Raw genomic sequence first — 230,686 nt, 5'->3', positions numbered from 1 at the left:
TGCTCATCAGGTGTACTCAGGTTCCGATATATTCCTCATGCCATCGAAGTTTGAGCCGTGCGGGCTCAGCCAGATGATTGCAATGCGCTATGGATCTGTACCTGTTGTCAGGGAAACAGGCGGTTTGAAGGATACCGTACAGCCATACAATGAGTTTAACGGGGAAGGCAATGGTTTTAGCTTTGCCAACTTTAATGCCCATGACATGCTCTTTACGATTGAAAGAGCGATCGCGTTGTACCGTCAGGAAGAGAAGTGGGCCAAATTGGCAAAACAGGCGATGGATACAGACTACACCTGGGCGCGCTCAGCAAAACAATACAATGAATTGTATTCCGATCTCATCTCAAGGAGTGAATCCCATGTTTTCTAGTGTTCCCCAATTCAAAACGGCTTTCTTGAAAAAACTCGAGATGATGTTTGGAACCAGCTTTGAAGAAAGCACGAGCCGGGAGCAGTTCCAGACTCTCGGGAATATGATCAGGGAGCACGTCAGTTCAGATTGGATCAAGACAAATGAGCTATACAGGGCAGGGGCCAAGAAGCAGGTCTACTACTTATCGATCGAATTCCTGCTTGGCCGTCTGCTAAGGCACAACCTTATCAATTTAGGAGTTGAAAAAGTAGTCTGCGAAGGGCTCAGGGAGCTCGGCATCGAGCTTGACCAGATGGAAGAAATCGAGGCCGATGCCGGACTTGGCAATGGAGGACTTGGTCGTCTGGCTGCCTGTTTCCTTGATTCGCTCGCATCACTCGACCTGCCAGGCCATGGCTGTGGAATCCGCTATAAGCATGGACTATTCGAACAGAAAATTGTCGATGGCTATCAAGTGGAGCTGCCGGAGCAATGGCTGCGGCACGGCCATGTGTGGGAAGTTCGCAAGGCGGATGATGCGGTTGAAATCCCTTTCTGGGGTGAGGTTGAGAGCCGGATGGAAAAAGGACGCCTGGTATTCAGGCATTTAAACGCTGAAACCATCATGGCTGTTCCTTACGATTTGCCGGTTATCGGGTATCAGACACAGACGGTCAATACGTTAAGGCTGTGGAATGCCGAGCCATCGAGATTCCCGGCGAACGCCGATATTTTTAAATATAAAAAGGATACCGAATCGGTTTCCGAATTTTTGTATCCGGACGATACGCATGATGAGGGGAAGATATTGCGTCTAAAGCAGCAATACTTCCTTGTTTCTGCAAGCTTGAAGGCGATTGTGAGGTCTTTTAAAAAGAAGAATAAGAGTCTGCTAGAATTCCATGAATATGTGAGCATCCATATCAATGACACCCACCCGGCGATTGCCGTTCCTGAGCTGATGAGGATCCTGATGGACGAGGAAGGGCTAGGCTGGGAGGATGCATGGAATATCACGGTCCAGACGCTTTCCTATACGAATCACACAACGCTGGCAGAGGCTCTGGAAAGATGGCCGATCCGGATCTTCCAGCCGCTGCTGCCGCGCATTTTCATGATTGTCGAGGAAATCAATGAGCGCTTCTGCAAACAGGTTTGGGAGCAGTATCCTGGTGATTGGAGCCGTGTCGAAAACATGGCAATCATTGCCCATGGCGAGGTGAGGATGGCGCCGCTCGCCATTGTTGGCAGCCACAGCGTGAATGGAGTAGCGCAGCTTCACACTGAGATCCTGAAAAATCGGGAAATGAATCTGTTCTATCAATTATATCCGGAGCGCTTCAATAACAAGACGAACGGAATCACCCATCGCCGCTGGCTGCTGAAAGCGAATCCAGGTCTGTCCGGATTGATTACTGACGGAATCGGACCGGACTGGGTAGCATCACCGCAGAGGCTGGAGGACCTGATGCGCTTTAAGGACGACTCAGCTTTCCTTGAAAAAATGCACGAAATCAAGCAGGGAAACAAGGAACGGCTTGCCAAGAGGATTTTTGATAAAACAGGAATCCAGGTCGATACCGGCTCCATATTCGATGTCCAGGTAAAAAGGCTTCATGCCTACAAGCGGCAGCTGCTGAATGTCCTTCATATCATGCATCTCTATAATGCTTTGAAAGAGGATTCAGAAGCTCTGCTCTATCCGCGGACGTTCATATTCGGCGCCAAGGCTTCCCCTGGCTACTATTTTGCTAAAAAGGTTATCAAGCTGATTAACAGTGTCGCTGAAAAGGTCAACAATGACCCTGCCACGAATGAAAAGCTGAAGGTGGTTTTCCTTGAGAATTATCGAGTGTCGCTTGCTGAGGAGATTTTTCCTGCAGCGGATATCAGCGAACAAATCTCAACGGCAACCAAGGAAGCATCCGGCACAGGGAACATGAAGTTCATGATGAACGGGGCCATGACGCTTGGCACACTTGACGGCGCCAATGTGGAAATCACCGAGATGGTCGGCAGGGAGAATATCTTCTTGTTTGGGTTGAGCGCCGAGGAAGTCCTGGATTACCAGAATAATGGCGGCTACCATTCGCTCGAATACTATCACCATGATGAGCGGATCCGTGAAGTCGCAGACCAGCTGGTAAATGGATTCTTCCCGGATACAGAAAACCATTTTAACGAAATCTATGATTCTCTCCTTGGTCACAATGATCAGTACTTTGTTTTGAGGGATTTCGCATCCTACGCAGAGGCCCACCAGGAAATCAGCCGGAAGTACCTCGACTGTAACGCCTGGCTGCAGATGAGCCTCGTTAATATCGCGAAATCTGGCTACTTCTCCAGCGACCGGACGATTCAGGAATATGCTGATCAGATCTGGAAGGTGAAATCAGCTTTAAAGGTATAAAAGCTTAAGGCCAAATTGATGATGATTTGGCCTTTTTTTTTGTTGACGGGTTCCATCTAAATAATCAACAGCGCGGTCCCGATTGTAATCAAAATAGCGCCAGATATGGTTGATTTCGTTGGTTTTTCTTTTAAAATGATGAAGCTTAGGATCATCGTCAGCACGACGCTGAACTTGTCAATCGGGTTGACGATGCTTACTTTTCCGATTGCCAGGGCGGCAAAGTAGCACAACCAGGATAACCCCGTGGCGGCTCCGGAGAGGAACAGGAACAGATAGGAGCGTCTTGATATTTTCTTCAGTTCCTTTAAGGTGCCCTGGAAAAGGACAATTCCCCACGCGAAAATGATAATCACGATGGTCCTGATGAAAGTTGCGACATTGGGATCGACATCCTCGATGCCGATTTTAGCCAGGATATTGGTCAGAGCCGCGAAAACCGCAGACATTACCGCGAGAAAAATATAAGAATTCGTATTGAAAACCTTTTTCCTGGAAGTCTTCTTTTTCTTTTTATCCCGCCCGATTAAAACAAAGGTGCCGATGGAAATGACTAGTCCCCCGGCAACGACAGGCATGGTCGCTGGTTCCCTCAGGATAATGAAGGAGAGGAGAATGGTTAAGACAACACTCGCTTTATCAATCGGGACAACCTTCGAGACATCTCCAATCTGGATTGCTTTGAAGAAGCTTAGCCATGAAAGGCCTGTGGTTAAGCCAGAGAGCACAAGAAAGATAAGCGATTTTGTGGAAACGGTCGTGATTTGTTCTGTCTGTCCCGTAATAACGACCATCAGATAAGCCATGATGACAACCACTACAGTCCTCACTGCAGTGGCAAGGTTCGAATCGACCTCCTTGATTCCGATTTTTGCGAGAATGGCGGTAAATGACGCGAAGAGTGCAGCGAGCAAAGCTAAGATGATACTCAAATTTTTTCTCCATTCCTTCCAGAGGCTCATGTTCTTACAGTTAGTTTGGTAAAAGGCCCCTCGAATATTCTTGATTTTAAGTGACTGTCACTTTCATGGGTATTGGGCATATGATATGTTGATTAATTCTGTGAAGGGAATGAGCACCGTGTATTTAAACAATCCCTATTTAAATTATGTTCAACCGACTGCATATAGCCCAAGCTATATGTCGAGAAACAGCCAGAGCCATCAGCAAGTACTTGAAGCCCTGCTTGCTGGGATAAAAGGGGAAGCTTCAGCCATCGATTTTTACAGCCGTCTCGCCGGAACAGCGCCGAATCAGCAGCACAGGAAGGCAATTTTTCAAGCGATGGAGGATAAGCAAGTCCACTTAAAACAATTTACCGATTTGTTTGTTACGCTAACGGGGCAGTATCCGCAATATGAGATTGAACAAGTGAGTTTCGACTCCTATCAGGAAGGCTTGAAAAAAGCTTATGAAGCGGAAGTAGAAGATTATCATGAATATCGAAACAGTTATCTGCTGACTCAATACCTTCCGGTTGGCCATGTCTTCTTCCGTGCGTTTGCAGATGAAATTGAGCATGCTACCAGGTTCAGTTGTTTGCGCCAGCAGGACGAAATTGAATTAAACGATTATGGAAAGCAGCCATTAACCATCAATATTGAGGACGCAACAACCAAAAATGAAACCTTTCGTACTGCCTTATGGACAGGGAACAAACTGCAGGTGACCGTGATGAGCATCGATGTCGGCGATGACATCGGCCTTGAGGTCCATGAAACAGGCGACCAATTCATCAGGGTAGAAGAAGGGGAAGCACTTGTGCAGATGGGGGATACGAAGGATAACCTGGACTTCGAGGCTATGGTCTCCGATGATTTTGCCATCATGATTCCTGAGGGGAAATGGCATAATGTTACCAATACCGGCAATACGAAATTAAAAGTGTATGTGATTTATGCACCGCCAGAGCACCCATTCGGGACTGTGCATGAAACGAAAGCAGATGCGCTGGCAGCCGAAGAGCAGCACCAGGGTTAAAGCAGGATGGTTGGAGAATTTAAGGTTCTCCAATCTTTTTTTTGTATAAAATCGTGCCCGAATGGGCACAAATCGTGATAGTACGTTGAAAAGGGTGTTTTAGTTGAAAAAGGAAAATAAGAATTTATTTATCGCCGGCATAATCCTGGGATTGGGTTTAGTAGGGGCGATTGATGGGATTGTCTTTCATCAGCTCCTGCAGTGGCATCACATGATTCTAAGCCCAAATATCAGGCTTGAAATTTTTACAGATGGTTTATTCACAGCCCTGTTTTCTGCCAAGCTCATCTGGGGAGCAGTCAAAATTTTTCAGGATGCCAGGAAAAATGAGCTGGGTGACAGCTGGAGAATTTTCCTCGGTGGAATTTTTATTGGCGGAGGTTCCTTCAATCTCGTCGAAGGAATTGTCGACCATCATATTCTGCAGGTCCATCGTGTTAAGCCTATGGCTGATAATCCTTTGATGTATGATTTGACTTTTTTAGCGATTGGCCTCCTGCTTGTGATCATTGGGGTAATGATCAAGCGGCTCGAGCCAAATGCTTAAGGGGGTTTTAAGGATGCAAAGACTCAGGAGCTTTTTGATTTTTTTCATCCCGTTTGTCCTGTTTTTTATGTACTTTACAACCAATAATGAACACAATTCCTCCTCTGCCAGCCACATGCAGCATGATGCTGTCGAAATCCCGGATGGATACAATGTTCCTTCCCTGGACATAAACGTAACACAAGACCTTTCGGGCAGCTGGCTTTTAAAAGTAGTAACGACAAATTTTGCCTTTGCGCCTGAAAAAGCCGGAATGGACACCCAAAGCTTTAACGAGGGGCATGCCCACATCTACGTGAATGGCAAAAAGGTCAACAGGCTTTATGGAGAATTCTATAATCTTGATTCCTTGAAAAAAGGGAAGAATGAAATCATCGTCACCCTCAATTCCAACAATCACGGAGCGTTGTATTATCAAGGACTGCCAGTCCAGGAAAGTGTGATTGTGGACAACCCATAAAAAGAAAAACAACCTCAGCCCGATACTGATCGGACTGAGGCTGTTCTTTATTCATCCTTCTTTTTTTGACGGTCCTCAATATAGCTGTCGCCCTCTTTGTACGGGATATCCCCAAGTTGCGACTCAGTACCTGCATCGTCGAGCATATCCTCGTAGCCTTCTTCGGCTTCACTCTGGAACACTTGACGGTCGTCGCCTTCAATGTCGGTTGCGCTGAAGGTTTCATAGTCCTCAGTGAACCCTTTTTCCGTTTCATTATCAATATAGAGCTTATTGTAGTCGTCGTGATCGCCTGTAAAATCGGCAGGTGTTTCTGATGTGCCGAATTCAGCGACGTCCTTGAAGCTGTTCCGGCCATCTGCCATTTCTTCATTTTCGCGGCGGTCAAAGTCTGTGTCATGGGTATATTCCAGCACATCCTCTTCCGCAGGACGGTCTTCTGACCTGGATTGCTCTGGAGAGTGTTCGACACAATACAAAGTATATGGAATCGCTTCAAGGCGCTCAAAAAGGATTTCTTTTCCGCACTCAGCACATTTCCCATAACTTCCTTCTTCAATTGCCTTTAGGGCATCGTCAATCTTGCCTATTTGTTCTTCATGATGCTCGTCCATCGCAAGGTTCTTGGTGCGCTCGAACAGCTCAGTGCCGCTGTCGGCAGGATGGTTATCGTACGAAGACAGCTCGCCTGTCGCTTCACTCTGACTACCATTCAGGTACCCTTCCTGTTCGTTTCCATCTATTTGAGAAAATAACATTTCTTTTTCATCTAAAAGCATTTGCTTCAATCTGTTTTGCTGGTCATTTGTCAGCATATCTACACATCCTTAAGTTTGATTCGTCATACGTGTTAAATACCCGCTCAAGATTTTAAGAAACATAGAAAAAGCTTCCGCCGGAGGCAGAAGCTTCTCAAGTGCTATTAGATTAATCCGATGAAGATTCCAATGGATAGCAGCAAACCGAAGATGGTGTTGGTCTGTGCGGTTGCTGCCATTGCCGGCATCATCTGGATCGGATTTGATTTCCCGATGAAGCCTTTCGTTGCTTTTACCGCTTTTGGAATACTTAATGCAACGATCGCGAGCCATGGTGAAACGACTCCTCCAATAATCAGGCCGATGACCCATGCATAAGACACGATGAACATCCCGGCTAGCAGCCTGATGGCTCCCTGACGGCCAAGAAGGATTGCCAGTGTTTTGCGGCCAAACTCTTTGTCGCCATCAAGATCCCGGATGTTGTTTGCCAGCAGAATTGCCCCTACCAGCAAGAAGCTTGGCAGCGAAACAAGCACACTCATTGTTGTGACAGTACCTGTCTGGATGTAAAACGAAATCAAGATGATCAATACACCCATGAAAAATCCTGCGACAATTTCACCAAAAGGCGTGTAGGCAATCGGCAGGGGACCGCCAGTGTAGAGATAACCGGCCGCAAGGGAAACAACGCCAACAGCGGCGACCCACCAGCTGGTGCTCATGCAAATATATACGCCAAGAAGGACAGAAATTCCATAGAGAGAGAAGGCCAGGTTCAGAACCGTTTTCGGCTTGATGCCATGGCGGACGATCGCGCCTCCGATCCCGACGGAATTTTCATTATCCAGTCCACGTTTAAAATCATAGTATTCATTGAACATATTCGTAGCAGCCTGGATCAGCAGGCTTGCAATCAGCATCGCGAGAAACAATCCCCAGTGTATCCCGCCCGCTTCGACTATCGCCAAAGCAGTACCAAGAAGGACAGGTGCAAAGGCTGCAGTCAGTGTATGCGGCCTTGTAAGCTGCCACCAGACCCGCCAGTTTGCGCCATTAACTGCTGGTGAAGAACTAGGCTGTAGCTGTGGTTGCATATCTAATTCTCTCCCTTTATATCAATATATCAAACCTTAATATCTTATCTAAAAGAACCAAAATTGTCAAAAAGACCTTTCATATCTAGGCTAAATTACCTTACAATTATTAGTGTAGATATTCACATATTCACTGTCAATTACTATTTTGCCGTATGATCAGGTGCAATTTTCCAGCTTGATGCTCATCCAAATGGAGAAATATATAATAAGGATATTACTAGGCTTGAAAAGCCCGGTATGATTGACATCGTGAGGCATGAGGTGTATCTTAAAATAAGTTTAAAAACGTTTGATAACAGATGAGAGGCTGTTATTGGGGGGATATTTTTGGTTGCCATTCAAGAAACGATACTTAGACAGGGAATTCTTGAAGCGATTGAGCGGGCCAAAGGACAATCTCTGTCTATATTGGTCAGCGAGGTCCATAAAATAGATCATATTGATCCTTTTTATTTTTTTGCTTCTGGAAAGGAAAAGTTTTTCGGTGAACGTTTTTTCTGGACAGATCCTGAAGGGGAGATCTTCCTGGCAGGATTGGGTATATGCGGACAAATACAGTCGGATCAGGGTACTGACCGCTTTTTTCATGTTGAAAAAGAGTGGAAGCGCTTCATGGATTCAGCACTTGTATTCAATAAATATAATCAGAACGGAACTGGGCCTACGATGTTTGGCGGCTTTTCGTTTGATCCGCTGAAAAAGAAAACATCATTATGGTCTAAGTATGCAGATGCTTTGTATCACATTCCGAAATATATGCTATCCATCATCAAAGGTGAGGTCTATTTTACGACGAATGTCGTTTGCACCCAGCATGATGATGTGTCGTTGTTCGAAAAAGTATTGAAGGAGCGGGAACAGGTTCTTATTGATGCGGCAGTGAAGCCAGCGCCAGCCAAGCTTGAGCTTGCTGATATTATCGAAGTTGATCCAGGGGCCTGGAAACAAACGGTGAGAGAAACGGTCAAGGATCTTGAACATAACGATGAGCTGAAAAAAGTCGTGCTTGCCAGAGAGCTTCGCTTGCGCTTTAAGAATGAAATTCAGGCAGAAAGCGTGCTTTCAAACCTTCTTCGTGAACAGCAGACGAGCTTTACTTTTGCGTTTGAATCAAATGGTGACTGCTTCATCGGGGCGTCACCTGAAAGATTGGTCAAGAAGGCTGGAGACAGCCTCTTTTCGGCATGCCTGGCAGGTTCGATTGCGAGGGGCACTACACCCGAAGAGGACGAAAGCCTCGGCAATGAGCTTTTAACAGACCAGAAAAACTTGATAGAACATCAGTATGTGGTCGATATGATCAAAGAGGCAATGGAGGAAACCTGTGATGAGGTAATCCTGCCAGATGAGCCGACTTTGATGAAGATGAAATACATCCAGCATTTATATACTCCTGTAGTCGGCAAAAATCGCGAAGGGACGTCCCTGCTTGATTTAGTGAAAAGGCTGCATCCTACTCCTGCACTCGGCGGTTTGCCTAAGCAGGCTGCGATTGAGAAAATCAGGGAAATTGAACAGCTGGACAGAGGATTTTACGCAGCGCCTGTCGGCTGGATGGATTATAAGGGGAATGGTGAATTTGCCGTCGCGATCCGCTCTGGCCTGATCCAGGGAAGTGAAGCGTCGCTGTTTGCCGGTTGCGGCATTGTGGCAGATTCAAATGCCGATAGCGAATATAAAGAGACGAGCATCAAGTTCCGCCCGATGCTTACAGCACTTGGAGGAAAGAAATCATGAGCCACCAGGAAGGTTTAACATCGTATATCGCAGCATTCGTTGCAGAAATGGCCAAAACAGGCGTAAAGGATGTTGTCATCAGTCCTGGTTCAAGGTCGACTCCGATGGCATTGGTAATGGCTGAGCATCCGGATTTGCGCATTCATATCCAGATCGATGAACGGTCTGCATCTTTCTTTGCCCTGGGGATTGCCAAAGCGACTCGCAGGCCAGTTGCACTGCTTTGTACTTCCGGTACAGCAGCCGCTAACTATTACCCTGCAGTCATTGAAGCGAGTATATCAAGAATCCCGCTGATCATCCTGACAGCGGACCGGCCTCATGAGCTACGTGATGTAGGGGCACCACAGGCGATTGACCAGATCCATTTATATGGAAAAAATGTCAAGTGGTTCGTTGAAATGGCACCTCCGGAAAGGACAGAGGATATGATCCGTTACGCCCGCACTGTTTGCGGAAGGGCGGCAGCGACCGCTTCAAGCTATCCACAGGGACCTGTCCATTTGAACTTTCCGTTCAGAGAACCCTTGATTCCAATCATGGATGAAGGAATATTTGAACTCACCGAACGCTCTGGCGGTTATGTGGATATACAGAACGGCCATTTAAGTTTATCGGATGATATGTTCGAAGAGATTGCCCAGGATCTTTCATCATATAAAAAAGGAATCATTGTATGCGGGCAGTTAAACAGCAGCCGTTTCGCCGATGAGGTCATTGCACTGGCTGGAAAATTGAAGTTCCCGATCATCGCTGATCCGCTTTCCCAGCTGCGCAGTGGTGAGCATGATGGACATTTTATCATCGATGCCTATGATGCTTTCCTAAGGAACGAAGATGCCAAAGTAAAATTGAAGCCGGATGTTATCATCCGTTTTGGTGCGATGCCAATTTCCAAGGCATTGACGATCTTCATAAAAGAGAACCGGAATGCTCGCCAGTTTGTCGTTGACAGCGGTGCAGGCTGGCGCGAGCCAACGATGTCTGCTTCCAATATGCTGTATTGTGATGAGGCTGTCTTTTGTCAAAAGGTTGGAAGCTATGCTGACCAAGTGATCGGAACAGAATATCTGGACAGCTGGCTGTCGGTTAACGAGCTCGCGAAGGACCATCTTTCCAGGATTTCCGAAGTTGACGAACTGAGCGAAGGGAAACTATTCCATAAACTGGTAGGGATGCTGCCAGATGGAGCAACCTTATTCGTTGGAAACAGCATGCCAATCAGGGATCTTGATTCATTTTTCCTTTTTAACAAAAAAAATATCAAGGTAATGGCTAACAGGGGAGCAAACGGAATCGATGGAATCGTTTCAACAGCCCTTGGGGTTGCCAGTGTATCGCAGCCTTGCTACCTGGTGCTTGGAGACCTGACGTTTTACCATGATTTGAATGGTCTATTGGCGGCTAAATTGTATAACCTTAATATTCATATTATCGTGATTAACAATAATGGCGGAGGGATCTTCTCATTCCTGCCGCAGGCAAACGAACCAAAGCATTTTGAAAAGCTATTCGGCACTCCTTTGGACCTGGATTTCAGGCATGCTGTCGAAATGTACAATGGGAAATATGACCTCATTAAAGACTGGACACATTTTTCAGCTGTTTTTATGGAAAACAAGAGCGTGGATGGTTTGAAAGTAATGGAAATCCAGACAAAACGGGACGAAAATCTTAAGGAACATCGAGATTTGTGGAAATCTGTTTCCCGGGAAATAACGACAATGCTAAAAGGTGACACAAAATGAAAACGATGATCAACGGTGTCCGATACAATGTCGAGCAGTGCGGTGACGGTTTTCCCCTTGTGCTGCTTCATGGTTTTACAGGAGCGGCTTCTACTTGGAAGCCGTTTTGTCCTATATGGAGTGAGCATTCAAAACTTCTTATGGTCGATTTGATCGGACATGGTGAGACCGATTCTCCACAGGATGCAGAACGATACAACATTTTGCAGACAGCTCATGATTTGAAGAACCTTTTGGACGAGTCAGGAATTGAAAAAACAGACATGCTTGGTTATTCGATGGGCGGACGAGCGGCAATCACATTCGCCAGCTTATACCCGGATAGAATCAGAAAGATGGTATTGGAAAGTACTACTCCAGGGCTTGAGAATCAAGCTGACAGGGAAGCACGGATCATTCAGGATGAAAAGCTGGCTGCTAGAATTGAAACAGATGGGTTGACAGATTTCATCAATTTCTGGGAATCAATCCCGCTTTTTCGTTCCCAGCTGAATCTTTCTGAAGAAGTACGGGAACAAATAAGGAGTCAAAGGCTGAGCAATGATTCTGTTGGACTGACAAACAGTCTGCGGGGAATGGGGACAGGGGCACAGCCTTCCTGGTGGGAACAGCTGGAGAACTTTGAATTCGAGACTCTTCTGATTACAGGTGAGCTTGATGAAAAGTTCTGTAAAATAGCCACAGACATGGCGGCCAGACTCCCAAAACCGACACATTTGACGATAAATGGCTGCGGGCATGCAATTCATGTGGAAGAACGTGAAAAATTTGGTACAATAGTAAGTGAGTTTTTGTCGAATACATACTAGGAGGTTATCTTGATGACAGTTGAATGGGTTTCAGAACGCAAGTATGAAGATATTCTGTATGAAACATATAATGGCATTGCCAGAATCACCATCAACCGCCCGGAAGTGCGCAACGCTTTCCGTCCAAAAACGGTTATGGAAATGATCGATGCATTTGCGTACGCACGCGATGATTCCAATGTTGGAGTAATCGTCCTGACAGGTGCTGGCGATGATGCATTCTGCTCCGGCGGCGACCAAAAGGTACGCGGCCATGGAGGTTATGTGGGTGAAGACGAGATTCCTCGTTTGAACGTTCTTGACCTGCAGCGTTTAATCCGCGTTATTCCTAAGCCAGTAATCGCTCAGGTTAAAGGATACGCAATCGGTGGCGGACATGTGCTTCATGTCGTATGTGACCTGACAATCGCAGCTGATAATGCGATCTTCGGCCAGACAGGCCCTAAAGTGGGCAGCTTTGATGCTGGTTACGGTTCAGGCTACCTGGCAAGAATCGTCGGCCACAAAAAAGCCCGTGAAATCTGGTACCTGTGCCGCCAGTACAATGCACAGGAAGCTTTGGACATGGGGCTTGTCAACACAGTTGTGCCTCTTGACCAGGTTGAAGAAGAAACACTGAAATGGTGTGAAGAAATCCTTGAAAAGAGCCCAACAGCACTTCGCTTCCTGAAGGCTGCTATGAACGCTGATACAGATGGCCTTGCAGGCCTTCAACAGTTAGCAGGGGATGCAACATTGCTTTATTACACAACGGATGAAGCGAAAGAAGGCCGCGATTCCTTCAAGGAAAAGCGCAAGCCAGACTTCGGCCAATTCCCAAGATTCCCTTGATTTAAGCGTGTTTCGTCATATGTGGCCATCACAAACAAAAGTTTGCGATCGTGCCATGCAAAAAAACAGTTCTTTCAAACAGCTTGATGGTCCTCCATCAGGCTGTTTTCTTATAAGGAAAAGAGGTGGCGAATATGGGAGAGATGATGCCGAATTGGCTGAAAAAGAGGGCAGATTTGTCTCCGGATCGTGAAGCACTGATATTTGAAGGGCATACATACACATTTAAAGAGGTTTTCGATAAAGCAGAGGAAGTAGCGGGAAAGCTGGAAACTGTGGGTCTTAAAGAGGGCTCAACGGCTGCAGTGCTGTTATCGAATCAGGCAGAATCTGTTTTCATTTTATACGGATTACAAATGGCAGGGATCAAGGCTGTCATTCTGAACAACCGACTCACTGCTGAGGAGCTGTCATGGCAGCTGAAAGATTGTGGTGCTCAGGTGTTAGTGTATGAGGCTCGCTTCACTGATAAAGTGGGTTCAATTGACTCTGGATGCAAAATCATCAGTACGGACGAATTTGGCCACCTTGAAGGCAGTGTTCCTGTGATCCTCGGAGAATACGATCTGGATGATGTCACGACAATCATGTACACATCAGGAACGACCGGCAATCCAAAGGGCGTCCTTCAAACTTATGGCAACCACTGGTGGAGTGCTGCGGCTTCTGCCCTTAATCTCGGTTTGCATGACAAAGATAAGTGGCTCTGCACAGTACCCATTTTCCATATCAGCGGCTATTCGATCTTAATGAGAAGCCAAATCTATGGAATGCCAGTGGTCCTCCATTCTGGTTTCGATGAAAAACAGGTCATTGAAGATATTCGGAACCATCAAGTGACGGTTATGTCCGTTGTAAGCACGATGCTCAGGAGGATCGTGTCTGAACTCCGGGATGTAAAACTGCCTGCCTCTTTCAGGTGCATGCTTCTTGGCGGCGGGCCTGCACCCTTGCCCTTGCTGGAAGCTTGTCTTGAAAAAGATATTCCTGTGTTCCAGACCTATGGCATGACGGAGACATCCTCACAGTTTGCGACGCTATCACCAGAATATAGCATCGAGCGTCTCGGGTCAGCGGGTAAAGCATTATTTCCTAATCAGATCAGGATCGCAGATGCAGACGGAATGGATGTCCAGCCAGGGGGCGAGGGAGAAATCCTTGTAAAAGGACCCAATGTAACGATTGGCTATTTGAACAGGGCCGATGAAACCGCCGGCAAGATCAGGGAAGGATGGCTTCATACCGGAGATATCGGCTATCTGGATCAGGATGGCTTTCTCTATGTTCTTGACCGCCGTTCAGATCTAATTATTTCAGGCGGAGAGAACATTTATCCTGCAGAAATTGAAGGAGTATTGCTCTCACATCCAGGGGTTGCAGACGCAGGTGTCATCGGCATGTCTGATGAGCAATGGGGCCAGGTGCCAGTGGCTTTTATTGTAAAGAACGACCAAGGTGTATCAGAAGAACAGCTATTGCAACTCTGCGAGGAAAAACTAGCGAAATACAAGCTGCCGAAAAAGATATTCTTTGTTGAATCTCTGCCAAGGAACGCGGCAAAGAAACTCTTGCGGCGCAGGCTGCGGGAAAGGCTGGAAGCGGAGCGTAACAGCAATGAACATTAAATCTGTCACCTTATCGATTATTAAAATGCCACTAAAGCATTCGTTTACGACTCACTTAGGAACCGTAACTGAGAGGGAAGCCATCATTCTTGAAGTGAAGGACAGCAACGGAATTTCCGGCTTTGGCGAAGGGGTTGCGTTTTCCTCCCCCTGGTATACGGAGGAGACCGTCCAGACCTCCTATCATGTGCTGAAGGAGTTCCTGATACCGCTGTTGAAACAGAAAGGACTTGCCCATCCAGAAGCGGCCCACGTTTTATTTGGTTCAGTCCGAAGAAACCATATGGCAAAAGCGGCGCTTGAGACGGCGTTGTGGGATTTGCAGGCAAAAAACGAAGGGGTTCCATTATCGAGTCTGATTGGCGGGAACAAGGAAGTGATTCCTGCCGGTGTAGTCGTTGGTAATCCTGATGTCCCTGCAGCGCTGCAACAAATCGAGAAGTATCTGGAACAAGGCTTCAAACGGGTCAAGGTGAAAATTAGTCCAAAAGACGATTACCGCTATATTTCTGAAATTCGCAGGCATTTCCCGGATTTGCCGCTCATGGCTGACGCCAATTCAGCCTACTCTCTGGAAGACCTGGCCCGTCTCCAGGCGCTGGATGAATTTGGCCTGTTGATGATCGAGCAGCCACTGGGTTTTGATGACATCATTGACCATGCAAAGCTCCAGGGGAAAATCAAGACACCGATTTGTCTTGATGAAAGCATCGTGACTTTTGAGGACGCCAGGAAAGCAATCGAGTTGGGCAGCTGCGGGGTCATCAATATTAAAATCGGCAGGGTCGGCGGACTTGGGGAAGCAAAGCGGATTCATGATTATTGTCTCTCGAAAGGAATTCCTGTCTGGGCAGGCGGCATGATTGAATTCGGTGTATCCAGAGCCCATAACATCGCACTCGCCTCAATGCCTGGCTTTACGATTCCAGGAGACATATCCGGTTCGGATCGCTATTGGGAAGAGGACATCATAGAGCCCGAGATTTTTGTGAAAAACGGGATGGTAAAAGTACCTGAACGACCAGGCATCGGCTTTGAGTTGAACAGGAAGCGGATGAAGGAAGTTACTGTTTTTGAAGAGCGTTTCGTATTTTAGATTGTGTAGGAGCACTGCTTAGGCAGTGCTTTATTTTTTTGCTGGAAAAAATCAAGGAGATTCTCCAGTTCGCTATAAAAAGTTGATTTTCGCTATAATAATTTAGTTTTAGCTATAAAAACGAAAAAATCGCTATAAAAGAATTTCTAGCCATGAAAAAGAAGACCTCGCTATAAAAATGACCTTGTAGTTGAGAGTATTGGATCATAATATCCACTATTTTGGTTTAGAACCTTAGTGAAAGAGTCCTGTTTTACAATAGTGTGATTTGCATCACTTAGTCCACCTGTTTTATTTATTATAATCACTATGGGAATGGGGCAAACGCCTCGCAGAAATGATTATATAAGACATAGGGGAGTGTTTGAAATGCTAGATCAAAAAACGATTGGAATCATCAAATCCACAGTACCGGTTCTTGAAGTACACGGTGAACAAATTACAACAGTGTTCTACAAAACCATGTTTGAAAACCACCCAGAACTTTTAAATATCTTCAATCATGCGAATCAGAAGCAGGGCAGACAGCAAAAAGCCCTTGCAGGTACTGTTTATGCTGCAGCAAAATACATCGATAATCTTGAGGCGATTCTGCCTGTTGTTAAGCAAATTGCTCATAAGCACCGCAGCCTTGGCATCTTGCCAGAGCATTATCCGATTGTAGGCAAACACCTTTTGATTGCAATCAAGGAAGTTCTCGGTGAGGCGGCTACAGATGAAATCATCAATGCCTGGGCTGAAGCTTATGGTGTCATTGCGGATGTCTTCATCTCTGTAGAAGCCGAAATGTACGATGAAGCTGCGAACCAAAAAGGCGGCTGGGATGGATTCCGTCCGTTCATCGTTTCCGAAAAAGTGGTGGAAAGTGAAGTCATCACTTCTTTTTACCTGAAGCCTGTGGATGGCAAGGCGATTGCTGATTTCAAGCCAGGCCAATACATCAGCATCAAGCTTGAGATCGAAGGGGAAGAATTCACGCATATCCGCCAGTACAGCTTGTCAGACGCTCCTGGAAAAGGTTACTACCGAATCAGCGTCAAAAAGGAAGCGGGTATGGAAACGCCGGACGGCAAGGTGTCGAACTACCTTCACCACAGTGTAGAAGAAGGCGAAGTTCTGCAAATCAGTGCACCAGCAGGTGACTTCTTCCTTGATACGAAGAAGAATTCTCCAGTCGTCCTGCTTAGCGGCGGGGTTGGCCTGACTCCAATGGTCAGCATGCTCAACACCGTGGCAGAGCTTCAGCCGGAAAAAGATGTAACATTCATCCATGCTGCAGCAAACGGCAAAGTCCATGCACTTCGCGATGAAGTAGCAGCAACAGCGGCAAAAGCAAAAGTCAACACTGTCGTATTCTACGATCAGCCAACAGAAGAAGACCGACAGACTAATAACTTCGATGTAGAAGGCTATGTAACGAAAGAGTGGCTGCAGGAAAACGTAAATCTTGAACAAGCAGACTTCTACTTCTGCGGACCAGTGCCATTCATGAAAGCAATCAACGGCGCGCTAAAAGAGCTTGGAGTTACAGAAGACAGAATTCACTTTGAATTCTTTGGACCTATGGCAAGTCTTGAGGCCTGAGAAAATAAGAAGCTTTCATCCGGTTTTAAGTGTTATAAATAGTAATTAATTAACAGTAAAATGGCGTGCGAAATTTGCACGTCATTTTTTATGTAGCCAGCCATTCCTTTAATATAAATTTTAACGATAGTTTAAAACGGTAAAATTGTCCTATGTTAAATTTTTAGAATATTTATATAATTAACAATATATCGAAAGTATTAATAGTTTTATTGAGGGGGAGTTTTTTTTTGAAAAAGAAGATAGTTTTAAGAGCAACTTTAGCTAGTTCCATCGCATTTTCTGTCTTTGTACCAGCTGCTCTAGCGCATGATGCATTGGATTTGGAAGGTGGACAAAAAGGATATCGTGAAGTACTTTCCCAGGAAGAATTGGAAAGTTTGCAGTTAGGCTACAGGATTTCGGGAGATAAAAATGTGAAAAATCTTACTGAGGCTGCTTCAGTACAAATAAAAGCAGGTATGGATGGCAGACAGAAAAATATGGCGGATGTCTATGCTCATAAAGGTTTTGCATATACGGGAACCCATACGGCTGGAGGCGGAACTGGAGGAGTTCGTGTATTTGATTTGAAAGATCCTTCTAATCCTAAGGAAGTAGCCGTTTTTGCAACTGAGATCCCTAACACATGGCAGGAAAAAGTTATTGTTAAAACGGTTAATACGCCACACTTTAAAGGAGATTTGGCCGTTGTAAGTGTACAGCAATTAAGTAGAAATAATGCTAATTTCCCTGATAGCTTTGGTGGAGTGTTGCTCTATGATGTATCAGATCCTTATAATCCTAAAAAATTAGGGTTCTATAAATTTTCTGATAGAAGAATTACTGGAACTCATGAATTATATTTAGTCCAGCAAGGCAATCGAGTATTACTTTTAAATTCAAGCCCATATGCGGATTACTATACGGGCGGTAAAGAGAAGGATTTCCAAATCATTGATGTCTCGAACCCTGCCGAACCTCAAAAACTATGGGACTTTGATCCAAGGATCCTTCCTGAAGTACCAGCCAATTTTAATGGATACCATTGGAACGCGCCTGACGGAAAGCAAAGACCAGTCTTTAACCATAGCGTTATAACGGATAATAATGGACAATATGCCTATGTTTCAATGTGGGATTTAGGGACTGTTATTTTTGATATCAGAGACCCGGAAAATCCAGTCTTCGTTGGCAGAACAGAATATTCAGTAAACCAAAAGGGTTCTGCTCACTCTGCAGCGCTGGCGAAGGGGGGAAATATCTTAATTGAAACGCGTGAAGTCTCAAATCCTGTAGGTACCGGTTATGAGAGTGCATATGGTTATACTCGTATCTTTGATATTTCAGATAAGTCAAACCCGAAGTTGTTAAGTAATTTTGTTACTGACTTAACACTTGATATTCCTCCAACTTCAGCTGGAAGAACTACATTTGCAAAAACGGTTCATGACCCTAAAGTTCAAGGTAACACTTTGTACCTCTCTTATTACTCTGGCGGCGTGCTGTCCGTGGATATTACAGATCCTAGTAACCCTGTAGAAATTGGCCGCTACACTCCGGAGAAGTCAGATGTTTGGGGTGTATTCATAGACCGTAACTATGTACTCGCTTCCGACATGGGACAAGGCTTAAAAGTTCTTCTGAAGAACAATAATGGAGGAGAAAGTTCAGCGAACTATGCAAAAAAATAATATGAGGATCCATTGATGTTTTGCTGGAAGTTTTGCTTTGAAAAATTTAATGTTAATATTTAAAATGAAGTTGAGGTCCTAAATTAGCAGGTATTCCTTTTGGCTGCAGACATGCTCAATATGAGCTTGCCTGCAGTTTTTTATTTGCCATTTTAACCCTCATTTCGGGTTCCTGTCTAAAAAAATTTTTTAATGTATTCCTTTCTATAAAGATTTTGTTGACTTCCTGGAAAATTCTGAATAAAATACTCATTAATACGTAAAAGGCAATGAAGAGAAAAAGTAAAGTGCCCCTGTTTTTTACAGAGAGCTTCGGTAGCTGAAAAGAAGCAAAAACATACACTTGAACAATGGTCTCTGAGCTCCGTACTGAACGTGCTGTATGCATTAGTAGGATCCGGCGGGAGTTGGCACCCGTTATCTATGTCACAGTATAAGAGCAAGTTTTCTTTGCTCCGTACTTGCAGAGGCAGATGGTGTGAGCCATTTGCGAAATAAGGTGGTATCACGTGGAATCCAAACCTCGTCCTTAACTATTTATGGTTAAGGGCGGGGTTTTTTTATTTTTACAGGCCAATAAGGGAGGAAATAATGATGAGCATTTTTATTGGAGGCGCTTGGCCATATGCTAATGGGTCCCTTCATCTGGGGCATATTTCAAGTTTGCTGCCGGGCGATATTTTAGCGAGGTATTACCGCATGAAAGGAGAGCAAGTTCTGTATGTATCAGGGAGTGATTGCAATGGGACACCGATTACGATTAAAGCCAAGCAAGAGGGGCTAACGGCAAAAGACATTGCAGATCGATATCATCAGGAATTTGAGGATTGCTTTTCAAAGCTGGGTTTTTCCTATGACATTTATACAAGGACCGATACAGAGCACCATCATCAAATCGTCCAGGAGATCTTTTTGGAACTGCTAGATAACGGACTTTTATTCAAAAAGGAAATCGATCAGTCATATTGTGAGCATGATCAGCAATTTTTGCCTGATCGCTATGTGGAAGGGATTTGTCCAAGGTGTGGAGCGAATGCAAGGGGCGACCAGTGTGATCAGTGCTCAAGTGTTCTGGAGCCGCTGGACCTGCTTGAGAGGAAATGTAAAATTTGCGGGACTTCTCCAGTAACAAGGCAAACAGAGCATTTTTATTTTTCGTTAAGCGCTTTTCAAAATTCTCTGGAGACCTATGTTCAAGACGCTGAACAAAGGAAGCTTTGGCGTTCCAATGCACTCTCATTAACCAAAAGGTATTTACAGGAAGGCCTTCAGGATCGTGCGGTTTCGAGGGATCTTCCTAATGGAGTAAGTGTTCCGGTTGCGGGATACGAAGGAAAGAAAATTTACGTCTGGATTGAAGCCGTATCCGGTTATTATTCAGCAAGCAAGCTTTGGGCGAAAGAGACCGGACAGCATGATACAGCGTTCTGGGGGGCTGAAACCACTTCTTACTACGTGCATGGCAAAGATAATATCCCGTTTCACTCCATTATCTGGCCTGCCATTTTGGCCGGATGTGGAAAAGAATCTTTGCCAACCCATATTGTTTCAAATGAATACCTCACATTGGAAAAAAAGAAATTGTCCACAAGCAGAAATTTGGCGGTTTGGATTCCTGATCTGGTAAGTAGATACGATCCTGATACAATCCGCTATTTTTTGACCATTAATGCACCTGAAAATCGGGACGCTGATTTTTCCTGGAAGGAATTCATCTACAGCCATAACAGCGAGCTGCTCGGGGCTTATGGGAATCTGGTGAATCGCACCTTGAAATTCATTGAGAAGTCATTTGATGGAAATATTCCTGTAAAAGAGGTCAGAACTGAAATTGTAGAAAAAATAGATCGTTTATATAACGAAAGCGGTCGCAGAATTGAAAGCGCGAACTTCAAGCAGGCACTGGAACATATTTTTGAAGTGGTGAGATTTACGAACAGATACTTTGATGAACAACAGCCTTGGAAACAGGTTCATGATGATAGTAATAACTGTGAACAAACGCTGGCAGACTGCGTATTCATCATTGGAAACCTGGCAAATATCCTGTCACCTTTCCTTCCTTTTTCAAGCGGGAAAGTAAGAGCAATGCTGAATATTAAAGACGTCAGCTGGTCGCGAGTGAAAATTAAACCGTACCAAAAATTAATGAATGTAGAGCCTCTGTTTGAACGAATAGACCCTGAACGAATCAATGAAGAACTGAATCGGCTGAAGAAGCAAAGTAATTAAGAAAGACCGGGGAATCCCGGTCTCGATTAACTTAGTGCTTCAAATGTTTTGCAGTCTGTTTCCCGGCTGTTGTCGGCTGTCTCGCCGGAATGGCTGACTACATAGATTTGGTCGGCGCTGCAACGGTTGCCGTCTTTCCAATACTGACAGTTGTTGACCTCGCATAGTACATCTTTCGCCATTGCTGTACCACTCCTTTTTTTGGTTGATACATCTATAGCATGCAGCGAGCTGATGGACAACATTCCAGCTAAAATTAGGCAATAAAAAGCCTCCGCAATGGGAGGCTGCTGTTAGTGATTTATTCATTCAGAGCTTTTTTTAGTGTAGCGATGTTGTTCTCCATTAAAGTTAAATATGTCTCCTTGTTCTTTAAATCCTCATCAGTCAGGACAGAAAGATTATGGAGCGTCAGCAGCTCTGCGCCAATTTCCTTCTGGACCATCTGTGCGAGCTTGGAATTGAAGTTTTGTTCATTCAGCACATATTTAATCTTTTCGTCCTTTGCGTGTGTAATCAGCTTTTGCAATTCCTTTTGAGAAGGTTCGCTTGTCGTTGACTGACCGGCAATACTGATTTGCTTGACTCCATAGCGTTCCTCCCAGTAACCGAATGCTGAGTGGGAGACGATGAATTCTTTTCGCTTGGACGAATCGACCGTTTCTTTGAACTGAGTATCTAAATTTCTTAGCTGCTCAGAAAGGTTTGCGTAATTCTGTTCAAATGTTTCTTTTTGTTCAGGCATGATTTCAACCAATTGGTCTTTAATGACCAGAGCTAGCTGGTCAGCATATACAAGATTCAGCCAGACATGCGGATCGACATCGCCATGATTGTGTTCATCCTCATGGCTTTCTTCGTTCCCATGCTCATCTTCATGGCTTTCTTCGTTCCCATGCTCATCTTCATGGCTTTCTTCGTTCCCATGCTCATCCTCGTGGCTTGCATCATCCTTATGATTGTCGCCCTCATGCTCCTCGTGACTTTCTTCACCATCATGGCTATCATGGTTCGCATCCTCATGGTCTCCTTCTCCATGATTCGCATCCTCATGACCTTCTGCTTCCTCGTTATGCTCCTCCATATCAAGTGCTTCCCCAGTAGGTACCATCTTAACCTTTTCATTTTTCAGTGTCTTGCTGGCCTTATCTACAAATCCTTCAAGACCAAGGCCTACATAGAAGAATAAGTCTGCATCAGCGAGCGCAATCATATCTTTTTGTGAAGGCTCGAATGTGTGCTCATCTGCTCCAGGCGGATAAATGGTCTCAACATTGACGAATTCACCGCCAATTTCCTGTGCGAAGTACTGGAGCGGATAAACAGTCGTGTAAATTTGCAGCTTGTTGTCATCCTGTGTATCTTTTGCGGTTTCTTTCGCAGTTTCCTGGCCGCAGCCGCTTAGCAGAATTCCAATTGTGAAAATAAATAAAATAAATGCGTTTTTTTTCATGGTGATGCCCCCTTTTATTTAAAACGGATTCATTACGATTTATTAGGTGCTACTTTTATACTTTTATTGTTCTAGTCCAACTATTAAAATATCAATTCGTAATGATTACGATTTACCTTCTGTATCATACAAAAGGTTAGCGATAAAAGCAAGTAAAAAATTTCAGTTAAAAGATGATTTGAGGTATGCTAGGAAAAAGAGAATTTTTTTAAAAGGAGTAGAGAAGATGAGAATGCTTGATGAAATCCTTCAATTCAATGAACAGTTCGTGGCTGAGAAAAAATATGAAGAGTTCACGACAACCAAATTCCCGAATAAAAAGATGGTTATTTTGACATGCATGGATACAAGGCTTGTCGAACTCTTGCCAAGAGCATTGAATATCCGTAATGGTGATGTGAAAGTCGTCAAGAATGCTGGGGCACTGATCATGCATCCTTTTGGGAGTATTATGAGAAGCTTACTTGTCGCTGTTTATCAGCTGAAGGCAGAAGAAGTGGCCATCATCGGCCATTACGATTGCGGGATGAGCGGGATGAAGCCAGATATCGTCATTGATGAAATGAAAAAGCGCGGTGTTGCAGAAGATACCCTTGGTACCCTTAGCTATTCAGGGATTGATGTAAAGGAATGGCTTCACGGCTTCGACAATGTGAAAGACAGTGTGGCGCACAGTGTTGAAATCGTCAAAAACCATCCCCTGATGCCAAAAGATGTGCCTGTCCATGGCCTGGTGATCGATCCTGCAACAGGAAGGCTGGATCAGGTCATCAATGGATATGATCAATAATCGTTAATGCTGATGGGCTTTCGTTTTTTTCTTTGACGGCCACTCTTCAGGAACCGGATCAATGCCGCCCGGGTGTAAGGGATGGCACTTCAGGATGCGCACAATCGTCAGCCATCCGCCTTTGAACGGCCCAAACCGCTTGATTGCTTCAAGTCCGTAATGTGAGCATGTTGGGTAAAAACGGCATGATGGCGGCTTCAAGGGCGATATGACCACCTGATAAAACCGGATGATGCCGATGAATGCTTTTTTTAGCATGGAGCATGAATCCCTTCTTTATATGAACTGATCAAAGGAGCTGCTGGCAGCTCCTTTATTTATTATCCCCTGATTGGGTTTCGGTTGAATTTTCCTGATGATTGTCGATTGGGTCAATTATGTGTTTATACTGATATGCCTTGGATGTGGTCACGACACTTAAAACCAGGACAATGATAACAATGATGACGGAGATAATCAAAACGGTATACATAAAACGGCCTCCTTTGCTTCAAAATTATTGTAGCATGTTCTTTTCTGCCATAGGAAAAAAGTTGCTGGCAAGATGTTTTTAGGAGCGAGGGCAGGGGAATATACAACTATGTATAAAAGGAGGATGAACGAAACATGGCACAATCCGATTTAATTCAAGCAGTAAACCAACAGGTTGCGAACTGGACGGTGCTTTACACAAAGCTGCATAATTATCACTGGTACGTAAAAGGCCGCCATTTCTTTACACTTCATACGAAATTCGAGGAGCTCTATAACGAAGCGGCGACGATCATTGATGAATTCGCAGAAAGAATTCTTGCACTGGAAGGCAAACCAGTCGCAACACTGAAAGAATGTCTGGAATTGTCTTCAATCAATGAAGCAGAGGGCAATGAAAAAGAAGACGATATGGTCAAACAATTGCATGACGACTTCGCTACTATCGTGGACGAGCTACAGGAAGGCATCGAGCTTGCAGAAAAAGAAGAGGATGCTGCGACTGCTGACATGCTGACAGAAGTGAAAATGAGCCTGCGCAAGCATATGTGGATGTTCAAGGCATATTTGGGATAACAGAAAAACCGGCCGAGAATTTTGCGGCCGGTTTTGTCTGCTTATAAAAAGAAAAAAACCAGCTGGAAAGCCGGTCTGTATGTATGGAATCGAGACTTTTTAATGAACATTGCGAGATGGATAGGAATTCACTGAACGTGCGCCGAAATCATCTTGAGCAAACTTCCCCTTTAGGCTCTCGATCAAATACAGGCCCATCAGATCATAAAGCTCTTGCTTATCAAGATCCTGAATGATTTTTAGCAAGTCTTCACGGCTCATTTCTTCAAGGAAGGCAAAAGCGAGCATATCGATATCCTCTTCATCACCAGTCAATTTATGGCGGTATAGTTCGTATAGCTCATCAATTAATTTCATTTCTTTTCACCTCTCCTTCTTTTAGTCCATAATCCAATTGATCTTATATATATTTAATACCCTTCATAGGAAAAAATATGCCTTGCGGTGAAGGTTTTTCCTGAAGGTCTGACTGCTATTGCTTCTCTATATTTGCTATCCATTTTAACACAATAGCAACAGTATGGCGCAAATTATAGCTGCAGAAAAATATGATTAATTTAATGATATTCAGTATAAACGAATATAGACGCAGGGAACGATAAACATGAGGTGAGGTACATGCCAGAAGGCAAAAAAACATACTATATCAACATCAGCGAAGGCGAGATTTCGAGCGTATCCACAGCTTCTCCATGGAATTTTAAAATTGAGGCAAATGATGAAGAGATCACTGCGTTAAGGGAAATTTTTGACCAGAGCTATTCTACAGGCTGGCAAAATTTCATGAGAGCGCACGTTCCTTATGTGCAGTACCATTACGACCGTGAAAATGATGCGCTCGACAGACAACTTGTCCAGACTTATGAAATGATTTATAAACTAGGTGATGAAGAAGCCAGGAGCCATATTCGCAGCATGGGGATCCTGCCTGAAGAGTGATTCAACCGCAGACTGATGTCTGCGGTTTATTCCTTTTTGCATTATAATGGGGATAGATGACTCGCAGGAGAGATTTGAATGGAGAAGTTTACCGATCAAAATGGGGCAAAAGTGACTCTGGTTTTCCAGGACGGTGTCTTTGCTGAAAAAGCAAAACATGTATTGGTGATTTGCCAATACCAAGGAGATTGGCTGCTCACCCGGCATAGTGAACGCGGCCTGGAGTTTCCCGGCGGAAAGGTTGAGGAAGGCGAAACGCTTGAGGAAGCTGCCCACAGAGAGGTCATGGAGGAAACAGGCGCGGTATTAAAAGTTCTTGATAGCATTGGAGAATATCAGGTTAGCGGAGATGATGGCACTTTTGTAAAAAGGATTTTTTATGGCGAGGCTGCCAGGATCACTCCGCAGGATGATTATCTCGAAACAGGCGGACCAGAGCTGATCAGCGGGGACCTGCTGGCAGAGAGAATGAAAGATGAATATAGTTTTATTATGAAGGACGATGTAATGAAGCACAGCCTTGAATTTTTGAAGGAAAAGCTCTAAAAAGCGGTAATCCCATAAGGGGTTGCTGCTTTTTTGTGATAAATTGCTGAAACCTGTATGGTTGTTCTGATAAAAAAGATGATGTTCACAACTTTATTGGCGAAAATCTGATTTTATTGGCGGGGTTCACAGCTTTATTGGCGAAAATCTATTTTTATTGGCGAAACCCACTTTATGGGCAAGATGCCTGTAAGAAAAAAGCCGGGAGTTTTGACCCGGCTTCTTCACTGATTATTTTTGATAAGCTTCTTTTCGAGCAGCTCGACCAGCTGGTACATGACCGTCGCAAAGACGGCGATGACGAACAGCGACAGGAATACGAGCGTGAAGTTGAACACCTGGAACCCGTAAATGATCATATATCCGAGACCTCTTGCTGATACGAGGAATTCCCCAACGATGACACCCACCCAGGATAGACCGACGTTGACCTTCAATGTGGAGATGATTGTCGGAAAGGATGCCGGTAAGATCGCTTCCCTGAAGGATTGAGTCCTTGTTGCGCCGAATGTCTGCAGAACCTTGAGGTAGTTTGGGTCGACTTCCTTAAAAGCCGTATAAACAACGATTGTCGTGATAATGACGGAGATGATCGCACCCATCGCCACGATGGAGGATAGATTGGTGCCGAGAGCAACAATCAGGATCGGTCCAAGTGCCACCTTCGGCATGGAGTTCAGCACGACGAGGTAAGGATCCAGAATTTTAGACAGCATCGGTGACCACCATAGCAAGGCGGCAAGCACCGTACCGACCAGTGTTCCAAGGATGAATCCAAGGACGGTTTCTGCCAGGGTCACCCCTATATGGACGGCAAGTGATCCATCCATCGTTTTTTCAATAAGCAAATTCCATATCTTTGACGGGGAGCTGAACAGGAGCGGATCAATCCACTTTTGCTGGCTTGAAGTTTCCCAGCTGGCAAAAAACGCGATGAAAATCAGCAGCTGATACAGTCGTACGATTTTTCGCTCACGGCTCAGTCCTTTTAAATACTGCTGGTGAAGGAGTTCAGTTTTCTTCGGGTTCAATGGATTCCAACTCCTTCCATATTTTCTTGAACAATTCATTGTATAAAGAATGGTTCCTGGCGTTGAAAGGGGTCAAATTCCTCAGTTCTTCCGGAATAGTGAAGGTTTTATGCAAACGGCCCGGGCTGGGTGAGAACAAAAAGATTCGGTCGCTCATGGCTATCGCTTCCCCGATATCGTGGGTTACCAGTATCGCAGTTTTTCCAAATGTCTTGAAAGTGTTTGAAACGAGGTCCTCAAGCTTCAGCTTTGTTTGATAATCCAAGGCGGAGAAAGGTTCATCGAGCATCAGCAGCTTAGGCTCGGTTGCCAGTGTCCTTACCAGGGCCACGCGCTGGCGCATCCCGCCGGAAAGTTGTTTAGGGTATAGCGATTCCACGTTTTCCAGTCCCATTTGCCTGAGCAGGGACAAAACCTCTTTCTTCTTTGTGTCATCCAAAGTTTTGCTGACCTTCAAGCCTAGCAAGATATTTTCCTCGATCGTTTTCCACGGAAAAAGATAGTCCTGCTGCAGCATATATCCGGTTTTATCGGCTGCTTCCTTTACGGATTTGCCTTCCAATTTTACCTGGCCATATGTTGGGTCGAGCAGACCTGCTATGATCGAAAGCAATGTAGTTTTGCCGCAGCCGCTCGGACCCAGGAAAGAAACAAATTCTCCCTCCTGGACATCGAGTGAAATATCATTTAATGCAGTAACAGCAGATGTTTTTGTAAAATAAGTGTGATGGATCCCTCTTAATGTCAAAAAGTCCATTAGGCTGCAACCTCCTGTTATTTCATGACTTTGCCGGCCACCTCGGTGTTAACTAGGGTTTCATGGCTCACTTCTTTAGGAAGTTCTCCTGCTTCATCCATGATGTCCTGCAGGTTGTTCCACTCTTCCTCATCGAGGATTGGATCAGTGGCATAGGATCCCTGGCTTTTATATCGTTCTACGACAGTTTCAATCAGCTCAATATCCGTATCCTGAAAATAAGCCTTGATGGCTTCAGCTGTTTCTTTTGCGCTATGGGAGTCGACCCATTGCTGTGCTTTGTAAATCGCGCGTGTGAACTTCTCGATCGTTTCAGGATTTTCCTTCATATAGCTTTGTTTCGCCATGAATGTGGTATATGGTACATGACCGGACTCCGTTCCGAACGAAGCAACGATATGGCCTTTGCCTTCTTTTTCAAACAGGCTTGCCTGCGGTTCGAAAAGCTGGACGAAGTCGCCAGTACCGGAGGCGAAGGCATTAGGAATATTCGCGTAATCAATATTTTGGATCATCTCTAAATCTGCTTTTGGATCGATTCCGTGCTTTTTGAGGACGAATTCACCGACCATTTGCGGCATTCCGCCAGTACGCTGGCCAAGATAGGTGGATCCTTTTAACTGGTCCCATGAAAAATCATCGATTTTCTCTCTTGCTACGAGGAATGTGCCGTCTGTCTGGGTCAGTTGAGCGAAGTTGATGACAGGGTCACTTGAACCCTGGGCATAGACATAGATGGATGTCTCTGATCCAACCAGCGCGATATCCGCTGCGTTTGAAAGCACGGCAGTCATCGTCTTGTCGCCGCCCCAAGCTGTCGTCAGTTCGATTTTTAACCCTTCCTCCTCGAAAAATCCTTTTTCAAGGGCAACATATTGAGGAGCATAGAAGATCGATCGTGTAACCTCTGCGACTTTTACAGTCTGTACCTTGTCTTGACCGCAAGCAGCCAGAGGGATGATGAGTACTGCCATCAAAAATAAAGCAAAACCGGCTTTCAACCATTTTTTCATAAAAATGCCTCCTAAAATCAGTCTTAAATTGGGCTTAAGATATCGTATGAATGAGCGAAAAATGTGTGAATGCCCAGTGGCAATATCGAAAAAATTTCATATAAAAGGAGTGCTTACAGTGCCAATTGACGGGCAAATAATAACAGCTTACAAGTTCCCATCTCCAAATCCGGCGGTCGAGCTCGAAATGGTGACCTATTATGCGGGCGGCTTACGAATCAAAGGCTTGCTGGCCAAACCGGCTGACGGAAGCGGGACAGAGGGTTTCCTTTATTTGCGCGGAGGAATCAAAAATGTCGGAAAGGTGAGGCCTGCGAGGATTACCCAGTTTGCTTCAGAGGGCTTTACTGTGTTTGCGCCGTTTTACCGGGGCAACCAGGGCGGTGAAGGGGACGAAGACTTTGGCGGTGAGGACCGGGTCGATGCCTTTGCCGGCTTTCAACTGCTGCAATCGTTACCATGGGTGGAACGGATTCATGTCTTCGGTTTTTCCCGAGGCGGGTTGATGGCGTTGCTGACAGGGATCAACTTTCCGGAAACAGCCTCAGTCGTAACATGGGGAGGCGTGACCGATATGTTTTTGACCTATGTGGAGCGAAAAGATATGCGGAGGATGATGAAACGGGTTATTGGCGGCTCGCCGAAAAAAGTGCCCAAACGATATAAATTCAGGACACCGCTGTATCAGATCGAGAACCTAAAAGCACCAGTATTGCTGATCCACGGCAGGAAGGACCATAATGTATCAATTGAACACTCATACCGCCTCGAGAAAAGGCTGAAGGAATTGGACAAGCCTGTCGAAAGCTGGTATTTTGATGACTATACACATTACTTCCCGCCAGTGATGAACAGGAAAGTGGTGTCCGATTTAACGAATTGGATGAAATCTCAGCCGGAACAATGATAAAATAAAGTGAAGTTATAAGTGAAGAGGAGCGAGTACAATGGGAATGCCATTAGAGTTGAATACAATGATCGTGACAAAGGGCCGCGAAAAAAGGCTCGAAGACAATTTCTTCTCTTTGACCAAGGAAGGCTACAGGCTTTATCCAATTGACATTCCGCTAGAAGTCAAAAAAACGATCGAAGGTGACCTGACCGGAACAGGTGTCATCACGAAAGTCGAATGGACAGAAAATACAACAACACTGACCTATCAGCTGGTCTCACTAAATTCAACGAACTGAGCAGAGCACTTTTTGTGCTCTGTTTTTTATTTGAGATTCTGTAATTGGAAATGTGTAAGTGTAAAAGCAGAGGAAGAGCAAAATAAAAAGCCATCTCCAAAGAGATGGCCAAATAATTTTTCATTAATTATTTCGCTGCGGGTCCGCCTTTTTCTTCAATCTCGGATGGTACGTTTGAGAACTTTTTGAAGTTTGCACGGAACTTATCTGCGAGTTCGTTTGCTTTGGCGTAGTATGCTTCTTTATCGCTCCATGTCTTGACCGGCTGCAGGACGTCGTCAGGAACACCTGGTACGTGTGCAGGGATATCAAGGCCGAAGATTTCGTCTTTGACTGTTTCGACGTTGTTCAGTTCGCCTTCGAGTGCTGCCTGGACCATTGCACGCGTGTAGGCAAGCTTCATACGGCTGCCTGTTCCATATTCTCCGCCTGTCCATCCTGTGTTCACAAGGAAGACCTTCGCGTTGTGCTCATCGATTTTCTCGCCAAGCATTTCCGCATATCGAGTTGCGGCAAGCGGCAGGAACGGTGATCCGAAGCAAGTTGAGAACGTTGCCTGAGGTGAAGTGATTCCGCGCTCCGTACCGGCAAGCTTGGAAGTGTAGCCGCTCAAGAAATGGTACATCGCTTGTTCCTTCGTCAGCTTGGCGATCGGAGGCAATACGCCGAATGCATCAGCTGTCAGGAAGACGATTGCGTTTGGATGTCCGGCAATGCTAGGATCCACGATATTGTCAATTGCCTGGATTGGGTATGCCGCGCGCGTGTTTTCTGTCAGGCTGCCATCATCGTAATCCGCTACGCGTGTCTCTTCATCAACCACAACATTTTCAAGGACAGACCCAAATCGGATTGCTTCATAAATTTGCGGTTCTTTCTCCTTGGACAAGTTAATGCACTTCGCATAGCAGCCGCCCTCGATGTTGAAAACACCGTTTGCTGACCAGCCATGCTCGTCATCGCCGATCAGGCGGCGGTTATTATCTGCTGATAAAGTAGTCTTTCCTGTTCCAGAAAGGCCGAAGAACAATGCTACATCACCTTCGCGTCCTACGTTTGCTGAGCAGTGCATGGAAAGGATGCCGTTTTCAGGCAGCAGATAGTTCATCACAGAGAAGATCGACTTCTTCATTTCACCTGCATATTCCGTTCCGCCGATCAATACGACACGCTGTTCGAAAGATACGATGATGAATGTCTCTGAGTTCGTGCCATCAACTTCAGGATCCGCTTTAAAAGTAGGAGCGGAGATGACTGTGAACTCGGACTCGTGGCCAGGAAGCTCTTCCTCAGTCGGGCGAATGAATAATTGATGTGCGAACAGGTTGTGCCATGCGTATTCGTTGATGACCTGGATCGGCAGGCGGTATTTTTTATCCGCGCCGGCAAATCCCTTGAATACGAATACTTCTTCTTTTTCTTTCAGGTAATTCAATACCTTATTATATAGCTTTGTGAAGGATTCCTCAGAAATCGGCTGGTTTACTGAGCCCCAGTCAATTTTGTCCTTGACGGATTCTTCTTCGACAATGAATTTATCTTTAGGTGAACGGCCAGTATATTTACCAGTAGTCGCTCTGACTGCACCTGTTGACGTCAATAGCCCTTCGTTGCGGTTCAGGACTTTTTCGACAAGCTGCGGAACAGATAGCTGTACCTGTACATTGCTTCCTTTTAGTAATGCGGAGAGTTCGTTTGATATTCCTACAACGTTCATCGGAGAATACCTTCCTTTTTTATAGATTCAAAATTTAAATATTAACCTCGAGAAATGTCCAGCGCCAGCGCCTAGCCCCTCGAGTCGCTTGTCTAGCTGCGGCTCATAACTCCTCGAGACGCTTCGGTCCTGCCCATGAAGTCAAGAGCGACTTCACGGTCAGGACCTCCAGCGCTTTTCGGAGTTGAGCAGTCGCCTCCGCTTTTGGAGTTCAGTCCGCCCATTGAAGTCAAAGAACGACTTCACGGTCGGGCCTCCAGCGCTAGTCGGGGCTGAACAAGGCGCTTTTGCATTTCTTAAAAGATTGATATTTTGTAAGTGTTTACATCTCGGTATTAGTATAACACATTAGTTTAATTAATCTATACTAATGCGATAAAAAATTACCTTGTACCTAACTTGCGTTATATAATTCTTTCTTTATATAGTCAAGCGAAAGGGGTTGAATTGAGGGCATTTTCTTTTCAATAAAAACTTTCAACAACAATCGACATTTTTACCGAGAAAATCATTGACATGCCAAGGCAGGTTCGTTATGATTTTGATTTGAACGGATACTCTCTTATCCCGAGCTGGTGGAGGGACAGGCCCAATGAAACCCAGCAACCTGCAAACGAGAAGAAACAGCTTTTGGATTGCTGCTTTTTTCCGGGCAAAGGTGCTAACCTGACGCAAGGGAACTGCCCTTGAACGATAAGAGCGAAAGGCGCGGATTTAAGCTAAAACCTTTCCTCATGAAATGGAGAGGTTTTTTATATTGCTTTTTTCTGTCCATTGCTTATATAAAAGCGGATGGACTGCCTTCTTTGGTGTCATTGCTCCCGTGGGTGAGATTAGGAAAAAGAAACGCAGCCTGGATCAGAAACAAATTTTTCTAATAAAAACTCAGCGTTTATTTCATACTACATAGGGAATGAGTACCGTATCAAACCGAGGTTCGTATTGGGACAGCCTCGATCAACTTTTTATAAATGAGGGAGGAAATCAGATGTCAACAAAACGCCGTTTGTTCACTTCTGAGTCAGTAACAGAAGGCCATCCGGATAAAATTTGCGACCAGATCTCTGACGCAATTTTGGATGCGATCCTTGCAAAGGACGCGAATGCCCGTGTTGCTGCTGAAACATCCGTTACAACAGGCCTTGTACTAGTTGCAGGGGAAATCACAACGTCTACATACGTAGATATTCCGAAAATCGTTCGTGAAACAGTCAAGGAAATTGGCTACACACGCGCGAAGTATGGCTTCGACGCAGAAACTTGCGCAGTTTTGACTTCAATTGACGAGCAGTCTGCTGATATCGCTATGGGTGTCGACCAGGCTCTTGAAGCACGTGAAGGTCAAATGTCTGATGAAGAAATCGAAGCAATTGGTGCGGGTGACCAGGGCTTAATGTTCGGTTTTGCCTGCAACGAAACGAAGGAGCTTATGCCTCTTCCGATTTCATTGGCACACAAGATTTCACGCCGTCTGACTGAAGTTCGTAAAGAAGAAATCCTTCCATACCTGCGTCCGGACGGAAAAACTCAGGTAACGGTTGAGTATGATGAAAACGACAAGCCGGTACGAATCGACACAATCGTTATTTCCACACAGCACCACCCTGAAGTTTCGCTTGAGCAAATCCAGCGCAACCTTAAAGAACATGTCATCAACCCTGTTGTTCCAGCAGAATTGATCGACGAGAATACAAAATACTTCATCAACCCAACTGGCCGTTTCGTAATCGGCGGACCACAGGGTGATGCTGGTCTGACTGGCCGCAAGATTATCGTTGATACTTACGGCGGATACGCTCGCCACGGCGGTGGAGCATTCTCTGGTAAGGATCCAACAAAAGTTGACCGTTCAGCTGCATACGCTGCACGTTACGTTGCGAAGAACATCGTAGCTGCCGGCCTTGCTGAAAAAGTTGAAGTTCAGCTTGCATACGCAATCGGTGTAGCCCGTCCGGTATCCATCTCCATCGATACTTTCGGAACAGGCAAAGTCAGCGAAGACGTATTGATCGATGTGGTCAACAACAACTTCGACCTTCGCCCAGCGGGAATCATCAACATGCTTGACCTGCGCAAGCCTATCTACAAGCAGACTGCTGCTTACGGACACTTCGGCCGTTCTGATGTCGACCTTCCATGGGAGCGCACAGACAAGGCAGAGGCCCTTCGCACTCAAGCTCAAGGAAAATAAAATCACAAGGGGAGTTGCATAGAAATATGTAACTCCCCTTATTATTTGCCGTCTAATATACGAACACGTAAAATACACCTATGGTTTGCAAATGGTCCAAAAGGTGTAAAATAGAGTATTACCTTAAATTTCCCGCAGATTTTACTGCAAAATTTTAGCGTTTAATGGTAGTATTAGATGGTATGTTTTTTAGAGGTGTTTCTATCACATTGTTTTGTTAATGGCTCTGTTAAATTAGCTTTTGATTTTCGTTCCAGGCGCTTCGCTTTCCGCGGGGCTGGCGCTGAGCCTCCTCGCCGCCGTTGGCGTCTGCGGGGTCTCAGCTGTCCAGCTGATCCCGCAGGACCTGAATAGCTTCTCCGAATGGACCCACGCACGATGGAAATGCGTTAGCATTTTCGTAGGAGTCTACGCGCCGTCCACTACAATCAACAGGTTTTAAAAACCTTGTTATTAACAATGTTGATTGGAAAGACTGGAGCGGAAATCAGCGCAAAAACTAAATTTTTTCTGAAATGGAGAAGGTGAAGTACATAATGTGTGGCTTTATCGGTTGTGTACATGAAAATGCACAGAATTTCAGCAGCGAACAAAAGCAGCTGTTTAAAAATATGAATGATATCATTACCCACCGCGGTCCTGACGATGACGGGTATTTCTATGATGAGCATATCCAGTTCGGCTTCCGCCGTCTGAGCATCATTGACATTGAGGCTGGCCATCAGCCATTGACTTATGAAAATGAGCGCTACTGGATCATTTTCAATGGTGAAATCTATAACTATCTTGAACTTCGGGAAGAGTTGATTGAAGAAGGCCTGACTTTTGAGACGCACTCTGATACTGAAGTCATCATTGCCCTCTACAGCCATTTGAAAGAACAGGCTGTTGACAAGCTGCGCGGGATGTTCGGGTTTGTCATCTGGGATAAAGAGGAGCAAGTCCTTTACGGAGCACGTGACCACTTCGGCATCAAGCCTTTCTTCTACTTTGAAGATGGAGACCGCACGTTCTTCGGTTCTGAGAAAAAGAGCATCTTGCTTGCACTGGAGAATGATGTCCTCGATTACAAGGCGCTTCAACATTACCTGACGTATCAGTTCGTGCCGGAACCAAATACGATGTCAGAAGGCATCTATAAGCTTGAGCCGGGGCATTATTTTACGAAGAAAATAGGTTCTCCGATGGAAATCAAGCGTTACTGGAAAGCGAGCTTCTCGCCGATTCATAAAACGGAGGACGAATTCACGAAGGAAATCAGGGATGTCCTGTTCGAATCCGTGAAGATCCATATGCGCAGTGATGTGCCTGTAGGTTCATTCCTATCCGGCGGAATCGATTCTTCAATTATCGCGTCAATCGCTAAGCAGTACCATCCTTCCATCAAAACATTCTCAGTTGGTTTTGAACAGAATGGTTTCAGTGAGATTGATGTGGCGAAAGAAACGGCTGACAGGCTTGGAGTCGAAAATATCAGCTATGTGATCAGCCCGCAGGAATACATGGATGAACTACCGAAAATCATGTGGCACATGGATGATCCGCTTGCCGACCCGGCTGCCATTCCTTTGTATTTCGTAGCCCGTGAAGCAAGGAAGCATGTAACGGTTGTCCTTTCCGGTGAAGGCGCTGATGAATTGTTCGGCGGCTATAACATCTACCGTGAACCACAGGACCTTGAAGTATTCAACAAAATTCCTGGTGTAGGGAAAGCGATGCTTAAGGGTATTGCCAAGATTATGCCTGAGGGAATGAAGGGGAAAAGCTTCATCGAACGCGGCGTGACTCCTATGGAAGAGCGTTATATTGGTAACGCGAAAATGTTCACTGAAAAAGAGAAGAGCGATCTTCTGCACGTTTATAACGGACAGTATGACTACAGGGATATCACAAAATCTCTCTACCGTGAAAGCAGAGGGTATGACCCGGTGGACACGATGCAATACATCGATATCCACACATGGATGCGCGGTGATATTTTATTGAAGGCTGATAAGATGACGATGGCCCATTCTCTGGAGCTTCGTGTCCCATTCCTTGATAAAGTAGTCTTTGAAACAGCTTCAAAGATTCCTACAAGCCTGAAAACCGCAAATAATACGACGAAGTATATTTTGCGTAAAGCAGCTGAAGGTGTAGTTCCTGACCACGTGCTTACCCGCAAGAAACTTGGCTTCCCAGTACCGATCCGCCACTGGCTGAAGGATGAGATGCACGACTGGGCTAAGAACATCATCAAGGAAAGCAACACAGAGCACCTCATCAATAAATCATACGTTCTCAAGCTTCTTGAGGACCACTGCCAGAACAAGGCTGACAACAGCCGGAAGATCTGGACAGTGCTGATGTTCATGATGTGGCATGATGTTTATGTCGAAAAAAAATACTCCTTCCAGAAGGAGTACGAGAATCAAAAAGTATTGCAATCTCTAAAAGGTTAATCAAGGAAGGTAGGTGATCGCCTGCCTTCCCATCTGCACCCATGCTTCGACGAAATCGGGCAAGGGTGCTTTTTTATTTTTCTCGCCTGTTAGCGGGTCATTAAAATACACGAATCCTTTGTCGTATCCGGTGATCAAAACAGAATGTTCCTTAGTCGTAACCTTTACAGCTCCATTTGGTGTATACCATGTCTGAAAAAAGCTATCATCCAACCATCGATATTCCGTATTGATGATCACCCAAACAGGGCGGCTGTCAGAGAGATGGATTTTCAGCTCCTGGAATTCAGCGCCGGTCAGATCCTTAATTTTACCCGGAAGATATTTTTCAGCAAGTTCTGCAATCGGCTTATGGTAAACACCCAAGCCCGGCTGTGTGTAAGTGTACATATTGCCGACAAAGCCTTCATTTGGATCTCCAAAATAAATCTTGCCGTCATTCAGTCTGAATTCTGCAGGGTTCTTCTTTACTTCCTCAGCGAGTTTAAGCTTGTCAGCCTCTAATCCCTTATATTGAAGCATCATCGCCAGGCTGGTGACCTCGCATCCGCGTGGGAGCTCGGGCATTTGCCAGATGACCGGCGCGTCGAGAAGGACATGGTCTTTAATTGGAATGATTTCAGCTTTGTAATCTTCAATAACCAACGGTGCAGGCCCTGAGGTTGGCTCTGCTTGATCCAGCAGCTCCCTGACCGACTGAACGGCCATTGCCACATGAGACTCCTGCAAATTTTCCAGCAAAAAAGCACCTGCAATCGATGTAAAAACAATCAGGAACATCAAGAAAGACTTGAGCATGCTATTTTGTTTTCTGATCAGCAGCCAAAACAAGGCAAGCAGCAGAACCACGGCAGCGGCCGCCGAATATAAACTGTCCATATCCATCACCTGTCCGTCAGATTAAATGCAAAGATAATCGGGTATATTATATAAATTAATATCGGACGGCTGGCGGATTTGTTAAGCTGCAGCTATTTGTGTTGCAAACTCTTATAGTACTGGCCTTTTTCAGCATATTCCCGTGAAATCCGTTCCATATCGCGGATGTCATCGTCGTTCAGCTCCCTGACTACTTTTGCAGGACGGCCGAAAGCAAGGGTGTTTGGCGGTATTTTCTTGCCTTGGGGAACAAGGCTGCCGGCACCAATAAAGGCTCCTTCACCGATTTCAGCCTGGTCGAGGATGATCGATCCCATCCCGATCAGCGCTTTTTTCCTGATAATGCAGCTGTGAAGGATGACCTGATGGCCGACAGTCACTTCGTCCTCAAGGATGAGCGGGTTATTCGGGCTTTGATGTAGGACGGAATTGTCCTGGATATTTACTTTGTTCCCGATGATGGTTGGAGCGACATCGCCGCGGATCGAAGTGTTGAACCAGACGCTGGATTCCTCACCGATTTCAACATCGCCAGTAATCGTTACATAATCAGCAATAAAGGCTGAATCTGCTATTTTTGGTGTCTTGCCTTTGTAAGGATAAATCATTGCACACACTCCTGAAAAAAAAGATTTGATTGGATGCTTTCATTTTTATTTTTCGCTAATTATATATTATAGTTCTTTTAAAGAAAGAAAAAGTTTTTAAATGGGGGAATGGTCATGTGGAAATGGGAAGCTGACGGAGATGCTAAAGCTGTAATCGTCATAGTGCATGGTGCGCTCGAGCATCATCGCCGTTATGGCTGGCTGATTGAAATGTGGCGCTCATCTGGATTTCACGTCATCATGGGTGATTTGCCTGGGCAAGGATTGACCACAAGAGCGAACCGTGGCCATATTGATTCATTTGATGAATATATTCTTGAAGTCAAAGAGTGGGTCGAGGCAGCATATGACTTTGACCTGCCGGTATTTCTGCTTGGTCACAGCATGGGAGGCCTGATTGCAATCAGGATGCTGCAGGAGGAACGGGTGGAGATCGCTGGACTGATCCTGTCTTCCCCGTGTCTTGGCCTTGTGAGCTATCCTTCAAAAATGCTCGACATGCTGTCGCACGGATTGAGTGTCATCATTCCGACTTTGCGTATGTCACCGGGACTTACCGTGGAAATGGCAACGAGGAATGAAGATGTAAGGTCTGTCGATGCCAATGACTCGCTCTACCTTACAAAGGTATCGATCCGCTGGTACCGCGAGCTGATTCTAGCCATGGAGCTGGCGTTTGATAATATGGATAAAATCCAGGACGTTCCGACACTCTTGCTGCAGGGAGGCGACGATAAAATTGTTGACAAACGCGCGGTAAAGGAATGGTTCAACCATGCACCGCTGTCGGAAAAACGCTATAAAGAATGGCCAAAATGCTATCATGAAGTATACAATGAGCCGGAACGCGAAGACGTATTCGAGTATTCCCACGACTTCGTCATGAGCCAGCTGAAAGCGATTGGATATGTATATTGATAAAGTGAAAAATAAGAAAGAGACTTGGAGGTGTATACATGCTGATTCCATCAATGCCGCTTAGTTTAATGTACCGTGTATACAGACAAGTTTTGCCTCAAGTACATCGAGAGCTTGCCTACTGGAAAAGCAGGGCTGAGGAAATCCCGAATCCTGAACTCAGGAAGCAGGCGCTCGCGAGCATTGAGCACAAGACCTTTCATTGCGAGGGCGGCTCAATATTAAGCCTGACTGCGAAAAAGAACTATAAACAGGCAATCCGCTTTATTGTCGCTTACCAGACAATCAGCGATTACCTAGATAATCTGTGTGATCGCAGCACTTCACTGGATCCGGCCGATTTTGCGGCACTCCATGAATCGATGGCGCACGCCCTTAGCCTGGAAACCCAGATCAGCAATTATTACCGGGAGCGGGAAGATCAGAATGACGGAGGTTATCTCATTGAACTCGTGACAGTGTGCAGAGAGGTCTTGGAAGAGCTGGAGCAATATGACGATATCAAGCATCATCTGCTGGAGCTGTGCCAGTACTATTGCGATCTGCAAATCCATAAGCATGTAGAGGTTAAAGAGCGAGTGCCAAGACTGCAAACATGGTTTGACGGCCATCGGGACGGGATTCCTGAAATGGAATGGTATGAGTTCTCCGCGTGCACAGGCTCCACGCTTGGCATCTTCTGTCTTGTTTCCTACGCGCTCCGGGATGATTTCAAGCCGGAGTACGCCGACAGCATCCGCAACGGGTATTTCCCTTACATACAAGGTCTCCACATCCTGCTTGATTACTTCATTGACCAGGAAGAAGACCGTCAAGGCGGAGACTTGAATTTCTGCTTTTACTACGAAAATGAAGAAGCATTGTTTGAACGACTGAGGCATTTCGTAGCAAACGCCGATTACCATACAGCCAAACTTCCGCACCAAAAATTCCATAAACTCATCAACCGCGGCCTGCTGGGCGTATATCTGTCAGACGAAAAAGTACGGCATCAGGAAAGAATCCGTCAGCTTGCAAAAGAAATGATCAAAACCGCGGGCCCCGTCAGCTATTTCTTTTACATAAACGGACGAGCCTACCGATCCCTGCAAAAATGGATTCCATCCGGACTCGTCAGGGCGCTGATTAAATAAGGAATTGAACCAATGGGATCCCCCTGGTTATTGTTATATCAGGTTTGTCTTTTTTATAAAGATTATGATCATTTGTATGGTGTTTTTAATTGTTGTTTAAGACATGTTGATAGTAGTGGAAGGCGCGAAGACTCCTCCGAAAATGCTAACGCATTTCCATCGTGCGTGGGTCCATTCGGAGAAGCTATTCAGGTCCTGCGGGATCAGCTGGACAGGTGAGACCCCACAGGAGCGAATAGCGACGAGGAGGCTCACCGCCAGCCCCGCGGAAAGCGAAGCGCCTGGAACGGATATCAAAGGATCCATTTAAAAGCTATCCTAAAAATAAAGAGGGTGTCCAAAAGTTCATACTTTTGAGACACCCTCTTTCCTCACCTTATCTCTTCTCAATCGCCACTATAAACGGCGGATTGTTCTTCTGGTTCATGAACCTGTATTCAAGCACATGGGCGATGTTTTGGTCTATTGATTGCACATAACGCAGCAGGTAATCGCGCTCGACTTTTCCTTCAGGGTGTCCGTGGTAAACAACGATTACGATAATTCCTTCAGGGGCCATGATTTCGAGCAGCTGGTCAATGGCCTGGATGGTCGTCTGCGGGACGGTGACGATATTTTTGTCTCCGCCTGGCAGATAGCCGAGGTTGAAGACCGCACCGGTTATTTTACCGAAGTGGAGCGGCGGGATGCACTCTGCCATGTTCTCATGCCCGGTATGAAAAAGGGTTACCTGATCCTGCAAATCATGCTCCCGCAGCTTTGTTTTACAGGACATGAGTGCTTCATCCTGGATATCGAAGCCGTAAATCCTGCCGGCTGGTCCGACAAGATTGGCTAAGAATAAGGTGTCATGTCCGTTGCCAACCGTTGCATCGACGGCGATGTCACCAGGTTTGACAGCGAGCTCCAGCAGGTTCCGAGCGAATGGAAGGATCCGTTCAAGCTTCATTCTCAATCACCACTTTGTTTCCAGTATAGAATTTGCCTTGCCAGCTGTCGCGTCGTTTCATTTCTTTATCGATGGCGTTGAGCACTTCCCATTTGTTGACACTCCACATTGGGCCGACCATCAACTCGATTGGGCCATCTCCTGTGATGCGGTGAATAATCATTTCCGGTGGAAGAATTTCCAGCTGATCACAAACCAATTTTACATAATCGTCGAAGCTTAGGAATTCAAGCAGTCCTTTTTCATACTGCTTGACCATTGGAGTTCCCTTCAACAAGTGAAGCAGGTGGATTTTAATCCCCTGGACATCAAGCTTGGCGACCTCCTGTGCCGTTTCCATCATCATTTCAGGTGTTTCCATTGGCAGCCCATTAATGATATGGGAACAAACCCGGATTCCATGCTTTCTGAGCTTGTCCACGCCTTGTTTATATGTCTCATAATCATGGGCACGGTTGATCAGGGCAGCCGTACTTTCATGTACGGTCTGCAGCCCGAGCTCAACCCATAAATAAGTCCGTTCGTTCAGCTCGGCAAGGTATTCGACAACCTCATCGGGAAGGCAGTCCGGCCTTGTCGCAATAGAAAGTCCGACGACACCTTCCTCCTTCAGGACGGTTTCGTACTTTTCTCGAAGCACCTCTACTGGCGCATGGGTGTTGGTGAAAGCCTGGAAATAGGCCATGTACTTGCCATCTTTCCATTTGGAATGCATTTTTTCTTTAATTTTTTTGAACTGTGTGCCAAGGTCTTCGACTCTGTCACCAGCAAAATCCCCTGAGCCCGCCGCACTGCAGAAGGTGCAGCCGCCATGGGCTACAGTGCCGTCACGGTTCGGGCAGTCGAAGCCTCCGTCGAGCGCTACTTTGAAGACCTTATGGCCAAAATGATTACGCAAGTGGTAGTTCCATGTGTGGTACCGTTTATCGTCTGTTGCATATGGAAAAGGGTTGGCCTGTTTCATGCCAGTAACCTCCTTAATAACCTGTCACATAAATGAATTCATTATGAATTGTACCATTAAGGATATTTGAAACCAATGGGAAAAGGAATTTTCGGCTTAAGATGGGGACTTTGTTACCAATTACAACTTCTGGAGCAGATTTTCTTACACATGTTATTCTAAACGGTTATGTTTTTTAGTTAAATTTTTAAAAAAACTTTGCCGAAGCAGTAGACTGAAACGGAAGGTGCGAGACTCCAGCGGGAGCAGCGGGACAGGTGAGACCCCGCAGGCGCTAGCAGCGCCGGCCCCGCGGAAAGCGAGCATCCTGGAGTGGAAGTCACCACAGCAAAAATATAGTTCAATGAACGTAATTGGCATCATTAAACATGGACAAAATTGTGATAGGAAAAAGGATTGTGAACAAAATAAAGAAGAAGCAGACTTTGCTTCAGCATCAAGTAAAGGAGGGTCTGATATTGGCTACACGTCAATCGGTCGACCAGCTACTTCAGCAATGCGAGGATGCCATCAATCTCGCCCAGGAGCAATACAAGAATGCCAGCATGCAGCAGCATTATAATGACGGCGATTTTACCAATGCCCTGCAAGCTCTTGAGGATGCTTATAATGATCTAGCCAAGCTTTCCTTCAGTGCGAATGCCCAGCAGCGCGACCAGCTTCATCGGATGAGGCTTCAGCTTCAGCAGGTACAGAATAGTATGATTTTGCTGGACCATTAAAACGGGAGGGGAATGACTTTGAAAAAGCGTTCAAAGCAAAATAATCCGGAACAGAAAACGCGGAATGGCATCAACAACCAGGATCTGGAACTTGGAATGGACCATGATCCGGTAAAAGAATCAAAGAAGAAATACGAACAAAGCGGGGGCCAGCCCGTGAAGTCTAAATTCCACCCAGAACCAGAGCAATCTTCATAAATTTGTAACACCCTCACTTCGATTAAGAAGTGAGGTTTTTTTATGCAAATCGCATTGGGATCTCAGCGAATTGGCTGGTTCCTAAAATACCCCCCGTTCACAAATCGGCTATAACTGATGAAAATTCCGTGATTTACATCACAGATTGACGCCTTTCAGACATGGTTTAAATAAGGTAGAACGAAACGAAGCACAGGCGAAGATGTGTGGATTTCCAGGAATAGAATCGCTGGAAATCAAATGCGCTTTTTTAATCCAAGTAATCTTGTGAAAATGTTCACGAATTCGTCACATATAGAAAGGAGCACATCAAATTGAAAATACTGCACTTCATGCTGTCTCTGACTCTGTTGTTCTCTTTCCAGCTTCCTGATCTGGCAAAAGCAGAAGATACCTCGAATGTACTGAAGATGGAGGAATTCACTATCCAGGTGATGCCGGAGTATTCTTACCATCCAAAAGATAAGAAAAAGAATCCGCCCTTGCTTGTGGGATACCATGGAGCACTGAAGAACAATGCGACTGAAGCACAGAAGGGGAAAGTCGTCATCCCTTTGCCGATGGAGGATAAGAACTTCAGGATTGGCTTTGTTGCTGATTATTCCAGGGACCTGACGGAAATGAATGAGATCGAATATGAGCTCGATCAGGAAAACGGCACGATTTCATGGGAAACCAGCGCTGAAATCCAGCCGCAGGAAATTTACAAGTTTGTCGTGGAGTACTACACGGACAGCATCAATACAAAAGACGGCAGCAAAACGCTGGCCTATGAATTTAAAAGCTTTGCTGAAATCGGGCTGCTGAACCTGATTTTTGTTGAGCCGCTTAATACGGATAGCTTCAAGCTCGAACCAGCCTCTGAGCAGCATCAAAAGAATTCCTACAACATGAACATGTTCCTTTATCAAGGCCAGGGAATGAAGCCGGGCGAGGAAAAGAACATCAAACTGGAATACAAACGCGCTGAGTCAAGGACGACAGCCGAGATTATGGAAGATATGGCAGGGGACGCAAAGAAGGCTGGCACGGTAAAACAGAATGAAGAAATCATGCCGCTTTGGCTGGTCCTCACGGTGACGGGCAGTGTGACTCTTCTTGCAGCGGTCCTGCTGATCTTCTTCATGAGAAGAAAGAAGACGGAGCCTGTGAAAAATGAGGTCCAAATGGATGTGCAGGCGAAAAAAGCAAAGCTGAGGGCAATGCTCGTTGAAGGAAGCATTACCGAAGCTGAGTATAACGAATTATTGAAAAAACTGGGAGGTAGATAAGGATGTCGAAGAATAAAAAAATCGTAACTGGGTTGGCTTTAGCAGCTGTGGCATTTGTCATCATGATGTTTTCGACGATGCCGTCTGCCGGAAGCAAGGAAATCACGATTGCCGACCTTACGGAAAATGGTTCGAAATATGAAGGCGACTATATCATGACCCAGGGCTTGCTTAATAAGGAATCTGTAACATGGGACGCAGATAAACTTGAACTTCGATTCGAGATTTACGAGGAAGGACAGTGCACTCTCCAGGTTTTCCATAAAGGCATCAAGCCTGATAACTTCTCTGAGGATGTCATCGTCCTGCTGGAAGGGTTCATCCAAAAGGATGGTGTATTCGAAGCGGAAAAAGTCCAGACGAAGTGTCCAACGAAATATGAAGGCGAAGACATGGAGAACTATGATACCGAAATGCACAAGGAAATGTACAAAAATGATAAAGAGGAATAAAACAGATGGGTGGTTATCTGTATGTACTTAATCGGGAATATCGCAATCTATCTTGGCGTCGTGATTTCTCTTTACGGAATCATTGCCAATATCATCGGAATGAAGCGGAAGAGCAGCAAATGGCTTGAAAGCGGAAGAGGGGCAGTTCTATCACTCGCTTTCATCTCAAGCATCGCTTCCTTTATGCTGTTGTATATTCTCGGAACAAGCCAGTTCCAATACAAATATGTGGCTTCCTATACAAATGAAAGCTTGCCGATGGTTTACAAGCTGACTGCTTTTTGGGCCGGAAATGCGGGTTCCCTGTTACTCTGGGCATTCCTTTTAGCCCTTTATGCAGCGATGGTTGTTTTTTCAAAAGAAAAGAAAAATCCAATGATGCCATATGTATCGAGCATCCTGATGGTGAACATCCTGTTCTTTTTCACCGTGATGGCACTCAATGCCAATCCGTTTGAGATGACAGATAGAATCCCGGCGGATGGCAAGGGGCTGAACCCTATGCTCCAGAACCCGGGGATGATTCTCCACCCGGTGACGCTGTATATGGGCTATGTCGGGCTCGCAGTGCCGTTCGCATTCGGGATTGCGGCACTGATCCTGAAGAAAATGGATTCGGAATGGATCAAGCTGACAAGAAGATGGACGCTGCTCGCCTGGCTGTTTTTGACTCTCGGAAATGTAATCGGAGGCTGGTGGGCCTATCTTGAGCTTGGCTGGGGCGGCTACTGGGCATGGGATCCGGTTGAAAACGCCTCGTTCCTGCCATGGCTGACGGTGTCGGCATTCCTTCATTCAGTGATGATCCAGGAGCGGAAAAACATGCTGAAGACCTGGAATGTAAGCTTGATTATCCTGTCTTACATCCTGACACTGTTTGGGACTTTCCTTGTCCGAAGCGGAATCCTGACAAGTGTCCACGCATTTGGTGACAGCAATCTCGGCACATACTTCCTGGTATTCATGGCATTCATGATGCTGTTCTCTCTATACATCGTCATGACTAGATATGGGCTGATCAAGAAGGACAGCAGCCCAATCGAAGCTTATTTTTCAAAGGAAAGCAGCTTCCTGCTGAACAACCTGATCCTTGTGGCCGCAGCATTCGCCGTATTCTGGGGAACGATGTACCCGCTGATTTCGGAGACTTTTACCGGGACAAAGGTCAATGTTGGCGCACCTTATTTTAACAAAGTCATGGCTCCGATTTTGCTCGCGCTGATCGTACTGATGGGCATCTGCCCGCTGATCGCATGGCAAAAAGCCGTATTTGAAAAGTTCATGAAGAATACGCTCTGGCCGCTGGCAATGGGAGTAGTAACAGCAATAATCCTGTTTGCAGCAGGTATAGATGGTATTTACGCAGTTGTTGGTTTATCGGCGACGAGCTTCATGCTCGGAACACATCTTCTAGAATTCGCAAGAGGAATCAGCGCCAGACGGAAAGCGACAAAGGAAAATGTGTTAAAAGCAGCATTCAAGCTGACAATGAAAAACCAGCGCCGTTACGGCGGCTATATCGTCCATATAGGTATCGCGCTGATCGCTGTTGGCGTTATTGCTTCCCATTCCTATTCGACTGAGGTCCTGAAAACAGTCGTCGCCGGAAACAGCATCACGATCGGGGAATACAGCCTGAAATTCAACGAACTGACAGAACATACGAAAAACGGCAATGGCATTGTCGTCGCCGACATTGACGTGACCTATAAAGGAAAAGACATTGGCAAAATCAAGCCGGAAAAAATCTTTTACGAAACATGGCCTGAGCCTTCAACAGAGGTCGCAATAAAAACAAACTGGAGCCAGGACCTTTATGTGGTGCTGAGTTCATGGGAAACAAAAGACAAAGTGACGTTCATGGTAAAAGTGAACCCATTTGTAAGCTGGATTTGGGCTGGCGGCATCATTATGGTGATCGGTACCGCATTCGCCCTCGCCGGCGGCAGGCCGACATCGTTCCGCTTCCAAAAGAATAAAGGCACAGCGCAAACAGGAAGGTGAAAAGATGAAGAAAAAAATTATACTGACAACCCTTCTTTTGCTGATCGTGATTCCTGGCTTGACGACAGCTTTTACCTATAATTCAAAGGAATTCAAACATATCATCTCCCAGCTGGATATGCAGGGCCATGCAGATCACGAACTGTCCACATGCTCTGTAAAGAAAATTTACTACGATGAAGTCGTTGAAATGCTCAATGGCGGCAAAACAGAAGGCCAAATCATTCAATCGTATGTGGATGAATACGGCCAGGCAGCATTAAGGACACCAGGTGGAGGCACGAGCGGCTGGATCGCCTGGGGCATGCCGGCAGCTGGATTTGGAATCGGAAGTGTAATCGTCGGTGTCTGGCTGAGAAAGCTGACAAGGAAAAAAGCAGAAATGCAACTTGAGACCAAGTCAGGATGGGATTCGGAAATTGAGAAGGAAATCGCGGCAAAAATATTTGACGAAGAGCGCCGGAAGCTTTTCTAGGAGCTGATCAAAATGGATTATGTATTTTTAATAGCAGGCTCACTTATGATTATCACTTGTTTTTACTTCATCATTTCTCCTTTTTTCTCCGCAAGCGAAGAGCAGCCGGCAGGTAAGGCGGAAACGGATGAAAGGCTGACACTGGAACAAGTCTATAGTGCAGTGAATGAGCTTGAAATGGACTTTTTAATGAAAAAAATCACCCATGAGGATTTTGAAAAATTAAAAGAACAGTACCAGCTGCTTGCAGCTGAACTGTTAAAAGAAGAAACGAAGCACAAAAAACTAAAGCACCCGCACGCTGCCGTGGGTAAAACGAAGAAGGCTGCTGACGAGGCGGAAGCTGAAATTCTCCGAGAGCTTAAAAAGCTCCGGAACCAGAAGGGGTGATTCCTATGGGGCCTGCTTACCATCCGGAATGGCTTGTGACCTTCTGGCTGACGACACCGGGCTTGAACCTGCTCAACCCGCATTATGTGCTGATCGTTTTAGCGGTGATCCTAGCAGCAGGCTGGTTCATGAAAAAACGCAGGACGAAAGCTGCAGAAATACTGGATGAGGAAGACCAGGTGTTCAAGCATCTTCTATTGAAGAAAAAAGTGATTGAACAGCAGCTTCAGGAACTGGAAGCAAGGCTAATGGCAGCGGAAGTCACGGAGGAAAGCTTCAGGAAGATGAAGCAAGACTATCATAGCCATCTGGACCAGGTGAACAAGGAACTGGAACAATACACTTAATGAAAGAGTTGGGGAACATGCTTGAACTAAGGAACATGACCAAAACACTGGGAGATAAGCTGGTTTTGCGCAATATCACGCTCACATTGGAAAAGGGGGAGATTTTGGCTGTCATCGGACCGAATGGTGCGGGGAAAAGCACCTTTTTCAAATGCACGGTCGGACTCCTGCAGCCAACCAGCGGGGAGATTTATCTGAATGGAAAACTGGTAAAGAAAAACTCAGCTGAAATGAAACAGAGGATTGGATTTCTGGGTCATGAATCATTCCTGTACAACAACCTGTCCCCGCTCGAAAATCTTAAATTTTACGGCAAGCTTTACAAAGTGAAGGATTTGGAAACGAAAGCGAATGAACTGCTGAAGGAAGTGGGGCTATACCTTTTCAGGGATATTCCGATCCGTTCTTTTTCAAGAGGGATGATGCAAAGGCTGGCGATCGCAAGGGTGCTTCTGCCGGACCCCGAAATCCTGATGCTCGATGAACCCCACACCGGCCTTGACCAGGAAGCTGTCGCCCTGCTGAATACGATCATTCTGAAGAAGCGGGAAAGCGGGACGTCGATCCTGATCATCTCCCATGATTTTGAACAGGTGCAAGCACTTGCAGACAGAGCGGCCGTGCTGAGAAAGGGGAAAATCGTTTCTGCCAAGAGGCTCGGAGGCGAAGTCAGCATGGCAGAGCTGAAACAATGGTATGAAGCAGAGGTGAAGGGAACATGATGTCCATCCTGAAAGATGCCTGGATCATCGCGAGCAAGGATCTCAGCAATGAAATCAAGACGAAGCAGACAATCGGAATGATGGTCATCTTCTCGAGTCTCGTCGTCCTGATCTTCAGCTTTGCGTTCGATCCGACCAATAATATGGTGAAAGCCGTCATCCCCGGGCTTGTCTGGCTAATTACCGTGTTCTCGGGAATACTCGGGCTGAACCGTTCCTTCCTTTCTGAGCATGAAAACGATGCGCTGACAGGATTGCGATCTGCTCCAATCGATCCATCCAGCATCTATCTTGGTAAGGTGCTAGCGAATTTCCTGCTCGTCACAGCGGTACAGCTGGTCAGTATCCCGGTGCTGTTCCTGCTGTTCGACTATCGCTTTTTTGGAAAAATCAGCTGGTTCTTCCTTGTGGTGGTGATTGGAACACTCGGCTTTATCATCGTCGGAACATTCCTGGCGGCTCTTTCAGCGAATGCGAAGAACAGCGAAATGCTGCTGCCGGTGTTGCTGCTGCCGCTGCTGAGCCCGCTGATGATTGCCGCGGTGCAGGCGACAAGAATCGTCCTAGAAAACGAAACGATTGGCGATGCTGTTTCCTGGCTCCGCCTGATGTCTGCTTATGACCTGTTATTCCTGGCAGCTTGCTTTTTCCTATTCGAATTTATTATGGAGGGATCCTGATGAAAAAGACTTCAGGTATGATCGACCGTCTGTTGTTTTATACACTAGTTCCATCATTTTTTATCGCGCTTTATTTAATTTTTATTTGGTCGCCAGTCGAGAAGGTCATGGGTGAAACACAGAAAATCTTTTACTTCCATGTGGGAAGTGCCTGGGTTGCGTTCCTTGCGTTCGGCGTTGTCGGCTACTACAGCGTGAGGGTCCTGATCAAACCGAGAATCCAGCATCATATCAATGCAGGAATCTCGGCTGAAATCGGTGTCCTTTTCACTACAATCACGCTGATCACCGGGATGATCTGGGGGAAATCCAGCTGGAATACATGGTGGACATGGGAACCGCGTCTTGCTACGACACTAATTCTCTGGTTCATTTATGTGGCTTACCTGTTTGTCCGCAAGATGGATGGCTCAAATGAGAAGATTGCCAGGTTATCAGCGGTATTCGGCATCGTCGGTGTCATCAATGTTCCAATCGTATTCATGGCAATTCGCTGGTGGAATACGAAGCTCCATCCAGTCGTATTCGGCGAAGGAAAGAATCAGTCAGGCGGAGGCATTGAACCTGATATGCTAGTTGCCCTGCTGTTCTCGGTATTCACGATCACGCTCTTGTACATCTTCCTGATGCGCAAGGGAATCGAAATTGAAAAGATGAGACATATCGTCAAAAAGGCAAAATCGAAAGCAATCGAAAAGCTGGCAGGATAAATTTATTAGGAGGAATGCAAAATGACTTATCTATTCATGGCTTATTCCGTTATCTGGACGTTGATCGCTGGTTATGTAGTGGTTCTTGGACGCCGTCAGAAACAGCTGAAAAAGGAACTTGAGCTTCTTGAAGAGTGGAATTCAGATTTTTAAAAAAGCGGGTGAGGAAAATGGGCAAAAAACTGGGTCCAATCATTGTGATTGCTGCCGTAATCGGAGTGCTTGGCTTCCTGGTCAGCGGACTGGGCGGAAAAGTAGCAGCCCAGCCTGGCGATCAGGCCATCGACTTTGAATTGAAGGATGTCGACGGAAAAGTATATAAGCTATCAGATTTCAAGGGCCAGCCCGTCGTCCTGAATTTTTTCGCGACATGGTGCGGTCCCTGCATTGACGAAGCTCCGGAACTGGAGGCATTCGGCAAGGAGTACAAAGATGCCAAGCTTTTGATCCTAGCAAAAGGCGAGTCCAAAAAACGGATGGATAAATATATCGGGGAAAGCGGATCGCAGTTGACCTACCTTTTAGACACAAAAGAAGAGATTTCAAAGGATTATAATGTCATCGGCCAGCCTGAAACCATCATCATCGATGGAAATGGAATCATCGTTGAACGCTTTTCTGGCCCGACAACCAAAGAAAATTTAATCCAGATGATCTCCGAAAAGGTTTCACCATGACCCTGGTTAAAACACGCTAGTGTTTTAATAGATTGCGAGATGCTGCACAGGCATCCGATTTTATAGGCAATAAGGGAGGTGAAAAAGGATGCTGAAAAAGCTACTGGGAATAGACAAAAAAATGCTGTTATTCATCGGCGTGTTTGCTGGAATCATTGTATCTGTCGTCACGGTCAAAACGCTTGCTTACACAGATTCACCGGAATTCTGCAGCAGCTGCCATATCATGACGGAGGTCCATGACTCATTTTCCGATTCCAACCACGCCGGACTTGCCTGCGGTGACTGCCATTTGCCGCATGATACCGTAGTTAATAAGTACACCTATAAGGCAAAGGCCGGGATGACACATGTGTATTTCAATACACTTGGTGAAGCAAAGATCCCGAAGGTGCTGCACGCTACTGAAGGTTCCCATGAAGTCATCAACGAGAACTGCATCAGCTGCCATGAAAATACATTGCAGAACGTTTCTCACGACGCCAAGGACAGCTGCTCAAGCTGCCACCAGGCCGTTCCGCACGGAAAAGGCTTCAAGACAGAGGATTATTTTAAACCGCCGAAACCAGGTGAGCTCTTAGAAAATAAAGGAGGTACGATGAACAATGGCTAGACATTTCCGCTGGGCATATTTGCTTCTCGCGGCTGTCATGCTCATCATAACAGGCTGCTCCGGCTCAGAGGAAAAAGCAACTTCAGCCGACGAGCTGAAAACGGGGCTCAGCAAAGATGAAATAAGCAATGAGGCCTTCAAGGACCTCTTCCCGCTTCAATATGACAGCTATAAAAAGAATGATAGAATGGAAGATACCAAATACAGTGGTTCCGTGAAGCGAAGCAAGTTCGACCACGACAAAGAACCTTATCTGCCTGTCCTGTTTAATGGATACGGCTTTGCAACTGAATATAACGAAGATCGCGGCCACATCTATGCAAATGAAGATGTCCGTGCAATCGCACGTATCACAGACAAGTCAATCGGCTCTTGCCTGACCTGTAAATCGACCGCTGTTCCTCACATGATCGAGGAAATGGGCGACGATTATTGGGGCGGCAGCTTTAATGAGGACATCTGGCCGAAAGCAGAAGCAATGGGACATTCCCCAATCGGCTGCTCTGACTGCCATGATCCGCAGACGATGGATCTTCGCATCACACGTCCAAGCTTCATCAAGGCAATGGAATCACAGGGCATCGATATGTCTAACCCAACAAAGAATGACATGAGAAACTATGTTTGCGGACAGTGCCACGTTGAGTACTACTTCGCTGCTGACAATGGAGAGGTTACTTTCCCATGGGCAAACGGCTTTAAGCCTGAAGATATGTATGAATACTATGAAACGACCGCAAAAGAACAGGGCTTTGAGAAGGACTGGATTCACAACGTTTCAGGAACACCGATGCTGAAAGCCCAGCACCCTGACTATGAGACCCATATTGAAGGACCGCATGGCCAGGCCGGCGTTACATGTTCAGACTGTCACATGCCGTATGATCGTGTAGAGGGCGGAAAGAAGAAAATCAGTTCACACTGGTGGACTTCCCCATTGAAAACAATGGATCAATCATGTGCGACTTGCCACAGCAACCGCGATCTCGATGATTTGAAGGAGCGTGTGCTGAACATTCAGGATACACATATGGAAGCTCTTCATAAGGCAGAGGATATTTCGATCACGTCACACTACTATGTCAATAAAATGATCACATCCGGAGTGAGTGAAGCGAAAATCAAGGAAGCTCAAGAACATATCAGAAAAGGGCAATGGTTCTGGGATATCGTAGCAGCTGAAAGTGCGGCAGGATTCCATAACCCGCAGGGAGCAATGGATTCGTTGAGGGTTTCAATTGAAGAATCAAATGCAGCCATCAATCTAGCGATTGAAGAATTGACAAAGAAAGGTGTAAACCTGGAAGAAGTCAAAACGGAGATTGAAAAAGTGAAGAAGGCTGTATACGACGAGAAGGATAACTTCAAGAAGAAAGAGAAAGCAATCAACAGTTACTTCCCGGCACAACAGCCTGCTCCGAAAAAATAGAGAATAGTAAATTTAGAGAATAAATAACTAAGAAAACACTGTGCAAATGGTAGTTTGTACGGTGTTTTCTTTAGTTTTGCAGAAATTTTCTGAGGTGTCAAGGCTGGTAATTGGAAAAGGAGGATTCAATTGGTGAACCCCATTTTCGTAAGCTGGAAGAAACAGAGAGTTTTTACCAGATAAAGAGAGAAAAAATAGAAAATTTCAACTTCAAAAACATTCCTTCATCCTATTGCAACCCCACTTAAAAACCACTAAAATTACTTTGGTATCCGAAATTTAATGACTTGAACAGCGCCAAGCCCTTACGTCTGTGGCGCATGAATATTTTAATGAAAGAAGGCGTTTTTCATGCCTAGAGCCTTGTGGCTTTTAATCATCGGGATGGCAGTCAATGTTACTGGCTCTTCTTTTTTATGGCCTTTGAATACCATCTACATCCATGAGCACCTGGGCAAATCATTGTCCGTTGCCGGGATCGTACTGATGCTGAATTCCGCTGCCAGTGTCATTGGCAACCTGTTTGGCGGGAGTCTTTTTGATAAAATTGGCGGCTACAAATCTATTATTCTTGGAATTGGCATCACCATTCTCGCGCTGCTGGGACTAACGCTCTGGCCGGGCTGGCCGCAATATATTTTCTTTTTGACCCTAGTTGGCTTTGGTTCAGGAATCGTGTTCCCAGCTATGTATGCAATGGCAGGGTCGGTATGGAAGGAAGGCGGCCGCAAAGCGTTCAACGCGATTTATGTTGCCCAGAACCTTGGGGTAGCTGTCGGTGCCGCGCTTGGCGGGCTTGTCGCTTCCTACTCGTTCCAGCTGATCTTCATGGCGAACGCAGCCATGTACCTGATTTTCATGATGATTGCGATTTTCGGCTATCGCAACATCGATACGCGGACAGCTAAGCAAACGAATATTCTACAGGAAAATGGAACGGTCAAAAGCCGGACGAAGCTTATTGCCCTGCTAATCCTTTCCGTTGGCTACCTTCTTTGCTGGGTGGGATATGTACAATGGCAGACTACGATTGCTGCCTATACACAGGAACTTAACATCACTTTGAATCAGTACAGTCTGCTTTGGACTGTCAATGGTGCGCTCATCGTCCTTGGTCAGCCTTTTGTCAACAGGCTGATCAAGCCATTCCAGAATAAGCTTAAGCTCCAAATTGTCATCGGGATGGTCATTTTCATGGTTTCCTATGCAGTTGTCGCTGGAGCCCAGGTATTTTCCGGCTTCGTCGTCGGAATGGTCATCCTGACCATCGGGGAAATGCTGATTTGGCCGGCAGTGCCGACCATTGCAAATGACCTGGCGCCAAAGGGCCGCGAAGGCTTTTACCAGGGAATCGTCAACAGCACCGCGACTGGAGGCAGGATGCTTGGCCCTCTGATGGGCGGTATCCTTGTCGATCTGTACGGCATGCCGATGCTGTTTGCTGTATTGATCGCCCTCATGTTCATCGGCATTTTTACAACGGTAGTGTATGATCGTAAAATAAAATCATCTGGCAGCGTGGCTGCCCAGGCATAGAAGAAGCTGGGACTGTCCAGCTTCTTTTCTTATAGCGGCATGACCACTCCCCGTATCGGTCACAATATGTGCATGATTTCTCGATAAAATCTGCATATTTTACAACTAAAATAATGATATAATCATAATTCGAAAGACAGGGGGTGAATGGATTGAAAATGAAACTCCTCGGAGTAGCGTTATTGGCTGCCGGTCTGTTGGCTGGTTGTAGTGGCGGCGAAGAATCTGCCAAGACAGACCAAAAACAGCAGGACATCAGGGAAATGGTGAATGATTACAGCAAAGGCAAGGTTAAGGGCCATAATGCTTCCATCACCTCACACGAATTGATCATTGCGAAAGGTGAAGGCGACAAGCAGGTTATTGATCTATCAGAAGAAGAATTCTTCGTCTCCATCGCGCCGTATGAGGATCAAACCCATCCTTGAACGAATCATAGCTTGACAGGTTGTCAAGGTGAGATGGCAGATAATGATTTTGATGTATATATTGAAGATCAGGAAGGAAACGTAATCGTCGATGAGAAGATGACCGCCCACCAGAACGGGTTCATCGATCTGTGGCTTCCAAGAGATCAAAAGTTCAAGACAAAGATTGAACACAACGGCAAATCGGTCGAATCTGAAATTTCCACATTCAAAGACGATCCGACTTGCATTACAACAATGCAGCTTATGTAAAAAATACCTTAGAAATAACTGGTTCTGAAATAAATAGAAATGTTATTAGTTTTGTAGACCAAATTGCTGTCAGTGATTTGGTCTTTTTTTTAGACATTTTTAAAAAGGATTTCCGCCGCTATTTATTGAATTTTCTTATTAAACTCATGAAGCAGTTATGTTGAAGAAGAGCATTGTAGGGGAGCGGAAATTAACATCACGTTTAACAGAGTGTTTAGTTTAAAAAAGTATAGCAGTGAAGCTCATTTGACGCGGGCAAAAATGAATGTGCACCTTTTATCACCTTTCCAAGCCTCGGCAGTCGCCGGGAATTCTTTATTTCACAGTAAATTATGCTGATTCAGGCTTTAACTTATAATTATGTTCCAACATACCGTGAACCAGATTGCAGGATCAACCGAATTTAACACAGCCAAAGAAAAGGAGATTGCGAATTCATTATCGAATTTATTCCGTCATGATAGATAGGAGCTTCATATGAAAAAGAAAATGTTAATGTATGCCACCAGCTTTGTGATTTTGTTTCTGATCGTGTTTGCTCTGGACAAATATAAGATTTATAAAGAAGAAGAGCCTCCTATTCCGGAGATTTCTGTTGAAGGCGTTTCCATCAACGCTCATCCAGGGCCATATGACTGGCGCGGCTCAAAGAAGAATACTAAAAATCCAGTAGAGATGCTCGCAGGGTTACCTGGTGATAAGGTAAAGGAAGATAACATCCTGACAATCGCCTTTCCAGAAGGTGGCCAGCCAGAAAAAATAACGGTCAGTGAATGGGACAGCTTTTCAAGAGAGCAAACCGATTACGACTACCAGCAGGGTTTTCCTATACCATACAGCTACAAAAGTTGGGGAATTGTCTATTTAATTATCAATGCGGAATGGAAAAATGATTCTGTTTCATATTATTTGAAGCTGAACGTGGAGCAGAATTATTATGGAGACATGCTGGCAAAAAAAGAAGGAGCACTTACAGCTATGGCGGTTGTTCCATCAGGAGAAGGCGCAAACTATGATTTGCCTGCTGAAGCGAAAAAGCAGCTTGAAAGGTTTGAAATATACGATGATATTGAGTTTGTCAAAGAAGAGTTTCCAGGGTTAAGCAGCTGGGCACCTTCAACCATTCCTGTGTACTTTGTGTTCAATAATGAAGACATGGATTTTAGTACAAAGGATAAAGCGAAAATGATCCAGTACCTGGAGGCTGTTCCAAAGCCACCTTATACAGGCCTGCTCGCACCAAAGGACGGGGAAATCAGGGTCCTTGCGGTCGTCCCGCCCGGAGAAAAAGAATTAACCGATTTTGACACTGAAATAAGGGGATTGCTTAATACATTCGAAGTTCGTGATGATCTTGAGGCAGTCAAGAAGGAGTTTCCGGGGTTAAGAGGCTTAACTGCAGATTCTCTCCCGGTATACTATGTGTTCAATGACAAAAAACCATTAAAAACAACTTTTGAAAAAGAAGAATTGATTATGATTATAGAATTCTATAAAAATAAATAAAATAAATATAAACTAATTGTGCTGCTAATTCACCAGCGAATTTAGGATCTACAGAATTTTATGGGTTCTCAGTTTTTGATAGACCCGATACCCCAATCTCTTGGGTAATTGAGTAACAAAAAGAAATTTAAAACTCTGATTACTGGTGCGATTGCTGAACAAAAGCAGTCGCTCTTTCTCGCTAAAGAGGCAACATTCTTATATAGTAAAGCATCTTTTGTGAACAAATGCACTTAAACATAAGGGTACAAAAGGAAAGAAGCAACGCATAAATTTGCGTTGCTTCTTTCCTTGTTAGAAATATTTCTGGTAAAATTCCTGTCTGAGCCTTCCGCTTAGTTGAGCATAAATCCTAGTTGTTTCGCTTTTCTCGTGACCCAAAAGGCTTTGAATGACTTCAACTGGTGTGGCTGTCTCTCCGTTACAAAAATGGCCGGATCTTTATCCTGGCGGCTATCAATGTATCGCTTAAGCCATAATTCTGCCCGGATATTAAAATACACTTCACGTTCCTTATCACCCTTTCCCCTGACGATGGCAGAACGGTTAGACCAATTAATGCAATTGCGATCAAGCGCAGCAATTTCTCCGATTCTGCAGCCAGTTGAAAACATAAATTCGAAAAGTGCCTTTTCCATAGGACTTAGACAGGCTTCACGTAAAGTTCAATCTCCCTTTCTGATAGGAACTTTGGAATTCTCTTGCCCGCTTTAGGTTCCTTGATCTTTGCTGCTGGATTAAAGGATAAATGGCCTTCCTCGTGACACCAGCGAAACAAAGATTTGATAAACCGAATTCTGTGGGCCAAACTTGAGGGTTTTAAATCCTTGTCTTGAGTAACAAGATATTCCTTTAATCTCTCAGTATTAAAGGTATCTATAATTGGGTCCTTAAAATATTTTATAAGCAGCTTTGCCTGAAGACCATATGCTTTTAATGTATAGGGGGAGAACCCTTCAATACGTTTATCTGCTTCGTAGGATTTCCAAGCAGTTGATAGTAACAAACAAATCCCTCCCATTTATTAGGATGCTAGAAGGTATTCTTGCCAGTTTTATAGAAATTTAGACTTGGTAAAGAGAAATTATATAATAACTAACAAACAAGGTTAATTAACCAAGTCATCTTTGGAGGTGTTGAAATGGATATGGAAAAGTACAAATTAACATTACTAACAATTATTACACTTGTCTTATTGTATATAGCATTTTTAATTTCAGACCCAGGCTTCGGAGTCGGATATTAAATATGGGAGCCTTGGTGAGTTAGCGCAAGTTTTTGAATCTTGTAAATAGGTATCGTAAATCTCATAAAAGAGGAGGGAAATTTTGAAAAAGTTCGTATTTATCCCGATAATAATTCTATTAGCAATAACATTAATTGGTTTTAATGTGTTTAATTCGAAACCAGAAGTACCGATTGAGCTGGTAGCCTTTGAAAGTCTAACGAATAAAGAAAAAGACCTAATCCCTGTCAGTCCTAAAGATTCGCTTGTACAGAAGGTTACTGTGAATACAGAAATAAAATCGAAAATCGATAAAAATTATGAAAAAAAAGAAGTATATGTCGTTACTTTTCGTCATTCAGAAGCTGATTCTTCTGGAAATCTTGAAGTTTATATTGCCTTGGATAAAAAGACTGTCGTTGGGAAGAAGCACCAATAAGAATCCATTGGTTTCTAGCCCTTAAAATAATATTGAAAAAAGGTACTTAAACAAACGGGGCATGTTCCATAAGAAATCACAAAAGTAATGAACATTTACATAAAATAAGATAAACGGAGGTTGAGATGCGAAAAGTTTATCTAGATAGAACAGAATTAACTGGCGCCATAAATATAAATTTAAAAGATACTGAGGTTATACCAGCAGGTACAACACTTTATCCTATGAGTGTTTATCATAAAAATGAGGACTATCAAAAATATGCTAACGATTATGATATTCAATTTATCTTTGGCGATGATATTCCAAATATAGAATTTTATACGGTTCCATATGTAGATATTATGGCAAAAGATAGTAATGGGGGATTTATCGGAACTGTTGGTCAACAATGTGATTTGAAAAGTGACGCACCAATTTGTTATATCAATAGGCATTTAGATTGCTTGATAATATCTGAAAACGGAGAAGATTTTCTGAGTAATATAGGATCATGGCAAGACAACTTGAAACCTTATGATAAAATTACCGTTTATCGTTCGAAAGCAGAAGCAGAAATGGAACTAGAATTTATCGATCTGTCTGTCTGATTGTCCCTCCGGCATTATAAATTCATAGTGAATTAACGGGCGCTAGTCCAAGAAGGATTATTGAAGTTATTGTAACGATGCAAGAAAGCAAGCATTAGAGAGAAAACTATTTAAAATGAGGGTATTGAAGAAGGATAAAGAAAAGATACATAAAAAAATACCAATAGATAAAACTGGATAAAACAAAATAGATGGACAAAAGGAGTGAGGAATAGTGAAAGAAAGAATTCAAAAAATAACTCCGAACTTCTGGTTCAATACTGAAGCTGAAGAGGCAGTTAAGCATTATACTTCTATTTTTAGAAATTCCAGAATAGGAAGGATTACTCGCTATGGAAATGAAAAAAACGAAATAAATGGGGGATCAGAGGGAGGGGTAATGACCATTCAATTTCATTTGGAAGAACAGGAATTTGTGGCTTTAAATGGTGGTCCGCAATTCAAATTTACGGAAGCAATATCCCTTATTGTAAATTGTGAAACACAAGAAGAAGTGGACTATTATTGGGAAAAACTCTCTGAGGGTGGGGATGAAAAAGCACAAGTTTGTGGTTGGCTGAAGGATAAATTCGGTGTATCTTGGCAAATCGTACCCATCAGTCTGTATGATATGTTAAATGATTACGATTCTGAAAAATCAGGACGAGTTATGAAGGCATTGCTGCAAATGAAAAAAATTAACATTAATGTTTTGAAGCAAGAATATGAGGGGTGAAATGTACAATATGTTGTATTTTAGATGAATTGTGTTGATCCAGAAAGCATGCTTGGACATTTTTGTCGAAGTTCTAATTTGGCTTAACGGTTTGTTTAATAAAAGAGCTTCCTTGAAAGTGGTTAAACTGAATGAGTCTTGAAGAAGGATTGAAAATAATGAAATTGGCGGCTTTTTTCCCCGCCTTTTTATGTAGATGTTCTTATTGAACAAACGGAGCAGGTCGAAGAAGAACTGGTAAAAATAAAACTAAAAATAGATGATGTATTGTTCCAAATGGAGTGATATGGTGAATCCAGAAGTTGAAAATTCCGTACAGAAATTACTCGAACGTGCTGAAACTGAAGGTAAAATGGGAGAAAGATGTTCATTTAATCAACTTAATGATTTAAATAAAGTATTTAAAAATAAACTCCCCGAATGGCTTATTCAATTTTATATTAGTACCCCTATTTGTGGTTTAGAAATTGCAACAAAATACTCAGATTCAAAAGATGACGAAGATTACTTAGATATGGAATTCCTAAATGTTAAAGGGATAATCTCTGAAGCTACTGAGGCATATCCAGGTATTTCTTTAATAGCTAAGGGCTATTTATGCATTGGACATGATGCTTTAGGAACGGGAGATCAGATTTATATCTCTATAGATGAAGGTGAAAATCCACCAGTTTATCAGATATATCACGATGTTAGTGATCATCCCGATGAAATTTTATCAGCAAAGAGAATAATCGCTAATTCTCTATCTGAGTTATTTAACAATGCAAAGGTAACATAACAATTGCCTTTTCTTCCACAATAATAGGTGCGATAATCTATCGCACTTTGATTCTTTTTTTTAGCAGGAGTTTAGTAAAAAAAGGAAATATTAATTTTGCAACATCTCCTTTACCTTTAATTCCTGGTTTTTAGAACATAGTTCATCTTTTAGATATTCCAGAAAAGGGCACTTTAGTGTAAGAGTAGGCATTGTTGCTGGATTAGGTTAATTCAATATAAAAGTAATATAAGATTATTAGTAGGCGATACCTACACGGGATTTTATATAATCGCTTGCTTGTATCTGTTTATAAGTAAATTCTGCTGTATCGGATACGGTTATTTTCGCTCCGCCATCTGGCAAAAAATTTCGGCCTATCCGATAACTGCCTGCCTTTTCTCCATCCGGCAAGTACGTAGGACAAACAATCGTCCATTCGAGGGTTGATTGCTTGAGTATATCGTATGCTTTATGATGTTCTTTCGCTGCACGGGTGGACTTCTGCTTTGATTCACTTGATTGATAACGCAGCAGATTTGGTGCGGTTTTACTTTGCAGAATCCCCGCAGTTCCGATCGTTATTATTCGCTTTATACCTGCATTTTCCATGGCTTGGATAATAAGTGGCATACTTTCTGATAAAGTAGTTGTGCCATCGGTATTTAGGGCACTAATGACAACATCAATCCCATACATTGAACGCACTATATCATCTTTATTTAAAACATTCCCTTGAATAATGCTTAGATTATCATTATTTATTTGAATCTTCTTTGGGCTTCGAACTAATACGGTAACATGATGTCTGTCATGAAGGGCGTAAGTAACTATTTGACTTCCAACTCGTCCAGTTGCACCTAAAACTAATATATTCATAGGAATAAGGCTCCTTTGGTAAATATTAATACTTTACTATAAAAGTTATTTTACTGTCTTGTTTAACGAACGTATTTATTTGTAATATTGCCTCCTTTTGCCGTGATACAATTGATTTACATATTCAGGAATACGTGGATTTGGATTATTCCGACCCAGGATTTGAAAGAGGAATTTTAATGCATCCTTTAATGGTACAAGAATTAAAGAAACAGAAGGAAGATATAGAATAACTTCAAAAACAAGAATATTTGTATGCTGCTGCCTTCTTAAGTTAAGAGATAGTGTGGAAGGTAAAAGTAATCTACAATAACTTATGAGAAAAGGAATGTAAGGAAACTAATTAGCCAGTAGCTTTGATAAATGTTAAATAAACGGGTAGAAGGGATGTCCCGCTTTTTTATTCATCTTATTGTAGAAAACGATAAAGGTTGTTAAGGAGAGTTGGAAAAATGGGCTTAGAGGATTCTAACAGTATTGATGCAATTGGAGTTCATAGAGAACAAAACTGTGTTACGTTAGCCTTAATTGACAGTGAAGGTTGGGAAAACGAAAAACAGCATCTTATTATGTTGCAAGAAAAACTAAATTCATATTTAAATTTCATTCTAAGTGGTGAAATATACTCTTCTTATCCAGATGCCAAGGGTAAGAATGTTGAAATTAATATCTATTTTAAATACGATTTCCCGGAGAAGTGTAAAATTTTTTTGGGCAATGTTGAAGAACTTATGACAACTGAAGGAATTACATTAAGTCATAGAGTTGGTTAAACTTTAATTCACTTTTGTTTTCAATAAACGGGGAGTATAGTTTGAAAAAATAAAATAAGTGAAGAGGATTTTCGGAGGTGGAAAATGAGAAAACAGTTAGCGGAAAAAATATTTGCACAGGGTTATCCAGATGCGAAAACAGCTCCAATCGTTAGTCTTGAAGATTTCTTTACTGGGAATACAGATGAAGGATCTATAGGATGTAATCTCTTAGAACATCCAGGAATAGACACATTTAATAATATCTTATGGAAAATTAGAGGACAGGAAAATGTACAAGATGTTCTTGTAGAGATAATGGAAATTGAAGATGATGAGAATTATTGGGCTTTTTCGGAGAGACTTTACATTTTAACAAGTGCAGAGCAAGATACCGTAGAATGCTGGGTGAATGTATTAGAGCCGTCTGAAGTAGATGATGAAGGTTATATTTTTGGAATCCCTCCCCTAGCACCTGAGTTAAGGGATGGTTATAAGGTTTACTCTGTGTGGTGGGATTAGTTTTTCCACTAGTGATAAAGGTTAGCATAAGTAGAAAACAATAAATGGAAAATAGAATTTAATAATGCTTTATCTACTTTGGAGAGGATTTAATATGACAAAAAATCCTTATGGGGAACACTAGAAAGATGTAAAGGGTACAGGGTAGAAGAAGCAAATGATATATATAACCACTATTTTGGTGGTCAAGATTGTAAGTTGCCTGATTGTCCATTATGTGGGGAGAAAATGCATCAAATATTTTGCTATTACTTGAAAGATGAAAGACTGTTCGAAATAAAAGCTGAAGGACTAAAAGTTCTGCCGTTAGTTTCCTGCTTGAACTGTTCGATGGTGTGGGAACCTCAATGCTTTCAGTTAAGGAATGGAGGAAATTCCCTTCAAATATTAAGTCAAGATAATACAGAAGATTGGGTTCAAGATGAAGATGATAGGCTATCAATACCACTTCCAAGAACAAATGTAAAACTTATTGAAATGAAAGTCGAAGATCGTCCAACTAATGAAGAAAACTATCATTTGGCTTTTGATTTATTTGGTTCTGAATATTTATGTAGATTGTTGGGTGCCCCTTTGTATGATGAAGCCCCCGAAGAATTAGAATGTCCAATTTGTAACCAATCGATGAAGTACATTGCCACAATAACTCAAGACCTTGGAGAACGTAAACTTATTTGGGTTGTCGATTTCCAATTAGGTGAAATGAATATTTTCTTCCATTTTTGCCAGGACTGTTTAGTTATAAAAACTCAAACACAAGGAACATAATAAAAAACATTGCATAACTAATCGGATTTAACATTTAAGGCTGTCTAAACAGTCTTTTTTTAATTCAATGTGAGTCTGTGAAATTTTGTACTTAACCAAAAGGAAGCGAGTTCCAGGAAGGATTAAGCGCCTTTTTTGTAGAATTCTTATTGAACATTAAATGCAGGTTAGTGAAAGAAGTGGGAAATTTTTGTGGAATTTTAAGCGAGGCATTCAATAAAAATGGGAGAACTTTATGCTAACAAATACTGAAAAAGAACAAAAAGTGATTTGTAGAAAATATGGAGCTGAATTTTTCGCCGCAGAAGACAGATTGAAACTAGGCATTTCTAAGAACGTAAAAGAGGGTATGTTGCCTATTAATGGCCTTCGTCTATATCCAGAGGAAGGAACTTCTGGCTGGTTTATATGGGGAGGAAAAGAATTTTCCGAAGACCCAGATTTTTTTGTTCCTCTTCACATTGAACATATTGAGGAATGGGTACCAAATATAAAAAAATATTTGGGCTTGGCACCTGGCTGGCGATTTTTAATTGCTGATGATTATGAAGATGTTTGGTTTGATAAAGAGATTCTCGATGATTTTTGATTTAAATCTGCAAAATGGGGGGTAATACGTTGGTTCAAAAGTTTTTTTATGTCTTGATTGCATTAGCATTATATACGATTAATGGATGCTCTAATGGAGGCGAAACAACGGGAGTATCAATTGATAGTATTGATGCTGAAGAAGTTTTAACATTGGACCCTAATGCTGATATTTTTCAATATGATGGAGTAATCTACAAAACTAATATCGATTGGGTTGAAGAATTGTCTCTAACAAAAGACGTTCAAATCGGTGAAATAAAAACAAGAAAAGATACTAATACTGATTTCAAAGATGAAACAGCGAATAAACTTCCAGTTGGGACAAAGATTTTCTCAGCCAAGGAAAGAGGAGATATTTTAATCGTTGAATTAGAAGGAGAAATTTTGAAATACCTAGCAATTGTTGAAGGATAATCAATTAAGTAATTATTAAAAAAATGTACTTAAACAAATGGGTGGATTAATCCAGGAAGGATTATCCACCTTTTTTGTTGAACATCTTATTGAACAAACGAAGTATTTAGTGAAAGAACAAATTCCTGTTGGAGGGCTTGTAATAATGACTAGATACAAAAATATTATAGAAAAAATTAATCAGAAACCAACGAATTATAACTTTAGTAAGCTGCCAGCAGATAGCTTTGAAAAAGAATTATTAATAGGTGAAATCCCAATTGATTATATAGATTTCTTAAGGGAAGTAGGATTCGGTTCAATTTCTGAGGGTTATTTCATGTTTTATGAGGGGTTAATTCCAGCAGAGGAAATTTTCGATACAGACATTAACTCTGAAATAAAAAACATATTTTTATTTGGAGACAACTTCTCTGGAGATGCCACGGGATTTTTCCGAACTAACAATTGGGCAATTGTAGATATATGGCATGAAGATTTATCGATTATACCAAGGGAAGAAAGAACATTTGTGGAATTTGTAAATAAAATTATTTCAAACGAACTTTAAGAAGAGCTTTGTTTATCTTATGATTAACCTTATTAAACAAAAGGGAGGTTAGTTACAGAACATTTAGGGCACATTACTTTTCAAAAAGGAGTAACCTAAATGAAAAATCCAATGTTAATTAGCTTGTATTTGGTATGTAGTATTTTTATGTTATTAGGAAATCCTGTCTATTCACGAGCTTCTTATCCAAATAAAGATGACTACCTGTTTCCTGCGAATACGAAAATATTTATTGGTGAAACTGTAGATGAATTTTACCAAGCTCTAAGAGATAGAAGGTATCCAGTACATCAGGAGTTTTACAAAAGGCATAAGCAAAGGCAAAAAGATTTGGATGCTGGTCTCTTTAAAGAAATTCCTGATGCATCAATTAATTTTAGGAAAAAGGTATTTTTTTATGAGGTGAAACGATTCAATTATATGATTTGGGATGGAAATGTTCTTCATTCCTATCCTGATATAGATTTAAAATACCACCAGACAGTCAGCCCCAATAGGCAAGTTTTTTTCTTCTACTCCTTTAAAGACACAGAAAAAGAATTTAGAGGTAGATATGCAATTTATGATGTTGAAACAAAAGAAATCCTAGCAGGTGGAGGTATGTATTTCCCAAAGTATCCAGCTTATAAGGATTCTCTGAATTAACAAATGAGTAACTTTAAAGAGACGGGTGCGTTGATCCAGAAGGATTAACCGCCTTTTTTGTTGAATTCCTTATTGAACAAACGGGCAGTAATGTTCAATAAGGGAATAAAATAAAGGGAACAAATTTCAATGTGAGGTGCCGCTGTTGTCGAAAATATATTTTTCTATAGGGATAATTCTATTATTAATTCTTGAATTAATAATAGGTTATTTCTTTCAGCGTCAGTATGCTGATATTATGGGGACTGAAAATATAATATCTCTATATGTATGTTTATTGGTGCTTAATATAATAGGTTTATACTATGCTAATAAGAAGACCGAAATAATTAAACTAGTTTCAAGTCTTTTGCTGATCTTTATCCCATTTTATTTTTATATAACTAAACCTGATTATACTGTGGATAATGCTAGTTTAATTCTGGCCAATAGATTTAATGTTAAAGTAACCCATATGCAGAATCTCAACTATGAAGATAATAAAGTATATGTATTTTTTTCGGAACTGAATTATACTAATCTCTACTATTTTAATCCATTTAATGGAGAGAATGGAGTGTTAGGAGAAAGGTATTGAAGATAGGGTTATACTTGGAAGATCTTAATTTTGGATCTTGTTATTAAACAAATGGGGTAAGTTCAAGAAGGGCAGTCGCTTATTGTGCTAACGATGCAGGTTCGTGGAATAGGTAATTAAAGACCGCACCGGTAAGAACGGTTTAGTATAAAGGATCTGGCACTTTTTTATCACTAATAAAGTAGTCCATTAAAAAATCTCAGACTGGCAAATAGTCTGAGATTTTTAGTAATGGCTTCTTGCAGCATTGAATCCATTATGGGTTGCTTCTAATTACTTTGCGGACCGTGAGTCAAGGAAACTGTCTCCTTGGTTTTTCGTCTTCTATATACGCTTAGAATCAGTCCTGCGGATATCATCTCCAGCAATAAATGTGAACCTCCATAACTCATGAATGGTACGGGTACACCAGTCAGTGGAGATAAACCGAGATTCGTTAGTAGGCTTAGTATAAACTGAGCTGAAAAGACTGCTGCCAATCCTGTAATTAGCAATTTTCCATAAGGTGGATTCACACTTTTGGCGGTAATCGATATTCTACAAATAAAAAATATAACCAGAGCTAAAGCCGTGATTGCGGCTAGCCACCCAAACGAGTAGATGATGTACGCCAAGATAAAATCTGTATGGACCTCAGAAATGAAATTTGGGGTCACCTGAAGGGCACTTCCTATAAAATAAGCCTCACCTATTTTAAGATCTGTATAGGAGGTTACCATGAAGTATCTCTGAGAAAGAGACAGCAGATTCCAGATGGGCCATATAGAAGCAACAACTGCGAATGTTATAGTTTGCTTAAGGCTGGACCTTGACGTATGCATGATTGCAGCACATACAATGATGCTAATAATAGTAGCTGCGAAGGCTCCTGTAGTCGCCATTAATAAAATTGGTATTGACATAAAACCTATTCCAAACCAAGACTTTCGATTATCCTTCCAATCCCAGGAATGAAACATTCCAGCAAAGGCAATGACCAAAAGGAATGGAGTGATTTCGGTGAAATTAATAGTGGCAAAGCCTACATTTAAAAATGGCACATCATCGACTCTAACCCCAATGAGAACGGTCAATAAAAGTATGAGGATTGTTGCCGCATAGAAGTGCTTGGAGTATTTCATCAATCTTCTGTAATCAAACATAAATAGGCTTAGCATGAGCACGACACCCAACGAGTAGAAGCTAAGACTTTTATTGAAAACTTTCAGTTCTTGAAGCTCTGTAAAAGCCGAATGGAATTGCAAACAATACATAACCAGTAGCCCAAATAGAGAAGCTGTCAGCACTGGCAGCAACGTTTTCACATCCATAGGAGCTTTGTGTGTTTTGTTAAGCTGCTTTCCCAAAACTACTGCATCTCCCATACGTGCTAATGCTTGATCTATAGCCTCTTCTTCTGAAAGTCCTGTACGCATGGCCTCCTCTTTGAGCGTATGAAGGTGATCGTTAATTTCCAGTTTTATATGGGCATGTACATCCTTATTTTTTATCCGTTTACACAAATCTCTAATATACATTTCAAACTTATTATCTAATCCCATACGATTTTCTCCCCACTTAAAACTTCGTCAACAGCATTCTTGAAAACGGACCATTCTTCTTTTTTTTCTTGAATAAATTCTTTACCCTGGTTATTAATCTTGTAATATTTCCTCTTTCTCTTTCCGGTCCCTTCGCCCCAGTATGATACAATTAATTCTTTTTCCTCAAGGCTGTGAAGGATGGGATAGATCGTGCCTTCTTTAAAACTAAAAATTCCATTAGACTTCGATTCCAGTTCTTTGATAATTTCATAGCCGTACATTGGTTTAGAATTAAGCAAACTCAAAATAAGAGTAGTGGTACTACCCTTTAGCAATTCTTTGCTTATCTTCATAAACAGTCCACCTTCCAAATGCGTAGTATATCTATGCATAGTTATTATATGTATAATTTATGATATAAATTAATTCCTGTCAATATGTCTATAAAGAAAAACGGCATGTTTTATATAACGAAGATTCATTAAGAGCACATTCTTTTCATAAGTTGCTTTTAATAGTCGAATGTGGTCTCAGTAAAGAAAGGTATAACAAACAATAAGAATTCCTATTAGATATGATTTTTATGTTTGTGAAGCAAACATTGCTTATTCAACAATCAGGTGCGATAGCAGAACAAGGCTATCGCTTATTCAACTATTGATGCAGGTTAGCACAAGAAGGTTTTATTAAAGATATGTAGAATGATTCAATAAAAGTGTTTAATTCCGGTGTGGTGCGGAGGGAATTTTAAATGAAGAAACTTTTAATACTTTGTGTTCTGGTACTAATAAGTGCGTTCGGTTTTTTGAGTGCTGAGAGAAAGATGGAAACAATACGTCATATTGATAGCGACCTTGACACAATTGTAAACTCAAAAAACGTTAACAGTTTTTCATCACATACCAACGCTTATATTAAAGCACAACCGCAAGAGTTCCATAACATAGTTTCTAAAAAACAAGTAGCACTTGACCACTTTCTTGAAAAGTTTGCCAAAGGTGAAGAAAACGGATTAAAAGAATATATAATGGCTGCTGCTTGTGTTGAAATTTTAGGTGAAAAAAATCCTGTAAAGGAATGGGAAACAGGTCGTGGTTGGTACGAAAAATATATTGCTTCAAATATATAGTTATATTTTCATAAGAAAAATATAAAGAACAATTACCACTGTGTATAAATATATACTTAACCGGTGTTGAATTCCTTATGAAGCTAACGAAGCAGTAATCTTTAATAAGAATTTGGATTTTTAATGGAAAAATTTGTAGTGAGGAGGAATGAGATTATGAGTAAGAGCAAACCAGTTGATGAATTAACCATTGAGGACTTAAAGGAAAATCCTATATGGGAATGGGCAATAGATGAAGAAGAGAACGAAGAACAAGATGAGACTTGGGTAAGACCATCTGAAACAAAGAACTTTACAGAAGAGTTAAACGGTTCAATTGTATTAGGAGAATTAATGACAAATAATGGCGATAAATATCCTATGATGTGTAACCTAGATATAGAAGACGACGAGGTATCAATTAGTTCAGTTATTTTATATAACAATAAACAGGATGAATATTATGCCTTAGAAGATATGATTAAAAAAATTGATTTGCCTTTATTCATTAATATTGGCCTTACAATCAATGGGAAATCACAATCTTTAAAATTTGCTGCGAACAAAGTGGATATTTATAAAAATAACATAAAAACCAAACTGAATTAGTGTCTTGATTATCATACGGGTACGTTGATCCAGGCTGATGTGACCCCATAAAGTTAGACACTTTATTAAATGAGGGGATATGGAGTATGTTAAATGACCTTCAGGATGCTTCTGGTTTATTAACGATTTATAGGGAAACAGAACCTTTTGGAGTATATATTAAAATAAAAGCTAATGAAAAAATCGCTCACAATAACCATATAGTTTTCGTTAATGATCTTTTTTATTACTCTTTAACTACTTATTTTAATGGGGAATATTTAAATCTGTATTTGGAGTTAGATAGTACGGGAAACATCCTAAAAGTTTTAAAAGAAACGGAGGGGATGATGCCAACGTTATTTATTGCTCCGAATAACTCAGTTTGGTGTACACTTGGTGATACAGAGGAAAAAGAAATAATTCTTCCATTATCAAAGCGTCAGGAATTAGGAAATGTAAAAAAGTATCGTCCTTTTGTTGGTGAATGGTTGGGGACTTTTAACAATATGGTTTTATTTTATACCAATGATAGTTTTGGAAATAAGCCAGACCAATTAATGAAACTAGAATTTAAGGATAATTCTTTAAAAAAGCGTGAAGTTTTAAAAATCGACAAGCCAATAAATAATAAGATGATTACTCAGCGGGAATACATCCAAATGATAGCGTGGGATAAGGGGAATTTATTACACCGAAAAATGGATTTTAAGGGAAATATTATTCAGGAAAGATCTATTAATGTTGATGATATGGAATTGAATGATGTTGTTGGTGTAAGGTTAAGTTTTGATGAGGAATCAACCCTTATTGGTTTTAATGATAATACATTGTTTATCCTTTTTATTAATTCTATTGGGGGAATTACCAAAAAAAACCTAATAGAACTGGAAGCCACTTTTTACAATATCTTAGATTTAAAAATAATTGATACTGAGAATAATTTGGTTTCCTTTGTTGGGGAAGAGTTTAATGGATGGGCACTTATAAACAATAATATCATTGCGGAATGTTTTGTAGGCTACGAAGGAAACTCATTCTATAAAGATATTATTTCAGATAAAATTATTGAATTTCCTAAACGAGGAAATGACAAATTGGTTATTTCTGGGATAGGTGAAAATAAAAGTAATACTTATCAGGTGGTAATATATAATCAAAAAGAGGAGAAAGAACTTTATATAATCTCTCGGAATTTTTAACCTGTGCATTAATACCATTCGATTATATGTGTCGTCCTCTCAGGGCGGCTATATCTAAACTATAGGGTGCAAGAGTATAGAAGCAACGCATAATTTGCGTTGCTTCTTCGCTTTCTTAGAAATATTTCTGGTAAAACTCCTGTCTCAGCCTTCCGCTTAGTTGGGCATATATTCGAGTGGTTTCACTTTTCTCGTGGCCCAAAAGGCTTTGGATAACTTCAACTGGTGCTCCATTATTCAATAAATGGGTAGCATAGCTGTGTCTAAGTTGGTGAGGATGAATTTCCTTATCTATGCCGGCACGTGCTGAGATTTTCTTAATGTAATACCTCATTTGGGCAATACTCATCCTGTGTGGCTTTCTCTCTGTTACAAAAATGGCCGGATCTTTATCCTGGCGGCTATCAATGTATCGCTTAAGCCATAACTCTGCCCGAATATTAAAATACACTTCTCGTTCCTTGTCACCCTTTCCCCTGAAGATGGCAGAGCGGTTAGACCAATTAATGCAATTGCGATCCAGTGCAGCGATTTCCCCAATTCTGCAGCCAGTAGAAAACATCAATTCGAATAGTGCCTTTTCCATAGGGCTAATACAGGCTTCACGTAAAAGTTCAATCTCCCTTTCTGATAGAAACTTTGGGATTCTCTTGCCGGCTTTAGGTTCCTTGATCTTTGCTGCTGGATTACTGGATAAATGGCCTTCCTCGTGACACCAGCGAAACAATGACTTCATAAACCGAATTCTGTGGGCCAAACTTGAGGGTTTTAAGTCCTTGCCTTGAGTAACAAGGTAATTCTTTAATCCTTCTGTGTCGAAACTATCGATATTCTGATCATTAAAATAACCAATGAGTAGCTTTGCTTGGATTCCATATGCTTTTAAAGTATAAGGTGAAAAGCCTTCTATACGTTTATCAGCTTCATAGGATTTCCACGCAGATGATAATAACAAACAAATTCCTCCCATTTATTTGGATACTAAAAGGAATTATTGCCTGTTTTATAGAAATTAAGACTCAAGGTATTTAATAGTAATGAAAGTTTTTATTCCAAGACTATTAATAAAAAGATATCTAGCTAGGTAAGGAGATTTAGAAAATGACCTACTGGGAAACGAAAACAATTAATACCGCACGCGGAAACTTTGAGGTCTTTGTAAAAGGAGAGGGCAATCCAATTTGCGTGACTCATCATTATTCAGAGTTTAATCATACTGGTGATTACTTTGCAGATTCTTTGACAGAGAATAATACGGTCTACCTTGTGAATTTAAAAGGAGCTGGAAATTCAAGTAAGACTACTGAGGCTCATGAGTTGAGTATGTTTGATGCTGTTTACGACCTTGAAGCAATCCGAGAGGCGTTGGGCTATTCCAAATGGAGCTTTGCCGGGCACTCGACAGGAGGTATGATAGGAGTCATCTACGGTATTCATTTTTCCACGTCTCTTACTTCACTAATAATTGTGGGGGCAGCTGCTAGGAAATATGCCAATTCATTCTCTGAATGTATCTATCATCCAGACCATCCAAACTTTGACCGAATGCAGCTACTTATTGAGACTTTAAAACGCTCTGATTTAACACCTAGTGAAAGGGCGCGTTTCTCAAAAGAGAGAACTAAACTGTCTCTATTTCACCAGGATAAGTATGATGAATACTTTTCTTTAGGCATACATAAAAAGATGTCTGCTCCAAGACTGAACTTCTTTATTAGGGAAGAAATGATTTTTGATGTAACCCGTGAGTTAGGAAAGATCTCAACTAATACTTTAATATTGAGTGGCCGGTACGATGTGCAATGCCCGCATTCTTTCTCCGTAGAAATGAATAAGCTAATACCAAAATCACAACTAGTTGCTTTTAATGAAAGCAATCATTACCCTTTCCTTGAAGAAAAGTCGTTGTTTAGACAAGTCATCTCAACTTACTTAAAAGAAACGGTTTCTTATTGAGCTATAGAAGCAGGTTAGCTCAAGTAGGATATGAAGATGAAATGGGGATTCGTAATGAATTGCGGATGTGATAGCGTTAAAGATTTAACCTTGCAAAGAAATGATATATCAAAACGTATTAAAGAAAGTAAAATGCTAAAGAAAAGATTTAGATTAATTGCTAAACACTCTAATGGTGAAGAAAAATTGTATGTATGCAATGAATGCAATCAACTGTGGCAGGGGAGCTATGCTTGGAATTTTGGTAATGGAGAATATTTGTTTAAAATTCCTTCAATTGAAATAAAGAAGTGGGAAGTAGAACATTATACTGCTCCTGACGAAATACTAATGTACTTGGCATTGATGGACAGATTCTTAACAGAAAATACATTTGTTGCATCAGAAGAAAATTGTAGGAAAGAAAACTGTAATAACAAAGCGGTAAAAGGCCTTAATTTATGCTTAGAACATCATATAAAATCATTACAGTACATAGGAAATCTACCAAAGACACCAAAAGGAAAACTCTCCGATCCATATGGACAAATTTATAGGAAATACAAAGCTATTTTCGATGAAGCTATCATGTTATTGAACTAAAGAGGCAGCATTCCTGTAATGAAAGAAAATGGAGTTTGTATAAAAAAATAGCCTCTTGGTAGAATGAGAGAGTCCTGAAGCTGGCCAGCGAAAAGGACAAAACTCATATACCAGGAGGCCGTGTAATGAATTATAACCAAAATGATAAAATTGCTCAAATTACTTCTCAGACTCTAATTATAGGTGTTGATATCGCAAAGTTCAAACATGTCGCACGCGCGCAGGACTATAGAGGTATGGAGTTTGGGTCACCTTGCTTTTTTGATAATACCAAGCAAGGGTTTCAACTTTTCCTCGACTGGATCCTTCAACTTAAAAAGGAACAGGAGATGGAAAAAGTGATTGTAGGCATGGAGCCAACCGGTCATTATTGGTTAAACCTAGCTCACGTTCTGAAAGAAAATAAGATAAAGTTTGTAGCTGTTAATCCGTTACATGTAAAGAAAAGCAAGGAACTCGACGACAATTCACCGACAAAAAACGATGTGAAAGATGCCAGAGTCATTGCACAGCTGGTCAAGGATGGTAGATACGCCGAACCTACGATTCCACAAGGAGTTTATGCAGAACTCAGGGTGGCGAAAAAAATTCGTGATCTACTGACTGATGACCTTCAAACCGTGCAGGGGCAGATTCACAACTGGATAGACCGGTATTTCCCCGAGTTTTTGACGGTTTTTAAAAGCTGGGAAGGGAAAGCAGCCCTGCAATTTTTGAGGCTGGAAGCCTTACCACATGAACTGGTTGGCTATTCTGATCAGGATTTATTGATTCATCTAAGGAAAGCAGTTACCCGAAGTGTGGGAATAAACAAGATACAAGAGTTGAAACGTGCAGCGACAGAATCAATCGGGCTTCGCCAGGGTGCAGCTATGGCGAAACTTGAATTGACTACACTGCTAGATAAGTATGATTTAATCCAGATGAAATTTGAAGAATTAGATTCAAAGATAGATAACCTGATTGAACATATCCCTGGTGTCCAGCAAATGTTGGCGATCAAGGGTGTAGGAAGAGATACTGTTGCCGGCTTCTTTGCCGAAGTGGGAGATCTACAAGATTACTCCCACCCAAGACAAATCATCAAACTGGCAGGTTTGAGCTTGAAGGAAAACACTTCTGGTAAGCATAAGGGACAAACCAAGATAACCAAAAGAGGCAGGAAGAAGCTGAGAGCACTCCTGTTCAGGGTGTGTATGATTATGGTCGCCAAGAACCAAGCATTCAAGGCTTTGCATACCTACTATACCCAGCGTCCCGATAATCCTTTAAAGAAGATGCAGTCCTTAATCGCCTTGTGCAATAAATTGATTCGTATTTTCTTTGCCATAGGCAAAAAGCAATTTGAGTTCAGTGAAGAAAGAATGTTAAAGGATATCCCTCATATGAGAGAACGAATTGAAGGTAAATTGGCCGCTTAATTTGGTAGAAACTGTAGAGTAACAGGTAGTTTTTAGGTTGAAGTACGTCATATATATTTGAAGCACGGATTAGTCAGCAAAGCAACTAAACTTCGGGCATTGACCCTGTGGGGCAGCATGACTGACATCCACCTCATGGAAAGGTTGGACGAAGGAATTTGAGAGCAAAGACTCTGTGAGGCATGGGAGGGTTGACCTCCATGAGAAATGTGGACATCCACCAGTGCGGTCATAAAATAAATACCTTAGCCACCAATTATTGTAAATTAGTGGTAGCACGGTTATAAGTTCTTTTTGCTTTTGAAGTCCAAATTTATCCTCGTAAGATAAATCCAACCATAATGGCGACATTCAAGCCTGAAATGGCTACTAGTGAAATACTGAGAAAACCAGAGAAATTGGGCGTTATGACTTCCTTTATTGAGGGAGTTTAGTTCAACAAGGATTTTATTAAACTGCTCTTGAAGAAACCTTTATATATATGAGGTTATGGAGGTTAGAAAGATGAATTTTCAGTTTGAATTGGATGGGGAAACTAAGAAAATTAAAAATCCAACACTCGAATTAATCACAAAACACCTGAAGGAAATTAATCCTCGTTTCAAGTCTTTTTTTATCCTTACTAATGAATCAGGTCATTTTGTCCAATGTGCGGGGGCAAAATTAAGACTTACAATTGAATTTAAGGATTTAAATAATATAAATGTAATTGGTTCAGACAAGCCGAACAAAGAGGAAATTTCTATAAATTACTCTGGAGGGGCAATAACGATCCATAGGAATGAAGTATTAACAGTAAATGACGCGATTAAGGTTTTCGAAACATTTTATAATACAGGAAACATTCCTGATGATTATATATTGCGTAAGGTCTCGGAGACATTGTAAAGTTGCCCAATTTTAGGAATTTCTTGTTGGACTAAAGGGGCAGGATAGCTTAAGAAGGTATTTCCAGAATTATTAAGACTGTGTGGTGGGTTTATGGAGACAAAATACAAAATTAAGTTGTTACTTCGAGAAACTATTTTAGATTTGGTTAAAGGTGATTTTATTAATATCCAAGAAAAGTTACAAAACGGGCTTACAATAAATGACCTTAGAGAAGAGTTGAGCCTATGGGGAACATTAACGGTTCCGCCTGATGCAGCTTATGAAAACGTCGCTTTTTATAAATATAATGATGGTTCTGGATATTCCTTAGAATTTGAACTATGGATTGATAATCAAAGTAGCGATTTAACGTTATCCTGTGAAGCCTTATTAGATGAAAATCAAAAGATTGTATCCTTTACTATCGAAAACCTTCACGTTTTGTAATTGGGGTTATTAAGCTAAAGGAGCAGGTTAGCTCAACAAGGAGGCTGATAATATTGCCTGCTCATGAATTTGGGATAATTGCTAATGTTGTTAATATAAAAAGCGAAATTTATTATGAACCACTAAAATACAAATGTATTTCTGTTGACGATGAGATTATTGATTCCTTATATGACCAATTATCTAACGTATGAACCTACTTCCATTCACTTGATCGTCCAGGGAATGGTTTAGCTTATTGTGGAATTACACTTATACCACTAGAATCTTTATCAGTATTCTATCAAGTGGTCATAACTTCACCTATGTATGCAAATTCAGGTGAACTTAATGAATTGGCTGCAAAGATAATACAGTCCCAGGAAGAAAAGAAATACATGATACATTTTGGAATTTAGTTCTTTTTGTATTTATTTTCTTGTTTAACAAACGGTGCAGGATAGTGGAAAAAGCACTTAGGGAGATGACTTTAAATGGGGAGATTAAATAAAAAGTTGACTATAATAGCTACGGTTTTAATGGGACTATTCATTAGCTATTTATCCTTTTTTGATAATACAGATTCAAATATGAAAGAGAGTATTAGTATGGCCGGTATGGTCATAGAAGAAAAAAATCACCATATTGAACCAAGTGAATATCTTGAAATGTGGGTAATTGGATACAACGCTTATGAAAAGAAAGAGAACCAAAAACGATATAAAATTTTTATCGAGGAAGCTATGGTTTACAACCTTCTTGAAGAAGGAAAACAGTATGCAGTTGCTGCTACTTCATTTAGGGAAGATAAAGATTTTGGATACGTATATCAGTTGGAACAAATCAGTAACCAAGAGGACTATCAATTAGTTGGTAATGGACGTATAAAGTAAATTTCTTTGTATTACTCTCTAAAAAGTATTTTTGAACTTAGTAGAGTTTTCGGATTATAAAACTTATTGAACAAACGAAGCAGGATTGTTCAATAAGAGTTATTTCAAAAATAACTAAAAGGGTGTTTTAATATATGAGGTTTGAATATAAGTTACAAGGTGCTGGATGGGCAGATTTTTATATAGAAATTAATTCTCAAAGATTTAGTTTTAGTCCCGGATATCTTACTGATGCATTAGGTGGTATTTTAAATGCCATAAAAGAAATCCATCCATTATTTGATACTGAAGGTGATTATAAAGAATATGGCTCACATTATACCTGGAATGCAGAACCTAATGTTTTAGAATGGAATTTAAAATATATAGGTAACGAAAAAATACTCATTAATCTTACTCACTTTGAAGATGATGAAGAAGAAAGGGTGGTAGTATTAAACGAAGAATGTCCTTATGATGTTTTTCTAAATGAAGTTTTAAGGGAAGTTGAACTAATTCTCGCAGAGTATGGAATAGTTGGATATAAAGAAATGTGGTATGAAAATGAATTTCCATTAAGTACATTTTTAGAGTTGAAATTTTATTTAGAAAACAAGGATCGTTTTCCAATAGCTACAAATATAGTCGGGAATAAAGAAATGAGAAAGAGTGAGTTGAAATTTGAATTAGATTTTATCAATAAAATAATATGATTCCATTAGCGAATGCTTATGTTTAATTAATCCCGTTTTTTTATTGTGCTAAAGGAGCAGGAATGTTGAGGGAAAACAGGATAATTTTTAATTTGAAAATAGGTGAGGTCTTTGAGAGACAATTATGGATTTGTTTCAATTTTTATTGATAGCTTTAGTAATTTATATATTATCCCAAACAGCCCTTCTAAGAAATACGAAGGATCACTGTCTCAAGTTGAGAAAGTTTTCAAATTGGCAGTTCCCTACACCGATGAAGAATTAGAGCAAAAGGTGAATGAGGCTCTCGATTTATTTGGAGTGATAGAAGCTGATGATGAGGGAAAAGAATCGGTTATTGAAAAAGTAATGGGAATCAAAGGATATTCAAAAGCTACAAAAACTCTCAAGTATATATCAATATATTGGGATTTTGAAAAAGGTTATGTCGTCGAGCCCTACCAAAAAGAGAAACGTGGCTATACCGTTCTTGAAGAAAGAACTATTGATGTAGTTAGAGATTATAAGCCAGGGCAGTTGGCAGAATCTATTCAACAAGCACTAGGTTTTGCAAGTATATAAATAACTCACGATCAATCATTCCCTTCTCTTATTAATAGATGGTGATGTTTTTTAAGGGATAATTATCCGTTTTGATTAACTTTTTATTGACTAACGGTGCAGAATTCCTGTAATTAAGCTGAATTTGTGAAAAAGTGTACTTAAACATAAGGGTGCTTTAGTTAAATAAGAAAATAATTGGTGGTAAAAAGGACCGACTTTTCAAAAGTCGGTCCCAGTTTGTAGCCAAAAGGGGTTCGGAATGCTCTCATTCCGAACCCCTTTTTGGATTTTATCCGATTTTTCAAAGGAAATAGACTCTCTTTGCTATATTGTTAGGCCATTTCTGGACTTCTCCATGTCCAGTTGGCCATCTTCTTCAGGTTCAAGGCAGCGAAAGTAAGCATCGCCTGCATCGACAATTTTTTAAGTCCCCTCAGGGTTGTCCAACGCATGCCATGCTTTTCTTTTGCATCTGCGAATACACGCTCAATGGTTTCCTTGCGCTTCGCATAGATTTGTTTTACTTCTGGTGTGTGCCTTAAGTGATCTGCTTCTTCGACATACTCCTGCCAGATATGGCGCGTTACCACCTTTTGGTGGTCTTTGCTTTCTGTGCATTGCGCTAAAAACGGGCAGGTGGCGCAGATCTTTTTGGGGGATTTATATTCACGATATCCCTCTTTCGTTGTGGTCGAATACTCTAGGACCTCACCGGCAGGACACAAATAACAGTCGAAAAATTCGTCATACACATAGTCATATTTGCGGAAAAAGCCATCCTTCGTCCGTGGTCGGGTATAAGGCAAAGCCGGGGTCATTTCATTTTCCATCAGAAACTTCGTAATAGCTGGGGTTTTATAGGCTGCATCGGCCGCAACGGCCTTAGGCTTTCCAACTTTCTCTATCACTTGTTCTACCAGTGGCTCAAGGACCAGGCTGTCATGCGTATTCCCAGGTGTCACGATGGTTCCCAAAACAAATCCATTACGATCTGATGCCGCATGGAAAGAGTAGGCAAACTGCTTTGTTCGCTCATCCTTGACGTAATATCCACTCTCAGGATCGGTCGTGCTTTCCTTGATTTCCTTCGTTTCTTCCTTCTCGAACTTATCAGGAGGAAAAGGTTTCTTCCCGTGGTCTTCCCGATCCTGATTGATCTCTTCCTGGAGTTTCTCTTGATACGCCCGTGTTTCCTTTCGCACCACTTTCTTCTCGAATTTATGCTTATTCGCACTTGCTTTTACATGGGTTGAATCAATAAAGACATGTTCAGCACTAATAAGTTTCTTATCCGCTGCGGTCTTAAGAATTCGATAGAAAATCTGTTCAAACAAATCGGTTTCTTTAAAACGGCGTACGTAATTCTTCCCGAAGGTGGAGAAATGGGGCACTTTATCATGGAATCCATAACCCAAAAACCAGCGGTAGGCCATGTTCGTTTCTACTTCGGCAATGGTCTGGCGCATGGAACGGATGCCAAAGGTATATTGAATGAAGCTCAGCTTAATTAGAATCACAGGGTCAATACTTGGGCGACCTACTTCGGAATATACATCCTTTACCAGTTCATAGATGAAAGAAAAATCAAGGGCTGCTTCCATCTTACGGACTAAATGGTCCTGAGGAACCAGTTGGTCTAAAGCAACCATTTCTAATTGATCTCGTTGGATTGGATTGTTTTTCGAAAGCATCTTCATCACCTCAAGCGTTATATGTATCTATTTTAAAAGAGACTTATGGCTAGTTCCACACTAAGTTAAAGAATCCTGTTGATTGGAGTGGAAGGCGCGTAGACTCCTGCGGGATCAGACGGACAGGTGAGACCCCGCAGTCGCCAACGGCGGCGAGGAGGCTCAGCGCCGGCCCCGCGGAAAGCGAAGCGCCTGGAACGGAAATCAACAGCCCCATTTCAGCACAAACCAAAAAAACTGTAGACAAGCTCGATTTCCATCGAGTTTGTCTACAGTCTGGGACCGACTTTTCAAAAGTCGGTCCTTTTTTGTGTGATTTACCTTGTGTATTACCAAGTGTTTTGTCAGTGATTAGCTATGAGATTTTATATGATATTTGTTTGTTTGCACCTCACAAGTAAACCCGTTAGTATTTTGTACGGTTTTTCTTATATTATTGTAAGATATTTGAGTTTATCGCGTCTTATATGTAAGGAGGTGAGATGGTGACACAGCTTGAGGATATTTATAATACATACTTTAAAGATGTATTTTTATATGTGTATAGTTTATCTGGCGATAAGCATATCGCTGAAGATATCACTTCGGAAACTTTTATGAAGGCATTAACATCGCTGGACAGTTTCAGAGGGAATAGTGATATCCGTGTTTGGTTATGCCAAATTGCCAAAAACAGTTATTACTCTTATTTGCGTAAGAATAAAAGCTTGGTGGATCTTGAGTCGGTTCCAGAATCAGCTAGTGGAGACAATGTAGAACAAGAAATAACCATTTCAGAAGCGTCTATGAAGGTACATGAAGTTATCCAGAATTTGAAAGAGCCATACAAAAAGGTCTTTACTCTCCGTGCATTTGGAGAACTGTCATTTAAGCAAATTGGCAAATTGTTTGGAAAAAGTGAAAACTGGGCTTGTGTTACTTATCACCGTGCTAGAGAAAAAATTAAAGCGCGATCGGAGGATTATCGATGAAAATTAGCTGTAATATGATTAGGGATATACTGCCGTTATATGTCGAGGATATGGCAAGTCAAGATACTAGAGATCTAGTTGAAGAACATATAGCTTCTTGTGAGAACTGTAAAAAACAACTTGAAGAAATAAGGACTTTTGAAGAACCGCCAGTAGATACCGATATAGCTCCCTTAAGAAACATACAAAATACATTGCGAAAGAAAAAGCTGCAAACGATTATTCTTTCAGTCATGGTAACATTGGTTTTTGCAGTGGTTACAATCGCTTATCTGACAACCCCAGCATACATCTCTTATAATGAAAATGCGGTTTCAATTATTGAAAAGGATGATGGAACTGTACTTTTGAATTTTAGTGAAGAAGTCTCTGGATATAATGTAAATCAATATCCAGCAGCAGACAATTCAGGTTATGTCTATGATATAACAACATGGGAAACGATTTGGCACCGGAAAATAAGCAAAAACAACCTAGAAAATACTGTCTTAAACCCGAATGGAGAAACGGTCGCTTCAATCTATTATTACAATACCGATGGAAGTGAAAATATTTTAATTTATGGAGATCCAATAACGGATGGTTCTGTCATTACGTTACCTCGGCTAGTTTTAAGCTACTATGTGATGTTTGCTATAGGATTTTTACTTATTTGTGGAATTGGATTGGTCATATTCCGTAAGAACGAGAAAATAAGAAATAGACTAGAAAAAATGATTCTATTGCCTATCTCGTACCTGTTTGCTCACTTACTTATAAAAGATCTTCACTCTGCCACTTACCTTGCTGGACGAGACCTTTATGTAATATTACTTGTCACAATTCCTTTATATGTTGCGTTGTTAGCTGGAAGGAACATATTAAAAAAATTATCAATTAAGAAGCCGAAAAGCACTTTATAATAGTTGTTGCTTTCACTGCTTAATAATAGGCTCACCAATCAGCGATTCTTTGCTTAATTTTAGTTCTATATTACTTGATACCGAGGGGGTCCCTGATAGATTCAGATTTCTAAAACATGGCCAAAGAAGTATCCTTTGAATTGGTTGAAAACCTAAATTCTACTGTCCAGGGGCAAGTTGCAGAAGATGGACTCATTATTTCTGATTAATGAGTCCATCTTCAACATACGGGTGCTAATGTTAAAGATGACGATATTGCAAAAACAAAAATCGCTTAACAATGAAGTTAAGCGATTTTTGATGTGACCTTTGTATTTTTTGTTCGAACAATTGCCGGTTAACATGTACTGAAATTTGATGACTTACAAGATTACCCAACCATGAAACTTTTTCTGTTGTAATCCAGAAATAAAGATTCCTTGATGGCCTGAATGCTGTTTTCAGAAAAATATGATAAAATCAAAAGAAAAACCAGGTGAGGTTTATGAACTCAAAACTATTACATATTCCTGCGGATATCATTGAAACGATCGTTGAGAATGCGTTCGAATGGCTTGTAGTGGTTGACAGGGAAGGACGGATTATTTACATCAATCATAATTATTGCGAGTTTCTTGAAGTCAATCGTGAGGAGACGATTGGCAGGCATGTGACTGAGATCATCGAAAATACGAGGATGCATATCGTCGCACAGTCTGGAAAGGAAGAGCTGGCAGACCTGCAATTCATCAAGGGGAATTATATGATCGCCAACCGGGTGCCAATCATAAAGAATGGCGAAGTGATTGCTGCGTTTGGAACGGTATTTTTCAGGGATACACAGGAATGGATGAAAATGGACAGCCATGTGAAAAGCCTGCTTACAAGGATGCAGCCTTACATCCAGAAAATCGATACCGGCGTGAAATATACGCTCGATGATATTCTAGGAGACTCAAAGCAGATCATGAGCTTGAAGGAAAAAGTGAAAATGGTTGCAAACAGTGACATCTCTGTTCTTATCAGAGGGGAGAGCGGAACAGGGAAAGAATTGTTCGCCCACAGCATCCACCAGCTGAGCAGCCGCAGCCAGAAACCGTTCATCAAGGTGAACTGTGGTGCGATTCCGGAAAACCTGCTTGAATCCGAGTTGTTCGGGTATGAAGAGGGTGCCTTTACAGGAGCGAAAAAAGGCGGGAAAAAGGGGAAGTTCCAGCTGGCGAATGGCGGTACACTTTTCCTTGATGAGATCGGGGACATGCCGCTTAGTATGCAGGTCAAGCTTTTGCGTGCACTGCAGGATGGAGAGATCGAGCCGATTGGCTCGACAAAATCGTTATCGGTTGATGTCCGAATCATTGCGGCTACAAACCGGCCTCTTGAAAATATGATTGAAGAGAAGCGTTTCAGGGAGGATTTATTTTACCGGATCAATGTCGTGCCGTTCAGCGTGCCCCCTTTAAGGGAACGTGCAGAAGACCTGACACTTTTAATTCATCATTTCATCGAGAAAGTCACCAATCGCCTTGGAAAGCGGATCGGAGGAATTGAGCGTCAGGTTCTGGATGTCCTCACATCCTACAGCTGGCCGGGGAATATCCGGGAGCTGGAAAATGTCATCGAAGCTGCGGTCCATTTGACGAAGGGTGAACAAATCACCTATGAGTCCCTTCCTGATTACTTGCAAACACAGAATGCTTTGTATCGGTTCAAGAATAAGAAGCTTAAGGATATTGTGGAGGAAACGGAGAAGTGGGTACTAAAGCAAAGCCTTGAGCGTAATCATGGTGACAAAAACCTGGTATCAAAGGAGCTTGGTGTCAGCCGGACAACGCTATATGACAAGCTCAATAAATATCAAATGCTCTAGTCCGAAAATCCGGAATCCTGTCCGGAATTTCGGACTTCTTTTTTTCTATCAATATTTGATTATATTTTCACTTTATAAATAGTGTAAAACCAGCAAGGATAGGACAGGGTACATCAAATAAGTTTCTATTATTCTAGAGGCAAACCATTTTACTAGCGTCCGGAAATCCGGATTCATATGACAGAAAATTTCGAATACGTCAGATAAAAACTGGTATTAAAAGTTGGCACGATTATTGCAATAAGATATAACAGCAATTTTATTCAGTTTTTTGTAAGCGTTACCAAATAAAACAGAGGAGGGAAGGAAGTCGTTTTATTCAAAAGGTGAGGGTCGAAATCCAAAGGTCCAGGTGTTTCCAGATCCTAGGTATTCTTGACCCAACCTTTTTAGCACTTGAAAGAATTTAAAACAAGGGGGAAAAGAAATGCTGAGCATGATTGGATTGATCGGCGGTCTGGCGTTATTGATTTATTTGACGATGAGGGGCATGAACCTTCTGATTGTCGGGCCGATTTCTGCATTATTCGTCGCTGTATTCAGCGGCATGCCATTATTCCCGCAGCTGGCTGAAGAGGGAGCTGCCAATTTTGTTGGAAACTATATGTCGGGTTTCTCTGGATTTGTGACCTCATGGTACATGATGTTCTTGCTTGGGGCAATTTTTGGAAAAGTAATGGAAGATAGCGGCGCAGCTGACAGTGTCTCGGAATTTATTGTAGAAAAACTTGGAATGAGATATGCCGTCTTTGCGATCGTTCTTGCCTGTGCGGTGCTGACGTATGGCGGCGTGAGTTTGTTCGTTGTTGCCTTCTCCGTATACCCGATGGCCTTGAGCCTGTTCAGACAGGCAGACCTGCCAAGGCGCTTCATCCCGGCTGCCCTGGCCTTTGGTTCAGTCACCTTCACAATGACGTCTGCAGGATCTCCGGAGATCCAGAACTGGATTCCGATTGAATTCTTGAACACCACTCCATATGCCGGGTGGGAGGTCAGCTTGATCGTTGCTGTCTTCATGATGATCTTCGGATATTGGTGGCTGAAGCGGATGATCACAAAAGCAGTTGCGAGAGGGGAGAAATTCGTAGCAAGGGACAAGGACCCACGCGTGGAAAAACGTGCACTGCCACACCCGCTAATGGGGCTTCTGCCGCTGGTTGTGGTACTGGTGATTTCGTACTTTTTCCATGATTCATTGAAGCAATCCGCGCTGATCATCGCCCTTTTGGGTGGAGTTGTATCCGCGTACTTACTGAATCGAAAGTATTTCAAAAACTTCTGGGAGGCTGTCTCAGAAGGAACAATTGGCGCTTTGATCGCCATCGGCAACACGGCGGCTGTCGTTGGTTTCGGAGGCGTAGCCAAAGCAGTTCCTGCATTCCAGACAGCTGTTGACTATATGACAAGCATTCCGGGAAGCCCGTTGATCGGGGCGGCAATCGCAGTCAGTGTCATCGCCGGGATGACTGGTTCCGCATCCGGCGGCCAGGCAATCGCGCTGCCATTGCTCGCACCGCACTATCTAGATATGGGCGTCAATCCGGAAGCGCTGCACCGTGTAGCTGCAATTTCTTCCGGTGCACTTGATTCCCTTCCGCACAACGGCTATGTCGTAACGACGGTCAGGGCAATCTGCGGCGAATCCCACCAGGATGCTTATAATCCAGTTGCGGCAGTGACGGTCATCGTTCCGCTGATTGGGGTTGCGATTGCAATCATCCTGTTCTCACTTGGTTTAGGGATTTAATGAAAGGAGTTTCATGATGGTTAAAGACAAAGTTTTATTGATTACAGGCGCCGCCCAGGGAATCGGCTATGAAATTGGCAAATTCTTTGCTGAACACGGCGGCAAGGTATTTTTAACTGATTTACAGGAGGATGCTGTTGAAAAAGCAGCATCAACCCTTCGTGAATCAGGTTATGATGCCGCAGGATTTAAATGCGATGTAACGAATGAAAAGGACATAGAAAAAGCCGTTGCAAACTGCCTGGAGCAATTTGGCCGTATCGACGTCCTCATCAACAATGCCGGCCTTCAATATGTATCCATGATCGAAGACTTCCCAACGGAAAAATTCGAACTGCTGATCAAGGTGATGCTGACAGCACCATTTGTTGCCTTGAAACATGTTCTGCCAGTGATGAAAAAGCAAGGCACGGGCAGAGTCATCAACATGGCATCCATTAACGGGCTAGTTGGCTTTGCCGGGAAAGCGGCCTATAACAGTGCTAAGCACGGAGTAATTGGACTGACGAAGGTAGCTGCCCTCGAAACAGCTGAACATGGCATCACCGTGAACGCAGTCTGTCCGGGCTATGTCGACACACCATTGGTACGCAACCAGCTTTCCAGCCTGGCAGAAACCCGGAATGTCCCGCTTGAAAAAGTACTGGAAGAAGTGATTTTTCCGCTGGTGCCGCAAAAACGCCTGCTCGCCGTCGAGGAAATCGCCGACTATGTACTCTTCCTAGCCAGCGACGCCGCAAAAGGAATCACCGGCCAGGCAGCGGTCATTGACGGCGGCTATACGATTCAATAATCTAAACAAAAAATGAGCCTGCTTCCTATTCGGAGCAGGCTCATTTATCTTTAGATGTCTTTTCTTGGATGGTGTATCTGATCATTGTCATCATACTTTAAACATAGTACATGACGGCTAATAGAATGATTCATTCTGGTATGATTCAAGCGGGAAGTCGAGCAATGTTGTGATCACTCTGATGGTTTAGTCTGGTTCATATATTTATAGAGAATACTTTCCACATTCTCAATATGGTTGAGCATCAAGCTTCTTGCTTCCGCAGCATTTTGTTCTTTTATCGCCTCGTATATCGCATAATGCTCATCGTATAAGCGATCTGTAGTGGTTTGTTGTGAGTAAAGCCATAACCTGCGGGTTTCCTTCATCGTTTCTGCCATCAACGCTGAAACATGGTTCATCAAGCTGATTAATAAGGGATTATGCGAACTTTCAGCAATGGCCATATGGAATTGCAAATCCGCCTTTTCGCCCAGCGTCTCATCGCCATTAGCGCTTTTCATTTCCTCCAGCGCTTCTTTCATTGTCTGAAGCTGGGTTTCAGTCCGTTTGTTTGCAGCAGAAAAAACAGTCCCTGCCTCAAGGATTTTCCTGACTTCCAACAGATGTGCTGTATCCTGAGCATTCATCAGGATGGCTGTTGATAACGGAAAGCTGATTTGCTCTGACTGGAACTGTTTCACATAGGTTCCTTCGCCCTGCCTGATTTCAATGAGCCCTATTGCTCTCAATGCAGTCAATGCTTCCCTGATCGCAGAGCGGCCCACCTGGAAATTCTCCGCCAGCTGCTGGACAGAATCCAGTTTATCACCTGGCTGCAATTGACCTGAACTGATCATATCATGGATTGCTTCGGCAACTTCTTCATAGATCTTCTTAGGTTTTATTTTATTGTATTGCAAGGTAAATCCTCCAAATTTCGTTCTCTTGACTCTCATTATACAGGTTTCTCTCAGCTCTACTAAAATCTTCGTCGTTTAGAGCCTATTGGAAACGATACTTGCCCACAACAATATTTTACTAAATGTAAATATATATTGAAATTCTCCTAATGAACATCCTATAATTTAATGTATGGTCATCAGATGACCATACAACCTTTTTGAAAGCAATTACCCATCTGCGTTTTCCAAGGAATAGTTTTTAGTAAAAAACCTTGGATATTCATGCAAAACAGCTATCCCTTAAGATCCTTATCATGCTGATTTTGTGATTGTTATTTTCTCGTACATACCAAGTGATCATTATTACATCTGTCTTCAGAGCACTCTTCAATCTGCTCTATTACTCTTTTAAAAAAAGAAGCTGTATTTTACTTTTTAACAGCGAAAACAGCAAAGTTTACCTAAAGAACCGAGAAAAACTATTAGACTCAATACCTGGCTTTATTTTACCAACGAAGGGGGAACTATTATGCTACCGAATACAGTGAAAGAAAAATTGATCTCAATCGTAACTGCGGCAAATTTTGATGACTCTAAAACGGGTAGGCTTGTGTATTCATATGATGCAACACCTAACTTTCAGTCAATGCCTGATGCAGTTGTAAGTCCGCGGAATAAACAGGAAATCTCGCAAATTGTGAAGATCTGCAATGAATATAATATTCCGATTGTCCCGAGAGGATCAGGAACCAATCTGTGTGCAGGCACTTGCCCGACAGAAGGAGGAATCGTCCTTCTATTTAAGCACATGAACAAGATCCTTGAGGTCGATGAAGAGAATCTAACCGTTACTGTTCAGCCTGGGGTTGTGACGCTTGATTTGATCCAAGCTGTCGAGCCAAAAGGCCTGTTTTACCCACCAGACCCAAGCTCTATGAAAATATCAACCATCGGAGGCAATATTAATGAAAATTCCGGCGGGCTCCGTGGATTGAAGTATGGAGTGACAAGGGATTACGTGATCGGGCTTGAGGCTGTGCTGCCAAACGGAGATATCATCCGCACAGGAGGCAAATTGGCGAAGGATGTTGCCGGATATGATTTTACCAGGCTGCTGGTTGGCTCGGAGGGGACATTGGGCATCATTACCGAAGCAACTCTTAAGCTGATTCCAATGCCGGAGACAAAACAAACAATGCTGGCTTTATATCAGGATCTTGAGGCAGCAGCTAAATCAGTATCCAAGATTATCGCCAGCAAAATCATTCCGGCTACGCTGGAATTCCTGGATCAGCCGACCTTGAAGGTTGTGGAGGATTTTGCCAAGATTGGGCTTCCAACAGATGTTAAAGCCGTGTTATTGATTGAACAGGACGGTCCTGTTGAAGTGGTCGAGCGTGACATGGCGAGGATTGCTGAGGTTTGTAAAGAAGAAAAGGCAGTGTCTGTGCAGCTGGCACAAACAGAAGCTGAGGCGGAAGCACTGAGGACTGCGCGCAGAAGTGCATTGTCCGCACTGGCGAGGTTAGCGCCGACGACTATTTTAGAGGATGCGACTGTTCCAAGGTCAGAGATTGCGAGAATGGTCAATGCAATCAATGAAATTGCGGATAAGTATGACTTGAATATTTGTACTTTTGGCCATGCAGGAGATGGGAATCTTCATCCTACATGTCCGACGGATTCTCGGAATCATGACGAAATGGAAAGAGTTGAAAAGGCATTTGCCGAAATTTTTGAAAAGGCGATTGAATTCGGCGGTACGATTACGGGTGAGCACGGCGTCGGCGTAATGAAAGCACCGTATCTCGAGTTGAAATTAGGCGAAGCAGGAATTGCGGCTATGAAGGCAGTAAAAATGGCCCTCGACCCTAACAACATCATGAATCCTGGGAAGGTATTCGCGAAGGATAGCAGAAAACGGGTGGTGGTTTCAAAATGACAACGATCCAGGAACAGCAGAGAATCCAGACAGAATTTCAGGAAAAGATGGACCAGGATGAACTATTGAACTGCATGCGCTGTGGGTTCTGCCTGCCGACATGTCCTACCTATATCGAATCGGGCTATCAGGAATCACATTCACCACGGGGCCGGATTGCTTTAATGAAGGCGGTCGTCGATGGGCTAATTGAACCAGATGAGGATTTTGAGCGCTCACTTGACCTGTGCCTTGGCTGCCGTGCATGTGAACCAGTCTGCCCATCTGGGGTGAATTATGGACATCTTCTTGAAGATGCCCGGGATATTGTCAATCAAAACAAGAAGTTTTCAATGCCAGTAAAAGTCGTCAGGAATGCAGTCTTCAAAGGACTTTTCCCTCATCAGGAGAGGATGCGGGGACTGACTGGCCTGATTGGCTTCTATCAACGTTCTGGCCTGCAAAAAGTGGCGCGTGGAACAGGTGTGATGAAGCTGTTCCCTGAATCGCTCGCCACGATGGAGAAGGTTCTTCCACAGGTACCGACAATGAAGGAGATGAAAAATCGGCCTGAGCATCTTGAACCAATTGGCACAAAGACTCATAAGGTCGCATTCTTCAGCGGCTGCCTGATGGATACCATGTTCCTTGAAACAAACAATGCGACGATGAAGCTACTGCAGCTGGCGGGCTGTGAAATTGTCATCCCAAAAGATCAGGCCTGCTGCGGAGCGCTTCATGGGCATAGTGGTGAAAAAGAAGATGCGAAAGCACTTGCCCGCCGAAACATCAAGGCATTCGATGATCTTGGTGTCGATTTTATCATTACCAATGCAGGGGGCTGTGGTGCTTTTTTAGTCGACTACGATCATTTGCTCAAAGACGACACCGATTGGAAGCAGAGGGCCCAGGCATTTGCCGATAAAATTAAGGATATCTCGCAAATATTGGTCGAAGTTGGTTTTCATGAAAAAGTGAACCTCGAGCTGCCGAATCAAATCATTACGTACCAGGATTCATGCCATCTACGTAATGTCATGAAAACAGCTTCAGCACCGAGGACATTGCTGCAGTCCATCAAAGGGGTTCAATACCAGGAGATGCAGAATGCAGACCGCTGCTGTGGTTCAGCAGGAATATACAATATAGTCGAGAGTGAAATGTCCATGCAGCTCCTCGATTCCAAGATGGTTCAGGCAAAGGCCACCCATGCAACAACAATCGTAACCGCAAATCCCGGCTGTCTCCTTCAGATGAAACTCGGAATTGAGCGTGAGGGACTCTCCGGAAAAATGAGAGGCGTGCACATTGTCGACCTGCTATTGGAAGCGACACGAACGGATCAGTAACGAACTATGGCCCACCTGAATTCTCAGGCGGGCTATTTTTCTGCCCATATTGAGTTATGGGGAAGCCTGCACAACCAGGCAAAACAATCATATACTACGCACTATCATCAAATATTCCATCCCCGCTTGCATATGCGGGGGAATTTTATTACAATAACTCTATATTCATAACGAAAGACTTCGACAAGGAGCAGTAGTGGTGAAAGCCTGTGCAAGAGAGCTGGCGGTTGGTGCAAGCCAGACGGGACCCATCATGAACTCGCCTTTGAGTCGCAGACGTGAAACTTACATGTAGCGTTTGCCGTTTTCCGCGTTAAGGATGAATGAAGCGAGTGTTACACACTAATTTGGGTGGTACCGCGGGAGATCATACATACCTCTCGTCCCTTTTACAGGGGCGGGAGTTTTTTATTTGCAAAAAATTCATCCGCTAAAAATAAATGAACTAAATCAGGAGGACATTGACGATGAGTTTCAACCATCAGGAAATCGAGAAAAAATGGCAAGCTTATTGGGAAGAAAACAAAACCTTTAAAACAACGGAAGATAAGGGAAAAGAGAAGTTCTACGCGCTGGATATGTTCCCGTATCCATCTGGTGCCGGCCTTCACGTTGGCCACCCGGAAGGCTACACAGCGACAGATATCCTTTCCCGCATGAAAAGAATGCAGGGCTTCAACGTCCTTCATCCAATGGGCTGGGATGCATTCGGCCTTCCAGCAGAGCAGTATGCGCTTGATACTGGGAATGACCCAGCAGAGTTCACGGAGATGAATATCAATACGTTCCGCCGCCAGATCAAAGCACTAGGTTTTTCCTACGATTGGGATCGCGAAGTCAACACGACTGATCCGGACTACTACAAGTGGACGCAATGGATTTTCCTGAAGCTTTATGAAAAAGGCCTTGCCTACATCGACGAAGTAGCGGTTAACTGGTGCCCGGCACTTGGAACTGTTTTAGCGAATGAAGAAGTAATCGATGGGAAAAGCGAACGCGGAGGCCACCCGGTCGAACGCCGCCCGATGAGACAGTGGATGCTGAAAATCACTGCATATGCAGACCGTCTTCTTGAAGACCTGGATTTGCTTGACTGGCCTGAAAGCCTGAAGGATATGCAGCGCAACTGGATCGGCCGGTCTGAAGGTGCTGAAATTACGTTCAACATCGAAGGACACGAGGGAACATTCACGGTTTTCACCACTCGTCCAGATACACTTTTCGGCGCAATTTATGCGGTCCTTGCACCAGAACATCAGCTTGTTGATAAAATCACTACAGCTGAACAGAAGGCTGCCGTCGAAAAATATATTGATGAAATCAAGAGCAAGAGTGACCTTGAGCGTACAGACCTTGCAAAGGACAAAACAGGCGTCTTCACTGGCGCTTACGCAATCAACCCGGCAAATGGCGAAAAAATGCCAATCTGGATTGCGGACTATGTTCTAGCGTCGTACGGCACAGGGGCTATTATGGCAGTACCTGGTCATGACGAGCGTGACTACGAGTTTGCGAAAAAATTCGATTTGGAAATCAAAGAAGTCGTGGCAGGCGGAAACATCGAAAAAGAAGCCTACACTGGCGACGGCGAGCACATCAACTCCGACTTCCTTAACGGCATGAACAAGGAAGAAGCGATCAGCAAAATGATTGCATGGCTTGAGGAAAAAGGCATCGGAACGAAGAAGGTTACTTACCGCCTTCGCGACTGGCTGTTCAGCCGCCAGCGCTACTGGGGTGAACCAATTCCAATCATTCACTGGGAAGATGGCACTATGTCAGCGGTTCCTGAGGATCAACTTCCGCTTGTCCTTCCAAAAACAACGGAAATTAAACCTTCTGGTACTGGTGAATCACCACTTGCGATCATTGATGATTGGGTGAATGTCGTTGACCCTGATACAGGCAAAAAAGGCCGCAGGGAAACGAACACCATGCCGCAATGGGCAGGCAGCTGCTGGTACTACCTGCGCTACATTGATCCGAAGAACGACCAGGCACTTGCAGATGAGGAAAAATTAAAGCAATGGCTTCCAGTCGATATTTATATCGGTGGTGCCGAGCACGCGGTACTGCACTTGCTTTACGCTCGCTTCTGGCATAAGGTCCTTTACGATGTGGGTGTCGTCCACACCAAAGAGCCATTCCAAAAGCTGTTTAACCAGGGCATGATCCTTGGTGAAAATAATGAAAAAATGAGTAAGTCAAAAGGCAATGTTGTCAATCCGGATGAGATCGTCGCAAGCCATGGAGCGGATACGCTGCGCCTGTATGAAATGTTCATGGGACCGCTTAAAGCATCCATTGCCTGGTCCACAAACGGACTTGATGGCTCACGCCGCTTCCTTGACCGCATCTGGCGCCTGTTAGTCAACGAAAATGGCAGCTTGACCGAGAAAATCAAGGATACAGATAGCGGAAACCTTGAGAAAGTTTACCACCAAACGGTTAAAAAAGTGACCGAAGACTATGAAGGACTTCGCTTCAACACAGCGATTTCTCAAATGATGGTCTTCATCAACGAAGCATACAAAGCAGAAGAGCTTCCTAAAACGTACGTAGAAGGCTTCGTGAAGATGCTTGCGCCAATAACGCCGCATTTCGCCGAAGAGCTTTGGGCAAAGCTTGGGCATAGCGAATCCATCACTTATGCAGCATGGCCAGCGTATGATGAAGCCAAGCTTGTCGATGATGAAGTGGAAATCGTTGTCCAGGTTAATGGTAAGATCAAAGCGAAAATGATGGTGCCGGCTGATGCGAACAGAGAAACTCTGGAGCAAATCGCAATGGGTGATGTAGCTGTCAAAGAACAAATCGACGGCAAAACGATCCGCAAAGTCATTGCAGTACCAGGGAAACTCGTTAATATCGTTGCTAACTAAGAACTGATGGAAAGGGTCGTCGACAGGCGGCCCTTTTTTTTGGTAAACAACAGTATACCCCATTAGGTTTATGTTTTGTAATATAGATAGAGTTTTTATATAATAAATAGGGGAATACATTAAAGTATGAATTTCACGAATTTGGAGGATATGATAATGAGTAATTTTGAAACAATCACAACTGAAGAGCTTCAAAAGAAGCTGGAAGCTGGCGAAAAGCTGGAAATGGTCGATGTGCGTGAGCATGATGAAGTTGAGTCAGGCATGATTCCCGGAGCAAAGCACATCCCAATGGGCGAAATCCCAGAAAGAATGAACGAGTTCGACAAAGATAAGGAATACATCTTCATCTGCCGTTCAAGCGCTCGCAGCGGCAATGTTTGCCACTACATGAACGAGCAAGGCTACAAAGTCCGCAACATGGTGGGCGGCATGATGAGCTGGGGCGGAGAAACAAAACGCCCATAATTATAAAATTCAGAAAATCTGGCCAGAATGGATGCTAAAAAGGAAGGAAGACTTGCCTTGATCCAGGTCAGAGTATTCGATCACGAACATGAAAAAGACCTCGAACAGGAAATGAACAGGTTTCTCGAGAAACTGGACGAAAAAAAGCTGCTCGACATTAAATACAATGTAGCCGTCGTTCCTGAAGAAGAGGAAGAAGAACAGATTTACTGTTTTTCAGCAATGATTGTGTACAGAGCCTGAGTGATTTTTCAGGCTCTGTTTTTATTATCATGGATATGAAGGACAGAAATCAGCGGAAAAGGGAAAAAGTGTCCGTCATCGACGGGATGACGGACAGGGCAAGTTCTCGTTATAACCGCAACGCAAATTCCGCTGCATTTTTACCGGCAAGCCGTCCGGTGACAAGTGCGGAGGTAATATTATAGCCGCCTGTATAGCCGTGGATATCAAGGATTTCGCCGCAAAAATACAGGCCCGCTGCTTTTTTCGATGCCATGGTTTGCGGCTCGACTTCTTTGACGGAAATGCCGCCTCCGGTCACGAATGCTTTATCAAGTGGCAGTGTGCCGTTCACTTTGAATTCGAATTGCTTGACCGATTTGGCAAAGCTTCTGATTTTTTCATGGCCAAGCTGACCACCCTGGATAGCGGAATCGATTTCATTGAGCTCCAACAGGAACATCAGGTAGCGTTCTGGAAGCAATCCCTTTAACAGATTCTTCACTGCTTTCTTAGGTTCTGCTTTGATCAGATTATTGATCTCCTGGAACAACTCTTCTTCTTTCATGTCGGGGAGGGCATCCAATGACATGACAACCTCTTTCAGGTTCCATTTTTTCATGGCTTTGACGACAAACTGGCTGCAGCGTAAGACTGCCGGGCCGCTGACGCCAAAATGAGTAAAAATCATGTCCATTTTATGGGTGATGAGCGCTTTGCCTTTAGGATTGAGAACACTGAGTGCAACGGCTCGTAAAGAAAGTCCCTGAAGCGTTTTTTCTTTAATGAAATGCTCATTGGACGTCAGTGGCACTTCTGTCGGAAACAGATCAGTGATCGTATGGCCCGCTTTTTCGGCCCAGGCGTAACCATCACCGGTCGATCCGGTGTGAGGGACCGATTTTCCGCCGACTCCAATGATGATGCTGTCGGCAAATATACGTTCTCCATTTTTCAATTCTACAGATTCAGCCTTACCGTCACTGTAATGGACATCGGAAACAGGACTGTTCGTCTTGATTTCCACCTTTAACTCCTTAAGCTTTGTTAAAAGGGCGTCCACAACGGATTGGGCCTTGTCGGTGACAGGGAACATCCGGCCATGGTCCTCTTCCTTAAGCTTGATTCCTAGTGCTTCAAAAAAAGAAATAATATCTTCATTACTAAAAATTGAAAAAGCGCTGTATAGGAACCGCCCGTTTCCGGGTATATGTTTAATGATTTCATCCACTGGAAGGCGATTGGTCACGTTGCAGCGTCCGCCGCCGGAGATGGCCAGTTTGCGACCGAGCTTGTCTCCTTTGTCGATCAGCAGCACCTTCGCGCCCTGTTCTCCAGCAGCAATTGCCGCCATCAGCCCAGACGGTCCGCCGCCAAGGACGATCACATCATATTTCATCATTTCACCAACTTTACTATTCTCTGTTTCTGATGCATTTTCTTATTATAATCCATCTTTATAATAAAAACATTGCCCTGGAACCAGATCTTTAAACGAAATCACTATCCGGAAAACTGGCAGTCCGAAAAAAAGAAGAGTAAACTAGGGAATGCAGGCGATTTCTGCAGGCTCTGAAAATCGCAAGCAAATTCTGCAATCATTGATAATTATCATAGTGTCCATTGTTGTTTGTGGTAAAATACAAGTTTGTAATCTGTTTTTTAACTTATAGATTGAAAAGTAGGGATCTTATGTCATCAAAGCTATTGAGAGGGACGTTCATTCTGACGCTTGGCACGATCTTATCGAAAGTGCTCGGGCTATTTTATGTCATTCCCTTTTTTGCCATCGTAGGAGATTATGGAACGGCTCTTTATTCGTATTCTTACATCCCATATACCATTTTCATAAGTGTTGCCACGGCAGGTGTACCGCTTGCTGTTTCTAAATTTATAGCGAAATACAATGCACTCGAGGAGTATGCGGTCGGGAGGAAGCTGTTTAAGTCCGGTGTGGTCGTCATGCTGGCGACAGGAATTCTTTCATTCCTGATCATGTATATCACAGCTCCTGGTCTTGCTGATATTGTGATGGACACCAGCAAAGAAGAAAATGTGCAAATAACGGCCGAAAATGTGACGACTGTTATTCGGGCAGTTAGCTTTGCCCTGATCGTTGTCCCATTCATGAGCTTGATCCGCGGATTTTTCCAGGGACATCAGTCAATGGGACCTTCTGCAGTGTCACAGGTTGTTGAGCAAATTGTCCGGATTGTTTTCGTGCTGGCTGGTGCATTTTTCGTCCTGAATGTCCTGAAGGGAGACATGGTAACAGCGGTCAGTGTCGCCACTTTTGCCGCCTTCATAGGCGCTCTGGGCAGCCTTGGAGTTTTGGGCTGGTATTGGTTTAAGCGAAAGCCGCACCTGGATAAACTTCTCGAAGAAGATAAGAAGACGATGGACATTTCCTTAAAGGATATTTACAAGGAAATTCTTCTCTATGCTGCACCGTTCGTTTTCGTCGGGATTGCGAATCCATTGTTCCAATTCGTTGATATGATGACCTTTACCAGGGCTATGACTTCGATCGGATTTAGTTCAAATGAAGCTAGTTCTGCGTTTTCTGTGTTGAATTTCCAGTCTCATAAACTGGTCATCATTCCTGTTTCTCTTGCTACGGCTTTTTCTCTGACTTTGGTGCCAAGTATCACCAAGGCATTTACGGAAAACGACCGCAAGGGAATGAGGCGGCAGCTTGATCAGACCTTCCAGGTGTTAATGTACTTAACAGTGCCAGCTGCTATCGGAATCGCAATACTATCCGAGCCAATGTACACGGTTTTCTATGCACACAACGATCTTGGTACAGAGGTCTTGACGACTTACGCACCAGTAGCCATCCTATTCGCTCTATTCTCGGTGACGGCTGCCATCCTTCAGGGGATTAACGAGCAGCGTTTCACGATTTTAAGTTTGCTGACGGGATTATTGGTGAAGCTAACCTTAAACATCCCATTGATCAAGCTATTTGAAACACAGGGTGCTGTCCTATCAACGGCCCTCGGCTATACGGCGGCGATTGTCATTAACATGCTTGTCATAAAGAAATTCGCAAAGTATCCGATGGGCTTCGTGACAAGAAGAATTTTCTTGATCTTGATTTTCTCTGGCCTGATGGCAGGCGTCACGATGGCATTCTATGAAATGCTTGTCCAATTCCTGTCACCTGCCGCAAAGTTCCAGTCAATTTTAATCATCGGAGTTTCTGCACTTGTAGGCGCAGCGGTGTACTTTTACCTTGGACTCCGTACGAAGCTGGTGGACAGGCTCTTTGGGGACCGGGTGACCAAGATCAAGCGCAAGCTAAGGCTGCCGGTATAATATGAAAATGGCCTTCTGTCATGAAGGCCATTTTTGCTAACTAATAATGAAACTGCTGGTCTTCCTGCCTGAAGCCGAGGCGGCGTTCGATCCTGTCGACCCTGCGCTCAAGCCGTTCCATCTGGTTATCTAATCTTTGGATTTGCCGTTCAAGGCGGTCAAGCCTCCGGTCAAACTGGCCGCCACCACCGGGAAATCCACCACCAGGGAATCCTCCTCCAGGGAAGCCTCCGCCAGGTATGCCAGGCAGCGGAATGTACAAGCCTTGTCCTTGCTGACGATAATTCATTTCAGGTCATCTCCTCATGATCTAATGTAAACTATGATAGTAGTCTATGTATAAAGTTCGAATATGGAGTGGGCACGAGCCCATTGTAAAAGGAGGTTTCGCCATGAGAATCGATAAAGTTCTTTCCAATCTGGGATATGGGAGCAGGAAAGATGTCAAGAAACTTTTAAAGGATGGGTCTGTTAAAGTGAATGGAACCATTGTTAAGGATGCAAAACAGCATGTCAATCCCGAGAACGATCTCATCATGCTGAATGGGGAAGAAATTCATTACAGGGAATTTATCTATTTGATGATGAACAAGCCGCCGGGTGTCATTTCAGCAACCGAGGACAATCACGACGAGACGGTGATTGACCTGCTGGAGATGGAGGATTTGGTATTTGAGCCATTCCCGGTTGGAAGGCTCGATAAGGATACAGAAGGCCTGCTGCTGATCACGAATGATGGGCAGCTTTCCCACAGGCTCTTATCGCCAAAGAAACATGTTCCTAAAACGTATTTTGCCGTGATTGAGGGAGAAGTGACAGAGGAAGATATCGAAGCGTTTAAAAAAGGCGTCATACTGGATGATGGGTATGAAACGAAACCAGGTGAACTGGTGATCCTGAAATCGGGCTTAACCTCTGATATTGAGCTGACAATCACAGAAGGGAAGTTCCACCAGGTAAAAAGGATGTTCCAGGCAGTCGGTAAGAGAGTCATCTATTTGAAACGGCTCACGATGGGGCCGCTAAAGCTGGATGAGACGCTCGAGCTCGGGGAATACCGGGAGCTCACGGACGAAGAAATCGAAATGCTCCAGACATATGAAGTATAAGAAAAGCGCAAGCTTCCTGGTCAGCCCCGACAAGCGCTGGAGGGCTGACCAGTGAAGTCGTCCTTCGACTTCATTGGGCGGACCGAAATCGAAATGTATAGCCGACTGCCCAGAAACGCAGAAACTGGAGACTCCGACAAAGAAGCGCTTTTTGCTTCTGCCGGGGGAGTTGAAGTTTCGGAGTTTCTAGGAGGCGAAACTAGACAAGCGACTCGAGCTGCTCAAAGCTAACGCTTATCGCAAGATACTCGAGGAGGCACTCTCAGTGATGAAAACTGGCTAGGCACTGGAGCTGGACAATTCTCAAAGTGAAATTTATACTTTCTTATTATAAAAAAAATCGCCGAGGATAATCCTCTGGCGATTTTTTCATTTTATCAAATTGTTTTGGACAAGCGCAATTCGGCTTCCGCTTTTTGATTTAAGATGACATTCTTACCTTTTTCTGGGTCGTTGTCCATTTACCTCGGCTCGGACTTTTCACTAAGTCGTTATAAGCCAGGACATTCAAATCCCTCTGGATGGTTCGAGGAGTAATTCCGAATTCCTCTACAAGATCTTGAGTTGTGACAGTACCGTTCTGACATATATACATGTAGATGGATTTGATGCGGTTTATCATCCGGTTAGTCGAAGGTTTCAAACAACCACTCCCTATCCTTTTTTAAACCCCTAGTCATTTCCTGCAACCGACACATGTTTGAAGACGAGTCCTCAAGTATGTAGTTTTCTTCTTTCCAGACAGCTCCTTTTGCGTCCATTTTTTAAAGGTAGTCATAAGATGTCTTACCTTTTGGACTATTTTACACTTTAATAAAATAAAATTCCAGACAATTCACTGTTTTTAATAAAAAATTAATAATTAGTTATTGAGCACCTCCTCCTAAGTCGTTTATATACTTAACGATATGGTTCTAAACAGGCTAAATATGACAGATGTTAGAAAATTAAGAGAAAATATCTAAGGTAGCAGAGTTTACGGACTGCGGTTATAAGGAGTAAAATAAAATTCAAGTTTTCAACTGTACATTTAAGGTACAATAAGAACATTGCGGGGCTTAAGTGTTCTTTAATAGGAAAAAAGCTGAATACATATAAATAGGATTGGGAGGTTTGGAAGGATGTCTTCAATTAACTGGATGAAGGAAGTTGAAAAAAGGGAGGCTGACTTAATCAAGGATGCTCAGGAATTGCTGAAAATCAAAAGTGTTCTTGATGAGGAGAATGCTGCAGCTGAGGCACCTCTTGGGGAAGGTGTAAAAGAAGCATTGGAATTTATGCTTCAACTCGGGGAAAAGGATGGCTTCACTTCCAAGAATGTCGGCAATCTTGCTGGACATCTTGAGTTTGGGAAGGGAGAGGAAATCGTCGGCGTTCTTTGCCATGTCGATGTTGTGCCAGAAGGAGATGGCTGGACAAGCGATCCTTATGGAGCTGAAATTCGCGATGGGAAAATCTTTGCGCGTGGAGCTATTGATGACAAAGGGCCAACCATGGCGGCATATTATGCAATGAAAATCGTGAAAGAGCTGGGCTTGCCTTTGAACAAGCGGGTCAGGATGATCATTGGTACAGATGAAGAAAGCAACTGGCGCTGTGTGGATCATTATTTTGAGCATGAAGAAATGCCTGCAATGGGATTCGCCCCGGATGCTGACTTCCCGATCATTTACGCGGAAAAAGGCATTGCTGACTATGATTTGGTCTATAAGCCGGCAGGCAATCAGAAAGAGGAATTCGATGCAGAGGTAATTGAATTCTCCTCCGGACGCAGGTATAACATGGTGCCTGATTTTGCAAAGGCAGCCCTTGTCGTCGAACAGGGACAGACAGATATCGTGCAGCGCTTTGAGGACTATAAGAAGCAGAATGAACTTGATGGTAGTGCGGTAGTTGAAAGCGGAAAGCTGATCCTTGAGCTTGAAGGTGTGTCGGCACATGGAATGGAACCGGACAATGGAAAGAATGCCGGTCTCCATATGGCAGGCTTCCTTTCTCAGCTTAATCTTGATGGGGACAGTGAAAAGTTCTTCCAGTTCGTGGCGAAATACCTCTGCAAGGATTCACGCGGAAGGGAACTCGGCATCGCTTTTGCCGATGACATTACAGGAGATTTGACCATCAATGTGGGCAAGCTCTCCTATTCTGTTGAAAATGGAGGGCGTGCTGGTTTGAACATGCGTTACCCAGTTACAACAGAGCTGGAAAAAACAAAGGCAATCCTGGAAGAACTTTTGGAAGCAGAAGGGATTGTTATTGAGAATTTTTCAAACTCCAACCCTCATCATGTTGATGAAAAGGATTTCCTGATCCAGACTTTGAAAAAGGTCTATGAGGAACAAACAGGTGAAAAAGCAGAATTGATTTCGATCGGCGGCGGTACATACGCGAGGTCATTGAAGTCAGGTGTAGCATTTGGCCCGCTATTCCCGGGCCGGCCTGATATCGCACATCAGAAGGACGAATACATGATAATTGAGGACCTGTTAAGGGCTACTGCAATCTATGCGCAAGCCATTTATGAACTGGCAAAGTAATTTTAGTGAAACAGGAGGAGAAAGAGATGGAATATGTAATTGTCGACGGCCGCATCCTCGAAAGGGCGACGGCCAAAGTTGATATCGAGGACAGGGGCTATCAGTTTGGCGATGGTGTCTATGAAGTCATACGTGTCTACAATGGCAAAATGTTCACCGGAAAAGAGCATTTGAATCGCCTGGTCGAAAGCGCGGAAAAAATCAGGATGCAGCTACCATACAGTCCTGAACAGCTGGAAGAGAAAATGGAAGAGCTGATCGCTAAAAATGAATTGGAAACTGGAACAGTCTATATGCAATTCACAAGAGGTACATCTCCGCGCAACCATGTCTTTCCTGGAGCGGATATTGCTCCAACCTTTGTTGCCTACACAAGGAAGGTCCCTCGGCCGGAGGAATCGATGGAAAAAGGCGTCAGGGCGATCCTTGATGAAGATATCCGCTGGCTCCGCTGTGACATCAAAAGTTTGAACCTGCTTGGGAATCTGCTGTCCAAGCAAAAAGCGGCAGAGGCAGGCTGCTTTGAAGCCATCCTGCATCGGGGTGAAAAAGTGACCGAAGGAAGCCATTCCAACATCTCCATTATCAAGGACGGCGTGATCCTCACACACCCGGCAGATAACTTCATCCTTAATGGAATCACCCGCCAAAAAGTGCTGGAGATTTGCCGGAACGAGCAGATTCCTCTTGAAGAAAGAGCTTTTACCCTTGATGAACTATCGGCGGCTGATGAAGTCTTTTCTTCAGGTACGACAGTCGAAGTCATGCCAGTCGTCGAAGTAGATGGCAAACCAGTCGGAAACGGAGAACCGGGAGCGGTGACAAGAAAGCTTCAAGCTCTGTTCAAAGCAGAAATCGAACGCCGATGCGGCAAACTATAAGATTTAACCTGCAGTTTAGATGCTGCAGGTTTTTTTTATATTTTCCGTTCCTTCGATAATCTCGGGCCTCTTTGTTTTTTCTTAACAGGAATGGGTATCATAAAAATATTTAAATCAACAGGATACTGCTTTTGTTCAAAACTAGACAAAGCATGGCTGAAAACGAACAGGGGGAACATAAATGAAATTCACACCTGAACAGCATATTGAATTGCATGGATTCAATAACCTGACGAAATCCTTGAGTTTTAACATGTATGACATCTGTTATACGAAGACAAAAGAAGAGCGTGAAGCTTATCTTGACTATATTGATGAGCAGTATAATGCTGACCGGCTGACGAAAATCCTGACCCATGTCTCCGATATCATTGGCGCGCATGTCCTCAATGTGGCCAAGCAGGATTATGTCCCGCAGGGAGCGAGCGTGACCATCCTTGTATCCGAGGGGCCCGTCGTCGAGGTGCCTGAAGAAGCGTATGATGAATCGCCAGGCCCGCTGCCTGATAATGTTGTTTTACAGCTTGACAAAAGCCATATCACTGTCCATACGTACCCGGAATTCCATCCGGATGAGGGAATCAGTACATTCAGGGCGGATATCGATGTATCGACGTGCGGGGAAATCTCGCCGCTTAAGGCGCTGAATTATTTGATCCATTCCTTCGAAACGGATGTAATGACCATCGATTACAAGGTAAGAGGCTTCACGAGAGACAAGGATGGAAACAAGCTATTCATCGACCATGATATCAGCTCAATCCAAAACTACATCCCTGAGTCTGTGAAAAGTCAATTCGATATGGTCGATGTCAATGTCTATCAGGAAAACATCTTCCATACCAAGTGCAAGCTGAGGGAGTTTGATTTGAATAACTATCTCTTTGGCTACACCAAGGATGCGTTATCACCTGAAGAGCGCGAAGAAATCACCGAAAGCCTTCAGGCGGAAATGGAAGAAATCGTCTCGGGCATGACGCTCCACTCCGGAACGATTTTTGAAGATGAAGAAGCAGAAGATTAGGTAAGCGAAGGTGGATGGTCTCCGGGCCATTTGCCTTTTTTACTGGTAAAGGAAAAAACCCGCCATAATGGCGGGTTCCACTTCGTTTAATCTTCAAAACTGAATAGATCACTGGATAAATATCTTTCTCCTGTGTCGCAGGCAATGCAGATGACTACTTCTTCAGGCTTTAGCTGTTTGGCAACATTAATGGCGGCAAAACAAGCAGCCCCTGATGAAGGGCCGACGAGGATACCTTCCTCTTTTGCCAGTCTTCGTGCTGATTCGTATGCGTCTTCATCCTCGATTTTGTGGATTTCTTCATACACATCCTGATTGAGGATCTCTGGGATGAACCCTGGGCTCGTGCCCACGAGCTTATGCTTTCCTGGCTTCCCGCCTGAAAGGACAGGAGATCCGGCTGGCTCAACCACGTGCACGGCGAGATCAGTGAATTCCTCTTTTAGAGCTTCACCAGTACCAGTGATGGTGCCGCCTGTTCCTGCTGTCGCAACGAAGGCGCTTAGAGGTTTGTTCAGTTCCTTCATGGCTTCAATAATCTCTTTTGCCGTTGTTTTTCTATGGGCATCAGGATTCGATTCGTTTTCAAACTGCATCGGCATGAAGCTGTCAGGAATTTCTTTTAACAGCTCTTCGGCCTTCTTGATCGCGCCAGGCATTTTGTCATCGCCAGGGGTCAGCACGACTTCGGCTCCATAAGCCTTTAGCAGGTTGATCCGCTCGATTGTCATCGTATCAGGCATGACCAGAATTGCTTTATATCCTCTTGCTGCGGCATTCATTGCGAGGCCGATCCCGGTGTTTCCGCTTGTCGGCTCAATGATTGTCGAGCCTGGCTTCAGCTTGCCTTCTTTTTCAGCAGTCACAATCATATTGTAAGCTGCCCGGTCCTTTACGCTTTTGCTTGGATTGAAGTATTCAAGCTTCAGATAAACGGATGCGCCGCCTTCTGGCGACATCCTATTTAATTTGATCAGCGGTGTATCTCCAATTAATGAAGCGATATTGTTTACTACCTTCATTTCATTGCCTCCTTGCTACTGGTCCAGTTGCTTTAGTATTTCCATTTACGGGAATAAATGATTACAGGCAACTTAAAATAACGTTAGCTTCTTTTTATCATATAAAAAAGAACTATTCCTATCAACTTGTAGGGATTAAAATGCTCAAAAGGAATTTCTGCCAAAAAGGGAATGCATTTGCTACAATAAATTCAAGTGGATGAGAAAGGGTGTATTAAGGTGGCGGAGCAGCATGCACATTATTTCTATGCATTGGAATTGCCAGCACAGGTGAAAGAAAGGCTAGGTGGAACAATCAGCAGCTTGGAGGAGGAAATGCCGTTCAAGACATGGGTTCATCCACAGGATTTACATATCACGCTCGCTTTTCTTGGAAATGCACCAACGGAAAAAATCGAGCATTCCAATCTGCTGATGGAAGAAGCACTTACGAAGCACGGCTCCTTCCAAATGACGATCGACCATTTAGGCATTTTCGGCAAGAAGGATGCCCCGAGAATATTTTGGGCGGGCCTGGAAGAGTCTCCGGAACTGAGTGAACTAAGGAAGGATGTCTTCTCCGCATGCATTGCTGCTGGCTTCACACTGGAAACACGCCCGTTCAGCCCTCATATCACCATGGCACGAAAATGGACAGGAGAGCAGTCGTTTACGAGTGAAAAGCTTGAGGCTGTTAATCCCTTCAAAAGAGAAAAAATCCTTTTCCATGCAGAAAGGGTTGTTTTGTACAAGACCCATCTGGGGAAAAGTCCAAAATACGAACCAATCACACCAATCCCGCTCACTTCCCGTCCTTGTTAGGAAAGGGAAACAGGAATAAAGGCAGGTCAATCTATGGCACAACTAATTAAACTTCAAGACTATGTATCGCGCTATGCCCAGGACATCTATCTCTATCCTTCAAGGTATGTCCGCCTCAAGAAAAAGCAGTGGGAAGGCCTGAAGGAGAAATGGGAGACAGGTCCTGTGGAATCATTTCAAAATGTTATGGAACAACAGGGTGACAAACAGCCAAGTACGCTTTTCCAAAAGCTCAAGCACATCGTCCGTCAGCCGGAAGAGCAGCAAAGTGATCCTGTTCAGGAACATACACCTGTAAGTGCTGACGACCAGGAACCATTTATGGATCCACGTTCGTTCCATTCAATCAGTCATATCAAGACGGAAGATGCGCTGAAAAAGCATTTCCTTGACGAGCTGTTTCCATTTCAGCTCAAATGGGCCAGCTCCACATTGACGGAAAGGTCTTTCGTAGCAAAGGAGTACACTAAAGATCCAACCCTGAAGTTTTTGCTCCAGCGCTTCCCGGATACATTCCTCGTTTTATATAAGCCTATTTTTTTACTGAAAAAAGCACCGGTAGAAGCAGAACTGATCTTGATCACACCTGCCTCTGCGATATGCATTTCATTTATTGAAGCGGAAGAAGACGCTGTTTTTGTTGGCTCAAAGGAGCGCTTCTGGACAAAGAAGACGAAAGATAGAGAAACAAAAATCCTCAACCCGCTGATTGCGCTCAACAGAACAGAGAAAATCGTCAAAACTCTTTTTGACATGGATGGAGTCGAACTGCCGGTGCAAAAATTGCTGATCAGCCGGAGTGGATTCATTGACTACCCGATGCGGCCATATGGCGTGCAGTTCATCGAAAAACGCAGTTTTGAAGACTGGTTCATGTCCCTCAGAGGAATGAAATCCCCATTGAAGCATATGCAATTAAAAGCGGCACAGGTTCTCCTGCAATTTTGCCAGACAACTTCAGTCCGAAGGTTGGAATGGGAAAACAGCCCGGGAGATGGACAATAGGTGAGATTCTTTTGTCATCAAAATGTCATTTGTACAATGGGGCGGAATTGAAAAGTAAAATCTCTTCAGCACGAGGTCCATTAAGCCGATGAGTAGTATATAGAACCTCAATTTAAAAATAAAGGTTGATCATATGGAGAAGGTCTATTTTATCGTCAATCCCCTTGCGAAAAATGGGAGCTGCCGGAAGATTTGGAGAAACATAGAGGGTGAGCTGAGGGGCAGTGGCGTCACTTATCTAGCTTTCTTCACGGAATATCCAGGACATGCGAAGGAGCTGGCTGAGGCGCTTGCCAGAAAGGCAGATGGCTCATCGGCTCTGATTGCTGCAGTTGGCGGAGACGGCACCCTGCATGAAGTGGTCAATGGTACTGCGCTTTTTCCGAATGTAACAGTTGGATTCATTCCCGGCGGCTCTGGCAATGATTTTTCCAGAGGGTTCGGCATTCCGAAGAATTCCGGTGATGCCCTGCGTTTATTGATCCAACAAAAAAAACGTGCCTCGGAGATTGATATCGGAAAAATTCAGCATAATGAATTACAGGAAACCTATTTCATGAATAATATGGGTGTAGGGTTCGACGCCGCTGTGGCAAAGGAGTCCAATGAATCGAATATGAAACGGTTCCTGAACAAGCTTTCGCTTGGCAGGCTTGTCTATGTGTATATATTGGTGAAGAAGCTGCTCACATACCGCAGCATCCCGATTGACATCCACGTTGACGGCAAAGAGTTCCGCTATGACTCTGCCTGGTTCGTTACTGTATCCAACCAGCCATACTACGGAGGCGGCATGAAGATTGCTCCGGACGCCTTGCCGGATGACGGCCTTCTTGATGTCACAGTCGTCCATGACCTGTCGAGATGGAAGCTGCTGCTTATTTTCATCAGTGTCTTTTGGGGAAAGCATACAAGGTTCAGGGAAGTGGAGCAATTCACAGGCAGGTCGATTACCATTACTTCACCGGTTGAAGTGCTCGCCCATGCGGACGGGGAAGCAATCGGCCACACCCCTGTCAGAATCCAGGCATGTCCCAAAACTTTAAGAATTATATCAGGAAAAACTAATACAGGGCATACCGAGGAGTTGAATATAAATGATTGCCATTGAACGGAAATTTAACGCCTACCTCGACCAGGTGAAGTTGATTACCGTCCTGCTTCCATATTCTTATTTTGAAGGAACATCAAATGAATTCCGTCTAAAAGGAGAAGGTGTTAATCTGCCGCTGGCAATCCAGGAGAAAGTGTTCCTTGAGCATGCTGTGAAATATATTTGTTTTTCAAGTGTCAGGCCTGAAATAGGGAAATCTTATTCTGTCACAGATGAACATGGCGGGGAAACGGATCTGCAAATCGGTGCAGTCATTCGAACAGACGAATTCGATGAAGAATATTTTTATGGCGGCGAAGACCTGGGAGCAAGTTATTCACAAGGCAAAACTATTTTCAAATTGTGGGCTCCTACTGCTGCAAAAGTGAAATTGAAGCTTTTTCAATCCAGTGAAGCCAGCCACGAACTGATTAGCATGAAGCGTTTGGATAAAGGGGTTTGGAGCATCGAGGTCGACCGCGATCTTGAACTTTACCGTTACTCGTTTCTGCTGTGCATCAACCTTGAATGGCGGGAAGCTGTCGATCCTTATGCAACCGCTTTAACGGTAAACGGAGAATACGGAGTCGTGATCGATCCGGCTAAAACAAAAACTTCTATTGCTGAATCGCCCTCACTGGAAAATCCAGTGGATGCCATCATATACGAAGTCCACATCAGGGATTTAATGAGCCACCCGAACAGCGGTGCAACCAGGAAAGGAACATACCTCGGCGGAGCTGAAAGGGGAACCAAAAGCGCCAAAGGAATAGAGACAGGGCTTTCCTATATCAAGAGCCTGGGAATCACGCATGTCGAGTTCCTCCCCTTCCATGACTTTGAGGGCGTCGATGAACTGGATCGTCACAGCACCTACAACTGGGGCTATAACCCTGTCCATTACAATACACCGGATGGCAGTTATGCTACTGACCCGGAAGATCCATACAATCGTATACAGGAGCTTAAACAGCTCATTACCGCTGTTCACAGGGAGGGTTTGGGTGTGATCATGGATGTCGTCTACAATCACGTGTACATCCGTGAGACTTCGCCTTTTGAAAAAATCGTCCCGGGTTATTACTTCCGCCATAATGAGCATGGGCTTCCATCCAATGGAACAGGAGTCGGGAATGATATTGCGTCTGAGCGGCTGATGGCTAGGAAGTATATCATCGATTCTGTGCTGTATTGGCTGAAGGAATATCACCTTGATGGATTCCGCTTTGATTTGATGGGGATCCTCGACGTCGAAACGATGAATGCTGTCAGGAAGGCAGTTGATACGGTAAATAGAAACATTCTGATCATCGGGGAGGGATGGGACCTCAATACGCCGCTCCCGCCCGATCAGAAAGCGAATATCGCCAATCAGGCAAAGCTTCCAGATATAGGCCAGTTCAATGACTGGTTCCGTGATTCGATCAAGGGAAGCACCTTCAATATTTATGATAAAGGGTATGCTATAGGCAATGAGCGCTATCTTGAAGCAGCCAAACAGGTTATGGCTGGCAGCATTGGAATCGCCAAGCGGAAAAATGGCCTATTTCTGCAGCCAGTGCAATCTGTGAATTACATTGAATCACACGATAACCATACTCTATGGGATAAGCTGAAAATCTGTTCACCTGACCACGATGAGGCTATTTTAAAAAAGCAGCACCGGCTGGCAACTGCCATGGTGCTGCTGGCCCAGGGAATTCCGTTCCTCCATAGCGGCCAGGAATTTTTCCGGACTAAAAACGGGGTTGGCAACAGTTACCGATCGCCAGATGAAATCAATTGGCTGGATTGGGATTTGCGAGATGACAATCTTGAAAATGTAGAATATATAAAAGGGCTCATCGGTATCCGCGTAGGAAACAAAGCTTTCCGGCTTCCTGACAGTGAAAAAATCCGTGAGCAAATGTCCTTCTTACCATTGCCGGCACCATTGATTGGACTCAAGCTCATGTCACCTGGCGAGGGGGATTGGGAAAAAATAATCGTGCTCATCAATCCATCCATGGAACAGAAGCTGGCTGACTTCACGGAACATGCGAGGTGGAACATCCTTGCAGACAATGAAAAAGCATCACCAAAGCCTTTTCGCCATATAGAAGGGGATAAGGTGCTGCTGGAGCCCTGCTCCTTGCTTGTTGCGGCAATTTGATAAGATCCTTGATTTGATAACTTTTTCACAATATTAAATTGAGGCTCATGGGGTTGACGTACCAAGGCTCTAGGGGATAAAATTTATAAGATAGCTATTGTATGTCTTTTTCTATCAATAGCTGTCTTTTTATTTCCAATCATATGAACAACAGTGGATTGATAATTTATAGATACATTTCCGGTTTTAGCATAAAGGAAATAGTGATAAATGAAGGTGACTAACTTTGGAACATTTATTTGGACAGGATTGGGAAATCGTTCCTGCAGGCGGTGCAACCGGTGCCGCATATTTCGCACAGCATGAAGAACAAAGGCTGTTTCTAAAACGTAATTCATCCCCTTTTCTTGCTGTACTCTCCGCAGAAGGAATCGTACCCAAACTTGTTTGGACTAAAAGGTTAGAAAACGGAGATGTTATAACGGCGCAGCAATGGATGAATGGCAGAGAGCTGAAACCTGCGGACATGAATGATGACCGTGTGGCGAAGCTGCTGAAGAAAATCCATGCGTCAGAACCGCTCCTTGGGATGCTTACCAGGCTAGGGAAAAGCCCGTTGAATCCCGATATGCTCCTTCATGCTCTGAACGGGGAATTGGATGAGGAACTAAGAGCAAAACCCGCAGTGATTGCATCGATGAGTTTTCTGTTTGAGAACGTTGGCCGTGTGGATTTCGGGGAAAAGGTTGTCTGCCATTGTGATGTGAATCATAACAACTGGCTGCTAACAGAAGACAACCAGTTGTATTTGATCGATTGGGACGGGGCCATGATCGCGGATCCTGCCATCGACATTGGACTTCTGCTGTATTCCTACATTCCTGAAGAAGAATGGGAGGAATGGCTGAACAAGTATGGCCTAATCCTTACCGATGGACTTAAGCTTCGTATGAAATGGTATGCACTGGCACAGTCACTTTCATCGATCCAGTGGCATAAAAACCAGAACCGCATTCCTGAGATGGAAAAATGGATTGACTTTTTAAAAGCACTTATCTAATTTTATGAGAATTGTCCAATATCATTAACCCATTGGGATAATTGTCCCTGATTGGTTTGGATATGCTGTTCCAGATCAGAGGAATTGATTCCGTTCTGGCTGTACTGATAGACATCCTGCAGAATCGATTTGATGTTTCCGTCAACATTCGCATTGACCATCAAAGACTTGATCAGGCGCTCCAGCTGTTGATACTCCGCGACCGATCCGCAGCAGTCAGTCTGCTGGTTGCTTAATATATCCTTTAATAAATTTACCTGGTCATGGTGGCTTAACGGCACAGTGATCACCCTTTCGTTTTAAAAGGAATTCACATATAGATTGTGGATTCCTTTTTGTGTTTATGCATCTGACCGCTTGCCAGGATAAATTTCACCTTGAAAACATATGGGTTGCATGATATTGTTTGAAACGAATGAAAATAGTACAGAGGTGTCAATAATATGAGATTAAGAAACAAGCCATGGGCTAAAGATAAATTGCTGCAATACTCGAATTTTGTTGTCCATGAGCCGGAACAATACCGTGGAAATTGGGGCCAGGTTTTCGAAAAAGACCAGCCGCTCCATATTGAAATTGGAACAGGTAAAGGACAATTCATCACTGGGATGGCAAAAGCAAACCCCGACATTAACTATATCGGCATCGAATTGCAGGAGAGCGTCATCGTCAGCGCGCTGGACAAGCTGATTGAAGAGGACCTGCCAAACTGCAAGCTGATGAACGTGAATGGCGCAGAGCTTGCCAAATATTTTGCAAGTGGCGATGTCAGCCGTGTTTATTTGAACTTCTCCGATCCATGGCCGAAAACACGCCATGAAAAAAGAAGACTGACATTCAAATCCTTCCTTGAAGTGTACGAATCCATCCTGATCAAGAACGGAGAAATCCACTTCAAGACAGACAACCAGGGGCTGTTCGAATACTCTCTTGTCAGCTTTTCGCATTACGGCATGAAGCTGAACTATGTCAGCCTTGACCTGCATAAAAGCGACTATGAAGGCAATATCATGACGGAATACGAAGAAAAATTCTCCTCACGCGGCAGCCGCATTTACCGTTGTGAAGTGCAATTCCAAACGAAATAAACTTGAACCCGATCGATGTTGCCGATCGGGTTTTTTGCATGCGGGAAAATTGGAAATTTTCAAGGGTTTTTTCCAGTTCGCCAATAAAAATCGATTTTCGCCAATAAAGCAGGTAGTTTCGCCAATAAAATCAGATTTTCGCCAATAAAATTGTGAACATCGCCAATAAAAAAGAATTTTCGCCAATAAATAATTTTCCCACCGCAAATTTGCTGGAAAAAAATAAAGATTCAACTGATTGTTCCCTCCCATTGCTACGAATAGCGTCCAAATTATTTAAAAATTTCAAACACGAGTGTTACAATCAAGAAAAAGAGGGGGAATGGCGTTTGGAAAAGCTGGAATTAAGAAATATAAAGCTTGAATGGCTGAATGGCGGAGTCACTCATCTGGATGGCGGAGCAATGTTCGGTGTTGTCCCGAAACCGCTTTGGACAAGAAAATATGCTGTGAATGACCATAACCAGATTGAGCTGCGCACGGATCCGATTTTGATCCAGGCCGAGGGGAAGAATTTCCTGATTGAAAGCGGCATCGGGAATGGAAAACTGAATGAGAAGCAGAAGCGGAATTTTGGTGTTCTTGAAGAATCCAGCCTTGAGGCAGAGCTTGAAAGTCGAGGACTAACACCCGAAGATATTGATTATGTTTTGATGACTCACATGCATTTTGACCATGCATGCGGCTTGACGAAGGAGAAGGACGGGGAGCTTACTTCCGTTTTCCCGAATGCGAGGATCATTACATCACAGGTAGAATGGAATGAGATGCAGAACCCGAATATCCGTTCAAAGAGTACATACTGGAAGGAAAACTGGCAGGGAATACAGCAGCAGGTTGAGGCGTTTGATAAGGAGTGGAGTTATGGACCAATCAAGATGGTACACACCGGGGGACACAGTGACGGCCATTCCATCCTGATCATTGAGGACGAAGATGTGACCGTTGTTCATATGGCCGATATCATGCCAACCCATGCGCACCAGAATCCACTGTGGGTTATGGCGTATGACGATTACCCGATGGATTCCATTTTTGCCAAGGAGAAGTGGCTGGAGTACGGGATCAGCAGGAATGCCTGGTTCACTTTTTACCATGATACGGTGTACAGAGCCGTCCAATTCGATCAAGACGGAAAAATCAAGGAAGCACTGGAGCGAAAAAAATAGACCTGCATACGCAGGTCTATCCCTCATTACAATGGATAAGCATCAAGAATCGCTCCAGTGGAAGCATCGGCGATAAATTCATATTGCTCAACCTTTCCGTCTACATTGCGGGAGATCCCGCCTTTGTAAACCTGATATTCAATTGGCGGTTTGGAATATGGCTCTGCCGTCATATTGATCCATGAGCCGCTGATTGGGCCTGATTTTTTGAAAGCGGCCTTTGCCTGGTTCAGTACCCTGTCTGCTGAGACAGTTTCTTTTTGTGATGCAAGTTCCTTTACAGCATAAGCACCTGCGAGTCCGGCACCAACGCCAATGATAAAGGCTTTCCAGTTCATAGTCGGGACCTCCAAGGTTATATATGGAATTTAATGATATCTTCATCATAACAAATCCATCAGTCTGAGCAAAGGAATAATGAATCAGAAAAAAACGAGTATGTCAGGAATAAGACTGGCAAGCATAAAGAATGTTCTGTAAAATGAAGTGTATACATAATGTTTAGCAAATCTAAATTTTTGCGAGAGAAGGAGCAGTTAAATGAACGAGCAAACGTTAAGCCTGTTTAAGACTTTGACAGAATTGCCTGGGGCACCTGGCAATGAACATGCAGTGCGCAAATTCATGCGTGAACAATTGGAACAGTACTCCGACGAACTGATCCAGGATAAATTGGGAAGTGTTTTCGGCGTGAAAAAAGGGGACCCGACTGGTCCTAAAATCATGGTCGCCGGCCATATGGATGAAGTCGGATTCATGGTCACTTCCATTACCAAGAACGGGATGATCCGCTTCCAGACTCTTGGCGGCTGGTGGAGCCAGGTGTTGCTAGCCCAGCGAGTGCAGATCATTACAAATAATGGCCCGGTAACGGGTGTCATTGGATCGATTCCGCCTCATCTTCTGGATGAGTCAAAGCGCAATAAACCAATGGAAATCAAGAATATGCTGATCGATATCGGAGCAGACGATAAGGAAGACGCCATCAAGACCGGCATCAAGCCAGGCCAGCAAATCGTTCCTATTTGTCCGTTCACCCCGATGGCAAACGAAAAGAAGATTCTTGCGAAGGCATGGGATAACCGCTATGGCTGCGGACTTGCGGTTGAATTGTTAAAAGAAACGAAGGATATCCAACTGCCGAATATGCTGTACTCAGGAGCAACCGTTCAGGAAGAAGTTGGTTTAAGAGGTGCACAGACAGCAGCCAACATGATCGACCCGGATCTTTTCTTCGCACTGGACGCCAGCCCGGCTAACGATATGTCAGGCGATAAAAACGAATTTGGCCAACTTGGCAAAGGAACTCTTTTAAGAATTCTTGACCGTTCAATGGTGACACACCGCGGAATGAGAGAGTTCATCCTGGATATGGCTGAAACGCACAATATCCCATATCAGTATTTCGTTTCACAGGGCGGAACAGACGCCGGACGCGTACACACCTCCAACCAGGGAGTTCCGAGTGCGGTCATCGGCATCTGCTCACGTTACATTCATACAGCAGCATCAATGATCCATGTTGACGACTATGCAGCAGCTAAGGAATTGCTCGTCAAGCTGGTCAAAGCTGCCGATAAGACAACCGTGGAAACAATCAAAAAAAATAGCTAAACAATGATGAAAGGGGCAGCCTGAAACTGCTCCTTTTTTATTGAAAGAAAGGTGGATATAACATGCGCGTGGCTGTCGGGTCCAAAAACCCTGCTAAAATCAATGCAGTAAAGGAAGCTTTTAAACATTTACCATATGAAATCGTTTCGGTCGATGCCGAATCAGGGGTAAGTGCACAGCCTATGTCAGACGAGGAAACGATTAAAGGGGCAGTCAACAGGGCGATACAGGCGGCCGATCTTGGCAATGCGGAAATAGGCATAGGGCTTGAGGGCGGAGTTCAGCAGACTCCATACGGGCTGATGCTTTGCAATTGGGGAGCGCTAGCCGTCAGCGGACGGGAACCAATCATTGCAGGTGGAGCCAGGCTGCCGCTGCCAAATGAGGTAGCGAACAAGTTATTGGCAGGAGATGAACTTGGTCCGGTTATGGACGAATATGCAATGAATAAGAACGTCCGTAAAAATGAAGGGGCCGTCGGCATTTTTACAAATGGCCAAATTAACCGCAGCGAAATGTTCCTGCATGTCATGAAACTGCTCGCCGGACAATATGAATATCAAATAGGTCAAGAAAAAAAGACAGACTGAGCTGTCTTTTTTTCTATTTATGCCAGATTTCTCGACAAATTTCTGAAAAATGCTATAAATTCCAACAAAAAGTACTATACAAGCCTTGTCACCCATTAAGCAAGAACGTTATGATAGAAAAGAAGTGGTAAGTCCTTAGTCCTTAGCAAGGGGGAAAAAAGTATGATGAAGTCCAAACTGGCATTTGCGCTTGTTCTCATGGGTGCATTTCTGCTGAGTGCCTGTTCTTCCTCATTTCCGGAACAAAAAGCGGAAATAAAAGAGGAAGTGGCAAATACCTTTAAAGGCGAACCTGAAAAAACAAACAATAGTACTAAAGACATAGATTATTATTTGCCTGCAGGGGTTGAAGTTGAAGAAGAACAGCCAAACAATGTACTGCTTAAGGATGGCTCCAAGACCTACATCCTTTTTTACAATCAGCATGAAAAAGAAGACAGCAAAGTTGTCTACGAATCAACCGTGAAGCAGCAATCAGCATGGGATGCAAACGAAACATTCACAGAAAACGGAAAATTCGGCTATATGCTCGTCAAAAAGCTGAAAGAAGATCATGGCTATCAGCTGATTGTCGGAATAGGCGGAGTCAAACTGACCACCGAAACCGAAAACGTCAAAGAAGATGCAGAAGCAATGATGAAGATCGCCAATTCCGTTACCGTAAAATAACGCCGTCCAATGATGGCGTTTTTCTTTTTGTTCACATGAAGACAGGCTCTTGGTAATACATTTTTGAAGAGGTGATAAAATGCCAAGAGTGAAATATAAGGACAGTGATGTTGCATTAGTGGCAAGGATGATGAGGGCTGAAGCAGAAGGGGAGGGCCCGCTGGGGATGCTCATGGTTGGCAATGTGATCGTTAATCGGCTGAAAGCTAATTGCTTGGACTTTAAGGAACTAAGGTCCATTTATGATGTGATCTTTCACATCCAGGGAGGAAACTATTCATTCGAAGCAGTGCAAAAAGGAAATGTTTTTTATAACCGGGCAAGAAGCGCAGAGAAAAAGCTGGCGAAACAGACACTTGATTATTGGTGGCAGCATCCATCCAAACATGCTCTTTGGTATTTCAATCCCTATGCCCCGTGCCCACCCACCTGGTACAATCAACCGTTTACTGGACAATACAAACAACACTGTTACTACGAACCTATTGCCAATACATGTGAAGGCGCTTATAGATGGTAAGCGTTCGAACTTCATAGAAAAAAATAGTGACCCGCTTCCGGCACAGTTGCCAGGAGCGGGTATTTGCATTCAAAATAAGGGGAGAGCACTTCCAGCCTGTATTACTCGAACATCCCCCAACCTCCATCAAGTCGCCTGCAGGGGACCAAAATCACATTAGTTTCTTTTTTACCGGCGGATGGGTAAAATAAGTGGAGACAATGAGATTTTACCAGGAGGATCAATAGATGAAAAACTTGGAGTCAATGGAACAGTTTGAAGCGTTGAAAAACGATGGTAAACATATATTTTTATTCACGGCGGGCTGGTGCCCGGATTGCCGTGTGATTGAACCGGTCCTTCCGGAAATTGAAAATAAGTATAGTGAGTACGTGTTCGTTTCGGTGGATCGTGATGATTTCATCGACCTCTGCATCCAGCTTGATGTGTTTGGCATTCCAAGCTTTATCGCCTATGACAACGGAAAAGAGCTTGGCCGTTTTGTCAGCAAGAACCGGAAGACGCAGCAGGAAATCGAAAACTTCATCGAAAGCCTGGCCTAATCATTTCCCTCCATCTTTTGAGGTGGAGGGAAATTTCATGTAAAATGGGTTGCAGCAACTCCGGAAGAAATGGAGGATTCATTATGGACAGCAGAAAAATGCGGAAAGAGCTTGAGGAGCGCCTTCAGCATCCTGACCGGACTTTTGCCTATGACCGGGAAAAGGACCAGTTGAGGATTGAAAATAAAAACACTGGACGGGGAATCACGATCGCTCTGCCAGGAATTGTCGCCAAGTGGCAGGATCAGAAGGAGAAGGCGATCGATGAGGTCGTCTATTATGTGTCGGAAGGCCTGAATGCGATGGAAAGCCAGATTGAGCTTTCCGGTAAGGAGAAAAACATTTTTCCTGTCATTCGGTCGACGTCTTTTCCGGCTGAAGCGGAGGAAGGTATACCATTCCTTTATGATGATCACACTGCGGAAACCAGGATTTATTATGCTCTGGACCTTGGCACTACGTACAGGCTGATTGATTCCAGGCTTCTGAAAAAAGAGGGCTGGTCAGAGAAGCAGGTCAGGGAAACGGCGTTATTCAATGTCCGGTCGCTTACGGTCAAACTGAAGGAAGACAGGGTGGCAGGCAATACCTTTTATTTCCTCAATTCGAATGATGGCTATGATGCCAGCAGGATCCTGAACACAAGTTTTCTGAATGAAATGAAGAAAAGGATGAAGGGAAGTATGGCTGTTGCCGTTCCCCATCAGGATGTGCTGATTATCGCGGATGTGGAAAATAATACGGGTTATGACATTTTGGCGCAGATGACCATGAGCTTTTTCGCAAGCGGAAGAGTACCGATTACGGCCCTGAGTTTCCTATACGAAAACGGGGAACTGGAGCCGATATTTATTTTAGGCAAGACGAAAAAAGAATAATGAACATAAGGAAAAGCCCCGGCAGAACGGGCTTTTTTCCTTTTTGTTCATCTGTTGTCAGGTTATGTAAATATATAAGGCGAAAGTTCATTTTTCAAAATGTATTTATCTCGTAAAAAATGCTCATTCTTTCAATTTATCTCGAAAAATATGGATTTACTGTTAAAATAATAAATGAAATGCGAAAGAAAGAGATGATTTAATTGAGTTGGATTAAAAAGATTTTCACGAGGTTCCAAAATGACGATGACTTTGATGATAGCGAACAAGAACAGCCTGTTGCGAAGAGTCCTAAATCAGAACGGGCGCAAAAAAAGGATATAGAAGCCAAAGTTTTATATCAGTATCCGAAAGGGCAATTTCGTTTTCCGCTTATTCCGGATGAAGAGTTGAAAGTTGAACGCAAGAAGGAACGCCAAGTAAAGCCGATGCCTGTTGAAGAAGTAAAACCATTCATTACCGAACATGGTTCATTGCGAATAAAAAATGAACGGCAAACGGGCAGCCATTCTGCTTCAGGCAAGCGAAACGAGCCTATAAAGAATCTTGGCCGCACTATAAGCCCTGAGCCTGAAAAAGAAATCCAGCCCAAAAAGGCTGCTAAACCAGAACCAAAGTTCAAATTTGAACACCGCAAAGATAGCGGCCCGAAGTTCAGGCAGCCATTCAAACCGACTGAAATCCCGTCACCTATCTATGCTTATAACAGGCCGCCTGTTAAAACTCAGCCTGAAATGAATAAGGAAGAGGTTGAGTATGAACTGACAGGCTTTGAAAATGAAGTTCCTGAGGTTCAAGAGAATGATAGAATTTACAATGCCATAGCAACAGAAGCATTGTCAGAAGTAAAAAAATCGGATGCTGATGAGGTGCAGGATTTTTACATAGAAGACGATCTTGCAGAATCACCAGAAACTGAAATATCCGAACTCGATCATGAGGAGCAGTTTGATCTTGAGACGGAAGCTATCGACCATATTCTCAATCTGGAGCCAGGTCAGGATTTAATCATTGCTAAAGAGCATAAAACTGAACCAAAATCCATAGAGTCACCGGAAATGGATCAAGAACCAGGCATTGTTGAAGCTGGACAATACTTAGAGGAACTTAAGGATGCTGAAGCACATGAAGAATCCATTAATTCTTTTGTGACTGATTCTGAAGCAGTAGAGGAATCCATGCCTTCTCTTGAGTCAGATTCTGAAGCAGCAGAAGAATTAGAGGGAATGGTAGATGTCAGAGTGGCAGATGACGAACCTTCGTCTGAACACGAGCATCATGTTCCCCAGCAAGTAAAAGAAACAGAAGATGAATACAATGAGCTGAATATAGAAACGGCAGAAAAGCCTGCAGAGCCGAAAAGGCAGCTTCCTTTCAATGTCATCATGCTGAAGCAGGACAAAAGAAAATGGGAAGAGCGCAAAATGTCAAAATATCCTTCATTCATGTCGGAAAAAGACAGAATAGACGAGGGAGGGCAGGTTGGTGCGATGAATAAGGAAGCCAATCCTGCACAACAGGGGAATGAGGCATTTTCTGACCAAAAGCCGTCTGCTTCAGAAAATCTGTCTCCAGCTAAAGGTATGGCAGAAGAGCAGACTGCTGCAGAGAATACTGCTCCGTCATCAGCACAGCAACAAGCCCCATTAGGTGAAAAGGTTTCAGAGCCGCCAGTACACGCAGCTTCTGCAACTGCCCAGCCAGCAGGCACTGAGATTTCAGCTTCTGCAACTGCCCAACCAGCAGATACTGTGATTGCAGCTTCTCATACGTCAATTCCACATGTGAGCAGCCAGGACGCTCGAGTCAGTGTCAACCCAGCACAGCATGAAGTCCATCCGGCCGCGGAATATGACTTCCCGCCGCTTGACTTGTTGAATCCTCCGGTATTCAAGGCGCCAGATCCAGAATGGCTGGGGGAACAGGAGCATATGCTGAATGAGACCTTGAGGAATTTTAACGTAGGGGCGAGAGTCGTAAATGTAACACAGGGACCATCCGTCACCCGTTTCGAGGTTCAGCCTGAACCAGGGGTCAAGGTCAATAAGATTACCAATCTATCAGATGATATCAAGCTCAGCCTTGCAGCGAAAGATATTCGTATCGAAGCGCCGATTCCCGGAAAGCACACGATCGGGATCGAGGTGCCTAACCATTCAAGCAGGCCGGTCCTGTTGAGCGAGATTATCCAGTCGGGTGGGTTCCTTGACCAGGATTCGCCACTTTCGGTCGCACTGGGGCTGGACATTGCTGGTAATCCAATTGTCACCGATCTAAAAAAAATGCCGCATGGACTGATTGCCGGAGCAACGGGATCAGGGAAGAGTGTCTGCATCAATACGATGCTCGTCAGCCTGCTTTACAAAGCCCATCCGGACGATGTAAAGCTGCTGCTGATCGATCCGAAGATGGTTGAATTGGCTCCGTACAACCAGATTCCGCATCTGGTCAGTCCGGTCATTACTGATGTGAAAGCTGCAACAGCCTCGCTAAAATGGGCTGTGGAGGAAATGGAACGCCGATATGAGCTGTTCGCCCATACAGGCGTCCGTGATATTAACAGATTTAACGAACTGGCGATCAAGCATCGCCGCTTCTCGGAGAAGCTTCCGTTTATTGTGATTGTCATCGACGAGCTTGCTGACCTGATGATGATGGCACCGGGAGATGTAGAAGAAGCCATCTGCCGCATAGCCCAGAAGGCCCGTGCCTGTGGAATCCATTTGATTATCGCCACTCAGCGCCCATCCGTGGATGTCATTACCGGGTTGATTAAGGCGAATGTTCCTACAAGGATTGCCTTCTCTGTTTCTTCACAGGTGGATTCAAGGACCATCATTGATATAAGCGGGGCAGAAAAGCTGCTTGGGCGCGGGGATATGTTATTCCTGGAAAATGGCTCATCAAAGCCTTTCCGACTGCAGGGGACATTCGTAACCGATAATGAAATCGATGATATTGTCGCTTTTGTACGCGATCAGCGTGCTCCGCAATACTTGTTCGAGCAAGAGGAGCTGATGAAGAAGGCACAAGTAACCGAAGATGAGGACGAACTTTTTTATGAAGCATGTGAGTTTGTCATCGACCAGGGCGGTGCTTCTACATCAAGCGTTCAGCGCCGTTTTAAGATTGGATATAATCGGGCTGCACGCCTGATCGAAATGATGGAACAGCAAGGATTCATTTCTGAAGGGCGGGGCAGCAAGCCGCGGGATGTGCTGATCACAGCTGAGGATTTGGAATCCCTCCAGGAAACTAGTACATTCAATTAATAAATGGTATTCTTTACTTGCATGTACGAATAATAAGGATATATAGACCTTGGTTGTTATTGAAGGAGCTTTTTGGATGAAAGAAATTGAATTGAAGATGCAGGGGAAAATCAGCCGTTTGACCAACCATACTTTCAAGTTTGATGAAAGGATCAGGGATGGCTGGTTTTCAGCCGTGTATTTTCTTAAGACACGTGAGCTTGTCAAGAAGTATCACGAAGATAATATAGTTACGATGCAGTTTTTCCAAAAGGATGAAGCCGTACTTTGCGGGACAGATGAAGTCATTGCCCTTGTGAAGACATTCGCCGACAATCCGGAGGAACTGGAGATATACTCACTCAAAGATGGAGATAAAATCGCTCCATTCGAAACGGTCCTGACCATCAAGGGACCTTATCAGAGCTTTGGCTATCTCGAGGGGATCATTGACGGGATCCTGGCAAGAAGGACATCCGTGTCCACAAATGTCTACAATGTCGTCAAGTCCGCGAGTTATTCAGGCCAGCAAAAACCGGTGATCTTCATGGGTGACCGTGACGATCATTACACAACACAGGCTGGGGATGGGTACGCTGCCTATATAGGCGGAGCGACGGCCCAGGCTACGCATGCAATGAACGAGTGGTGGGGGAAACAGGGGATTGGCACGATGCCGCACGCATTGATCCAGCTGTTCAATGGCGATATCGTTGCGGCTACAAAGGCCTATCATGAGACCTTTCCAAATGATGATCTCATTGCCCTCGTAGACTATAATAATGATGCGGTCACAGATTCATTGAAGGTTGCGAGAGCATTCGGCGAAAAGCTGAAGGGCGTCAGGGTAGATACCTCCCGTACGCTGATCGATCAGTATTTCCTGCGCAACCAGCATCTGCTTGGCACTTTTGATCCAAGGGGAGTAAATGCCGAGTTGATTTTCGCTCTTCGAAAAGCGCTGGATGATGAGGGCTTTCACCATGTTAAAATTGTCGTCAGCGGCGGCTTCAATGAAAAACGGATTCTCGAGTTTGAAAAGAATAAAGTGCCTGTCGACATGTATGGTGTCGGCGGCAGCCTTCTGAAATTGCAAATTGGGTTTACTGGTGACAATGTCATGCTGAATGGTAAACACCAGGCGAAGTCAGGAAGGAAATACAGACCGAATCCAAGGCTTGAAAAGGTTGAGTTTTCATAAATGTTTTTGGAAGCATCAAGTTTAGAAACAGAGATAAAAGGGAAAATGTACTTTTATGAATAATGGCGCTTTTTACTGAAACTGTGTTATTTATCATAATGATGGTATAATGATTCAATATATGAAAAACGCGATAGATAGAACCGTTTTGTTTGCACCGGCAGTGATGGACAGGCGAAATGAGCAAAACGGGATATCTGTCATATACTGTGTTACATACAGACGTTGTTGGAGGTTCTTTATATGACTATTTACCATTTTGTAGGTATAAAGGGGTCTGGAATGAGTGCGTTAGCTCAAGTTCTCCATGATATGGATTATCAGGTACAGGGCTCCGATTATGACAAGCACTTTTTTACCCAGGTGGCCCTTGAGAGATCCGGAATAAAGATCCTTCCGTTTAATAAGGAAAATATACAGCCCGGGATGACGATCATCGCCGGCAATGCCTATCCTGATACGCATGAGGAGATTCAGGAGGCAATGAAACTTGGCCTGCCAATTGTCAGGTACCACCGTTTCCTTGGTGATTTCATGCAGAATTTCACCAGTGTAGCAATTACAGGGGCCCATGGAAAGACCTCGACGACAGGTTTGCTGGCCCATGTGATGAGAGGAGCCAAGCCAACTTCATTCCTGATTGGCGATGGAACTGGAAAAGGCGACAAGGATGCTCAATACTTCGTTTTCGAAGCATGTGAGTACCGCCGCCATTTCCTTTCGTATTTCCCGGATTATGCGATCATGACGAATATCGATTTTGACCATCCGGATTACTTCGCTAATATTGATGACGTTTTTTCTGCTTTCCAGGAGATGGCATGGCAAGTCAAAAAAGGGATTTTTGCCTGCGGCGATGATGAGCAGCTGCAGAAAATCCAGGCGAAGGTGCCAGTTGTGTTTTACGGATTTGGGGAAGAAAATGATTTCCAGGCCCGTAATATCATCAAGTCGACTGAAGGAACTACTTTCGATGTTTTCGTCCGGAATACGTTCTATGATACATTCTCAATTCCAGCTTACGGCGATCACAATGTACTGAACTCATTGGCTGTCATTGCTTTATGCCATTACGAAAATATTGAGTCCAAGGTCATTCAGGAGCAGCTTGAAACATTCGAAGGCGTTAAAAGGAGATTCTCTGAAAAGAAGGTTGCGGACCAGATCATCATTGATGACTACGCACATCATCCTACAGAAATCAAAGCGACAATCGAAGCGGCGAAGCAAAAGTATCCTGATCGTGAGATTGTCGCAGTATTCCAGCCTCACACTTTCACAAGGACCCAGGCGTTTTTGAATGAATTCGCTGAAACCCTGAATATGGCAGATAAAGTATATCTATGTGAAATATTCGGATCTGCCCGTGAGATTCATGGCAAACTGTCGATTACCGACCTTAAAGAGAAGATCGATGATGCAGAAATCATCACTGAGGAAGATACAGCACGCCTTAAGGAGCATGAAAACGGCGTAATCCTGTTCATGGGCGCTGGGGATATCCAGAAGTTCCAGGAAGCTTATGAAAATCAATTGCAAGTCTAAAAAGGATGCAGCCGAGTGGCTGCATCCTTTTTTTGACTGATAACAAACACTAAAAACCCGCTTATCTTAGTCTTCGTATTTTGTTTGGGGGAAAATCGTGTCGTTGATTTCCGTTCCAGGCGCTTCGCTTTCCGCGGGACTGGCGGTGAGCCTCCTCACCGTCGTTGGCGCCTGCGGGGTCTCACCTGTCCAGCTGGATCCCGCCGGAGTCTGCGCACCTTCCACTTCAAACAACAGAGCTTTCTAACTTTAGGAAACTCTGATCATCATATTAAGGGAATGCGGTCAGAACACACCATCCTTTTTGTCATTTTGAATAGTGCTCATTACCCTGGTCAACTTTCTTCTTCGAGCAGCTAAATACTGCCTTGTATGATCTTCAAATTTGGTTCAACTATTATTTCCGGACTGGGTAATCCACCTTGCTTCTCTATTCTCTATTATTTAAGGTTCTCAGGGTTCAACCCTTCTAATTCAGCAATGACGAATCGTCCGTCTTTGCGGATTAAAACGTCATCAAAGTAAATTTCTCCGCCGCCGTATTCTGGGCGCTGGATGTTGACCATATCCCAGTGGATATTGGAGTGGTTGTCATTGAACGCATCGTCATAGCACTGTCCAGGAGTAAAGTGGAAGCTGCCGTCGATTTTTTCATCGAACAGGATGTCCTGCATTGGATGCTGGATGTATGGGTTGACGCCAATTGCGAATTCCCCGATGTAGCGTGCGCCTTCATCTGTGTCAAAGATTTTATTGATACGGTCAGTATCATTGGATGTGGCTTCCACGATTTTTCCATCCTTGAAGGTCAGCTTAACATTTTCGAATGTGAATCCCTGATAAGGTGATGGCGTATTGTATGTGATGACACCGTTTACGGAGTTGCGGACCGGAGCAGTGTAAACTTCACCATCGGGAATATTCAGTTCGCCAGCACATTTTACAGCCGGAATGTCCTTGATGGAGAAGCTTAAGTCGGTTCCAGGTCCGGTGATACGAACCTTGTCTGTACGGTTCATCAGCTCTACCAGGCTGTCCATCGCCTTGCCCATTTTTCCATAGTCAAGGTTGCAGACATCGAAATAGAAATCCTCAAAGGCTTCCGTGCTCATCTTTGCGAGCTGCGCCATAGCTGAATTCGGATAGCGAAGCACTACCCATTTTGTTTTTGGAACGCGAATATCCCTATGTACTTTTTTGCCAACTGTGCCGCCGTGTATTTTCATCTTGTCTGCCGGAACATCAGCGTGTTCATTGATGTTGTCACCGGAACGCAGGCCGATATAAGCATCCATTTTGCTCATCACGTTTGCTTCAAAGTCTGCAATCATATCGAATTGCTCCTGCTGTGCACCCATCAATAGGGCACGGTCCACCTGATGGTCCTTCAATGAAACAAATGGGTAGCCGCCAGCTGCATATGCTTCTTTTACAAGGGCCGTCACAAGCTCGCGCTGTAGCCCGAAATTTTCAATAAGGACTTTCTCGCCTTTTTGAAGCTTAACCGAATAATTAATCAGGTTTTTCGCGAGTGTTTGAATACGTGGATCTTTCAATCTGAATCACTCCTAAAATTTAAAATAAAGCACATAACCATATTGTAACCGAAACGTGAGTTTTTGTACTTTTTTTCGGTTTAGAGAGCTACTTAAAACAATTGATTTTATCGCTGGATTTTCCGCGATAAGAAAGATATTCTTATTCAGGAAGGAAAAGGGATTGTCCATATTGAAATACTTATTGGACAAGATGGTTTACGTCGTATTATGCGGGGTAAAATGTACATATGCTAACGGAGGTGTTTAAACAGTGGAAATTATTTTGTATTTAAGTGTTGCTGTTATAGCAATCGCATTCTTAGTTTTGGTAGTCTCGCTTTCCAAGACACTAAAATCCTTACAAACAACTTTAGACAGTGTATCAGGCACGCTTGATGGCCTGGAGAAGCAGTTGGATGGAGTCACTCGTGAAACAACGGAGCTTCTGCACAAGACAAACAATTTGGCCGACGATATTTCCAGAAAATCTGAAAGCTTGAACAGTGTCGTAAATGCTGTTAAGGATGTAGGAAATTCTGTTCAGAGATTCAACCAATCCATCCATAACGTCCAGACGATGGTGGATCTTCAGATTGACAAAAATAAGGACAAGATCAGCCAGGTTGTCCAGTGGAGCAATGTGTTCCTTGAATTAAAGGATAAGTGGCAGTCAAAAAAAACAGCCAGGATTGACCATCAGATGCAAGGTGAAGAGATGGTAGCCAGGCAGCGTGAGCGTGAACGAGTTAGGTATTAAAGAAAGGTGGAGATAAATGATGAACAGAGACCAGAATCAGTATCGTGAACAGAATCAGTATGATGGATACGGAACAACGAGGGAGAGCAGCAGCAATTCCAAGGATTTCGTGACCGGTGCAATCGTCGGCGGACTTGCCGGTGCGCTCGCAGCACTTTTGCTGGCTCCAAAATCCGGGAAAGAGCTGAGAGGCACGCTTAATGAGCAAACGTCTACACTTAAGACCAAAGGGGTTGACCTTGCTTCTGTCGCAAAGGATAAGGCAAGCGGTCTAAAGGAAACTGTTTCCCAGCAGTCTTCCACCATCGTCAACAAAGTGAAAGACATGACAAACAAGAACGGCGAGACTTCACAGGATGCCGGCGGACCTGAAGGAGAGCTTCAAGAGGTGCCAACGTCAATGGCAGAAACGAGCTCCATGGCTCAAACCCATACCGCTACAGGCGAAGAAATCCAAAAGAAGCTTGAAGAAACGCAAAAGGCTTTCGATGAAACAGAAAGCAAACTGAATCAGTAAGTTTGTCATCCAAACGGTGAAGTGGTAAGATTACTTCACCGTTTATTTACGCTTTTTTACAAGGAAAGTTGGCCAGTACCAACGATTCATGCAAAAAAAGTTTTTATTGATGAAGGAGAGAAGATCATGCAAAAAATTGATTCCATCGAGCAGTTTGATCAGCTGGTCGAATCAGGTGAAACGTTCTTCATGCTGAAGCACAGCACTACATGCCCAATCAGTGGGGCAGGGTACGATGAATACGCTAAATTTGAGGCAAACGGAAACGAAAATCTGTATTATCTGACAGTACAGGATTCCCGAGACCTTTCAAACCATATCGCCGAAAAATTCCATGTCAAACATGAATCACCTCAGGCGATCTTATTTGTGAATTCAGATGTTGCATGGCATGCTTCTCATTTTAAAATCACGGCAAAATCTCTTGCTGCTGCAAAAGAAGAAAATGTACAATAAAAAAACATCCCAGGGATGTTTTTTTATTTTTGACTTATTCTATTTTCAAAAACTATCTTCAGCTCATCTCCTGGCTGAAGCAAGGCATCGAACCCAGTCTTTTCTCCATTCTTCATCAATGTGAACCCAACGCTGTCCGAAGGAATGTCCACATGGGCATAATTGAAAATATCCTGGAAGATGAACGATCCAGCCTCTTTCTGCTTCGTTATGAGCAGGTCACCGTTATGGATGATATCTTTAAGATCCAATTTGATGTCCTGGCGGAAAAATTGGATGGTTTCTTTTTCAAGCTGCAATGTCTGGCCGTTGAAAAAGACTGGTAATGTTTCAGCAGCGTTGAGACCAAGTATGTCAATCAAATTGTCCAGTGCAGGCACACGTCCTTTTTCGAAACGTATGTCATCAAGATGTTCATATGGGGCCTTAAGATCTGCCTTGCTGCCATTAACGTAGACCTTCCCGGTAAATTCATTGATCTTGAATTCTGTTCCATCGATGTTAAGATAAAATGGTCTGCTGTCATGCAGCAGTTCTGCTAAATTCAATTCTTTCATCAACTCTTCGAGCGTATGCGGCATCTTAAAAATGATATCGTCCCTATCCTCAACCTCGCGGGCAAGAGCTGCTGGAATGCCATTGCATTCCAATCGGGCACCGACTTCATATCTGGTTCCATTTATGATGACCGTTTTTGTTGGCAGTTCCCCAATCAGTTCTTCCAGGGTAAGCTTAATTCTCTCACCGTCTTCACCTTTGATGACAGTAAGCTCGTCACCGCCGTCCACTTTGTCATCGAAAGTGCATGGAGTACCATTTTTTAATAAAACAGGCGGCTGTCCATGCTTGCCAGGAATGGTGATGTTTTTGCCGTTCAGGCTTACAATCATCGCCAGTCCTGGTCTGCCATACAGCTTGTTCATTTTAATGCCAGCAGCGAGCAGGCAATCACCCACTGTCAATTTATTGACTTCGAATAATCTCACAGGCTGCCCGTTTACATATACAGTATGGTATTGAACAGGGGATTGCTTGGCTGCGATCGCGATCCCGATTGGTGTCACCAATTCAGGTCCTTTATGTATGTGCTCTGCAAAGGTAACAGACGAGATGGCATCAAGGCCGCGGATAGCGACCCTGTTTTCCGTCAGGTTCAGCTTATTGGCAAGCCTTTTGGGCAATTCAGGAGTGAGACTCCCCCCGCCAACAAGCATGACTGCTTTAGGAGATTTTTCATTATTCAGCCTTAGGATTTCTTCCCCAATCGAATCAGCCAGTCGGTCGATTGCCGGGGCAATCCTGTTCACAGCTTCATCCTTGCTTATTTCTGTTTCAAAACCAAGAATATCTGTCACCATGATTGCATCCTTTACGAGCAATTCCCGCTTTGCTTTCTCAGCAAGAGGGAAGTCCAGCAAAAATTCATCGCTCACCGCTTCCGTGATTTCATCCCCGGCGACAGGCACCATCCCGTAGGCAATGACTGTTCCTTCATCAGTCAGGGCGATATCCGAGGTGCCCGCGCCAATATCTACAAGTGCTACGTTCAATCTTCTCATCGAAGCCGGGATCAGGACATTGATGGCAGCGATTGGCTCAAGTGTCAGGGCCTCCATTTCAAGGCCGGCTCTGTCCAGGGCAGACAGCAATGACTCCACGACAACCTTAGGAAGGAAGGTCGCAATGATTTCGACTGAGGCTTCATTCCCTCGCTGGTCGATCAAGCTGCCAATTTCCTCTCCATCAAGCTGGTAATAAAGTACAGAGTATCCGACACAATAATAATGGTGGCTCTTTTCATGTACATTTTCATCCGCCACGGAAGCCTGTGCCAGCTGGACCGCAGTTAATTCCAGATGGAGGATGTCCTGCTTCGAGAACATAGGCTTTCCGGATATATCTACAACTGCTTTCGAACGCTCAGTTTTCAAAGCGCGGCCAGCAGCTGCTACACAGACTTTTTCAAGCGGACCATGAGTGGATTCCAATTCTTCTTTTATCTCTTTAATGATCTCAGATACAGACAGGACATCATGGATTTGGCCATCGAGCATCGACCTTTCCTTATGTTCACGGACAAGAAGATCAATTGCTTCATAGCGTCCATTGGATTCTTCAAGGATTATTCCTACAACGGAACGTGTTCCAATATCAAGAGCAAACAGCTTTTTGTTTGTATGCAAATTCGTGCACCTTCTCATTTTTGGTCTCATACGATGCTTTATCACTTAAAAGCGTTTAATTGTTAAAGAAAATTGCGTGACAATTCATTTCAATTCAGATATAATTACCTTTATCAAATTGTACAGCTTTAGCGCGTAGTAGCATTATCATGTGAAAGAGCAATCAAGTCTCTATAAGAAAAATGTACCACACAATGCTAGTGCTATAAAGAAGATTCAGAAACATCTTTCCATGGCAGGCCGTGGGGACACTTTTCTTGATGATCCCCTAAGGTAGGGCTAAAATGAATTCCGAAAGGACGGGACGGAAAAATGAGCAAAAATCTAGACCAGCTAAGAAATCGAGTAGATGAATTGAATTTACAGCTTTTATCATTAATCAATGAAAGAGCCCTGCTCGTCCAGGAAATTGGCCGCGCAAAAGAAACACAGGGTGTGTACCGTTATGACCCTGTGCGTGAAAGGGAAATGCTTGATTTGATAAAGGAAAACAATGACGGTCCTTTTGAAAGCTCGACGGTCGAACATATTTTTAAGGAAATATTCAAGGCTGGCCTTGAGCTCCAGTCTGATGACCACCGCAAGGCACTTCTTGTCTCTAGGAAGAAAAAGCCTGAGGATACGATCATTGATATTAAGGGCTTAAAAATCGGGGATGGTACACCGGATTTCGTTTTCGGACCTTGTTCTGTAGAGTCATATGAACAGGTTGCGACTGTTGCCGAAGCCGTTAAGGCAAAAGGCTTCAAAATGCTCCGCGGCGGTGCTTTTAAGCCTAGGACTTCTCCTTATGACTTCCAAGGGCTTGGCGTGGAAGGCTTAAAAATCCTGAAAAGAGTTGCTGATGAGTACGACATGGCTGTCATCAGTGAAATCGTGACTCCTGCGGATATAGAAATTGCCGTGGACTACCTGGATGTCATCCAGATCGGTGCCAGGAACATGCAGAACATTGAACTTTTGAAGGCTGCTGGTGCTGTGAACAAACCAATTTTACTGAAGCGCGGACTAGCTGCCACGATTGAAGAATTCATCAACGCAGCTGAATATATTATGGCCCAGGGCAATGGCCAGATCATTCTTTGCGAACGGGGAATTCGTACGTATGAACGCGCAACTAGAAATACACTTGATATTTCGGCTGTACCTATTCTTAAAAAGGAAACACATCTGCCGGTCATGGTGGACGTTACCCATTCAACAGGCAGAAGAGACTTGCTGCTGCCAGCGGCTAAAGCAGCGCTTGCCATCGGTGCAGACGGCGTTATGGCAGAAGTACACCCAGACCCGGCTGTAGCACTGTCAGACAATGCCCAGCAAATGGATCTAAAGCAGTTCGACGAATTTTTGAACGGTCTGAAGTCGACGCCATTCGTAAGAGTATAATTGCAAAACCTTCCTGTTTGTGACAGGAAGGTTTTTTGATGTTTTTGCCAATCACATTTAAGGGTAAGTAATTTTTATAGAACCAGATAAAAATGTCGTAAAAATAAGCACTTCAGATTGCGGGATTGATGAGGATATCGTATCATTAATAACATACTTAAACTTGTACATATAATCACAAACTTAAAAAATGATTATGGATGCAATATTTGCTGTAAACTAAATGAAAATCGCCGTTTATTATTTGAAGGAGTGAAATAGATGAACATCACGATTTATGATGTTGCAAGAGAAGCGAACGTTTCGATGGCAACGGTTTCACGTGTTGTCAATGGTAACCCAAATGTTAAACCAGCCACAAGGAAAAAGGTAATGGAGGTCATTGACCGTCTTGGCTACCGTCCGAACGCCGTTGCACGTGGTCTGGCAAGCAAGAAGACGACTACGGTCGGCGTCATTATCCCGGATATTTCAAGTCCGTTTTTTGCTGAGCTTGCAAGAGGTATTGAAGACATCGCCACGATGTATAAATACAATATTATCTTGAGTAATTCCGATCAAAATATTGAAAAAGAACTTCACCTGCTGAACACCATGCTTGGAAAACAGGTTGACGGTATCGTCTTCATGGGCGGAAATGTCAAAGCAGAGCACGTGGAAGAATTCAAAAAATCCCCGGTACCGATCGTCCTCGCTGGATCGATCGAGGAAACGGGTGAAATTCCGTCTGTCAACATCGATTATCAACAGGCAACATTCGATGCAGTATCTGCTTTCATTGAAAAGGGACATAAGGAAATCGCGTTTGTCATTGGGCCGCATCATGAACCAATCAACAGGGACAAGAAGCTGGAAGGATACAAACGTGCGTTAAGCGATGCCGGCATCGACTATAGGGAAGAACTGGTTGTTGAAGGTGATTATACGTATGACTCAGGCCTTGAAGCAATTGAAAGGATCATTGAGTTGGAAACGAAACCAACCGCCATCCTTGTCGGTTCCGATGAAATGGCACTTGGCGTGGTTCATGGAGCATTCGACCGCGGCTACAATGTGCCGGAGGATTTCGAAGTCATCAGTTCTGACAATACAAGGCTTACGCATATGGTGCGTCCGCAGTTGACAACCATCGTACAGCCTTTATACGATATCGGAGCAGTTGCCATGCGCCTGCTGACGAAGTACATGAATAAAGAGTCAGTGGACGAGAATATTGTCGTCCTTCCGCATCGAATCGAGCACCGAAATTCAACGAAATAAGCTGAGAAGCCCCTCGCAGCACGCTGCAGGGGCTTTATTTATGTTAAAGCTTTTAGTTGACCTGCAATTTCTGAAAAATCGGTTTTGTTTCAATCACACATTTAAAATTTCTATTCTCTTTAACTGAAACCCTGATATTATAAAATGAGATGGTTATTAATTTCCAATACGGATAAGGGGTCTCATGCTATGAAGAAAATCATTATTTTTGTTTCTTTATTATTATTCTTAAGTGGTTGCAGCCAAGCTGAGAAGGAAATGGGTTTCCAAAAAGATGAGACCCTAACAGTCATTATTGGGGATGAGCAGAAGGTGACCCTTAGGATCGAAAACAAAGGAGGATATACGAAAAAAGAGATCGATCACATCACTGCTCAATTTAGAAAAGTGATGAAAAACTTTGAAAAGGAAACAAATATCCTTCATCTTCAAGGGGTGTGGGTAACTCTTTTAAGAAATGATGAAACTACATACAACGAATCCCATAACGAAGAAAACAAGATTACGCTATACGATGCTACTGATGAAACCCAATTTTATTATGTGCTCCTTTTGAATGCTATACTTTCTCCTTACGACTACTCTTTTAGTGGTGAATTTGTGCGTGACGGTCTCGCAAATTATTTCGAGGAAAAATACACTAACTCATTTTATGAAGAATCTCACAGCATTATGAAATTTTGTCTTGAACATGATTGTCAGTACCCTATAGAGGAGTTATTCACTTCCTCAGGTTATGAGCAAAACGTGGTCAATGGAGATGATTATTGGGTTGCTGCTAATCAGATTTCTTCCTTCTCCACCTTCCTTATTGATACCTATGGGATGGATAAATTCGAAGAACTATACAAATCGATCAATATCGAAAGCAATCTGGAAAATATATATGTAAAGAGTGCAGAAGAATTGGAGAACGAATGGATTGCTTTCCTTAAAACTAACTCATTCGATGAATTGTCCGAAGATACTAAGCATATTCTTTCAGTCAGATAAAAATGAAAAGCAGAGAAGGAATATGAATTCCTTTTTCTTTGGGGTGCCTGGTCCATAAATAGACGGACATTCATGCTAACTTTTATAACTATAATAATAAAACCGCTTAACGAATGTTAAGCGATTTTTTATGATCTGATGAATGAAATAATATGTCGGGTTTACCAAGCGCTATAAAATATGGAGGTTTGATACTTATACTGTTTCAGACTTTTTGCTTGTGCGGATTGGGTACAATGCTTTCTCAACGGTTTGGGCATTCTTTTCCGTGATTTCAGGTTTGCGAGGGATAGGCGGATATAAACCATCTGGATCGTCCCATTCTCTCGGTAGTTCAACCGGTGCTTTATCCTTCCATTGATCAATCCAATCCTGCGGCAAGCTGCCATAAGAGTTTGAGTTTTCAATCATTTCAAGCCAGATCAGGGACCAGGCTCTTGGCACTACACGCCAGATATCATAGCCTCCGCCGCCTACTGCAATCCATTTTCCGCCGCAATACTTATGGGCGATTTCATGCGCGAGCTTCGGAATCTCCCTGTAAATTTTCATTGTGGAAGACAGATGGGTCAAAGGGTCAAGATAATGAGCGTCCGCGCCGTTCTGTGTAAGGATGACGTCAGGCTTGAAAAATTCAGCCACCTCTGTCAGTGCTGTCCTGTAGGCATCGAGCCATGACTCATCTTCTGTGAAGGCATCGACCGGAATGTTAAAAGAATATCCATAGCCTTTGCCCTGGCCGCGTTCATTCACATTTCCAGTACCCGGAAAAAGATAGCGTCCAGTTTCATGAATCGATAACGTGCAGACATCCGGATCATCATAGAATGACCATTGCACGCCGTCCCCATGATGGGCATCTGTATCGACATACAACACGCGTGCGTTATACTTTTCCTGCAGGTATTTAATCGCGACAGAGCTGTCATTGTAGATGCAGAACCCTGAGGCTTTTCCCCGGAAGCCGTGGTGCAGGCCGCCGCCAAGGTGCAGTGCATGCTCCGCCTGGCCGTTCATGACTTGATCGACTGCCGTCAGGGTGCCGCCGACGAGCAGCGCGCTTGCTTCATGCATATTTGCGAAAATCGGTGTGTCTTCCGTTCCCAATCCATAGCCTTCTGCGGTATCACCCTTAAGCTTTCCCTGGCCTGCAAGCTTAACAGCGTTTACAAAATTAGGGTCATGGACAAGGTAAAGCTCCTCATCCGTGGCCATACGAGGTGCCACGATGTGCTGATCTTCGATGGCACCTGTCTTACGCAGCAAATCCAACGTAAGCTTCAACCGCATTTGGTTAAAAGGATGGTGGCTGCTGAAACGGTAATTCAGCAGCTCTTCTGAAAAGACAAACACAGAGCGGTCGCTCATGATGAAACCCCCGGAAGATTAGGCCAGAGAACATGGTGGCCTGCTTTCTTCAAATCCTCGATTACCGCAATCGGGTTCATTGTCTGGATCCGGACAACGAGGATCTTATAACGTTCGTCCTTTTGGTCAGGGTATACGAGCACACTCTGGATATTCGCCTTTCGCATGCTGATCACAGACGCGATTTCACAAAGCATTCCCGCCTTGTTCGGTACCTTCACTTCGATTTGCGAACCGGGCTGGTGGGCGCCGGTAAGCTCGACAAGTGTATGGAGCAGGTCCGTTTCGGTGACGATCCCTACCAGCTTCTTATCTTTAATGATTGGCAGGCAGCTGATGTTATGCTCATAAAATATAGCCGAGATTTCCTCGACAAAATCGAGAGGATGTCCTGTGATCACATCTCTTGTCATAATGGACTTAACAGGGTTGTCTAGTTCTCCTTTATGTTCATCCCAGTGAAATATAGATGGAGCGGCGTCCTTGATATCACGGTCGGATACGAGTCCTACGACAGCATGATCTGAATTCACAATAGGGATGTGGCGGATTTTATGGTCAGCCATCAGCTTGATCGCGTCTGCAATCGTATTTTCAGGAAAAAGTGTCGTAACTGTCTTTTTCATAATTTCCTCGACGATCATGGTTCCTTCCTCCTTGATAGATGAGGTCTGTAAAAAAATCTATGCAGGATTAATACATGAAACGATTCATGAATCGCAGCTGGTCGAATTGTTGGATTGATTCGGTTGGTATCCTTTTTCCAATCCGTGCCATCAGGCAGTTTGCTGGATGGGAACTGATTTCAGGGTCATCTGTTGCATACCAGGTCAATCCGCCCGCATTCATCATTTTTTCCATCACTTTGCGGTATTCCCACACATTCAAACCGGTACCTTTTAAATCCCAGTGCCAGTAATATTCAGTCGTAATAATAATATAGTCATCCATTGCATCGTCCATCATCGAGACAATCAACAGATTCTTGCCGACAGACCATCCACGGAATTCAGGGATGACCTCAATCGCGCCCAGTTCTATTAAATCTTCCATACCGCCTTCAGACCATCTTTCCAGCGGGTCTGGATACAGGTAAGTAACATACCCGACGATCATATGACCCAAACGGGCCACGATGATCCGTCCCTCAGGGAGCCCAGCGATTTCGACAAGAGCCTTGTGCTGCTGGGCAGGAGGGCGGAATGCCACCAGGTCCTTATGAAATTCATAGCTTGCTAGTTTTTCTGGAGAAATCGGGCCTTCAATGATCAAACGGCCATGAGGAGTTTTCAATTCTTTTGCGTTATAAGTCTTTTTATGTTCCATTTAGTCACCACCCGTCAACAATTCAAACGATAATTCTATTATACATAAAATCTAACAGATAAAAGCGATTTCACAAAATTTTCTGTATTTAAATATTCATTTTTACTACATGCAAATCTGCATTTTGCAGGTGTATTAGATGTAATAAAATGAGCAGGGGAACACATCTTCTGTTCCCTGGACTAAAAAGCATTATATCAATAAAATTTGAATTTTTATTTCATTAAATATTTTAAAAATTGAGAAAATCGAATTTTTATACTATAATGGATTTTAAATAAAAAAGACAAGGGGGATGGATACATGAAAGTGGAAGCGCTACCAGTAACGCAAGGGGATCACAACCTTAAAAATTATGATGAGCTTCATGGTCAATTCGACTGGAGTGAAGCAGAAAAAGCATTTTCCTGGTATGAAACAGGCAAGGTCAATATGGCCTATGAGGCGATTGACCGCCACGCTGAAGGGTTCAGGAAAAATAAAGTTGCGCTATATTACCAGGATGGTGTACGCAAGGAAAAGTATACATTTAAGGAAATGAAGGAGCTTACGAACAAGGCGGGGAATGTCTTCAAAACGTACGCGGATGTGGAAAAAGGGGACCGTGTATTTATCTTCATGCCTCGATCTCCAGAATTGTATTTTGCTGTTCTCGGAGCGGTCAAGCTAGGTGCGATTGTCGGACCTTTATTCGAAGCATTCATGGAAGGTGCTGTACGTGACAGGCTGCAGGATAGCGGCGCAAAGGTACTGGTTACGACACCTGAACTGCTTGAAAGGGTGCCGGTAAGTGAACTGCCGGACCTTAAGCGTATTCTTCTGGTTGGTGACAATCTTGAAGAGAACGGCCAGTACATAGATTTTAAGCAAAAGCTGTCCGAAGCTAGCAAGAAGCTTGATGTTGAGTGGGTTGACCGCAAGGATGGCCTTATTCTGCATTATACTTCCGGTTCAACTGGCAAGCCAAAAGGCGTTCTCCATGTCCACAATGCGATGATCCAGCATTATCAGACTGCCAAGTGGGTGCTTGACCTGAAGGAAGAGGATGTATACTGGTGCACAGCAGATCCAGGCTGGGTCACTGGAACTTCATACGGCATTTTCGGACCATGGCTTGCAGGAGCGTCAAATGTGATCATTGGCGGACGTTTCAATCCTGAAACATGGTACAAGATGATCGAAGAATATGGAGTGACAGTCTGGTACAGTGCGCCAACGGCATTTAGGATGCTGATGGGAGCAGGGGACGAGGTTGTGAAGAAATTCGACCTCAAATCACTGCGCCATATCCTGAGTGTAGGTGAGCCGCTGAACCCAGAGGTAGTCAGATGGGGAATGAAGGTGTTCCACCTGCGCATCCATGATACATGGTGGATGACTGAAACAGGTGCACAGGTCATCTGTAACTACCCAAGCATGGAAATCAAGCCTGGATCAATGGGCAAGCCGATTCCGGGTGTCAAAGCTGCGATTGTCGATGATCAGGGCAATGAATTGCCTCCATACAGAATGGGCAACTTGGCAATCCAAAAAGGCTGGCCATCCATGATGCATACAATCTGGAACAATCCGCAGAAATATGAATCCTATTTTATGCCTGGTGACTGGTATGTTTCAGGTGACTCAGCTTACATGGATGAGGATGGATACTTCTGGTTCCAGGGAAGGATTGATGATGTCATCATGACTTCCGGAGAGCGCGTAGGACCTTTTGAGGTTGAAAGCAAACTGGTTGAACACCCGGCAGTAGCGGAAGCGGGCGTCATCGGCAAACCGGACCCAGTCCGCGGGGAAATCATCAAGGCTTTCATCGCCCTGCGTGATGGCTATGAGCAATCCGATGAGTTGATCGAGGAAATTCGTCAATTCGTTAAAAAAGGCCTTGCAGCACATGCAGCGCCTCGTGAAATCGAATTCCGCGACAAACTTCCAAAAACGCGAAGCGGTAAAATCATGCGCCGTGTGTTGAAAGCATGGGAACTTGACCTTCCAACTGGCGATTTGTCTACGATGGAAGACTAATAGATCTATCATAAAAAGAGTGCGAAACTTTGTTTCGCACTTTTTTTCATGGATTTGATTATTCAAATAAAACGAGGAAAAGAAAAACCCCGCATGTATCAATGCGGGGATTCCATTAGATTATTCTAGTTTCCATCGCCGTTTCCATCTCCCTCACCATCTCCATCTCCATCCCCCGGTGGTGGAGGCGGTGGTGGTTTAGGTGGATCTTTTGGTTTAGGGTTGGTTGGCGGCGGGTCTTTAGGTTTTGGGTCCTTAGGTTTTGGATCCTTTGGTTTTCCATCTTCCGGCGGATCTTTCGGTTCTGCAGGTTTTCCAATTTCAATGATATTGGATGGAGCCGATTCTTTCCCGGCAATATCGACTGCCGTGACATAGAATGAGCCGTCCCCTGCATTGAATACTAAATCAGCTCCTGTTTTGATGCTGCCGACCTTTTTCTTGTTGTTGTAAATTCGATAGCCGACAATATCGTTTTCAGGATGCTTGCCCCAGCTGATTTTTTTGCCATCAAGTTTGACTTTAAGTGCAGCAGGTACCTTTCCGTTTTCACTCAGCTTGTCATCTGCAACCAGGATTTTACTCCAGGCATCCTTTTTAGGAATGAGCTGTTGAGGGTCGCGGATTTTATGGCCGATATAGCTTTCCATATAACTTGGATCCAGGATGACACCTGATTCTGTAAATTCGTCAGGAGTTGAATCAAGGGCAATAAAACGTTTATCTCCAACTCTTACAAATTTGTTTTCAACAAGACTGTCATCGACCTTTGTTGGCGCATATTTAGCAATGAAGTAATCTGACTCGACTAGTCCAGCTTTCGAACATGCGTTGGAAGGAAGCAAGCCTGATACTCCGCAATAGGATCTCTTGACAATACCGCCAGGCATCTTGAAGCGCTCTTCAGGATCAACGAGCTTAGGATCGACCGAGTAGGCATCATTCAGCAGGTCTGCCCAGATGTACTGAGTTCTTACACCATATGAGAGGCCTTTATAGGTACGTTCAAGAGGCTTGTTATGGTCATAGCCAAGCCAGACTCCAAATGATACGTTCGGATTTGTCGCAACAAACCATGCATCAAAATAATCATGACCTGTTCCGGTTTTGCCGGCCCAGTCAGAAGCAAATTTCAGTCTGCTCTTCACTGCTGTAGCTGTACCGCGATTAATGACATCACGCATCATATCAATCGTCAGGTAAGAAGTCTGCGGACTGAATACATCCACTGGCTCGGACTTATGCTGGTAGACAACTTCACCATGCTTATCGACGATTTTTTCAATCATATAAGCATCGATGAACTTACCACCGTTCGCGAATGTACCAAATGCATTGGTATTCTCCTCAACAGTTACACCGCCGCGCATTGAACCGATTGCGGTTGAAAGGTTCGTATAATCATCAGGCTTCAGGTTGGAGAATCCCATCTTATCGAGGAAATTCGCCGGCCTTTGTCCGATGATGCTCCTGTATGCGAGTACAGCCGGAACGTTATAGGACCTGGTCAATGCATATCTGGCAGTCGTCAAACCGCTGTATCTCATATCATAGTTGTTTGGCCATTGTTTACCCTGATTCAGGAACACCTGCACGTCAGGAAGGACGGTTCCTGGATGCAGTTTCCCCAATTCCATCGCAGGAGCATAAACAAGGAGCGGCTTCATCGTTGAACCGTTTTGTCTTGGCGCCCTTGTTGCGTGATTTGTTTGCTCACGCTTGAAGTTTCGGCCGCCGACAAAGCTGATGATTTTCCCTGTCTTGTTTTCGATCAGGGTAGCTCCGATTTCCACTGGCTCCTGGATAACGATGGTTTTGCTCGAATCATCCGGATCAGGGACTTCCTGCGGTTTATCACTGCCATAGTAAGGGTAGTTCTTGGCCGTTTCCTGCATTTTTTCATAGATTTCTTTATTGATGGTCGTGTAGATTTTATAGCCATTCTGTCGAAGGTCTCGATCGGCAAGTGCTTCATATTCAGCCATCAATTTATCATCTTTTTTCAGATCATCCAGCTCATAGCCATCACGCTCTGCAAGAATTTTCGCCAGAATCTCTCTGGACCGGGCCTCGATTTCAAACGTGAGGAACGGATATTCCTCTACAGTATTATCGCTAGGGACCTCTTTAACAAAATCCTTCGTAATATCGTAATTGATTGCATCCTGGTACTCTGCATTGGTAATGAAACCAGCGCCATGCATCCTCGTAATGACGGTTTTATAGCGTGACAGTCCTGGTGCCAGACCAGCTTCATCTTTCAGCTTGCCCTGGTCACTGCTGAACGGTGTATATCCAAACGGGCTCTGCGGCAGTCCGGCAATGAAGGCTGCCTGAGGCAAAGTCAGGTCCTTTGCATCCTTCCCGAAAATTCCATTTGCGGCTGCCTGAACTCCGGCGATATTACTGCCGTTCGCATTGCGTCCGAATGTCGCAACGTTCAAATATGCTTCGAGGATTTCTTTTTTATCAAAGAATTTTTCGAGACGAAGCGCAAGAAGGATTTCTTTCGCTTTCCGTTCAAAGGAAATTTCATTCGTCAAAATTTGGTTTTTGATCAGCTGCTGCGTCAGAGTACTTCCTCCGGATGATGTGGAGGAGTTTGTGACCTCTTGGAAAAGCGCACGCATGATCGCTTTTGGAACAACGCCGTCATGCTCATAGAAGTATTCATCCTCTGTCGCGACGACCGCATTTACTAAATGCTTCGACATATCATCAAGCTTGACTTCCTCCCGGTAAAGGTCCGTTCGGAGCTTGCCAAGATAAACATCATTATCAAAATATAAATCCGATGTTTCTTCATAGTTGTAGATATCTTTCCTCATGCTTTCATAAGGTCGGATTTGTTCATCTTTGACAAGGGATGCGAAATACCCGGCACCTGTACCTGCGGCAAAGCCAGCACCGAGAACCAGCACAATGATCAATAACAACAGCATGTTCCAGACAACCGAATAAGTAATCCTGGCACCTTTTACGGTCTTTTTATTCGTAAAAAAAGCACCAAAGGATTTTAGCATCTCTTTCCAAGGCTGTTTTCCTTCATGCATTCATATCATTCCCCCTAAAATCACATACATTATAGCATAAACAAGCTGTCGAAAAGACTGCAATCTGAATTTTTCTGAAAATTTATGTCGAATTTGACAACTGATCCTTCTTTATGGTAAAAATGCTTTATTAACTTTATAGCAAAAAGCTGTGAAGGGAATCAGTAGTGCTTCTGTCACTGTTCCAGAAAGCCGGCGGCCGCTGTGAGCCGGTACAAACAGAAGGATGAATTACCTCCCTGAGCGCCGCAGTGAACTTGAGTCACATAGTAGCCGCGGACGGTTTAACCGTTATTTTATTGAGTGGAAGACATTTTTATTTTGTTTTCAAGCCGGGTGGTACCGCGCATATAGCGCCCCTGCATTTATTGCAGGGGCGTTTTTTTATTGCGGAAATTCCGGTGTGAAGAATATCTTGAATGGAGGAAGAAGAAATGGAATTACTAAAAGATCTCGAATGGCGCGGGATTATTTACCAGCAGACAGATGAAGAGGGTCTAAAAGATCTCCTTACAAAAGAGAAGATTTCCCTCTACTGCGGTGTAGACCCGACTGCTGACAGCATGCATATCGGACATTTGCTGCCATTCCTGACGCTTCGCCGTTTCCAGAATGCAGGCCATCGTCCAATCGTGCTTGTTGGGGGAGCGACCGGGCTGATCGGCGACCCAAGCGGGAAGAGTGAAGAGCGTAAACTGCAAACAATGGAGCAAGTTCAGCTGAATGTGGATGGAATCAGGAAGCAGCTTGAGCAAATTTTCAGCGTGGAAGGCGAAAATGGAGCCCTGATGGTCAACAACTACGACTGGGCCGGTTCCATGGATGTAGTGACATTCCTGCGTGACTTCGGTAAGCATGTTGGCGTGAATTACATGCTGGCAAAGGATACAATCGCTACAAGACTCGAAACAGGTATTTCGTTCACTGAATTTACTTACACCATCCTTCAGGCGATGGATTTCTACCATTTATACGAAAAACATGACTGCAAACTGCAGATCGGCGGAAGCGACCAGTGGGGCAATATCACGACAGGCCTTGAGCTGATCCGTAAAATGTCTGCTGAAGGCTCAAAAGCTTTTGGACTGACAATCCCGCTCGTAACGAAAGCAGATGGTACCAAATTCGGGAAATCAGAAAGCGGCGCTGTGTGGCTTGATCCGGAAAAAACCTCTCCATACGAGTTCTACCAGTTCTGGATCAACACGGCTGATGCTGATGTCATCAAATACCTGAAATTCTTCACCTTCTTAGGAAAAGAAGAAATCGAAGCATTGGAAAAAGCAGTAGAGGAAGAACCGCATCTTCGTAAGGCGCAAAAAGCCCTGGCTGAAGAGATGACACGCATGATCCACGGCGAAGAATCATTGCAGCAGGCAATCAGAATCTCGGCCGCTCTATTCAGCGGAGACATCAAGAATCTGACTGCCGATGAAATCAAGCAAGGCTTCAAAGATGTTCCTTCCTTCACAGTAGAAGGGGAAGAGGAGCTTGGTCTGGTGGACCTGCTTGTCGAAGCAAAAATTTCGCCATCCAAGCGCCAGGCCCGTGAAGATGTTTCGAACGGTGCAGTCTCCCTGAACGGAGAGCGTGTAACCGACACGGCCTATGTCTTAAGTGAAGCCGACAAGATCGAAGGACAGTTCACCATCATCCGCCGCGGTAAAAAGAAGTACTTCATGTTTAAATACTAAATGACAAACAGCCCCCTCAATTTTGAGGAGGCTGTTTTCTAAACAAATGAGAGGCAGCTTCGTAGTCCTGTCCATAAGGGCAGTGCAATCGGACAACTTTCCCTTGGTTTGTCCGAAAGCTGTCGGATAGAGAGGCTCACACGGACAGGTTTCCCTTGGTTAATCAAAAAGCTGTCCGATAGAGAGGTTCACACTACAGCTTCCGCTCCGATTGTCAGAAAGCTGTCCAATAGAGCATCTGCACCGATGTCGTATCCTGACCCGATGTTAGCAACATGTACATCCGTTCCAACCCAAACAAAAACCCCAGCCAAATAGGCTGGGGTTTTTACACACTCTATTAACGAGAGTAGAATTCAACGATAAGAGCTTCGTTGATTTCAGCTGGAAGTTCAGAACGCTCAGGCATACGAGTGAAAGTTCCTTCTAGCTTGTCTGCATCGAAAGTCAAGAAGTCAGGTACGAAGTTGTTTACTTCGATTGCTTCTTTAACAACATCAAGGTTGCGAGACTTTTCACGAAGTGTGATTGTTTGTCCTGGAGCTACGCGGTAAGATGGGATGTCTACGCGTGCGCCATCAACCATGATGTGACCGTGGTTTACTAACTGGCGAGCTGCACGACGAGTGCGAGCAAGACCAAGACGGTAAACAACGTTGTCAAGGCGAGCTTCAAGAAGGATCATGAAGTTTTCACCGTGCTTACCAGGCATTTTGCCTGCTTTGTCGAACAAGTTACGGAACTGGCGCTCAGTTACCCCGTACATGTGGCGAAGCTTTTGCTTCTCTTGAAGTTGCAATCCGTATTCGGATAGTTTTTTACGCTGGTTAGGACCATGAGGACCCGGTGCGTAAGGGCGTTTTTCTAATTCTTTACCTGTACCGCTTAGTGAAATTCCAAGACGGCGGGATAGTTTCCAGCTTGGGCCGGTATAACGAGCCATGAATGACTCCTCCTTAGTTTTTATTTTGTAAAATAAAAACAGATTGTGATGGGACAATCATGCGTATTTTGTTTTCATGTACCTTCGCCCTAGCAGCAGCGGGTTACGAGATACACCATCAATAAAATTGAGGAACAAAATACAAACACAATGTTGATCACATAGGCTGCGATATTTTACACAAAGAGTATTATATAATTTTTGTTTGTATAAAGTCAATAGCATATTTGAAAGTTCGTCAAAGGAGTAAATGAAAATCTTCCTGAAGAATATGCTTTTATATCATACTATTTTACTAGGTCTATGATATAATGAGTAGTAATTATTATATTTTTCAAATATTTGGATATGTCCGATGATATAGCAACTTGCCACGTGATGAATCTCTTATTGAATGCTCCTCCCTCTCGGAGAGCCAGTACGAATTCAAGCCACATACCGATCGCTGTTGAAGTGATTTAAAAACAGGTGATACATATGGAAGAATTATTAGAACGTGAAATAGTTTTAGAGCTGAAAAGCAGGTTTTTCGATTTGATCAGCACTGGCAGACAATCTTTGTCTTTTACAGAAATTCTTTCCCAAATGCTTGATGTTTTGCGTGGATTGATCAGGGCCGACGTGGTTGATTTTTACAGCTGTGAGGAATGGAATCATGGGTTGTTCCTGGAAGCGACGACTAGAGATGGGGAAAATGTACCCATGGCAGGTGCCTTTACCGATTGCATGATCGATGAATTAGTTTCCGGCCCTCATTCCTTCATTAAAAATCCACCATCCATGCCTCAATATGACTTGCTGCTTATCCTTGCTGCCGACGAAAAACTGAAGGGCCTTTTCGCCATAAATAGGAGCGGCGGTTCAGGATCAGATTGGTTCTGGCAAAGGATATCACATGAGTGCGGCATATTTGTCGAAAAGATCCGCTGCCTCGCCCATACAATGGAAGAAGAAAAGCGGTACAAGCTCCTGTTCAGGGTAACGGAAAAATTCCATTCGACGATGGATATGGACGCTGTTCTTGGTGAGATCATCTCAACATTAAGGGAAGTTTATCCTTCCTTTACTTATTATCTGCTGCTGTCACATGACCATCAGGGGTATGAAGGATTGCCGGTCAAGGATCTTGAATATGACAGTGAAAATCTGACTGCGATGCAATCTTATGTTAGCGGGCAAATCCAGTTTGAGGATTCAATCATTGATAAAAATTCCATCATGTATGCTCCCTTAAAAGGGAAGCAGGGAGTATATGGTGTGCTGCAGGTAATTGCTTCGGATTCACTTGTCTTCCCTCAAAATGAGATCGAGTTTATCAAGCTGCTTGCCAACACTGCCGGCAGTGCGCTTGAGAACGCCAAGCTGTATGAACAGTCGAGGAAGTTGATCTCCGACCTGCAGTTAATCAATGAAACGTCCCATCAGCTTAATACAAGCCTGCGCCTGACGGATACCATGTCGTTCATATGCGGACAGATCATGAAGTCCTTCAAGGCAAATGAAGTCGGTTTCATCATGCACGATGCCGAAAAGGATTCCTTTACCGTACTTCAGGGCAGCAGCGGCTTTTTCTTTTCCAAGGAGGCTTCCAGTTACATTCTGAGGATTGGGAAAAGGATCAAGCAGGATATGGAACCGATATTCATAGGCGATTTTGCCTCTGAGGATGAGGCAGACTTATTGGGATTCCGCTCGATTATGGGTGTTCCCATGATTCAGAGCGGGGAGTTGAGAGGATTAGCGCTCGTGCTGCATGAGGAGCCATACCATTTTACATTCGATACATTCAAGCTGCTTCAGTCGCTGATCCACCATTCGACCTTGGCCTTCACGAATTCGATGCTGCGTGAAGAACTGGAAAAGATGGTTGTAACCGATCATTTGACGAAGCTTTATTCTCGGAGTTATTTGGATGACAAGATGAATCTTTCCATGCTCGAGGACTCTCAGGGAACATTCATCCTGATCGATATCGATAACTTTAAGGGGGTCAATGATCAGTATGGCCATCAGGTAGGTGACGAGGTGCTTGTCCAGCTCGCCCGCCAGATTGCCCAGAATATACGCGGCACGGATATAGGTGCCCGGTGGGGTGGAGAAGAACTCGCGATTTATTTGCCGGGTACTCCTCTTGGAATTGGTGTGATGATCGCCAAAAGGCTCGTCGATAAGGTTGAACGAAATACGAACCCGAATGTCACGATTTCATGTGGAGTATCCGCTTGGGTCAAAGGGCAGGAGGATACGACCAAGTCCGTATTCAAAAGGGCTGATCAGGCTCTTTATATCGCGAAGGGCTCTGGGAAAAATAAGGTAGTCATACAGAATGAAACCCAATTTGATTTCAAAAGCACTCAGAAATGAGTGCTTTTCCCGTTTAGTGGACAACAGGACTTTTTATGATGGTGTGAGAGAAATTACTTTCCATTAAGGGGTAAATGTCATATCCTGTTTATGGGGGTATTTTGTAAGCGGTTACAAACTATACAGGAGGAATCGTAATGGGAGAGAAAAGATTCGAAACAGAAGTCATCCATTCAGGGTATAGGTCGGACGAATTCAGGGGAAGCCTTGCTCCTCCGTTATTCCAAACTAGTACGTTCACTTTCGATACAGCCGAACAGGGAGAAAGACGCTTTGCGGGTGAAGAGGATGGATACATTTATTCCCGCCTTGGAAACCCAACCGTTGCCATGTTGGAGGAAAGAATGGCAACGATTGAAAAAGGGGAGAAAGCCCTGGCGTTCGCTTCCGGGATGGCAGCTGTCTCTGCGATATTAGTAGCGTTGACTCGCACAGGTGACCATATTCTTTGTTCACAGGGAGTATATGGCTGCACATTCGGGCTCTTGCAGCTCATGAAGGAAAAGTACGAAATCAATCATGATTTTTCGATGATGTCGACGAGAGAGGAAGTCCTCGCGGCGATCACTCCCGAGACAAGAGTCATTTATATTGAGACGCCAATCAACCCAACAATGAGACTCGTAGACCTGGAAATGGTCGCGGATGTGGCCAAGGAAAAAGGAATCCCGGTCGTTGTGGATAACACATTCAGTTCTCCATACCTGCAAAATCCGCTGGAGCTTGGCTGCGATTTCGTCATCCATAGCGCGACAAAGTATATTTGTGGTCATGGCGATGTCATTGCCGGAATAGCGGTTGGGCCGAAGGATATCATGTCAAAAATCGCGATGACAACACAGAAGGACATTGGCGGAGTCATGTCACCATTTGATGCCTGGCTGCTGCTGCGCGGATTGAAGACATTGCCGGTTAGAATGGACCGCCATTGTGACAACGCAGAAAAACTGGCGGAGTATTTGACCGGCCACCCTGCCGTCGAGGAAGTCATCTTCCCGGGCGATCCGAAGCATCCTGACTATGCCATTGCAAAAAAACAGATGCGCAAGCCAGGCGGTTTGATTTCCTTCAATATCAAAGGCGGCCAAAAAGAGGCACAGGCATTCATGAATCAGCTCAAGCTCATTAAAATCGCAGTCAGCCTTGGGGATGCCGAAACACTGATTCAGCACCCGGCTACGATGACCCACGCAGTCGTACCTAAGGAAGCGCGGGAAAAGATGGGCATAAAGGACAATATGCTTAGGCTTTCTGTCGGCCTCGAAGCATGGGAAGACCTGAGAGACGACCTGGAAGCAGCCTTTGAAGCAGTCAGAAAAGAAACAGTACAGGAAACAGGAAGTATTTAATAGATAGTAAACGGTCATTAAATGAAAAAGGAGCAGCTTCCGGTCAATGGAAAGCTGCTCTTCTTATTTTTAAGGAAAGCGGGTGCCGTACCTTAAATATACTGCACCAATACTTCAACGAATTCCTCCAGCTTTTGCTGGTCCAGTTCATCAAAGCGATTTTTTTCAGGGGAGTCAATATCAAGGACGCCGACAACCTTACCGTCTTTGATCATCGGGACAACGATTTCGGATTGGGACGCGGCATCGCATGCGATATGGCCAGGGAATTGGTGAACATCTTCAACCCTCAACGTCTCCTGTTTTGAGGCTGCTGTTCCGCAAACTCCTCTTCCAAGCGGGATCCTGACACAAGCAGGCAGACCCTGGAATGGCCCAAGGACAAGCTCACCGTTCTCCATCAGATAGAAGCCAACCCAGTTGATGCGGTCGAGGAATTGGTTCAATAGGGCGGAGGCATTGCTCAGATTCGCGACCGCATTCTTTTCATCCTCGATCAGTGCCTTAAGTTGTTTGATGACCAAATCATAATTTTTTTCGCGAGTGCTGCTGTATGTTTCGACGTTAAACATCGTTTTTCCCCCTCATTCTTGAAGTTTTAATTTACATTGTATCAAAAATCGGCGAAAGAATGGAGACTTTGTCGAGCTTTTTATAAAGGAAATTTCGTTTGTTCCAAGAATGGTAAACAGTAAGGTTATTTGCGGAAAGTGAGGGGCGGAGAAAATGAGAAAAAATTCAAAAGCTGCAATTATTGATGCGGCCATTTACTTATTCAATACGAAGGGCTTCAATGGTACATCAGTAAGGGATATTGCAGCCAAGGCGGATGTCAATGCGGCGAATATCTCATACTACTTCCAGAACAAGAATGGACTCCTCGAAAACTGTTTTACTGTCTTTTTTGAGCACTATCTTGAAGAGTTGGAGAAGGGCTACGCTTTGCTCGAATGCGGGGCAGAGGCTTGCCTGAAAGCGATGGTGGATCATGTTTTAAGATACCAGTGTGAAAATATCCAATTGACGAGATTTATTTTAAGAGAAATGACCATTGATTCACAGGTTGTCAGGGAAATCATGTCAACCTATCATGTGAAGGAGCGATTTATGTTTAAAAAGGTTCTTGAGGCAGGGATGGAGACAGGCGAATTCAAGAAGTTATCTGTCCAGTTCACCATTTTGCAGCTAAAGGCGCTGCTTTCGATGCCGTTCCTTAATACCCATTACGTAACAGAGGTGCTGCATGTACAGCCTCATGAAAAATATTTTGCCGATAAGTATGGCCAAGAAATTTCGAAGTGGATCAGGGGAACACTTTGTGCTGAACAGCAGCCTGAAAAAATGTTAATAAATATCTAGGAAACCGGTCATCAGCCGGTTTCCTTTTTTATTAATAATACTTCAATTCGGGAAATGGCAGCTTCAGTGCTTGTCAAGGAAGGTCACGGTGCTTGCGCATTTCCTATAGAATCATAACATCCAATCCCTGTCCGAGCTCCTTTGCCTGGTGGGCGTCAGAGCCGTACACAAGCTGGATTCCGCGCTTTTTGGCTTCCTCAATGACCCACTGTGGCGGGTATGGCTCCCGGCAAAGGGGTTTTGCCGTGCCTGCGCCATTATAATCCAGTTCATAGCCCATGATCGCAACTTGATCAAGGATGACCATGACTTCTTCAGTAAAAGGGGTTTGGACCGGATACTTCTTCTGGAATTTATTCGCCAGGGTAATATGCCCGATTCTTTTTGGCTTGAATGCCCCGAGGTCGGCTTTTATGGATTCAAGGACAGTCTGAAAATATTTGCGGTGCACTTTTTCTGCAGATCCATAGCCGTCAATCATGCTTGCAAATTGCTCAGGACTGTAATCGAGGCATTCATACAGACCATCAGCATTTTTCAAAAAATGGACGGAAAGAATCGCGTCATCTAGGTACCGGCCAAATTCGTTCAGGATATCAGTTGTATGTTCCTCGAATCCTTCGATATAATCAACCTCGAAACCAGTATGAATTTTAATTTTTCCAGCGTACCTTTTCTTTGCTTCTTCAATAGTGCGGAAGTATGATTCTACATCTTCAAGCCGCATTGCGCTGTCTTTCATAGGTGTTGGGTCTATGAAACTCCCGGGAAGGGGAGCGTGTTCAGCAAATGTGATTTCGGAGTAGCCGAGCTGCAGGGCCCTTTCAATATAATCGACCAATGAATCATTCGTGCCATGTGGGCAAAAAGATGTGTGAACATGTCCGTCTCTCAAAAAAACACCACCCAAAAGTAAGATTTCGTGCAAGATTTCAAGTTAAATCGGCTTAATTCGGATAATTTCAACAAAAAATCTCATTTTAATAGTCAAAAATTGTCGTTTACATGATAATATAAATACATTATACATGCATTTATCAATTCATTTTATATAGAAGTTTTCAGAACTTGGAATTTGTGAGGCCAGGGGGATAACAATGGAGTACATAATTGGCGGAATTGCTATATTGATCATACTTTTTCTGATCGGCTATTTTATGAAACGGAAGTACTACAGTGAGGTTGACCGGTACGAGTCTTGGAAAATCGATATCATGAACCGGCCGGTGCTTGATGAAATGTCAAAAGTGAAGCAGTTGAACATGACCGGACAGACAGAAGAGCTTTTCGAGCGCTGGCGCCAGGAGTGGGATGAAATTGTGACTGCCAAGCTGCCAGGCATCGAGGATTACTTGTTCGACGCAGAGGAATTCATTGATAAATACCGATTCAAAAAAGCAAAGGAATCGCTGGCTGTCATTGACCGTAAACTGACGGAAACAGAGGATAAAATCAAAAAGATCCTGAACGAACTGAACGAGCTTGTCGGAAGCGAAGAAAAGAACCGTGAAGAAATCGATGGGCTGAAGGAACAGTACAGAGAGAGCAAGAAGAATCTTCTGACGCACAGGCACAGCTTTGGAAGCGTGGAGGCAAGCCTTGAATCGATGCTGGAACAAATCCAGGCGAAATTCATGGAATTTGACGAGAAAACTGAAAACGGGAATTACCTTGAAGCGAGGGAAACCGTGTTATCCATCCAGGCAATGCTGGAACAAGTATCCTCAAAGATGGAAATTATCCCCGAACTGCTGCATGATTGTCAGTCGGTCATTCCAGGCCAGGTAAGCGACCTCAAGGATGGCGTCAAGGAAATGGCAACCCAGGGATACGTTCTTGACCACCTGAAGGCTGAGGCTGAAATTGAAGCGATTGCCAGGGAACTAAGCGAACATCTTTCTTCCCTTGAAAATGGGGATGTGGAAAAAGCCGAGGAAGGCATCCATGGCTTGAAGGCGAGAGTAGAGCAGTTATTCGACCAGCTGGAGCAGGAAGTCCTCGCCAAGCAATACATCACGAAAACAGAACATGAAGCAAGAGAAATTCTTGTCAGGGCCATTACTGAAAGCAAGACCTTGAAGGAAGAGACCATGCACATCCAGGAGAGCTATCACCTTTCCGAAAAAGAACTCTCCGCTCAGACGGATGTCGAAAAGCAATTGAAGGGTCTCATCAAGCGATTTGAATTGATCGATCACAGGATTACCGGAAACGATACAGCACAAAGCTTGATCAAGACAGAGCTTGAGGAAGCGAAGCAGCAGCTGGATGCCCTTGTGGACGAACAAAAGGCTTTGATGGAAAAGCTGAGTGCGCTCAGAAAAGATGAAATCACGGCAAGGGATAAGGTAAGGGACCTTTCGAAAAAAATTACCGACCTGATCCGGAAGGTATCCAAAAGCAATATGCCGGGCTTATCCCAGGAATACCGTTATCTTCTCGATGATGCCAATGAAAGTATCAAGCAGGTCAATGAAAAGCTGGAAGAGAAGCCGCTGGATATACCGTCAGTCCATCAGTATCTCGAAATCGCTGTACTGACCGTTGAAAAATTGGAAGCAAAGACAGAAGAGATCCTTGAGACGGTCATGCTTGCTGAAAACGTGATTCAATATGGCAACAGATACCGAAGCAGATATCCGTCGGTAGACCGCGGACTACGTGAGGCAGAGGAATGCTTCCGCAATTATGATTATCGCCAGGCGCTGGAGCAGGCAGCCACTTCAATAGAGGAAGTGGAGCCAGGAGCGCTCAAAAAGATCGAAGTCATGTTATCTGAAAAACAGTCATAAAAACAGGGTCTCCAATTGGAGACCTGTTTTTTTGGAGGCGTCCTTATTATTTGGGAGATACTAACAGTCACGACCAGATTGTTTTTCAATGAAAAATGATTATGATAAGATTTCTAGTTAGCAGATAAGGGGGGAAGATGATGATCTATCTGGACAACAGTGCAACGACAAAACCCTATAAAGAAGTTTTGGATTCATTTTTAAAGGTGTCCGTGGATTTCTTTGGGAATCCATCATCTCTTCATAAAATAGGCGGGCAGGCCGAAAAGCTGCTCCAGCAGGCACGCTCACAGGTTGCAAGGCTGCTGAATGTCAAAGATTCAGAAGTCCTGTTCACCTCGGGCGGCACGGAAAGCAATAATCTTGCCGTCAAAGGAGCCGCTATAGCCCACCGGGAACGAGGCAGGCATATCGTTACTACTGGCATCGAGCATGCGTCCATCACGAATGCGATGATGCAGCTGGAAACGCTTGGTTTTGACATAACATACGTTAAACCGGATGCAAATGGATTTGTCAGTACTGAAGCCATTGAGAGGGAAATGCGGGAAGACACGATTCTGGTTTCTGTCATCCATGTCAATAATGAGGTCGGAACAATCCAGCCGATCAATGAAATCGGCGCGCTCCTCAGGAATTATCCTAAAGCTTTGTTCCATGTCGACCATGTACAGGGAGTCGGGAAGGTACCAATTGATTTCTACGAAGCGGGAATCCATTTATGCACGATTTCCGGACACAAATTCCATGGCTTGAAGGGGACAGGGGCATTGTTTATCAGAGAAGGCGTCCGTCTGTCACCTCTTTTCTCCGGCGGGAACCAGGAATGGAAGCAGCGGAGCGGCACCGAAAACGTTGCAGGCATGGTCGCCATGTCCAAAGCGCTCAGGATGACGATGGAGCAGAGAAAAGAGAAATTGAATCAAATGAAAGCCGCGATGGAAATAGTAAGAAGTGGCATCAGCCAAATTGCTGAAATCACCATCCACACGCCGCCCGAGAACAGTGCGCCGCACATACTGAATTTTTCCATTAAAGGTTTGAAGGCTGAAACCTTTGTACATGCGCTGGAAGAAAAGGATATATATGTATCAACGACAAGTGCGTGCTCTTCAAAGAAGAAGGCACCCAGCAAGACGTTATTGGCGATGGGAGTCCCGCTTGAGAGTGCGGAAAGCGCAATCAGGATCAGCCTGACATACAGGAATACAGTGGAAGAAGCAGAAAAGGCCGTTGAGGCAATAACAGAGGCAGTAAAACATCTAAGCGAGGTAGTAAAAAAATGATCTATGACCGAATATTGGTGCGATACGGAGAAATTTCAACAAAAGGAAGAAACAGGAATAAGTTTATCGATCGGTTACGAAAGAACATCAAAAGAGCTTTGAATGACTATCCGAATGCGGTCATCCAGGCAGATCGCGACCGGATGTTCATCCTCCTGAATGGCGAGGACAGTGACGAAATCGGAAAGAGGCTTCAGAGAATTTTCGGAATCCAATCCTTCAGCCCGGCAATAAAGGTCGAAAAGGATCTGGAAAAAATGAAAGATGCGGCCCTTGAGCTTTTCAGGAAAATCCATAAGCCGGGCCAAACGTTCAAGATTACGGCTAAACGCTCAGACAAAACTTTCGAACTAGATACAAATGAAATCAATTACGAGTTTGGCAGCCATATTTTACGGAATGTGGATGATCTGAAGGTCGATGTGCGGAGGCCGGATCTTAATCTGTTAATCGAAGTCAGAAAAGAAGCTGCCTATATTTCTGCAGAAACGATAAAAGGTGCCGGCGGATTGCCTTCAGCATCCGGAGGCAAGGGAATGCTCATGCTTTCTGGAGGCATAGACAGTCCGGTTGCAGGTTACCTGACAATGAAGCGAGGACTGGAAGTAGAAGGTGTCCACTTCTTCAGCCCTCCTTTTACAAGCGAACGTGCCAAGCAAAAGGTTATCGATCTTTCCGAAAAGCTTGCTGAGGTAAACGGCCATTTCGCACTCCATATTGTTCCGTTCACAGAAATCCAGCAGGCCATCCACAAGCAGGTCCCTGAGAATTATACGATGACCACGACCAGACGGCTGATGCTGCGCATAACCGATGCGATTCGTGAAAAACAGGGCGGCTTAGCAATCATTACGGGAGAAAGCCTGGGCCAAGTCGCCAGCCAGACGCTTGAAAGCATGTACGCCATCAATGAAGTGACCAGCACGCCAATCATTCGCCCGCTCATTACAATGGACAAGCATGAAATCATGGACATTGCCCATAAAATCGATACCCATGACATTTCCATCCGTCCATATGAGGATTGCTGCACCGTATTTGTGCCTTCTTCACCAAAAACAAAACCGCGCCTGGAAAAGGTCCAGAACTTCGAAAGCTACTTTGACTTCGAAGAACTGATCCAAAAAGCCGTCGACGGCACAGAACGCATGGTCATCAAACCTGCTTCTGAAAGAAAAGATGATCCGATGGACGATTTATTTTAAAGGCTCTGTTATTGCTCAATGTTGATTTTCCCACCTGTTGATTGTAGGGGAAGGCACGTAGACTCCTCCGAAAATGCTAACGCATTTCCATTGTGCGTGGGCCATTCGGAGAAGCTATTCAGGTCCTGCTGGATCAGCTGGAAAGCTGAGACCCCGCAGACGCCAGCCCAGCGGAAAGCGAAGTGCCGGAATGGAAATCAACAGTAAAATTTAAAGAGGTATTTTTATAAAAAACATTGTTTAAGAACATGTAAATATAAACACCATATTCGTTAAAAATTTGTGAACAATTACCAATTAATGAATTGTATTAAGCCATGTGTTTCTACACACTCTATACTCACAAGGAGGTGAAACACATGGCAAACAACAACAACTCAAACCAACTTCTAGTTCCTGGAGTACAACAAGCTCTTGACCAAATGAAGTACGAAATCGCTACAGAATTTGGTGTACAACTTGGCGGAGAAACTACTTCTCGTGCTAACGGTTCTGTAGGAGGAGAAATCACTAAGCGTCTTGTTCAAATGGCTGAACAACAACTTGGTGGCGGATTCTCTCGCTAATCAAAAATGAATAATATGGCTACAAAGAGCGGGGCAGATGCCCTGCTCTTTTTTTTGTGCAATCGGACAGGTTTGAGTCCTTACGGTAGAAAGCTGTCCGATAGAACCCCGCAAACGGACAGGTTTGTGTCCTCCAGGTAGAAAGCTGTCCGATAGAGCGTCTCAAACGGACAGGTTCGCGTCCTCCATGTAGAAAGCTGTCTGATAGAGCGTCGCTAACGGACAGGTTGAAATCCTCCAGGGAGAGAGCTGTTCGATTGAGTAACAAATAATGAAAAATTATGAGAAATGTGACCATCATCCAGGGTACAGTTTTAGAGCAACAAAGAAATGGATCCTTGCCCCTCCATTCAAATATTATCGCGAAAAAATGTTATCTTATAATTTTTAATTTTTAAATAATTTTGTATAATAGGAAGTGGGGATATACAGGCTAAGGCGATAAAGTCTTTTATCAGCTTCGGCCAACAAAAAAATTAGTAGGGGGAAGAGTATGAACAGAGAGCAATTGATTGCGCCACAAAAGTATAATCTAGTATCAGAAATGGAGCGCTTTGCACAGGATCCACAAAGAAAAGCGATCCAATGGGAAAATGAAGCAGGCGACACTGAAGAAATTACATACCATGAGCTTCTTACAAATGCGAATAAGATTGGAAACGTTTTCTCGAGTCGCGGACTGCAGAAAGGTGATGTGGTCCTGGTCGTTGTTCCAAGATTGATTGAAGCCTACCAAGTGTATATTGCCTCCCTGAAGATGGGACTGGTTGTTATTCCAAGTTCCGAAATGCTCAGGACAAAGGATTATCAATACCGGATCAATCATGGAGACGTAAAGGGGATCATCAGCTATGCTCCTTTTACTGAAGAATTCTCTGAAATCGAAGATGCAGATAACCTTCATAAGTTTGTGATTGGAGGAGAGAAGGAGGGCTGGATCCATCTTGATAAGGAAATGGAATCAGCATCCGAGGATTTTGAGCTAGCCGCTACCGAACGGGACGATATGGCATTCCTGAGCTATACTTCAGGAACGACCGGGAATCCAAAGGGAGTTGTCCACACTCATGGCTGGGCATACGCGCATCTGCGTACAGCGGCCACAAACTGGCTCGGCATCGAGGACGGAGATACAGTATGGGCGACTGCGGGTCCGGGCTGGCAAAAGTGGATATGGAGTCCATTCCTGTCAGTATTGGGAACCGGAGCAACGGGACTGGTTTACCACGGCAAATTCGAGCCTCAGAAATACTTGTCTCTTTTACAAAAATATAATGTCAACGTGTTATGTTGTACGCCTACAGAATACCGCTTGATGGCAAAAGTGGAAAACCTGGGCGATTACAACCTGCCGGGTCTTCACAGTGCTGTTTCTGCTGGAGAACCGCTTAACCGGGAGGTCATTGAGACCTTCAAAAAGCATTTCAATGTCGACGTTCGCGATGGTTATGGCCAGACTGAAAACACATTGCTGGTCGGCGTGACGAAAGGAATGGAATTAAGGCCTGGGTCCATGGGCAAGCCGACACCAGGAAACAAGGTTGAAATCATCAACGAAAACGGTGAGCCTTGTGCACCTGGCGAAGTGGGCGACATTGCTGTACATGTCGAAACACCAGCATTGTTCAAGAACTACTATAAGGATCCTGAAAGGACTGCCATGCAATTCCGCGGTGACTACTATGTGACCGGGGACAAAGCAAGCAAGGACGAAGAAGGATACTTCTGGTTCGAGGGACGCGGTGATGATATCATCATCAGCTCTGGTTATACAATTGGGCCATTCGAAGTCGAGGATGCGCTTGTTAAACATCCGTATGTCAAGGAATGTGCAGTAGTCGCATCTCCTGATGAGATCCGCGGACATATCGTTAAAGCGTTTGTTGTCCTGCGTGATGGTATCAGCCCTGAACAGGAAAACCTGGTTGCTGAGCTTCAGGAGCACGTCAAGGAGCTGACAGCGCCATATAAATACCCAAGAAAAATAGAGTTCCTTGAAGAGCTTCCAAAAACAACATCCGGAAAAATCCGCCGGGTGGAATTAAGAAAGAAGGAACTCGAAGCTGCAAGCAAATAAGTTCAGAAGCAGGCCAGTGATGGTCTGCTTTTTTGCAGATTAAATTACAAGACAGACGCCGCCAAAAAATGCGTTGAGGAAGTAAACTTGGGTATATTGAAAGTAGAAAGGGTGATCAACTTTGAAAATAGAAATTAGAGAGGCAGCTATGAATGAATTGAACAAAATAGGGTTTGAAGATGGAGAAGGAATCAGGATACTCGCAGAGTTTGTCGGCACATGCTCCATCGCGACCGATATTGAGCTGCAGATCGAAAAGAAACAAAAAGAGGATGAAGAAGTGGTCGAGAAGGGTATAAGCTTTTTCGTGCCGGCAAAATCGCTGGAATCCCTTCCCGAAAAAATCTTCCTGGATTTCAAGCCGGGCTTTGGTTATAAAATTTCTTCAGCAGAGGAGACCTTCGGTTACAATTTTAAACTGAAAAAAAATAGCCCTGGCCGGGTTATTTTTTTTTGCTCATAATATCCTAATGTTTAATCCGGACGAAGGAAACACCTATTTTGTCTGTTATTGGTCTTAAAAAAAGATTGTCAGTCCAGTCTTTCGGTCTTATAATGATATTATTTCGAGTCTGGAAAGATTAGGAGGACGCACACAAATGGACCAACGGACTGAACAACAAGCTGGCGTATTATACGCAGCATTATCTTATATTATATGGGGGGTTCTTCCAATCTATTGGAAGCTTCTCGATCACGTGAACGCGGATGAAATATTGGCGAATCGTGTTTTCTGGTCTTTCTTTTTCGTAGCTGCGGTCCTGTTGATGAATAAAAAGTGGGGTCTCTTCACCGGTACATTACGGGGGCTGGCAGAGAATAAAAAGAAGATTGCAGCACTGACGGTTGCTTCGATGCTGATCAGCATCAACTGGTTCATCTACATTTGGGCCGTCAATACGGATCAGATGATTGAAGCAAGCCTTGGCTACTATATCAATCCACTCGTCAGCGTCCTGCTGGGTATGGTTTTTCTTAAGGAGAGACTGTCAATCATTCAGTATATCTCGTTTGCGCTGGCGGCCATCGGGGTTCTGGTCATGACGGTATCCTACGGGCAATTTCCCTGGATCGCCTTGACGCTCGCGGTATCCTTCGGGCTCTACGGTCTCGCGAAGAAATTGATCAAAGTCGACTCAACTGTCGGCCTTGCACTTGAAACCCTGGTCGTGATGCCGATTGCTGCAATCTATATTGGCTACCTGGTTTCAAAGGGCTCTGACTCGCTGTTCGCGGGTTCGTGGTCAACAAGTTTGCTGCTTGCAGGTGCTGGCGCCGCGACGGCTTTACCGCTGTTGTTTTTCGCCAAAGGAGCACAGAGGATTCCGCTGGCCACCCTGGGAATCCTGCAGTATATTGCGCCAACTCTGACCCTGATGCTTGGAGTATTCATCTACCATGAAACCTTCTCTGCCGTCCATTTACTGGCCTTTACCTTCATCTGGTCAGCACTGATCCTCTATTCATTGTCGAGGACAAAGATTGCAGCAGCATTAAGTCTCAAAATGAAAAAAGAAAAAGGCATGCCGATGTAAAAAAAGAGCTGCGGGATATTCCTGCAGCTCTTTTGCTTATAAGAATGTCCTCTTCACTTTTTCCCAGAAAGAGTTGTCCTTCAGTTTAACCGTCTTGATGATTTTATTGCTTAATTTCACATCAAATTTCTCGACATGCTGGATGCTGAGCGCTTCATTATCCATGCCCATGATCGGATAATCATTGCCATCCTGTGCAACCTTGAACGTCAGCTTGCGGTCCCCGCTGAGGATGAAGGAGGAGCCCAATGTCCGGTAATGATTATTGTTGACGGAAGCAAGCTCGCTTACCTGCATGCATGGCAGCAATGGATCGACCACTGCGCCATTGACAGACTTGTTATATGCTGTGCTGCCTGTAGGAGTGGCGACAATCATGCCGTCCCCGCGGAACGTTTCAAAGTGCTTGTCATCGATGAAAACGTCCATCACGAACGCTTTAATGATTGCAGAACGTACGCTGAACTCATTCAAGCATGTAAAGGTAGTTTCACCATCAACCGTGACATCGATCGTTGGATAGCGCCGCACTTCGATTTGCGCGGTCTGGATGGCTTCAATCATTTTATCGGTATCTTCAAGATGGAAATCGCAATACATATTCAGGGAGCCAGTCGTCGAAATTCCGGCATACAGGCAATCATCGCGGAACCCTGTTTTTCTGACGGCCTGCAGGAACGTCCCGTCATCGCCGATGCTGACAATGATATTCGCAATTTTATAGTCTGTGACAATATTGAAATCGAACCGGCGCGCCAGCTCATAAAGCGGCTCAACTTTTTCCAACATGGTTGTGTCTGGTTTATGGTAAAAATAAATATTGCGGCGTTCTGGCATTACTGATTCCTCCAAACATTATGTATTTCTTCCATATTTTTACCCACTTTTTAAAACTTTTGCTAAAATAAATGGTATTGACATAAGTTTATCATTTTTTCATAACGTTTTGAAAGAAAGAGGAACTGACAAGGGGGCTTTATAATGAATGGTAAAAGGTGGGCGGCATTGGGAATTGCCGCTGGTTTGTTTATTGCATCAACATTTATAAATTTTCTCTCGACGATTGCATTTGGTGACGCGGAAAACGCGTTTAACGAATTTTTTGCTGTGTCTGAGGAGATGTTCGCGGAGGAAATCATTGAAGAAGGTGACATGCTGAGTAAAATCGCAGTATTGAATATCGACGGGGTCATCCAGGATACAGGTGACGCCCAGTCCTTCTTTGAGAGTCCTTTGTACAATCACAGAGCGTTCATGGACCAGCTGGAATATGTAAAAGACTCTGAAGACGTGAAAGCAGTCATCCTGAGAGTCAACTCCCCTGGAGGCGGCGTCGTGGAAAGCGCAGAAATCCATAAAAAAATCAAAGAAATCCAGGAAGAAACAAAAAAGCCGATCTATGTATCAATGGGATCGATGGCAGCTTCAGGAGGGTATTATGTAGCAGCTCCTGCCGATAAAATTTTCGCCAGCCCGGAAACATTGACAGGATCGCTGGGTGTCATCATGCAGGGCATCAACTATGCAGGACTTGCTGAAAAGTACGGTGTCGAGTTCAACACCATTAAAAGCGGTCCATATAAGGACATAATGAGCCCGACGCGAGAAATGACCGAAGATGAGCGCGAGATCCTTCAATCGATGATCAATAATTCTTACGAAGGCTTTGTCAAAGTAATTTCTGAAGGACGCGGGATGTCTGTACAGGAGGTCAAGAAAATCGCGGATGGCAGGATCTATGACGGACGCCAGGCGAAAGAATTGAATTTAATCGATGATTTTGGCTACCTTGAGGATGTCATTGATAGGGTAAGGAAAGATGAGAAATTGGGCGATGCAATGGTTGTCAAGTATACGCAAAGCATGAGCTTCGGCTCTCTTTTCAGCATGGGAGCACAAAAAGTGATAGGGAAAGACTCGGAGATGGCAGGATTGATGAAGTTATTGTCCCAGCCAAATTCTCCGCGCTTGATGTATCTGTATGCTGAATAAGGAGGGACAACAATGAACTCAAATGAATTTGAAAAAGAAGAAAAAAACCTTTCTGATTCTGAAGCAAGAGAGGTTCCTGGGGCTGAACCGATTGAGCCTGTCCATTCTTCCGTTATCCAGCCGGAAGAAAGGCCGGTGACTCAAGCAGCTGTGACCTCTGCACCAATTGAGTCAATACCGCACCAGCCAGAGGAGGGCAGCCACCTTCCTATAGAACGCTATGCCGGGCTTTACGCGGGATTCTGGATGCGCTTCTGGGCATACTTGCTGGACCTGCTTGTCATCGGCAGCATCAACAGGATGATCATTAATCCGGTGTTCCGTGCTTTGGACTTTTCCTTGTTTGAGGATAAGATGTTTACACCAATGGCCATCGCAACGGCTATAGTATTCTACCTGTACTTTGTGCTGATGACTAAGTTTTATGGCCAGACCCTCGGAAAAATGGTCTTTGGTTTGAAGGTGGTCGACCTGGACGGAAAGAAACTTACATGGGGAACGATCCTCTTCCGTGAATGGATTGGCCGTTTCATCTCGGCAACATTGACCGTTCTGTATGTCGTCGTTGCTTTTACAAAAAAGAAACAGGGTTTGCATGACCTGTTCGCTGATACAACCGTCATATACGAGCCTCGTTAAAAGTGAACCTGCTGCGGCAGGTTTATTTTTTTGCCTTTCTGTTGATAATAATAAGCTGAAAGGTTGTGGAGGACGATGAAATGGGTGCTGCTCATCATACTGATTCTCACGGTGCTGGCCATTATAATTCTTATAACCAAAGTTAAGATTTTTTTAGATTATTTCCACGGCAATGATAATGATCATTTCAAGGTCACCATAAAGGCATGGGGCGGGCTTATAAGGATTAAGATGGAGATTCCAGTTGTAAAAGTGGATGACAATTCCCCGACGCTCGTGACGGAGGAAAAATTAAGTGTGGGACCTAAAGATAATCTGAAACAAGAGAAAACTTCGCAGGCTGATAAAACGGACCTGTTAAATAGTATCAAGGATGTCAACCAGCTGGTCATCCATGTTGTCGGTCTCCATAAAATCATCCGGGATTTTTTGAAGAAGGTAACAATCCGGAACATAGAGTGGCACACGATGGTCGGAGTCGGCGATGCAGCGGCGACGGGTGTGCTCTCGGGGGCTTTCTGGGCAGTGAAAGGCGGGGCAATTGGCATTCTCAGCCACTATATGAAACTGAAAGAGATGCCGGTCATGACCATCACCCCGAGTTTCCAGCATGCTGTTTCAATTACTAGTTTTAAATGTATGTTTCAAGTCAGAGTCGGGCATGCTATTTTAGCAGGAATAAAGCTGGTTAAATATTGGAAAGGCGGCTGGCCAGAGTTTAAAACAAAGCCATTGTCTGTCCTTTCTGGTGATAAAACTAAAACTGTTTAACAAGGAGGAACACGGGAATGTCTGAGCATCCAATTCAAGGACTGATGACAACTGCCATGGAAAGCTTGAAAGAAATGATTGATGTCAATACGATCATTGGAGACCCTGTAGAAACTCCCGATGGAAGTGTGATTCTGACGGTATCCAAAGTAGGATTTGGTTTCGCAGCAGGCGGAAGTGAATTTGTTTTGGAAGGTTCTAAGGGTGGATCAGGCGGATCGGGCGGAGAGAAATCTGGTGGCAGCCAGCATCCGTTTGGCGGAGGAAGCGGGGGCGGTGTATCCATAACACCAATCGCTTTCCTGATCGTCAGCTCAAGAGGAGTCAAGATGCTGCATCTTGATGAAAGCACTCATTTATATGAAAAAATCCTGGATCTTGCACCGCAAGCTGTTGAAAAAATTCAGCAGATGATGTCTAAGAAAGACCAGAACAGCCAGGATGGAAACCAGCAGCAGAATCAAAATCAAAATCAATCTGCACAGTCTGATTACAACGGACCAAAAACAGATTTTGAATTCTAAGGTGGATGGGCTGCCTTTTCAAACGGAAAGGCAGCTTACTTATGCAAAAATCATTCTATTAGATTAAGGGCTTTTAATCAGAGGCCAGTAAAATAATTGCAAAAAAATTCACTAAAAGATATATTAACACTGTACATATAATGGACAAGGAGGATGAGCAGGTATGGCATCTGTTACATTTAAGGGGAACCCAGTTACATTACTAGGCAATGAAGTAAAGGTTGGTGACCAGGCACCTGATTTTAAAGTGCTTGCAAATGACCTTTCGGAAGTGACTCTTCAGGACACAAAAGGTCAGGTACGCCTGATCAGCGTCGTTCCTTCACTTGATACAGGAGTTTGTGATGCGCAGACTCGCCGTTTCAATGAAGAAGCAGCAAATCTTGACAATGTTAAGATTCTGACAGTGAGCGTCGACCTTCCATTCGCACAGAAACGCTGGTGCGGAGCAGCTGGAATCGAAACTGTCCAGACTCTGTCTGACCACCGTGAACTTTCTTTCGGTGAAGCTTATGGAGTGGCAATCAAGGAACTGCGTCTGCTTGCACGCGCTGTGTTTGTTGTTGATTCAAGCGACAAAGTTACTTATGTGGAATATGTAAGCGAAGCAACTGATCATCCAAACTATGAAGCAGCAGTAGAAGCTGCAAAGCAAGCCAGATAAGCACCTGAGAACAAGCCGCAGAATCCTGCGGCTTGTTTTGCTGATACAGCCATAATTCTTGTGGACCAGTTAAAACAGGGCTACAATAAATAGATATCTATTTAAATCGGGAGGAAGATTGTGAGTATGACTCCGGTAGAACAATTATTTACCGCATTCAATACAACTGCGGATCTTTTAAAAGAAGAACTTTCATGTACATATTTAGAGGCACTGGCCGAAACTGGGGAGAACATGTTCCAGGGAACGGTCCTCCAGGATGAACTCAATGAAGTTGCGAAGAAGAGACTCGAAAAAGTCTATAAGGACATCAATCTGGAGGCTTTCAGCCGGGAGGATATCCGCAAAGGCTTCCAGCTTGCCATATTGAAGGGCATGAAAGAACATGTCCAGCCGAACCATCAGATGACACCTGATTCAATCGGGATGTTTATTGGATACCTGGTCAACAAATTCATTGATAAAAAATCGTTCACTCTGCTGGACCCTGCGGTCGGGACAGGAAATCTCCTGGCGACTGTGCTAAATCAACAGACAGGGAAGGAAATCGATTCTGTAGGGGTAGAAATCGATGACCTGCTGATCAGGCTTGCGTTCGTAAATGCCAACCTGCAGAAGCACCCGGTTGAATTTTTCAATCAGGACAGCCTTGAACCGCTGTTTGTCGATCCGGCGGACGCAGTCATTTGCGACCTTCCGGTAGGTTATTACCCAAATGACCTCAGGGCGGATACTTATGAAGTGAAAGTGAAAGAAGGCCATACGTATTCCCATCACATGTTTATCGAGCAAAGCACGAAGCATGCAAAAGACGGGGGGTATTTGTTCTTCTTGATTCCCAATGGCTTGTTTGAGAGTGAACAGGCTCCAATGCTGCATGAATTTATTAAAAAGCATCTTATTGTACAGGGCGTTTTACAGCTCCCGTCTTCCCTATTCAAAAATAAGCAGGCAGCGAAGAGCATCCTCATTCTTCAGAAAAACGGGGAGGGCGTCGCAGCACCGAAACAGGCGCTGCTCGCAGAGCTTCCAAAGCTTTCTGACGGACCTGCCGTCAACCGGATGCTCAATAAAATCGACGTCTGGTTCCAGGAAAATAAGACGACAGAAAAATAAAGCGAAGAACCGGTTGAATTGCCGGTTCTTTTTGCGGTTTAAAGGGTAAATACACCATGGCAATATTTTTTTCTAATCATTCGAAGTATCTGAATAAATACTCATTTGCAGTTTGGATAACCTTTGCTTGAAATGTGAAAAAGACAGTGTTTAAATGGGAAATTGAGAGATATATTTGCAGCCTGTGGCACACAATAAAGGTGTACTATTTCACTGTATATTCAATCAGGTTGTTATATAAAAGGAGCGGTACAACATGTCTAAAATCATTGCAATCAATGCCGGCAGCTCGTCCCTTAAGTTCCAGCTGTTCGAAATGCCGAGCGAAGAAATCATCACAAAAGGAATTGTGGAAAGAATCGGCCTTAAAGATTCCATTTTTACAATTACGGTAAATGGTGAAAAGAACAAGGAAGTTACCGATATCCCTGATCACGAGGTAGCAGTAAAAATCCTTCTTGATAAGCTGACATCCCTTGGCATCATTCAATCACTCGATGAAATCGAAGGAATCGGCCACCGTGTTGTTCACGGCGGTGAAGAGTTCAGTGATTCCGTCATTATTACGGAAGACGTGTTACAGAAGATCGACAAGCTTTCTGAGCTTGCACCATTGCACAACCCGGCGAACATCACGGGCATCCGCGCATTCCAGCAGGTGCTTCCGAATGTTCCTGCGATTGCGGTGTTTGATACAGCATTCCACCAGACAATGCCTGAAAATTCATTCCTGTACAGTCTTCCCTATGACTACTATAAAAAGTACGGAATCCGTAAATACGGCTTCCACGGAACTTCACACAAGTATGTATCGCAGCGTGCAGCTGAAATGCTTGGACGCCCTGTCGAACACCTTCGCCTGATTTCCTGCCATCTTGGCAACGGCGCAAGTATCGCAGCGATCGAAGGCGGCAAATCAATCGATACTTCCATGGGCTTCACTCCGCTTGCAGGTGTGACAATGGGAACGCGCTCAGGTAACATTGACCCTGCGCTTATCCCATATATCATGGAGAAAACAGACAAGACTGCTGACGAGGTATTGCAGGTCCTTAACAAAGAGAGTGGGATGCTCGGCGTATCCGGCTTCTCAAGCGACCTTCGCGATATCGAGGATGAAGCAGAAAAAGGCAACGAACGTGCAGAGCTTGCCTTGAAGGTATTCGGTGACAGAATCCATAAATACATTGGATCATACGCTGCACGCATGTGCGGTGTTGATGCGATCATCTTTACTGCTGGAATCGGCGAAAACAGCTCAGCGATTCGTGCGCGCGTATTGCAAGGACTAGAATTCATGGGCATCTACTGGGATCCGGCATTGAACAAGGTTCGCGGTGAGGAAGCATTCATCAGCTACCCGCACTCACCAGTTAAAGTTATGGTCATCCCGACAGACGAAGAAGTCATGATTGCACGTGATGTCCTGCGTCTGGCAAAATAAGTTTTTTCGGCAGAAGCGATATGCTTCTGCCTTTTTATGGTCCATTTTTTTCATAGATCTGTTGGATACAGCCCTTTTCATGTGGAAGGGTTTTTTGTGCTATACTGGAAGAAAATGCACATGCTGGAGGTTATTCGATGCCTTTGACTGAACGGGAACAAAAGGTGCTGGATGAATTAACTGTTTGGGAAAACAAGCTGTATGATTACGAACCGAATGATTTCGAATTAGCATACGACCGGTATCTCGAGCGATCGTTTTCGCTTCTTCCGGAGGAAGTCCAGGAACGTTTTTTCTCGCTTTTTGACAGCGGGCTGTTCCACCTTCACTCGATGATTCAAGGTGCGCAGCTGCAGATGGACGCCAAAGAACGGATTTTGGCGGCAGGACGGGTGTTCCAGCCGGAATTGGAAACGATCCAGGATTTAAGGAAATTGCCGATCGAACAACTTGAATATATTGCAGGCCAGCAAATTGCCCGCCATCGGATTTATTCTTTGGTTCAGGGCGGCATGTCAGGCAGCGGCGGAAACCTCGTGCTCGGAGCAGATATGCCGGCAATGGCCGTCATCAACCTGAGGGTTGTGCAGCTGGTCGCGATGACATATGGCTTCGAAGTCAACACTCCATTTGAGATGATGGTCGCTTTGAAGGTATTCCATACTGCGACCATGCCTGCAAGGATGCAGAGCGCGGGCTGGGAAGAGCTGAAAAGAGACCTTGAGGAAGCGGACGACTTTTATTTTTACCAGGGCAATGAGGACCTGACAGATGTCACATGGCTTGAACAGCCGATCAAACAAATTTTTAAAGGAATGGCGATTCTCCTATTCCGTAAAAAGCATTTGCAAGGCCTGCCTGTGATCAGCATGGCGATTGGAGCAGGCGCAAATTATCAGTTGACCAGAAGAGTCACGGACTTTGCCCATAAATTTTACCAGATGAGATACTTCAAAGAAAAAGGGGCGCTGTAGAGGATGAGCACACAGGAACACAAACAGGCAGCACCAAGCCAGGTGCGCTGCAAGGTGATTACAGTAAGCGACACAAGGACGCCGGATACGGACAAAAGCGGCAAGCTGATGATGGAAATGCTTGAGGCGGCGGGCCACAAGATCGTCGATTACGTCATCGTCAAAGATGAGGCTGAACCGATCAGATCCGAAGTTCTGAAAGGCTGCAGCAATCCGGATGTAGACGTCGTGCTGACAAATGGCGGAACAGGCATCGCCAAGCGAGATGTGACGATTGAAACGGTTCAGAGCGTATTTGATAAAGAAATCCCGGGCTTCGGAGAAATCTTCCGCATGCTGAGTTACCAGGAAGATATCGGATCGGCAGCCCTGTTATCGCGAGCAGCCGCCGGCGTCGTCAACGACCGAGCGGTATTCTCCACACCGGGATCAACAGGCGCCGTCCGCCTGGCGATGGACAAGCTGATCATCCCGGAGATTGGACATGTCGTAAGAGAACTGACGAAGGATTTATAATAATAACGTGGATGAAATCCTATATGGGTTTCATCCTTTTTTTGTTGCTTCGTAAAGCATTATGAAGGCTATGAGCGTTGGATGAGTATTGACTGTCAGATCCCAGCGATGGAGAAAGACCTTCTCAAGTGGGACTTCGGACAAAATCAACGGAGGGAGCGTCTGAAATGTCCGAAGATGGGTGGACTTCGGACAAAATCAATGGCGGAAGCGGCTAAAATGTCCGAAGATGGATGGACTTCGGACAAAATCAACGGAGGGAGCAGCTAAAATGTCCGAAGATGGATGGACTTCGGACAAAATCAACGTCGGAGACGCTCAAAATGTCCGAAGATGGGTGGACTTCGGACAAAATCAACAGTGGAAGCGGCTGAAATGTCCGAAGATGGGTGGACTTCGGACAAAATCCCCGGTGACGACGCTCAAAATGTCCGAAGATAGAGGACTTCGAAAAAAATCACCTCGGCTATCCGTAATTAAGCAATGTTTAATAAAAAGGTGAAAGTGCAGTCGTTATCGAAATAAACCGATGGACAATAAAAACAATCATATAGGAGGAGCGGAATGTGACTGTGATGGAAATAGTACGAATAGATGAAAATGCCTCTCTGTTAAAACAAATAGCTGCATTGTATCAAGAGGTCTGGAATAAAGAGGATCGTTCATGGGAGGAGCGCCTGGTAAGACACTCAGGGTATGAAGGCTTTAGAGGGTTCGCAGCTTTAAATGATAATGGAGAAATTGTTGGTTATTCATATGGTTACACTTCTTTGCCCGGACAATTCTATCATAATTTAATGGCAAAAGAATTTGCAGAATCGGAATATGATAAGTGGCTGAAGGGTTGCTTTGAATTTGTTGAATTGGCAGTACACCCGGCACATCGGAATCAGGGTCTTGCAAAAGAGCTGATCAATCTTTTATTGGACGGAGTCGTACATAAAACAGCGGTTTTAACAACCCAACAGACTAATCATTCTGCCCAGAAGCTATATGAACGCCTAGGCTGGCACGTTTTGAAACACTCGTTTTATCCAAGCGCGGAAGGTGAACCATATGTAATAATGGGCAGGAGATTGACAACATGAAATTCCTCATTGCCGTACCCTTTATATTACTTGGCTCCATTTTGGTTGGATCAACTGTAGATCAATTAAATCCATTGGAGAATGGGTTGTTGCGCGCAACTGGAGCAGTGTTTTTGATTTTGGGAGTCTTTATCGCAACAAGGAAAAATAGCAAAAAATAGCCTGGAGTTCTCTCCAGGCTATTTTTTATTGATGCAATTTATCACTTGTTATATCCTGATGGGTCCGGTACCAGAGCCAGAGGTCGTTGATGATGGAGGCTAGTTCAGCAATTTCGCTATTCAACTCGCAGGAGCGGATGAAATTGCTTTCATCTGACAGCTGCGCCTGTTTGACGTTGATGTTTATTTCAAGCTCGGCAATCCGATCGGGGATGCTCCCGCGGATCTTTTCCCAGTGGAGCAGGATGGCGTGCTGTGTATCAATGTCATACCCATCCCAATTTTCCTTCAGGTCAGGCAGGGGAATGCCCAATCGGCTGTTATAAAGAAAATACTGTTCCATGTCTGATGGTGCCCCCAATCCGATAATCATTGCTTCCATTCTACTATACTTTCATACACGCTTCCACTGCTTACCCGTCCTTCAAGCGAATTTTAAAAAAGTTCTTGAAAAAATGAAGCAAACCTGTTAATTTAATAAACATGAATAAAAATTTATATAAATGAATAAATATTCTAACCGAGAAGGAGCTAATAAGAATGACAAATAATAAAGTTGTGCTTGCCTACTCAGGCGGCCTTGATACTTCTGTTGCGATTAAATGGTTAAAGGACCAAGGATATGCTGTAATTGCCTGCTGTCTTGATGTCGGGGAAGGAAAAGACCTTCAATTTATCAAAGAAAAAGCATTGAAAGTCGGAGCGATCCAATCCTACGTTTTGGATGTGAAAGAAGAGTTCGCTAATGATTATGCACTTTTTGCACTGCAGGCACATGCATTGTATGAAGGGAAATATCCGCTAGTTTCCGCTCTATCACGTCCGCTCATTTCTAAGAAACTAGTAGAAATCGCCGAAATGGAAGGGGCTTCAGCGGTAGCGCACGGCTGCACGGGAAAAGGGAATGATCAGGTGCGTTTTGAGGTATCGATCAAAGCCTTGAATCCGGAGCTTAAGGTCATTGCTCCGGTCCGTGAATGGAAATGGTCACGTGAGGAAGAAATCGCTTATGCCGCTAAGAACGGCATCCCGATTCCGATCAACCTTGACAGCCCGTTCTCCATCGACCAGAACCTTTGGGGAAGAAGCAATGAGTGCGGAATCCTTGAAGATCCATGGCAGGCTCCGCCAGTCGAAGCATATGAACTGACAGCTGAATTGGAAGACACACCCGACACGCCAGATGTAATTGAGATTGAATTTGTTGAAGGTGTGCCAACAGCGATTGATGGAAAAGCATACCCGCTTTCAGATTTGATTCTGGAGCTAAACGCATTGGCAGGCAAACACGGAGTCGGAAGAATCGACCATGTCGAGAACCACCTTGTCGGCATCAAGTCACGCGAGGTATATGAAGCCCCTGCAGCAATGACATTGATTAAAGCGCACAAGGAACTCGAGGATATTACCCTCGTAAAAGAAGTAGCCCATTTCAAACCGGTCATCGAAAAGAAGATGACAGAATTGATATATGAAGGCTTATGGTTCTCCCCATTGCAGGAGGCTTTGGCAGCATTCTTAAAATCCACCCAGAAGCATGTAACTGGTACGGTACGCGTTAAATTATTCAAAGGCCATGCAATTGTGGAAGGAAGAAAATCTCCTTATTCCCTTTATGATGAAAAACTGGCAACATACACAGCTGATGATGCATTTGACCACACTGCAGCTGTTGGGTTCATTAACCTTTGGGGACTTCCAACGGTAGTTCACAGCATGGTGCAGGGCAAGAAGGTGACAGTGTGAAGAAATTATGGGGCGGCAGATTTACCGGGTCCGCCGCGGAATGGGTGGATGAGTTCGGTGCATCCATAGGCTTTGACCAGGAATTAGCGGACCAGGACATTCATGGCAGTATCGCGCATGCCACAATGCTGGCGAAGTGCGGGATCATCACAGAGGATGAAAAACAAAAGATCATTGAGGGCCTGAAAAAACTTCAGCACCAGGCAAGCAAGGGGGAACTGGAATACTCGGCAAAACTCGAGGATATCCATTTGAATATCGAGCATCATCTGACAGAACTGATCGGACCGCTCGGCGGAAAGCTGCATACAGCAAGAAGCAGGAATGATCAGGTTGCGACCGACATGCATCTGTATCTGAAAGAGCAGGTAGCTCAAATCATTGAGCTGATTGCCGATTTCCAAAAGACCTTGCTTGAACAGGCTGAACAAAATATCGAAACCATCATGCCAGGATATACCCATTTACAGAGGGCACAGCCCATTTCGTTTGCCCATCATCTGATGGCATACTTCTGGATGCTTGAACGCGATAAACAGCGCTATGCTGACAGTTTGAAAAGAATCAATCTTTCTCCGCTTGGAGCAGGGGCGCTTGCCGGGACGACATTCCCGATTGACCGTCACTTCACTGCCGAGTTGCTTGGCTTTGAAGGGATCTATGAAAATAGTCTGGATGCCGTGAGTGATCGCGATTTTATCCTTGAATTTCTCTCTGGCAGCTCAATCTTAATGATGCACCTGTCGCGGCTGTGCGAGGAAATCATCCTCTGGTCGAGCCAGGAGTTCCAGTTCGTTGAACTATCGGATGCATTCACAACAGGAAGCAGCATCATGCCGCAAAAGAAAAACCCGGATATGGCTGAATTGATCCGCGGCAAAACCGGCCGTGTATACGGAAGCCTGATCGGATTGCTGACAGTATTGAAGGGATTGCCTCTGGCGTACAACAAGGATATGCAAGAGGATAAAGAAGGCATGTTCGATGCGGTCAAAACGGTAACAGGATCTCTGAAGATTTTCGCCGGAATGGTAAGTACGATGAAGGTGAAACAAGAAAAAATGGAGAGCTCAGTCAAGAACGACTTCTCAAATGCCACGGAACTGGCCGATTACCTAGCAGCGAAAGGTGTTCCCTTCCGGGAGGCTCACGAAATCGTAGGGAAGCTTGTACTGGAGTGCATCCAAAAAGGCTGCTATCTTGCCGACTTGCCGTTAGAGGAATACAAAGAAATGAATTCTTTATTTGAAGATGATATTTATGATGCTTTGAATCCATATAACGCTGTTGAGAGAAGAAACAGTGCCGGCGGAACTGGATTTTCGCAGGTCAAAAACCAGATTGATAAGGGAAAGTCTCTTTTTGTATAAAAACAAGCACGCAGCCGTATCGGCTGCGTGTTTCCATTGTAATCAGTTTTCTTTGTCAGTCCGGACGACCAGTACATCACATGATGCATACCGGGTGATGTGTTCGGATACACTTCCGATGAAGAATCGCTCTACTGCATTCATGCCTGTCGCTCCGCATATGATTAGGTCGGCGTTGTACTTTTTAGCAACATCTTTCGCAATTTTTACCTTTGGTGATCCATAATCGATTTCGTAGCTGACGTCTTTGATTCCAGCTTCGATTGCCTGCTGCTTGTAACTTTCCATAAGCTCTGTGGCAAATTGGTTCGCACGCTCTGAGATGGTGCGGTCATATGCCTCCACAGTGGCAAAGGTGCGCAAATCGATGATATGAGTCATGACCAGACTGGCATCGTTCCTTTTTGCGATCTCAATGGCTTTCTTGAAAGCCCATGCTGCTTCTTTAGAACCATCAACGGCAACTAAAATGTTCTTATAATATAGCGCCATAGTTCTCGCCTCCTTTACCTTTATTATACAACAGTTTCTTTGGTATAGCTGTGACAATCCAACGAAAACTATAGTTGCAAGCATCATGTAAAAGGAGGAAATACCCATGAAAAAGAAAGAGCAGTACGGACAGTCGTTTTATGATTTTGATGATCAAGGTGTCATGCAGGTAAGCCAGCAAATCATGGATTCGTATAACAGCGGAGTAGTTGGGCAAGAGCAAATGAAAGCGGCTGTGGAACGGGAAAATGAAGAGTTGAGGTAGGTTACAAGAGGGCTTGCTGGGGATATGTTGTTCCCGGCAAGCATTTTTATTATATTTTTAAAATTAAAAATATACAGAATAGTATATTTTAGGTAAATCTGTACGAATTGTTTTGCCAAAAGGCTTTTTTTCTACTAAAATGAAAGTGTTTTCATCCTTGCTTCTTTTATTCTATTTTCCTCTATACTATGATTCATTTTACAAAGGAAAATGATATAGTAGTGGCAGGGCCGAAATGATAGGGCAATTATTAAAATAGGAGGTATGCAATAATGCGTATCGGTGTACCTAAAGAGATAAAAAATAATGAAAATCGCGTGGCTATGACGCCTGCGGGAGTAGTCAACCTGGTGAACTTCGGTCACGAAGTGTACATTGAAACAGGAGCTGGTCTTGGTTCTAGCTTCACTGACGAGGACTACAAAGCTGCTGGCGCATTGATCGTAGGCTCTGCGGGGGAAGCATGGGCACAGGATATGGTCATGAAGGTGAAAGAACCTCTGCCAGAAGAATACGGTTATTTCCGTGAAGGCTTAATCTTATTTACATATTTGCATCTTGCTCCTGAACCAGAGTTGACGAAGGCTTTGATCGAGAACAAGGTTGTTGGAATCGCATATGAGACTGTTCAGCTTGCAAATGGCTCACTTCCATTGTTAACACCAATGAGTGAGGTTGCTGGCCGTATGTCTACACAAATCGGAGCACAGTTCCTTGAAAAAGTACACGGCGGAAAAGGCATCCTTCTTGGAGGAGTTCCAGGTGTACAAAGAGGAAAGGTAACAATCATCGGCGGCGGTGTCGCTGGAACGAACGCAGCTAAAATGGCTGTAGGCCTTGGTGCTGAGGTAACAATGATCGACTTGAACCCAGACCGTCTTCGCCAGCTGGACGATATTTTTGGTTCTGATATTACGACGCTCATGTCAAATCCGTTCAACATCGCTGAAGCGGTAAAAGCATCTGACCTTGTAATCGGTGCTGTATTGATTCCAGGTGCCAAAGCTCCTAAACTGGTAACGGAAGAAATGATCCAATCCATGAATCCGGGATCTGTTGTTGTCGATATCGCAATTGATCAGGGCGGAATTTTCGAAACAACTGACAGGATCACGACTCATGACAACCCTACTTATGAAAAGCATGGCGTTGTTCACTACGCAGTTGCCAACATGCCTGGTGCTGTACCTAGAACATCCACGATCGCACTGACCAATGTGACAGTGCCATACGCGGTTCAAATCGCGAACAAAGGGTACAAGCAGGCTTGCCTGGACAATGAAGCATTGCTGAAAGGCATCAACACGCTTAACGGTTATGTAACTTACAAAGCAGTAGCAGAATCACATGACCTTGTTTACTCTGAAACAAAAACTTTATTAGAGCAAATCTAATCATATAAAGATCCGGAATCCAGATTCCGGATCTTTTTTATCGGAATGGACGGCTTATTTTCGGACAATACTGTTTAAAATCTTTTCATTTTAGCGTATATTATTTATGGGATATACGGGTTCTATTTTACTGGAATGTCCGTGATAAATTGTAATTGAGGAGTGTCATGATGGAAAAAGTACTTGTGTTTGGACATAAAAACCCTGATACGGATTCAATCTGCTCGGCTATCGCCTACACGAACCTAAAGCAAAAGCTTGGTGTCGATGCTGAAGCCGTCCGTTTGGGACAAGTTAATGGTGAAACTCAATATGCGCTGGATTACTTCAAAGCAGAAGCACCTCGTCTTGCTGAAAGAGTTTCAGAAGAAGTGGACAAGGTCATCCTTGTTGACCACAATGAGCGCCAGCAGAGTGCGGATGACATTACGGAAGTGCAGATCGTTGAAGTCATCGATCACCACCGTGTGGCAAATTTTGAAACAAGCGATCCGTTATACTTCCGCGTGGAACCTGTAGGCTGCACAGCGACCATCTTGAATAAGATGTATAAGGAAAACAATGTGGAAATCGACAAGAATATCGCTGGCTTAATGCTTTCTGCGATCATTTCTGATTCCCTGTTGTTCAAATCCCCGACTTGCACCGAGCAGGACGTTGCTGCTGCACGTGAATTAGCGGAAATTGCAGGCGTGGATGCAGAGGCATACGGCCTTGAAATGCTAAAGGCTGGCGCTGATTTGAGCAGCAAGACAATCGAAGAGCTGATCTCTCTTGACGCCAAGGAATTCCAGATGGGAGATTCCAAGGTGGAAATCGCACAGGTAAACACAGTAGATGTGAACGATGTGCTGCAGCGCAAGGTTGAGCTCGAAGAAGCATTGAACAACAAAATCAATGAGAAGAACCTTGACCTCTTCCTGTTGGTTATTACTGATATCCTGACGAATGATTCCGCAGGACTTGCAATGGGTGATAAAGCTGCCGCTGTTGAAGAAGCATTCAATGTGAAGCTTGAAGACAACACTGCAACTTTAAAAGGCGTGGTATCACGCAAGAAGCAGGTTGTTCCTGTCCTGACAAACGTATTGGCGAAATAATAACGAAAAACCGTCCTGGCTATATGAGCAGGACGGTTTTCTTTTACGCGAATCTTTCAGTTCTTGCAGTGGCCTTTTTCCATTTGACCGTAATGTAGACGAAATAGACGATCGCAGCAATCGAGAAGTAGATCCACGCTTCGACCACTTGACTGCTTTTCCAGATTCCGGTCATGGAAAGCAGGGCAGGGAATGTTAATGTCAGCCATGATTGCACCATAGCCACCTTGCCGATATAGATGTCTATTTTCTTGTTCATTCCCATGGATAGGAAGAACAGGAACCAGAGATAGGCCCACATAAGCCATGTCAAAGCGCTCACGATGTCTTCAAAATGCACATAAGCGACTGCTGCGTAAATGAGTGCAAGGACAGCAACCCAGAGTGAATACCAGCCAAGTCCGCTGCCATCAAGGTCTTTCAGCAAGGTCACTCCGACATATAAATAGGTGAATCCAAAGAGAAAGATGCTTGCGAGGCTGTAGATTGTCCAGTTGCTCTGGTCAGAAACGGCAATAAGGTAAAACGGAACAATCACCTGCAGAGCCCCGATGAATAAATTGAATACTGCCACGCTTTTTGCATTTGCTCTCCCCAGAAGCATCAAGCTGTTCAGGAAAAGCGCTGCGCCTGATAATAATAAACCTGCGTCTCCCATGATGTATGCCGCCTAAACTTAAAGAAGGCGGCTCTTTCCTCCTTTATCAAGCTTCGAATAAGAAAGAGCAATTCCTTTACCCGAATGGATAGAAGAAATTGCCCCCATGTACTTGTCTTTATTGGCTTATTTAGGATAAGCCAAAGCATTTACTTAGATTGTTCAACCTTTTCCATATCCTTGGATGTAAAATATCCAGGAAGGATTTCGTTGATGTTTGTTTCTTTTACATCACCATTTAAGTTGGCAAGGTAGATTTTCGTTTCACCGGTCGAAAATTCAGCAATTACCTGACGGCAGGCACCGCAAGGAGAAATAGGACCTTCCGTGTCTCCGACAACGGCGATCGCCTTGATCTCTGTATCACCTTCAGACACCGCTTTGAAAATGGCGGTTCTTTCGGCGCAGTTTGTCAGGCCGTAAGAGGCATTTTCAATATTGCAGCCAAGATATACCTGGTCATTGCTTGTGACGATTGCAGCGCCAACCTGAAACTTAGAATATGGAACGTATGCTTTGCTTCTTGCTTCAATTGCTTTTTCCACAAGTGTGTTTTTATCCATCGTCCATTCCCCATTCCCGTTTTTTATATTATCTCTTAATATGAAGAGTTTGAAGACAGGCCATTCATGATGGCTACCCCAGAGCTTGCGCCAATTCTTGTTGCACCGGCCTCGATCATGTTTTGTGCATCCTCAAGGCTTCTTACGCCTCCGGAAGCTTTAACGCCAACATCTGGACCAACAGTTTTTCTCATTAGGGCGATATCTTCTGCAGTAGCCCCGCCTGTTGAGAAGCCAGTAGAAGTCTTGACGAAATCAGCACCAGCTTTTACAGACAGCTTGCAAGCCATTTCTTTCTCTTCGTCAGTCAACAGGCAAGTCTCGATGATGACCTTTGTCAATGCTTTGCCTTTTGCTGCTTCAACAACAGCTCTGATATCATTTTCAACAAGATCGTACTGCTTGTCTTTCAGTGCGCCGATGTTGATGACCATGTCGACTTCAGTCGCGCCATTTTCAATCGAGTTCTTTGTTTCAAAAGCTTTAACTTCAGAAGTTGTCGCACCAAGAGGGAAGCCGATAACCGTACAAACTTCTACTCCTTCAGCATCCTTTAGTATTTCAGCCGCCTTTTTAACCCAAGTTGGGTTTACGCATACAGAGGCAAACTTATATTCTTTTGCTTCCTCAGCCAATTTTACAATCTCAGCCTCAGTTGCATTTGCTTTAAGTAGAGTGTGGTCGATCATTCTAGCTAATTCGTTTGTCATAGCATTCATTCCCTTTCATTATTAAAAATATGTTTAAACGCTTTCATTAAGAAGAAAAAAATATAGCACCTATTTAGTATGTGTTACTTACATGAATAATATATCAGGTGGGTGAACAAATGTAAATAACGATATGAACATATGTAAAAATAAAAACTGGAAATCCACGAAAATGACACATTTTTGCTGGTATGCAGACAAATATTTCTTTTGACATTACTTCTCTGTTTCATTATAGTTGCTATAGAAAATGAATAATAATCATCCTGCATCCGCGGGAGAGGTTCATAGCAGATACCCTCTATAAAAAACTATGGCTTTGAAAAATTTTCAACCATATCCAGGAGGATGTGGTTTTATTTTTGTAAAGGCATTGATCAGGGTGGCCTCAGCTTGCGTTTGCGGACATCATAGGAGGCATTTTAAGATGGCTGGAAGAAAAGAAGAGGAAATGAAAGATTTGACATTGCTGGGCAACCAGGGAACAAAGTACTTGTTTGAATACAGCCCTGAGATCCTGGAAACATTCGAGAACAAACACCCATATCGGGATTATTTCGTAAAATTCAACACACCTGAATTCACAAGTCTATGCCCGATTACTGGCCAGCCAGATTTCGCGTCGATTTACATCAGCTACATTCCAGATCAATTGATGGTCGAGAGCAAATCGCTTAAGCTGTATCTTTTCAGCTTCCGGAACCACGGTGATTTTCATGAAGACTGCATGAACATCATTATGAACGACCTGATCAAGCTCATGGATCCACGATATATCGAGGTATGGGGCAAGTTCACGCCAAGAGGCGGAATCTCGATCGACCCATATACAAACTATGGCAAGCCTGGCACGAAATACGAGGAAATGGCCAATTACCGGATGATGAACCACGATATGTATCCAGAAAAAGTGGATAATCGCTAACTGGAGGCGAATAGCTTTTTTAGCTGGAAAAAATCGCGAGGAATTTCCAGTTCGCTATAAAAAAAAGAATTTCGCTATAAAAACAAATTTTTCGCTATAAAAAATTTGTTTTCGCTATTAAACGGACGAATCCTTTATAACCACAATAAAACAACCCGCCTGGATTGCTCATCCAGGCGGGTTTCCTTTGCTATTAAGAAACAAACGTCAATTCTTTAGGGAATTTCGTTAAAATTTCTATTCCATCTTCAGTGATGACAACATCATCTTCAATCCTTACACCTGCCACGCCTGGTACATAAATCCCCGGCTCTGCTGTGAAGACCATCCCTTTTTCCAGTACAAGCGGGTTCGTGCTTGTCAATGATGGATATTCGTGGACGCTGACGCCCAAACCGTGGCCGAGGCGGTGAGGGAAGTAATCTCCATATCCTGCTGCTTCAATCACGTTTCTGGCAGCAAGATCAACCTCGGAACATGCTACTCCCACACGCGCTGTTTCAAGTGATTTTAGCTGGGCTTTTAATACAGTGTTATAGATCTCTTCCTGCTGTTTGCTGATTTCTCCGTAAGCGAGGGTCCTGGTGATGTCAGAGCAGTAGCCATCCCAGACGACGCCAAGGTCGAACAGGACGAGGTCGCCCTTGCTGATTTTCGTCAGCCCTGGAGTTCCATGCGGCGCTGCAGCATTCTTACCGGTCAATACCATCGTTGAAAAAGACATCTCTGTTACGCCATTTTTCTTAAGTTCGTATTCGATTGCGGCCAGGACATCGAGCTCTGTTTTGCCTTCTTTTATCTCATTCATGCCGGTTTCAACCGCAAAGTCCGCCAGCTCGCAGGCTTTTCTCAGCTTCTGCAATTCATACTCGGTTTTTACCATACGCATCAGGCCCAGTTTCTCTTCAGCTGACACAAACTCGGTGCTGCCAAAAAAGCCTGACATTTTTTCATAGCGCTCGACATTCAGCTGTTCTTTCTCGATTGCAGTTTTACCAATAGAGGAAACTCTCTTTTTAATACCATTATAAGCCAGTTCCATGGAGTCATCCGTATCGCTGTAGCCGATGATTTCCAGGTCCCAGCCTGCGTTCCTTGCATTTTCCTTATCCATTGCCGGGCAAATCATGAATGGCTCGGCATCCTGGAAAACGGCAACAGCCAGCAGCCGCTCGTGTGGGTCGCTTAAAAAACCGCTCAGGTAAAAGACATTGTCAGGGGACGTAACAAATGTGACATCCACACTATTTTCCTTCATCCATCCGGATAAAGCAGCCAATCGTTCAGACATGATCAATTCCTCCTCAGATATGTATATCTCACTATGAGAGTAGCAAGATGCGCGTCAAAAGTAAAACTTTTATTGGAGAGGGAATGCGGGTATAAAGAAAATAATGCAGGAGTTATGCGATCAGCGTTGAAATAATTCATTGAAAGGAGCGATTATTATGAAAGTATCTTATCATGGCCATTCTGTAGTTAAAATTGAAACGAATGGGAAAACGATTCTGATTGATCCCTTCATCACAGGAAATGACCTGACCGACTTGAAGGTTGAGGATGTCAAGCCGGATGTCATCATCCTGACGCATGCTCATGGCGACCATCTTGGGGATACCGTAGAACTTGCCCAAAAACATGATTCCCTCGTCATCGCGAACTTCGAAGTCGCTACATACTTGAGCTGGAAAGGGTTGAACACGCACGGCATGTCGATTGGAGGTGCCTATGAATTTGATTTTGGCAAGGTTAAAATGACACCTGCCTTCCATGGGACAGGCATGGTTACGGAAAACAATGAAATCATTTATGGCGGCATGCCGGCCGGGATCCTGTTCATGGCAGAAGGGAAGACCGTTTTCCATGCTGGGGACACAGGGTTGTTCTTGGATATGAAGCTGATTGGTGAAAGACATCCGATCGATCTCGCGTTCCTGCCGATTGGCGACAATTTCACAATGGGACCTGAAGACGCTGCATTGGCAGCCGAGTTCCTGGGTGCAAAGGAAGTTGTACCGATCCATTTCAACACATTCCCGCCAATCAAACAGGATCCGCATGCTTTTGTAAAAATGCTCAAGAACAATAACGGGCGCGTTCTTGAAGCAGGCGAAGTCATTGAACTGTAATCTTTTAGAAGCTGCACAAATTGTTGTGCAGCTTTTTTCTATTTTCCATGCTTTTTATCCTTGGGGCTGCATAGATATAAAATAAGACAACCTGTAGGAGGATAAAAATGAAGAAAAATCGCTATCTCTTATATTTGCTTTTATGCGGCCTGATGCTTTACATAGGGATGCCAGAACTTAGTTTCCAGGCCGGCGGGAAAGAGGCCCTGTTTGCCGGAGCATGGCTGTTCCTTGCTTTGCTTGTGTTTGCAGGCAATCTTGCAGCGTTTTTATATACTCCGAAAAAGTATGCGCGAACCGGAAAAGCAAGGTTCGAAAGCAAGCCGAAAAGAAAATCACGAGTATTCACTGGCTGACCCATCAGCCAGTTTTTTTTGTAAAAATGCTTCTTAATCAAGGGTTTGATTGAATCAAGGCTTCATTCACCTTATAATGATAGTTGGATAGAACGACAATGAACGGAAATTTTTATAAAAGGGTGAAGGTCTTGGCAACTAAGCATGAACAAATACTTCAATATATAGATGAACTGCCGATTGGGGAAAAGATTTCGGTACGCCAAATCGCCAAGGCGCTTAACGTCAGTGAAGGAACGGCATACAGAGCCATAAAGGATGCGGAAGTGAAGGGATACGTCAGCACGATCGAACGTGTCGGCACGATCAGGATCGAACGGAAAAAGAAAGAGAACATCGAGAAGCTCACCTTTGCCGAGGTCGTCAATATCGTGGATGGACAAGTACTAGGCGGTCGGGCAGGTCTCCATAAAACACTCAATAAATTCGTCATTGGAGCAATGAAGCTTGAAGCGATGATGCGCTACACCGGTGCGGGCAACCTATTGATTGTCGGTAACCGTGATAAGGCTCATGAGCAGGCACTCAGGGCAGGGGCTGCGGTGTTGGTGACAGGTGGCTTTGATGCTGAAGATCATGTCAAAAAGCTGGCGGATGAACTGCAGCTGCCAATCATCTCGAGCAGTTATGATACGTTTACGGTTGCGACGATGATCAACCGTGCAATCTATGACCAGCTGATCAAGAAGGAAATCATCCTGGTTGAGGATATCCTCACACCAGTCTCAGAAACGATTTTCCTTCGCAGCCAGGACCGGGTATCAGACTGGTTCCGACATAAGGATGAAACGCTGCACAGCCGTTTCCCGGTGGTGGATAACAATATGAAAGTAATCGGGATGATCACTTCGAAGGACGTCATGGGACACGAGCAGGATATTCTGATCGAAAAAATTATGACCAGAAATCCGATGACGGTCAGCGGGTCGACCAGTGTGGCTTCTTCCGCCCATATGATGGTGTGGGAAGGCATCGAAGTCCTGCCTGTCGTCGACGACGCCAACAGACTACAGGGCATCGTCAGCAGACAGGATGTGCTGAAGGCGCTGCAGATGATTCAACGCCAGCCGCAGGTAGGGGAAACGCTTGATGACACCGTGACAAACCAGATGGTGCTGGCTAAGGGGAAGACAAAGGATGAGGACATTTTCCGCTGCCAGGTCACACCTCAGATGACCAACCATCTTGGAACCATTTCGTATGGGGTATTTACAACGATTGTCACAGAAGCAGCGAACAGGGTGCTTAGAGGATATAAAAAAGGTGATTTGGTCGTTGAGAATATGACCATCTATTTCATCAAGCCTGTACAAATTGACAGTGTCATCGAGATTTATCCGAAGGTGCTGGAGGTAGGAAGGAAGTTCGGAAAGGTCGATATCGAGGCCTTCAATGAAGGAGTCCTGGTCGGCAAGGCCATGATGATGTGCCAGCTGATCGACCGCCATTAATTGCGTGAATAAACAAAGCCGATCCAAAAGGATCGGCTTTTTATATTATTTTTCCTGGGCTTCCTTGGCTGCGAGAGGCAAATAGAATTTGTAAGCTTTGATTCCGCCCCAAATGCTTAAAGAGCCAATGATCAGAAAGATTGCTCCGACAATGTAGGTGACAGTCGTATCGAACAGGAACAGCTGGTTCAAACCGAACAAGGCAACGAATAGTCCAAGTGCGATGCTGGACTTCGCAGAAAGCCATTTTCGCTCCGCCGGACGCTTGCTGCGCACATATTTAATCTTGTAAAAGATATAAAAAGCAAAAGATAGAACAATAAGCAGTACAAAAATAGGCATTGCATTTCCTCCACATTCATAATCACTCCTATTTTACCGTTAATTCTAATAGAATGCCATAGAGTTGTCTTTGGTAATGAAACGAATGCATAGCTTGGAATAGACTGAGTTGTGGAGCATTGTTTATTCGCATACTTGAAGAGACCGCTTAACTTATTTTGGTTAAGTACACCACGCAATGTCTTCACGCTTTTCTTTTCCAAAAAATATGTTCATAATTAAGATATGAAAAAGGTGAAGGAGCATTTTGATGAAAGAGCAAATACTTGAGGCTATTGAAAATTATGAAACGATCATTATCCATCGCCATGTGCGGCCTGATCCCGACGCATATGGTTCTCAGGGAGGACTTGCCGAAATCCTGAAAGCTTCTTATCCGGACAAAAATATTTTTACAGTAGGGAAAGAGGAGCCTTCACTCCATTACATGAGAAGGCTGGACGCGATTTCGGATGATGCTTTCAAGGGTGCGCTTGTGATTGTCTGCGACACGGCCAATGCGGAACGGATCTGTGATGGGCGCTATGGACAGGGGGAGCAGCTGATCAAGATTGATCATCATCCTAACGAAGATCCATACGGTGATCTTCAATGGGTCGACACAACGGCAAGCTCGACGAGTGAAATGATTTATGAGTTCTATCTCACATTCAAGGACCGGGAACTGAAGATGTCCGATGAGGCTGCAAGGCTGCTGTATGCAGGAATTGTCGGGGATACAGGACGCTTCCTCTATCCGAGCACGACGAATAAAACATTTGCTTATGCAGGAGAATTGATTCATTATAATTTTTCACGCACGGAACTGTATGACAGGATGTACGAACTTGCACCAAATGTGGTGAAGTTGAATGGATACATACTTCAGAACTTTGAACTGCTTGAAAATGGTGCAGCGAAGGTCGTAATGAAGCAGGATTTACTTGACCAGTATGGTGTCAAACCTTCTGAAGCATCGCTGCTTGTCAGTGAGCTTGGGAATGTGGCTGGAATCAAGGCGTGGGTATTCTTTATTGAGGAAGAAGACCAAATTCGAGTGCGACTCCGTTCAAAAGGTCCGGTGATCAATACGATTGCCAGGAAATACAACGGCGGCGGACACCCGCTTGCTGCCGGGGCATCAATTTATTCATGGGACGAAGTCGATAAAGTCCTGAAAGATTTAATTGAAGCCTGTAAGGAGTAGGGGATAAAAAAGGTGCGTTTCATCAAGAAACGCACCCGCTTTTACCGATTATTAAAATAAACTTCTAACGCATCCGTAATTTCTGCATCCAGTCCGTCTGTCTGGATTTTGTAATGGTCACCATCAAGGGAAGCGGAGAAATCGCTGATCCCTTGCTGCTTCAGAAAGTCATCGATATCTGAAAGATGTTCACCTTGATTCTTAAGGCTTTTCTGGCCGACAAAATGTCCATTTACATAAACATCATATTGATCCTCATTTAATTTAACCTGGTTTTCACCCTCACGGCCATTAAACGCGTAAGGAGGGAAGATGCCTCCTCCGACACCAGAACCGCTATTTCCTGCTCCATTGTTAAAAGTCATGATAAAACCCTCCTGTTTCAGATTCCATATGGTTTTATCATTCCCGTTTCCAACTACAGTAACACAAAATATACAGTACTGGAGGGAATTACCTTTATTTTTCAATCCAGGCTGATCTCGACCTGAATGCTGACTGATGTGTATATGACCATTGATTTGATTTTCAATTTATAACGTTTGTCATTCACCTTGATGGATTTGTTTTCAATTAATTTAGTGATAAGCTCCCTGCTTTTAAAAACAGAATCAAGGTCCTTGGCCAAAAGGATGTTCAGTTGTCCCTTTGTTTCTTCCTCTATTTCATAAATGCTGAGTGTATCAAGATATTTTTTATATTTTTGGTCGTTAACAATCTTCACTTTAATCTCCTGAACAGTCAGCTTTTCTTGATTTTTTTTATTTAATTCCGCGTAATCATCCATCCAGATTTGAATATCGCTTTTCAATTCTGCGATCTCATCCTTTTGCTGCTCGATTTTCTTTGAGCTTTTTTCCATGGAAACTCCGTAGATATATAAAAACAGAATCCAGCCAAGGACTGCGCCGACGGCCATACCTGAAAAGAATCGTTGCCACTCAGGTTTGCGGTAATAAGGGGGAATCCTCATTTTACACATGCTCCTGTGTCAGCCAGTTGATAAGAAGCGCTCCGGTCTGGGCACCGCCCATGGCAGTGAGGATCAATATGAATTGTTTAAAAATATCCTTCGTTTCACCGTTCAATAATCCGCGTTCAAAGCTGTACACTGTGTCAAATGTGCCCCCGATGGCTGCAATGATGGCCCAGATTCTGATTGAACTGGAAAAGCGCGCGATTTCAGTCAGGATTGGCTGTCCTGTGAAAAAAGAGGCAAGACCGCCGATCAGCGAACCGCCAAGCAGGACGCCCAGTGCAATAAAATAAGCTTCGAACAGCAGGAAAGCAAATGGCTGATGATTCATAGAAAACACCCTCATTAATGATCAATTTTACCCTCGTATTCCATCATATGGACAATCTGCTTTTAATATGTTTAAACTTCCATGAACAAAATGAGAACATATTTTCTTTTTTTACGTTAAAAGCCTATAATAATAGAAGATGAACCTTTAAGGGTGTGAGAGAAATGTCATTTATTCACCTTCATGTCTATAGTGCATACAGCCTGCTGACGAGCACGGCCACAGTAGATCAGCTCGTCCGCGATGCCAGGGCAAAAGGATTTTCCGCACTCGCATTAACGGACCGGAATGTACTGTATGGTACTGTCGCTTTTTATAAAGAATGTTTAAAGAATTCGATCAAACCTCTGCTTGGCCTGACGGTGGACGTCGTCAGCCCGGTGCTGGAACAAGAAGCTTTTCCGCTCGTCCTCCTTGCGAAAAACAATCAGGGATTCCAGAACCTGATCAAGATCTCCAGTGCTGTCCAGACTAAATCTCCAGAAGGAATTCCTGTGAAATGGCTGAAGCACTACGCTTCAGGTCTATACGCCATGACACCGGGGACCGAAGGAGAGGTTGAATATTACTTATCAAACGGTGAGAAGGAAAAGGCTCTCGAAACTGTGGAGTTTTATAAAAAGATCTTTGGTGGGCAAAACTTTTATCTATCATTGCAAAACCAGGGTATCCCAGGACAAACGGATTTAATTCAACAACTGGCGAAGCTGGGTGCCGAAACGAAAACACCATTGATTGCTGCTAATCAGGTCCATTATCTGGACAAAGTGGATTCCTTTGCCCAGGAGTGCCTGCTGGCAATCAAGAACGGTGAAAAGCTGCAGGATGATGCACGCCAAAAACTGGGGAGCAACGAGTTTTACCTTAAAACTGCCCGTGAAATGAGCGAATTGCTGTCAGAGTACCCAGAAGCCCTCGAAAACACCTTGAAAATCGCTGATGATTGTAATGTCATGCTTGATTTTGAGACCAGGCATCTGCCGAAATACCCTGTTGGACAGGGCAAGAGCGCGGATCAGATGCTTGAAGAGCTATGTTACAAAGGTTTGAAAGAGCGTTATGGCAATCCATCTGAACAGCATGTTGAAAGACTGAAATATGAGCTATCCGTCATTAAGAAAATGAAATTCAGTGACTATTTCCTGATCGTATGGGATTTTATCAACTATGCGAAGGAAAAGGGAATCCTGGTCGGACCTGGCCGGGGATCGGCGGCAGGTTCGATCGTTGCCTATGTATTGTATATTACTGACGCTGACCCGATTGAGCATGACCTGCTGTTCGAACGATTCCTGAATCCAGAACGTATATCCATGCCGGATATCGATATCGATTTCCCTGACAATCGGAGGGATGAGGTCATTGAATATGTCGCTTCCAAATATGGCGAGCTGCATGTTGCACAAATTGCCACTTTCGGTACACTGGCAGCAAAGGCAGCGGTGAGGGATGTCGGGCGAGTGTTCGGATTGAACGCAAAAGAGCTTGACCGCCTCTCGAAGCTGGTACCTTCCCGGCTTGGAATCACGCTGAAAGACGCGCTTCATGAATCAAAGGGACTCCGGGACTTCGTGGAAGAATCAGAAAAGAACAAGAGGATCATAGAGACGGCCATCAAACTGGAAGGACTTCCACGGCATACTTCCACTCACGCTGCCGGTGTCGTCATCAGTGAGCAGCCGCTTACGAATGTCGTCCCAATCCAGGCTGGGCAATCAAATGTTTTCCTTACTCAATATTCTATGGATCACCTCGAAGAAATAGGGCTGCTGAAGATGGACTTCCTCGGCTTGAGAAATTTGACGTTGATTGATACAATCCTCCATTCTATCCAGCAGAAAACACGCCAGAAGATCGGGATCCATGAAATTCCCTACGATGATAAAAAAACATTTGAACTGTTAAGCAGAGGCGAGACAACAGGGATTTTCCAGCTTGAATCGGAAGGGATGCGAAAAGTGTTAACAAAGCTTGAACCTACTCGGTTCGAGGATATTGTCGCAGTCAATGCCCTATACCGGCCGGGGCCGATGGAGAATATCCCTCTTTTCATCGACCGGAAGCACGGCAGGAAGCCAATCGATTTTTATCATAAGGACCTTGAAGATATCCTTGGAAATACATATGGTGTAATCGTCTATCAGGAGCAGATCATGCAGATCGCTTCAAAGATGGCGGGATTCACCCTCGGTGAAGCTGACTTGCTGCGTAGGGCTGTTTCGAAGAAAAAGAAGGAAGTTCTCGATCAGGAACGAGAACATTTTGTGAACGGTGCGCTGGGGAAAGGTTATGACGACAGGACCGCCAGTCAAATATATGATCTGATTGTCAGGTTTGCGAATTACGGCTTTAACCGAAGCCATGCGGTGGCCTACAGTATGATCGCCTACCAGCTTGCTTACCTAAAGGCCCATTTCCCGTTGTATTTCATGGCAGCACTGTTAACTTCGGCGATCGGCAACGATGTGAAAATTGCTCAGTACGCTCGTGAGCTGCAGCAAATGGGCATCAAATTGCTCCCGCCTTCCATCAACAAAAGCTCCTTCAGCTTCCAGCCCGAAGGAGAGGCTGTCCGCTACAGCCTGGCAGGGATCAAAGGAGTAGGGCTTGCTTCATTGAAGGATATTTTCCATGCAAGGCGGACTCAGCCTTTTAAGGACATTTTTGACTTTTGCATCCGGGTTCCTGATAAGACTGCTTCCCGAAAAGTACTGGAAGCTTTGGTGTATTCTGGATCATTCGATGAATTCGGCCAGGACCGGGCCGTCCTTCTGGCGACGATTGATGTAGCCCTTGAACATGCTCAGCTTGTTGCACCTGATGATTCTGGACAGATTGATATGTTCGCTGAAGCAGAATTCTCTTTGAAACCAAAGTATATTGAAGTGGATCCAATACGGATTGAAGACAAACTCAGCCTTGAAAAAGATGTGCTTGGGGTTTATTTATCGAGACATCCCGTTTCCATTCATGAAAAGGAATTCCAGGCGGCGGGTGTCAAAACAATCGCTTCAAAACAAGCCGGCAAGGTAAGACTGGGTGTATACGTGACTGAGCAAAAGAAAATCAGAACGAAAAAGGGAGAACCAATGGCCTTCCTGACACTAAGTGATGCAAGCGGAGAAACTGAGGCCGTTGTGTTTCCAACTGTTTACAAGCAGCATGGAAACAATCTGGCACAAGGGAAGCTGACGCTAGTCGAGGGCAAGTTTGAGGAACGCGATGGAAGAAGCCAGTTCATCGTCCAGCATGTGCTTGATCTTGAAAAAGAAGCTTCTAAAACCCAGCAAAAAAAGCCTGCCATGTATTTGCGGATTGTGAAAGGGACAGACAGTGCAGAGAGAATGAACAAGCTTAAAGCTTTATTGAGAAAACATCATGGTGCTGTCCCGGTCATTGTATATATGGAAGAAACGGAAAAATCGATACTGCTTCCCGATGAATTCAATGTCAGTACTGAACCGGGAAGTGTAAGCGAATTGAAAAAAGCTTTAGGGGACAACAATGTTGTCCTGAAAAATTAGTCCTTTACAAGTATAATAGATGTGTTATATTGGAAAAGGATATGTGTGGTCAGACCACTGAAGTAGGCAACCTTTTTATCTCTGGCTGTTTTTGCATTCGCTGCAGTCTTCAGAGGATTTCTTGAATGCGAAAAAAGCATAAAACTAAGGAGTGGACCTGAGTTGACTTTACGTGAAGAAGCTTTGCACATGCACCGTGTAAACAAAGGAAAATTAGAGTCGAAATCGAAAGTGCCTGTAAGAAACGCGAGAGATTTAAGCCTTGCTTATTCGCCTGGTGTTGCGGAACCTTGCAAGGAAATATATGATAAGCCGGAAACTGTATACGATTATACAATGAAAGGCAATATGGTAGCAGTCGTATCTGATGGTACGGCAGTATTGGGGCTTGGCAATATCGGACCCGAGGCTGCTCTTCCTGTCATGGAGGGTAAAGCGGTTCTTTTTAAGAGCTTTGCCGGCGTGGATGCTTTCCCAATCTGTCTCAATACGACTGATGTTGATAAAATTGTTGAAACGGTCAAGCTTCTTGAACCGACATTCGGCGGAGTCAACCTTGAGGACATTGCTGCTCCAAACTGCTTTGCTGTTGAAGAGCGTCTGAAAAAAGAAACGAATATTCCAGTCTTCCATGACGATCAGCATGGTACTGCAATCGTAACCGTAGCAGGTCTTGTCAATGCATTGAAAATTGTTGGCAAGAAGATGAATGAAATCAAAGTTGTCGCAAACGGAGCGGGTGCCGCTGGAATTGCGATCATCAAGCTCCTGTACTCTTATGGAGTCCGCGATATCATTATGTGCGATACCAAGGGAGCGATCTATGAAGGCCGCCCTGTAGGAATGAATGCCATCAAGGACGAAGTCGCCAAGTTTACGAATCGTGACAATGTCGAGGGTTCTCTTGCAGATGCAATCAAAGGTGCTGATGTATTTATCGGTGTATCAGTTGCAGGGGCCTTGACAGCAGAAATGATCCAGACCATGAACAGTGACCCAATCATTTTCGCCATGGCCAACCCAGTTCCTGAAATCATGCCGGAAGAAGCCAAGGCAGCCGGAGCGGCTGTTATCGGGACAGGCCGTTCGGACTTCCCTAACCAGGTCAATAATGTGCTTGCTTTCCCGGGAATTTTCCGCGGGGCACTGGATGCGAGAGCAACCCACATCAATGAAAAGATGAAAGTGGCTGCCGTTAATGCGATTGCAAGCCTGATCGAAGAGTCAGAGCTTACAAGTGATTATGTCATTCCCGGACCATTTGACCCGCGTGTTGCGCCTGCAGTTGCTGCTGCTGTTGCAAACGCAGCAATGGAAACAGGAGTAGCACGTATTAAAGTGGATCCACAAGACGTCAAGGAGCGTACAGAGCGCCTTGCAACCATTGGAAAAGGTGAGTGAGCGCCCAGTGTCCCAGCCTGAAAAGAACACCAAGGTTTATGTGGAGATCGTCAGGCAGCTAAGGGAAATGATTTATAAGGACGAATTGAAGCCAGGAGATAAAATCCCCTCGGAACGTGAGCTTTCAGAGCGCCTGAATGCCGGGCGCTCCTCTGTCCGGGAGGCGCTGCGGGCCCTCGAGCTTCTTGGATTGATCGAGACAAGAAGAGGAGAAGGCACATTCATCAGGGATTTCCGTGGCAATCAGCTTGTCCAGCTGTTAAGCACCTTTATTTTGCAGGACGACAAAGCCAAGCAAGACGTGATCGAAACAAAGAGCATGATCGAGGTTGATTGCCTCTATCTGGCAGCAGAAAAAGTCCAGCAAGAGGAAATTGAAAGACTAAAAGTTTGGATTGATGAACATAATTTTGAAGATGAAGAGTTCTTCAAAACAATCGCTGAGCTTGCCGACAATCACCTTTTTTACCGAATATGGTATATATTGAACGATTATTATAATGCACTAAACCTGAAAGTATCACCTTCTGAAAAAGAAGATTATCAGAAGCTGGTAGATTCACTGGCAACAAAAAGAGGAGACCTGATCCTTGAAAGGTATCGCATGCTGCGGAAAATGTCGACGAGCTGACGACATGAAGTAACATCTTTTGTAGATCAGATGTTATATACTAGTGGACATGCTTTAGATGCCTGGATGGCAGCCTCTCTTTCTTTTTACTATAGTGGTCTGACCACTTCTGAGAGCAGTTACTGAATTTTGGATGAAACAATACAACCAGCAAAAAACGGAGGGGGTTTACCTTTGCTAAAGGAACTTTTCACGAAGACGAAAAAGAAAAAGTACGCAACGATACCTTCTGAATCAGCAAAGCAGGATGTACCTGAAGGAATCATGACAAAATGTCCGAACTGCAAGAAAATCATGTATACAAAGGAACTGAACAAAAACTTCAAGGTGTGCATCCAGTGCGGATACCACCATCAAATGGACTCTGCTGAGAGAATTGAAAGTTTCCTTGATGCGGGAAGTTTCCGCGAACTGGACAGGGAAATGGTCTCCGGCAATCCGCTTGGTTTCCCGGAATATGTGGACAAGCTTGAGAAGGACCGCCAAAAAACAGGGATCAATGAGGCGGTAGTGACCGGCCTTGGCACTGTAAACGGCTTTGATGTGTCCATTGCGATCATGGACGCGACCTTCAGAATGGGCAGCATGGGATCGGTCGTAGGTGAAAAAATTACCCGGGCAATCGAAAAAGCAGATGAACTATCGATTCCTTTCATTATTTTTACGGCTTCAGGCGGAGCAAGGATGCAAGAAGGTGTCCTCAGCCTGATGCAAATGGCAAAAACAAGCGTGGCTTTGAAAAGGTTCAGTGACAATGGCGGCCTGATCATTTCGATCATGACACATCCTACCACTGGCGGGGTTTCCGCGAGTTTCGCATCTCTTGGGGACTACAATCTGGCCGAGCCTGGGGCACTGATCGGGTTCGCAGGCAGGAGAATCATTGAACAAACCATCAGAGAAGAGCTTCCGGAAGATTTCCAGACATCAGAGTTCCTTTTGAAGCACGGGCAGCTTGATGCCGTCATTTCACGGACAGAGTTGAAGGACAAAATCGCCGGCATACTTGAAATTCATCAGCCAGGAGGGGTATTCCAATGGCAGGAGAACTAGAATTCGAGAAACCAGTACTTGAGCTCAGGAAAAAAATCAGTGAGCTCAAGGAATTCACGAAGAATACAGATGTGGATCTCTCATCCGAAATTGATAAATTGGAAGCAAGGTTAGAGAAGCTTGAAGCGGAAATTTATGAAAATATGAAACCGTGGGACAGGGTCCAGATTGCCAGGCATCCAAACCGTCCAACGACACTGGAATATATCTCTTTGTTGTTCACTGACTTCTTTGAATGCCATGGGGACAGGGCGTTCGGAGATGATGAAGCGATTGTAGGCGGCATCGCGAAATTCCATGGCTATCCGGTCACTGTGATCGGCCATCAGCGAGGGAAGGATACGAAGGAAAATATCCGCAGGAACTTTGGTATGCCACATCCTGAAGGCTACCGGAAGGCTTTGCGCCTCATGAAGCAAGCAGAAAAATTCAGGCGCCCGATCATCTGCTTCATCGATACAAAGGGCGCGTATCCAGGGAAAGCTGCTGAAGAACGTGGTCAGAGCGAGGCAATCGCCCGGAATCTGTTCGAAATGGCAGGGCTGAAGGTTCCTGTAATCTGTGTTGTCATCGGTGAAGGCGGAAGCGGCGGCGCGCTTGCTCTTGGCGTCGGCAACTATATCCATATGCTGGAGAACTCCACCTATTCCGTTATTTCACCAGAAGGAGCGGCGGCTATATTATGGAAAGATTCAACCCTGGCGAAGAAAGCAGCTGAAACGATGAAAATTACGGCTCCGGACCTGAAAGGGCTGGGAATCATTGATGAGATCATCCCGGAAGTGAAGGGTGGAGCCCACAGAGACGTCGCACAGCAAGCGAAATACATGGATAAAGTGTTAAAAGACTCCATGTCTGAATTACTGGTATTGGATGAAGAAACTCTGATCAGCCAGCGGTACGAAAAATACAAACGAATTGGCGAGTATTCGTTTCCGAATGAATTTATAGGGGTAAAATAAAACGTGCATATGAGCACGTTTTATTTTTTTCCAGCAAGTACCCTTTTAAAGCGCTTGCAATTACGAGATAATTCCGTCTTATTGTCAATATTGAGGATTCAGTTGAGATACCGCAACCTACGTGTTATTTTAGAAATATTCCCGGGTATTCTGTTTATAATAAGATAAGTTAACAGAAGACAACAGAGAGTAGTTTTTAGTAAAGTACATACTGAATGAGGTGAAACGATGAAAAGAATTGGTGTATTGACGAGCGGCGGCGATTCCCCTGGAATGAATGCTGCTGTGCGTGCGGTTGTAAGGAAGGCAATCTATCATGATGTCGAGGTTTATGGTGTATTCGGCGGTTATGCTGGGTTGATGAGCGGAAATATTAAAAAATTGGAGCTTGGATCAGTTGGTGACATCATCCATCGTGGTGGTACATTCCTTTATTCTGCGCGCAGCGAAGAATTCAAAACGAAGGAAGGCCAGCAAAAAGGAATCGAGCAATTGAAAAAGCTCGGAATTGATGGACTGGTTGTCATTGGCGGAGACGGCTCATACCGAGGAGCAAAAGCTTTAACAGAGCAAGGCTTCCCGTGTGTAGGTGTGCCTGGTACCATTGACAATGATATTCCAGGAACTGAATTTACCATCGGGTTCGATACAGCACTTAATACAGTCATTGATGCAATCGATAAAATCCGTGACACTGCTTCTTCCCATGAAAGAACGTTTGTCGTCGAGGTAATGGGACGAAATGCCGGAGACCTTGCTTTATGGGCTGGGCTTGCTGGCGGAGCAGAAACAATCTTGATTCCTGAAGATCCGCATGATATGAAGGATATCGCAAATCGTCTTCAAAAAGGGCATGACCGCGGCAAAAAGCACAGTATCATCATTGTTGCTGAAGGTGTCATGAACGGCTATGATTTCGCGAAGCAATTGCAGGAAGAGACTGACTTCGATACACGTGTGACTGTCCTTGGGCATGTCCAGCGAGGCGGGACTCCAACTGCATTCGACCGTGTCCTTGCGAGCAGGCTGGGAGCGCGGGCGGTAGAGCTTTTATTAGAAGGAAAAGGCGGACGGGCTGTCGGAATGGAAAAGAATCAATTAGTGGATTACGATATCATTGAAGCCCTTGCCAGAGAACATACGGTTGACTTGAACTTATATAAATTATCAAAAGAGCTTTCTATTTAATCTCTTTACAGTAAACCAGGAGGTTGCAAGCTATGCGCAAAACGAAAATTGTTTGTACGATCGGTCCTGCTAGTGAAACTATCGAAAAATTGACTCATTTAATGGAAGCAGGCATGAATGTTTCCCGCCTGAACTTCTCACACGGAAGCCATGAAGAGCATGCTGCCCGAATCAAGAATATCAGAGAAGCTGCTGCGAAAACAGGAAAGAGGGTTGCGATCCTCCTTGATACGAAAGGTCCTGAAATCCGCACCAACGATATGGAAAATGGTGGGATCGAGCTTCAGACTGGCCAGGAATGCATCATTTCAATGAAAGAAGTCCTTGGTACAGCTGAAAAGTTCTCAATCACTTATGACCAATTGATTGACGACGTCCACCCTGGAGCGAAAATCCTCCTTGATGACGGCTTGATTGGACTTGAAGTAATTGGCATCGACAAAGCGAATGACGAAATCAAGACAAGAGTATTGAACAGCGGCACACTTAAGAATAAAAAAGGCGTGAACGTTCCTGGGGTTTCTGTCAATCTTCCTGGTATCACAGAAAAAGATGCACAGGATATCCTTTTCGGTATTGAACAGGGCGTTGACTTCATCGCAGCATCATTTGTCCGCCGTGCGACAGATGTCTTGGAAATCCGTCAGCTGCTTGAAGAAAACAATGGCTCCCACATCCAGATCATCCCTAAGATTGAAAACCAGGAAGGCGTCGATAACATCAACGAAATCCTTGAAGTTTCTGATGGCCTGATGGTGGCGCGTGGTGACCTTGGAGTCGAAATCCCGGCTGAAGAAGTACCACTCGTTCAAAAAGATTTGATCAAGAAATGTAACACATTAGGAAAGCCAGTTATCACTGCTACACAGATGCTTGATTCAATGCAGCGTAACCCGCGTCCGACCCGCGCTGAAGCAAGTGACGTGGCAAATGCTATCTTTGACGGAACAGACGCAATCATGCTTTCTGGAGAAACGGCTGCAGGCCAATATCCAGTGGAAGCAGTGCAGACCATGCACAATATCGCATCACGTGCAGAACAAGCTCTTAACCATAAAGAACTGTTGTCAGCACGCAGTAAAGACACTGAGCACAACATTACCGATGCTATAGGGCAATCGGTTGCGCATACCGCATTAAACCTTGATGTGAATGCGATCATCACACCGACTGAAAGCGGGCATACAGCACGTATGATCTCTAAATACCGTCCTAAGGCCCCAATCATCGCAGCGACTTCTAATGAGCACGTTCTGCGTCGTCTGGCACTTGTATGGGGAGTATATCCACAGCTTGGACAAAAAGCTGAAACAACGGACGAAATGCTCGCTGTTGCAGTAGAAGAGAGTGTGAACAGCGGACTTGTTTCCCACGGTGACCTTGTTGTCATCACAGCAGGAGTACCTGTCGGCGAAGCAGGCACAACCAACCTGATGAAAATCCACGTAGTCGGCGATATCCTTGCCAAAGCACAGGGAATCGGTCGTAAATCTGCCTATGGAAAAGTCGTAACTGCCAAAGATGCTCAAGAAGCATTAAGCAAAGTAAAACCAGGCAGCATCCTTGTAACAATCGGTTCCGACCGTGACATGGTTCCTGCACTAGAAAAATGCAGCGCACTAGTAACTGAAGAAGGCGGATTGACAAGCCACGCAGCTGTCGTAGGCCTTAACCTCGGAATTCCGGTAATCGTTGGCGTAGAGAACGCGATGAAGCTGTTCACCGATGGACAGGAAATCACTGTTGACTCATCAAGAGGCGTCATCTATAAAGGACACGCAAGCATTTTATAAATTGAAGGAAGGATGGGGATTGAATCTCCATCCTTTTGTTATTAGATCTGTTAAAGCTGAATAGGATTTTTAACCCTGTTGATTGAAGTGGAAGGCGCGAAGACTCTATCGGAATGAAGCGGGCAGGTGAGACCCCGCAGGAGCAAAGCGACGAGGAGGCTCACCGCACGCCCCGAGGAAAGCGAAGCGCCTGGAACGAAAATGCCTTGATTTACAGAGCCTTTTTATAAAATATGAAAAGCTGCAAAATCCAAATAGTTGTATTGGCGTAAAAAAGGCACATATAATAGAAGGACAGGCAATTCCAACACATTGAGGTGGATAATGAAATATATTTTTCTGTTATTAGTTATCGTCCCGGCAGCCGAGATTGGCGTATTGCTTCTCTCTGGACAGACGATCGGGATTTGGCCGACAATCCTGTTGATTATCCTTACTGGATTCATCGGGGCTTATCTGGCAAAGCAGCAGGGGCTGGAAACGATCCGTAGGACACAGCAGCAATTAAGCAGAGGAATGATGCCGGGAGATGTCATTCTTGATGGTGTAAGCATTTTGGTAGGCGGTACGCTCCTCCTCACACCAGGTTTCATTACCGACGCTCTGGGATTTTTGCTGCTGGCACCGCCAACAAGGAAGTTTTTTAAAGGGATGATGTTGAAATTATTCCGTAACTGGATTGATAGAGGCACGATTAAAGTGATTCGTTAAATTTATTTGCAATAAGGGAGAATGAAAACAGACACAATTTCTGAACGGATTACCGTCCAAGTGTATTGAAGAAGTATAAAAAAAAACAGGAACCCTTGCTGATTTAAGGGTTCCTGTTTTTGCTTATTTAATAATCACTTCATCTTTTCCTTTGATAAAAGCCCATATGTCACGGAATACATTCGCGCGCTGCAGGGTGTTGTAAATGACAAGCACGACTGGACCGACAATCAATCCGAGAAACCCGATTGTTTTGAATCCGACGAATAAGGCAATCAAGGTTGCAAGAGGATCAAGCCCGATGTTTGATGAAAGAATCTTTGGCTCCATGATCTGACGCTGGACCAGGACGACTACATAGAGAATACCTAAACCAATTGCCATGCTCATATCTCCAGCGATCGCTTCATAGATGATCCACGGCACAAATACTGCGCCCGTTCCCAGATAAGGGATGATATCGACAATTCCTGTCACGAGAGCAATCGTGATGGCGTAATCCACTCGGAGGATCAGCAATCCAATCAAAATAATGACGGTGGTAATCGAGACCAGGGTAGCCTGTGCTTTGATGAATCCAAATAAAGCTCTCTTCAAGTCTTCAAATACCGTCTTGCCGCTTGTTCTTGCGCGATTAGGCAGCAGACGTGATCCCAGCCCGGATAACCTGTACCAATCTTTGCTGATGAAGAAGGTACCCAGCAAAGAGAAAATCAGGACAGTTGCCGCATTCGGGAACCAGGAAAGGATATTCGGGATTTTTTCGAAAAAGTTCTTGATGAAATTTCCCGCAGTTGTGCCGATTGTAGCGCCGACATTCTGGATATTATCCATGATTGTATCCTGCTGCCCGGCATCCAGACTTTGAAATAGGCCTGTCAGCTGATTATAAAGCGGAATCAGCTGGGCCGCAAAAAGATGTTCTATGTAATCAATCAGGGTGACAAGGTGCTCTGGGACTACTCTTGCCAGGTATTCAGCACCTGAAGCGATTTCTACGACAAGCAATGTAATCAAACCAGCAAAGAAGGCAATGATCAGCATCAGGGCTACCAGGACTGCAAGTGCTCTTGGCATCTTCGCTCTTTCCTCAAAAAAATTGACAAGCGGATTCATCAGAAATGCAATCAGGAAACCTATGATGAATGGATAGGTAACCTTAGAAACATAAAACAGCGCGAGTGCACCGAGAATAATAGCACCAATAACGAGAATGAATCGGATTGTCCGGTATAAATATACGGGGTTCAAAAAGCTTTCCTCCTCCTGGAATGATCAACCGGCTGACTGCAGCTGTTTTACACGTTAATAGCTGAATGCCAATCCGGAAAAGTTTCCACTAATATACGGTTGATGAATTAAAAAGATTCGACTCTGCGGCAAAAAAATCCTCTTATTCTATAATCGCAATTTCGCCGGCAGTTATGGGTACAATCCTTATTAGCGTATAATCATAGAGCAGGTAAACAAAATGTCCTATTTTTGCAGCTCTATTTTTAATTATGTTACAATAGCTTTAACCGTGGAAGGATGACCATTTATGCTTGAGCCTATGCTATTTTTACTAACATTGCTGGCAATTGCCTTTCTGGCAAAAAACCAATCATTAATTATTGCTGTGGTAGTTTTGCTTGTTATGAAGATTGTCGGCTTTGAAGCCAAGTCATTCTCGCTGCTTCAGGGAAAAGGCATCAACTGGGGAGTGACCGTCATCACCATTGCTGTCCTGGCACCGATTGCAAGCGGTGATATTGGTTTTAAGGATTTGTCTGGTGCTTTTAAATCGCCGTATGCCTGGATCGCTCTGGTTTCAGGTATGGCAGTTGCTTTGCTTGCCAAGGGTGGAGTGACCTTGCTGGCGGAGGATCCCCATATCACAACCGCTCTTGTCCTTGGAACCATACTGGCCGTGTCCCTTTTCAAGGGAGTCGCTGTTGGCCCTCTGATTGGGGCGGGCATCGCATTTGCCGCAATGAAAATCTTTGAATTTTTCAAATAGCCCTTTTGTAAAATAATATTTTATATTGTTTTAAGTTGTTTTCATTCACAAATGTCAGATAATTGTTTATAATAGGACTTGTAACTGCTTCCATCGTTTGAGAAAGCCTGATGGTAATGCAGGAATCCATGGTTTTTTTTATAAAATAAAATGTAAGCATTTTCTTTTTGCTGATTGTCTGAGCAAGCGCTCGACTCGCAGAGTATTTACTCAACAATCCAGCCAAACTGGTCTGTCGCCGGTGCATGGCCCGGCTTAGCGTATAAAGTGTCAGAAATTTCTTTTTTCTGATAGCTGTTCTCACAGCACTTCAACTTACAGACAAAATGGGATATGGGGAAATTAACTACAAAGGAGAGATTGAGTATGACAGTAACACGTGGTCTTGAAGGGGTAGTGGCAACAACATCCTCTATCAGCTCTATCATTGATGACACGCTGACATATGTTGGCTATGACATTGATGATCTAGCTGAAAATGCTAGTTTCGAAGAAGTGATTTACTTACTATGGCACCGCAAGCTGCCTACTGCTGCTGAATTGGACGAATTGAAGAAGCAGCTTGCAGAGAATGCGGCACTGCCGAAAGAAGTACTTGATCATTTCAAGATGTACCCGATCGACAAAGTCCATCCGATGGCTGCCGTTCGCTCGGCTGTATCTCTTTTAGGATTATACGACGATGAAGCAGATGTAATGGAAAAAGAATCGAACTACCGTAAAGCAATCCGCCTGCAGGCTAAAATGCCGGCAATCGTGACGGCGTTCGCACGCGTAAGAAAAGGTCTTGAGCCAATCGCTCCAAGAGAAGACCTGAACTTCGCAGCCAACTTCCTTTACATGCTTACGGGCGAAGAGCCTGATCAAGTGGCAGTAGAAGCGATGAATAAAGCGCTTGTCCTGCATGCTGACCATGAACTGAACGCATCTACATTCACTGCACGTGTCTGCGTTGCTACACTTTCGGACGTCTATTCCGGAGTAACTGCAGCAATCGGTGCATTGAAAGGCCCTCTTCATGGCGGAGCCAATGAAGCGGTTATGAAAATGCTTACTGAAATCGGCACACTTGAAAATGTAGAGCCTGCAATCCGCGGCAAGCTGGCTAACAAAGAAAAGATCATGGGCTTCGGTCACCGCGTTTACCGTCAGGGAGACCCTCGTGCGAAGCACTTGAGAGAAATGTCCAAGAAATTAACGGAGCTTACTGGCGAGCCTCACTGGTACGATATGTCCACTAAGATCGAAGAAATCGTGACTGGCGAAAAGAACCTGCCGCCAAACGTAGACTTCTACTCAGCATCTGTATACCACAGCCTGGGTATCGATCATGACCTGTTCACGCCAATCTTTGCTGTAAGCCGTGTATCTGGCTGGCTTGCTCATATCCTTGAGCAATATGACAACAACCGCCTGATCCGCCCGCGTGCTGATTACACAGGCCCTGGCAAACAGGAATACGTAGCAATTGAAATGAGATAAAAGGAGAATATAAGGAGCAATATTTTACTTTTCGGTAAAAAATTGCTGTAATAGGAGAGTGAGGGAAGTCAGTCATGAATGTCTGGCTTCCCTGAGCAAAGGTTAGAGGCAAACAAGCCTGCTAACCTTTGATTCTGTAAAATGAATGAGGATTTTGGAGGGAGAGTTCAACATGCAAGGTGAAAAAATCACGGTTAAAGACGGAGTATTAAACGTACCAAATAACCCGATCGTACCTTTTATTGAAGGTGACGGCACAGGTCCAGACATCTGGGCAGCTTCTGTACGCGTTCTTGATGCAGCTGTTGAAAAAGCATACAAGGGTGAGCGCAAGATTGTCTGGAAAGAAGTTCTTGCTGGAGAAAAGGCATTCAACCAGACTGGCGAATGGCTTCCAAGCGAAACTCTAGAGTTGATCAATGAATACTTAATCGCGATCAAGGGTCCTTTAACAACCCCTATCGGCGGCGGAATCCGTTCCCTGAATGTTGCATTGCGCCAGGAATTGGATCTTTTCGTTTGCCTGCGTCCTGTTCGCTGGTTCGAAGGTGTTCCTTCTCCGGTAAAGCGCCCTCAGGACACTGACATGGTTATTTTCCGTGAAAACACTGAAGATATCTATGCTGGCATCGAGTATGCAAGCGGATCTGACGAAGTCAAAAAGCTTCTTGAATTCCTGCAAAACGAAATGGGAGTAAATAAAATCCGTTTCCCTGAAACTTCAGGTATCGGTATCAAGCCTGTTTCCAAAGAAGGAACAGAGCGCCTTGTACGTTCAGCGATCAATTACGCCATCACTGAAGGCCGTAAATCATTAACGCTTGTACATAAAGGCAATATCATGAAATTCACAGAAGGCGCGTTCAAAAACTGGGGTTACGAGCTTGCTGAAAAAGAATTTGGAGATAAAGTCTTTACATGGGCACAGTATGACAAAATCAAAGAAGAGCAAGGTACTGATGCTGCTAATAAAGCACAGGCTGATGCAGAAGCTGCTGGCAAGATCATCGTTAAAGATGCGATTGCTGACATCTTCCTGCAGCAAATCCTTACTCGTCCAAAAGAGTTCGATGTTGTTGCAACTATGAACTTGAATGGTGACTATATTTCTGATGCACTTGCTGCACAGGTAGGCGGCATCGGTATCGCTCCTGGAGCAAACATCAACTATGAAACTGGCCACGCTATTTTCGAAGCGACTCACGGAACAGCTCCTAAATATGCTGGTTTGGATAAGGTAAACCCATCTTCCGTTATCCTTTCAGGTGTACTTATGCTTGAACACCTTGGCTGGACTGAAGCTGCTAACCTGATCGTCAAGTCTATGGAAAAATCAATCGCTTCCAAGGTTGTAACATATGACTTCGCACGTTTGATGGATGGCGCTACAGAAGTTAAGACTTCTGAGTTCGGTGACGAACTGATCAAGAACATGGGCTAATAATGTACAGAAGGCTATCCTTTTTTAGGATAGCCTTTATATAAAAAGGCTGTTTTCGCAATGATTGCTGCTCTTCGTACATGGTCCACCCAAACGGATATATGTAAGCATCGGTACTCTTTAAGAGCGGGATTTGGACCTGTATATTTTTGCTCTTAGTTTCTACTTTTAAAAACCTGTTGATTGTAGTGGAAGGCGCGTAGACTCCAGCGGTATAAGCCAGTCCATGGGAGACCCCGCAGGCGCGTAAAGCGCCGAGGAGGCTCCCGGACGGCCCGCGGAAAGCGAAGCGCCTGAAACGAAAATCAACAGTCAAATTTAACAGAGCATACTTTAAAAAGTAAAAGCAGCAAATTTTACGATAAGAGCCGGCAAACAAGCATATGTTTTATAATATATTCGTTCTGAGGAGGAAGCCTTATGTCATTGAAACGCAAAAAGATTTCAGTCATTGGTGGAGGATTCACAGGAGCAACAACAGCATTCCTGCTAGCACAGAAGGAACTCGGGGATGTAGTATTGGTCGATATCCCGCAGATGGAAAACCCTACAAAAGGGAAGGCGCTTGATATGCTAGAAGCGAGCCCTGTCCAAGGTTTCGATGCAAATATCACTGGAACATCCAGCTACGAGGATACGAAAGACTCTGACATCGTGGTAGTGACAGCAGGTATTGCCCGTAAGCCTGGCATGAGCCGTGATGATCTTGTCCAGACCAACCAGAAAATCATGAAAAGTGTGGCACAGGAAATCGCTAAGCACTCTCCAAATAGTTTCATTGTCGTTCTGACCAATCCGGTTGATGCGATGACGTATACTATATTCAAAGAGTCTGGCTTCCCTAAGAACCGCGTAATCGGCCAATCTGGCGTACTTGATACAGCGCGTTTCCGTACATTCGTTGCACAGGAATTGAACCTTTCGGTCAAAGATGTTACAGGTTTTGTTCTTGGCGGCCACGGCGATGACATGGTCCCACTTGTGCGTTATTCATATGCAGGAGGCATTCCGCTTGAAACGCTTATTCAAAAAGACCGACTGGATGCGATTGTAGAGCGCACCCGCAAAGGCGGCGGCGAAATCGTCAATCTACTTGGAAATGGCAGCGCTTACTATGCACCGGCTGCTTCCCTGGTAGAAATGTGCGAAGCGATCCTCAAGGATCAGCGCCGAGTCCTGCCAGCGATTGCCTACCTTGAAGGAGAATATGGATACGAAGGAATCTATCTCGGAGTTCCAACCATCCTTGGTGCTGGAGGAATTGAAAAAGTAATTGAACTTGAATTGACGGAAGAGGAAAAAGCAGCTCTGGATAAGTCTGCTGAATCCGTCCGCAATATCATGGAAGTTCTTGCTTAACTTTTAACTGGAAATCGGGGAATATTCCCCGATTTTTTTACACAACTTATAAGGTATATGATTTGGGACTAGGGATGGGAAGATATTCCCGACTTCTATGCAAAGGGGTAAATGCTATGCTGCTTGGAAGAAAACGTAAGCTTGGCAGGAAAATAGAAGAAATCACTGTCGGAGAAAAATTATCACTAACAGAAAAAATCGAGGATAAGGATCTTCTGTTATATTTGGGATTGACGAATGACGCCAACCCGCTATATATCCAGCACGACTACGCTTCACAAACTCCTTATGAAAAACCGATCGTTCCGGCGATTATGCTCAATGGGATCATTACTTCTGCTGTCTCAAAATATCTCCCGGGACCTGGGAGCCATATTCTGAGACAGGATATTGAATATGTGAAGCCTGTTTACCATTACGGAACAGTCCAATTCCTTTTTGAGGTAACCGAGGTCATCAAAAGCAAGCATAATGTGGAAATTACGGTTACTGGAAAAAATGAAGAAGACGAGACAGTTATAAAGGGGAAACTGCTCGTCTGCCCGCCATATCCGGTCCAGCGCATGGATGGAAGGGCATTGGAAAACTTTTAACCGCTGCAGGGATGTACATGTATGCATGTACATCCCTTTTTATATGGTTTAAATTTGATTTTAACTGTCGAGTTGATATTATAATGTAAATAGAGCTATTGGATGAAACAGGGGTAATAATTTTTTTTGGAGGCTTATATGAACAAGAAGGTCTTGGTTGTTGATGATGAACAGTCGATCGTGACATTGCTGCAGTACAATCTGGAACAGTCTGGCTATGCTGTAGTGACGGCAATGGACGGAGAGGAAGGAATCCAGCGTGCCGCTGAAGAAAAGCCGGATTTGATGATCCTAGATCTGATGCTTCCGAAGCTTGATGGAATGGAAGTTTGTAAGCAGCTCCGCCAGCAGAAGATCAATGTTCCGATTTTGATGCTTACCGCAAAGGATGACGAGTTCGATAAAGTATTGGGACTCGAGCTGGGTGCGGACGACTATATGACAAAGCCTTTCAGTCCGCGTGAGGTTGTTGCCAGAGTAAAGGCGATCTTAAGAAGAGTACAGACACAGCCGGAATCAGTGGAAGTAAAATCCGAGGAAGCTGAGGGTCAGATCCGGATTGGCGGGCTGAGGATCATGCCTGAATTCTATGAGGCTTATTTCATGGATGAAATGCTGGAACTGACACCGAAGGAATTCGAACTTCTCTTATATCTGGCAAAGAATAAGGGCAGGGTACTCACCCGCGATCAGCTGCTCAGTGCGGTATGGAATTATGACTTCGCAGGTGACACAAGGATCGTCGACGTACATATCAGCCATTTACGGGAAAAAATCGAACAGAATACGAAAAAGCCATCTTATATAAAAACCATCCGCGGACTTGGTTATAAGCTGGAGGAGCCAAAAGGAGAATGACTAAGTACCGGACTCGTCTCTTGTTTGCCCTCATAACCCTGATCATCACCGTGCTGGTAGGCTTAGGCCTGCTTTTAGGGCAGTTATTCAAGAACTATTATATTAACTCTTTCAATGAACGTTTAAAAATTGAAATGAATCTCTTAACTTCCAATATTGAGCAGAATGGCGGCCTCGGATCACTGAACGCCGAGGAAATTACCAGGATGAGCACCGTTCTTAATGCGAGGATCACCATTGTGGATCTTGATGGGCACATCCATTTGGATACCGGCGAACTGGTCAACACGCATATCGGCAGGCATCGTGATATTATCGGTGAGATTGTCAGGGATCAACCTGGAAAGCAGAATGACCTTGAAGTTGGCGGCGGTTATGACCTCCACTATTATTGGAATCCCATCATCCACAATGGTGAAAAGGAAGGCTATGTTTTTTTAACGACAAAGATTGATGAGCTGCAAAAAGCCTATCGCCAGATTTGGTGGATCCTGACGATCAGCCTTGGAATGGCATTGTTCGTGATCATCCTCCTTGGCACCAGGATCACAAACCGTTATACAAAACCAATCGAGTCTGCAACAAACGTCGCGATCGAGCTCGCTAAAGGGAATTATAAGGCCAGGACATACGAGGATCATATCGATGAAACAGGCATGCTCAGCTCGTCCATCAATATTCTCGCTCGCAATCTTCAGGAATTGATGAAGCTGAAGGAGTCCCAGCAGGATCGGCTCACGACCCTGATTGAAAATATGGGCAGCGGGCTGATCTTGATTGACAGCAGAGGCTATATCAATCTGGTCAACAAACCATATAAGGAAATTTTCAATGTCGAGCGGTCAGAATATCTGTATAAGCTGTACTATGAAGTTATTGAACATGAAGAAATCACCTTGATGGTCGAAGAAATTTTCATGACCGAGCAAAAAGTCCGGAAACAAGTCGTTCTGCCGATGGAAATCGAACGCCGGCATTTCGAGGTATACGGGGTTCCAATTATTGGGATAAACAATGTCTGGAAAGGTATCCTGCTCGTTTTCCATGATATTACCGAGCTGAAAAAACTCGAACAGATGAGGAAGGACTTCGTGGCAAATGTCTCGCATGAGCTGAAGACGCCGATCACCTCCATTAAAGGTTTTTCTGAAACGCTCCTGGATGGCGCGATGAATGATAAAGCCACGCTGGAAGCCTTTCTGGAAATCATCTTAAAAGAGAGCGACCGCCTTCAGGTGCTGATTCAGGAATTGCTCGACCTTTCCAAAATCGAGCAGCATGGCTTCCGGTTGACAGTAGGAGAGGTTGACCTTGTAAACGAAGCCAATGAGGTCATTGAAATTTTAAAAGGAAAGGCCGAACAAAAGGATATCCTGCTGAAGCTTGTCCAGACCAGTGACGATGCACTCATTGAAGCAGATCCTGACCGGTTGAAGCAAGTGCTGATTAACCTTGTCAGCAACGCCATCACCTACACGCCTAGTGGAGGCAGTGTTGAAATTTCAGTAAAACCTCAGGTGGACGCAGTGATCCTTGAGGTCAAGGATTCAGGAATCGGCATTGAGAAAAGTGAAATACCACGGATTTTCGAGCGTTTCTATAGAGTAGATAAGGCCAGGAGCCGAAACTCCGGAGGCACAGGGCTCGGCCTCGCCATCGTCAAGCATATAATCGAAGCACACAAAGGGCAGATCGAAGTCACCAGTCAGATTGGCAAAGGTACTACCTTTGCGATCAAGTTTTTTAAAAAGCTGCCTCAATAAGAAATTTTGTAAGCAGTCCAATTCATTGAGTTGGGCTGTTTTTATTTCTTAGAAAGAAAGGTGTCTTGGTCCTATATGTTGAATTTAGGAAATAGCAAATTACCATGGCCTGAGCAGAAGCGGTAATACCAATATTTTTAAGCCGAGGAGGCTATTAATGAATCAGATAGACCAGTGTGTTGTGATCGGCATTGCCGGTGGTTCTGGCAGTGGCAAAACAACATTTTGCCATAAAGTTGCAAAGACCTTAAGCGGATTTAAAGTTAAAACCATTGCTACAGATGATTATTTTCTAGAGAAAAAAACGATAGTAAAAGCCCTTTACAGCAACAGATGCTACGAAGAATATGATCATCCCTCTTCTGTTAATATTAGAAAGTTAGAATATGAAGTGAATCGATCCATAGCCTCTAAACAGTTCGATGTAGTTATGATAGAAGGATTAATGGTATTGTATTTTGAAAATATTAGGGAGCAACTTGATTTGAAAATATTTATTGATTGTCCTGCAGACGAAAGACTGGTTAGGAGATTAAGAAGAGATATGGGTGAAGAGACTTTTGAAGAGATCTCATCTGAATATCTCGATATAGTCAGACATCGACATAAAGAATTTGTTGAACCTACCAAATGGCATGCAGATTTAATCATAAACGGCTCCAATACTTCAGAAACTTCCATAAATGTGGTTTGTAAATGGGTGATGAATAACATTTGATCTATTTTTTAGTTAACGGAGCAGGAAATGAAGAAGAAATTCTTAAGTAGTCCTTTAGTTAAGGATATCCATAATTAATAACCAGGAGATATTATGAAAATCGATACCGGGGAAAAGAGAATAAAAAGAAATAAAAACCAATCGAGTTACTTTTCACTCAAGTTTTCTAAGTTCTTTATATGGGTTGGGATCGTTGGGACATTTCTATTCTTATCAGTAATTGCAGCCTTACTGGTAACAACCGAACTTAATGATTTTGATTCTATAAGTTTGTTCATAATTATGGCTGTTTTTTCTTGTCTCTCACTCTTCTTATCAATAGCATGCAAGAACTGGGAAATTACCTTCAATGATGAAAACTTTATTTATAGAACATCTTTAGGAAAAGAGTACAATTTTTTGTTTAGTGATGTGAAAGATTACAAGCGTGGAACAGCGATAATCGTTTTAAGAACAGATAAAAAGAGACTTTTTTTAGATCCCAATTTGCCAAATGTCCATTTTTTTCTAAGTAAACTTGAGAAAAAGGGGAATTTTGATAAAACCATATTAAATGAGGTTAAACTTAGCAGAGGCAACTTTTGGGTTGGATTAAGCTGCTTGGTTTCTTCAATTTTTCTCTCATTGCTATTCGTTATTCCTAACAACGCTGTAGATGACCGCGTCACAACCTGGTGGGGGTATTTAATACTGTTTATCATTAATTTCATCCTTTTTTTATTCACTTTTGGAAGTCTAAAGTGGAGAATTGTATTAAATGATGATTCATTTACCTATGTAACTTATTTCGGCAGGGAGATAATATACAAATACTCAGATGTATCAATTAAAGTCGTTACAACACATTTTGTAATAATGAAAGCAAAGAATAGGTATTATTTTATTGATTCAAACGCATTAGGTCTTGAAAAATTTTTAATGAAGGTTACAAGGTAATTCCTGTTTAGGATGATCTCTTTCTCTTTTTTACTAAGCAGAAGGGAAAGTGATGTGGCAGGGGATGATTCACTTGTGGCACCTTACACAAAACAAATGTATTATTGACGATTAAAATTTACATTCCCTTAACAACAGGTTAATTTTTCCTTAATACTTCCTTGCTACAATCATTAGTGAAAACCCCTTCATCCAAGGAGCCGAAAGAAGCACAAGCTGACCCCGCTTGTGCTTTTTTCCTTTGTCTGGGAAATTATAAAATAATCATGGATGGAAAAGTATACGAATAGTTCTGAAACTAGCTCCAGCGCATAGCCCCTCGGGTCATAAGCCGCCGCATGATGCACATTCCAAGAAGCTAGTTGCTCCCACGGCTTAAGCCGCGTCGCAGCTGCAAAGAAGTATATTCGGGGCAGTTGCCTGGCTGGGGATCTGCCTCCTCGCGGTTCGTCTTATGCCTGTCGGGGCTGCCCAAGGCGCTTGCGCTTTTTGATCTTGTCAGGATAATTAGGCAGAAACCACCATTGTGGCAAAAGAGTTTCTCAATTTTCATTCTTTTGAAACTTTTACGGTTGATGAACGTAAAAACAAACATAGACAGAAACACAGGAAGAGGGGAATGAGATGGTAAGCTTAAAGAAGATCTACGTAACGAGCGGCATTGTTGTTCTGGCGATCATTTTGGGTCTTTCGGCGTTCACGACATGGTATACGGTCGATGAATCAGAGCAGGCGGTCATCTTGACGTTTGGCAAGGTGGAGGAGGGCATCAGCGAACCTGGCTTGCACTTCAAGCTGCCGTGGCCGATCCAAAGTGTTGAAAAATTATCAAAAGAAACATTCAGCCTTCAGTTCGGTTATGAGGAAACGAACGGGGAAATCAAAGAGTTTCCTGATGAAACGAAAATGATTACTGGTGACGAAAATATTGTCCTTGCCGATCTGGTTGTTCAATGGAAAATTACCGACCCGGCAAAATATTTATACAACGCAGATAATCCAAGAGAGATATTATATGATGCGACTTCTGCGTCCGTCCGCAGCATCATTGGAAGCTCCAAGATCGATGATGCCCTGACATCCGGAAAAGCGGAAATTGAAGCGGATGTACGGGACTTATTATCGTCCTTGGTTGAAAAGTATGACATGGGTGTTTCCATCCTTGGGGTAAAGCTCCAGGATGTTGAGCTTCCGAACGAAGAAGTCCGCAAGGCGTTTACGGACGTAACAGATGCGCGTGAAACAATGAACACAAAAATAAATGAAGCAAAGAAATACCGTAACCAGCAGATGAACGAAGCACAAGGGGAAAAGGATGCGCTGATTTCGAGGGCAGAAGGGGAAAAAGCGGCAAGGATCGAACGGGCAAGAGGGGATGTAGCAGTATTCAACAAACTGTACGTGGAATACAAATCGAACCCGGATATAACAAGACAGCGTTTGATTTTGGAAACTCTGGAGCAAGTGCTGCCGGGAACAGAAATCTACATCATGAATGATGATGGCAATACGATGAAGTATTTCCCGATCCGTCCGCTTGAAGCTGATAAGCCGAAGTCAGAAAAGGAAGGCAGTGAAAAGAATAATGGCTGATCAAAACGTAATTGATTTGAATGAACGTTCTGGCGGTTCATGGAAGAAGTATACAAAATTCGGTGTTTTACTGGTTGTTCTTCTTGCACTGCTGATCTTCATTTTTACGAATATATTCATTGTGAAGCAAGGCGAGTATAAAGTGGTCAGGCAATTTGGAGAGGTCGTAAGAATCATTAATGAACCAGGATTGAATTATAAGGTTCCTTTTATCCAGAGTGTCACGACACTGCCTAAATACCAGATGACCTATGATGTTTCCCAGGCGGAAATCAATACGAAGGACAAAAAGAGAATGTTGATCGACAATTATGCGATTTGGCGGATTGAAGACCCAAAAAAGATGATATCCAATGCAAGAACAGTTGAGGGTGCAGAATCGCGGATGGAAGAATTTATTTATTCTGTGATCCGTACTGAACTGGGCCAGCTGGATTATGACGAAATCATCAATGATGAAAAGTCATCCCGTGGGTCATTGAATGATAGGGTAACAGAAAAAGTCAATGAGCTGCTCGATGGCGGAAATTATGGTGTCGTTGTGACTGATGTCCGGATGAAGAGGACCGACCTCCCGGCAGAAAACGAAAAGTCGGTATTTACGAGAATGATTTCCGAGCGTGAATCAAAGGCACAGGAATACCTGTCAATGGGGGATGCTGAGAAAAACAGAATCATTGCCCAGACAGACAGGGAAGTAAAAGAGCTTCTTGCAAAAGCTAGCGCTGACGCCGAAACAATCCGAGGCGAAGGTGAAGGAGAAGCGGCGAAAGTATACAACCAAACATTCTCCAAGGATCCGGAATTCTATAGCATGTTCCGTACACTTGAATCCTATAAAAAAACAATCAACGGCGAGACCGTGATCGTCCTACCATCCGATTCGCCATACGCAAGAATGCTGATGGGGTATACCAATTAATATGAGCCATACAAAAGTCCGTTATTTTTCTTTCTATCTTATCTCATGATAAAATAGGAAGGAATCTAACGGTCTTTTTTATTGTAAAGTCATGCAAATGTGCAAACCAGATTGAACGGGTATAGAGTAACGCGTTTGCTTTTAAAAAGAGGAGGAATGACATGTCAAAGAAGCTTGTTTTGATAGATGGCAACAGTATCGCATACCGTGCTTTTTTTGCCCTGCCGCTGCTGAATAATGAAAAAGGGATACATACGAATGCGGTTTATGGTTTTACGATGATGTTAATGAAAATACTCGAGGATGAGAAGCCTTCCCATATCCTTGTTGCGTTCGATGCGGGAAAAACGACATTCAGGCATAAGACTTTCAGTGAGTACAAGGGCGGAAGGCAAAAGACTCCGCCTGAGCTTTCGGAGCAGTTCCCATTCATTCGTGAATTGTTGAAAGCTTACGGTATTCCGCAATATGAGCTTGAGAATTACGAGGCTGATGATATCATCGGGACATTGAGCCTGCACGCGGAAATGGATGGGTTTGAGACAAAGGTCATTTCGGGTGATAAGGACTTGACGCAGTTGAGTTCGGACCGAACAACCGTCAGCATCACCAGGAAGGGCATTACCGATATTGAAGAGTATACACCAGAGCATATCAAGGAAAAGTACGGGCTTACGGCTGAGCAGATCATTGATATGAAAGGTCTCATGGGCGATGCTTCCGACAATATTCCCGGGGTTCCGGGCGTTGGGGAAAAAACGGCAATCAAGCTGCTGAAGGAATACGGCACTCTTGAAAATCTTATCCAGTCGATCGATCAAGTGAGCGGTAAGAAGCTGCAAGAGAAGCTTGCTGAATTCAAAGACCAGGCTGTCATGAGCAAAGAACTGGCGACCATCACACGCGAGGCACCGGTCGGAGTGACCCTTGAGGAACTGGAGTATGAGGGTGCGGAGAATGAAGCGTTAGTCAAGATCTTTAAGGAACTTGGCTTTAATTCGTTGCTGGACAAGCTTGGTGCAGATGTTGAAGCAGAAGGTCCTGCAGATTTGGAGGTTATCGAGTTTGAAAAACTTGAATCCATCAGCGGGGACATCTTTGCAAAAGAAAATGGCTTTTACGTTGAGGTTCTTGAAGATAATTACCACTATGCAGATATAGTCGGTTTTGCAGTGGTCAATGAAAAAGGCAGCTACTACCTGCCTGTAAAACTTGCTTTGGAATCGGAAGAATTCAAGAAATGGGCTGAGGATGAGACGAGTAAAAAGACAGTCTATGATGCCAAGCGGTCCGAGGTTTCATTGCGCCACCACGGCATCCACCTGAAAGGTGCTGACTTTGATGTGTCTCTTGCATCCTATATCATCAATCCTTCAGAGTCACCGGAAGATCTCGCTGCAATTGCCAGACAGCACGGCTTCATTAGCGTGCAGGGAGACGAGGCGGTCTACGGGAAAGGTGCGAAAAGGAAAATTCCTGATGAAGGAATACTTGGGGAGCATCTTGTCCGCAAGGCAGCTGTGCTTGTGTCATTAAAAGAAAAGCTGGAGCAGGAGCTATGGGACAATGACCAGCATGATCTGTTCAGCAGTCTGGAAATGCCATTGTCGCTCGTGCTCGCCGATATGGAGTATCAGGGTGTCAAGCTCGATATGGACCGCCTTGAAAATATGAGTGAAGAAATCAAAGGTCGCCTTGCTGAAATCGAAACGAAGATTTTCGAAATGGCTGGCGAACAGTTCAACATCAATTCTCCGAAACAACTAGGAGTCATTCTATTCGAAAAACTGGGTCTTCCTGCTGCGAAGAAGACGAAAACCGGTTATTCCACTTCGGTGGACGTCCTTGAAAAATTGGCACCTAAACATAAAATCATTGAAGAAATCATGAATTACCGTCAGCTTGGAAAGCTTCAGTCTACGTATATCGAGGGCTTGCAAAAAGTCGTGAACAAGGAAACACGAAAAGTCCATACAAGATTCAATCAGGCTTTGACAGCAACAGGAAGGTTAAGTTCTACCGACCCTAACCTGCAGAACATCCCAATCAGGCTGGAAGAAGGGCGGAAGATCCGACAGGCATTCGTTCCTTCAGAAGAAGGCTGGGTTATTTTTGCCGCGGACTATTCACAGATTGAACTGCGTGTCCTTGCCCATATTGCCGGGGATGATAAGCTGATCGATGCCTTCCAGAATGATATGGACATCCATACAAAGACAGCGATGGAAGTGTTCAATGTCGGAAAAGATGAGGTCACGTCCAATATGCGCCGACATGCGAAAGCGGTAAACTTCGGGATTGTATATGGAATCAGTGATTATGGCTTGTCGCAGAGCCTGAATATCACGAGGAAGGAAGCCGGCGAATTCATTGAACGTTATCTGGAAAGCTATCCAGGCGTAAAAGAATATATGGATGAAATCGTCAAGGATGCCAAAGCAAAAGGATATGTACAGACACTGTTGCATCGCCGCAGATACATTCCGGAAATCACTGCCCGTAACTTTAACCTGAGAAGTTTTGCGGAAAGGACTGCGATGAATACGCCAATCCAGGGAAGTGCTGCTGATATCATCAAGAAAGCGATGATTGATATGGCAGAAAGGCTGCGCGAAGAAGGGTTGAAAACAAGATTGCTCCTTCAGGTACACGATGAATTGATTTTTGAGGCACCGAAGGATGAAATTGAGCAGCTGAAAAAAATCGTGCCAGAAGTAATGGAAAATGCCATTGAATTGAAGGTTCCGTTAAAAGTGGACTTCTCTTACGGCCCGACCTGGTATGACGCAAAGTAAACATTAGAAGAATGACATAGAAAGGCGGGATCGCATGCCGGAGCTTCCAGAGGTAGAAACCGTCAGGCGGACGCTTGAGGTGCTTGCTGTTGGAAAAGAAATTGACCATGTTTCGGTTTTTTGGCCCAAGATGATCAAACGGCCGAATGAGGTTGAACAATTCAATGACGCGCTTCGCGGCCAGACAATCAAAGAAATTGGCAGGAGAGGTAAATTCCTGATTTTTTACACAGAAGATTATTCGCTTGTTTCCCATCTAAGGATGGAGGGGAAATACGGGCTGTTCGATGCAGATGAACCTGTAGAAAAGCATACGCATGTTATTTTTCATTTTACCGATGGAAAAGAATTGCGATACAAGGATGTAAGGAAATTCGGTACGATGCATCTTTATGGAAAAGGTACCGAATTCGACACCCAGCCGCTTGCTGATTTAGGTCCAGAGCCTTTTTCGGAGGATTTTTCAGTAGAATGGCTTTCAGATAAGCTTAAGAAGACCAATCGAAAAATAAAGCCTGCCCTGCTGGACCAGAAGATTCTTGTCGGTCTTGGCAATATCTATGTTGATGAAGCACTTTTCCGGGCGAAAATCCACCCGGAAAGGATCGCTAACTCTTTGTCTCCGGAAGAAGAGGCAGTGCTGTACAAAGAGATAGTCAGTACATTATCCGAAGCAGTGGAGAAAGGCGGAAGTACCATCCGCTCTTATGTAAACTCCCAGGGACAGATTGGGATGTTCCAGCTTCAGCTTTATGTGTACGGCTGCAAGAATGAACCTTGCAAGGTTTGCGGCACACTTTTGGAGAAAACCGTTGTGGGCGGACGAGGGACACACTATTGCCCATCCTGCCAGAATCTTTAAGCATAATATAATCAGCAAACTAAAAAAGCCCAAGGTAATGGCTTGTTGAAGTCCTCACCATATCTAGGCTCCTTCCATATACTAACGTAGCGATTGACAGGAAGGAGCTCCGATTATGGCACAAACAATCTCCCTGTTTTTACTGGCATTCGCTGTCAGTCTGGACAGTTTCAGTGTAGGGTTAACGTATGGATTGCGGAAAATGAAAATCCCGATTAAATCAATAGTTGTGATCGCAATTTGTTCCGCTGTAGTTCTGATGGCAGCCATGATGATCGGGCATTTTCTGGAGAGCTTTTTTTCACCACAGCTGGCAGAGAAGCTTGGCGGCACAGTCTTAATTGTTCTGGGCGGCTGGGTTCTGTATCAATTCTTCCGCGAAGATAAAGCAGAGTTACTCTGCCATGAAAAAATCATCCTCAACTTCGAGATAAAATCTCTTGGCATTGTCATCAACATTTTGAAAAAACCGATGACTGCAGACTTTGACCGTTCAGGTACCATTAATGGGATTGAAGCCGTCATGCTTGGGCTGGCCCTTTCGCTCGATGCCTTTGGAGCAGGAATCGGCGCAGCATTGCTGGATTTTTCGCCCGGCTATTTGGCATTGACAGCCGCCTGCATGAGTTCATTGTTTGTTTATGCCGGAATGAGGATGGGCAGTTATTATTCTGAAAGCGGCTGGATGCAAAAGTTTTCATTCGTACCAGGGATCTTATTGATTATAATTGGGCTGCTTAAGATGTAGCAGCCCTTTGAAAGGAATAAAACGATGTCATTAGTGATTGGATTAACAGGAGGCATAGCAAGCGGGAAAAGCACGGTGTCAAAAATGTTCACTGAAATGGACATTACGGTTATTGACGCGGATATCGAAGCAAGGCTTGCTGTCGAACCAGGAGAAAAAGCTTACAATGATATTGTCAGCCAATTTGGCACGGGAATTTTAGATGAAGATGGAACGATCAATCGCCCAAAACTTGGTTCCATCATTTTTAACAATGAGAAAAAAAGGCTCCTGTTAAATTCCATTGTCCATCCTGCGGTTCGTGAGCGGATGGCCCAAAAGAGGGAAGCGGCAGAAGCAGCTAACGAAAAGGCAGTCGTACTCGACATTCCGCTCCTTTTCGAAAGCAAATTGACGGCACTCGTTGAGAAAATTATCTTGGTGTATGTAGATGAAAAAACACAGCTCGTAAGGCTGATGGAACGCAATGGTTTCTCTGAGGAAGAGGCACTGTCCAGAATCAAATCACAGATGCCGCTGAAGGATAAAGTCGAGCTGGCCGATGCGGTCATTGATAATAATGGAACAATCGAGCAATCCAGGCAGCAGCTGGTGGATATTTTGAGTGAGTGGGGAATTTAAAGAGCCGAGTATGGCTCTTTTTTACTGTCCTTAAATGACTCCTTGATACTTTCGTGGTCCCACGTGAATTATTTTGGTTCTCTTTAACCTTAATCCCAGTTTCTCTGGTTATAATCCCGGTTTCTGCACAAATAATCCCAGTTTATCTTTTTTTAATCCTTGTTTCAAATTCCACTTTGAATTATAGGCTTCTTTCGATATTATTATCAGAATTATTTTATATTTTAAATGTGTGCATTTATTTATCACAAATAAAATTTAATATGTTATACTAATACCATAACAAAGGGTTATTAAGTATAACACTAATTCGGAAGGGGCCGTACAATGAAGGCGAGAATAGCGATTAACGGTTTTGGGAGAATTGGCAGAATGGTTTTCCGAAAAGCCATCCTGGAAGAAAATCTGGAGATTGTAGCGATTAATGCGAGCTATCCAGCGGAAACTCTGGCGCATTTAATTAAATATGATTCAACTCATGGTCAATTCGCAGGCGAAGTTATTCCTGCCGATGATCACCTCGTAGTCAACGGAAAGAGAGTCAAACTATTAAGCAATCGAAATCCTGCTGAGCTTCCATGGAAGGAAATGGAGATTGATATTGTCATAGAAGCTACAGGCAAATTCAACTCACGGGATAAAGCGGCTTTGCATCTTGATGCTGGAGCAAAGAAGGTCATTTTGACTGCACCTGGCACAAATGAAGATGTAACGATTGTAATGGGCGTAAATGAAAGCGCATTAAAAATTGATGAACATGATGTCATTTCCAATGCATCCTGCACGACAAACTGCCTTGCTCCAGTCGCGAAAGTGCTGGACGATACTTTTGGAATTGAAAATGGCCTGATGACAACAGTCCATGCTTATACAAACGACCAGAATAATATTGACAACCCGCACAAGGATTTGCGCAGGGCACGTTCTTGCGGACAATCGATCATTCCTACTTCTACTGGAGCTGCGAAAGCATTGTCGCTCGTGCTTCCACAGCTGAAAGGAAAGCTGCACGGCATGGCGCTGCGTGTGCCGACTCCAAACGTTTCCCTGGTTGACCTTGTCGTTGACCTGAAGCGTGAAGTAACAGTGGATGAAATCAATGATGCATTCTACTCGGCTGCAAAAGGCAAGCTGAAGGGCGTCCTGGACATCACAGCAGATCCACTTGTTTCAATCGATTTCAATACAAATGAACATTCAGCGATTATTGATGGACTTTCCACAATGGTCATCGGTGCGAACAAGGTGAAGGTTCTTGCATGGTACGACAATGAGTGGGGCTACTCCTCAAGAGTCGTTGACCTGACAAAGCATGTCGCTCACGCAATGTCCAATTCAGCAACCGTGAAAATTGGATGATGATATTTTTTCAAAGCCTGCCGATCCCGGCAGGCTTTTTACAGTGAAAAAAAACCACTACATACCTGCAGAATAGCTATCTAGAAAACTGTGCAAATAGCAGTCTGAAATTCATTTGAAAAATTTTGTTTTCATGTGTTGCAAAAAAAATATAAACAAAGTATACTAGTCATCGTGAACTTCTTAATAACGGTACCAATTGGCTACTTAAAGGGTTAGGACCTCTCTGGACTAACTTTCCCCCGTGGTAGTTAAGATACCATTGAAGCTAAGGATTTCATTCTAATATTGTAAGAGGGGGAAATTGAATATGGAAACAATGGGTCGTCATGTAATTTCTGAACTTTGGGGTTGCGATTTTGAAAAATTGAATGATATGGATTTTATTGAACAAACTTTCGTTTCAGCTGCTTTGAAATCTGGTGCTGAAATCCGCGAAGTGGCTTTCCACAAATTCGCGCCACAAGGTGTGAGCGGAGTGGTCATTATTTCCGAGTCTCATTTAACTATTCACAGCTTCCCAGAACACGGATATGCCAGCATTGATGTTTATACTTGCGGTGATCTGGATCCTAACATTGCAGCTGACTATATTGCCGAAGCTCTTGGCGCTCAAACACGTGAGAACATCGAAATTCCACGCGGCATGGGCCCTGTGCATGTAAAGCAAGCGCAAGCTAAAGCTCTATAATTGAAAATATGAAAAAATTACAAGGGGTGTAGCGATACACCTCTTTTTATTTTGTCTTAAAATACGGTAAACTATAATTAGAACTTTCATGCAGGAGGATTTTTGATGTCTTTATTAAAATCCATAACAGGACGATTCCAAAAATACAGCGGGACGAGTGAAAACAGCCAGGACGAGCAGTTGAGGACCCGCTACTACAAAGCAAACTTCAATCAGATGTTCCAGACAGTCGAGGACCTGCTGAAGGCCGATCCTTCATTCAGGATAACCAGTGTTTCCAAGGATCACGGAGAAATTTCCGCGGAGCTGAGCGGCCGTGTACCAGCTTTCCTTACAGCGACGGTTATTACGACCAAGTCATATGAAACAGCTGTCGATCTACATATTTCTACGGAAAAATTTTCGCTGGCAGGCATCAATCCTGCATTAAAACAGGAACTGGTCAAAATCTATGAAAAACTGAATCGCTCCCACACTTTTATTGGCTCAGGAAAATATGGGAATCAATAGTTTCTCTTGTCCAGACCCCATCTTTTTTATAAGATAATACTTAAGGATAATACGTATGGACGTACAAGTGGAACAGGCGAATGGTCCTTCGCTCATTCTATATTTCAAAATATTCGGAGCTGATCGAGATGAAATGTCCAACTTGCCAAAACAATTCTACCCGGGTCCTTGATTCAAGGCCGGTTGACGATAGCCGATCCATTCGACGGAGACGTGAATGTGAAGCGTGCGGGTTTCGCTTCACCACATTTGAAAAGGTTGAAGAAATCCCCTTGATCGTCGTGAAAAAAGAAGGTACACGTGAGGAGTTCAATCGGGAAAAGCTCCTTCGCGGTTTGATTAAAGCATGTGAAAAGCGTCCAGTTGCATTGAAGGAGCTTGAAGACCTGGCTTCTGATGTTGAGAAGGAACTTCGCAGCCATGGTGTCTCTGAGGTAAAAAGTGAAGCCGTCGGTGAGATGGTGATGGACAGGCTGGCGACTGTCGATGAGGTTGCATATGTCCGGTTTGCTTCTGTATACCGCCAATTCAAGGATATCAATGTATTTATCGATGAACTGAAAGAGTTGTTAAAGAAAGAACAATCCTGATCTAGGGAGTGCTGCAAGCTCCGTACACCACCTGAAGCTGAAGGGAACTTCAGCTTTTTTAGCGATGAGAACAAGTCCGGCTATTTGAAATGGAGGGGAAAAGATGGCTCAGCACTGGCAGGAGACGTTGCCTGTAGACCAATACATTGTAGCATCGGGTGGTCTGTTGCACGAATATGATCGCAAGGTGCTCACTTTCTTATATCAGCCCTTGATTGGGCCAGCCTGTTTAAGCCTTTATATGACTTTATGGGCTGAGCTTGAGGAGAACCGCCTCTGGTCAGAGCCTGTCACACACCATAATCTGATGAGCATTATGGATATGAACCTGAAGGATATTTTCCATGCAAGGCAGAAGCTTGAAGGGATGGGCTTGCTCAAAACATTTGTGAAAAATAGTGATGAGGGCCGATCCTTCATTTATGAACTCCAGCCGCCACTGACCCCGGAGCAATTTTTTCTTGATGGCATGCTGAATGTCTACCTCTATCGCAAGGTGGGGAAAAATCAATTTTCACGGCTGAAACGATTTTTCAGCGATAAAAGTGTTCAGGCGGAACCAGGGTTTTCCGAAATCACAAAGGCCTTTCAGGATGTTTTCCTGTCCGTTTCGCCTGAAGCTCTTAGGCAAAACCAGGAAACAGCCACTGATATGCAGGCAGAGGAAGGGAAGGCCTTCATCGGCAGGCCGGATGCATCCAAAATACAGATTGATCCAGGGGAATTCAATTTCGAATTGCTTCTGGGCGGACTCCAGGAATCGCTCATTCCAAAAAAAGCATTCTCCACCAAGGTCAAAGAAGCAATCAGCAATCTCGCTTTCCTTTATGGGATTGATGCCTTGAAGATGAAAAACATAGTCCTGAGTGCGGTAAATGCTGAAAATGAAATCGACATTGATGAATTGCGCAAGGCTGCCCGTGACTGGTACCAGTTTGAATACCAGGACCAGCTGCCCGCGCTATTGGACAGGGTCCAGCCTGCCCGGCATAAAGCGAACATCGAGAAACCGAAGACACAGGAAGAGGAATTGATCCTTTATTTCGAAAAAACATCCCCGCGCCAGCTTCTGATCGATTTATCAGGCGGAGCAGAGCCATCAAAGGCAGACCTGCAAATGATCGAAGAGGTCATGTTCAAGCAGAAACTGCTGCCTGGGGTCGTGAATGTTTTAGTTCAATATGTTATGCTCAAGACGGATATGAAGCTGACAAAAGGATATATTGAGAAAATTGCGAGCCACTGGTCGCGGAAAAAAATCTCAACTGTCAAGGATGCGATGCAGCTGGCGAAAAATGAGCATCGTCAGTATCTGGAATGGGCCGAAGGGAAAAAGACGCCTGCTACACAGGGGAAACGAAAGCCTGTCCGCAAGGAGGTCCTTCCGGAGTGGTTTGAGAAAAAACGTGACGGCGATACGGACAAACAGGAAAATCAACCACAAGTCGATCCTGATTTTGAAATAGAGAAGAAAAAGCTGGAAGAAGAACTTAAGAAGTTCAAATCCGGGAGGTGAATCAGTTGCAAAACATAAATGATACGTTGAAAAAGCTTGCGAACAACCAGAATTTCCAGCAGCGGTATGAGGCGATTAAGCGGCAGGTCATGCAGGATGAGCATATCAAAGCGTTCCTTGATGAGAATGCCGATTATATCACCCGTGAAATGCTCGACCGCAGTATGACAAAGCTGTATGAGTTCACGAACCAGAGCAAAGGCTGTGAGGATTGTCCAAGTCTCGGTTCATGCAAGAATATGATTAAGGGTTATGAACCGGAGCTTTTCATCAAAGGGAATTTTATTGATATTAAATATGATCGTTGCAAAAAGAAGGTCATGCATGATGAGCAACAGAAACATACCCGTCTGATCAACAGTATTTTTGTGCCGAAGGAAATCCTGAAGGCGTCATTTGGGGATATCGAGCTCGATGATGCAGGCCGGTTCAAGGCCATCAAAATGGCGAAGGATTTCGTCGAGAACTATCAACCTGGGCAAAAGCAAAAGGGATTGTTCCTGCATGGTCCGTTTGGAACCGGCAAGTCGTACTTGCTTGGCGCGATCGCGAATGAACTGGCTCAAAAGCAGGTCAGCTCTCTGATCGTCTACGTACCAGAATTTTTCCGTGAAATGAAAAACGCGATTGGAGACCATACCGTAAACGACAAGCTTGAAGCCATCAAAAAGGCGAATGTTCTTATGCTTGACGATATCGGAGCAGAAACCATGAGCAGCTGGGCTAGGGACGAAATCTTAGGGACAATCCTCCAGTTCCGGATGCTCGAAAACCTTCCGACCTTCTTTACTTCCAACTTCGACCTGAAAGGGCTTGAGCATCATTTAACGCACAGCCAGCGCGGTGAGGAAGAACAATTAAAGGCGGCAAGAATCATGGAACGAATCAGATATCTTGCAGAACCGGTAAAAGTCGAAGGTAAAAATCGCAGAATATAAGCTATGCCGCAGTCTGGTTGACTGCGGCATATTTTTTTGAAGATATCCATCCTTAGGCCACCTGGCTACTTCTAAATTGGCCAAGTTCCCCATATATATAATCAGGGATTATTTAAAAAGGGGGGATATGGTTGATTGAAATCATCTTCCAAAAAAAGCAGGATGCCTGGAATTTGTATAAGCATTTGATCACCAGGCTTGCTTCATGGCAGGATACGAATCCAATTCTTCTCAATGAAGATCGAAATAGAGTGCACATTCCAGAGCAATATTTTCATGATGATGTGCTAATTGAACTGAAAAGGACTTTTCTTGATTTTATTTTAAAAGCGAAACGTGATGACTGGTTACGATCCGTTCTGGCAGAATCGTATCTCTATAGCGATATGGAAGAACAGGACCAGATCATTGATATTATTTATTCTGTTATTGAGGGTAACCGCAAAGAATTGCTTGCTTTCATGGAGGGTGTAGAGGAAAACGGAATTGTCGAAATTGCCATCAATGAAATCTTTAACGAAAAAGTTTCCTTCTCTTTCGACTCTTTTGTCATGTTCCGAATGAAGGGGTATATCGAGCAGCTGTCAAAGTGGGTTGAAATTGCGATTGATGAGTACAAGATGGAGCAGGAATATCAGGTCTTCCTCCATACCCTCAGGAAATTCCTTGATGACAGAAAACCGCAAATGACCCATTTATATTTGGTGATTGACGAAAATATGGTTTTTTATAATCAACATTTTGCCGAAATGAAACGAAGCGACCTGTTCAAGATCATTGACCGCAAGCTCCTTGTCAACCATCCAGTCTATGTGGATTCGGGGACGATTGCACCGCTATTGTCAATTGCACCCAAAACCATTTACCTTTACACCGAAGAGCCGCAGCAGCCGCTTGTGCGTACAATCATAAATCTATTTGAAGAACGAGTGAAAATTGCGCCGATTTCAGTTTTTCAGGAGGAGAAACTGAACTTTTTTAACGAAGACAGTGAAAATGTACGATAGCCCACTTGATTTTCAAAACATTACAAACTATAATTACGTACATACTTAATCAATACTAAATGTAATGATGAGGACATGGGCATTCTTGAAAGGTTTCCAGAGAGGGAAGTCACGGCTGAAAACTTCCTAACACTAAAGATAAGCTTACCACCTCTGAACTCCAGCTGTGAACGCCTTTAGGGCAAGTATTGGCTGGCGGCAGAAGCCGTTATCGCAGCCAGAGCCATTCCTGCGTTTTTTCGCGAGAATGGGAATTGGGTGGAACCACGTGTGATCAAACTCGTCCCTGTTTCAGGGGCGAGTTTTTTTATTTTTGCGCTATTCCAAGCGCTATATTTTAAAAGGAGGAAAAGCCAATGGCAGACATGTTAAAAATTTCGTTTCCAGATGGAGCAGTAAAGGAGTTTCCTGCAGGCACAACAACTGAAGACATTGCCAGCTCAATCAGCCCGGGCCTTAAGAAGAAAGCCATTGCCGGTATGGTGAATGGAAACCCGTATGATCTCCGCAGACCGATCGAGGAGGATGCGTCAATCGAAATCGTCACTCCTGATCATCCTGAAGCGCTGGAAATCCTGCGCCACAGCAGTGCGCATCTTATGGCACAGGCAATCAAGCGCCTTTATAAAGATGTGAACCTTGGAGTAGGACCGGTCATTGAGAGCGGCTTCTACTATGATATCGATATGGAACATTCATTAACTCCGGAGGATTTGCCAGCAATCGAGAAAGAAATGAACAAAATCATCAATGAGAACATCGAGATTGTCCGCAAAGAGGTCAGCCGTGAAGAGGCAGTAAGCTTTTTCAAAGACCAGGGTGATCCGTATAAGCTTGAGTTGATTGAAGCGATTCCGGCGGATGAGAAGGTCACTTTGTATGAACAGGGAGACTTCGTCGACCTTTGCCGTGGAGTACACGTGCCTTCAACTGGCAAGCTGAAGGAATTCAAATTGCTGAGCATCGCCGGGGCATACTGGCGCGGTGACAGCGACAACAAGATGCTTCAGCGTATTTACGGTACTGCCTTCTTCAAAAAGGAAGATTTGAAGGAGCACTTGAGGCTGCTAGAAGAAGCCAAGGAGCGCGACCACCGTAAGCTTGGTAAAGAACTCAACCTATTCACAAACTCACAGAAGGTCGGACAGGGTCTTCCGCTCTGGCTTCCGAAAGGTGCGACAATCCGGCGCATCATCGAACGCTACATCGTCGATAAAGAAGTCAGCCTTGGCTATGACCATGTTTACACTCCAGTAATGGGAAGTGTTGAACTTTATAAAACTTCCGGACACTGGGATCACTATCAGGAAAATATGTTCCCGGTCATGGAAATGGAAAATGAGCAGCTAGTCTTAAGACCGATGAACTGCCCGCACCATATGATGATTTATAAAAACAGCATCCACAGCTACAGGGAGCTTCCAATCAGGATTGCTGAGCTTGGAACTATGCACCGTTATGAAATGTCCGGCGCATTAGCTGGTTTGCAGCGTGTCCGCGGCATGACTTTGAATGATGCTCACCTATTTGTTCGTCCAGACCAAATCAAGGATGAATTCAAACGTGTTGTAGAGCTTGTACTCGAAGTCTACAAGGATTTTGACATGAATGACTACTCGTTCCGTCTTTCCTACCGCGATCCAGAAGACAAAGAGAAATATTTCGATGATGACCAGATGTGGGAAAAGGCTCAAGCCATGCTGAAAGAAGCGATGGATGAGATGGGACTCGACTATTTCGAAGCAGAAGGAGAAGCAGCATTCTACGGACCGAAGCTTGATGTCCAGGTCAAGACTGCCCTTGGAAAAGAAGAGACTCTTTCAACTGTTCAGCTTGACTTCTTGCTTCCAGAGCGTTTCGATCTGACTTATATCGGTGAAGACGGAAAGCACCACCGTCCGGTTGTTATCCACCGCGGTGTTGTATCGACGATGGAACGCTTTGTTGCCTTCCTGATCGAAGAATACAAAGGCGCGTTCCCGACTTGGCTGGCTCCAGTCCAGGCACAAATCATCCCGGTTTCTCCTGCTGTCCACTATGACTATGCAAGAGAAATCAAAGAAAAGCTTAAAGCAGAAGGCTTCCGCGTTGAAATCGATGGCCGTGACGAAAAAATCGGCTACAAGATCCGCGAAGCACAAATGCAAAAAATTCCTTATATGCTCGTGGTCGGTGACAACGAAGTCGCTGACAAAGGAGTCAACGTCCGTAAGTACGGGGAACAGAAATCAGAAACAGTGTCATTCGATGAATTCCTTGAGTCATTCAGGAAAGAAGCGAAGAAATAAGAAAAGCGCAAGCGCCGATCGGTCCCGGCAAACGCTGGAGCTGGACAAAAAAATAAGAGGAGCCAGGGAGCTCCTCTTATTTTTTTTGCGATTATTCAAGCGGTCTGGAACAGGAAGGGCATAAATTCTTCGTATAGCTGCGCTGAATCCTCTGGCCGCAGTACCTGCAAGATTTCATGTGGACAGGCGCATTGTCTATATCGTTGGAAAACCCATAGCCAGTCCTGAAAAACTTCAGTGCAGTGCCAGCGAGGAGTCCGGTAATCACCCCGGTAATGATGATTGCGATCAGCATATGTACACCAGCTTTCTAAAGCTTTCTTCTATTAAGAATTATAGCAGGAAAATGAGCAGACAAGGATGGACAAATAAATTTTTACAGAAAAAGTATTGCAGCCTGTATATCTATCTGATACAATACTTTTTGTTGCAGTTAACGAAAGTGATTCGTTTGACACATCAATTTCTTTGTGTTATATTAGCAAAAGTGAACTGAATACAAGTTTAGGAAAGAAGAAGCACCCGCTTCTCACCTGGCTGACGCATTTCAGCTGTTGGCAGGTAATACGTAAACGTCTTATTATTTTGTTTTCGTAAGTGTGGGTGTTGTCGCCTGCACTTTTTTTATTGCAAAATAAAAATGGACCATATCGTATGTCATTGTGTGAGCAAGATGAGGCTTCGGCCTGGCAATGTACTTCTTCTCCTGACAATGTATTCGATAATACCCTGGAGGTGGCTAATTATTAGCAAAGATGCGATGTTACTAAACGAGGGAATTCGTGCTCGCGAAATTCGTCTGATCGATCAAAACGGCGAGCAATTAGGAATCAAATCCAAAGCTGAGGCTCTTGAGATCGCAGCGCGCGTCAATCTTGATCTTGTGCTTGTTGCTCCGAACGCGAAGCCTCCTGTAGGCCGAATCATGGACTACGGAAAATTCAAGTTCGAACAGCAAAAGAAAGAGAAAGAAGCACGTAAGAACCAAAAAATCATCACAACTAAAGAAGTACGTCTTAGCCCGACAATTGATGAGCATGACTTCAACACGAAGCTTCGCAATGCCATCAAGTTCCTGGAAAAAGGCGATAAAGTTAAAGCATCAATCCGATTTAAAGGACGTGCTATCACTCACAAGGAAATCGGTCAGCGTGTTCTTGATCGCTTCTCTGAAGCTTGCAAGGATGTAGCGACAATCGAATCACATCCAAAGATGGATGGCCGAAGCATGTTCTTGGTACTAGCACCGAAAACTGACAAGTAACGAGGAGGAAGTCCCTATGCCAAAAATGAAAACTCACCGCGGCACTGCCAAGCGTTTCAAGAAAACTGGAACTGGCAAGCTTAAGCGTTCACACGCTTACACTAGCCACTTATTTGCTAACAAGTCTACAAAAGCTAAGCGTAAGCTTCGCAAATCTGCAATTGTTTCTAAGGGCGATTTCAAACGTATTCGTCACATGCTTGACAACATTAAGTAAAATCGAGCGATCTCGATTTATATAGGAGGGAAATTACATGCCACGTGTAAAAGGCGGTACAGTTACGCGCAAGCGTCGTAAAAAAGTCATTAAATTAGCAAAAGGTTATTTCGGTTCAAAACATACATTATACAAAGTTGCTAACCAGCAGGTTATGAAATCCCTAATGTATGCATTCCGCGACCGTCGCCAGAAGAAGCGCGACTTCCGCAAACTTTGGATTGCTCGTATCAACGCAGCAGCTCGCATGAACGGCCTTTCTTACAGCCGTATGATGCACGGCCTTAAGCTTGCAGGTATCGAAGTAAACCGCAAGATGCTTGCTGAACTTGCAGTAAGTGATGCAGCAGCATTTGCTCAATTGGCTGAAACAGCTAAGCAGCAATTCAACAAGTAATTAAGCATTTAAACCATTCTCATCTGAGGATGGTTTTTTGTTTTTAAGGTATAATGAAGCAATTGGAAATATTGAAATGGATGTGGGGATAATGGAGATGTGGACTTTGGCTGGAGTCATTCTGGTCATGAACCTGACAGGTTTTTTCATCATGGGTTTGGATAAAAAACGGGCAAAAAAGAATCTTTATAGAATAAGTGAAAGTACATTATGGAATGTCGCTTTTTTAGGGGGAGCCGTGGGTGCTGCTGCGGGAATGAGGCATTTCAGGCATAAAACGAAGCATGGCCAGTTCAAGTATGGACTGCCATTTCTTGCGGTGATCGAGATCGGTATTTTTGTATATCTCTTTAAGATCTTGGCATAACAGCCTGGGCGATTTTATAAGCTTTAATAGCATCATTAATCGCTAGGCAGGTGATGAAAATGGAAGATGCGTGGTCATTGCTGCTCATTGTCGTCGAATCGGGAGGCTGGTACGCCCCGTTGATGTTCGTCCTGTTCCATGTATTCCGTCAATTTGTTTTCATCCCCCCTGCAGTTGTCTGCATAGCTGGCGGGCTGCTGTTTGGCGCCATTCCGGGAATCCTGTACTCCCTTATCGGACTGACGGGAGCGAGTATTTTATTCTACTGTTTGATCAAACAAATCCCTGAAACGATGAACAAGCTTAGCAAGCTGAAAAAGCGTCTGGTCGGCCGCTTCAGGGACCTGACGATTAGCCAGGTCGCGCTGCTGAGGCTTGTTCCGATCATTCATTACCAATTGCTAAGCTTTTGTCTGTATGAACGGAAAAACAGCTTTAAAGGATTCATGAAAGCTTCCTTTTTAACCAATATTCCATTCGTCATCTTTTACACGATATTCGGAGAACACATTGGTGATTTTGAGCCATTGACAGGAATTCTTTTCATTACGATGCTGCTTATGCTTGCTTATTTGTTAAGGGAGAAAATAACCTTTATCAAATGGCGGGAGTTCTTTGACACGAAAAGCGCCCGACTCTAAAAAATCGGGCGCTTTCTGTATTTTATATTTCTTCATCGGAGTTATTGTTCGCCATGAATTCTTTGATTGGACTCTTCCAATCAATTTTGGCCACGGGATAATTCTCGCGGATTTTTCGCTCGATGAACTGGAAATCCTCAAGGACAAGCCCCTTTAATGCAGAAGTCTTTTTGGGCCAAATAAAAATGGAGACCACTTCAAAAGCAGACTGGGTCGTCCCCAGATACTTTTCCCCTTCAAATAAAACTCCCTTATACGTCAACAAGAAGTTTTTTCGGACATTTTCCGGGTCATCCAGGAAGTAAAAGCGCTTTTGCTCATGTGCCAGCTCCAGCTTTCTCTTCGGATGGAATAAATACTTAACGGCGCTGTATATTAGAAAAATGAATAAAAGCAAGATGAGAATGCGTAACAGCAGGATGATCATGATCGTCCCTCCAGTGCGAACTTTCCTTATTTACGAATGAGATTCTAAATAGTTTCAACAAATTTCTATTTGATTTATACTTTTTTTAGTTGGAGGGATCATACGTGGGTCACCTTCGGACATTATGAGTGGTGGAAGACGTGAAAATGTCCGAAGTCAGGTTATCTTCGGACATTCTTAGTGCTGGAGGATGTGAAAATGTCCGAAGTAGGGTCACCTTTGGACATTATGAGTGGTGGAAGACGGAAAAATGTCCGAAGTCCGTGCATCTTCGGACATTTTGAGTGCTGAAGGACGGGAAAATGTCCGAAGTCGTGTCATCTTCGGACATTCTTAATGCGGGAGGACGTAAAAAATGTCCAAAGTCGTGTCATCTTCGGACATTCTTAGTGCTGAAGGACGTGAAAATGTCCGAAGTCATATCATCTTCGGACATTATGAGTGCAGGAGGACGTGAAAATGTCCGAAGTCCGTTCACTTTCGGACATAATTTGCAGGTAGTAGAAAGTTAATGCCGAATCCCAACGCCCTTAAGCACAGAATGCTAAACAAAAATATTTTACAAATGGAGTTAATTAACTTATGAACACAAAAACCCTTTTTAAAATGCAAAAAGAACTGGATGGTCATATTGAATCAAAACACGGGCTTGAGAATGAAGATTTGTTTGATCGGAAGGTACTGGCGCTGCTTGTTGAAATCGGTGAGCTGGCGAATGAGACACGGTGTTTCAAATTCTGGAGCTTGAAGCCTTCTTCTGAAAAAGATGTGATTGTTGAGGAGTTTGTTGACGGAATTCATTTTATCCTGTCCCTTGGGATTGAGTGCGGCTTTGAGAACCTGGACGAGATTCCTTCCAGCGCAGTATCGGAAGGAGATACGAGCAGCCAGTTCCTCAAAGTGTATGAAAACGTGCAAAAGTTCAGGAGCAGCCGCGCCGAAGACGACTATGTCCACCTCTTTAAAAGCTACATGGATCTTGCGAATCTGCTGGGATTGACAGAAGACGATATGGAGCAGGCATATATTAAGAAAAATGAAGTAAATTATGATAGGCAGCGCAAAGGGTATTAGCAGAATATTTTGTACAATATTGTGTTGGTCTAGTATAATAGGAGTCGAAACTACATATTAAGGGAGTCGAAATAATGGCTAAATTAGATGAAACATTAACCATGCTGAAAGATTTGACCGATGCTAAAGGCATTCCTGGCAATGAGCGTGAACCAAGGGAAGTCATGAAAAAATACATAACTCCATTCGCTGATGAAGTATCAACTGACGGCCTTGGCAGCCTGGTTGCCAAGAAGGTTGGGGATGCAAATGGCCCGAAAATTATGGTTGCCGGCCATCTTGACGAAGTTGGCTTCATGGTGACAAGCATCGACGACAAAGGCTTCATCCGCTTCCAGACAGTGGGCGGCTGGTGGTCCCAGGTTATGCTGGCACAGCGCGTGACGATTGTGACTCGTAAAGGGGAAATCACGGGTGTCATCGGCTCAAAACCGCCGCACATCCTTCCTCCAGAAGCACGCAAGAAGCCGGTTGACATTAAGGATATGTTCATTGATATCGGTGCGTCCAGCCGTGATGAAGCGAAGGAATGGGGCGTCACTCCTGGCGACATGGTCGTTCCTTACTTCGAATTTACAGTCATGAACAATGAAAAAATGCTGCTTGCAAAAGCATGGGATAACCGGATCGGGTGCGCAATCGCGATCGATGTCCTGAAGGGCCTTAAAGATTCTGAGCATCCGAACGTTGTATATGGCGTTGGAACGGTACAGGAAGAAGTCGGCCTTCGCGGAGCGAAAACTTCTGCACAGATGATCCAGCCTGATATCGCATTCGGTGTCGATGTGGGGATTGCCGGCGATACTCCTGGCGTAACGGAAAAAGAAGCATTGAGCAAAATGGGCGATGGCCCGCAAATCATCATTTATGATGCATCAATGGTATCTCACAAAGGACTTCGTGACTTTGTCACAGACCTCGCAGATGAATTGAACATTCCATATCAGTTCGATGCAGTAGCAGGCGGCGGAACGGACTCCGGAGCAATCCACCTGACACACCGTGGTGTACCAGCGCTTTCCATTACCATCGCGACCCGCTACATCCACTCTCACGCAGCCATGCTTCACCGCGACGACTACGAGAATGCAGTAAAGCTGATCGTCGAAGTGATCAAGCGTCTTGACAAAGAAACAGTAAAAAAAATCACGTTCGAATAAAAATAAGTTGTCCAGAAAATCAGTTTGAAACTGATTTTCTGGACACTTTTTTTAAATTTTTTTAGTTAATCACTACGTTTTGAATCGTAATCACTAGGTTTCGAGGCATCACCACTACGAAATAAGCGTCTTTCACTACTAAATAATCAATAATCACTACGAATAAAGCCATATTCACTACGAAATGAACAATTTTCACTACGGAATTGCACGTTATCACTACTTTTTCCATCTACTGGAAAAAGCACCCGCTGTTTCGCCGATCTATCATGCACCTAATAAAAAAGAACTCCTCAACATAAAGGAGTCCCTTCCATCAAATCATTACTTCCCTTTCAAGCCGGATTCCAGGGCATCCAGCATTTCCTGTTTTTCTTGCTCAGAAGCGTTTTGCCAGATGACTTCGAACAGCACCCCGAGACCTGGCAGCATTTTTTCCTCACCGTTCTGGATTGCGTCTACGATTGTATCCTTGAGTTCTTCCTGTGTGTTTCCTGCAACATTTGAAATGACAGCATTTCTAAGGTTTAAGTTCATGATCAGCTTAAACTCCTTTCAAATTTCCATGATGATTATAGGATGAACAATTTTGGTTTTATTATGTATCTGTTTTAAGCTATAATAGTAAAACTGAACAAGCCATATAAAAGGAGAGCCAGAGTTGAAGTACATTCAATCTGATAAAAATCCGCAAGTGAAGCAGTGGAAAAAATTAAAGACACGTAAGGAACGCGATAAGTCAGGCATGTTCCTTGTTGAAGGATTCCATTTAGTAGAAGAAGCACTCACAAGGAAAGATGACGTGGAAGAAATCATTTTAAGCGAAAAAACGGAAATGCCGCCGGGGCTTGATTACGGTTCGGTACCCGTAACGGTTGTGACCGATGAGATCAGCAGGCAGCTTGCCGATACCGAAACAACCCAGGGGATTTTTGCTGTATGCCGCCAGTCAAGCGAAAGCCCGGAAAGTGGGCAGACGTATTTGCTGATTGATTCTGTCCAGGACCCGGGCAATCTTGGAACGATGATCCGGACGGCTGATGCTGCGGGGATTGATGCTGTCATTATTGGAAAAGGCAGCGTTGATATCTATAACCCAAAAGTGCTCCGATCAGCACAAGGCAGCCACTTCCATTTACCGGTTCTTAACGGGGACCTCGAGGAGTGGGTGGACAGGCTGAATGGGGAGAAAATCCCGGTGTACGGTACAGCTCTGGAGAACGGTTCTGTTTTTACAGAGGTGGAGAAGAGCGAGTCATTCGCCCTGCTGGTAGGCAATGAGGGAAGCGGCGTGACAAAAGAGCTATTGACGAAAACGAACCAAAACCTTTATATCCCTATCTACGGTAAAAGCGAATCGCTGAATGTCGCAGTGGCAGCAGGTATTTTGCTATATTATTTAAAAACAGCAAAATAGGCCCGTTTTTTCTGAAAACCATTTGATACTGCGCGAAGAATATAATATAATAAACACCAAAATTAATATTTTAAAAACGATGACGGAGAAAAGTAGCTTGAAGATGGCCATCCAGGGAGAAAATGCCGATGACTGGAAGCATTTTTATGGAACAGGCAAGCGAAGTTCACCTCCAGAGTTGGCATCGGGACCGGTTTTTAAAAAGCGTAAAGGTGCATCGGCACAAAGCCGTTATCTCAATGAAGCGAACAAGTAATACATAACCGTATTGCCTGTTAAAAAGGGTGGTACCGCGAAACCAAGACCTCGTCCCTTTACCCGGGATGGGGTCTTTTTGTGTTCACAAATTGAAGAATATGAAGGAGGATTTACCATGCAGGATCGTTTAAAAGAACTGCAGGCTGAGGCACTTGAGAAAGTGGCCGCAGCAGCTGACTTGAAAGAATTGAATGATGTCCGCGTTTCCTATTTAGGAAAAAAAGGCCCAATCACAGAAGTTTTAAAAGGAATGGGCAAGTTATCGGCTGAAGAAAGGCCAAAAATGGGCGCCCTTGCCAACGAAGTCCGCGATGCGATTTCAGGCCAGATTGAGATCAAACAAAAGGAGCTTGAAGAGGCAGCTGTCCAGAAGCAATTGGCTGCAGAGCAAATCGACGTGACCCTTCCCGGAAGGCCTGTCAAAACTGGAAGCCATCATCCGCTGACAAGCATCATCGAAGAAATCGAAGATCTATTCATCGGAATGGGCTATACAGTGGAAGAAGGTCCGGAAGTCGAAAAGGACTACTATAACTTTGAAGCGTTGAACCTTCCAAAAGGACATCCAGCACGTGATATGCAGGATTCCTTCTATATCACGGAAGAAACCTTGATGCGTACACATACATCACCAGTTCAGGCAAGGACAATGGAAAAGCACCAGGGAAAAGGCCCAGTGAAAATCATCTGCCCGGGAAAGGTGTATCGCCGTGATAACGACGATGCGACCCACTCCCACCAGTTCATGCAGATCGAAGGACTTGTCGTCGATGAGAATGTAAGAATGAGCGACCTGAAGGGAACTCTTGAAGTGTTTGCCAAGAAGATGTTCGGCGAAGACCGTGAAATCCGCCTGCGCCCAAGCTTCTTCCCATTCACTGAGCCATCAGTAGAAATGGACATTTCCTGTAAAATTTGCGGCGGTTCTGGCTGCAGTGTTTGTAAGGGAACTGGCTGGATTGAAATCCTTGGTGCAGGGATGGTGCACCCGAACGTTCTTGAAATGGCTGGTTACGACTCTAAGAAATACACTGGATTCGCATTCGGAATGGGACCAGAGCGAATTGCAATGCTCAAATACGGCGTAGATGACATCCGCCATTTCTATACAAATGATGTCCGTTTCTTGAAGCAATTTTCGATTGAAGAATAAGGATTAGGAGGATAAAACCATGTTGGTATCTTATAAATGGCTGCAAGAATTTATCGATTTGGAAGGCGTAAGCGCTGAAGAGCTTGCTGAAAAAATCACGAAGAGCGGCATCGAGGTAGAAGGTGTAGATAAATTAAATGAAGGTTTGAGCGGTGTAGTGGTCGGCCATGTACTTGAATGCGATAAGCATCCAAACGCGGAAAAGCTGAACAAGACCCTTGTAGACCTTGGCAATGGTGAAACGGTCCAAATCATCTGCGGTGCTGCGAATGTCGGCAAAGGCCAGAAGGTTGCTGTTGCGACAGTTGGAGCCGTTCTTCCAGGCAACTTCAAAATCAAGAAGGCGAAGCTTCGTGGTGAAGAATCCCACGGAATGATCTGCTCCCTGCAGGAGCTTGGAATTGAAGGCAAACTTGCGCCTAAAGAGTTTGCTGAAGGAATTTACAATTTCACTCCGGATACAGAAATCGGACAGGACGCGCTTGCGGTTTTGAACAGGGACGATGAAATCCTGGAGCTTGGCTTGACGCCTAACCGTGCGGATGCAATGAGCATGCTTGGTGTTGCCTATGAAGTCGGCGCGATTCTTGGCAAGGAAATCAAACTGCCGAATCCCCAGCCTGAGACTTCTGCTGAACAGGCAAGTGACTATATTTCTGTAAATGTAGAAGCAAAAGAAGATAATCCTTTATATGTTGCAAAAGTGATTAAGAATGTAAAAGTGGGACCATCACCAGTTTGGCTGCAAACTCGATTGATGGCTGCAGGAATTCGTCCTCACAACAATATCGTTGATATCACAAACTATATTCTGTTGGAGTATGGCCAGCCGCTTCATGCGTTCGATTACGATAAGTTTGGTTCTAAAGAAATCCTTGTCCGCCGCGCTAATGATGGTGAAGTGATTGAAACGCTTGATGACGTGAAACGCACGCTGACTCCTGATCACCTTGTGATCACTAACGGAACAGAGCCAGTTGCACTTGCAGGTGTAATGGGCGGAGCAAATTCTGAAGTAGGCAACGACACGACGACTGTCCTGCTTGAATCTGCTTATTTTACAGGCGGTGCCATCCGCAAGGCGTCGAAAGACCATGGCCTGCGCAGTGAAGCGAGCTCACGTTATGAAAAGGGTGTTGACCCAGAAAGGGTTCGCCCGGCTGCAGAACGCGCTGCGGAATTGATGATCGAGCTTGCCGGCGGTGAAATTCTTGGCGGTGTAGTTGAGGCTGATTCCCTTGATGTAAAGCCGGCTGTTGTTTCAACAACGATCCAGAAAATCAATAAAGTTCTGGGAACTGAACTCGAAATGAACCAGGTTGAGGAAATTTTTGCCCGCCTGAAGTTCGAAACGACTGTCGACAACGACACAATTACGGTTACTGTACCTACCCGCCGCGGAGATATCACGATTGAAGAGGATTTAGTTGAAGAAGTGGGCCGTCTGTTTGGTTACGACAATCTTCCAACGACTCTTCCGGTTGGTCCATCAACACCTGGACATCTTTCTGACTACCAGGAAAAACGCCGTATTGTCCGCCGTTTCATGGAAGGTGCCGGACTTTACCAGGCCGTAACCTATTCACTGACAAGCGCTGAAAAAGCAACCCAATATGCTCTGGAACAACGCGAGCCTGTCCAGCTGGCAATGCCGATGAGCGAAGACCGCAGCCTGCTGCGCCTGAGCATCGTGCCTCAGCTG

At 44.1% G+C, this 230,686-nt stretch carries 228 protein-coding genes, 3 pseudogenes, 1 riboswitch and 5 other annotated features (2 of these 237 only partly in view); of the genes and pseudogenes, 177 read left to right on the top strand and 54 right to left on the bottom strand.

The genetic code is table 11. The features are described from left to right. Together glgA and EJA10_RS08875 are read left to right on the top strand one after the other, a co-directional pair. On the top strand, nucleotides 1-373 hold the end of the coding sequence (glgA, locus tag EJA10_RS08880) for a glycogen synthase GlgA (protein WP_125479645.1). 1,079 nt of this gene lie to the left of the window's left edge; 373 of the gene's 1,452 nt are visible here — the last part of the coding sequence; the start codon falls outside the window, past its left edge; its stop codon occupies nucleotides 371-373. After that, nucleotides 363-2,765, top strand: coding sequence for a glycogen/starch/alpha-glucan phosphorylase (locus EJA10_RS08875; RefSeq protein WP_125479644.1), 2,403 nt, complete (start codon nucleotides 363-365; stop codon nucleotides 2,763-2,765). The genes glgA and EJA10_RS08875 overlap by 11 nt, the downstream gene beginning before the upstream one ends. Nucleotides 2,766-2,821: 56 nt before the next feature. Here the strand turns inward: EJA10_RS08875 and EJA10_RS08870 are convergent, their stop codons facing one another. Then, nucleotides 2,822-3,697: an EamA family transporter gene (locus EJA10_RS08870; RefSeq protein WP_125479643.1), complete on the bottom strand. Its 876-nt coding sequence runs from the start codon at nucleotides 3,695-3,697 to the stop codon at nucleotides 2,822-2,824. A 115-nt stretch (nucleotides 3,698-3,812) separates the two neighbouring features. On the opposite strand from EJA10_RS08870, the gene EJA10_RS08865 reads away from it, so the two are divergent. The 3 genes from EJA10_RS08865 to EJA10_RS08855 all read left to right on the top strand — a co-directional run bounded on the left by EJA10_RS08865 (nucleotide 3,813) and on the right by EJA10_RS08855 (nucleotide 5,752). After that, nucleotides 3,813-4,745 carry a cupin domain-containing protein gene (locus tag EJA10_RS08865; protein ID WP_246017727.1) on the top strand — a complete coding sequence of 311 codons (933 nt, stop codon included), beginning with the start codon at nucleotides 3,813-3,815 and terminating at the stop codon, nucleotides 4,743-4,745. A 103-nt stretch (nucleotides 4,746-4,848) separates the two neighbouring features. Then, complete coding sequence (locus EJA10_RS08860; RefSeq protein WP_125479642.1) at nucleotides 4,849-5,292, top strand: DUF2243 domain-containing protein; 444 nt, start codon at nucleotides 4,849-4,851, stop codon at nucleotides 5,290-5,292. A gap of 13 nt (nucleotides 5,293-5,305) precedes the next feature. Further along, nucleotides 5,306-5,752: a hypothetical protein gene (locus EJA10_RS08855; protein WP_125479641.1), complete on the top strand. Its 447-nt coding sequence runs from the start codon at nucleotides 5,306-5,308 to the stop codon at nucleotides 5,750-5,752. Between the two features lie 47 nt (nucleotides 5,753-5,799). Here the strand turns inward: EJA10_RS08855 and EJA10_RS08850 are convergent, their stop codons facing one another. Together EJA10_RS08850 and EJA10_RS08845 are read right to left on the bottom strand one after the other, a co-directional pair. Then, nucleotides 5,800-6,567: a TraR/DksA C4-type zinc finger protein gene (locus tag EJA10_RS08850; protein WP_125479640.1), complete on the bottom strand. Its 768-nt coding sequence runs from the start codon at nucleotides 6,565-6,567 to the stop codon at nucleotides 5,800-5,802. A gap of 107 nt (nucleotides 6,568-6,674) precedes the next feature. Further along, nucleotides 6,675-7,607: a 1,4-dihydroxy-2-naphthoate polyprenyltransferase gene (locus tag EJA10_RS08845; protein ID WP_125479639.1), complete on the bottom strand. Its 933-nt coding sequence runs from the start codon at nucleotides 7,605-7,607 to the stop codon at nucleotides 6,675-6,677. 330 nt (nucleotides 7,608-7,937) lie between these two features. Between EJA10_RS08845 and EJA10_RS08840 the strand changes: the two genes are divergently transcribed. The 9 genes from EJA10_RS08840 to metG all read left to right on the top strand — a co-directional run bounded on the left by EJA10_RS08840 (nucleotide 7,938) and on the right by metG (nucleotide 20,945). Then, a complete protein-coding gene (locus EJA10_RS08840) occupies nucleotides 7,938-9,347 on the top strand; it encodes an isochorismate synthase (RefSeq protein ID WP_125479638.1) in 1,410 nt (469 codons plus the stop codon). Beyond that, nucleotides 9,344-11,095, top strand: a complete 1,752-nt coding sequence (gene menD, locus EJA10_RS08835; RefSeq protein WP_125479637.1) for a 2-succinyl-5-enolpyruvyl-6-hydroxy-3-cyclohexene-1-carboxylic-acid synthase — start codon at nucleotides 9,344-9,346, stop codon at nucleotides 11,093-11,095. The genes EJA10_RS08840 and menD overlap by 4 nt, the downstream gene beginning before the upstream one ends. Then, nucleotides 11,092-11,904 carry a 2-succinyl-6-hydroxy-2,4-cyclohexadiene-1-carboxylate synthase gene (gene menH, locus EJA10_RS08830; RefSeq protein WP_125479636.1) on the top strand — a complete coding sequence of 271 codons (813 nt, stop codon included), beginning with the start codon at nucleotides 11,092-11,094 and terminating at the stop codon, nucleotides 11,902-11,904. The genes menD and menH overlap by 4 nt, the downstream gene beginning before the upstream one ends. Before the next feature lie 12 nt (nucleotides 11,905-11,916). Then, entirely contained in the window at nucleotides 11,917-12,735 is an 819-nt protein-coding gene (gene menB, locus EJA10_RS08825; protein ID WP_125479635.1) for a 1,4-dihydroxy-2-naphthoyl-CoA synthase, read from the top strand. Nucleotides 12,736-12,878: 143 nt separating this feature from the next. Then, entirely contained in the window at nucleotides 12,879-14,360 is a 1,482-nt protein-coding gene (locus EJA10_RS08820) for an o-succinylbenzoate--CoA ligase (protein ID WP_125479670.1), read from the top strand. After that, complete coding sequence (menC, locus tag EJA10_RS08815) at nucleotides 14,350-15,456, top strand: o-succinylbenzoate synthase (protein ID WP_125479634.1); 1,107 nt, start codon at nucleotides 14,350-14,352, stop codon at nucleotides 15,454-15,456. Before EJA10_RS08820 ends, menC begins: the two co-directional genes overlap by 11 nt. Nucleotides 15,457-15,825: 369 nt before the next feature. Next, nucleotides 15,826-17,040, top strand: coding sequence for an NO-inducible flavohemoprotein (gene hmpA / locus EJA10_RS08810; RefSeq protein ID WP_125479633.1), 1,215 nt, complete (start codon nucleotides 15,826-15,828; stop codon nucleotides 17,038-17,040). Between the two features lie 230 nt (nucleotides 17,041-17,270). Next, nucleotides 17,271-18,713 (top strand): LVIVD repeat-containing protein, encoded by a 1,443-nt coding sequence (locus tag EJA10_RS08805; RefSeq protein WP_125479632.1) that lies wholly within the window; start codon nucleotides 17,271-17,273, stop codon nucleotides 18,711-18,713. A 260-nt stretch (nucleotides 18,714-18,973) separates the two neighbouring features. Then, nucleotides 18,974-19,247, top strand: a binding site (T-box leader). Beyond that, a complete protein-coding gene (gene metG, locus EJA10_RS08795; protein ID WP_281274483.1) occupies nucleotides 19,218-20,945 on the top strand; it encodes a methionine--tRNA ligase in 1,728 nt (575 codons plus the stop codon). (Overlaps the previous feature by 30 nt.) A gap of 26 nt (nucleotides 20,946-20,971) precedes the next feature. Here metG and EJA10_RS08790 read toward each other — a convergent pair whose 3' ends face one another. Together EJA10_RS08790 and EJA10_RS08785 are read right to left on the bottom strand one after the other, a co-directional pair. Further along, entirely contained in the window at nucleotides 20,972-21,127 is a 156-nt protein-coding gene (locus tag EJA10_RS08790; protein WP_125479667.1) for a DUF1540 domain-containing protein, read from the bottom strand. A 119-nt stretch (nucleotides 21,128-21,246) separates the two neighbouring features. Beyond that, the gene (locus tag EJA10_RS08785; RefSeq protein WP_125479631.1) at nucleotides 21,247-22,398 is read right to left on the bottom strand and encodes a metal ABC transporter solute-binding protein, Zn/Mn family; all 1,152 of its coding nucleotides are present in this window, start codon (nucleotides 22,396-22,398) and stop codon (nucleotides 21,247-21,249) included. Nucleotides 22,399-22,624: 226 nt separating this feature from the next. Between EJA10_RS08785 and EJA10_RS08780 the strand changes: the two genes are divergently transcribed. Then, complete coding sequence (locus tag EJA10_RS08780) at nucleotides 22,625-23,188, top strand: beta-class carbonic anhydrase (RefSeq protein WP_125479630.1); 564 nt, start codon at nucleotides 22,625-22,627, stop codon at nucleotides 23,186-23,188. 3 nt (nucleotides 23,189-23,191) lie between these two features. Here the strand turns inward: EJA10_RS08780 and yidD are convergent, their stop codons facing one another. Together yidD and ytzI are read right to left on the bottom strand one after the other, a co-directional pair. Further along, nucleotides 23,192-23,446, bottom strand: coding sequence for a membrane protein insertion efficiency factor YidD (gene yidD, locus EJA10_RS08775; RefSeq protein ID WP_125479629.1), 255 nt, complete (start codon nucleotides 23,444-23,446; stop codon nucleotides 23,192-23,194). 55 nt (nucleotides 23,447-23,501) lie between these two features. Next, complete coding sequence (gene ytzI / locus EJA10_RS08770) at nucleotides 23,502-23,660, bottom strand: YtzI protein (RefSeq protein ID WP_125479628.1); 159 nt, start codon at nucleotides 23,658-23,660, stop codon at nucleotides 23,502-23,504. A gap of 134 nt (nucleotides 23,661-23,794) precedes the next feature. On the opposite strand from ytzI, the gene EJA10_RS08765 reads away from it, so the two are divergent. Further along, a complete protein-coding gene (locus tag EJA10_RS08765; protein WP_125479627.1) occupies nucleotides 23,795-24,235 on the top strand; it encodes a Dps family protein in 441 nt (146 codons plus the stop codon). A gap of 99 nt (nucleotides 24,236-24,334) precedes the next feature. On the opposite strand, the gene EJA10_RS08760 is transcribed toward EJA10_RS08765, so the two are convergent. After that, nucleotides 24,335-24,592, bottom strand: a complete 258-nt coding sequence (locus EJA10_RS08760; protein WP_125479626.1) for a DUF6154 family protein — start codon at nucleotides 24,590-24,592, stop codon at nucleotides 24,335-24,337. Between the two features lie 261 nt (nucleotides 24,593-24,853). On the opposite strand from EJA10_RS08760, the gene EJA10_RS08755 reads away from it, so the two are divergent. Together EJA10_RS08755 and ytkD are read left to right on the top strand one after the other, a co-directional pair. Next, entirely contained in the window at nucleotides 24,854-25,174 is a 321-nt protein-coding gene (locus EJA10_RS08755) for a hydrolase (protein WP_125479625.1), read from the top strand. A 78-nt stretch (nucleotides 25,175-25,252) separates the two neighbouring features. Continuing rightward, on the top strand, nucleotides 25,253-25,720 hold the full coding sequence (gene ytkD / locus EJA10_RS08750) for an RNA deprotection pyrophosphohydrolase (RefSeq protein ID WP_125479624.1): 468 nt from the start codon (nucleotides 25,253-25,255) through the stop codon (nucleotides 25,718-25,720). Between the two features lie 224 nt (nucleotides 25,721-25,944). Here the strand turns inward: ytkD and EJA10_RS08745 are convergent, their stop codons facing one another. Genes EJA10_RS08745 through EJA10_RS08735 form a run of 3 tightly spaced genes read right to left on the bottom strand, consistent with a single transcriptional unit; the run spans nucleotide 25,945 to nucleotide 28,521 of the window. Then, on the bottom strand, nucleotides 25,945-26,751 hold the full coding sequence (locus EJA10_RS08745; protein ID WP_125479623.1) for an ABC transporter permease: 807 nt from the start codon (nucleotides 26,749-26,751) through the stop codon (nucleotides 25,945-25,947). Continuing rightward, nucleotides 26,732-27,508: an ABC transporter ATP-binding protein gene (locus EJA10_RS08740; protein WP_125479622.1), complete on the bottom strand. Its 777-nt coding sequence runs from the start codon at nucleotides 27,506-27,508 to the stop codon at nucleotides 26,732-26,734. Before EJA10_RS08740 ends, EJA10_RS08745 begins: the two co-directional genes overlap by 20 nt. 17 nt (nucleotides 27,509-27,525) lie before the next feature. Further along, nucleotides 27,526-28,521, bottom strand: a complete 996-nt coding sequence (locus EJA10_RS08735; protein WP_125479621.1) for an ABC transporter substrate-binding protein — start codon at nucleotides 28,519-28,521, stop codon at nucleotides 27,526-27,528. Nucleotides 28,522-28,639: 118 nt separating this feature from the next. Here EJA10_RS08735 and EJA10_RS08730 point away from each other — a divergent pair, with 118 nt between their 5' ends. Next, nucleotides 28,640-29,428, top strand: a complete 789-nt coding sequence (locus EJA10_RS08730; RefSeq protein WP_246017725.1) for an alpha/beta hydrolase family protein — start codon at nucleotides 28,640-28,642, stop codon at nucleotides 29,426-29,428. Nucleotides 29,429-29,468: 40 nt separating this feature from the next. Continuing rightward, on the top strand, nucleotides 29,469-29,711 hold the full coding sequence (locus EJA10_RS08725) for a DUF2584 domain-containing protein (RefSeq protein WP_125479620.1): 243 nt from the start codon (nucleotides 29,469-29,471) through the stop codon (nucleotides 29,709-29,711). A gap of 127 nt (nucleotides 29,712-29,838) precedes the next feature. Here EJA10_RS08725 and pckA read toward each other — a convergent pair whose 3' ends face one another. Then, on the bottom strand, nucleotides 29,839-31,428 hold the full coding sequence (gene pckA, locus EJA10_RS08720) for a phosphoenolpyruvate carboxykinase (ATP) (RefSeq protein ID WP_125479619.1): 1,590 nt from the start codon (nucleotides 31,426-31,428) through the stop codon (nucleotides 29,839-29,841). Nucleotides 31,429-31,987: 559 nt separating this feature from the next. Then, a riboswitch (SAM riboswitch) is annotated at nucleotides 31,988-32,128 on the top strand. 288 nt (nucleotides 32,129-32,416) lie between these two features. On the opposite strand from pckA, the gene metK reads away from it, so the two are divergent. Then, nucleotides 32,417-33,619 carry a methionine adenosyltransferase gene (gene metK, locus EJA10_RS08715; protein ID WP_125479618.1) on the top strand — a complete coding sequence of 401 codons (1,203 nt, stop codon included), beginning with the start codon at nucleotides 32,417-32,419 and terminating at the stop codon, nucleotides 33,617-33,619. Between the two features lie 536 nt (nucleotides 33,620-34,155). Next, nucleotides 34,156-36,060 carry an asparagine synthase (glutamine-hydrolyzing) gene (gene asnB, locus EJA10_RS08710; RefSeq protein ID WP_125479617.1) on the top strand — a complete coding sequence of 635 codons (1,905 nt, stop codon included), beginning with the start codon at nucleotides 34,156-34,158 and terminating at the stop codon, nucleotides 36,058-36,060. Here the strand turns inward: asnB and EJA10_RS08705 are convergent, their stop codons facing one another. Together EJA10_RS08705 and EJA10_RS08700 are read right to left on the bottom strand one after the other, a co-directional pair. Continuing rightward, nucleotides 36,061-36,939 carry a C39 family peptidase gene (locus EJA10_RS08705; RefSeq protein ID WP_246017724.1) on the bottom strand — a complete coding sequence of 293 codons (879 nt, stop codon included), beginning with the start codon at nucleotides 36,937-36,939 and terminating at the stop codon, nucleotides 36,061-36,063. A gap of 92 nt (nucleotides 36,940-37,031) precedes the next feature. Next, nucleotides 37,032-37,547 (bottom strand): gamma carbonic anhydrase, encoded by a 516-nt coding sequence (locus EJA10_RS08700; protein ID WP_125479616.1) that lies wholly within the window; start codon nucleotides 37,545-37,547, stop codon nucleotides 37,032-37,034. A 114-nt stretch (nucleotides 37,548-37,661) separates the two neighbouring features. Here EJA10_RS08700 and EJA10_RS08695 point away from each other — a divergent pair, with 114 nt between their 5' ends. Together EJA10_RS08695 and EJA10_RS08690 are read left to right on the top strand one after the other, a co-directional pair. Continuing rightward, nucleotides 37,662-38,465 carry an alpha/beta hydrolase gene (locus EJA10_RS08695; RefSeq protein ID WP_125479615.1) on the top strand — a complete coding sequence of 268 codons (804 nt, stop codon included), beginning with the start codon at nucleotides 37,662-37,664 and terminating at the stop codon, nucleotides 38,463-38,465. 38 nt (nucleotides 38,466-38,503) lie between these two features. Then, nucleotides 38,504-39,598, top strand: coding sequence for a tetraprenyl-beta-curcumene synthase family protein (locus tag EJA10_RS08690; protein WP_125479614.1), 1,095 nt, complete (start codon nucleotides 38,504-38,506; stop codon nucleotides 39,596-39,598). Nucleotides 39,599-39,974: 376 nt separating this feature from the next. Here EJA10_RS08690 and mnmM read toward each other — a convergent pair whose 3' ends face one another. After that, the gene (mnmM, locus tag EJA10_RS08680) at nucleotides 39,975-40,547 is read right to left on the bottom strand and encodes a tRNA 5-(aminomethyl)-2-thiouridylate-methyltransferase MnmM (protein ID WP_125479613.1); all 573 of its coding nucleotides are present in this window, start codon (nucleotides 40,545-40,547) and stop codon (nucleotides 39,975-39,977) included. Beyond that, complete coding sequence (gene mnmL, locus EJA10_RS08675; protein WP_125479612.1) at nucleotides 40,537-41,511, bottom strand: tRNA modification radical SAM protein MnmL/YtqA; 975 nt, start codon at nucleotides 41,509-41,511, stop codon at nucleotides 40,537-40,539. The genes mnmM and mnmL overlap by 11 nt, the downstream gene beginning before the upstream one ends. 458 nt (nucleotides 41,512-41,969) lie before the next feature. Between mnmL and EJA10_RS08670 the strand changes: the two genes are divergently transcribed. The 18 genes from EJA10_RS08670 to EJA10_RS08580 all read left to right on the top strand — a co-directional run bounded on the left by EJA10_RS08670 (nucleotide 41,970) and on the right by EJA10_RS08580 (nucleotide 55,923). Beyond that, nucleotides 41,970-42,233 (top strand): YtzC family protein, encoded by a 264-nt coding sequence (locus EJA10_RS08670; protein ID WP_125479611.1) that lies wholly within the window; start codon nucleotides 41,970-41,972, stop codon nucleotides 42,231-42,233. A gap of 18 nt (nucleotides 42,234-42,251) precedes the next feature. Further along, a complete protein-coding gene (locus EJA10_RS08665) occupies nucleotides 42,252-42,431 on the top strand; it encodes a glycogen biosynthesis protein GlgD (RefSeq protein ID WP_125479610.1) in 180 nt (59 codons plus the stop codon). A gap of 314 nt (nucleotides 42,432-42,745) precedes the next feature. Continuing rightward, nucleotides 42,746-43,702, top strand: a complete 957-nt coding sequence (locus tag EJA10_RS08660; RefSeq protein ID WP_125479609.1) for a hypothetical protein — start codon at nucleotides 42,746-42,748, stop codon at nucleotides 43,700-43,702. Between the two features lie 2 nt (nucleotides 43,703-43,704). Continuing rightward, on the top strand, nucleotides 43,705-44,154 hold the full coding sequence (locus tag EJA10_RS08655) for a cytochrome c maturation protein CcmE (RefSeq protein WP_125479608.1): 450 nt from the start codon (nucleotides 43,705-43,707) through the stop codon (nucleotides 44,152-44,154). Between the two features lie 21 nt (nucleotides 44,155-44,175). Continuing rightward, nucleotides 44,176-46,158 carry a heme lyase CcmF/NrfE family subunit gene (locus EJA10_RS08650; RefSeq protein ID WP_125479607.1) on the top strand — a complete coding sequence of 661 codons (1,983 nt, stop codon included), beginning with the start codon at nucleotides 44,176-44,178 and terminating at the stop codon, nucleotides 46,156-46,158. A 4-nt stretch (nucleotides 46,159-46,162) separates the two neighbouring features. After that, nucleotides 46,163-46,633: a cytochrome c-type biogenesis protein CcmH gene (locus EJA10_RS08645; RefSeq protein ID WP_125479606.1), complete on the top strand. Its 471-nt coding sequence runs from the start codon at nucleotides 46,163-46,165 to the stop codon at nucleotides 46,631-46,633. Nucleotides 46,634-46,645: 12 nt separating this feature from the next. Further along, nucleotides 46,646-47,023, top strand: coding sequence for a hypothetical protein (locus tag EJA10_RS08640; RefSeq protein WP_125479605.1), 378 nt, complete (start codon nucleotides 46,646-46,648; stop codon nucleotides 47,021-47,023). 5 nt (nucleotides 47,024-47,028) lie between these two features. Next, nucleotides 47,029-47,370, top strand: coding sequence for a hypothetical protein (locus EJA10_RS08635; RefSeq protein WP_125479604.1), 342 nt, complete (start codon nucleotides 47,029-47,031; stop codon nucleotides 47,368-47,370). A gap of 17 nt (nucleotides 47,371-47,387) precedes the next feature. Continuing rightward, nucleotides 47,388-48,092 (top strand): heme ABC exporter ATP-binding protein CcmA, encoded by a 705-nt coding sequence (ccmA, locus tag EJA10_RS08630; protein ID WP_170169096.1) that lies wholly within the window; start codon nucleotides 47,388-47,390, stop codon nucleotides 48,090-48,092. Beyond that, complete coding sequence (locus tag EJA10_RS08625) at nucleotides 48,089-48,772, top strand: heme exporter protein CcmB (RefSeq protein ID WP_125479602.1); 684 nt, start codon at nucleotides 48,089-48,091, stop codon at nucleotides 48,770-48,772. The genes ccmA and EJA10_RS08625 overlap by 4 nt, the downstream gene beginning before the upstream one ends. Next, the gene (locus EJA10_RS08620) at nucleotides 48,772-49,482 is read left to right on the top strand and encodes a cytochrome c biogenesis protein (RefSeq protein ID WP_211340547.1); all 711 of its coding nucleotides are present in this window, start codon (nucleotides 48,772-48,774) and stop codon (nucleotides 49,480-49,482) included. The genes EJA10_RS08625 and EJA10_RS08620 overlap by 1 nt, the downstream gene beginning before the upstream one ends. Nucleotides 49,483-49,503: 21 nt before the next feature. Continuing rightward, a complete protein-coding gene (locus EJA10_RS08615; RefSeq protein WP_023626909.1) occupies nucleotides 49,504-49,635 on the top strand; it encodes a CcmD family protein in 132 nt (43 codons plus the stop codon). A gap of 17 nt (nucleotides 49,636-49,652) precedes the next feature. After that, entirely contained in the window at nucleotides 49,653-50,159 is a 507-nt protein-coding gene (locus EJA10_RS08610; protein ID WP_125479601.1) for a TlpA family protein disulfide reductase, read from the top strand. Between the two features lie 88 nt (nucleotides 50,160-50,247). After that, on the top strand, nucleotides 50,248-50,772 hold the full coding sequence (locus tag EJA10_RS08605; protein WP_125479600.1) for a cytochrome c3 family protein: 525 nt from the start codon (nucleotides 50,248-50,250) through the stop codon (nucleotides 50,770-50,772). Beyond that, nucleotides 50,765-52,201 carry an ammonia-forming cytochrome c nitrite reductase subunit c552 gene (locus tag EJA10_RS08600; RefSeq protein WP_125479599.1) on the top strand — a complete coding sequence of 479 codons (1,437 nt, stop codon included), beginning with the start codon at nucleotides 50,765-50,767 and terminating at the stop codon, nucleotides 52,199-52,201. Before EJA10_RS08605 ends, EJA10_RS08600 begins: the two co-directional genes overlap by 8 nt. A gap of 351 nt (nucleotides 52,202-52,552) precedes the next feature. Next, the gene (locus EJA10_RS08595; RefSeq protein ID WP_125479598.1) at nucleotides 52,553-53,737 is read left to right on the top strand and encodes an MDR family MFS transporter; all 1,185 of its coding nucleotides are present in this window, start codon (nucleotides 52,553-52,555) and stop codon (nucleotides 53,735-53,737) included. 152 nt (nucleotides 53,738-53,889) lie between these two features. Beyond that, nucleotides 53,890-54,417 (top strand): CueP family metal-binding protein, encoded by a 528-nt coding sequence (locus tag EJA10_RS24015; protein ID WP_342773899.1) that lies wholly within the window; start codon nucleotides 53,890-53,892, stop codon nucleotides 54,415-54,417. A 477-nt stretch (nucleotides 54,418-54,894) separates the two neighbouring features. Next, nucleotides 54,895-55,923, top strand: coding sequence for a hypothetical protein (locus EJA10_RS08580; RefSeq protein ID WP_125479596.1), 1,029 nt, complete (start codon nucleotides 54,895-54,897; stop codon nucleotides 55,921-55,923). 294 nt (nucleotides 55,924-56,217) lie between these two features. Here the strand turns inward: EJA10_RS08580 and EJA10_RS08575 are convergent. Then, a pseudogene (locus EJA10_RS08575) lies at nucleotides 56,218-56,929 on the bottom strand (tyrosine-type recombinase/integrase). 322 nt (nucleotides 56,930-57,251) lie between these two features. Between EJA10_RS08575 and EJA10_RS08570 the strand changes: the two are divergent. The 4 genes from EJA10_RS08570 (at nucleotide 57,252) to EJA10_RS08555 (ending at nucleotide 59,673) form a co-directional block, all read left to right on the top strand. After that, a complete protein-coding gene (locus EJA10_RS08570; RefSeq protein WP_125479595.1) occupies nucleotides 57,252-57,587 on the top strand; it encodes a hypothetical protein in 336 nt (111 codons plus the stop codon). Nucleotides 57,588-57,712: 125 nt separating this feature from the next. Beyond that, on the top strand, nucleotides 57,713-58,177 hold the full coding sequence (locus tag EJA10_RS08565) for a hypothetical protein (protein ID WP_125479594.1): 465 nt from the start codon (nucleotides 57,713-57,715) through the stop codon (nucleotides 58,175-58,177). Nucleotides 58,178-58,391: 214 nt separating this feature from the next. Beyond that, a complete protein-coding gene (locus tag EJA10_RS08560; protein WP_125479593.1) occupies nucleotides 58,392-58,892 on the top strand; it encodes a VOC family protein in 501 nt (166 codons plus the stop codon). Nucleotides 58,893-59,178: 286 nt separating this feature from the next. Next, complete coding sequence (locus EJA10_RS08555; RefSeq protein WP_170169095.1) at nucleotides 59,179-59,673, top strand: SMI1/KNR4 family protein; 495 nt, start codon at nucleotides 59,179-59,181, stop codon at nucleotides 59,671-59,673. Between the two features lie 237 nt (nucleotides 59,674-59,910). Here EJA10_RS08555 and EJA10_RS08550 read toward each other — a convergent pair whose 3' ends face one another. Beyond that, the gene (locus EJA10_RS08550; protein WP_125479591.1) at nucleotides 59,911-60,531 is read right to left on the bottom strand and encodes an NAD(P)-dependent oxidoreductase; all 621 of its coding nucleotides are present in this window, start codon (nucleotides 60,529-60,531) and stop codon (nucleotides 59,911-59,913) included. 452 nt (nucleotides 60,532-60,983) lie between these two features. Between EJA10_RS08550 and EJA10_RS08545 the strand changes: the two genes are divergently transcribed. From EJA10_RS08545 to EJA10_RS08515, 7 genes and pseudogenes are all read left to right on the top strand, one after another. Beyond that, complete coding sequence (locus EJA10_RS08545) at nucleotides 60,984-61,304, top strand: DUF6572 domain-containing protein (protein WP_125479590.1); 321 nt, start codon at nucleotides 60,984-60,986, stop codon at nucleotides 61,302-61,304. Nucleotides 61,305-61,388: 84 nt separating this feature from the next. Beyond that, entirely contained in the window at nucleotides 61,389-61,805 is a 417-nt protein-coding gene (locus tag EJA10_RS08540; protein ID WP_125479589.1) for a hypothetical protein, read from the top strand. Between the two features lie 94 nt (nucleotides 61,806-61,899). Next, a pseudogene (locus EJA10_RS08535) lies at nucleotides 61,900-62,573 on the top strand (hypothetical protein). 235 nt (nucleotides 62,574-62,808) lie between these two features. After that, nucleotides 62,809-63,162, top strand: coding sequence for an immunity protein Imm33 domain-containing protein (locus EJA10_RS08530; protein WP_125479588.1), 354 nt, complete (start codon nucleotides 62,809-62,811; stop codon nucleotides 63,160-63,162). 29 nt (nucleotides 63,163-63,191) lie between these two features. Beyond that, nucleotides 63,192-63,578, top strand: a complete 387-nt coding sequence (locus EJA10_RS08525) for a hypothetical protein (RefSeq protein WP_246017723.1) — start codon at nucleotides 63,192-63,194, stop codon at nucleotides 63,576-63,578. 109 nt (nucleotides 63,579-63,687) lie between these two features. Then, nucleotides 63,688-64,128: an SMI1/KNR4 family protein gene (locus tag EJA10_RS08520; RefSeq protein ID WP_246017722.1), complete on the top strand. Its 441-nt coding sequence runs from the start codon at nucleotides 63,688-63,690 to the stop codon at nucleotides 64,126-64,128. 99 nt (nucleotides 64,129-64,227) lie between these two features. After that, nucleotides 64,228-64,773: a hypothetical protein gene (locus tag EJA10_RS08515; protein WP_125479586.1), complete on the top strand. Its 546-nt coding sequence runs from the start codon at nucleotides 64,228-64,230 to the stop codon at nucleotides 64,771-64,773. 846 nt (nucleotides 64,774-65,619) lie between these two features. On the opposite strand, the gene EJA10_RS08510 is transcribed toward EJA10_RS08515, so the two are convergent. After that, nucleotides 65,620-66,891 carry an FtsW/RodA/SpoVE family cell cycle protein gene (locus EJA10_RS08510; RefSeq protein ID WP_125479585.1) on the bottom strand — a complete coding sequence of 424 codons (1,272 nt, stop codon included), beginning with the start codon at nucleotides 66,889-66,891 and terminating at the stop codon, nucleotides 65,620-65,622. Beyond that, the gene (locus EJA10_RS08505) at nucleotides 66,882-67,226 is read right to left on the bottom strand and encodes a PadR family transcriptional regulator (protein ID WP_125479584.1); all 345 of its coding nucleotides are present in this window, start codon (nucleotides 67,224-67,226) and stop codon (nucleotides 66,882-66,884) included. The genes EJA10_RS08510 and EJA10_RS08505 overlap by 10 nt, the downstream gene beginning before the upstream one ends. A gap of 398 nt (nucleotides 67,227-67,624) precedes the next feature. Between EJA10_RS08505 and EJA10_RS08500 the strand changes: the two genes are divergently transcribed. From EJA10_RS08500 to EJA10_RS08490, 3 genes are all read left to right on the top strand, one after another. Then, a complete protein-coding gene (locus tag EJA10_RS08500) occupies nucleotides 67,625-68,002 on the top strand; it encodes a hypothetical protein (protein ID WP_125479583.1) in 378 nt (125 codons plus the stop codon). Nucleotides 68,003-68,158: 156 nt separating this feature from the next. Next, complete coding sequence (locus EJA10_RS08495) at nucleotides 68,159-68,590, top strand: hypothetical protein (RefSeq protein WP_125479582.1); 432 nt, start codon at nucleotides 68,159-68,161, stop codon at nucleotides 68,588-68,590. An 86-nt stretch (nucleotides 68,591-68,676) separates the two neighbouring features. Next, a complete protein-coding gene (locus tag EJA10_RS08490) occupies nucleotides 68,677-69,771 on the top strand; it encodes a hypothetical protein (protein WP_125479581.1) in 1,095 nt (364 codons plus the stop codon). Between the two features lie 115 nt (nucleotides 69,772-69,886). On the opposite strand, the gene EJA10_RS08485 is transcribed toward EJA10_RS08490, so the two are convergent. Then, a complete protein-coding gene (locus EJA10_RS08485; protein WP_125479580.1) occupies nucleotides 69,887-70,726 on the bottom strand; it encodes a tyrosine-type recombinase/integrase in 840 nt (279 codons plus the stop codon). A 146-nt stretch (nucleotides 70,727-70,872) separates the two neighbouring features. Here EJA10_RS08485 and EJA10_RS08480 point away from each other — a divergent pair, with 146 nt between their 5' ends. From EJA10_RS08480 to EJA10_RS08440, 9 genes and pseudogenes are all read left to right on the top strand, one after another. Next, on the top strand, nucleotides 70,873-71,727 hold the full coding sequence (locus EJA10_RS08480; protein WP_125479579.1) for an alpha/beta fold hydrolase: 855 nt from the start codon (nucleotides 70,873-70,875) through the stop codon (nucleotides 71,725-71,727). A gap of 36 nt (nucleotides 71,728-71,763) precedes the next feature. Continuing rightward, complete coding sequence (locus tag EJA10_RS08475) at nucleotides 71,764-72,309, top strand: hypothetical protein (RefSeq protein WP_125479578.1); 546 nt, start codon at nucleotides 71,764-71,766, stop codon at nucleotides 72,307-72,309. 125 nt (nucleotides 72,310-72,434) lie between these two features. Then, nucleotides 72,435-73,730 (top strand): IS110 family RNA-guided transposase, encoded by a 1,296-nt coding sequence (locus EJA10_RS08470; protein ID WP_125479577.1) that lies wholly within the window; start codon nucleotides 72,435-72,437, stop codon nucleotides 73,728-73,730. A gap of 504 nt (nucleotides 73,731-74,234) precedes the next feature. Beyond that, nucleotides 74,235-74,618: a hypothetical protein gene (locus tag EJA10_RS08465; RefSeq protein WP_125479576.1), complete on the top strand. Its 384-nt coding sequence runs from the start codon at nucleotides 74,235-74,237 to the stop codon at nucleotides 74,616-74,618. Nucleotides 74,619-74,711: 93 nt separating this feature from the next. Continuing rightward, on the top strand, nucleotides 74,712-75,047 hold the full coding sequence (locus EJA10_RS08460; RefSeq protein WP_125479575.1) for a DUF7668 domain-containing protein: 336 nt from the start codon (nucleotides 74,712-74,714) through the stop codon (nucleotides 75,045-75,047). 50 nt (nucleotides 75,048-75,097) lie between these two features. Continuing rightward, nucleotides 75,098-75,445: pseudogene (locus tag EJA10_RS23770) on the top strand (short-chain dehydrogenase). A 75-nt stretch (nucleotides 75,446-75,520) separates the two neighbouring features. Further along, a complete protein-coding gene (locus tag EJA10_RS08450; RefSeq protein ID WP_125479574.1) occupies nucleotides 75,521-75,919 on the top strand; it encodes a hypothetical protein in 399 nt (132 codons plus the stop codon). Nucleotides 75,920-76,053: 134 nt separating this feature from the next. After that, nucleotides 76,054-76,611, top strand: coding sequence for a hypothetical protein (locus EJA10_RS08445; protein WP_125479573.1), 558 nt, complete (start codon nucleotides 76,054-76,056; stop codon nucleotides 76,609-76,611). A gap of 111 nt (nucleotides 76,612-76,722) precedes the next feature. Continuing rightward, complete coding sequence (locus EJA10_RS08440) at nucleotides 76,723-77,172, top strand: hypothetical protein (RefSeq protein WP_125479572.1); 450 nt, start codon at nucleotides 76,723-76,725, stop codon at nucleotides 77,170-77,172. A 314-nt stretch (nucleotides 77,173-77,486) separates the two neighbouring features. On the opposite strand, the gene EJA10_RS08435 is transcribed toward EJA10_RS08440, so the two are convergent. Beyond that, entirely contained in the window at nucleotides 77,487-78,845 is a 1,359-nt protein-coding gene (locus EJA10_RS08435; protein WP_125479571.1) for an IS1182 family transposase, read from the bottom strand. A 482-nt stretch (nucleotides 78,846-79,327) separates the two neighbouring features. Here EJA10_RS08435 and EJA10_RS08430 point away from each other — a divergent pair, with 482 nt between their 5' ends. The 5 genes from EJA10_RS08430 (at nucleotide 79,328) to EJA10_RS08410 (ending at nucleotide 85,107) form a co-directional block, all read left to right on the top strand. Then, on the top strand, nucleotides 79,328-79,816 hold the full coding sequence (locus EJA10_RS08430) for an RNA polymerase sigma factor (RefSeq protein WP_211340544.1): 489 nt from the start codon (nucleotides 79,328-79,330) through the stop codon (nucleotides 79,814-79,816). Beyond that, nucleotides 79,813-80,718 (top strand): zf-HC2 domain-containing protein, encoded by a 906-nt coding sequence (locus EJA10_RS08425; protein ID WP_125479570.1) that lies wholly within the window; start codon nucleotides 79,813-79,815, stop codon nucleotides 80,716-80,718. The genes EJA10_RS08430 and EJA10_RS08425 overlap by 4 nt, the downstream gene beginning before the upstream one ends. A 484-nt stretch (nucleotides 80,719-81,202) precedes the next feature. Then, nucleotides 81,203-82,567 (top strand): sigma-54 interaction domain-containing protein, encoded by a 1,365-nt coding sequence (locus tag EJA10_RS08420; protein WP_125479569.1) that lies wholly within the window; start codon nucleotides 81,203-81,205, stop codon nucleotides 82,565-82,567. A gap of 427 nt (nucleotides 82,568-82,994) precedes the next feature. Then, a complete protein-coding gene (locus tag EJA10_RS08415) occupies nucleotides 82,995-84,314 on the top strand; it encodes a GntP family permease (RefSeq protein WP_125479568.1) in 1,320 nt (439 codons plus the stop codon). 16 nt (nucleotides 84,315-84,330) lie between these two features. Beyond that, nucleotides 84,331-85,107, top strand: a complete 777-nt coding sequence (locus EJA10_RS08410) for a 3-hydroxybutyrate dehydrogenase (protein ID WP_125479660.1) — start codon at nucleotides 84,331-84,333, stop codon at nucleotides 85,105-85,107. A gap of 173 nt (nucleotides 85,108-85,280) precedes the next feature. Here the strand turns inward: EJA10_RS08410 and EJA10_RS08405 are convergent, their stop codons facing one another. After that, nucleotides 85,281-86,009, bottom strand: a complete 729-nt coding sequence (locus EJA10_RS08405) for a FadR/GntR family transcriptional regulator (RefSeq protein ID WP_125479567.1) — start codon at nucleotides 86,007-86,009, stop codon at nucleotides 85,281-85,283. Nucleotides 86,010-86,520: 511 nt separating this feature from the next. On the opposite strand from EJA10_RS08405, the gene glcD reads away from it, so the two are divergent. The 5 genes from glcD (at nucleotide 86,521) to EJA10_RS08380 (ending at nucleotide 92,854) form a co-directional block, all read left to right on the top strand. After that, nucleotides 86,521-87,933 carry a glycolate oxidase subunit GlcD gene (gene glcD / locus EJA10_RS08400; RefSeq protein ID WP_125479566.1) on the top strand — a complete coding sequence of 471 codons (1,413 nt, stop codon included), beginning with the start codon at nucleotides 86,521-86,523 and terminating at the stop codon, nucleotides 87,931-87,933. After that, nucleotides 87,930-89,261, top strand: coding sequence for a (Fe-S)-binding protein (locus EJA10_RS08395; protein WP_125479565.1), 1,332 nt, complete (start codon nucleotides 87,930-87,932; stop codon nucleotides 89,259-89,261). Before glcD ends, EJA10_RS08395 begins: the two co-directional genes overlap by 4 nt. Before the next feature lie 171 nt (nucleotides 89,262-89,432). Then, nucleotides 89,433-89,652: a binding site (T-box leader), on the top strand. A gap of 76 nt (nucleotides 89,653-89,728) precedes the next feature. Continuing rightward, nucleotides 89,729-92,143, top strand: coding sequence for a leucine--tRNA ligase (gene leuS, locus EJA10_RS08390; RefSeq protein WP_125479564.1), 2,415 nt, complete (start codon nucleotides 89,729-89,731; stop codon nucleotides 92,141-92,143). A gap of 156 nt (nucleotides 92,144-92,299) precedes the next feature. Beyond that, complete coding sequence (locus tag EJA10_RS08385; RefSeq protein WP_125479563.1) at nucleotides 92,300-92,611, top strand: rhodanese-like domain-containing protein; 312 nt, start codon at nucleotides 92,300-92,302, stop codon at nucleotides 92,609-92,611. 57 nt (nucleotides 92,612-92,668) lie between these two features. Further along, nucleotides 92,669-92,854 carry a sporulation protein Cse60 gene (locus EJA10_RS08380; protein WP_125479562.1) on the top strand — a complete coding sequence of 62 codons (186 nt, stop codon included), beginning with the start codon at nucleotides 92,669-92,671 and terminating at the stop codon, nucleotides 92,852-92,854. Nucleotides 92,855-92,963: 109 nt separating this feature from the next. Here EJA10_RS08380 and EJA10_RS08375 read toward each other — a convergent pair whose 3' ends face one another. Next, a complete protein-coding gene (locus EJA10_RS08375) occupies nucleotides 92,964-94,232 on the bottom strand; it encodes a BaiN/RdsA family NAD(P)/FAD-dependent oxidoreductase (RefSeq protein WP_125479659.1) in 1,269 nt (422 codons plus the stop codon). A 293-nt stretch (nucleotides 94,233-94,525) separates the two neighbouring features. On the opposite strand from EJA10_RS08375, the gene EJA10_RS08370 reads away from it, so the two are divergent. Continuing rightward, the gene (locus EJA10_RS08370; protein ID WP_125479561.1) at nucleotides 94,526-96,154 is read left to right on the top strand and encodes a putative polysaccharide biosynthesis protein; all 1,629 of its coding nucleotides are present in this window, start codon (nucleotides 94,526-94,528) and stop codon (nucleotides 96,152-96,154) included. A gap of 40 nt (nucleotides 96,155-96,194) precedes the next feature. Here the strand turns inward: EJA10_RS08370 and EJA10_RS08365 are convergent, their stop codons facing one another. Continuing rightward, a complete protein-coding gene (locus EJA10_RS08365; protein WP_125479560.1) occupies nucleotides 96,195-96,443 on the bottom strand; it encodes a hypothetical protein in 249 nt (82 codons plus the stop codon). A gap of 103 nt (nucleotides 96,444-96,546) precedes the next feature. Between EJA10_RS08365 and EJA10_RS08360 the strand changes: the two genes are divergently transcribed. Continuing rightward, a complete protein-coding gene (locus tag EJA10_RS08360; protein ID WP_125479559.1) occupies nucleotides 96,547-97,263 on the top strand; it encodes a pseudouridine synthase in 717 nt (238 codons plus the stop codon). A gap of 421 nt (nucleotides 97,264-97,684) precedes the next feature. On the opposite strand, the gene EJA10_RS08355 is transcribed toward EJA10_RS08360, so the two are convergent. Further along, nucleotides 97,685-97,906, bottom strand: coding sequence for a DeoR family transcriptional regulator (locus tag EJA10_RS08355; protein WP_125479558.1), 222 nt, complete (start codon nucleotides 97,904-97,906; stop codon nucleotides 97,685-97,687). Nucleotides 97,907-98,384: 478 nt separating this feature from the next. Here EJA10_RS08355 and pepV point away from each other — a divergent pair, with 478 nt between their 5' ends. From pepV to speD (EJA10_RS08340), 3 genes are all read left to right on the top strand, one after another. Beyond that, nucleotides 98,385-99,800 (top strand): dipeptidase PepV, encoded by a 1,416-nt coding sequence (gene pepV / locus EJA10_RS08350; protein ID WP_125479557.1) that lies wholly within the window; start codon nucleotides 98,385-98,387, stop codon nucleotides 99,798-99,800. 26 nt (nucleotides 99,801-99,826) lie between these two features. Continuing rightward, complete coding sequence (gene dat / locus EJA10_RS08345) at nucleotides 99,827-100,681, top strand: D-amino-acid transaminase (RefSeq protein WP_125479556.1); 855 nt, start codon at nucleotides 99,827-99,829, stop codon at nucleotides 100,679-100,681. A gap of 181 nt (nucleotides 100,682-100,862) precedes the next feature. Continuing rightward, a complete protein-coding gene (gene speD / locus EJA10_RS08340) occupies nucleotides 100,863-101,705 on the top strand; it encodes an adenosylmethionine decarboxylase (RefSeq protein WP_125479555.1) in 843 nt (280 codons plus the stop codon). Nucleotides 101,706-101,791: 86 nt separating this feature from the next. On the opposite strand, the gene cysK is transcribed toward speD (EJA10_RS08340), so the two are convergent. Then, nucleotides 101,792-102,727 carry a cysteine synthase A gene (gene cysK / locus EJA10_RS08335; protein WP_125479554.1) on the bottom strand — a complete coding sequence of 312 codons (936 nt, stop codon included), beginning with the start codon at nucleotides 102,725-102,727 and terminating at the stop codon, nucleotides 101,792-101,794. A gap of 219 nt (nucleotides 102,728-102,946) precedes the next feature. Here cysK and thpR point away from each other — a divergent pair, with 219 nt between their 5' ends. The 5 genes from thpR to EJA10_RS08310 all read left to right on the top strand — a co-directional run bounded on the left by thpR (nucleotide 102,947) and on the right by EJA10_RS08310 (nucleotide 108,778). Continuing rightward, the gene (gene thpR, locus EJA10_RS08330; RefSeq protein ID WP_125479553.1) at nucleotides 102,947-103,528 is read left to right on the top strand and encodes an RNA 2',3'-cyclic phosphodiesterase; all 582 of its coding nucleotides are present in this window, start codon (nucleotides 102,947-102,949) and stop codon (nucleotides 103,526-103,528) included. Nucleotides 103,529-103,561: 33 nt separating this feature from the next. Further along, entirely contained in the window at nucleotides 103,562-104,533 is a 972-nt protein-coding gene (locus EJA10_RS08325; RefSeq protein ID WP_125479552.1) for an NERD domain-containing protein, read from the top strand. Nucleotides 104,534-104,666: 133 nt separating this feature from the next. Continuing rightward, nucleotides 104,667-105,644 (top strand): diacylglycerol/lipid kinase family protein, encoded by a 978-nt coding sequence (locus tag EJA10_RS08320; protein WP_125479551.1) that lies wholly within the window; start codon nucleotides 104,667-104,669, stop codon nucleotides 105,642-105,644. Next, the gene (gene pulA, locus EJA10_RS08315) at nucleotides 105,631-107,778 is read left to right on the top strand and encodes a type I pullulanase (RefSeq protein WP_125479550.1); all 2,148 of its coding nucleotides are present in this window, start codon (nucleotides 105,631-105,633) and stop codon (nucleotides 107,776-107,778) included. The genes EJA10_RS08320 and pulA overlap by 14 nt, the downstream gene beginning before the upstream one ends. A gap of 226 nt (nucleotides 107,779-108,004) precedes the next feature. Beyond that, nucleotides 108,005-108,778 (top strand): phosphotransferase family protein, encoded by a 774-nt coding sequence (locus EJA10_RS08310; protein ID WP_125479549.1) that lies wholly within the window; start codon nucleotides 108,005-108,007, stop codon nucleotides 108,776-108,778. 2 nt (nucleotides 108,779-108,780) lie between these two features. On the opposite strand, the gene EJA10_RS08305 is transcribed toward EJA10_RS08310, so the two are convergent. Beyond that, on the bottom strand, nucleotides 108,781-109,059 hold the full coding sequence (locus EJA10_RS08305; protein ID WP_125479548.1) for a YtzH-like family protein: 279 nt from the start codon (nucleotides 109,057-109,059) through the stop codon (nucleotides 108,781-108,783). Between the two features lie 162 nt (nucleotides 109,060-109,221). Between EJA10_RS08305 and trmB the strand changes: the two genes are divergently transcribed. After that, nucleotides 109,222-109,866: a tRNA (guanosine(46)-N7)-methyltransferase TrmB gene (trmB, locus tag EJA10_RS08300; RefSeq protein ID WP_125479547.1), complete on the top strand. Its 645-nt coding sequence runs from the start codon at nucleotides 109,222-109,224 to the stop codon at nucleotides 109,864-109,866. Between the two features lie 329 nt (nucleotides 109,867-110,195). After that, a complete protein-coding gene (locus tag EJA10_RS08295) occupies nucleotides 110,196-111,035 on the top strand; it encodes a YtnP family quorum-quenching lactonase (RefSeq protein ID WP_125479546.1) in 840 nt (279 codons plus the stop codon). A gap of 26 nt (nucleotides 111,036-111,061) precedes the next feature. Here the strand turns inward: EJA10_RS08295 and EJA10_RS08290 are convergent, their stop codons facing one another. Next, nucleotides 111,062-111,373 carry a PepSY domain-containing protein gene (locus tag EJA10_RS08290; protein ID WP_125479545.1) on the bottom strand — a complete coding sequence of 104 codons (312 nt, stop codon included), beginning with the start codon at nucleotides 111,371-111,373 and terminating at the stop codon, nucleotides 111,062-111,064. Between the two features lie 202 nt (nucleotides 111,374-111,575). On the opposite strand from EJA10_RS08290, the gene EJA10_RS08285 reads away from it, so the two are divergent. From EJA10_RS08285 to murC, 9 genes are all read left to right on the top strand, one after another. Next, nucleotides 111,576-112,649, top strand: coding sequence for a M42 family metallopeptidase (locus EJA10_RS08285; RefSeq protein ID WP_125479544.1), 1,074 nt, complete (start codon nucleotides 111,576-111,578; stop codon nucleotides 112,647-112,649). 62 nt (nucleotides 112,650-112,711) lie between these two features. Next, nucleotides 112,712-113,239, top strand: a complete 528-nt coding sequence (locus EJA10_RS08280) for a DUF84 family protein (RefSeq protein ID WP_125479543.1) — start codon at nucleotides 112,712-112,714, stop codon at nucleotides 113,237-113,239. A gap of 162 nt (nucleotides 113,240-113,401) precedes the next feature. Then, nucleotides 113,402-113,908, top strand: coding sequence for a hypothetical protein (locus EJA10_RS08275; protein WP_246017721.1), 507 nt, complete (start codon nucleotides 113,402-113,404; stop codon nucleotides 113,906-113,908). A 79-nt stretch (nucleotides 113,909-113,987) separates the two neighbouring features. After that, a complete protein-coding gene (locus EJA10_RS08270; protein ID WP_125479542.1) occupies nucleotides 113,988-114,428 on the top strand; it encodes a cell wall hydrolase in 441 nt (146 codons plus the stop codon). Nucleotides 114,429-114,655: 227 nt separating this feature from the next. Beyond that, entirely contained in the window at nucleotides 114,656-114,970 is a 315-nt protein-coding gene (locus EJA10_RS08265; protein WP_125479541.1) for a thioredoxin family protein, read from the top strand. Nucleotides 114,971-115,053: 83 nt separating this feature from the next. Next, nucleotides 115,054-115,848 (top strand): DUF1444 domain-containing protein, encoded by a 795-nt coding sequence (locus EJA10_RS08260; protein WP_125479540.1) that lies wholly within the window; start codon nucleotides 115,054-115,056, stop codon nucleotides 115,846-115,848. Nucleotides 115,849-116,051: 203 nt separating this feature from the next. Further along, nucleotides 116,052-119,120: a DNA translocase FtsK gene (locus tag EJA10_RS08255; protein ID WP_125479539.1), complete on the top strand. Its 3,069-nt coding sequence runs from the start codon at nucleotides 116,052-116,054 to the stop codon at nucleotides 119,118-119,120. A 76-nt stretch (nucleotides 119,121-119,196) separates the two neighbouring features. Beyond that, entirely contained in the window at nucleotides 119,197-120,300 is a 1,104-nt protein-coding gene (locus EJA10_RS08250) for a nicotinate phosphoribosyltransferase (protein ID WP_125479538.1), read from the top strand. A gap of 243 nt (nucleotides 120,301-120,543) precedes the next feature. Then, nucleotides 120,544-121,845 (top strand): UDP-N-acetylmuramate--L-alanine ligase, encoded by a 1,302-nt coding sequence (gene murC / locus EJA10_RS08245; protein ID WP_125479537.1) that lies wholly within the window; start codon nucleotides 120,544-120,546, stop codon nucleotides 121,843-121,845. Nucleotides 121,846-122,285: 440 nt separating this feature from the next. Here the strand turns inward: murC and EJA10_RS08240 are convergent, their stop codons facing one another. Beyond that, nucleotides 122,286-123,401, bottom strand: coding sequence for an aminopeptidase (locus tag EJA10_RS08240; RefSeq protein WP_125479536.1), 1,116 nt, complete (start codon nucleotides 123,399-123,401; stop codon nucleotides 122,286-122,288). 253 nt (nucleotides 123,402-123,654) lie between these two features. Between EJA10_RS08240 and EJA10_RS08235 the strand changes: the two genes are divergently transcribed. From EJA10_RS08235 to ytxJ, 3 genes are all read left to right on the top strand, one after another. Beyond that, a complete protein-coding gene (locus EJA10_RS08235; protein WP_125479535.1) occupies nucleotides 123,655-124,140 on the top strand; it encodes a DUF948 domain-containing protein in 486 nt (161 codons plus the stop codon). A gap of 16 nt (nucleotides 124,141-124,156) precedes the next feature. Beyond that, nucleotides 124,157-124,657: a YtxH domain-containing protein gene (locus tag EJA10_RS08230; RefSeq protein ID WP_246017720.1), complete on the top strand. Its 501-nt coding sequence runs from the start codon at nucleotides 124,157-124,159 to the stop codon at nucleotides 124,655-124,657. A gap of 126 nt (nucleotides 124,658-124,783) precedes the next feature. Continuing rightward, the gene (gene ytxJ / locus EJA10_RS08225) at nucleotides 124,784-125,113 is read left to right on the top strand and encodes a bacillithiol system redox-active protein YtxJ (protein ID WP_125479534.1); all 330 of its coding nucleotides are present in this window, start codon (nucleotides 124,784-124,786) and stop codon (nucleotides 125,111-125,113) included. A gap of 23 nt (nucleotides 125,114-125,136) precedes the next feature. Here ytxJ and EJA10_RS08220 read toward each other — a convergent pair whose 3' ends face one another. Continuing rightward, the gene (locus tag EJA10_RS08220; protein ID WP_125479533.1) at nucleotides 125,137-127,296 is read right to left on the bottom strand and encodes a cell division protein FtsA; all 2,160 of its coding nucleotides are present in this window, start codon (nucleotides 127,294-127,296) and stop codon (nucleotides 125,137-125,139) included. Between the two features lie 312 nt (nucleotides 127,297-127,608). Between EJA10_RS08220 and EJA10_RS08215 the strand changes: the two genes are divergently transcribed. The 3 genes from EJA10_RS08215 (at nucleotide 127,609) to EJA10_RS08205 (ending at nucleotide 130,935) form a co-directional block, all read left to right on the top strand. Continuing rightward, nucleotides 127,609-128,682: a bifunctional 3-deoxy-7-phosphoheptulonate synthase/chorismate mutase gene (locus tag EJA10_RS08215; RefSeq protein WP_125479532.1), complete on the top strand. Its 1,074-nt coding sequence runs from the start codon at nucleotides 127,609-127,611 to the stop codon at nucleotides 128,680-128,682. Nucleotides 128,683-128,943: 261 nt separating this feature from the next. Beyond that, a complete protein-coding gene (gene ccpA, locus EJA10_RS08210) occupies nucleotides 128,944-129,942 on the top strand; it encodes a catabolite control protein A (protein ID WP_125479531.1) in 999 nt (332 codons plus the stop codon). A gap of 189 nt (nucleotides 129,943-130,131) precedes the next feature. Further along, nucleotides 130,132-130,935 carry a membrane lipoprotein lipid attachment site-containing protein gene (locus EJA10_RS08205; protein WP_125479530.1) on the top strand — a complete coding sequence of 268 codons (804 nt, stop codon included), beginning with the start codon at nucleotides 130,132-130,134 and terminating at the stop codon, nucleotides 130,933-130,935. A gap of 195 nt (nucleotides 130,936-131,130) precedes the next feature. On the opposite strand, the gene EJA10_RS08200 is transcribed toward EJA10_RS08205, so the two are convergent. The 3 genes from EJA10_RS08200 to EJA10_RS08190 are packed head-to-tail and all read right to left on the bottom strand — an operon-like array spanning nucleotide 131,131 to nucleotide 133,629. Beyond that, nucleotides 131,131-132,303 carry an acetoin utilization protein AcuC gene (locus EJA10_RS08200; protein ID WP_125479529.1) on the bottom strand — a complete coding sequence of 391 codons (1,173 nt, stop codon included), beginning with the start codon at nucleotides 132,301-132,303 and terminating at the stop codon, nucleotides 131,131-131,133. Further along, on the bottom strand, nucleotides 132,300-132,947 hold the full coding sequence (locus EJA10_RS08195; protein WP_125479528.1) for an acetoin utilization AcuB family protein: 648 nt from the start codon (nucleotides 132,945-132,947) through the stop codon (nucleotides 132,300-132,302). The genes EJA10_RS08200 and EJA10_RS08195 overlap by 4 nt, the downstream gene beginning before the upstream one ends. Nucleotides 132,948-132,996: 49 nt before the next feature. Beyond that, nucleotides 132,997-133,629 carry an N-acetyltransferase gene (locus tag EJA10_RS08190; protein WP_125479527.1) on the bottom strand — a complete coding sequence of 211 codons (633 nt, stop codon included), beginning with the start codon at nucleotides 133,627-133,629 and terminating at the stop codon, nucleotides 132,997-132,999. Nucleotides 133,630-133,932: 303 nt separating this feature from the next. Here EJA10_RS08190 and acsA point away from each other — a divergent pair, with 303 nt between their 5' ends. Beyond that, the gene (gene acsA / locus EJA10_RS08185) at nucleotides 133,933-135,651 is read left to right on the top strand and encodes an acetate--CoA ligase (RefSeq protein ID WP_125479526.1); all 1,719 of its coding nucleotides are present in this window, start codon (nucleotides 133,933-133,935) and stop codon (nucleotides 135,649-135,651) included. A 125-nt stretch (nucleotides 135,652-135,776) separates the two neighbouring features. Here acsA and EJA10_RS08180 read toward each other — a convergent pair whose 3' ends face one another. Then, nucleotides 135,777-138,704: a transglycosylase domain-containing protein gene (locus tag EJA10_RS08180; protein WP_125479525.1), complete on the bottom strand. Its 2,928-nt coding sequence runs from the start codon at nucleotides 138,702-138,704 to the stop codon at nucleotides 135,777-135,779. 142 nt (nucleotides 138,705-138,846) lie between these two features. Then, nucleotides 138,847-139,068 (top strand) — a binding site (T-box leader). A 70-nt stretch (nucleotides 139,069-139,138) separates the two neighbouring features. Here EJA10_RS08180 and tyrS point away from each other — a divergent pair. After that, nucleotides 139,139-140,398 (top strand): tyrosine--tRNA ligase, encoded by a 1,260-nt coding sequence (gene tyrS / locus EJA10_RS08175; RefSeq protein ID WP_125479524.1) that lies wholly within the window; start codon nucleotides 139,139-139,141, stop codon nucleotides 140,396-140,398. Between the two features lie 340 nt (nucleotides 140,399-140,738). On the opposite strand, the gene rpsD is transcribed toward tyrS, so the two are convergent. After that, a complete protein-coding gene (rpsD, locus tag EJA10_RS08170) occupies nucleotides 140,739-141,341 on the bottom strand; it encodes a 30S ribosomal protein S4 (RefSeq protein WP_079510073.1) in 603 nt (200 codons plus the stop codon). Between the two features lie 477 nt (nucleotides 141,342-141,818). Between rpsD and EJA10_RS08165 the strand changes: the two genes are divergently transcribed. Next, nucleotides 141,819-143,705: a sensor domain-containing diguanylate cyclase gene (locus EJA10_RS08165; RefSeq protein ID WP_125479523.1), complete on the top strand. Its 1,887-nt coding sequence runs from the start codon at nucleotides 141,819-141,821 to the stop codon at nucleotides 143,703-143,705. Between the two features lie 137 nt (nucleotides 143,706-143,842). Continuing rightward, a complete protein-coding gene (gene megL / locus EJA10_RS08160; RefSeq protein ID WP_125479522.1) occupies nucleotides 143,843-145,054 on the top strand; it encodes a methionine gamma-lyase in 1,212 nt (403 codons plus the stop codon). A gap of 92 nt (nucleotides 145,055-145,146) precedes the next feature. Here megL and EJA10_RS08155 read toward each other — a convergent pair whose 3' ends face one another. Continuing rightward, a complete protein-coding gene (locus tag EJA10_RS08155) occupies nucleotides 145,147-145,626 on the bottom strand; it encodes a GAF domain-containing protein (RefSeq protein ID WP_125479521.1) in 480 nt (159 codons plus the stop codon). A gap of 154 nt (nucleotides 145,627-145,780) precedes the next feature. Between EJA10_RS08155 and refZ the strand changes: the two genes are divergently transcribed. Beyond that, nucleotides 145,781-146,413: a forespore capture DNA-binding protein RefZ gene (gene refZ, locus EJA10_RS08150; protein ID WP_125479520.1), complete on the top strand. Its 633-nt coding sequence runs from the start codon at nucleotides 145,781-145,783 to the stop codon at nucleotides 146,411-146,413. Between the two features lie 103 nt (nucleotides 146,414-146,516). On the opposite strand, the gene hisJ is transcribed toward refZ, so the two are convergent. Further along, a complete protein-coding gene (hisJ, locus tag EJA10_RS08145; RefSeq protein ID WP_125479519.1) occupies nucleotides 146,517-147,308 on the bottom strand; it encodes a histidinol-phosphatase HisJ in 792 nt (263 codons plus the stop codon). Nucleotides 147,309-147,510: 202 nt separating this feature from the next. Here hisJ and ezrA point away from each other — a divergent pair, with 202 nt between their 5' ends. The 7 genes from ezrA (at nucleotide 147,511) to rarD (ending at nucleotide 155,874) form a co-directional block, all read left to right on the top strand. Beyond that, entirely contained in the window at nucleotides 147,511-149,205 is a 1,695-nt protein-coding gene (gene ezrA / locus EJA10_RS08140) for a septation ring formation regulator EzrA (RefSeq protein ID WP_125479518.1), read from the top strand. Nucleotides 149,206-149,345: 140 nt separating this feature from the next. Next, nucleotides 149,346-150,491 carry a cysteine desulfurase family protein gene (locus EJA10_RS08135; protein WP_125479656.1) on the top strand — a complete coding sequence of 382 codons (1,146 nt, stop codon included), beginning with the start codon at nucleotides 149,346-149,348 and terminating at the stop codon, nucleotides 150,489-150,491. Next, a complete protein-coding gene (gene thiI / locus EJA10_RS08130; RefSeq protein ID WP_125479517.1) occupies nucleotides 150,488-151,696 on the top strand; it encodes a tRNA uracil 4-sulfurtransferase ThiI in 1,209 nt (402 codons plus the stop codon). Before EJA10_RS08135 ends, thiI begins: the two co-directional genes overlap by 4 nt. Nucleotides 151,697-152,055: 359 nt before the next feature. Beyond that, nucleotides 152,056-152,262 (top strand): alpha/beta-type small acid-soluble spore protein, encoded by a 207-nt coding sequence (locus EJA10_RS08125; RefSeq protein ID WP_125479516.1) that lies wholly within the window; start codon nucleotides 152,056-152,058, stop codon nucleotides 152,260-152,262. Between the two features lie 493 nt (nucleotides 152,263-152,755). Then, nucleotides 152,756-154,339, top strand: coding sequence for an acyl-CoA synthetase MbcS (mbcS, locus tag EJA10_RS08120; protein WP_125479515.1), 1,584 nt, complete (start codon nucleotides 152,756-152,758; stop codon nucleotides 154,337-154,339). A gap of 121 nt (nucleotides 154,340-154,460) precedes the next feature. Further along, nucleotides 154,461-154,802, top strand: a complete 342-nt coding sequence (locus tag EJA10_RS08115) for an iron-sulfur cluster biosynthesis family protein (RefSeq protein ID WP_125479514.1) — start codon at nucleotides 154,461-154,463, stop codon at nucleotides 154,800-154,802. A 136-nt stretch (nucleotides 154,803-154,938) separates the two neighbouring features. Further along, nucleotides 154,939-155,874, top strand: coding sequence for an EamA family transporter RarD (gene rarD, locus EJA10_RS08110; RefSeq protein ID WP_125479513.1), 936 nt, complete (start codon nucleotides 154,939-154,941; stop codon nucleotides 155,872-155,874). A 36-nt stretch (nucleotides 155,875-155,910) separates the two neighbouring features. Here the strand turns inward: rarD and EJA10_RS08105 are convergent, their stop codons facing one another. Continuing rightward, nucleotides 155,911-156,711, bottom strand: coding sequence for an NAD kinase (locus tag EJA10_RS08105; protein ID WP_125479512.1), 801 nt, complete (start codon nucleotides 156,709-156,711; stop codon nucleotides 155,911-155,913). 144 nt (nucleotides 156,712-156,855) lie between these two features. On the opposite strand from EJA10_RS08105, the gene sppA reads away from it, so the two are divergent. From sppA to EJA10_RS23315, 12 genes are all read left to right on the top strand, one after another. Continuing rightward, a complete protein-coding gene (gene sppA / locus EJA10_RS08100; RefSeq protein WP_125479511.1) occupies nucleotides 156,856-157,866 on the top strand; it encodes a signal peptide peptidase SppA in 1,011 nt (336 codons plus the stop codon). 12 nt (nucleotides 157,867-157,878) lie between these two features. Continuing rightward, nucleotides 157,879-158,505: an RDD family protein gene (locus EJA10_RS23765; RefSeq protein WP_125479510.1), complete on the top strand. Its 627-nt coding sequence runs from the start codon at nucleotides 157,879-157,881 to the stop codon at nucleotides 158,503-158,505. A 75-nt stretch (nucleotides 158,506-158,580) separates the two neighbouring features. Beyond that, the gene (locus EJA10_RS08090; RefSeq protein ID WP_125479509.1) at nucleotides 158,581-159,276 is read left to right on the top strand and encodes a DUF2953 domain-containing protein; all 696 of its coding nucleotides are present in this window, start codon (nucleotides 158,581-158,583) and stop codon (nucleotides 159,274-159,276) included. 17 nt (nucleotides 159,277-159,293) lie between these two features. Next, on the top strand, nucleotides 159,294-159,800 hold the full coding sequence (gene ytfJ / locus EJA10_RS08085; protein ID WP_125479508.1) for a GerW family sporulation protein: 507 nt from the start codon (nucleotides 159,294-159,296) through the stop codon (nucleotides 159,798-159,800). 163 nt (nucleotides 159,801-159,963) lie between these two features. Further along, nucleotides 159,964-160,464, top strand: coding sequence for a thiol peroxidase (tpx, locus tag EJA10_RS08080; RefSeq protein WP_125479507.1), 501 nt, complete (start codon nucleotides 159,964-159,966; stop codon nucleotides 160,462-160,464). A 126-nt stretch (nucleotides 160,465-160,590) separates the two neighbouring features. Next, entirely contained in the window at nucleotides 160,591-161,580 is a 990-nt protein-coding gene (locus EJA10_RS08075) for a class I SAM-dependent methyltransferase (RefSeq protein ID WP_425462083.1), read from the top strand. 256 nt (nucleotides 161,581-161,836) lie between these two features. After that, the gene (locus EJA10_RS08070; protein WP_125479505.1) at nucleotides 161,837-163,024 is read left to right on the top strand and encodes an acetate kinase; all 1,188 of its coding nucleotides are present in this window, start codon (nucleotides 161,837-161,839) and stop codon (nucleotides 163,022-163,024) included. Between the two features lie 137 nt (nucleotides 163,025-163,161). Then, on the top strand, nucleotides 163,162-163,998 hold the full coding sequence (locus EJA10_RS08065) for an EcsC family protein (protein WP_125479504.1): 837 nt from the start codon (nucleotides 163,162-163,164) through the stop codon (nucleotides 163,996-163,998). 3 nt (nucleotides 163,999-164,001) lie between these two features. After that, entirely contained in the window at nucleotides 164,002-164,514 is a 513-nt protein-coding gene (locus EJA10_RS08060) for a MogA/MoaB family molybdenum cofactor biosynthesis protein (RefSeq protein ID WP_125479503.1), read from the top strand. 81 nt (nucleotides 164,515-164,595) lie between these two features. Then, complete coding sequence (locus tag EJA10_RS08055) at nucleotides 164,596-164,784, top strand: hypothetical protein (RefSeq protein WP_125479502.1); 189 nt, start codon at nucleotides 164,596-164,598, stop codon at nucleotides 164,782-164,784. Nucleotides 164,785-165,089: 305 nt separating this feature from the next. Further along, a complete protein-coding gene (locus tag EJA10_RS08050; RefSeq protein WP_246017731.1) occupies nucleotides 165,090-165,602 on the top strand; it encodes a GNAT family N-acetyltransferase in 513 nt (170 codons plus the stop codon). Continuing rightward, nucleotides 165,599-165,763 (top strand): hypothetical protein, encoded by a 165-nt coding sequence (locus EJA10_RS23315; RefSeq protein ID WP_170169094.1) that lies wholly within the window; start codon nucleotides 165,599-165,601, stop codon nucleotides 165,761-165,763. The genes EJA10_RS08050 and EJA10_RS23315 overlap by 4 nt, the downstream gene beginning before the upstream one ends. Nucleotides 165,764-165,788: 25 nt before the next feature. Here EJA10_RS23315 and EJA10_RS08045 read toward each other — a convergent pair whose 3' ends face one another. Then, on the bottom strand, nucleotides 165,789-166,106 hold the full coding sequence (locus tag EJA10_RS08045) for a hypothetical protein (protein WP_125479501.1): 318 nt from the start codon (nucleotides 166,104-166,106) through the stop codon (nucleotides 165,789-165,791). A 197-nt stretch (nucleotides 166,107-166,303) separates the two neighbouring features. Here EJA10_RS08045 and EJA10_RS08040 point away from each other — a divergent pair, with 197 nt between their 5' ends. Both EJA10_RS08040 and argH read left to right on the top strand, forming a co-directional pair. Next, nucleotides 166,304-167,509 carry an argininosuccinate synthase gene (locus EJA10_RS08040; protein WP_125479500.1) on the top strand — a complete coding sequence of 402 codons (1,206 nt, stop codon included), beginning with the start codon at nucleotides 166,304-166,306 and terminating at the stop codon, nucleotides 167,507-167,509. Next, on the top strand, nucleotides 167,506-168,879 hold the full coding sequence (argH, locus tag EJA10_RS08035) for an argininosuccinate lyase (protein ID WP_125479499.1): 1,374 nt from the start codon (nucleotides 167,506-167,508) through the stop codon (nucleotides 168,877-168,879). The genes EJA10_RS08040 and argH overlap by 4 nt, the downstream gene beginning before the upstream one ends. 42 nt (nucleotides 168,880-168,921) lie before the next feature. Here the strand turns inward: argH and EJA10_RS08030 are convergent, their stop codons facing one another. Next, a complete protein-coding gene (locus EJA10_RS08030) occupies nucleotides 168,922-169,371 on the bottom strand; it encodes a universal stress protein (protein ID WP_125479498.1) in 450 nt (149 codons plus the stop codon). A gap of 106 nt (nucleotides 169,372-169,477) precedes the next feature. On the opposite strand from EJA10_RS08030, the gene EJA10_RS23310 reads away from it, so the two are divergent. The 3 genes from EJA10_RS23310 to EJA10_RS08020 all read left to right on the top strand — a co-directional run bounded on the left by EJA10_RS23310 (nucleotide 169,478) and on the right by EJA10_RS08020 (nucleotide 172,130). After that, nucleotides 169,478-169,636: a hypothetical protein gene (locus EJA10_RS23310; RefSeq protein ID WP_170169093.1), complete on the top strand. Its 159-nt coding sequence runs from the start codon at nucleotides 169,478-169,480 to the stop codon at nucleotides 169,634-169,636. Nucleotides 169,637-169,908: 272 nt separating this feature from the next. Next, on the top strand, nucleotides 169,909-171,030 hold the full coding sequence (gene ald, locus EJA10_RS08025) for an alanine dehydrogenase (protein WP_125479497.1): 1,122 nt from the start codon (nucleotides 169,909-169,911) through the stop codon (nucleotides 171,028-171,030). Nucleotides 171,031-171,200: 170 nt separating this feature from the next. Then, complete coding sequence (locus EJA10_RS08020; protein ID WP_125479654.1) at nucleotides 171,201-172,130, top strand: manganese-dependent inorganic pyrophosphatase; 930 nt, start codon at nucleotides 171,201-171,203, stop codon at nucleotides 172,128-172,130. Nucleotides 172,131-172,173: 43 nt separating this feature from the next. On the opposite strand, the gene EJA10_RS08015 is transcribed toward EJA10_RS08020, so the two are convergent. The 3 genes from EJA10_RS08015 to deoC form a co-directional block, all read right to left on the bottom strand. Continuing rightward, on the bottom strand, nucleotides 172,174-172,788 hold the full coding sequence (locus EJA10_RS08015) for an AmiS/UreI family transporter (protein WP_125479496.1): 615 nt from the start codon (nucleotides 172,786-172,788) through the stop codon (nucleotides 172,174-172,176). Nucleotides 172,789-172,937: 149 nt separating this feature from the next. Next, entirely contained in the window at nucleotides 172,938-173,351 is a 414-nt protein-coding gene (locus tag EJA10_RS08010; RefSeq protein ID WP_125479495.1) for a cytidine deaminase, read from the bottom strand. A gap of 35 nt (nucleotides 173,352-173,386) precedes the next feature. After that, nucleotides 173,387-174,061 carry a deoxyribose-phosphate aldolase gene (deoC, locus tag EJA10_RS08005; RefSeq protein WP_125479494.1) on the bottom strand — a complete coding sequence of 225 codons (675 nt, stop codon included), beginning with the start codon at nucleotides 174,059-174,061 and terminating at the stop codon, nucleotides 173,387-173,389. Between the two features lie 427 nt (nucleotides 174,062-174,488). Between deoC and queF the strand changes: the two genes are divergently transcribed. After that, nucleotides 174,489-174,986, top strand: coding sequence for a preQ(1) synthase (queF, locus tag EJA10_RS08000; protein ID WP_125479493.1), 498 nt, complete (start codon nucleotides 174,489-174,491; stop codon nucleotides 174,984-174,986). A gap of 193 nt (nucleotides 174,987-175,179) precedes the next feature. On the opposite strand, the gene EJA10_RS07995 is transcribed toward queF, so the two are convergent. Next, a complete protein-coding gene (locus EJA10_RS07995) occupies nucleotides 175,180-176,277 on the bottom strand; it encodes a M24 family metallopeptidase (protein WP_125479492.1) in 1,098 nt (365 codons plus the stop codon). Nucleotides 176,278-176,434: 157 nt separating this feature from the next. Here EJA10_RS07995 and EJA10_RS07990 point away from each other — a divergent pair, with 157 nt between their 5' ends. From EJA10_RS07990 to EJA10_RS07980, 3 genes are all read left to right on the top strand, one after another. Continuing rightward, nucleotides 176,435-177,115, top strand: a complete 681-nt coding sequence (locus EJA10_RS07990; protein WP_125479491.1) for a metal-dependent hydrolase — start codon at nucleotides 176,435-176,437, stop codon at nucleotides 177,113-177,115. A gap of 107 nt (nucleotides 177,116-177,222) precedes the next feature. Continuing rightward, nucleotides 177,223-177,471, top strand: a complete 249-nt coding sequence (locus EJA10_RS07985; protein ID WP_125479490.1) for a hypothetical protein — start codon at nucleotides 177,223-177,225, stop codon at nucleotides 177,469-177,471. Nucleotides 177,472-177,602: 131 nt separating this feature from the next. Then, nucleotides 177,603-178,922, top strand: coding sequence for a CBS domain-containing protein (locus EJA10_RS07980; RefSeq protein ID WP_125479489.1), 1,320 nt, complete (start codon nucleotides 177,603-177,605; stop codon nucleotides 178,920-178,922). Nucleotides 178,923-178,967: 45 nt separating this feature from the next. Here the strand turns inward: EJA10_RS07980 and EJA10_RS07975 are convergent, their stop codons facing one another. Beyond that, on the bottom strand, nucleotides 178,968-179,264 hold the full coding sequence (locus EJA10_RS07975; RefSeq protein ID WP_125479488.1) for a YtpI family protein: 297 nt from the start codon (nucleotides 179,262-179,264) through the stop codon (nucleotides 178,968-178,970). A 250-nt stretch (nucleotides 179,265-179,514) separates the two neighbouring features. On the opposite strand from EJA10_RS07975, the gene EJA10_RS07970 reads away from it, so the two are divergent. Further along, entirely contained in the window at nucleotides 179,515-180,450 is a 936-nt protein-coding gene (locus tag EJA10_RS07970; protein ID WP_125479487.1) for a DHH family phosphoesterase, read from the top strand. A gap of 41 nt (nucleotides 180,451-180,491) precedes the next feature. On the opposite strand, the gene EJA10_RS07965 is transcribed toward EJA10_RS07970, so the two are convergent. The 3 genes from EJA10_RS07965 to ytrH form a co-directional block, all read right to left on the bottom strand. Next, the gene (locus tag EJA10_RS07965; RefSeq protein WP_125479486.1) at nucleotides 180,492-180,815 is read right to left on the bottom strand and encodes a hypothetical protein; all 324 of its coding nucleotides are present in this window, start codon (nucleotides 180,813-180,815) and stop codon (nucleotides 180,492-180,494) included. A gap of 101 nt (nucleotides 180,816-180,916) precedes the next feature. Then, nucleotides 180,917-181,423 (bottom strand): sporulation membrane protein YtrI, encoded by a 507-nt coding sequence (ytrI, locus tag EJA10_RS07960; RefSeq protein WP_125479485.1) that lies wholly within the window; start codon nucleotides 181,421-181,423, stop codon nucleotides 180,917-180,919. A gap of 1 nt (nucleotide 181,424) precedes the next feature. Next, nucleotides 181,425-181,757 carry a sporulation membrane protein YtrH gene (gene ytrH / locus EJA10_RS07955; RefSeq protein ID WP_125479484.1) on the bottom strand — a complete coding sequence of 111 codons (333 nt, stop codon included), beginning with the start codon at nucleotides 181,755-181,757 and terminating at the stop codon, nucleotides 181,425-181,427. 164 nt (nucleotides 181,758-181,921) lie between these two features. Between ytrH and dnaE the strand changes: the two genes are divergently transcribed. The 8 genes from dnaE (at nucleotide 181,922) to EJA10_RS07915 (ending at nucleotide 193,020) form a co-directional block, all read left to right on the top strand. Further along, nucleotides 181,922-185,281, top strand: a complete 3,360-nt coding sequence (gene dnaE / locus EJA10_RS07950) for a DNA polymerase III subunit alpha (protein WP_125479483.1) — start codon at nucleotides 181,922-181,924, stop codon at nucleotides 185,279-185,281. A 162-nt stretch (nucleotides 185,282-185,443) separates the two neighbouring features. Next, nucleotides 185,444-186,682: an NADP-dependent malic enzyme gene (gene ystJ / locus EJA10_RS07945; RefSeq protein ID WP_125479482.1), complete on the top strand. Its 1,239-nt coding sequence runs from the start codon at nucleotides 185,444-185,446 to the stop codon at nucleotides 186,680-186,682. A gap of 7 nt (nucleotides 186,683-186,689) precedes the next feature. Continuing rightward, nucleotides 186,690-187,313: a FadR/GntR family transcriptional regulator gene (locus tag EJA10_RS07940; RefSeq protein WP_125479653.1), complete on the top strand. Its 624-nt coding sequence runs from the start codon at nucleotides 186,690-186,692 to the stop codon at nucleotides 187,311-187,313. Between the two features lie 174 nt (nucleotides 187,314-187,487). Next, on the top strand, nucleotides 187,488-188,366 hold the full coding sequence (accD, locus tag EJA10_RS07935; protein WP_125479481.1) for an acetyl-CoA carboxylase, carboxyltransferase subunit beta: 879 nt from the start codon (nucleotides 187,488-187,490) through the stop codon (nucleotides 188,364-188,366). After that, nucleotides 188,351-189,328 carry an acetyl-CoA carboxylase carboxyl transferase subunit alpha gene (accA, locus tag EJA10_RS07930; protein WP_125479480.1) on the top strand — a complete coding sequence of 326 codons (978 nt, stop codon included), beginning with the start codon at nucleotides 188,351-188,353 and terminating at the stop codon, nucleotides 189,326-189,328. Before accD ends, accA begins: the two co-directional genes overlap by 16 nt. Nucleotides 189,329-189,556: 228 nt before the next feature. Then, the gene (gene pfkA, locus EJA10_RS07925) at nucleotides 189,557-190,516 is read left to right on the top strand and encodes a 6-phosphofructokinase (RefSeq protein ID WP_125479479.1); all 960 of its coding nucleotides are present in this window, start codon (nucleotides 189,557-189,559) and stop codon (nucleotides 190,514-190,516) included. Nucleotides 190,517-190,548: 32 nt separating this feature from the next. Then, the gene (gene pyk / locus EJA10_RS07920; RefSeq protein ID WP_125479478.1) at nucleotides 190,549-192,309 is read left to right on the top strand and encodes a pyruvate kinase; all 1,761 of its coding nucleotides are present in this window, start codon (nucleotides 190,549-190,551) and stop codon (nucleotides 192,307-192,309) included. A 324-nt stretch (nucleotides 192,310-192,633) separates the two neighbouring features. Then, the gene (locus EJA10_RS07915) at nucleotides 192,634-193,020 is read left to right on the top strand and encodes an FxsA family protein (RefSeq protein ID WP_125479477.1); all 387 of its coding nucleotides are present in this window, start codon (nucleotides 192,634-192,636) and stop codon (nucleotides 193,018-193,020) included. A 123-nt stretch (nucleotides 193,021-193,143) separates the two neighbouring features. Here EJA10_RS07915 and ytvI read toward each other — a convergent pair whose 3' ends face one another. Then, nucleotides 193,144-194,271, bottom strand: a complete 1,128-nt coding sequence (gene ytvI / locus EJA10_RS07910) for a sporulation integral membrane protein YtvI (protein ID WP_125479476.1) — start codon at nucleotides 194,269-194,271, stop codon at nucleotides 193,144-193,146. A 289-nt stretch (nucleotides 194,272-194,560) separates the two neighbouring features. On the opposite strand from ytvI, the gene EJA10_RS07905 reads away from it, so the two are divergent. From EJA10_RS07905 to thrS, 23 genes are all read left to right on the top strand, one after another. Then, nucleotides 194,561-195,019, top strand: a complete 459-nt coding sequence (locus EJA10_RS07905) for a DUF441 domain-containing protein (protein WP_125479475.1) — start codon at nucleotides 194,561-194,563, stop codon at nucleotides 195,017-195,019. A gap of 366 nt (nucleotides 195,020-195,385) precedes the next feature. Then, nucleotides 195,386-196,501 carry a citrate synthase gene (gene citZ, locus EJA10_RS07900; RefSeq protein WP_125479474.1) on the top strand — a complete coding sequence of 372 codons (1,116 nt, stop codon included), beginning with the start codon at nucleotides 195,386-195,388 and terminating at the stop codon, nucleotides 196,499-196,501. Between the two features lie 172 nt (nucleotides 196,502-196,673). After that, the gene (icd, locus tag EJA10_RS07895; RefSeq protein ID WP_102263836.1) at nucleotides 196,674-197,942 is read left to right on the top strand and encodes an NADP-dependent isocitrate dehydrogenase; all 1,269 of its coding nucleotides are present in this window, start codon (nucleotides 196,674-196,676) and stop codon (nucleotides 197,940-197,942) included. Nucleotides 197,943-198,362: 420 nt separating this feature from the next. Next, nucleotides 198,363-199,301: a malate dehydrogenase gene (gene mdh, locus EJA10_RS07890; RefSeq protein WP_125479473.1), complete on the top strand. Its 939-nt coding sequence runs from the start codon at nucleotides 198,363-198,365 to the stop codon at nucleotides 199,299-199,301. Between the two features lie 116 nt (nucleotides 199,302-199,417). Continuing rightward, nucleotides 199,418-199,894: a MaoC/PaaZ C-terminal domain-containing protein gene (locus EJA10_RS07885; RefSeq protein WP_125479472.1), complete on the top strand. Its 477-nt coding sequence runs from the start codon at nucleotides 199,418-199,420 to the stop codon at nucleotides 199,892-199,894. A 138-nt stretch (nucleotides 199,895-200,032) separates the two neighbouring features. Next, a complete protein-coding gene (locus EJA10_RS07880) occupies nucleotides 200,033-200,752 on the top strand; it encodes a response regulator transcription factor (protein ID WP_125479471.1) in 720 nt (239 codons plus the stop codon). After that, on the top strand, nucleotides 200,749-202,515 hold the full coding sequence (pnpS, locus tag EJA10_RS07875; RefSeq protein ID WP_125479470.1) for a two-component system histidine kinase PnpS: 1,767 nt from the start codon (nucleotides 200,749-200,751) through the stop codon (nucleotides 202,513-202,515). Before EJA10_RS07880 ends, pnpS begins: the two co-directional genes overlap by 4 nt. A 157-nt stretch (nucleotides 202,516-202,672) precedes the next feature. Further along, nucleotides 202,673-203,233, top strand: coding sequence for a uridine kinase family protein (locus EJA10_RS07870; protein ID WP_125479469.1), 561 nt, complete (start codon nucleotides 202,673-202,675; stop codon nucleotides 203,231-203,233). A 93-nt stretch (nucleotides 203,234-203,326) separates the two neighbouring features. Further along, nucleotides 203,327-204,169: a DUF6560 family protein gene (locus tag EJA10_RS07865; protein ID WP_125479468.1), complete on the top strand. Its 843-nt coding sequence runs from the start codon at nucleotides 203,327-203,329 to the stop codon at nucleotides 204,167-204,169. A gap of 624 nt (nucleotides 204,170-204,793) precedes the next feature. After that, nucleotides 204,794-205,762: an FtsH protease activity modulator HflK gene (hflK, locus tag EJA10_RS07860; RefSeq protein WP_125479467.1), complete on the top strand. Its 969-nt coding sequence runs from the start codon at nucleotides 204,794-204,796 to the stop codon at nucleotides 205,760-205,762. Next, nucleotides 205,755-206,684: a protease modulator HflC gene (hflC, locus tag EJA10_RS07855; protein WP_125479466.1), complete on the top strand. Its 930-nt coding sequence runs from the start codon at nucleotides 205,755-205,757 to the stop codon at nucleotides 206,682-206,684. The genes hflK and hflC overlap by 8 nt, the downstream gene beginning before the upstream one ends. A gap of 161 nt (nucleotides 206,685-206,845) precedes the next feature. After that, nucleotides 206,846-209,479, top strand: a complete 2,634-nt coding sequence (gene polA, locus EJA10_RS07850) for a DNA polymerase I (RefSeq protein WP_125479465.1) — start codon at nucleotides 206,846-206,848, stop codon at nucleotides 209,477-209,479. 34 nt (nucleotides 209,480-209,513) lie between these two features. Beyond that, nucleotides 209,514-210,341, top strand: a complete 828-nt coding sequence (gene mutM, locus EJA10_RS07845) for a DNA-formamidopyrimidine glycosylase (RefSeq protein ID WP_125479464.1) — start codon at nucleotides 209,514-209,516, stop codon at nucleotides 210,339-210,341. A gap of 115 nt (nucleotides 210,342-210,456) precedes the next feature. Beyond that, complete coding sequence (ytaF, locus tag EJA10_RS07840) at nucleotides 210,457-211,089, top strand: sporulation membrane protein YtaF (RefSeq protein WP_125479463.1); 633 nt, start codon at nucleotides 210,457-210,459, stop codon at nucleotides 211,087-211,089. Between the two features lie 24 nt (nucleotides 211,090-211,113). Then, a complete protein-coding gene (coaE, locus tag EJA10_RS07835; protein WP_125479462.1) occupies nucleotides 211,114-211,710 on the top strand; it encodes a dephospho-CoA kinase in 597 nt (198 codons plus the stop codon). Nucleotides 211,711-212,037: 327 nt separating this feature from the next. Next, a complete protein-coding gene (locus EJA10_RS07830; RefSeq protein WP_125479461.1) occupies nucleotides 212,038-213,069 on the top strand; it encodes a glyceraldehyde-3-phosphate dehydrogenase in 1,032 nt (343 codons plus the stop codon). A gap of 310 nt (nucleotides 213,070-213,379) precedes the next feature. Next, a complete protein-coding gene (gene speD / locus EJA10_RS07825; RefSeq protein WP_125479460.1) occupies nucleotides 213,380-213,760 on the top strand; it encodes an adenosylmethionine decarboxylase in 381 nt (126 codons plus the stop codon). A 105-nt stretch (nucleotides 213,761-213,865) separates the two neighbouring features. After that, the gene (locus tag EJA10_RS07820; protein ID WP_125479459.1) at nucleotides 213,866-214,270 is read left to right on the top strand and encodes a hypothetical protein; all 405 of its coding nucleotides are present in this window, start codon (nucleotides 213,866-213,868) and stop codon (nucleotides 214,268-214,270) included. 128 nt (nucleotides 214,271-214,398) lie between these two features. After that, a complete protein-coding gene (nrdR, locus tag EJA10_RS07815; protein WP_125479458.1) occupies nucleotides 214,399-214,860 on the top strand; it encodes a transcriptional regulator NrdR in 462 nt (153 codons plus the stop codon). 103 nt (nucleotides 214,861-214,963) lie between these two features. Continuing rightward, the gene (locus EJA10_RS07810; RefSeq protein WP_125479457.1) at nucleotides 214,964-216,376 is read left to right on the top strand and encodes a replication initiation and membrane attachment family protein; all 1,413 of its coding nucleotides are present in this window, start codon (nucleotides 214,964-214,966) and stop codon (nucleotides 216,374-216,376) included. Between the two features lie 5 nt (nucleotides 216,377-216,381). After that, nucleotides 216,382-217,314 (top strand): primosomal protein DnaI, encoded by a 933-nt coding sequence (gene dnaI / locus EJA10_RS07805; RefSeq protein WP_125479456.1) that lies wholly within the window; start codon nucleotides 216,382-216,384, stop codon nucleotides 217,312-217,314. Between the two features lie 131 nt (nucleotides 217,315-217,445). Then, nucleotides 217,446-218,321, top strand: a complete 876-nt coding sequence (gene ytxC / locus EJA10_RS07800) for a sporulation protein YtxC (protein ID WP_125479455.1) — start codon at nucleotides 217,446-217,448, stop codon at nucleotides 218,319-218,321. Nucleotides 218,322-218,677: 356 nt separating this feature from the next. Continuing rightward, complete coding sequence (gene thrS / locus EJA10_RS07795) at nucleotides 218,678-220,609, top strand: threonine--tRNA ligase (protein WP_125479454.1); 1,932 nt, start codon at nucleotides 218,678-218,680, stop codon at nucleotides 220,607-220,609. A 91-nt stretch (nucleotides 220,610-220,700) separates the two neighbouring features. Here the strand turns inward: thrS and EJA10_RS07790 are convergent, their stop codons facing one another. Further along, nucleotides 220,701-220,904 carry a hypothetical protein gene (locus EJA10_RS07790; protein ID WP_125479453.1) on the bottom strand — a complete coding sequence of 68 codons (204 nt, stop codon included), beginning with the start codon at nucleotides 220,902-220,904 and terminating at the stop codon, nucleotides 220,701-220,703. Nucleotides 220,905-221,113: 209 nt separating this feature from the next. Next, nucleotides 221,114-221,240: a sequence feature (ribosomal protein L20 leader region), on the top strand. Nucleotides 221,241-221,369: 129 nt separating this feature from the next. Here EJA10_RS07790 and infC point away from each other — a divergent pair. The 5 genes from infC to EJA10_RS07765 are packed head-to-tail and all read left to right on the top strand — an operon-like array spanning nucleotide 221,370 to nucleotide 223,495. Next, nucleotides 221,370-221,873, top strand: a complete 504-nt coding sequence (gene infC, locus EJA10_RS07785; RefSeq protein WP_125479452.1) for a translation initiation factor IF-3 — start codon at nucleotides 221,370-221,372, stop codon at nucleotides 221,871-221,873. 16 nt (nucleotides 221,874-221,889) lie between these two features. Then, entirely contained in the window at nucleotides 221,890-222,090 is a 201-nt protein-coding gene (gene rpmI, locus EJA10_RS07780; protein WP_023627047.1) for a 50S ribosomal protein L35, read from the top strand. Nucleotides 222,091-222,127: 37 nt separating this feature from the next. Then, the gene (gene rplT / locus EJA10_RS07775) at nucleotides 222,128-222,487 is read left to right on the top strand and encodes a 50S ribosomal protein L20 (protein ID WP_102263819.1); all 360 of its coding nucleotides are present in this window, start codon (nucleotides 222,128-222,130) and stop codon (nucleotides 222,485-222,487) included. Nucleotides 222,488-222,524: 37 nt separating this feature from the next. Further along, nucleotides 222,525-222,854 carry a DUF1294 domain-containing protein gene (locus EJA10_RS07770; protein ID WP_281274481.1) on the top strand — a complete coding sequence of 110 codons (330 nt, stop codon included), beginning with the start codon at nucleotides 222,525-222,527 and terminating at the stop codon, nucleotides 222,852-222,854. Nucleotides 222,855-222,913: 59 nt separating this feature from the next. Next, nucleotides 222,914-223,495 carry a TVP38/TMEM64 family protein gene (locus tag EJA10_RS07765; protein ID WP_125479451.1) on the top strand — a complete coding sequence of 194 codons (582 nt, stop codon included), beginning with the start codon at nucleotides 222,914-222,916 and terminating at the stop codon, nucleotides 223,493-223,495. 22 nt (nucleotides 223,496-223,517) lie between these two features. Here EJA10_RS07765 and EJA10_RS07760 read toward each other — a convergent pair whose 3' ends face one another. Beyond that, nucleotides 223,518-223,922, bottom strand: coding sequence for a sigma-w pathway protein ysdB (locus EJA10_RS07760; RefSeq protein WP_425462082.1), 405 nt, complete (start codon nucleotides 223,920-223,922; stop codon nucleotides 223,518-223,520). Between the two features lie 582 nt (nucleotides 223,923-224,504). Between EJA10_RS07760 and EJA10_RS07755 the strand changes: the two genes are divergently transcribed. Together EJA10_RS07755 and EJA10_RS07750 are read left to right on the top strand one after the other, a co-directional pair. After that, nucleotides 224,505-224,996 carry a dUTP diphosphatase gene (locus EJA10_RS07755; protein WP_125479450.1) on the top strand — a complete coding sequence of 164 codons (492 nt, stop codon included), beginning with the start codon at nucleotides 224,505-224,507 and terminating at the stop codon, nucleotides 224,994-224,996. A gap of 74 nt (nucleotides 224,997-225,070) precedes the next feature. Next, on the top strand, nucleotides 225,071-226,156 hold the full coding sequence (locus tag EJA10_RS07750) for a M42 family metallopeptidase (protein ID WP_125479449.1): 1,086 nt from the start codon (nucleotides 225,071-225,073) through the stop codon (nucleotides 226,154-226,156). A gap of 61 nt (nucleotides 226,157-226,217) precedes the next feature. Here the strand turns inward: EJA10_RS07750 and EJA10_RS23305 are convergent, their stop codons facing one another. Both EJA10_RS23305 and sspI read right to left on the bottom strand, forming a co-directional pair. After that, complete coding sequence (locus EJA10_RS23305) at nucleotides 226,218-226,388, bottom strand: hypothetical protein (protein ID WP_170169092.1); 171 nt, start codon at nucleotides 226,386-226,388, stop codon at nucleotides 226,218-226,220. A gap of 92 nt (nucleotides 226,389-226,480) precedes the next feature. Continuing rightward, nucleotides 226,481-226,693, bottom strand: a complete 213-nt coding sequence (sspI, locus tag EJA10_RS07745) for a small acid-soluble spore protein SspI (protein WP_125479448.1) — start codon at nucleotides 226,691-226,693, stop codon at nucleotides 226,481-226,483. 124 nt (nucleotides 226,694-226,817) lie between these two features. Here sspI and EJA10_RS07740 point away from each other — a divergent pair, with 124 nt between their 5' ends. The 3 genes from EJA10_RS07740 to pheT all read left to right on the top strand — a co-directional run. Next, nucleotides 226,818-227,573, top strand: coding sequence for a TrmH family RNA methyltransferase (locus EJA10_RS07740; RefSeq protein WP_125479447.1), 756 nt, complete (start codon nucleotides 226,818-226,820; stop codon nucleotides 227,571-227,573). Nucleotides 227,574-227,643: 70 nt separating this feature from the next. Beyond that, nucleotides 227,644-227,890 (top strand) — a binding site (T-box leader). 56 nt (nucleotides 227,891-227,946) lie between these two features. Continuing rightward, complete coding sequence (gene pheS, locus EJA10_RS07735; RefSeq protein ID WP_125479446.1) at nucleotides 227,947-228,984, top strand: phenylalanine--tRNA ligase subunit alpha; 1,038 nt, start codon at nucleotides 227,947-227,949, stop codon at nucleotides 228,982-228,984. Between the two features lie 19 nt (nucleotides 228,985-229,003). Further along, nucleotides 229,004-230,686: the 5' portion of a phenylalanine--tRNA ligase subunit beta gene (pheT, locus tag EJA10_RS07730; RefSeq protein ID WP_125479445.1), read on the top strand. 732 nt of this gene lie beyond the right edge of the window; only the first 1,683 of its 2,415 coding nucleotides appear in the window; it begins with the start codon at nucleotides 229,004-229,006; the stop codon falls past the right edge of the window.

The organism is Mesobacillus subterraneus (assembly GCF_003937825.1).
Lineage (GTDB): Bacteria > Bacillota > Bacilli > Bacillales > Cytobacillaceae > Mesobacillus > Mesobacillus subterraneus.
The sequence above is the reverse complement of the archived record's forward strand: the minus strand, read 5'-3'. Positions and strand labels throughout refer to the sequence as shown.

Coding starts and splice junctions, on each gene's coding strand:
- dat (WP_125479556.1), top strand. CDS start 99,827: ATGGAATATGTAATTGTCGACGGCCGCATCCTCGAAAGGGCGACGGCC.
- EJA10_RS07865 (WP_125479468.1), top strand. CDS start 203,327: ATGAAAATCGATACCGGGGAAAAGAGAATAAAAAGAAATAAAAACCAA.
- EJA10_RS08285 (WP_125479544.1), top strand. CDS start 111,576: ATGAACGAGCAAACGTTAAGCCTGTTTAAGACTTTGACAGAATTGCCT.
- EJA10_RS08435 (WP_125479571.1), bottom strand. CDS start 78,845: ATGCTTTCGAAAAACAATCCAATCCAACGAGATCAATTAGAAATGGTT.
- EJA10_RS08280 (WP_125479543.1), top strand. CDS start 112,712: ATGCGCGTGGCTGTCGGGTCCAAAAACCCTGCTAAAATCAATGCAGTA.
- EJA10_RS08010 (WP_125479495.1), bottom strand. CDS start 173,351: ATGGATAAAAACACACTTGTGGAAAAAGCAATTGAAGCAAGAAGCAAA.
- EJA10_RS08055 (WP_125479502.1), top strand. CDS start 164,596: ATGAGTATTGACTGTCAGATCCCAGCGATGGAGAAAGACCTTCTCAAG.
- EJA10_RS08450 (WP_125479574.1), top strand. CDS start 75,521: ATGGGGAGATTAAATAAAAAGTTGACTATAATAGCTACGGTTTTAATG.
- hmpA (WP_125479633.1), top strand. CDS start 15,826: ATGCTAGATCAAAAAACGATTGGAATCATCAAATCCACAGTACCGGTT.
- EJA10_RS08200 (WP_125479529.1), bottom strand. CDS start 132,303: ATGAGCGACCGCTCTGTGTTTGTCTTTTCAGAAGAGCTGCTGAATTAC.
- EJA10_RS08540 (WP_125479589.1), top strand. CDS start 61,389: ATGAGAAAACAGTTAGCGGAAAAAATATTTGCACAGGGTTATCCAGAT.
- ytaF (WP_125479463.1), top strand. CDS start 210,457: ATGGCACAAACAATCTCCCTGTTTTTACTGGCATTCGCTGTCAGTCTG.
- metK (WP_125479618.1), top strand. CDS start 32,417: ATGTCAACAAAACGCCGTTTGTTCACTTCTGAGTCAGTAACAGAAGGC.
- EJA10_RS08480 (WP_125479579.1), top strand. CDS start 70,873: ATGACCTACTGGGAAACGAAAACAATTAATACCGCACGCGGAAACTTT.
- EJA10_RS08270 (WP_125479542.1), top strand. CDS start 113,988: ATGCCAAGAGTGAAATATAAGGACAGTGATGTTGCATTAGTGGCAAGG.
- EJA10_RS08065 (WP_125479504.1), top strand. CDS start 163,162: ATGCCTTTGACTGAACGGGAACAAAAGGTGCTGGATGAATTAACTGTT.
- EJA10_RS08705 (WP_246017724.1), bottom strand. CDS start 36,939: ATGGACAGTTTATATTCGGCGGCCGCTGCCGTGGTTCTGCTGCTTGCC.
- citZ (WP_125479474.1), top strand. CDS start 195,386: ATGACAGTAACACGTGGTCTTGAAGGGGTAGTGGCAACAACATCCTCT.
- EJA10_RS08050 (WP_246017731.1), top strand. CDS start 165,090: ATGGAAATAGTACGAATAGATGAAAATGCCTCTCTGTTAAAACAAATA.
- EJA10_RS08190 (WP_125479527.1), bottom strand. CDS start 133,629: ATGGAACATAAAAAGACTTATAACGCAAAAGAATTGAAAACTCCTCAT.
- EJA10_RS07995 (WP_125479492.1), bottom strand. CDS start 176,277: ATGTCTGAACGATTGGCTGCTTTATCCGGATGGATGAAGGAAAATAGT.
- EJA10_RS08445 (WP_125479573.1), top strand. CDS start 76,054: ATGAGGTTTGAATATAAGTTACAAGGTGCTGGATGGGCAGATTTTTAT.
- cysK (WP_125479554.1), bottom strand. CDS start 102,727: ATGAAGGTAGTAAACAATATCGCTTCATTAATTGGAGATACACCGCTG.
- speD (WP_125479555.1), top strand. CDS start 100,863: ATGAAATTCACACCTGAACAGCATATTGAATTGCATGGATTCAATAAC.
- EJA10_RS08855 (WP_125479641.1), top strand. CDS start 5,306: ATGCAAAGACTCAGGAGCTTTTTGATTTTTTTCATCCCGTTTGTCCTG.
- ytzI (WP_125479628.1), bottom strand. CDS start 23,660: ATGTATACCGTTTTGATTATCTCCGTCATCATTGTTATCATTGTCCTG.
- sppA (WP_125479511.1), top strand. CDS start 156,856: ATGAATGGTAAAAGGTGGGCGGCATTGGGAATTGCCGCTGGTTTGTTT.
- EJA10_RS08165 (WP_125479523.1), top strand. CDS start 141,819: ATGGAAGAATTATTAGAACGTGAAATAGTTTTAGAGCTGAAAAGCAGG.
- EJA10_RS08565 (WP_125479594.1), top strand. CDS start 57,713: ATGCGAAAAGTTTATCTAGATAGAACAGAATTAACTGGCGCCATAAAT.
- EJA10_RS07985 (WP_125479490.1), top strand. CDS start 177,223: ATGAAGAAAAATCGCTATCTCTTATATTTGCTTTTATGCGGCCTGATG.
- EJA10_RS08755 (WP_125479625.1), top strand. CDS start 24,854: ATGCCAGAAGGCAAAAAAACATACTATATCAACATCAGCGAAGGCGAG.
- EJA10_RS08470 (WP_125479577.1), top strand. CDS start 72,435: ATGAATTATAACCAAAATGATAAAATTGCTCAAATTACTTCTCAGACT.
- EJA10_RS08765 (WP_125479627.1), top strand. CDS start 23,795: ATGGCACAATCCGATTTAATTCAAGCAGTAAACCAACAGGTTGCGAAC.
- EJA10_RS08180 (WP_125479525.1), bottom strand. CDS start 138,704: ATGCATGAAGGAAAACAGCCTTGGAAAGAGATGCTAAAATCCTTTGGT.
- ytrI (WP_125479485.1), bottom strand. CDS start 181,423: ATGAGGATTCCCCCTTATTACCGCAAACCTGAGTGGCAACGATTCTTT.
- EJA10_RS08490 (WP_125479581.1), top strand. CDS start 68,677: ATGTTAAATGACCTTCAGGATGCTTCTGGTTTATTAACGATTTATAGG.
- rplT (WP_102263819.1), top strand. CDS start 222,128: ATGCCACGTGTAAAAGGCGGTACAGTTACGCGCAAGCGTCGTAAAAAA.
- EJA10_RS07880 (WP_125479471.1), top strand. CDS start 200,033: ATGAACAAGAAGGTCTTGGTTGTTGATGATGAACAGTCGATCGTGACA.
- EJA10_RS07750 (WP_125479449.1), top strand. CDS start 225,071: ATGGCTAAATTAGATGAAACATTAACCATGCTGAAAGATTTGACCGAT.
- EJA10_RS08360 (WP_125479559.1), top strand. CDS start 96,547: ATGAGAATCGATAAAGTTCTTTCCAATCTGGGATATGGGAGCAGGAAA.
- ccmA (WP_170169096.1), top strand. CDS start 47,388: ATGCTTGAACTAAGGAACATGACCAAAACACTGGGAGATAAGCTGGTT.
- ezrA (WP_125479518.1), top strand. CDS start 147,511: ATGGAGTACATAATTGGCGGAATTGCTATATTGATCATACTTTTTCTG.
- EJA10_RS08290 (WP_125479545.1), bottom strand. CDS start 111,373: ATGAACTGGAAAGCCTTTATCATTGGCGTTGGTGCCGGACTCGCAGGT.
- EJA10_RS08620 (WP_211340547.1), top strand. CDS start 48,772: ATGAAAAAGACTTCAGGTATGATCGACCGTCTGTTGTTTTATACACTA.
- EJA10_RS08865 (WP_246017727.1), top strand. CDS start 3,813: ATGTTGATTAATTCTGTGAAGGGAATGAGCACCGTGTATTTAAACAAT.
- EJA10_RS08725 (WP_125479620.1), top strand. CDS start 29,469: ATGGGAATGCCATTAGAGTTGAATACAATGATCGTGACAAAGGGCCGC.
- tyrS (WP_125479524.1), top strand. CDS start 139,139: ATGGAATTACTAAAAGATCTCGAATGGCGCGGGATTATTTACCAGCAG.
- EJA10_RS08105 (WP_125479512.1), bottom strand. CDS start 156,711: ATGCCAGAACGCCGCAATATTTATTTTTACCATAAACCAGACACAACC.
- trmB (WP_125479547.1), top strand. CDS start 109,222: ATGAGATTAAGAAACAAGCCATGGGCTAAAGATAAATTGCTGCAATAC.
- EJA10_RS08215 (WP_125479532.1), top strand. CDS start 127,609: ATGAGCAAAAATCTAGACCAGCTAAGAAATCGAGTAGATGAATTGAAT.
- EJA10_RS08155 (WP_125479521.1), bottom strand. CDS start 145,626: ATGTTTAACGTCGAAACATACAGCAGCACTCGCGAAAAAAATTATGAT.
- EJA10_RS23765 (WP_125479510.1), top strand. CDS start 157,879: ATGAACTCAAATGAATTTGAAAAAGAAGAAAAAAACCTTTCTGATTCT.
- pfkA (WP_125479479.1), top strand. CDS start 189,557: ATGAAAAGAATTGGTGTATTGACGAGCGGCGGCGATTCCCCTGGAATG.
- pyk (WP_125479478.1), top strand. CDS start 190,549: ATGCGCAAAACGAAAATTGTTTGTACGATCGGTCCTGCTAGTGAAACT.
- EJA10_RS08735 (WP_125479621.1), bottom strand. CDS start 28,521: ATGAAAAAATGGTTGAAAGCCGGTTTTGCTTTATTTTTGATGGCAGTA.
- menC (WP_125479634.1), top strand. CDS start 14,350: ATGAACATTAAATCTGTCACCTTATCGATTATTAAAATGCCACTAAAG.
- EJA10_RS07970 (WP_125479487.1), top strand. CDS start 179,515: ATGAAAGAGCAAATACTTGAGGCTATTGAAAATTATGAAACGATCATT.
- ccpA (WP_125479531.1), top strand. CDS start 128,944: ATGAACATCACGATTTATGATGTTGCAAGAGAAGCGAACGTTTCGATG.
- EJA10_RS08760 (WP_125479626.1), bottom strand. CDS start 24,592: ATGAAATTAATTGATGAGCTATACGAACTATACCGCCATAAATTGACT.
- EJA10_RS08265 (WP_125479541.1), top strand. CDS start 114,656: ATGAAAAACTTGGAGTCAATGGAACAGTTTGAAGCGTTGAAAAACGAT.
- acsA (WP_125479526.1), top strand. CDS start 133,933: ATGAAAGTGGAAGCGCTACCAGTAACGCAAGGGGATCACAACCTTAAA.
- EJA10_RS08385 (WP_125479563.1), top strand. CDS start 92,300: ATGAGTAATTTTGAAACAATCACAACTGAAGAGCTTCAAAAGAAGCTG.
- pnpS (WP_125479470.1), top strand. CDS start 200,749: ATGACTAAGTACCGGACTCGTCTCTTGTTTGCCCTCATAACCCTGATC.
- EJA10_RS07790 (WP_125479453.1), bottom strand. CDS start 220,904: ATGCTGATCGCAATCATCATTACCGGGGTGATTACCGGACTCCTCGCT.
- EJA10_RS08690 (WP_125479614.1), top strand. CDS start 38,504: ATGCTGATTCCATCAATGCCGCTTAGTTTAATGTACCGTGTATACAGA.
- pheS (WP_125479446.1), top strand. CDS start 227,947: ATGCAGGATCGTTTAAAAGAACTGCAGGCTGAGGCACTTGAGAAAGTG.
- EJA10_RS08045 (WP_125479501.1), bottom strand. CDS start 166,106: ATGGAACAGTATTTTCTTTATAACAGCCGATTGGGCATTCCCCTGCCT.
- menD (WP_125479637.1), top strand. CDS start 9,344: ATGAGCCACCAGGAAGGTTTAACATCGTATATCGCAGCATTCGTTGCA.
- menB (WP_125479635.1), top strand. CDS start 11,917: ATGACAGTTGAATGGGTTTCAGAACGCAAGTATGAAGATATTCTGTAT.
- mbcS (WP_125479515.1), top strand. CDS start 152,756: ATGAACAGAGAGCAATTGATTGCGCCACAAAAGTATAATCTAGTATCA.
- EJA10_RS08555 (WP_170169095.1), top strand. CDS start 59,179: ATGGTGAATCCAGAAGTTGAAAATTCCGTACAGAAATTACTCGAACGT.
- EJA10_RS08550 (WP_125479591.1), bottom strand. CDS start 60,531: ATGAATATATTAGTTTTAGGTGCAACTGGACGAGTTGGAAGTCAAATA.
- EJA10_RS07765 (WP_125479451.1), top strand. CDS start 222,914: ATGGAAGATGCGTGGTCATTGCTGCTCATTGTCGTCGAATCGGGAGGC.
- asnB (WP_125479617.1), top strand. CDS start 34,156: ATGTGTGGCTTTATCGGTTGTGTACATGAAAATGCACAGAATTTCAGC.
- EJA10_RS08640 (WP_125479605.1), top strand. CDS start 46,646: ATGGATTATGTATTTTTAATAGCAGGCTCACTTATGATTATCACTTGT.
- accA (WP_125479480.1), top strand. CDS start 188,351: ATGGCAGGAGAACTAGAATTCGAGAAACCAGTACTTGAGCTCAGGAAA.
- EJA10_RS08040 (WP_125479500.1), top strand. CDS start 166,304: ATGACAAATAATAAAGTTGTGCTTGCCTACTCAGGCGGCCTTGATACT.
- rarD (WP_125479513.1), top strand. CDS start 154,939: ATGGACCAACGGACTGAACAACAAGCTGGCGTATTATACGCAGCATTA.
- EJA10_RS08250 (WP_125479538.1), top strand. CDS start 119,197: ATGAAAGAAATTGAATTGAAGATGCAGGGGAAAATCAGCCGTTTGACC.
- leuS (WP_125479564.1), top strand. CDS start 89,729: ATGAGTTTCAACCATCAGGAAATCGAGAAAAAATGGCAAGCTTATTGG.
- EJA10_RS08785 (WP_125479631.1), bottom strand. CDS start 22,398: ATGAAAAAAAACGCATTTATTTTATTTATTTTCACAATTGGAATTCTG.
- ytrH (WP_125479484.1), bottom strand. CDS start 181,757: ATGAATCATCAGCCATTTGCTTTCCTGCTGTTCGAAGCTTATTTTATT.
- EJA10_RS07905 (WP_125479475.1), top strand. CDS start 194,561: ATGCTTGAGCCTATGCTATTTTTACTAACATTGCTGGCAATTGCCTTT.
- EJA10_RS08635 (WP_125479604.1), top strand. CDS start 47,029: ATGGGGCCTGCTTACCATCCGGAATGGCTTGTGACCTTCTGGCTGACG.
- refZ (WP_125479520.1), top strand. CDS start 145,781: ATGAGAAAAAATTCAAAAGCTGCAATTATTGATGCGGCCATTTACTTA.
- EJA10_RS08465 (WP_125479576.1), top strand. CDS start 74,235: ATGAATTTTCAGTTTGAATTGGATGGGGAAACTAAGAAAATTAAAAAT.
- EJA10_RS08020 (WP_125479654.1), top strand. CDS start 171,201: ATGGAAAAAGTACTTGTGTTTGGACATAAAAACCCTGATACGGATTCA.
- coaE (WP_125479462.1), top strand. CDS start 211,114: ATGTCATTAGTGATTGGATTAACAGGAGGCATAGCAAGCGGGAAAAGC.
- EJA10_RS08515 (WP_125479586.1), top strand. CDS start 64,228: ATGAAAAATCCAATGTTAATTAGCTTGTATTTGGTATGTAGTATTTTT.
- EJA10_RS23305 (WP_170169092.1), bottom strand. CDS start 226,388: ATGGAAAAAGTAGTGATAACGTGCAATTCCGTAGTGAAAATTGTTCAT.
- EJA10_RS08695 (WP_125479615.1), top strand. CDS start 37,662: ATGTGGAAATGGGAAGCTGACGGAGATGCTAAAGCTGTAATCGTCATA.
- EJA10_RS07820 (WP_125479459.1), top strand. CDS start 213,866: ATGTCTTTATTAAAATCCATAACAGGACGATTCCAAAAATACAGCGGG.
- pulA (WP_125479550.1), top strand. CDS start 105,631: ATGATTGCCATTGAACGGAAATTTAACGCCTACCTCGACCAGGTGAAG.
- EJA10_RS08135 (WP_125479656.1), top strand. CDS start 149,346: ATGATCTATCTGGACAACAGTGCAACGACAAAACCCTATAAAGAAGTT.
- EJA10_RS08700 (WP_125479616.1), bottom strand. CDS start 37,547: ATGATTTATCCTTACAAAGGCAAGACACCAAAAATAGCAGATTCAGCC.
- EJA10_RS08365 (WP_125479560.1), bottom strand. CDS start 96,443: ATGAATTATCGTCAGCAAGGACAAGGCTTGTACATTCCGCTGCCTGGC.
- EJA10_RS08740 (WP_125479622.1), bottom strand. CDS start 27,508: ATGGACTTTTTGACATTAAGAGGGATCCATCACACTTATTTTACAAAA.
- EJA10_RS08845 (WP_125479639.1), bottom strand. CDS start 7,607: ATGCAACCACAGCTACAGCCTAGTTCTTCACCAGCAGTTAATGGCGCA.
- EJA10_RS08790 (WP_125479667.1), bottom strand. CDS start 21,127: ATGGCGAAAGATGTACTATGCGAGGTCAACAACTGTCAGTATTGGAAA.
- EJA10_RS07965 (WP_125479486.1), bottom strand. CDS start 180,815: ATGACTTTTAACAATGGAGCAGGAAATAGCGGTTCTGGTGTCGGAGGA.
- EJA10_RS08395 (WP_125479565.1), top strand. CDS start 87,930: ATGACAACGATCCAGGAACAGCAGAGAATCCAGACAGAATTTCAGGAA.
- yidD (WP_125479629.1), bottom strand. CDS start 23,446: ATGCTAAAAAAAGCATTCATCGGCATCATCCGGTTTTATCAGGTGGTC.
- pepV (WP_125479557.1), top strand. CDS start 98,385: ATGTCTTCAATTAACTGGATGAAGGAAGTTGAAAAAAGGGAGGCTGAC.
- menH (WP_125479636.1), top strand. CDS start 11,092: ATGAAAACGATGATCAACGGTGTCCGATACAATGTCGAGCAGTGCGGT.
- tpx (WP_125479507.1), top strand. CDS start 159,964: ATGGCATCTGTTACATTTAAGGGGAACCCAGTTACATTACTAGGCAAT.
- EJA10_RS08430 (WP_211340544.1), top strand. CDS start 79,328: ATGGTGACACAGCTTGAGGATATTTATAATACATACTTTAAAGATGTA.
- EJA10_RS08325 (WP_125479552.1), top strand. CDS start 103,562: ATGGCACAACTAATTAAACTTCAAGACTATGTATCGCGCTATGCCCAG.
- EJA10_RS08645 (WP_125479606.1), top strand. CDS start 46,163: ATGAAGAAAAAAATTATACTGACAACCCTTCTTTTGCTGATCGTGATT.
- EJA10_RS08655 (WP_125479608.1), top strand. CDS start 43,705: ATGTCGAAGAATAAAAAAATCGTAACTGGGTTGGCTTTAGCAGCTGTG.
- glcD (WP_125479566.1), top strand. CDS start 86,521: ATGCTACCGAATACAGTGAAAGAAAAATTGATCTCAATCGTAACTGCG.
- EJA10_RS08505 (WP_125479584.1), bottom strand. CDS start 67,226: ATGAAGATAAGCAAAGAATTGCTAAAGGGTAGTACCACTACTCTTATT.
- thiI (WP_125479517.1), top strand. CDS start 150,488: ATGATCTATGACCGAATATTGGTGCGATACGGAGAAATTTCAACAAAA.
- EJA10_RS07915 (WP_125479477.1), top strand. CDS start 192,634: ATGAAATATATTTTTCTGTTATTAGTTATCGTCCCGGCAGCCGAGATT.
- EJA10_RS08495 (WP_125479582.1), top strand. CDS start 68,159: ATGAGTAAGAGCAAACCAGTTGATGAATTAACCATTGAGGACTTAAAG.
- EJA10_RS08605 (WP_125479600.1), top strand. CDS start 50,248: ATGCTGAAAAAGCTACTGGGAATAGACAAAAAAATGCTGTTATTCATC.
- EJA10_RS08545 (WP_125479590.1), top strand. CDS start 60,984: ATGGGCTTAGAGGATTCTAACAGTATTGATGCAATTGGAGTTCATAGA.
- hflK (WP_125479467.1), top strand. CDS start 204,794: ATGGTAAGCTTAAAGAAGATCTACGTAACGAGCGGCATTGTTGTTCTG.
- EJA10_RS08425 (WP_125479570.1), top strand. CDS start 79,813: ATGAAAATTAGCTGTAATATGATTAGGGATATACTGCCGTTATATGTC.
- EJA10_RS08580 (WP_125479596.1), top strand. CDS start 54,895: ATGAAAAAGAAAATGTTAATGTATGCCACCAGCTTTGTGATTTTGTTT.
- EJA10_RS08015 (WP_125479496.1), bottom strand. CDS start 172,788: ATGGGAGACGCAGGTTTATTATTATCAGGCGCAGCGCTTTTCCTGAAC.
- EJA10_RS07870 (WP_125479469.1), top strand. CDS start 202,673: ATGAATCAGATAGACCAGTGTGTTGTGATCGGCATTGCCGGTGGTTCT.
- dnaE (WP_125479483.1), top strand. CDS start 181,922: ATGTCATTTATTCACCTTCATGTCTATAGTGCATACAGCCTGCTGACG.
- icd (WP_102263836.1), top strand. CDS start 196,674: ATGCAAGGTGAAAAAATCACGGTTAAAGACGGAGTATTAAACGTACCA.
- EJA10_RS08595 (WP_125479598.1), top strand. CDS start 52,553: ATGCCTAGAGCCTTGTGGCTTTTAATCATCGGGATGGCAGTCAATGTT.
- murC (WP_125479537.1), top strand. CDS start 120,544: ATGACTATTTACCATTTTGTAGGTATAAAGGGGTCTGGAATGAGTGCG.
- megL (WP_125479522.1), top strand. CDS start 143,843: ATGGGAGAGAAAAGATTCGAAACAGAAGTCATCCATTCAGGGTATAGG.
- EJA10_RS23315 (WP_170169094.1), top strand. CDS start 165,599: ATGAAATTCCTCATTGCCGTACCCTTTATATTACTTGGCTCCATTTTG.
- EJA10_RS08275 (WP_246017721.1), top strand. CDS start 113,402: ATGATGAAGTCCAAACTGGCATTTGCGCTTGTTCTCATGGGTGCATTT.
- EJA10_RS07975 (WP_125479488.1), bottom strand. CDS start 179,264: ATGCCTATTTTTGTACTGCTTATTGTTCTATCTTTTGCTTTTTATATC.
- EJA10_RS08125 (WP_125479516.1), top strand. CDS start 152,056: ATGGCAAACAACAACAACTCAAACCAACTTCTAGTTCCTGGAGTACAA.
- EJA10_RS08510 (WP_125479585.1), bottom strand. CDS start 66,891: ATGGGATTAGATAATAAGTTTGAAATGTATATTAGAGATTTGTGTAAA.
- mnmM (WP_125479613.1), bottom strand. CDS start 40,547: ATGAAGCTTGAACGGATCCTTCCATTCGCTCGGAACCTGCTGGAGCTC.
- EJA10_RS08875 (WP_125479644.1), top strand. CDS start 363: ATGTTTTCTAGTGTTCCCCAATTCAAAACGGCTTTCTTGAAAAAACTC.
- EJA10_RS08195 (WP_125479528.1), bottom strand. CDS start 132,947: ATGATCGTCGAGGAAATTATGAAAAAGACAGTTACGACACTTTTTCCT.
- EJA10_RS07885 (WP_125479472.1), top strand. CDS start 199,418: ATGCTGCTTGGAAGAAAACGTAAGCTTGGCAGGAAAATAGAAGAAATC.
- EJA10_RS08420 (WP_125479569.1), top strand. CDS start 81,203: ATGAACTCAAAACTATTACATATTCCTGCGGATATCATTGAAACGATC.
- EJA10_RS08600 (WP_125479599.1), top strand. CDS start 50,765: ATGGCTAGACATTTCCGCTGGGCATATTTGCTTCTCGCGGCTGTCATG.
- EJA10_RS08230 (WP_246017720.1), top strand. CDS start 124,157: ATGATGAACAGAGACCAGAATCAGTATCGTGAACAGAATCAGTATGAT.
- EJA10_RS07760 (WP_425462082.1), bottom strand. CDS start 223,922: ATGATCATCCTGCTGTTACGCATTCTCATCTTGCTTTTATTCATTTTT.
- EJA10_RS08475 (WP_125479578.1), top strand. CDS start 71,764: ATGAAATGGGGATTCGTAATGAATTGCGGATGTGATAGCGTTAAAGAT.
- speD (WP_125479460.1), top strand. CDS start 213,380: ATGGAAACAATGGGTCGTCATGTAATTTCTGAACTTTGGGGTTGCGAT.
- rpmI (WP_023627047.1), top strand. CDS start 221,890: ATGCCAAAAATGAAAACTCACCGCGGCACTGCCAAGCGTTTCAAGAAA.
- thrS (WP_125479454.1), top strand. CDS start 218,678: ATGGCAGACATGTTAAAAATTTCGTTTCCAGATGGAGCAGTAAAGGAG.
- EJA10_RS08075 (WP_425462083.1), top strand. CDS start 160,591: ATGACTCCGGTAGAACAATTATTTACCGCATTCAATACAACTGCGGAT.
- EJA10_RS08850 (WP_125479640.1), bottom strand. CDS start 6,567: ATGCTGACAAATGACCAGCAAAACAGATTGAAGCAAATGCTTTTAGAT.
- ald (WP_125479497.1), top strand. CDS start 169,909: ATGCGTATCGGTGTACCTAAAGAGATAAAAAATAATGAAAATCGCGTG.
- EJA10_RS07990 (WP_125479491.1), top strand. CDS start 176,435: ATGAAAGTATCTTATCATGGCCATTCTGTAGTTAAAATTGAAACGAAT.
- nrdR (WP_125479458.1), top strand. CDS start 214,399: ATGAAATGTCCAACTTGCCAAAACAATTCTACCCGGGTCCTTGATTCA.
- EJA10_RS08320 (WP_125479551.1), top strand. CDS start 104,667: ATGGAGAAGGTCTATTTTATCGTCAATCCCCTTGCGAAAAATGGGAGC.
- ytxJ (WP_125479534.1), top strand. CDS start 124,784: ATGCAAAAAATTGATTCCATCGAGCAGTTTGATCAGCTGGTCGAATCA.
- EJA10_RS08615 (WP_023626909.1), top strand. CDS start 49,504: ATGACTTATCTATTCATGGCTTATTCCGTTATCTGGACGTTGATCGCT.
- EJA10_RS08370 (WP_125479561.1), top strand. CDS start 94,526: ATGTCATCAAAGCTATTGAGAGGGACGTTCATTCTGACGCTTGGCACG.
- ytfJ (WP_125479508.1), top strand. CDS start 159,294: ATGTCTGAGCATCCAATTCAAGGACTGATGACAACTGCCATGGAAAGC.
- EJA10_RS08375 (WP_125479659.1), bottom strand. CDS start 94,232: ATGAAATATGATGTGATCGTCCTTGGCGGCGGACCGTCTGGGCTGATG.
- mutM (WP_125479464.1), top strand. CDS start 209,514: ATGCCGGAGCTTCCAGAGGTAGAAACCGTCAGGCGGACGCTTGAGGTG.
- EJA10_RS08090 (WP_125479509.1), top strand. CDS start 158,581: ATGAAATGGGTGCTGCTCATCATACTGATTCTCACGGTGCTGGCCATT.
- EJA10_RS08070 (WP_125479505.1), top strand. CDS start 161,837: ATGTCTAAAATCATTGCAATCAATGCCGGCAGCTCGTCCCTTAAGTTC.
- infC (WP_125479452.1), top strand. CDS start 221,370: ATGTTACTAAACGAGGGAATTCGTGCTCGCGAAATTCGTCTGATCGAT.
- EJA10_RS08060 (WP_125479503.1), top strand. CDS start 164,002: ATGAGCACACAGGAACACAAACAGGCAGCACCAAGCCAGGTGCGCTGC.
- EJA10_RS07810 (WP_125479457.1), top strand. CDS start 214,964: ATGGCTCAGCACTGGCAGGAGACGTTGCCTGTAGACCAATACATTGTA.
- EJA10_RS07755 (WP_125479450.1), top strand. CDS start 224,505: ATGAACACAAAAACCCTTTTTAAAATGCAAAAAGAACTGGATGGTCAT.
- rpsD (WP_079510073.1), bottom strand. CDS start 141,341: ATGGCTCGTTATACCGGCCCAAGCTGGAAACTATCCCGCCGTCTTGGA.
- EJA10_RS07830 (WP_125479461.1), top strand. CDS start 212,038: ATGAAGGCGAGAATAGCGATTAACGGTTTTGGGAGAATTGGCAGAATG.
- EJA10_RS08030 (WP_125479498.1), bottom strand. CDS start 169,371: ATGGCGCTATATTATAAGAACATTTTAGTTGCCGTTGATGGTTCTAAA.
- ytkD (WP_125479624.1), top strand. CDS start 25,253: ATGGAGAAGTTTACCGATCAAAATGGGGCAAAAGTGACTCTGGTTTTC.
- EJA10_RS08205 (WP_125479530.1), top strand. CDS start 130,132: ATGAAGAAAATCATTATTTTTGTTTCTTTATTATTATTCTTAAGTGGT.
- EJA10_RS08780 (WP_125479630.1), top strand. CDS start 22,625: ATGAGAATGCTTGATGAAATCCTTCAATTCAATGAACAGTTCGTGGCT.
- deoC (WP_125479494.1), bottom strand. CDS start 174,061: ATGACAAACGAATTAGCTAGAATGATCGACCACACTCTACTTAAAGCA.
- polA (WP_125479465.1), top strand. CDS start 206,846: ATGTCAAAGAAGCTTGTTTTGATAGATGGCAACAGTATCGCATACCGT.
- EJA10_RS08415 (WP_125479568.1), top strand. CDS start 82,995: ATGCTGAGCATGATTGGATTGATCGGCGGTCTGGCGTTATTGATTTAT.
- EJA10_RS08650 (WP_125479607.1), top strand. CDS start 44,176: ATGTACTTAATCGGGAATATCGCAATCTATCTTGGCGTCGTGATTTCT.
- mdh (WP_125479473.1), top strand. CDS start 198,363: ATGTCATTGAAACGCAAAAAGATTTCAGTCATTGGTGGAGGATTCACA.
- sspI (WP_125479448.1), bottom strand. CDS start 226,693: ATGAACTTAAACCTTAGAAATGCTGTCATTTCAAATGTTGCAGGAAAC.
- queF (WP_125479493.1), top strand. CDS start 174,489: ATGGCTGGAAGAAAAGAAGAGGAAATGAAAGATTTGACATTGCTGGGC.
- EJA10_RS08410 (WP_125479660.1), top strand. CDS start 84,331: ATGGTTAAAGACAAAGTTTTATTGATTACAGGCGCCGCCCAGGGAATC.
- EJA10_RS08820 (WP_125479670.1), top strand. CDS start 12,879: ATGATGCCGAATTGGCTGAAAAAGAGGGCAGATTTGTCTCCGGATCGT.
- EJA10_RS23310 (WP_170169093.1), top strand. CDS start 169,478: ATGAAAAAGAAAGAGCAGTACGGACAGTCGTTTTATGATTTTGATGAT.
- EJA10_RS08500 (WP_125479583.1), top strand. CDS start 67,625: ATGAAGAAACTTTTAATACTTTGTGTTCTGGTACTAATAAGTGCGTTC.
- hflC (WP_125479466.1), top strand. CDS start 205,755: ATGGCTGATCAAAACGTAATTGATTTGAATGAACGTTCTGGCGGTTCA.
- EJA10_RS08260 (WP_125479540.1), top strand. CDS start 115,054: ATGGACAGCAGAAAAATGCGGAAAGAGCTTGAGGAGCGCCTTCAGCAT.
- EJA10_RS08530 (WP_125479588.1), top strand. CDS start 62,809: ATGCTAACAAATACTGAAAAAGAACAAAAAGTGATTTGTAGAAAATAT.
- EJA10_RS08610 (WP_125479601.1), top strand. CDS start 49,653: ATGGGCAAAAAACTGGGTCCAATCATTGTGATTGCTGCCGTAATCGGA.
- EJA10_RS08460 (WP_125479575.1), top strand. CDS start 74,712: ATGGAGACAAAATACAAAATTAAGTTGTTACTTCGAGAAACTATTTTA.
- mnmL (WP_125479612.1), bottom strand. CDS start 41,511: ATGAAACAGGCCAACCCTTTTCCATATGCAACAGACGATAAACGGTAC.
- pckA (WP_125479619.1), bottom strand. CDS start 31,428: ATGAACGTTGTAGGAATATCAAACGAACTCTCCGCATTACTAAAAGGA.
- EJA10_RS08625 (WP_125479602.1), top strand. CDS start 48,089: ATGATGTCCATCCTGAAAGATGCCTGGATCATCGCGAGCAAGGATCTC.